The sequence below is a fragment of the Flavobacterium subsaxonicum WB 4.1-42 = DSM 21790 genome, assembly GCF_000422725.1.
In the GTDB taxonomy this organism is placed as follows: domain Bacteria; phylum Bacteroidota; class Bacteroidia; order Flavobacteriales; family Flavobacteriaceae; genus Flavobacterium; species Flavobacterium subsaxonicum.
The window spans coordinates 170884-401569 of sequence record NZ_AUGP01000017.1 but is presented as its reverse complement, the minus strand read 5'-3'; the positions used below and the strand labels follow the sequence as shown (position 1 = coordinate 401569).

Here is a 230686-nt window from a genome sequence, read left to right as displayed (position 1 = left end):
ACAGCCTATTAACGTGCTTGTAATGGATGAGCCTACCAACCACTTAGATATTAAATCTAAGAACGTTTTAAAGGCGGCGCTTCAAAAATATGAGGGTACGTTGTTGTTGGTATCTCACGACAGGGATTTCCTTCAGGGTATGTCTAACATTGTATACGAATTTAAAGACCACAAAATACGCGAGTATTTGGGCGATATTAACTTTTACCTTGAGCAGCGCAACATGCAGAACATGCGTGAGGTTGAAAAACGCGATGTTGTTAAAGACAATCCTAAAGAAAACAAACAGGTATCGTACCAGGACCAGAAGAAAGGCAAAACCCTACAGAATAAACTGAGTAAGATTGAAAGCCTGATAAAGGAACTGGAAAGAGAAATTCAGAAAGACGACCGTGTACTTGCCGAGCACCCTGAAAAGCTAACCGGCGACGCTTCTTTTTTTGCAGCTTACGAAAAAAAGAAAAAAGAACTGGACAATCAAATGGTGGAGTGGGAGAAGGTTCAGGAAGAAATAGACAACGATAAATAACAGAAAAGCCCCTAAAAGGGGCTTTCTTATTAATTGGTCTTGATGGTAAGTTCTGTTTTCTTTTTAGAAACAGTAACATCATTCTGTTTTTCGCCATTTTTGTTTTTAAAGCTCACACCATCGCCGTTTATACTTACCGATGTTCCATCAGGGTTTTCTTCTTCAACACTCCTTGTAGTGGTGGTTGTTTTAACCGGGTTAACGGGTGTTTGTGGCTCCGGAGTTACGGGTGGTGCCGGGTTTTCTACCGGTGGCGGAGGTGGTGGTAATGGTTTTTCGTTGTCTTTGCAGGAAGCCATCAGCAGTACGGCTAAGCCTGACATCATTATAAGTTTTTTCATAACTGTAAGATTATCATTGTGTTTTGTCCTAATAAAATTAACCAATTAAAACTTACTTATACTTAAGATAAACTTAAAGTTACAATATCAGCCCTATACGTTTGGAGTGCTCAATGGCATCGGCGCTGTCTTTAAAATAGCAGGCAGCTACCCCCATAGATTCAATATTTTTAATGGCAGCGTTGGCCTTTTCTTTTTTAGCCGATCCCGTTTGCCTTATATACACGGCTTTTACGGTTAGCGGAAATATCTTGCACACATCTTCATACAAAAATGGGTCGTGTTGCGAGTCATCTCCTAAAAGGGTATATTGCAGGTGGGGGTAAAACTCCAGTATGTGTTTTATTTTGTCGAATTTGTGGTTATGGTTGCCACGGCCCGTAACCAGAAAGTCCATCAGGCTGGTTTTAATATCTTTTAGCAGCAGTACGGCACGCGGCAGGTCGTGCTTTTCGGTAAACTTTACAATAAACTTGTACAGGTTCCACTCACTGCTCGATACGTAAAAAAAAGCATTCATCTCGTCTTTCTTATTCCGCCCTGCCGTGCTTAGTGCCTGATAGTGGGGTACAACGCCTTCAAATATCTTTCGGTTATTGATGTTCTTCCAAAGCAGGATGTATATTTTTTTGAAGAAATTCCGCGTATGCGAAACCAAAAACGTATCATCTATATCGCTTATAAATCCTAAGTTGCCTTCGTGCGGATGTATGTAGGTGCCTTTCTCTCTTATTTCTTCGCCATTATAAAAGGTACTCACGTAATAATCGCCCCAGCCAAAATCGAGCTTGTCTTTTAAGGGGATGCAAAATTTAAAGTAACCGTCATCAAGCGATTTTGTGTGTATCCGGGTGCCGTTGTGCTCCAGGTAAACATCGGCATTGGGTATGGTTTTTATTAAGAACATCCGTAAAACGGAGCGGGCATTTTTAAAGCGTTTTTTCTCGAACTCGTAATTGCCTGCTGTACTTTGCTTAAAAACATGACCGAAAACTATAAATTCCTGGTCGTTGGCATATCCGCGGTATAATTTTAAAATAGGCTTCATGAAAATTTATAGGTTTAATAAGAGAGTACACATTCTATTTTACCTAAATTTATTCAAAAAAAAGGAAGAATGGAGGCCAAAAAGAAATTTTTGCTAATAATTAACCCTATTGCAGGCGGAAACGATAAGGCCGAACTGGTTGCGGCCACTAAGGAGTTTGCTAAGAATGAGAATATTGAGCTTATAGAATACGAAACTACAGGCGAAGATGACGAAACCAAAATAAGGGAACTTTATAACCAACACAAACCCGAACGTATGCTTGTGGCCGGGGGAGATGGCACCATTAAGATTGCCGCCGAAGCTGTAGAGCACCACGATGTTATTATTGGGGTGCTGCCTGCCGGGTCGGCTAACGGGCTATCGGTAGATTTGCAGCTGCCGAATGATTTGCAGGAGAATTTGCAGATTGCCTTCCATAACGATTATATAGAGATGGATATGGTGTGCATTAATGGTAAGAAGAGCCTGCATTTAAGCGATATTGGCGCCAATGCCGACCTTATTAAGAACTACGAGGGCGGAACTATACGCGGCAAGCTTGGCTACGCCCTACAGGCTATAAATACGTTAACCGACATGAAGGAGCCTTTTCAGGCGACAATCGTGGCGAATGATAAAACGTTACAAACAGAGGCCAGGATGATAGTAATTGCCAACACCCAAAAATACGGTACCGGCGTAACCATAAACCCTATCGGTATTATGGACGATGGCAAGTTTGAAATTGTGATACTTAAAAACCTCGACCTGCTTTTGGTGGGCAAAATAATGGCCGGCAATATGCCGCTGGAAGATACCGATGCTATTGAGATAATTAGTACCGATGCTGCTCTGATTACAACAAGCGTTCCGGTAAGCTTTCAGATAGATGGTGAATTTTGTGGCGAAGAAGACCGTCTTGAAATTATGATATTGCCTAAGCAAATGCGTGTAGCCGTACCCAAAGGCCTTACTTAAAAGGGCTGCGGGGTTTCCAGGCTATAACAGGGTCAAAATAGGTAAAAAACCTGCCCGTAAACAAATTAATTAGCGGGTTGGTGTGTTTAATAATACCGTAAACTTCTTCGGCTACAGCACCAACCGAGCTTTTAATTTCCATAGCCGAACGGGCGAAGATGATGTGCTTAAACTTCTTTTTTATAGCGTAGCTTACCATATCATACAGCATATTTAAGTACAACATTTTTTCTTTTTGGAGGGATGCATCATACCCTAAAAAATAGGTATCCATATCATGCCCGTTTTTTATCAGGGTATTAAAGCCAATAAGGTTATCATTTAAAAAATAGCCGTAAAACAAAAAGTTGTCGCCCAGCTGCTGTTTAAATACTTCGAAATGATTTTCGGGCAAATGAAACGTATTGAACGATGCATTGCCTGCCACGGTTAAATATAATTGATGGATACGGCCTTCGTGTTGCTTTATATCTGTTTTAGATAACTTTCTCTTCTCAATACCATCGGCTTTTTTGCGGGCGCGGTTGTATTGCGTGCGGTATTTGGTAGAAAGAGCGGCCACGTAATCGTCAATGCTAACCCAATTATCCCTTATGGTAAAAATCATGTTAGGCTGCGTGCAAAACGTATAATAACCTTTAAAACCGGCAGCTTTAAAGTTGGGGAGTTCGGCGGTGTTAAAATCTTTTATTGCCAGCAGGTTAATGCCAATGCCCTTGTTTTTATACTGCTTTTTTAATTCGGAAATAGCGCGCTTCAATAGTTGGAGACCTTCGGTTTCGGTAATGGAATCATTAAACAGGTAGGCATTTTGTCCCGTAAGGGTATTGTTGCCAATAACCAGCGTGTGCGATGTAAACCTCTTAAACAGGTAGTCCTTTATACAAAACGATTGTTTCTCTTCTACAAAAGTATTTACCCGGCTTAAGTCTATGTACTGTGCAAGGGCAATACCGCAAAGGGTGTTGTTTTTAAACAACCCAATAAAATGGCACTCCATATTGGGCGGTGCAGCATTTTGCAACACTGCGAGGTACGCCCGCGATAAAAATATATTGCTTTGCGCAAGGGCATCCCAACTGTGGGGCAGATCTGCTGGGTTGCTATAAATGCTAAGGGAGGTTTGCTGTGCCATAAAAAAATCTCCCCGTAGGGAGATTGCAAAGGTATTAATTTTCCCAGGCAGAAAGCACACCGCCCTGTAGTGTAAAGCATATTATAAAATAGCCAACGTTTATCCAGATGTATTTCCAGCTTTTATTCTCAAAAAGGCTGTTGGTGCCAATAATGGGAAGTGCCAGGAACAGGCCGGTCATGGCGCCGTGCAGCATACCGTGCTTAAACGTTCTGAAGGTAGCGCCATAATCGGCCATAAAAGCCGCGTACGATGGTTTTGCGGTATCTGCAAATGGCATACCGCCAATCATGCTCAGGGCACCAAACTGATGTACCACAATACCTTGCAGCATCATGGTAGCCATAGCAGAAAACAGGATGGTAAGGCCAAATATCTTAAACATATTGGCACTTTTGGCGGCATCGGCATTTACGCCGGCTTCGCGCATCCAGATGGTGCCAAAAACTTTTGGGTTGTACCAGATAAAGCCTACCGGCAAAACAATAAGGGTGGACACTAAATACGCCCATGGATTTACGAACATAGTATTTTGTTTTATGGTTTGTTAAAACAAAATTACTAAATTAATTGCCAGTGTGTTAAGTCGCTAATCTTTTTGGTGCAGGTAGTTTAAAAACCTCCAGAACGGCCTGCGTTTTAGGTAGGTAAAGTCGGTTTCGTTAGTATAAGCTTCGCGCTCAAAGCTAATGTTTCGGTACGCCAGTCTGCCATTACGGTATTTCAGCAGCCTGATATAATATTCTACAATATACCAGATGTAGAAGGGAATTATTAGCATTTCTAACTGCTGCCGCAAATGTATACGCTCATGGTTTAGCAGTACGGCATTGTTGGCGAGCCGGGCATCCCTCACAATAATAAAAGGGTACAGCGCTATTGCGGTATAACCCTGTGGTATTAAATATTTAGAGGTAATGACTATCATTATATGTAAAGTTGCTAAATTTGTGCGTATGAGCGACCAAATTTCGGGAAATAAATTAATAGAAGGCGAAGATTATTACCTATCCCCGGAAGGGTATAAGGTCTTTACCGAAAAATTTCATTTAAAAAGGGGCTACTGCTGCAAAAGCGGCTGCCGACACTGCCCGTACGGCTATGATAAAAAAACAGGAAATTTAAAGAAATAGTTGTTGGTTGCTGGTTGTCGGTTTTTAGAAGCGCCAACAACCAACAACCAACAACCAGCAACCAATAAATATGACTTTTCACGAACAAATACAAGAGGGCATACCGGCAGTTTTGCCACAGCCAAAACCGTATGACCCTGCTATAAACCACGCGCCTAAGCGTAAAGAGATACTTAGTGCCGACGAGAAAAAACTGGCCCTGCGCAATGCACTGCGCTATTTTGAGCCGCAGCATCACGCTGAACTTATTAAAGAATTTGCCGAAGAGCTGGAAACCTACGGGCGTATTTATATGTACCGCCTTCGCCCTGACTACAAAATGTATGCCCGCCCTATAGACGAATATCCGGGCAGGTGCGAGCAGGCTAAGGCCATTATGCTCATGATACAAAATAACCTGGATTATGCCGTGGCACAACACCCGCACGAACTTATTACCTATGGTGGTAACGGCGCGGTGTTTAGCAACTGGGCACAGTACAGGCTTACCATGAAATACCTTAGCGAAATGACCGAAGAGCAAACCCTTGCTATGTACAGCGGGCACCCTATGGGGCTGTTTCCGTCGCATAAGGAGGCGCCAAGGGTAGTGGTAACTAATGGTATGGTTATTCCTAATTATTCAAAACCCGACGACTGGGAGAAATTTAATGCGCTGGGCGTATCGCAATACGGCCAAATGACCGCCGGTAGCTATATGTACATTGGCCCGCAGGGCATTGTGCACGGCACTACCATTACGGTGTTGAATGGCGGACGTAAAATTGCCAAAAATGGCGAAGGCCTGGAGGGTAAAGTGTTTGTAACATCGGGTCTTGGTGGTATGAGCGGCGCACAGCCCAAAGCCGGTAACATTGCAGGCTGTATTACAGTTTGTGCAGAGGTTAACCCTAAAGCGGTAAACACGCGCCACAGCCAGGGCTGGGTAGACGAGGTTATTACCAATGCCGATGCGCTTGTAGAGCGCGTAAAATTAGCGAAAGCCAACAAAGAAGTTGTTTCGATAGCATACCAGGGCAACGTGGTAGAGGTTTGGGAAAAATTTGACGAAGCCAATATATACATCGACCTGGGCAGCGACCAAACGTCGTTACACAACCCGTGGGCAGGTGGTTACTATCCTGCCGGATTGAGTTTGGAAGAATCAAACAGGCTTATGGCCGAAGACCCTGCCGCTTTTAAAGATAAGGTGCAGGAGTCGCTGCGCAGGCAGGCCGATGCCATTAATAAACACACGGCAAAAGGCACCTACTTTTTTGATTATGGTAATGCCTTTTTACTTGAGGCATCGCGCGCAGGCGCCGATATTATGGCAGCCGACGGTATTAACTTTAAGTACCCAAGCTACGTACAGGATATTATGGGCCCTATGTGCTTTGATTATGGTTTTGGGCCGTTTAGGTGGGTGTGTGCTTCGGGCAAGCCCGAAGACCTGGCTAAGACCGATGCTATTGCAGCAGCCGTGTTAGAAGAAATGGCTACCACTGCACCAGATGAGATTAAGCAGCAAATGCAGGACAATATAAAATGGATTAAAGGGGCACAGCAAAACAAGCTTGTGGTGGGCTCTCAGGCACGTATTTTATATGCCGATGCCGAAGGCCGCATAAATATTGCCCGTGCCTTTAATAAGGCTATTGCCAATGGCGAAATTGGCCTTGTAATTTTAGGCCGCGACCACCACGATGTAAGCGGCACCGATTCGCCATACCGTGAAACGTCTAATATTTACGATGGCTCGCGCTTTACCGCCGATATGGCCATACAAAATGTTATTGGCGATAGCTTTAGGGGTGCTACCTGGGTAAGCATACACAATGGCGGCGGCGTAGGCTGGGGCGAGGTAATTAACGGTGGCTTTGGTATGGTTCTTGATGGTTCTACAGATGCGTCAAGGCGTTTAGAATCAATGCTTTTCTGGGATGTGAACAACGGTATTGCAAGGCGAAGCTGGGCCAGGAACGAAGAGGCCGTTTTTGCTATAAAGAGGGCCATGGAAAAAGAGCCGCTCTTAAAGGTTACCCTGCCTAACAGGGTAGACGATGCATTGCTGGATTAATAGCTCAAAAAGAGTGGTTGTATGCGAAGGGATGATGGTATTGCTATGAACAACTAATTCTATTTAAAATTATGAAGACAATAAAATTGCTCTCATTGTTATTTATTACTGCCGTTGCAGCGTCGTGCTCATCGGTAAGGGTAGCGTCGGATTATGATGATTCGGTAGATTTTACCCGCTTTAAAACCTACGGTTACCTTAAAGATGGTGTAGATAAGGCAGAGATATCAGACCTTGATAAAAAAAGGATATTTCGTGCCATTGATGCCGAATTGCAAAAGAAAGGCTTTACCAAAAGCGATAAGCCCGATGTGCTTGTAAATATTTTTACCAAAGCCACCAAAGATGTTAATGTAAACAATTGGGGCGGCGGTTATGGCATGGGCTTTGGCTACGGCGGCTGGGGACCCGGCTGGGGCTGGGGAGGCCCGTGGGGCTGGGGTGGTAACTATACATCGGTTAGCACATCTACCGAGGGTACGCTGTACATAGACCTTATAGATGCCACTAAAAAAGAACTGGTTTGGCAAGGTGTAGGATCGGGCGTTTTAACGCAGGACCGCAATAAAAAACAAGACCGCATAAACGAGTTTGTTGCCAAAATAATTGCAGAGTTCCCTCCGCAAAAAGAAAGCAAATAATCTTAGATTATTATAAGAGCCTCACACTGTGGGGCTTTTTTTGTTGGGGTATATTGGCGTATGTACGGTTTACCTGTTAAAAAGTGCCATACGCCGCAATTTTAAATTTGGGTGTAATTACAGTTGTACTTTTACAGTAGTAATAACATAAGAGGTTTGTTAATGGTTAAGATTTGTGATAAAATTTGATTTGTAGAACATTAATAAATTTAGTTTTCATAGTAAGTAAGGTTACTGTTGGTTGGTTATTTTAGCTTATTTATATTATTACTATTGTCATGGAGGAGCCACGCATTTTGCGTGGCTTTTCTTATTTTAAGTATTTTGTAATAGAAACTTTACTACATCAAAAATTAAAATATAAACTTTACGTTTTATTAATAATGTATGAGAATTTCGTAATTTTACGGGGTTACTAACACGCAATATATGAGTGCATCTTTTGAAAGCAACCCGCTTATAGACCGGTTGCCCAACCATTTAAGGCAGTTTATTAAACCGCAGGATTATACCGATTATACCCCTATAAACCAGGCGGTATGGCGCTATGTTATGCGTAAAAATGTAGACTACCTAAGCAGGGTGGCGCACAACTCTTATCTGGACGGACTTAAAAAAACCGGTATAGAAGTAGAGAACATACCCAGCATGTATGGTATGAACCGCATTTTGGAAGAAATTGGCTGGGCTGCCGTTGCCGTAGATGGTTTTATACCGCCTAATGCGTTTATGGAGTTTCAGGCATACAATGTGCTTGTAATAGCGTCAGACATCCGTCAGCTTGAGCATATAGAATATACACCTGCGCCGGATATTATTCACGAAGGTGCCGGGCATGCCCCTATTATTGCCAATCCGGAATATGCCGAATACCTTAGGCGTTTTGGCGAGATTGGCTGCAAGGCTATATCGTCGGCTAAAGATTATGAGATTTATGAGGCTATACGTTTGCTATCCATCTTAAAAGAAGCCGAGGGCACACCACAGGCCGATATTGATGCGATTGAAAAGCGCGTGGAAGATTTACAGAACGATACATCCGAACCATCGGAAATGGCACTTATACGTAACCTGCACTGGTGGACCGTGGAGTATGGCCTTATCGGCGAGATCGATAACCCTAAAATATATGGCGCAGGGCTGCTATCGTCTATTGGCGAGAGCGCCTGGTGCATGACCGATAATGTTAAGAAACTGCCGTATGATATTAATGCGGCTTACCAGAGTTTTGATATTACTAAGTTACAGCCACAGCTTTTTGTAACGCCCGATTTTGCCCACCTAAGCCTGGTGCTGGAAGAGTTTGCCAATAAAATGGCACTGCGTACCGGAGGATTATCTGGTGTTGAGAAACTTATACAATCTAACGCACTGGGTACTGTAGAGTTAAGCACCGGCATACAAATTAGCGGTGTATTTACCAATGTTATAGAAGAAGGCGGCAAACCCGTATACCTGCAAACCACGGGTAAAACAGCATTATCGTACCGTGAGAAAGAACTTGTTGGCCATGACACCTCCTACCATGCCGAAGGTTTTGGAAGCCCAGTAGGCAAGCTTAAAGGCATTAATCTGGCAATTGAAGATATGAGTCCGCGCGACCTAAAAGCCTACGATATTTACGAGGGGCTACGCGTAACGCTGGAGTTTGAGGGCGATATTACCGTAAGCGGAGAAATTATTACCGGTACGCGTAACCTTCAGGGCAAGATAATCATCATCAGCTTTAAAAATTGTACTGTTACCCATAACGATACCGTGCTGTTTATGCCGGAGTGGGGTATTTATGATATGGCTGTGGGCAAAAAAGTGGTTTCTGCTTTTTCCGGCCCGGCCGATGTTACCAGCTTCGACCTGGTTAACCATGTACCATCGAGCAAAACCATTAAGGCTGTAAAATCTGCCGAGAGAGAAGCCCTTGAGAGACTGTATCAAAATATTAGAAATATCAGGGAAGGTAAAGAGAGCAACCTGAGCATTGCCGAAACCTTTGCCCTGCTTAAACAGGAGCACCCTAACGACTGGCTGCTATCGGTAGAAATTGCCGAACTGCTGCACCAGCAAAATAATAATAACCTGTTGCAGGATGTAATTGCGCATCTTGATGCATTAAAAATAACAAGGCCTAAAATTGCCCACCTTATAGAGGGCGGCCTCGAACTTATATTTGAAAAAGAAAGCGTAAACTAAGATTGGGGCGCCATTGGTGCCCTTTTTTATGGACTGAATATTTTATAGTAAAACGTCTATAGATTTTTCGTTTACCGTTTCGCCATTATACTGTAGTTTCCAGCCCATGGTGTTGGTAAGTATCAGTATTTTAGATAACTCGCTAAGCAAACGGTTTTGGGCGTTGGTTTTTAGGGTAGATTTTTCTATTTTTTTTGCCAGGTTAGCCCTAACGGTTTTGTTTATCTTGTTATAATCTTCTCCGCTAAATTCGTTAAAACCATTTTGCTGCACATCATAAAACTTAAGGTCGGGGTTTATTTTAATCTCTTCTTTAGGAATGTTTTTTATGGTAATGGTTTTAGTAGTCTCATCAATATCATACTGAATCTGCCTTAGGTCGTACGACACCGTAACATCGGCATTAACCACCACAAGGGCTTTTTTCTCGAAAGAAACCATATTCAGTAAGTACTTCTGCTGGTCTTTATAGGTAAGCACTTCGCTAAAATGGCCTTCGGTAACAACCAGTTTGCCTACGTTAAGTATTTGCTGTTGTATAAGGGCAGTCTCTTCAATAGTAGTGCGGCCGTCGTCTTCCTTAAATTCGCAATACCTAAAAGCCAGGTAAATTGCTACAACTACCACAATACCAATTGCTATCTTTTTAACCATTTTTATTTTAAATGTAAGAAGATTTTGCCGAAAGCTGTGTTATAATTGGCTTAAAAAGTAATGTGCGGATGCTGTTTTTGCAAAGCCGTAACTTTATCGGCAAGCTTAGCCATAAAATCACGGTGCTGTATAGATTCTGGGTTAAAAGAGCGGTGCTGCAGGCCTTTTTGTATGGTGTCGGCCAGTTTCATGGTTTGCTGTGCTTCGGGGCCAATCCATGCATCGGTAAAGCGTTGCCAGATGTAGTCTACAGCCGTTTGGCTGGGGTGTAGCATATCCTGCGCATAAAAACGGTAATCGCGCAGCTCGTCCATCATAATTTCGTAAGAAGGAAAGTAGGAGCAGGTTGACAGTTGGCGGTTTACAGTTGTCAGTAAGGCACTAATCAGGTTGCTTTTGCTCAACAGGTTTTGAGTAAAGCCATCTTTAATGTGTCGCACGGGCGATACGGTGAATATAATATGCACGGCCGGGTTGGCCTTTTTAACCATGTCGATTATATTCTGAAGGCTTTGCGCTATGGCTGTAACCGATAGCAGCTCTTTTGTAAACTGTTTTTGGGGTACTTTATGGCAATTGGCCACCAGGTTGCCCGACGCTGTTTCGCGGTACACCCAGGCCGTACCCAAAGTAATAATAAGGTGGGTAGCGTTTTTAATTTCGGCATGCGCCGAAGTGGTTGCATTGTTGAGGTTGGCAAGCAGTTCGTGGGCAGTGGCAGCACTCAGGTCGGAATGTGCATCAAAGCAATGCCAGCGGTCTATATTGAAAAAGATATCAGCCTCAGTAAACGTTTTTTGGTTTAAGGCAAAGCCTGTAAATTTTTCTAACGCCAGCGGGTGAAATAGTATGCCAAAAGGGTTGGTGGTATTGTGCAATTTAAAATAATCGAACTTCTGGCCTATGTTTACCGCAAAGCAAGAACCCAATGACACAATGCGCGAATTGTAATCTATGGTAATACTGCCTTCGGCAACCGTTACAGGGGTGGTAAATTGCATAGCGATTATTTTAAGCAAAAATAAGTAAACAAATCGATAAAAAATAAAAGCCCTTCCGGTTACAGAAGGGCTTTGTAGTATTTGCTATTGCAGTAGTTAGTTGTTGTAAAAATACTGAGTGGTAATTATATCGCCATCCCAGTTTTCAACTTCTGAAACAGGGTAGTTGTCTGCATTATACTGGTAAGTATAAGTAGCACTGTAACCGCTATCTCCATCGTTTATAGATAACATTGTGTTTGGTCCGCCTTCAAGGTAAGCAAGGCTTGTGAATTCGTTACCAAATACATTTTTAAATGCATCGTTCTTATCGCTGTAAGTAAGTGTTTTAACAACCGGTGTTGTAGATCCGGCCGGTAAAAAAGAATAGCCGGTAAGGTTACCATTAGTGTAGGTAACAGTGCCTGCGCCTTTAAGCGTAGTCTGTGCAGTTTCGTCTCCGGTGTAAACTAAAGTGCTTACAGTACCATTGCTATTGTAGGTATAAGTAGTTTTTGTAACATCCCATGTAGTATCATCGTACAACTGTCCGTTAACTACCTGTGCAAGCTTACCATCAGTGCTGTAGCTGTAGTGGTTGTACTCGCTAAATTCGCCATCATAGTAATCTTCTTCTTTTACTAACTGGTTGTTGGTATATGTTAAATTACTAACATAACCTTGCTGATCTTGGATTTTTATTACTTTGTTGCCATCGTAAGTAACTGTGTAAGTGTTTGGAACGCCATCCATAGTTTCGATAAACGACGTTACAAGAGGCCCATCTGTAGTGGTATCCGGCGTTGTAGATGTTGCATCATCATCAGAACATGATGTCATTGTAAAAAGGGCGATAGCCGCAAGGGTAAAAAGTTTTTTCATGGATAGAGTAAAATTGGTTATAGATTATTCGTAAAAGTATTGGGTGGTTTTTGTACTGTCATCATCAAAAGAAAGAACATTTACTGTAGGGTAGTTGTTAGAATTGTAGGTATACGTATTTGTAAAATTATTATTACCTTCATCGACAGATGTTAGAATGTTATTAACGCCGTCTTCGGGTATTGTCAGGTTTATAGCATCTTGCCCAAGAACATTTCTAAATGGGTTATTTTTGTCATCATAGGTAAAGTTGTTTACTTCCGTTCCGTATGAAGATGTAAAAGCATGTTGTATAATATTACCGTTTGATAACGTTATAAGGCCGGTGCCATCTACGTCTGTTTGAGACGTTAAATCGCCCCATGTTTCAAGAGTGCTTATGGTGCCATTTGCATTGTAAGTAAACGTGGTTTTTTCGGCATAATCTTCATACATAATTTTCCAGTAATACGTTATTAGTTGTCCGGCTGAATTATATACAAATTCTTCTTTCTTGATATAACCTTCGTCATTATACTCAATAGCTACCAAGTGATTGTTGTTGTCATAAGACCTCACTTCGGTAGTTCCATCAGATGATTCTGCAGAAACAAGCTTGTTGCCGGTATAAGTATATGTTGTTGTAATAACACTTCCATCAAAAGAATCCGTCTCAATGGTTTTTTTAACGAAAACAAGAGACTCTTCAGGGTTGGTAGTTGTTGATGTAGCATCATCATCAGAACATGATGCAAGTGTAAACAAGGCGATTGCCGCAAGGGTAAAAATTTTCTTCATTCGTGGGATTTTGGGGTATGTTAATTAATTGTATAAATAGTTTGTAGTAGTTTGGTTGCCGCTGCTTATTTCTGTAACAATAGCAGTTTCGGGAAAATTAGCAGCATTGTAAACATAAGATGCCGACCTGATGTTTTGCGTTTGGCCGAAAGAAGTAAGTGTTTCTGACACAAAATTTTCTGATGATGTTATTGCAGTAGCGTTTGTTGCAAAATAAATTTTATCGAAACTGGTAACATTTTTAAATGGGTTGTTTTTGCCGTCGTATGTAAACAAACGGGTGGCTATATGCGCAGCCGTTGTACCGTTTGCAGGAATATTTATTTCGATTTTATCGGAATATATTTTTCCATCATGTACAAAATTGTTTATTGTAGTTTCTGTTGCACCCGAATACAAAGCGTATGATATAGATCCGTCTGTATTATTGGTGTAATTATATTTTTGAAACTGCCCTGACTCATAATTTAGTACAATATATCTAACTAATTTATCAGCCGAATACTCGAAGTATTTTTTATATAATATAACTCCTTGCTTGCCAAAACTCTGCCACTCAGAAATTAAGTGTCCGGTATATACTATAGTTTCATGTGTTCCTCCCGGAGTACGAATATCAACCAGGTGGTTGCCATCGTAATTTAACTGGTAATTATGAGTGCCTTCGGCATCAGTAATTATAATTTTTTTTACCAGCACATTGCTGTTATCGTTAACTGCCATAGGTGTTACATTATCATCTGAACATGATGCAAGTGCAAAAAGGGCGATTGCCGAAAGGGTAAAAAGTTTCTTCAATTGGGGGAGTTTTAAAGCATATTAAGAAATTGTTAATAAAACGCAAAAGTGGTAAAGTTTATCGGACTAACCTAATAAACATTACCACTTTTAAGAAATATATTTTACGCTTTACCTCAGGAAATCTGCGGCTTTAGCCAGTGCTTCGGGTATGCCGGCCTCGTTTTTGCCACCTGCGGTTGCAAAAAACGGCTGGCCACCGCCACCACCTTGTATGTATTTGCCCAGTTCGCGCACTACCTGCCCGGCATTTAAGCCTTTAGCAGCTACAAGCTCTTTAGATACATAGCAGGTTAGCATGGGTTTACCGGCTTCGGCAGTTGCCAAAACAATAAACAGGTTGGTGCCAAGGTTGCCCAGCTCGTAAGCAAGGTCTTTAGCGCCGGTAGCATCCAGGTCTACCTGTTTGGCTAAAAACTGTACACCGTTAATTTCCTGCAGTTCTGCAGCCAGCTCGCCTTTAAGGTTCTTGGCCTTATCGCGAAGCAGTTGCTCCAGTTGTTTTTTAAGCCTTGCGTTCTCATCCTGTAAAGACACTACTGCTTTAAGCGTGTCCTGCGGGTTTTTTAGGGCCGACTTAATTTCGTCCAGCGCTTTTTCCTGTGCGGCAAAATGGTTTTTAACCGCATCGTTAGTAATGGCCTCTATACGACGGATACCCGCCGCTACAGCGCCTTCGCTAATAATTTTAAAGAACCATATATCGGCCGTGTTTTTAACGTGCGTACCACCGCAAAGCTCCATGCTGTTGCCAAATTTAATGGCACGAACGCTGTCGCCGTACTTTTCGCCAAAAAGGGCCATAGCACCTTCTTCCACCGCTTGCTTAAACGGAATGTTGCGCCTTTCTATAAGGGGCAAATGCTCCTGTATGCGTGCGTTTACAAAGTCTTCTACCTGTTGTAGCTCTTCATCGGTAACTTTAGCGTAGTGCGAAAAGTCAAAACGCAGGTAATTGGCATTAACCAACGACCCCTTTTGCTCTACGTGCGTGCCCAAAATGCTGCGAAGCGCCTGGTGCAGCAGGTGGGTGGCCGAGTGGTTGCTTTCGCTATCCTGCCTTACCTTAGCGTTAACGGTAGCTGTAAAACTACCTGCTACGTTTTCAGGAAGCTCGGTAGTGGTGTGTATTATAAGGTTGTTCTCTTTTTTGGTATCCAGTATTTCAATCGACTCGTTAATAGACTTAAGCACCCCACGGTCGCCTACCTGGCCACCACCTTCAGGATAAAAAGGGGTAGCATCTAAAACTATTTGGTATAGTACACCATCTTTAGCCGAATCTACCTTACGGTAGCGGGTAATCTTAACTTCGTTTTCAAGCTGGTCGTAGCCAACAAAGGTTTCGGTGTTACCTTCAGTTAAAATAACCCAGTCGCCTTTAGCTACCTCGTTGGCACCACGAGAGCGTTCTTTTTGTTTTTTAAGCTCGGCATCAAAGCCTTCCTTATCATAAGTAAAACCGTTTTCTTTAAGAATTAAAGCTGTAAGATCTTCAGGGAATCCGAAAGTATCATACAGTTTAAAAATATAGTCACCAGCTATTTCCAACTTCTGTTTTGAAAGTTGTTCAGTATGAGAGATCATCAAATCATTCAGTAATATCAATCCTTGGTCTAACGTCCTTAAGAAAGAAGCTTCTTCTTCCCTGATTACATTAGTAACAAGGCTTTGCTGCGATTTGATCTCGGGGAAGAAATCGCCCATTTGTGCCGCAAGTACCGCAACCAGTTCGTTTATAAACGGCTCTTTGGTATTTAAAAAGGTAAAGCCGTAACGTATGGCCCTCCTTAAAATGCGGCGTATTACATAACCCGCACCACCGTTAGACGGCAGCTGCCCATCGGCAATAGCAAAGGCCACTGCACGAACGTGATCGGCAATAACGCGTATGGCAATGTTAACTTTCTCCTCTTCGGCATTAGCTGCCTTAGAATTATATTTAGTACCCGTAATGCTTTCTATCTTTTGTATAAGCGGGGTAAAAACATCGGTATCATAATTAGACTGTACACCCTGCAAAACCATGCAAAGGCGCTCAAACCCCATACCGGTATCTACGTGTTGTGCAGGCAGTTTTTCTAAAGATTTATCGGCTTTACGGTTAAACTCCATAAATACGTTGTTCCAAATCTCTACAACCTGCGGGTGGTCGTTATTTATAAGGTCTTTGCCCGGCACAAGTGCTTTTTCTTCGGCAGAACGGATGTCTACGTGAATTTCAGAACACGGCCCGCACGGCCCCTGGTCGCCCATTTCCCAAAAGTTATCTTTTTTGTTACCTAAAAGTATGCGGTCTTCGGCTATAAGGCCTTTCCATATATCATACGCCTCCTGGTCAAAAGGCACGTTTTCTTCGGGGCTGCCTTCAAACACGGTAACATATAAAATATCTTTAGGTATCTTGTAAGTTTCGGTAAGCAGTTCCCACGCCCAGTTAATGGCTTCTTTTTTAAAGTAGTCGCCAAAGCTCCAGTTGCCCAGCATTTCGAACATGGTGTGGTGGTAGGTATCAAAGCCTACATCCTCCAGGTCGTTGTGCTTGCCGCTAACGCGAAGGCATTTTTGGGTATCGGCAATACGCTTGCTCTTTGGGGTACCGTTGCCAAGAAAAAATTCCTTAAACTGCGCCATACCACTGTTGTTAAACATTAGGGTTGGGTCGTCTTTGGTAACAATAGGTGCAGACGGAACTATTAAATGGCCCCTGTCCTGAAAAAATTGCAGGAATTGTTTCCTGATATCCTGAGATTTCATGCCGCTGAAAGTTTGTTTTATGATGTTATTTTTAACACTAAATTGCCGTTACGAACGAAAAAGCAGACAAAAAACAGTAACATTTATTACATTTGTCCGTTTATGGTTTATACTTGCACCGCAAGGCATTTTTATGTAAGGTGCAAAAATAGGATAATTTAGCAACATGGCGAAGGTAAAATATTATTACGATCCCGAAAACCTGGCGTTTACCAAAATAAAGACCAAAAAGGGCCGTAAAATTGGTGTTATAGTGCTGTTTTTAGTGGCAGCGGCATTGTTTGGTTTTTTGTGTTTTGTGGTGTTACTTAACACTCCGTTTTTTGAAACACCTAAAGACAGGCTGCAGGCCCGCGAAATTGAGTACATGAAACTGCAATATGAGGTTTTAAACCGCAAGAGTGCCCTTATGGAAGAAGCCCTTAGCAGTGTAGAAGACCGCGACAACAATGTATACCGCACCTATTTTAACAGCGTGCCCATTACAGATGAGCAGCGCAAGGCCGGCTTTGGCGGGGTTAACCGCTACAAGGGGCTCGATAATTATGATAACTCTGAACTGGTTAAAAATACTACACGCAGGCTCGATGTTTTGTCTAAAGAGCTGGTTATACAATCTAAATCGTTAGACGAGATTGCCAAACTGGCTAAAGATAAAGCCAAGCTGCTTACCGCAATACCGGCCATACAGCCGGTTAAGAACGAAGATTTGCGCCACATGGCATCGGGCTTTGGCTACCGGAGCGACCCTTTTACCAAGATACGTAAATTTCATGCCGGCATGGATTTCTCTGCACGTACAGGCACGCCCATTTATGCCACCGGCGATGGTGTTGTTACCGTGGCCGATGCCAACTCATCGGGCTATGGCAACCACATTGTAATAAGGCACGGTTATGGTTATGAGACGTTATACGGCCACATGAGCAAGTATAAGGCAAGGGCGGGGCAAAAGGTTAAGCGTGGCGATATTATTGGTTACGTGGGCAGCACCGGCCGCAGCGAGGCGCCCCACCTGCATTACGAGGTGCACAAGAACGGCACGGTGGTAAACCCGCTAAATTTTTATTACGGAAACATTTCTGCTAAAGAATACATTTTAATTTCTAAATTAGCTAACCAGGAAAACCAATCTTTAGATTAATGCATTTAGACCTGCCCGAAAAACGATACTACAGCATTGGCGAGCTTGCCACGGCTTTTAATGTAAATGCATCCCTTATCCGGTTTTGGGATAAGGAGTTTGATGTGCTTAAGCCTAAAAAAAACGCAAAAGGTAACCGCATGTTTACGCCCGATGATGTAAAAAACCTGCAGCTTATTTACCATTTGGTTAAAGAGCGCGGCTTTACGCTGGATGGTGCAAGGGTGCACCTTAAAGAGGGGCAGAAAAAAACTATGGATAAGTTTGAGATTATTCGTAAATTAGAAGCTATAAAAACCAGCTTAACAAATATTAAAAACGAACTTTAAAAAAACATAAAATGAAAAAGTGGTTAATACCCGTAATTATTATTGTAGCTATAGTGGCAATTGTAGGTTTTTGGGCGGTAGGCATTAAAAATGGCGCCATACCTAAAAACCAGGCGGTAGGCAAGGCATGGGGTAATGTAGAAACATCGTACCAGCGCCGTAACGACCTTATTGGCAACTTAGTTAAAACCGTAGAGGGTGCTGCTAATTTTGAAAAAGGTACACTAACCGCAGTTACAGAGGCAAGGGCCAAAGCAAGTTCTATACAGGTAGATGCTGCAAACGCAACGCCAGAGCAATTAGAGGCTTTTGGTAAAGCACAGGCAGGCGTACAGTCTACTTTTGGCAGGTTGCTTGCTACAGTAGAAAATTACCCAACGCTTAGGGCTAACGAAAACTTTTTAAAGCTGCAGGACGAACTGGCCAGTACCGAAAATACCATCCAGACCGCCCGTACGCGCTTTAACGAGAGTGTGGAGGAGTATAATAATTATATACTAAAATTCCCTAACTCGTTATTTTTAGGCAACTATAAAGAAAAACCATTCTTTAACTCTGTTGAAGGTGCCGATAAACCGGTTGATGTAAACTTTAATATTAAGTAACCCATGTCTGACCAAGCTGATTTTTTAACCCCTGCCGATGAAGAAGCGATTATTGATGCTATAAAGCAGGCCGAAAAAAACACATCGGGCGAGATACGGGTGCATATCGAAAACATAACAGAAAAACCTCCGCTTGAAAGGGCACAGGAGGTTTTTCATGTTTTAGGCATGGATGCTACAATAGCCCGTAACGGTGTTTTGTTTTATGTTGGTGTACAAAGCCGCGCCTTTGCCATTATTGGCGATGAGGGCATTGATAAAGCGGTTGAAGCCGATTTTTGGGATTGTACCAAAGATGTGGTTTTGGGCCATTTTAAAGAACAACGCTTTAAACACGGGCTGGTAGAGGGTATACTTAGGGCGGGCGAACGCCTTAAGCAGTACTTTCCGTATGCTGATGACGATAAAAACGAATTGCCCGATACAATATCAAGAGGATAATGAAAAAAATACTTAGGTTAAGCCTGTTATTGCTTGCAATAAGTTTGCTTTTTACGCAAAATGCCTTTGCGCAGTTTGAAATTCCGGAAAAACCCAGTTTCCAGACCAGTGTGTACGACTACGCCAAGATATTGTCGGCTACAGAAAAAACCGACCTGGAGCAAAAACTGGTGCGCTACAGCGATAGTACGTCTACCCAAATTGTAATTATTACCGTGCCTACCATTAATGGCGAGAACATTGGCCTGCTAACGCCTAAATGGGCGCAGGAGTGGGGCATTGGCCAGGCTAAGGAAGATAACGGCGTTTTGATATTGCTTGCCGAGAAGGAAAGAGAGATATGGATTTCTCCAGGCTACGGTGTAGAAGACCGCCTTACAGCCGGGCAGGTGGGCGAAATGACCCGTAAGGTCATTATCCCCGAATTTAAGGCCGGTAGCTACTATAATGGCCTTGATAAGGGTACCGATGCTATTTTTCAGATGCTTTTGGGCAAGTACAAAGGCGAACGTAGGGGCGGAGACGGTAAAGAGAGCGATGGCCTGGGTGGCGGCATTGCCATATTTGTTATTATATTCATTATCATAATTATAGCACTAATATCCCGCAGGGGTGGCGGTGGAGGCGGCCGTGGTGGTTTTGGCGGTAATAACCGTGGTAATGATTTTGGATCATCCCTGCTTACCGGTATACTTTTAGGAAGCATGGGCCGTGGTGGCTTTGGCGGCGGAGGTTCTTCAGGCGGTGGCGGCTTTAGTGGCGGCGGCGGTTTTGGAGGTGGCTTTGGTGGCGGCGGATTTAGCGGCGGCGGATCTGGCGGAAGCTGGTAGGCGAAAGATGATATTCAGAAGTAAGATAATAGAAGATAGATAATAGACTTTAGAATTTAGATTTGAGATTCCAGAATTGAGATTCCAGAATTGAGATAATAGATTTGAGATTTGAGAATTGAGATTTGAGAATTGAGAATTCAGATTTTAGAATTGAGAATTGAGAATTGAGAATTCAGATTTGAGAATTCAGATTTGAGAGCTAAAAATTGAAAATCCAAAAGTGAAAATTTCAGATTTGGACTTTAAACTTTATGACTTTATAAACGTTCGGCTTTAGATGTCAATCTCAGAGTCCGAAAGTGAAATATTAGGCTGCATTTTGTGCAGCCTTTGCTTTTTTATACCAGTGTAAAAATCTCGAATTCTTTATTTATTTCATTTATAAAATAAGAGGGGTAAATACCCGTTCGGGTAAAAAAGGCCTTGCTAAAATGTTGCGCCGTACTAAAGCCTGATTCTGCTGCAAGAGCCTTAATGGTGTAATTGCGGTATTTGGGCTGCGTTTTTAAAAGTGTTACTATATAGTCGATGCGCAAATCGTTTAAGTAGGTGATATAGTTCTTGTTACGGTAATAGCTAACCACCTTAGAAAGGTAGTTGGTGTTGGTGCTAAATGCCGAAGCAAGGTTAACAAGTGTAAGGTCTTTCTGTAAAAACTTGTGTTGGGCCTCAAATTTTTCAAGGTTTTTTAGCAATGCCGCAACCACTTCGGGGTTAATATCGGGTTTTTTGCTCTCCGGCCGTTGTGCCACAATGTCCGATTCGTCCTGTTTTTCTTTCTCTTCATGGCTGGCCATCAGCTCTTCAAACTTTTGTCGGTACAGGTACTGGTTCTTATAGTACCTGTATAGTAATACCATTATCAGTACAAACAATACCGCAACCACTATGTATAAAATGGTTGTAGTAGCTTCTTTACCAGCTAATTGCTGTTCTATCTTCTTTTTGTCGTACACTAAAGTGCTGGTGTCAAACTCCCTGTGCATTTTACCGGACAGGTACTTAAAATTCTGGTTCAAAATACTATCGGCCTTTATCAGCTTATTGATGTAATGCAACTGTATCTTGGTGTCGCCCAGGTTTTTATAGTGGTTAATGAGTATCTCCAGGTTCTCCCTAAGGTCGGGCCTAATGTATTGTTTATCAGTAAATATGCGGTCTACCTTTCTAAAGTAAGTCATTGCCTTATCGTTATCGCCAAGTGCGGCGTAGCTTTTACCAATATAAAAGTAGCTGGAGCTTTCGTTGGCAAAATCGTTATTGGCAACCATATCCGGTAACGTGCTGTTTAGCGCCTCTATAGCCTTGTTGTACTGCTTTTTATAGTATTGGTTAATACCTTCAGAATGTTTAAAAAAAGCAGGCATGTGGGTGTTCTTCAGTCGGTTGCATTCTGTAAGGCCCAAAGTAGTGGTGGCCGTGCACTGATTGTAGTCGCCCTTGCGGTTATAGCACAGGCTTAGCGAATGTAACGAGCTGAGGTAGCCACCGTTACTGTTATAATCGTTGGTTTTAGAGTAGTAGCTGCAGGTTTCTTTGTAAAGTGCAATAGCTTCATCATAAAAGCCAAGGTAGAGTTTAATATGGGCTATATAAAACTTCGATTCGTACTTAAGGTTGTCGTCTTTAGAGTCTTTAAGATTGTCGTAAGCAAAAATATAATTGTCTAAAGCATTGGTATAGTGCTTTCTATATTGATATAATATCCCCTTGGTTAAATACGCCGACCCGATTAGATCTGTATTATCGGTTTTTTTTGCGGCGTTAAGCATCTTATCGGCATAAAAAAGGTCTTTTTTAGTGTCTGATAATAATGCCATATTCTTATAGGCATTTACTATTTTTTGACGGTTATCTTCTTTAACTGCCTTGTTTAGATAGGCATTAAGGTACATCCACTGGCGCAGGCTGTCGTTTGCGTACACATCTATCTGTTCATCCAAATAATCATAAGACCTGTTTAACAGGGTATCGTTCTGGGCACTAACCCTATGGCAAAATACTACACAGAGTAACAGGGAAATATAGAGGTAGTTTTTAATCATACTTATGTAATAAATAAATTTTTTAAGTGGCTATAGCCCTCGTTTAGCCTCTTAAAAAGCGTTGCTACCGTAAATATAAATCATTAGCGGCAATGTTTAAAGCGTATTGTTTGAACTTTGAATTAAGTATTTGAATATTAAATAAATAAAGATAATTTTTAGAGGGTGTAATTCGCGAATTCGTAGTCTCTAATTCGCGAATTGCATATTATAATGTTTGTGGGCGCATTATGCATGCAATAGTTTTGGCAATGTAATCAGGGGTTAAAAGCTGCCCCGGTTACAAAGAAAAGTTCTCTTACCCGGGAAAGAAAAGAACTGGAAAATTTAACCAAAACCTTTAGTACCATGAAAAAATTTTCATTAGCGGTAGCGTGTTTTTCTTTTCTTTTAATGTCATGCAGTTCAGATGATAACGCCCTGACTGCCGAAACTGTGAACCAAAGCAATTTTATAAACCCCAATGCGGGTAACAGGACTGTAACCGACCCTAAAAACTTATCTAATGTGTATGATGGTGCCGGCAAGATGCATGCCGAAATATTAGACGAATACCTTGACCACTTTACGCCAACAAGCGTGCTCTCTACGGTAATATATGATGTAGAAGACACTTCAGACGGTAATAGCAGCTTTACGGCTATAAGCAGCACATATAGTGGTATTACAACTACTGCATTATCTAATGTGATAAGCAATGCAACAACACCGTCAACCATTATAACGGCCACTACAAATACAAGTACAAGAGGTAGAAACAGGCTGAAAGATTTTACCGATATGCTGCCCGGCTTTGAAACGGCCGATTTTGACGATGTTTACGATGATATTGTTGACTTTGAAGCCTCTATTATTGCCGATACCCTGCTTACCACAGCCGATAAACAGTTGATACTAACTACCACCTCTATTGCCCGCTACGGCATATCGTATGCTAAAGACAGAAACAGGGGCTGGGTTAAAACGCAGAGCAGTATTGTAGGGGCAATAAGTGGTGCAAATACTAACACGGCTACCGCGGTAATAACATCTGTTGCTGCCGGCGCTGCCGATTAAATCCTTACTATTATGAAATTTAACTATGTATTTTCTTTTATACTTATAGTTGCTAATGTTACCAGCCTCTATTTAATTATAGACCTGTCTAATTATGACGAACTTGTAAGTTACCTGCAAAACGGCAGCCAAAAGTTGCAAAACCCACGGCAAATTGCTTTTGTATTTTTTGTTACCTGCATGGCCAACCTCCTGTTTGTGTCGGCAATGGTAATGAAGAGCATCGTATTTTCCGGCGGGGTTAAAAAAGTTAGTATGCGTTTATAGCCACATGTCCCCGGCTATAGGGCATAAAAAAGGCTGCATAATTGCAGCCTTTTCTTGTTTTTTAGAACCACCAAAAGGGGCTATCGTTACCTTCTTTCTTAGCGCCAATTTTATCTAATTTAAAAGTTAGCGAGAACATTACGTAGCGTTTTAGTACCGTATTTTCCTGGTCTACAATGGTTGTGGCACTTAGTGTGCGCGATGTTGCCTGGTTCTGGTTAAGTAAATCGTATACTTTTACTTTAAATAACAGCCTGTCTTTTAAAAAGTTATAGCCAAGGCTGCTGTTCCATAAATAGAAATCTTTTTTAAAGCCATCGCCAATTTGCGAGTTGTAGGTGTAACCAAAATCGTTACCAAAAACAATATGTTTAGGCCAGTAGCTTGTGGTTTGCAGTTTTACTTTATGAACAAAATTAGAAGCATGCGATATCTGGTAGTTGTTATAATCGTACTGGCGGTAGGTGTAGCTGTAGGTTGGGTTAATGGTTAGCAGTTCGCCATACTCGTAAGTAAAGCCCATGACAGGTGATAATCTCAGCACCTTAGAATCGAACATAGTACTATTTAAAAAACCTTTATTAGCAGCAAAGGCTGTGGTAAAGCCAAGGTTAAACCTGAAGGTGTTAGCTTCTTTTTTAATGGTTTTGTGCCAAGTACCACCAAACCAGGCGGTGTATGTATCGCTAATGTTTACATACGTTGTGGTGCTTTTGGCACTCTCGTCTACGGTTGTAGAGGTTAATATAGCCTTGTCATCATAATTACCCCCTGCATAAATGCTATAGCCTGAACGCGTTGCATAATCAAAATCGCGGAAGCTTACATACATACTGTGATAACGACGCGGATCTAAGTCAGGATTACCAATGTAAGTATATAGCGGATTACTGATGTCTTCTACCGGCAATACCTGGTTGGCCTGCGGAAACTCTACAGCATAGTTATAATTCATGTAGATGCTTTTAGATTTAGCTATCTGGTAGTTAGCCTGCATATCGGCATACGGCAATACATAATTTTTATTAAAGGTATATTTATCGCCAAGATAATACGAGTAGTTGTCGAATTTGGTAATCTGCGTACCACCTTCTACACTTAACCAAAGCTTGCTTTTTTCTATAGTAAGACCGGCACTGGGCAAAAAAGTATTGGTATTAGAAACCAATCGGTTAGAAAGCAAATCGTTGTAAGCAGTGTACCCACCGGTAGCTTCGTCGAAATCAAAACCATCACGGTCGTTCACTTTTTTGTCAAGCAGGTAATTACCGCTCACTTTAATTTTAACCGAATCGGCTATGGGTTCAAAATACTGTAGCGTAAGGTTATAATTGTCTTCGGTCTGCCTGTTGTACCTAATTTGGTTACGGATGTCGGTTGCAACAGTTTGCGCCCCTGTGCCATCGTAAGAGTAGCTGTTGGTGGTAGACTGGTTAAGCTCAGATCCGTCGTCTTTTTTATTGTTGTTGGTAAAAGTGGCGCTAATCATCCTGCCACGTTTGTTTAACGATTTGTAGTAGTTAAAGTTATTGCTAAAGCCGTTATTATCGTTTTCATCATACGTAGTTCCCTGGCTGTCATTTAGCAGCCTTTCGTCGTTAAGCCTTTGCGAAAAACGTGTTGTAGTATTGCGCACCTGAGAGTTTGCTTTTGTGAATTTTGGTGCAAACCAAATGCCCGATGTTGAGTCTATTTTAACATTAAATTCGCTGCTAAAATTGTGCGCATATTTATTGTTTCGGGTAGTTGAGGCAGATTCTGTTATAAAGCTCTCGTCTAACGTGTTGCCGGACTCATCGGTGGTAGTAGGTAAAAAATTTGTTGTTTTAGTACGGTTGTCGTTATCTGTATCGGCACTGGTGTAAAAATAACTGGCACTGCCATCGGTACCTTTTTTAACTTCGTCGGCGTAGTTAAGGCCCACCATATTAGAGGTTGTAATACCGCTGCCACCGCCGCCAAACTGCTGTCCATTGATACTTACACCTCCATTATCATCGGTGTAAACCGACATATTCCTGCCGCCACCCATGCTGTCAAAAATCTCGTTCATACTAAAGCCGCTGGTATTAATATTGTTGGATGATGCCAACAGGCTTACTTTTCGTGCACCTTTAAAGTAGTTTACAAGCGCACTGCTCTCGTAACGTTTATCGCTGCCGTAGCCGCCCATAACCTTGCCAAACATGCCTTTGTTCTTTTCTTCGTCTATGGTAAGGTTAATACTGGCGTTATCGCCACTGGCTTTCTGGCCGGTAAGCTCTTCCGATTTTGTTTTGGTATCAGTAACCTGAACCTTTTCTATAATATCGGCAGGCAGGTTTTGCAGGGCAATCTTACCGTCTTTGTCAAAAAACGGCTTGCCGTTTACCAATATTTGGTTTACCTCTTTACCGTTTACGGTTATCTTGCCTTCATCATCAATATCTACACCCGGTAGTTGTTTAAGCAGGGCTTGTACGTTGGCATCGGGGCGCACTTTAAATGATGCTGCATTAAACTCCAGCGTGTCCGATTTTATCCTGATAGGGGGTATCTCGCCCTGTATTACCACCTCGTTAAGATTAGTCGACTGGTCTTCCATTTTAAGGGTGCCAAAATCTTTACTTTCGGTAAGTTTGTCAAACTGTTGTTTGTAATCGGCAAAGCCAACGTACGATATTTTAAGAAAAACAGGCTTGTCGATACTCTTGGTTTTAAGTTCCCAATTACCGTTTTTATTGGTAATGGTGTAGTCTACCATCGATGAGTCTTTTACCGATGTTATGTAAACCGTTGCAGATTCGAGCGGAAAGTTATCAGGGCCGGTAATTTTTCCTTTAAGGGTAATTGTTTGGCTAAAACTAAATGTGGTACAGGCTAAAAATAAAAATAGCGTAAAGATTTTGTGCATGTAAGTAAGGTGTTGGTTATAGTAAGGTTAAACCTATAAACAGCTAATTTTCTGTTTTAGTATAGAGCCTGCTATAGTATAGTCGGACTTTTAAGAAAAAAGTTACAGTTTTTTGGTGTTTATATTTAAAAACCGACTAAGTATTTGGTTTAATAGCTTTTGTGAAGGGATATACAAACAAAAAATCCTGAAAGTAAGCTTTCAGGATTTTGATTTATAGTTGTTGAACTATTATTTCTGACGGAAATAGATATCTATAGGCACGCCTGAGAAGTTGTATATTTCGCGCATTTTATTTTCAAGAAAACGCTTGTAAGGCTCTTTAACATACTGTGGCATGTTACAGAAAAACACAAACTGAGGGGTAGGGGTTGGCAACTGCATGCAAAATTTAATTTTTACATACTTACCTTTTAATGCCGGTGGCGGCATAGCCTCTATAATTGGTAACATGGTTTCGTTAAGCTTAGAGGTGGCAATACGCTGCTTACGGTTTTCGAAAATCTCTACCGCAGTTTCAAGCCCTTTAAGTAAACGCTGTTTGTTAATGGCCGATACAAACAGGATAGGCACATCGGTAAACGGTTGCAGCTCTTCGCGAATTTTACGTTCGTAATCGCGGGTACTCATGGTGTCTTTTTCTACAAGATCCCATTTATTAACCAGGATTACTACGCCTTTGCGGTTTTTTTCAGCAAGCCAAAAGATACTTTGGTCCTGGCCTTCGAAGCCACGGGTGGCATCTATTACAAGGATTATAATATCGCTGTGCTCAATAGCCCTAACCGATCGCATAACCGAATAAAATTCCAAATCTTCTTTAACCTTTGCCTTACGGCGGATACCGGCGGTATCTACAAGGTTAAACTCAAAACCAAAACGGTTGTACGTAGTATCAATAGCATCTCTGGTAGTACCGGCAATATCGGTTACAATATAGCGGTCTTCGCCAATAAGCGCATTAATAATAGACGATTTACCTGCATTTGGGCGGCCTACAACAGCAAAACGCGGCAATGCAACAGCATTTTCATCGGGTGCTACAGCCTCCGGTAAAAGTTTAACCAGGGCATCCATAAGGTCTCCGGTACCGGATCCGCTCATACCTGCAATAGTATAATAATCGCCAAGGCCAAGGTTATAAAACTCAAGAGCGTCTTTCTCGCGCATAGAGTTATCTACCTTATTAACAGCCAAAAGCACTGGTTTGGTTACTTTACGAAGCAGTTTTGCCACTTCGTCGTCCATTGGGGTAATACCCTCTTCAACGTCAACCAAAAATATAATTACATCGGCCTCATCGATGGCCAGTTCTACCTGGCGGCGAATTTCGGCTTCAAAAATATCATCAGATCCTTTAATATAACCACCGGTATCTATAACCGAAAATTCTTTCCCGTTCCATTCACTCTTACCGTAATTCCTATCGCGCGTAACACCACTAACAGAGTCTACAATAGCTTCTCTGCGCTGTATCAGTCGATTAAAAAAGGTAGATTTCCCCACATTTGGGCGTCCTACTATGGCTACGATATTATTCATTAGCTTATTTTAAATTTTTGCAAAAGTAGTGTTTTTGTTTAAAGTTTCAGGTTTAAAGTTTAAAGTTCTGAGTGGCAACATGAAACCTGAAACTTTAAACATGAAATTTAATGCTTTTCTACTTATTTATTGTTGTATCCAAAGCGCCTTAGCTGGTAGCTGTTGCTGCGCCAGTCTTTGTTAACCTTTACAAACATTTCTATGTGTATTTGTTTACCAAAGAATTTTTCAAGGTCTTCGCGGGCCTGGATGCCTACTCGTTTAATGGCTGCCCCTTTGTGGCCTATAATAATGCCTTTCTGGGTTTCGCGCTCTACCATAATCACGGCGCGTATGCGTATAATGTTGTCGTCTTCTATAAACTCTTCGGTTTCAATCTCTACCGCATAAGGTATTTCCTTATCGTAGTTTATAAGTATTTTTTCGCGAATAGTCTCATTTACAAAAAAGCGTTCGGGCTTATCTGTAAGTGCATCTTTAGGATAATAAGGAGGCGACTCCGGTAATAACTCTAATATGCGGTTAAAAACTTCTTTTACATTAAAGTTTTTAAGTGCCGATATTGGGTATATCTCCGCATTAGGTACTTTTTCCGACCATAGTTGCACCTGTTCTTCCAGTTGCTCCTGTGCGCTAATGTCTATTTTATTCAACAGTAGTAGCACCGGAATCTTAGCGTGGATGATCTTGTTAAAGAAAGCCTCGTCTTTAAGTTCTTTTTCGCCAATCTCTACCATGTATATAAGTACGTCGGCGTCTTCAAATGCTGATTTTACAAAATCCATCATCGAGTTTTGCAACTCGTATGCGGGTTTTATAATGCCGGGCGTATCTGATAATACCACCTGAAATTCGTCGCCGTTAACTATACCAAGTATACGGTGGCGTGTAGTTTGTGCCTTAGAGGTAATGATAGATAATCTTTCGCCCACAAAGGCATTCATAAGGGTAGACTTGCCCACATTGGGGTTGCCTATAATGTTTACAAAACCTGCTTTATGTGCCATAACAAATATGCTTAAAATGAAAAAAGCTTCCCGGTGTGGGAAGCTTCCTTAGTAGCGGGAACAGGACTCGAACCTGTGACCTTCGGGTTATGAGCCCGACGAGCTGCCTACTGCTCTATCCCGCGTTGTTTCGAGTGCAAATATACAACCATTATTGAGTACTGCAAGCATTTTTGATAATATTTTTAATGAATAAGGAATTTAGATGCCTTATGTATGCTGTAAATTAATAATAATCTTACAAAAATATAATGTTAGTGTTGCCGTAATATTGCTGTTGTTTAAAAGGTTGGATGGTATTTACGCGCCCGGATAATTTAATACTACACTGCGAAAATAAATTTAAAATAAATTGAAGTATTTTATGTGAGGCCTTATAAAAACGGGGAATTTACTGTTAGGAGATGATGAATGGGTGTGAGAAACTGCCGGGAATCTTTATAAAAACAACTACTAATAAGGTCGATCCAATAAAAAAATCCGTTTTTAGCGAACTAAAAACGGATTTATACAAAATGTTGTGTGAAAAACGTATTGTATTATTTTGAAAAAAGTTTTGTACTGATATACAAATATACTACGCTACAATTATTGACTGATTACAAAATTTAGCGTTTATATTACAATATTGGGTATGTTTTAATTATCTTTTAGGATGATATAATTTGTCTGAATACCCTTATTTTATTGGTGTTTACACGTTTTAATTACCACACGGTTTTATTTTTTTAACCATTTTAAACCTACCTTTGCGCTATAATACTAATATTTACACCTTACTATTTTACTATGGAAGCAAAAGTTATTGCACAAAGCCTTGCCAATTGGGCTGCTATATCTAAACAGAGCGATAAGCTGGTTGAATATTTAAGCCAGGGAGACAGTTTTATTTATAACCTTCCGGCGTATGCCATTAGCTCACCCCAAATACACGCGTATCCGGCAATACACAACAGCAAACTGGTGTTTTTGCTTATACCCTCTCAATATGATAATGAGCTATACGCAAAACAAATTTCTAAATATGTAGTGGTTTGCCCTGTGGGCTACCCTGTAGAAGGTGGTTATGGATCTGACAGGATACCTGCCGGTGTAGCAAAAGCGCGTATTACATGTTGGGACGAAAATTATACCACATGGGTGCCCAAACAGTCCGCCAGTACCAATGGTATATTTATGGCATTCAGTATATCAAACGAAGATTTTGAAGTAGATGATGTTATAATTAACTTAGCCCTAAAGGCTAATGGCGAAGAAGCAGTGCCCTTTACTGCCGATTTGGTAGTTACTAACAAAGAGGCCTCTAAAGTATATTACGATGATTTTGTTACGGCAGTACCTCCTTATGGAGCATCGGCCGCGTCTAATAGTTTCTATCTGTTATCATTATAATATTGAATATGACGTTTTACGAGTTTTCTGCCAAATTTTATTTGCTAAGTCCTATAGCCGCATTTATAGGGTTGGCACTTGGGTTGTTTTATTATAAACGCTTAGATAATCTTAATAAAGCACTTGTTGGCTACTTAGGCATAATGCTGTTTACAGATTTAGCAAGCAGGATAGTGGGGTATTTGTATGGCAATAACTTTATAATGCTGCATATTTACAGCTTGTTAGAACTTATCTTTTTTGTTTATTTCTACAACCGGTTTTTGCTTATAAAACATCATAAGCTGTTTATAATTCTTGGGGCTTTAGGTGTACTATATATAGTAGGAGAGATATTAGTGCTCTACATATTTAATGATATTAACGAGCTCGAATTTCAGCCTTACGCTAAAGTGGCCGATAATTTTGTAATTATAGTTATGGCACTTGCCTTCTTTTTACAAAGAATAAATGCATTTGCCGAAACCGGGTGGCAGTACTTTAAGCTAAACACAGCCGTGCTTTGCTTTTTTACCCTAACTGCCATTGTGTTTTTACCATTTAACTTTTTGGTAAACGACCCAACCGGCCTAAAATTTTATCTTTGGTTTGTTAATGCTATAGCCATAATTTGTTTTGAGGTTTATATAACACTGCTTATCTTAAAAAACGGAGTGGCATCTAAAAAATAAATGCTATAGATTTAATTTTTTGATATGGAAAAATGGCAAGACCCTGAAATAATTGCTTTATGGATAGCTATTGCTATTGCATTGGTGTTTACCATTTTATTGTTTGTAATAAAAATTATGCACGCGGGCTACAAACGCATGACGGAGGCTAACCTTAAAAAAGCCCAAACGCAGTTAGAGCATCAAAAAATGCTGTTAGAAACCAGCCTGCATGCCCAGGAACGCGAACGTGGCCGTATTGCTGCCGATTTGCACGATGGGCTTATTGGCAGGCTAACCCTTATAAGGATGAAAAACCAAATAGGGGCGGGGCAACCGGAACTGGATGCCCTGTTGGCCGATAGTATTACCGATGCCCGACGAATATCGCACGACCTTACACCACCGCTTTTAGAATTTTTGAGCATAGAAGAGCTTATAGAGCAGGTGGTAACCCCGTGGGATAAAAGGTTTGAAATAGATTTTTATACCGATGTTCGCTTTGATGCCACGCTGACCGCCGAATTTAAAATTCAGTTGTTAAGGGTTGTGCAGGAGCTGGTTACCAATATTGTTAAGCACGCCCAGGCAACAAATATTAAGGTACACCTTAGGCATACCCCAAAAAAGCTTATTTTGCAGGTTGTAGATAACGGTAAAGGTTTTGATGCCTCCCAACAAAAAAAAGGATTGGGCATGCAAAGCCTGGAACTGCGCATGCAGTATTTTAATGCTGCTTACCGCATTAAGCCCGGTGCTAAAGGCACTGCTGCACTTTTTATAATACCCGCTTAAACAGGATTAAATAATGGAGGAAAATATTACTATTGCCATAATCGATGATGATGCCCTTATTGTAGGCTTGCTGCACGATTACCTGCAATACCGCGAAGGTCTTGAAGTGCTGTTTACCGCCCAAAGTGGTGCCGAATTATTCCTGAAACTTACCACCGCCAACGTTGCACCCCAAATTATTTTGCTCGATTTGCGAATGGAAGGTATGGATGGCATTGAAATAACACAACGCCTTAAAACCGATTTTCCGGATATTAAGATTATTATTATCTCATCGCACTATCAAAAAACCTTTATGGGTTTTATCTTAAAAACGGGAGCTGCAGCATTTTTGCCTAAAGGTATATCGCCGTTTGAGTTAGTTACCATTATACACACAGTACACAAACAGGGCTATTATTTTAAAGAAGACCAGTTGGAAGTATTGCGTGAACAGATTCCTACCAAAGTGCCAAGGCCGGTTTTAGAAAATACCATGTTGTTATCCGATCGCGAAATAGAGGTGCTGCGGTATATATGCCACCAGAAAACCGCTAAAGAAATAGGCGAACTTATGTTTATAACCCAACGCACTGCCGAAGGGCATAAAAATAACCTGTTTGCCAAAACCGGTGCTAAAAATATAGCAGGTTTGGTAATTTATGCCATACAACACAACCATATTAAGGTAGAAGAACTGCCAATTATCTAATTATCAATCCCATTTTTAAGGCTCTGCGTAATATTACCTGTTTGTATATAATAGGTAGTTTCTACCTGTGCTAATAGGTTATAATCGTCGATTTTTGCCGTAAGGATAATCAGTAATACAACCATTATCTAAGCGTAAACAATTATGTATCCTGTAAAACTTACGTTATTAATTTTCGCTATTAAATGGTAGTATATATATAGATTGCAGCCCAAAAAAGCCGGAGTAGGCAATAATTCAGGATGTATTCGCCATTCAGGTAAATGTTGTGTGTTTTTTTTATTTGAATTAGTTTAAAACCTTACCCTTCCGGCTTTTTTTTAATTGTAACAAACCAAGATTACTAATTATAATATCCGTTTTTTTTCCTTGAAAGGCAGCGCACGTGGTAGTAGCGCTGTTTTTTTATGGATATAATAGTGTTCTTCGTCAGAATTCTTACAACATTTTACCTAATGTTGTTTAGGACGATTTTTTTGGATTATATTTGAAGCATGAAGAAAAACGGAGATATCATTATTGTAGAAGATGATGCAGATGACAGAGAGATTTTGCAGGAAGCATTTGAGCAGGTAATGGCAGAAAATAAGTACAACAATAAACTGATAATGTTGGAAGACAGCTCTACGGTTATTGACTACCTTAAATCTAACGGAACCGACCCTTTCCTGATGATGAGCGATATTAATATGCCGAAGGTAGACGGCTTTACACTTAGAGATCGCATATTTAGCGACCCCGATCTTAAAGAGCGTTGCATACCTTATATCTTTTTAACTACATCGGGTAGTAACGAGCAGTATATTAAAAAGGCATATCAAATGTCGGTTCAGGGGTTTTTTGCAAAACCCATCCATTTTAACGATTATAAAATACTTATAGCAGAAATATTAGGCTACTGGAAGCTAAGTAAAACGCCATAATACTTTACCTTATAATTTTAAGCTCCTATTTACAGGGGCTTTTTTTATGCAAAAAAAAAAAGCCTTCCAATTGCGCGGAAGACTTTTTACCCAAATTTAAACTAACTCAACATTAAATATTATTTATTAAGCGTTTTTAAATAACTGCGCGTTTTAATACCGCTCTCTTTAAGGTCGCTTTCTTTCCAGTTACCATCCGATGCCGCCGACTTTTTAAGCACGCTACACGTTTCATCCTTATCAGAAACCGACCATGTAATCCAGCTCAGTCCGCGTTCTTCCATCCAGTCAATCCACAATTGCCACTCTTTATAATCCAGTGGGCCATCGCCGGTGGCTTCCATACCGGCACATTCAGATACAAACACCGGCAGCCCTTTTTTTAGGGCCTCATCGGTACGGTCGCGAAGCTCCTGCTTGTGGGTTGCTGCATAAAAATGCACCGTATACATAAGGTTATTATATTCCTTAATAGGATCGTTAGCCGGCAGGTTAATATCCTGGTCCCAATGCGGGCATCCTACCAGTATAATATTATCAGGGTCGTTTTTCCTTATTACCTTTATAATCTCTTCGCTATAAGCTTTAACCTTTGGCCAGGTCTCCTCATCAGGCTCATTAAAAATCTCATAGATTACGTTAGGAGAGTTGCCGTACTTTTTAGACATCTCATCAAAAAAAGCTTTCGACTGTTTTAGGTTAATATTATGGCTATGCCAGTCTATAATAACGTAAATGCCTTCTTTAATAGCAGCGTCTACCACATTGGTAACGCACTTTTTGGCAAACTCCGGGTTGTCTTTGTAAGTCTTGCCGTCATCGCCTACTTCTACACCCATAGCGGCGCGCACTACGTTGGCATTCCAGTCTTCTTTAAGCCATTTAACGGCTCCTGCATTATAAAAACGGGGCCAGAAACTGCTCCAGCCAAAACTCATGCCGCGTAGCATAACGTGCTTGCCGTTGCTGTCTGTTAATTGTGTGCCTTTAACGCTAAGCTGCCCATGCTCTTTAACCGGCTGTGCAAAACACGTAGCCGAAAGCAATACTGCAGCAATTGCTATTTTAAAACGTTGTACCATAATTATTTCTTTTTAGTAAGGCGCAAAACAATAACATCGTGCGAAGCGACTTCGCCTACAAATGCTTTTTTAGTTGTAGCTGCGCCTTTATCTTTTTTATCCCAAACGTTTTTAATAGTGTAAGTAGTAGTGCTAAAAGACGTTTCCAGTTTGGCAATATCATCTTTAATATTTTGCTTAGCCCAGTCAAAGTTTATTTTCTGAGCCTTATCGCTGCGGTTTAAAAAGGCAATAGCCCAGTCGCCATTGGCAAGCGGTTTAACCCAGGTTTCCAAACCATCTGCACCATTAAGTTTAAAGCCCTGTACACCCAGTTTGTCCTGGTTTATGGCAATAACCTCTTTATTAGTTAGCACTTCTACGGTTTCTTTGCTCATAGAACGTAAATCGTTACCTGCAATTAGCGGAGCCGCAATCATGGCCCACATAGTAAAATGTGCCCTGTCTTCGCCGGGCGTTAGTGCCCCATTGCCAACCTCAAGCATATCAGGGTCGTTCCAATGGCCCGGACCTGCGAATTGCCTAAGGCCTTCCTGCTTGTCTAATATTTGCATAACACCCCACGCTTTCCAGGTGCCGTGGTCTTTAATACAGTCAAAGCAATTGTAAATATCACCCGTAGTTCTCCACAGGTGGCCTACATTTTGTCCCCAGTCCCACGGTTTATCAGTACCCCATTCGCAAATGCTTAATACTATAGGGTGACCTGCTTTTTTAAGGGCAGCAGTAATGGTTTTATAAGCACCTTCGGCTTTTAAGCCCTCGGTGTTGCACCAGTCATATTTAAGGTAGTCAATACCCCACTCGGCATACGTAAGCGCATCCTGAAATTCGTAACCACGGCTGCCGGGCCTGCCGCCACAGGTTTGCGAACCTGCATCGCTATAAATGCCCAGTTTAAGGCCTTTGCTGTGCACATAATCGGCAAGGGCTTTCATACCCGACGGAAAACGCTTGGCATCAGGGTGAATAAACCCTTTTGCGTCGCGGTCGCCATGCCAGCAATCATCAATATTAATGTAGGTGTAACCGGCATCTTTCATTCCGGTGCTAACCATGGCATCGGCCATTTGTCTTACCATGTTCTCATCTACATTACAGGCAAATTTGTTCCAACTGTTCCAGCCCATAGGCGGGGTAAGGGCAAGCCCCTGAAATTTAGTATAATCCTGTACGTAGTTGTCGCCCTGCGCCATAGCACCTAAACTAAGGCTAAGTGCAAACAGGCTGTATATAAGTTTTTTCATGTATTGGTTGTATGGTTTGTATTACTTCTATAGGTTTTAAATTTAGGTTGAAGCATCACGTTAGGGCTTAATTCAGTCCATGTTCCTGCTGTGCGCTCTATCTGCCTCCTGCGTCGGCAGGATGCCGCTTCCATCAGGGCTACCGAACCACTAAGCACTTCCTTTAATTTTTTGCGATCTATTTCAAAACCGCCTCTATAGCCTGAATTTCTTCATCGCTAAAGTTAATGTTGTTTAAGCTTTGCAGCGAATCTAAAACCTGCTCTGGCCTGCTGGCACCAATTAGTACTGACGTTACCCTGCTGTCTTTAAGCAGCCATGATAACGCCATGTGGGCAAGCTTTTGGCCACGTTGCTGGGCTATGTTGTTTAGTTGTTTAATTGTCTCAATTTTCTCGGGTGTCAGGTGGCTTTCGTTTAAAAAAACACCACTTGTTGCCACGCGGGAGTTTGTTGGTATACCATTAAGGTATTTATCTGTAAGTAATCCCTGCGCAAGCGGAGAAAAGGGTATGCAGCCCACACCGTTATTGCCCAGTACATCCAGCAATCCGTTTTCAGGGTCGCGTACAAACATGCTGTACTTTGGCTGGTGAATAATGCATGGCGTACCAAGGTCTTTTAATATAGCAATGGCTTTTTGAGCCTGCTCTGCATTATAGTTAGATATACCTGCGTAGAGCGCTTTGCCCTGGCGCACAATAAGGTCTAACGCCGCCATAGTTTCTTCTAAGGGCGTATCGGGGTCTGGCCTATGATGGTAAAAAATATCTACATAATCCAGGTTCATGCGTTTAAGGCTCTGATCCAGGCTGGATACCAGGTACTTTTTAGAACCCCAGTCGCCGTAAGGCCCATCCCACATGGTGTAGCCTGCCTTGGTAGAAATTATAAGTTCATCGCGGTAGCCGTTAAAATCAGAATGCAGTATTTTTCCAAAAACCTCTTCTGCCGATCCGGGTGGCGGACCGTAATTGTTGGCAAGATCAAAATGGGTAATGCCATTATCAAAAGCCGTGTGCACTATGTTGCGGCTGTTTTCAAAATCGTTTACAAATCCAAAGTTGTGCCATAAACCCAACGACAGGGCAGGTAGTTTAAGGCCGCTGTTGCCACAGCGCCTGTATTGAATATTTTGATATCTTTTGCTGGAAGGCTGGTAGCTCATAGTATAAAATTTGCCCTAAATATACTAAAAAGCATTCCCCGAAATTTCTTCGGGGAATGATAATTATACTATTATTTGTTAGTCTACTGTGTAACCAAAATTATCAAAATAATAATTGTGGGTTGCACCTGTAAATTCCTGGAAAGTAATATTTTGCAGTGCTGCAGGCATGCCGCCTAATTCGGCCCAGGTATAGCGGTATTCTTTCCATTCAGAAGTTGTTACAAACGATTTTGCAGCATCTCCCCAGCCGTTACCGTTAAATACAAGTACCAGTTTACCGGCATCATCAGATCGGGCAGAAAAGTGTATACCCGTGTATTGCGAGATCTGGTCGTCCCACGCCCAGTTACCCTGAATATTATCCCAGCCGGGAATGGCTTTTTTAATAAATGTAGTGCCCTGGTAAGCTTTTTCCTGATTAACAACATACTCCTGATTGTTCCACGGCTCCATCGTCCAAGGCGAATACCAAACGTCATCATAAATAGCAGTACCCACAGCTGTTTTCCATTCAGATTTGCCCGAAATTGTTGTTACCGATACGTATTTATGGTTAGAGCCCGGTGGCAGTATCGCTACAATTTTTGTAAGGGTGCTCGATACCACCTCTGCCGGAACACCACCAACGGTTACTACAGGATCTAAAAAGAAAGAGCCATAAATAGTAATCTGCTCGCCATCGGCTGCATTTACCGGATTAAAGCTTGTTAAAATAGGAGCAGGGGGTGCTACCACAAAATGGTATATTGCCGTGCCCATAGGGGTAACTACCTTAAGTTCGTCGCTTGCATCGCTGTAAGGTGTTTCCCTGTCTATAGTAATCAGGATAACCTCATCTGTAACCAGGGTAGAGTTAAAGTAAGTGTCGGTGTCGTTAAAGTATATTTTTTGGGTGCCCAAAAAGCCGCTACCCCTAATAATATACATGTTGTCTGCATAGCCCTGCTCTACAAGCGAATCGTTTTGAGCCAGGCTTACCGTAGCAATTGTTGGGGCAGCGCCACTGCCTTTAGCATCGTCGTCGCTACACGATACTAACAACGATATTATACCTGCTACAAGCAGGCATAATATTGATTTTAGATGTAATTTTTTCATTTTAGATAAATTTTAATTATTCAAAGGTGTATGGTACAGGACTTTCCATTAACAATGGGTTTTTAGAAACCTCATTATCCGGGTAGTCAAGATAAAAGTCGTCTTCGCTTGGGGTGTAGTATTTAGGTGTAAACCTGTCGCCCCTGTTTTGAGCCGCAATAATAGCGGTAGCCTGTGCTCTTGGTAGCCTGCCCAGATCGTACCAGTAGTCGCCTTCAAACATTAGCTCTTTTCTGCGCTCCTGAAAAATATCATCAAACGTAAGGCTTGATTTAGAAGCCAGGCCAGCCCTGTTGCGCACCGCATTATACGATGCCAGTGCACCTGCATCCGATGTGCTTGAGTTACCGCCAAGGGTAGCCTCTGCATGTATTAAAAGCAAATCAGCATAACGCATAATATACGTGTTGTTTTCCATCATGTTCCATCCGTCAAGATGGCCCACCGTAGATGTGTTAGTACCATCTGCAATACCAATTACGTATTTTTTAATGGCTGCACCTGCACCCTGGCCGCCAATTTCGTCGGCAGCAGGTACCGTAAAGCCTGTTTGCACAACAGTACCGCCAGATACACGTACTTTAATATCGTTATAAGTATCGCCCGGAAGCATAATGGTTTCTTTTCTCCTAACATCTCCGGCTTCCCAAATGTTTAATACATCCTGAGACGGGCCAAAAACGCCACCGTAACTTGCGTTAGAGGTAGTAAGGGCACCTGTGCTGATACCAAACTGGGTGTTGGAGTTGTTAGCCGAACCATAACGGCCATCTACAAACCATAGCAGGGCAAAAATAGTTTCTTCGTTATTATTATTCTGGTAAGTAAACAAATCGGCAAAACTTTTGGCAGGTAACGAGCTGCCACCTAAAAGTTTAAATTCGCCACTGTTAATAACGGTTTCTGCTATTGTTTTAGCCTCTGCATATTTTTTTTCATATAAATATACTTTAGCTAAAAACGACCTTGCCGAACCTTTAGAAACCCGCATATTGGTGCTGTAATTAGCAGTACGTATGTTTTCTTTAAGGTTGTCTATAGCCTTTTGATAATCCATTTCTATAAGCTTATATACATCTGCAATTGGGGCAGTAGGTATTTTAGGGCTTGTAATATAATCGGTATTATTTTCTATAATTGGCACAGGGCCCCAAAGCCTTACAAGGTAAAAATAGGCAGTAGCCCTTATAAAATAGGCTTCGCCAATAACGTTGTTTAAAACGTCCTGGCTAACCTCCGGGCCTACACGCTCTGGCAGGTAGTTAATAATATCGTTGGCCTGGGCTACGTTACCCCAAAGGGCTGCCCATGCGTTGTTAAGCTCGTTATCGCTACCGTTCATAGAAAAATTTAGAAGAGCACTAACGTCTGACGAGCCTGAGTACATGTTGCCCGAACCAACTTCGCCAACAGCGTAGAAAAATTTATTGGCAAACTGAAACCACGACCTTGAGTAAAGGCCATTGGTAACATTTTTTACCTGGTCGTCGTTTTTATAAAACGACTCAAGGCTTATTGAGTCTTCAGAAGCGCGGTTGGTAAACTCTTCTGAACAGGCAGATGATAGCAGTGCAAAGGCTAATGCTGTGCAGATTACTTTGTAACTTTTAAAATATCTTTTCATTTTTCAATTTTTTTAGAATTCAACGTTTACACCTACAGAAAAAGTTCTTGGGGTAGGATACCTTCCGTTGTCAATACCTGTTAATAGCTGGTTTTGGTTAAAAGAACCTATTTCAGGATCGTAACCTTTGTATTTGGTAAACGTATGCAGGTTTTGCACGCTTCCGTAAATCCTTACGCGGGTTAATTTTACTTTAGATATAATATCTGCCGGTAACGAGTAGCCCAGGGTAACGTTTTGTATCCTTAAGTACGAACCATCTTCTATATATCGTGTAGATATAAAGTTGTTTGGTGCGCTGGTACTGCCTACAGGCCTTGGTATGTTAGTGTTCGAGTTTTCAGGAGTCCAGTAGTTAGTCGCATCGCTAAGTGCATTTTGGTATAAACCGGCATTAGCAGTACCCGCCCTGTAGGTAAGGTTTAACACATCGTTACCGTAAGAACCCTGTGTGAATACAGAAAGGTCGAAATTTTTGTATTTAAAGTTGTTGGTAAAACCAAAGGTAAAGTCTGGGTGAGGGTTGCCCATAAGGGTCCTGTCAGACGCATCAATAACGTTATCGCCGTTTACATCGCGGTATTTAACATCGCCCAGGTAAGTTTGGCCTGCGCCAGTACCAACGCTTTGGCCAAATTGAAGCGGCGCGCTGTTTAGCTGATCTGTGCTTGTAAATAAGCCTTCGGCTACATAACCGTAAAACATACCAATTGGCTGGCCTACAACAGTGTTTGTAGCATCGTAAGATATGTAACCGTTAAGGTTTATAGCCTGGGTAAGTACAAGCTCGTCCTGTATGCTTAACAATTCATTTTTGTAATGAGAGAACACAAGGGTAGAGTTCCAAACAAATTCGGTTCCTTTGGTGTTGTAGTTTAAAGTTATATCGTATCCCCTGTTTTGCATTGAGCCAAGGTTAGATGTTGGCGCATCCATACCGCCATAGCCTGCAGGGCCTGTAAGGTAGGCAGGTAATGGAACCTGGAATAAAAAGTCTTTCGATTTTTTACTGTACACATCAAAACTGGCCGATAGCCTTGAATCAAGTAGTGTAAAATCGATACCAAAGTTGGTTTGCTGCATCGACTCCCACGTAACGGCAGGGTTACTAATGTTAGAGGCAAGGTAACCTGTGCCAAGCTGAGATGTGTATTGTGCCAGCTGTGCGCTGTACTGGTTGTTGGCAATTTGCTGGTTACCGGTTTCGCCGTAACCTACCCTGAATTTAATGTTATCTATGTACTTGCGGGTGTTTTCCATAAACGATTCGTTAGACAGTTTCCATGAACCTGTAACCGACGGGAAGCTGCCTGTTTGTGCACTTTTATCGCCAGGATAAAATTTAGACGAACGGTCTGACCTTATTGATGCAGATACGCCGTAACGGCTGTCGAAATCGTAAATTACACGGGCAAAAACAGAGTATATTGAGGCACTGCCTTTATAGCCTGTAGTTTTTGTCTGAGACGGGTCGGCAAGGTTAAGTGTATGTACATCGTTACTTGCAAAACCTGTTGCTGTGGCGCTTATACCTTCCCAATGGCTATCATTAGCTTCCTGGCCTGCAAGAATAGTAAAGGCATGTTTGCCGAATTTTGCATCGTAGGTAAGTAAGTTTTTAATGTTGGTAGAATACCAGTTTTGCCTTCTTTCAATAAGGTCGGCAGTTGGGTTGGTCTGTACACCCCATGCATAGCTTGGCGTAAAATCGGTGTTTTCGCTAAACTCTGTGTTTGCACCTAATTCTATCCTGTACTTAAGGCCTTTTATAATTTGAGCCTCAGCATAAACGTTACCTAAAAAGTTCTTTCTAACAAGTTTATTATCTTTAGATAAAGCCTCTGCTACCGGGTTAAAATAAGTAGCATTCATGCTGTTATCCAACGGGCCTGCATAAGATCCATCGGGGTTACGCACCGGTATATCCGGAGATTGTAACAGCGTGTTGGCAATAAGGCCACCAAAACTTTGGTTAATGGTTAGTTTTTCGTTAGTTATACCGGTATTGGTGTTTACACCAATACGTAACCAGTCTTTTACTTTAGTATCAAGGTTTAAGCGCATGGTATACCTTTTGTAACCCGAGCCTAAAAGCGTACCCTGTTGGTCTAAGAAACCTCCTGAAACATAGTATGATGTAGTTTCGCTACCGCCTGAAAATGATAGTTGGTGGCTTTTAGCAATAGCCGTTCTATACACTTCGTCCTGCCAGTCTGTACCTTCGCCAAGCAGTTCCGGGTTAGCAAATTCAGGGCGAAGCGTATCATCGCTAAGGCCGTATGCTTTTGTAAGTGCATTTTGCTGCGCAGCATATTCTCTAAGGTTTAAAACATCCAGCTTTTTGTAAATAGTAGCTGCAGATGTATACCCTTCGTAAGAAATTTTGCCTGTACCTTTTTTACCCGATTTTGTAGTGATAATAATTACACCATTAGCACCCCTTGAGCCATAAATAGCTGTAGCCGAAGCATCTTTAAGGATGTCTATGCTCTGGATGTCGTTAGGGTTTATCATAGAAAGTGGGCTAACGGCATTGTTACCGGCGCCACCGCCTGTACCAAACTCATCGGCTGCAAGCGGCCTGCCACTCATAGATTTACCTGTGGCATCGCCAGATACCGGCACACCGTCTATAATGTAAAGTGGCTCATTAGTACCACTAATGGATGTTGTACCACGCACCCTGATAGAAACGGCACTACCCGGTTGACCAGAGTTGTTTGATACCGATACACCCGATGCTTTACCCTGTATCATCTGGTCTACAGTGGTTTGCTTAAGGTTTTCGATGTCTTTAGTGCGTATGCTGGATACGGCACTGTTTACATCGTCCTTTTTCTGCGTACCGTAACCAATTACAACCACTTCGTCCAGTGTTTGTGCGGTTTCGGTAAGCTTTGTGTTGATTTGTTTTCTGCCTTTAACGGCAATTTCCTGTGTGGTAAAGCCAATAAAGCTAAATACCAGTGTAGCATCGGCGGGAGCCTCTATAGAGTACTCTCCGTCCAGGTTTGTAGAAACGGCAGTAGTTGCGCCTTTAACGGTTACATTAACTCCGGGAATAGTCATTCCCTTGTCATCAGACACCACTCCGGTTACCGTGTTTTGTGCTTGTAATGCGCTTGTGCAGCACAAAAATAGCAGGTAAAACAGGGCTTTGCCCCTGGTACACCATTGTGTTAAGCTGTGTAATTTGTTACCCATAATAATTTGTGTTTGGTTAGTTACTAATTCCTAAATAAATAAACGCTTTATTTCAGCTATCAATAATTTTAGGGTTGGTTTATTGACAAAAACAAATTTATGGGAGTTGTTAAGTAGTTGTTAATACTATATTATCATTTGATGATAATATTTTCTCTAACGTTTGCGTGATTTATGCTATATATAGTGTAGGTAATTCTGTAAGAACAAATAAGTGTCTGAAAAACAGTTATTTGTAAGTTGTTGTGTTTTAATGCTAACGATTGCGAAGGGTTGTATTTTTTAATCAGTACGACGCTACAAAAAGCGTTTCATGCCGTAAAACTCATCGCGGTACTGGCTGGGTGTTGTGTTCTTAATGCTCTTAAAAATGCGGTTAAAATTGGCAATATTATTAAAGCCAGATTTAAATGCAATTTCAGATATACTCAGGTCTTTTTCTACCAGCCATCGGGCTGCATAGCCCACCCTTATGTCGTTAAGGTAATTTACAAAAGTTTTATTTGTGCGCTTTTTTATAAAACGGTTAAACGATACGGGGCTCATGCTGGCAACATACGATACATCATCAAGCGTAATTTTTTCCGAAAAGTTTTTTTGGATGTATTCGTACACCAGTTTCATTTTATCATCGTCTTCAAAAACATCGTTATCAACTGTAAAGGTAGACAGCAGGCGCTGGTTGCGCGAATTGGCCATATCATGCAATATGGAAATTATCTCTAAAAAATAATCCATGCCATCAACCTTCGAGATGTTGCTTAGCCGTTGGGCAAGTTCGGCCCCTGTTTTTTTAGAAAACAGGATGCCGTGGTTGGCGCGGTTAAACATATCGCGAATGGGCATCATTATGCGGCGCGCCAAAAGCGACTCGGTAAACAGGTCGTTATGGAACTGAATGGTAATTTCGTGTATGTTCTTGTTTTTACATTTATGCAGTTCCCAACCGTGGTATAAGTTGGGCCCCACTAATACTAATTCTACATCGTCAATCTCTTCAATATGGTCTCCTACGATACGTTTAACCCCTTTTCCGTTTAAAATAAAATTAATTTCATACTCCGGATGGTAGTGTATCGGAAACTCAAATGTGTCCTTAAGCCTATCAAACACAAGGAAACTATCGCCTTTGGTAAGGGGCGGAATCTCCCTTAAAAACTTTTGATTGTCCATATTGATATTTTTTTTGCAATTATATGATATAATTTTGATAAAATAATATTAACTAAGATTTAAGACTAAATTTATCTTTGGCATTATCAAAAAAGTGTTCGTAAAATTACACTCTTCAAAATATAAAGCTAAATTATTTGATAATATTATAATGTTAGTCCTTTCTTTTTGAAGCAGATGCAAATATAGATGAAAAATAAAATCACAATACTACTGGCTGTATTTTTAGCTGTTTCGTGCAAAAGTACGGCGCAAAAGCAGCCTGATACACACACGCCGGTAGATAAAATGGCCACTACGGAAACGGTTGCGCTGTACAAAAATTTATTTAAGGCAAAAGAAAAAGGCTTTATGTTTGGCCATCAGGACGACCTTGCCTACGGCGTTAACTGGCGTTACGAAGAGGGGAGGAGCGATGTTAAAGATGTTACCGGAGATTATCCTGCCGTGTATGGTTGGGATCTTGGCCGCATAGAGACAAAATCCGACAAAGACCTTGATGGCGTGCCGTTTAACAAAATGCGCGAGTATATAAAACAGGTGTACGACAGGGGTGGTGTAAGCACTTTTAGCTGGCATGTAAACAACCCGTTAACCGGTAAAGATGCCTGGGATAATACACCCGGAACGGTAGCCTCTATACTTCCCGGAGGGGCACAACACGAAAAATTTAAAGGCTGGATGGATGAGGCTGCTAATTACCTGCTTTCGTTAAAAAGCAGCGATGGCAAACTGATTCCTATTTTGTACAGGCCTTACCATGAATTTACAGGAAATTGGTTCTGGTGGTGCAAAAATACTACCACTCCTGAGCAGTTTAAAGAACTATGGAAATTTACGGTAACCTACTTTGAGAAAAAAGGGGTGCATAACCTAATCTATGTTTATAATACGTCCGATTCGGGTGTGGCAACTAAAGCCGACTTTATGGAATATTATCCAGGCGATGAATGGGTAGATGTAGTTAGCTTTGATATTTACCAGGGGGGCAATACACCGGAGAAATTGACTAAATTTAGTGCCGACACTAAAAACCTGGTTACTATTATAGATGAGGTGGCTAAAGAGCACAATAAGCTGTCTGCCATTGCCGAGACCGGTTTTGAAGAAATACCGTATGCCACCTGGTGGACAGAAACGCTTGTAAATGCTATTGGCAGCCGCAAATTGTCTTATGTACTGGTGTGGCGCAACCACGGCTGGAACGAGCACATGACCCCGCCGCACATGCATTACTATGCGCCTTATAAAGGCCATAAGTATGAGAAGGATTTTGTGGAGTTTTTTAACCTGCCTCAAACCCTTTTTCAAAAAGATGTTACAAAACTTAAATTATACAAATAATCGCGCCCTGCGCGAAAAACATATATGAGATTAACAAGTATTGACCTTTCTATAATTGCCCTGTATTTTATTATGATGGTGGTGATTGGCATCATCATGAAAAACCAGGCTAAAAAGAGTAAAGACAGTTACCTTTTAGGTGGTAAAAAATTACCGTGGTATATGCTGGGCCTTAGCGACGCCAGCGATATGTTTGATATTAGCGGTACCATGCTACTGGTTAGTATGGCCTTTTTATATGGCTTTAAAAGCGTTTGGATTCCGTGGATGTGGCCGGTGTTTAACCAGGTGTTCTTAATGGTGTTCCTTAGCAAATGGCTGCGCCGAAGCAATGCTACCACCGGTGCCGAATGGCTGGGTACACGCTTTGGGTTAACAGATAAAGGTGTTAAGCAAAGCCACGCCATTGTGGTGGTTTTTGCTTTAATGCTGTGTATTGGCTATATGGCCTATGCATTTGTAGGGGTGGGCGAGTTTCTGGAAATTTTTATTCCGTATCAAACCATAAAAGATATATTTCCGTTCCTGGACCAAAATTTAGAGCAGTTTACAGTAGGTACACAACAATATACCGATGCACTTATTGCAGCCAAGCATTTTACAGCCCAGTTTTATGGGGTAAGCATTTGCCTTGTAGCTACATTTTATAGTATTGTGGGCGGTATGCACGGTATTGTGCTGGCCGACTTTATTAAGTACATGATAATGATAGTGTGTTCGTTATTTGTAGGTACTATAGCCATGAATGCCCTGGCAGACTCCGGCATTGTGCTTGCCGATAAAATGCCACTTGGGTGGGACGACCCGTTGTTTGGTATGGAGCTTGGGCTGGACTGGCAACACATTCTTGCCGATGCTCAGGTTAAATTGGAGAAAGACGGTTACAAACTGTTCTCTGCCGTAGTTGCCATGATGTTTTTTAGTGGTGTGCTTAAAAGCCTTGCAGGCCCTGCACCCAACTACGATTGCCAAAAGATATTAAGTACAAAATCGCCCGAAGAAGCCAGTAAAATGAGCGGGTTTATCTCTATCATATTACTACCTATCCGTTATTTTATGACAATGGGGCTGTGCATACTGGGTGCGCTATATTTTAAAGACCTAAACCTTGGCCATACCGCCGATGGCGTAAATTTTGAAAGCATAATGCCGGCAGTTATAAGCAAGTACCTGCCTGTTGGGTTGGTGGGTCTTGTGCTGGCAGGTTTCCTGGGTGCGTTTATGAGTAACTTTTCGGGTACGCTAAATGCCGGGCAGGCTTACATAGTAAACGATATCTATCTTAAATACTTTAAGCCGGAAGCCAGCAGAAAACAAATTATCAATATGGGCTATGTGTCGGGTATTGTAATGGTAATACTTGGGGTAGGCCTTGGGCTGCTTATAAAAGATGTTAATATGATATTCAACATCATAACCGCAGGCTTGTATGGCGGCTTTGTGTGCGCCAACGTACTTAAATGGTACTGGTGGAGGTTTAATGCCAACGGGTTCTTTTGGGGCATGTTTGCCGGTATTGTGGCAAGTGCCATTCCGCCTGCGCTGTCAGTAAGCGGTGTAACCCATTATTTTGATGGTACCCGTATGCTGTATTTCTTCCCAATATTCTTTGTAATACAGCTCATAGCATGTGTGGCGGGTTCTTATGCTGCACCGCCAACAAATACTGAGACACTGGTTAACTTTTATAAAACGGTTAGGCCGTGGGGCTTCTGGAAACCAATACGCGATATAGCACAGCAGGAAGACCCAACCATAGAACGCAACAAAAACTTTGGCGTTAACATGGCAAACGTTGCCATGGGCATTGCCGGACAAATACTGCTAACACTGCTGCCAATGTACTTTATACTATCTAAATGGATGGGCTTTGGCATTGTACTGGCACTTTTAGCTGTAATTTTTATAGTAATGAAGAAAACCTGGTGGAACAGGCTTACCGACTTTTAAATCTGATTTTTTAATACCTCAATATATATACAAATGGGTAGCGATATGATTACTGAAAACAGGGTTAACATACCTAATTATGATGCACTGGTTAAGGCACATAATGAACTGATAGAAAAAAAGAACGAACCGTTTGCCGCAACAAACGGTGTATATACACGCTACATAAACCCTGTGGTTACCGCAGCCCACGCCCCTTTAGAGTGGAGGTACGACCTTAATGTGCAAACCAACCCGTTTGGCATGGAGCGCATAGGTATTAATGCCGCTTTTAATGCCGGTGCCACAAAATGGAACGGCAAATACCTTTTAGCGGTAAGGGTAGAGGGCACCGACCGTAAATCGTTTTTTGCTATTGCAGAAAGCCCTAATGGTGTAGATAACTTTAAGTTTTGGGATAAGCCTGTGGTAATTCCTCAATTGGAAGAGCCCGATACCAATGCTTACGATATGAGGCTTACGCAGCACGAAGACGGCTGGATATACGGCATTTTTTGTACCGAGCGTAAAGACCCTAATGCCCCCGCCGGAGATACCAGTATGGCTGTTGCCAATGCCGGTATTGTTAGAACAAAAGACCTTGTAAACTGGGAGAGGCTGCCTGACTTAATTTCAAGAACAGGCCAGCAGCGCAATGTGGTGCTTCACCCGGAGTTTGTAAACGGCAAATATGCACTCTATACACGTCCGCAGGATGGGTTTATAGACGTAGGCAGCGGTGGCGGTATTGGCCTTGGCTACGTAGATAATATGGAGAACCCTGTTGTTCAGGACGAGAAAATTATCTGCGGTAAAGTATACCACACCATATACGAGCTTAAAAACGGCCTTGGCCCGGAGCCTATTAAAACAGATAAAGGCTGGCTGCACCTGGCACACGGCGTGCGCAACACGGCTGCAGGATTGCGTTATACCCTGTATATGTTTATGACCGACCTTAACGATATCGCTAAAGTAACTCATCACCCGGCGGGCTATTTTATGGCTCCCGAAGGCGAAGAAAGAGTAGGCGATGTATCAAACGTATTGTTTGCCAACGGCTGGATTTGCGATGACGATGGTACGGTGTTTATTTACTATGCATCATCAGATACACGTATGCACGTTGCAGTTTCATCAGTTGAAAAACTGGTAGACTACGTGGTAAACTCACCTGAAGATACCTTTATATCATCAGGATCGGTGCAAACCATCATCAAACAGGTAGATAACAACAGCAAATTATAATTTAATGGCTTCGTTAAAAGAAGAAATGCATAAAGAGTTGCTTTCCATCTTAAATTATTGGGAAAGCAACACGGTAGATACTACAAACGGCGGCTTTATTGGTGCTATCGATTTTACCGACACCAAAGATTATTCGGCCGAAAAAGGCTCCGTACTAAATGCCCGCATCTTGTGGGCATTTTCGGCTTCGTATGCAGTTACTAAAGATGTAAGCCATTTAAGAATTGCCGAAAGGGCGTACAAGTACATCCTTAAAAATTTTTATGATGTTGCCTTTGGTGGTATTTTTTGGAGCCTTAATACCGATGGTACTCCCAAAGATACCAAAAACCAGGTCTATGCGCTTGCGTTTACAATTTACGGACTGTCAGAATTTTATGCTGCTTCAAAAAATGAAGAAGCATTACAGCTTGCCGTAAACCTGTTCGAAAAAATAGAAGAGCATAGTTTTGATAAAGAGCACAAGGGTTATTTTGAGGCCTTTACCCGCGACTGGAAACCTATCGACGATCTTCGCTTAAGCGATAAAGATGCCAACGAGAAAAAGACGATGAACACCCACCTGCATATTGTAGAAGGGTATGCTAACCTGTACCGCGTTTGGCCGGAAGAACGACTTAAAGAGGTAATTACACAATTACTCATTACCATAAACGACCATTTTATTAATGCCGAAACAGGGCACCTGCATTTATTTTTTAATGAAGAGTGGGTAGAAAAGCCGGATGTTATTTCTTACGGGCATGATATAGAGGCGGCCTGGCTGTTGCAATGGTGTGCCGAAGTTATTAAAGATGAAAGCCTGATAGCCATTTACAAAAAGCATGCGGTTACTATGGCCGATGCCACGTTTGAAGGTATAGATGATATTGATGGGGGCCTGTGGTATGAATTCGATCCGTACACCGAAGAGCTGATTGCCGAAAAGCATTGGTGGCCACAAAGTGAGCTGCTTATTGGGATGGTTAATGCATGGCAGCTAACGGGTAACGATAAATACCTTAACGCAGCCCAACACAACTGGCAATTTGTTAAGGACTACATTATTGACAAACTAAACGGCGAATGGATATGGGGTGTTGACATTGATTATGCTAAAATAGAAAAAGACAAAGCCGGTTTTTGGAAATGCCCTTACCACAATGCAAGGGCGTGTTTAGAACTTATTAACAGATTGCCCTAATTTAGAAGTCTAAATATTTGATAATCTGAATAAATAATACCTTTTTTTGACAAAAAAGCAGTAGTTCGCAAACGATTGAAGCGGTAATTTCACTTTTACATAATAATTACTTTATACTACATTAAAGTATCTCACTACTACTACATTATGAATACAAGAAAATTACTGGGCGTTGTTTTTTGCGCTGCAATGGCAACATTAGCCGGGTGCTCAGGCAGCGATGATGGCTACAAAGGTATAACGTCTCCGGTAGAGATAATTCCCGAAGAGGAAGACATTTTTACTCAGGAAAACATACGCTCGTACATGGCCGACCCTAATGCTACTGCCGAGACGGTGGCGCTGTTTTACAATCTTAAGAAACTTCAGAAAACTAAATACCTGATAGGGCAGCAGGATGCCTTTAATAGTTTTTACAACAACCAAGGCGGAAGCTCAGACATTAAAAAGGCAACAGGCAGCGACCCTGCCTTGCTGGGCTCTGACTTTATGTTTATTACCGATAATCAGAATAACGGCGACCCGTCTAACTGGTTCTATCAGCAAGAGCTAAAAATTACGGCCGATGTTAAAGAGGCCTACAGCAAAGGCATGGTGAATATTTTCTGTTGGCATTTAAGGGAACCTTACCACGGCGAAACTTTTTATGCCGATGACATGACTGCCGAAGAAAAAGCTACTGCCTTTGCAAGCATACTACCCAACGGTGCTAACCACGCCTATTTTGTATCAAAACTGGATAAAGTTGCCGATGTGCTTAACAACCTTAAAGCCCCTGATGGTAAACTGATACCGGTTATTTTTAGGCCGTTCCATGAGTTTGATGGCAGCTGGTTTTGGTGGGGTGCTAACTATGCCACGCCAGAGCAGTACAAACAGGCCTGGCAGTTTTTGGTTGCCTACCTTCGCGATACTAAAGGCGTGCACAATGTTATCTATGCTTTTTCGCCTGATAATACCTATACTACAGAGAGCCAGTATTTGAGCCGCTATCCGGGCGATGCCTTTGTAGATGTATTAGGTATGGACAATTATGGCGATTTTAGTAACGGTAGCATTGCAGGTGTAACCACGGCAAACAACAAGCTTAAAATGGTGTCAGACATCGCGAAAGCTAAAGTTAAGGTAGCCGCCATGACCGAAACCGGCTGGCAGGTAACAACAAGTACTCCGGTAATACCGGCATTTTTTAATACTAATATTTATACGGCCATGACGGCTAACGATGTGCAGCTGGCCTTTCTAATGTTCTGGAACAACACCCAGACAGGCTATTACGTTCCACCATCTGGAGTTAGTAATACGCAGGATTTTATAGATTTAACCAAGAAAGAAGAATCGGTGCTGCAAAACAACATACCCAGTATGTATGCAATGCCGGTGGAATAGTTGGCCGTATCAGTGTTCAGTAAACAGTTAGCAATGAGAAGTAACAATTCTATAATAACCAAACTTTGCCTGCCCCTGTTTAAGGGGGCAGGTTTTTACATAAAAGCCAAACATGAAGAATATATTTAAAATTTTGCTTTGTGCAGCGGTGCTTCAAACCGGTATAGCCTGCACAGCACAAAAAGTACAGGAGCCGCAACGCATTACCGTAAAGGGTACGCAGTTTTATAAAGGCGATAAGCCCTACCATTACATTGGTGCTAACTACTGGTATGGCGCCTTATTAGCCGCTAAAACCGGCGGCGACCGCCAACGCCTGGCCACCGAATTAGACCTGCTTAAAGCTGATGGCGTAGACAACCTGCGCATACTGGTTGGGGCAGAGGCCGGTACCCAGGATTTTACGGTTACACCGGCGCTTCAGCCAAAGCAGGGCGAGTATGATAACAACCAGCTGGATGGGTTGGATTATTTACTGTCGGAAATGCGCAAGCGCAATATGTATGCCGTACTGTACCTTACCAATAACTGGGAGTGGAGCGGCGGTATGGCGCAATACCTGGAGTGGAATGGCTACGGCGCACTGCCCAATCCCAATATAAAGCCCAATACGTGGCCGCAGTTTATGGATTATGTAAAGCAATTCCACAAGTGCGAACCGTGCCAGGAGGCGTTTAAAAAACATATTAAATTCATCTTAGGGCGTACCAACGCTTACAGTAAGGTTAAATATACAGAGGACAATACCATTATGGCATGGCAAATTGCCAACGAACCGCGTGTGTTTACTGCCGATAACGAGCAGGCTTTTACCAAATGGCTTAACGATGTGGTTGATGTTATAGATGCCACCGATAAAAACCACCTTATATGCACTGGGTCTGAAGGTAAGGCGGGTTCTGCCGATGATATTGCTATTTACGAGCGTACCCACAACAACCCTAAAATAGATTATCTTACCATGCACATCTGGCCTAAAAACTGGGGGTGGTACAAGCACGATAATGCTAAAGAAACCCTGCCTGCTGCCATTACCAAAACCATCGGTTATATAAATGACCATATTGCGGTTTCCAAGCATTTGGGTAAACCTATTGTGTTGGAAGAGTTCGGTTTGCCGAGGGAAGGCGAAAGCCTGGACCGTAAATCGGGCATAGCAGATAGGGATGCGTTTTATAAAGCTATTTTCGAGAGGTTAGCGCTAAGTGTTAAGAATAAAGAGGCGTTTGCCGCGCTAAATTTTTGGGGCTATGCAGGTACGGGTGCTAACAACCCGGCCAATGGCAAGTGGGCTAAGGGCGATGCCTTTACCGCCGACCCGCCACAGGAACCACAAGGGCTTAACTCGGTTTTTGCTACCGATACCTCAACACTAAATATGATTAAAGATTTTAATAAAAAAATCAGGAAATAAACTAAAGGGCCGCAAGGCTCTTTTTTTGTGGATGGTAGTTGGCATTTTGTATATTTGGAGGTAAATAATATAATAATCCTGATAGCATGGAAGAATTAGAATATAATAAAACCCAAAATAATATACTTTCTGTAATCTGTATTGTTTGTAAAAATAAGAATAGGCATAAAGTACTTTTGTCAGTTGAAAAAACTGGGAGAGAACCAATGGGATATCAAGAATATTATTTTTGGAGTAGTATTTATCAAATAATTGAATGCCAGGGTTGTGGAGCAATTTCTTTCAGGAGTGAAGATTCGAATTCAGAGGATTATGATGAAGATGGAGTTCATTTTCAAAATGTATTAATTTATCCTAAAAGAACTTCTGACACTTGGGAAATAAAATCTTTTTTTAATGTTCCAAATAATTTGCGAAGAATTTATCGAGAAACAATCGATTGTTATAATAATGATAATTTGATATTGTGTGGAGCTGGCATAAGAGGATTGGTTGAAGGTCTTTGTAAAGAAAATAATATAATTGATGGAGAAATAGAGATCAAAAAAAATGATGGAAGTATAATCAAAAGGCGTATTGATAATTTACAGGGCAAAATAAATGGTCTTTATGAAAATGGTAAATTAACAAAAGATAATGCAGAAATATTACATGAACATAGATTTTTGGGCAATAAAGCTATTCACGAATTGCAGCCTCCCTCAAAAGAAGAATTAGATTTAGCACTTGAAATTATAGAGAATATTTTCAATACTTTATATGAAATCCCTCAAAAGGGAATGCAGCTCAAGCATCAAAGATTAAATAATAAAAAATAATAAAATGACAGAGATATTTACACTTTTGTATAGCAATTTAAGCTCGGAAGACAAGATTAAAGATTTAATAGAGATTGATTATAATCAAGATTACGATAAGGTTATAGGTTTCCAAATACATATACAATCAGCTGTGCAAAATTTATTTCCTCAACAAATTGAGAGTCAACAAACATTGGTATATAAAAAATCCGTAGGAAAATTAATAGTTAAACCAAATCTTATCAAAAATTATTTAGATTCAATAAGATAATATTAATTTATGGCTAACTGTTACTGCGGCTCATCACAACCTTATGCAACCTGTTGCGAGCCTTATATAAAAGGCGTAAAGAAAGCACCAACTGCCGAGGTGTTAATGCGTTCGCGCTATTCGGCGTATGTGGTGCTTGCTGCTGATTATTTATGGAATACCACTGCACCATCAGAGCGGAAAAAACACAGCAAGAGTGCCATTTTAGACTGGGCAAAGAGCAACCAGTGGCTAAAGCTGGAAGTGCTGAGGACTACCGATACTATTGTAGAATTTAAAGCCTATTACCTGGATAGTAATTTGCGGGCACAGGTGCACCACGAAGTATCAACCTTTGTTAACCAACAGGGCAAATGGTATTATGTTGATGGCGAATACTAATTCGGCATTTTAAGCTCCGGAGGAGCGACATATTTATAGAAATTAGGATTGCCTTTAAACAATTGAGCTCCGGAGGAGCGGCCTATTATATGCTGTTCCTCCGGAGCTCTTTATGTATTGGTCTTCCTCTGTTAGATTATCCTTTAGTGGTTTTAGCAGTAGAAGATTTCGCTTTACGGGTAGCCGTAGTAGTTGCCTGTTTTTTCTGCACAGTAGGCGTACACTTAACATGCTCGGTTGTAACCATTTTGTCTTTACGCACCTGGGTAGCATCGGTTCCATCTGTTTTTTGCTGGCGGGTTACAGCGTCCTGTTTAACCGTCATTTCCTTTTTACTCTCTTTTACTACCGCAGTCTCGGTGCTGGGTACTGTTTTGGCAGGCTGCTTAGCCGCTGCCGGGTCGGTTTGGGCTTGTGCCACGCCAAAGGCTAATAGGGCAGCAAGCGATAAAAATACTTTTTTCATAATTACTTAATTTTATTAGTTAAGGTTGTGAGGTTTAAAGTCGCCGTTAACCCCACCGTTTTTAATGTTTATACTATCGCGTTCGCGGGCAGAAGCCTCGTGTGTAATTTCCGATTTCCCATCTTCTTCCATGCTCGATACCATTTGTTTTTCCATGTTAGAAGCCACAGCACCGTCGGGCAATAAAGTGCTCATCGTGTTTTGTGCCTTATTTTTAAAGCCGGGTTGTACGGTAGCCTCGCCGTTTAAAAAGGCATCATAACCGCCTTTTGCTACTTCGGCAGGGTCGTATAAAGAGGTCTCCTTATAAGTAACGGTGTTCTCAGCTTTAGCCTTATGAAAAAAGTCGGTATCGGTAGCGCCCGGTAACAGGGCAGTAACGGTAACATTAGTTTCTTCAAGCTCTTTAACCAATGCTTCCGAAAACGAAAGTACAAATGCTTTAGATGCCGCATAAACGGCCATATAAGGAGTAGGTGCTTTTGCTAAAGATGAAGCAAGGTTAAGAATACGGCCACTATTTTGCGCTACCATATCCTGAAGGAAATATTTGGTAAGGCTCATAAGTGCAATAATATTAAGCTGCACCAGGTCTATTTCGCGGTCAAGGTCGGTTTTAAAAAAGCGTCCCCATTCGCCCTGTCCGGCATCATTAACAAGATATTCAATACCTACACCCAGTTCTTTAGCCTGCTCGTAAACCTTGTTGGCAGCACCGGGTTCAAATAAGTCGGCTGTAATGGTGTGTACGGTAATGTTGTTAATAGCCCTTAATTCGGTTGCCGTCTGGCTAAGATTGTCTTCGTTACGGGCAACAATAATAAGGTTAGTGCCATCCTGCGCAAACAATTTGGCAAGCTCGTAACCAATACCGCTGGTTGCCCCCGTAATTAATGCAAATTTTTGTGTGCTCATGATCCTTAATTTTTTAGTTCGATTAGTTGTAGTGCTTACGTAATTGAAAGTTACCTCTTATTAACAGGCACGGCTGTTAACCCCGCGTTAATCAAGCGTTAAAACTGATTGTAAGGATTTTAAGGTTATATAACTTTATATATTAATGCAATTGGGTTAATGAAAAGGTATAAAAACTTAGAAGGCCACAGCGGGGTAACGGGCTACGAAATTGAGCCTGATAGCATTGCTGTGCAGTTTAACCATAGTGCCGTTTACCGCTATACCTATAACAGCGCGGGCAAGCGTATTATAGAAAAAATGAAACAGCTGGCAACGGCCGGCAAGGGGCTTAGCACTTATATAAGCCAGACGGTTAAACAAAAGTTTGAGGATAAACTTACATAGCCTAAAGTTTTCTTAATTAGTTCTTTAGGGGTATGCCTTGTTGTATATTTATATAGTATACCTGTTTACACACAAACGCATTTATACATACAAAAACTAAACTTAATTACACACCTAATGAAAAACAACAAACCTACACCGGGCAGCAACAGCAATGCCAAGGTAGAAGAGCTGGAGCGCAATAGAGAATATAGCGAAGGCCAGTTTATTACAACAGACCATGGTACCCGCATTAATAACGACCATAACTCGCTTAAGGCGGGAGAGCGCGGGCCATCGTTACTGGAAGATTTTATAATGCGCGAAAAAATAACGCATTTTGACCATGAACGTATTCCTGAGCGTATTGTGCACGCACGCGGCTCTGGGGCACATGGATATTTTGAGCTTACCAACCCAATACCGGAATTTACCAAAGCCGGCTTTTTAAACGATACCAGCGTTAAAACCCCTGTGTTTTTACGCTTTTCTACCGTTGCTGGTTTTAGAGGATCTACCGATTTAGCACGCGATGTGCGCGGCTTTGCCATCAAGTTTTACACTCAGGAGGGTATTTTTGATATGGTGGGCAACAACATACCGGTATTCTTTATTCAGGATGCCATGAAGTTTCCGGATTTGATACATGCCGTTAAACCAGAACCACATAACGAGATTCCGCAGGCAGCATCGGCACACGATACCTTTTGGGATTTTATATCGCTAATGCCCGAAAGCATGCACATGATAATGTGGGCCATGAGCGACCGTGCCATACCCCGCAGCTACCGCATGATGGAAGGCTTTGGCATACACACCTTCAGGTTTGTAAATGCTGAGGGTAAATCTACGTTTGTAAAATTCCACTTTAAGCCAAAATTAGGCACTCATGCCGTTGTGTGGGATGAAGCCCTTAAGATATCGGGCAACGACCCGGATTTTCACCGTCGCGACCTTTGGGAAGCTATCGAGAGTGGCAGTTTCCCTGAATGGGATTTTGGCGTACAGTTAGTAGCCGAAGAAGATGAGCATAAGTTTGATTTTGACTTATTAGACCCTACCAAGATTATCCCGGAAGAGCTGGTGCCGGTAACTATATTGGGTAAACTGGTGCTTAACCGCAATCCGGATAACTTTTTTGCCGAGACAGAGCAGGTAGCCTTTCACCCGGGGCATGTAGTGCCGGGTATCGATTTTAGTAACGACCCGCTGTTGCAGGGCAGGCTGTTTTCGTACACCGATACGCAGCTGTCGCGCTTGGGCAGCCCTAACTTTCACGAAATTCCTATTAACCGCACCATTGCCCCAATGCACAACAACCAGCGCGACGGGCACATGAGGCAGGAAATTAACGTAGGCCGTGTTGCCTACAGCCCTAACTCGTTAGCTAACGGCGACCCTAAGCAGGCTACCGAAGCCGAGGGTGGTTTTGTAAGTTACCACGAGCGTATTGAGGCGCATAAGGTAAGAACAAGAAGCGAAAGCTTTAGCGACCATTTTAGCCAGGCAGCGCTTTTCTTTAAAAGCCAGACCGAAGTGGAGCAGAACCATATTATTAGCGCACTGCGTTTTGAGTTGAGCAAGGTTGAGACCGAAGCCATCCGTGTGCGTATGCTTGGATTACTGAACCAGGTTAATACTGACCTTGCCGAAAAAGTAGCGGCCGGATTGGGGCTTGATGTTCCTGCATCGCCGGAAAGGCCAATGAATCATGGCGTTGGCGCAGATGCTGACCCCGAGAAGCATGAGCCTAAACCGCTTAACGATAATTACGAACCGTCTGTAGCCTTAAGCATGGTGGTTAACCCAACCAACTCTAATACTATAGAGAGCCGCAAGGTGGCCTTTTTATGTGGCGAAGGCTTTAACGAAGCTTCGGTAAACGCATTAAAAGAAGCTTTGGAAGCTAAGGGCGCAAAGGCAAAAATCGTGGGTCCGCATGCAGGGGCTATCACCGGTGATGCCGGTACCGCTACAAAGACTGATTTTACATTCTTCAGCTCGTCATCGGTATTGTTTGATGCTATTTACATTCCCGATGCCAAAGGCATGAAAGCGCTGGAGGCTAACGATAATGTTATTCAGTACATTAACGATGCCTACCGTCATTGTAAGGTTATTGGTGCCGATATTGGTACAGATACGCTGCTAAGTAAAACTACAATTGGCAACAAACTGGCCGATAATAAAGATACCACCCTGCCGGGTGTTATACTGCAAACCGATGAAAATGCTGGCAGCTTTGTAACCGATTTTATTGCCCAACTGGGCAGGCACCGTATTTGGGAGCGCGAAGAAGCTATTGTAATGTAAAACATTCAACTATAAACAGTAAAAGAAGAAGAGGTTACCTCTTCTTCTTTGTTTAAACACCTTTCTAACTATGGATGATGTAGAGATACTGGGCCTTGTAGCGGCTGCGTTTACTACTATAGCCAACATACCCCAAACCATTAAAATAGTAAAAACCAGGTCTACCAAAAGTATATCGGCGCTTACCTATGCCATGCTGTTTGTGGGCATGGTGCTATGGGTGGTGTACGGCATCATAAAAACAGACCTGCCTATTATACTGGCAAACGGCATAGCGGCAGCACTTTGCGGCACTATTTTAGCCGTAAAATGCTGGGCAAAATATAGAGGGACATAGACAAGTTAACGCCATCTTAAAAATGTTATTTTAATGCTAATTACCTAAACGTTAAGAGTGTTGAGGTTTTAGATTAAATAACTTTAATAGAAGTAACAATCAAAAAATCAAACATCATGAAAAAGTCAACCGCATTAAAAAACGCCCTGTTTGCCGCCTTGTTGGTAGCAGGTATGAATGTAGTATCGTCTTGCGATAGCTGCAGCCGAAGAGACGAAGGATCCAACAGCACAGGCACAAGTGATGGTAACGAGGCCAATGGCGATATTGATGGCAGTGAGACTCCGGCTGATAACGAAAACTCGGGCAGTACAGAGGGTACCGGTGATAATGCCAATGCCGGTACCGATGGTTCATCAAGCATGAATGTGCCAAGATCAGGTAGTGCAACGGGAACGTCGTCTTCAACATCGGGTTCAGCTTCATCAGCATCTACTCCTAAAAAAAATGGCCTTACCGAAGAGCAGATAACCGATAAGGTAGAGAACAGCAGCAGCCAGGCTACCAACAGCAAAGGCGAGCCTATTATTAGCGGAGGTACATCGGGCACAGGCCAGGGTACGGGTACCGGCAGCACTGGTAACAACTCCAGAGTTACCACTAAAAAAGACCAGTTAACACACTAATAGTGTTTATTATGAGCCAGTTAAACGATAATCCGGGTCAGGGTAACCGTGGCGGGCAGGAGTATGGCGAGGCTACAAGGCATCAAAGCAGCCGTAACCAGGATAGCCAGAAACACGAAACCACGCCCGAAGAAGAAAAATTAAAGCAGGAGCACAACCAGGAAATTCCGGCCGACGAGAAGGAAGAAGATAAATTTAGCCCGGGCGAAGCCGAAGAATACAATCCTGACGATTTTGCAACCGATTAGCTATCGGTTTAGTATGTGTTTAAAATAGCTTTGAATGGATAACTAAACCTAACTACTATGGCTTCTCAAAATATTATTATAGCCAGCAGGCGGCTTGCCGAAAAAGGCCTTAAAATAGCTTTTGCCGAAAGTGCCACAGCCGGTTGGCTGGCATCGGAATTTGCGCTTACGCCAACATCGGGCGGTGTGCTGCTGGGTGGCATTGTATGTTATGATGCCTGTACTAAAGAAGAACTATTTGATATTCCGCAGGAGATAATAGATAGGTACACACCGGAATCGGCTGAGGTTACGCGGCTCCTGGCCGAAAGGCTTACCAAATTCTTTAAGTGTGATGTTGCTGTGGCTATTACCGGCCTTACAGCGCCCGGCGGCAGCGAAACCGATGAAAAGCCGGTAGGCACTATGTTTATACACATAAAACTGCCGGAAGACCGCTATTGTGCCCACCGTGAGGTTTTTGAGGGCGACCCTAAAGACATTATCGGGCAGACGATAGAGCGTGTTGGCGAACTAATTACAGAACATGTAGATAAAATTGAAATGGCCACCGCACAAGACACCAAACAAACATGAAAGCACCGGTAAAAATAATCGTGGCGGGCATAGTAGGTACATCGTTCATGACGCTGTACAGCTACTACAGGGCTAAAAAAGAAAAACAGCAATACAGAGAACCGGAGCTGCTTAACAAACTTATAGACCGCAACAAAACAATTGATGTAGATGTAAGTAAAAAACACGCCGCAGGCTGGGTGGCCCACTATGGGGTAGGTGTGCTTTTTGTGCTATCCTACTGGGTGCTGTACCGCAAAGCACTGCATTCTCCGGGGGCGGTAAAGGTTTTGGTGGTGGGCAGCGGCAGTGCAATTGTAGCTGTTGCCGCGTGGAAGGTTATGTTCTCTGCCAGCCCTAACCCGCCCGATAATAACCGCTTTGGCTATTATAGGCAACTGGCAATTGCACATTTAATTTTTACATTATTTGCCCTTGCAACCTATAAAGCCTTAGGCCAATCTAATAAATTACTGCCATGATGCTACACTGGATCGAGATAGCGCTTCGCCTTGCCCTTGCTGCCATTTTTGGCGGTATAATTGGTATTGAACGCGAGCGTAAAGATTGGGCAGCAGGCATGCGAACCCACATGATGGTAAGTATGGGGTCGGCATTAATAATGCTGGTCTCCTCTTTTGGTTTTATGGATATTGTGGGAGAAAACTATGCCGAGCTCGACCCATCCCGCGTAGCGGCACAAATTGTTAGCGGTATTGGTTTTATTGGCGCAGGTGCCATACTCTTCAGGAAACCTGCTACAGTACTGGGGCTTACTACGGCATCAGGTTTGTGGACCGTTGCCGGCATTGGTATGGCAACAGGTGGCGGCATGTATGTTGCCGCCGGTATTACTACGTTTTTTGCTATCTTAATTTTATGGGGAATGCAGCCCATACAGAGGAGGTTTTCCAGTAAATTTCAACGTAAAAAGCTCAGGATCATCGCGAAGAATAAAACCAATCCCAGAAAAATTATCAATACTCTTTTAGCTACCGAAGAGGTAGACTTTGCTAATTTTTCGGTTACCCGAACCTCCAAAGACTGGATTATCGAAATTATACTCGAAAAGCCCGGCAACAATCGCTTTATGGAAATTGTAGACGAGCTTGAGCATCAACCCTTCATCAAAAAAATATCCTGGGACAAATGAGGAAGTTTACAGTGTTCAGTTTACAGTATTCAGTCCACTCAAACTGTAAACTGAACACTTCATTCTCTGCCAACTGCGACTGAAAACTGTAAAATGAAAACTGAAAACTGTAAACTGAAAACTGTAAAATGAAAACTGTAAACTGTAAACTGAGCTCTATGTAAATATCGCTACAGTTTCCTGCTGTAATTTTTGTGGGGTACCGGTTTCCATATAGCGTTTAAAGCCCATAATGTCTTTGCGTACAAGTGTTTCAAACATAGGATTTAGCAACCTGGCAACTTCTTCGCCGGTATGGCCCATTGGTGCGTGGTAAGAGAATACTACGTGGACCAGTGTACCCAGCTCTCCGGCATCTTTAAACTCTACCTTGCCCGAATTGCGCACGGTCGAATTCGGCAGCGATCGCCACCCAATATAACGGTGTGGCTCTTCGGCCACTATCTCTGCCTTCCAGCTAATTATATTACCAAGTGCAGGCACTTTTACCTTCCATTCAGATAGTGTATCGCTTAAAACCGTAACGCTGTCTAAGTGTTCCATAAACAACGGCAGGTTGCCAAGGTGACGCCAAAAGTTGTAAACATCTGCCACGGGGCGCTTTACAATAAGGCGCGCGTGTATGTTTACGTTAGAGTCTTTAGGCTTGTCTGGCTTGCCGAATAGCTTGCCGCTCTCTGTAACGTTTACATCTTTTACAAAACCTTTTACGCCCCTGTAGATCATAAAGCCCGCCGAGGCGATCTGCAAAATGCTCTTCTTTTCCTTTTTTAAGGCATCATACAGCAGGTAAGCGCCCCCAATAACAGATACGGCACGTTCTATCTGCCCAATAGATTTCTGGCTCGGGGTAACGGTAAGGTTCTCTAACTTTTCCATAAAAAGCGGTGTAATTTGTTGGTGGTTATAATCTATATTAAAAATAAGAAACCCCTGCTTATGTAGTGCCTACTTTAACACTACCTTACAATAATGCATAAAAAAAAGCCCCGTTAAGGGGCTTAATAATTCAACTAATAACCTGGTTTAGTTGTTGGTGTGGTTCCGGTTCCGGTACCTGTACCCGGGCTTGTTGGAGCCGTTGGCGAGGTAGCAGGATTGGTATTTTTTTTCTTCTTGTCGGTTGTCTTATCCGGCGAAGTAGCGTCAGTAGACTTAGTAGCAGACTTATCCGTTTTTACCCTTGTATCGGTAGTACGGGTTTTGTCTGTTTTAGTTGTCTTGGTCGACGTGGTGTCTGTTTGTGCCTGGGCAATACCAAAAGCTAATATTGCAGCCAGCGTAAAAAAAGCTTTTTTCATGATCGTATGATTTTTAGTGGAATAGGTTTACAATTAAGGCCTTGGCGTTGTGGTTGAAGGCGATGTTGAGGTACCAGGCTGCGTTGTTGATGGCTGTGCCGTACCCGGATTGGTAGTAGGCGAACCAGTTGTGCCCGGAACCGAATTTGGCGATACCCCAGGATTACCTGCCCTTGTGTTGCCCGGTGTTACTGGCGATGTAGACGGTGTGTTTAATGGCGTAGTTGGCGGCACCGTAGTTTGTGGCGTCGTAGTGCTTGGCACTGTTCCGTTTACGTTAGGCACAGCATCGGTACGCGGGGTCTGGGTACGGTTAGGTATGGTAGGGTCGTTGTTAGAACGGCTGTTAGCGTTGGGGTTAGTACGTGTCCTGTCGGCCTGTGTACCCGTAGTGGTTGGCGATGTTGTTGTTGGCGTGGTAGTTGTGGGTATCGTTGTTCTGTTGGTTGTTGTGGGCTGTACCTGGGCCTGTGCAATACCAAATGTAAGTACGGCTCCAAGTGTTATAAATACCTTTTTCATGACTTTTAGATTTTAGTTTATTTTTGATAGTATAAAGTTAGCAGGCTATTATTAGTTAACTGCTTGTTTTTAATATTCTTAACCTTACTTTGTGCTTAAATTGGCAGACACTATTAAAAAGTGTTAAGCCTCCTACAGCTGTTTAAATTGCATTACATTTTGATTGTATTCTATTGGCTAAAGAAAACGTTTTTGTATAATTTGCATACCTTTATATTTAAAACGCTTTTATGCACATTCCGCAAAAAATTCTCTCTCTTTTTATTGTTGCTGCATTTGCCTGCGCAGGTAAATCAGAAAATGTTACCGATAAACAACCCTACACAGCAAAGGGCCGCACCGAAGTTTTACAGGGCAATACCATAGCCTTAATTGGGTCGGCATCCTCGGTAACCTTCGGGTTTAAAGGCACTAAGTGTACCGTTAAGTTATCTACAACAGATACCTACGAACATCATAACTATATTGTAATAGAGGTAGATGGCCAGTACTATAGCCGCTACAAAATTCAGCCTTCGGGTACCAGTGTTCCCGTAATGGTACCGGGCGGGCAGTCGCACACGCTAACCGTTTATAAGGCTACCGAAGCCTCTAATGGCACCGTGCTTTTTAAAGGTGCCGATGGCGACATCTTTCCTGTAAAGGAAAAACTGAAGAAGAAGATCGAATTTATAGGCGACTCTATTACCTGCGGTATGGGCAACGACCTGAGCGAGATACCGTGCGATGCCGGTGTTTGGTTCGACCAGCACAATGCCTACTATTCATATGCGCCTATTGCAGCGAGGGAAGTGGGTGCCGATTTTATGTTAAGCTCTGTTTCGGGCATTGGCATGTACCGCAACTGGAACGACGAGCATGATAAAGAGGCCATTATGCCCGATGTGTACGAAAATCTGTACCTTAATAAAGACACTTCTAAACCCTATAATTTTGGCTTTACAGCCGATATTACCTGTATTGCCTTGGGTACCAATGATTTTAGTAGTGGCGATGGCAAAAAGCCAAGGTTGCCGTTTAACGAAGATGCGTATGTATCTAACTACCTTAATTTTATAGCAACAGTGTACAGGCATAACCCTAAAACACAAATTGTGTTGCTAAGCAGCCCGATGGTTACAGGCGAGCGCAGTGCCACCTTTGTAAAATGCCTTAATAAAATTAAAGACCAGGTAAACAGCCAGAAAGGCCATAAAGAGGTTAAGGTGTTCAACTTTACGGCGGTAACGCCACACGGCTGTGGCTCGCATCCTGAAATTGAAGACGATAAGCTTATGGCATCTCAACTGGCACCGTTTTTAAAAACACTATTAAATGGAAAGTAATACCCTTAAAAAGCTATTAAAGTATCTGCTGCTGGCGTTAACTGGCTCAGCTTTAGGTAATGTATCGCTGCCGGCATTTTTTGCAGATAACATGGTGCTGCAGCGCAATGCCGAAGTAAAGCTGTGGGGTTGGGGCAACCCATCTGAACCCATAACCATTACCACAGGCTGGGATAATAAAGAATACAAGGTAAAGCCCAACAACCAGGCCAATTGGGAGATAACCATACAAACGACGGGTGCCGGCGGGCCGTATACCCTTAGCATTAAAGGCTATAACGAGCTGACCTTTACAAATGTAATGCTGGGCGAAGTCTGGCTGTGCTCCGGCCAAAGCAATATGGAGTGGACTCCAAGTGCCGGAATAGACAATGGCGCAGCCGAGATTGCTGCGGCTAACTACCCTAACATCAGGTTCTTTACAGTGCCCAAGCTAACGGCTAAAAACGAGCAGATAAACCTAACAGGCAACTGGCAGGTGTGCACGCCCGAGACTATGAAATACTTTAGCGCCATAGGCTACTTTTTTGCGCAGCACCTTCAGGAAGACTTAAAGAATGTCCCTATCGGAATTATAAATTCAAGCTGGGGAGGTACGCCTGCCGAGATCTGGATGCCAACTGATTATATAGCTAAAGATGAGGTTGTGGCTTCGGCGGCAGCCAAAATTAAACCCGTTTCGTACGGCCCAACCGAGGGTGGCCGGGCTTACAACGCCATGATACATCCGCTGGCAGGTTTTAAGATAGCCGGCGTGTTGTGGTACCAGGGCGAAAGCAATGTGGGCAGCCAGGTGTATAATAAAACCCTTGGTGCGCTAATAGCCTCATGGCGAGCTGCATGGCAGGATAATTTCTCGTTCTATTTTGTGCAAATAGCACCCTACAAGTACGGGGGCGATGGTTACCACGGTGTTATAATTCGCGATGCGCAGCGCAGGGTATTACACGAAACAGAAAATACGGGTATGGTGGTTATAAGCGATGTAAGCCCGACTGACGATATCCATCCACGCAATAAAAAGCCTGTGGGCGAACGCCTTGCAAACCTCGCGTTAAGTGCTCATTATAAGGTAAGTAAAGGTGTGGTTAGCGGCCCCTTATATAAAAGCCATGAGGTTAGAGGCAGTAAGCTTATAGTGCAATTTGATAATGCACAGGCACTTACCTTTAAAGATAAAACCAACCAGTTTGAAATTGCAGGGGCCGATGGTGTGTACCATCCGGCAACGGCCAAAATAGATAAAAGTACGGTGGTGCTAACTTCCAAAGACGTTAAAAAGCCGCTACATGTACGCTATGCATGGGGTAACACCTTGCAGGCCAATCTGTTTAACGGGGCGGGGCTGCCGGCAAGTTCTTTTATCAGTGAATAAAACAAACCAATGAAACGAACCAAAATTTTAGTAGCCCTGGCGCTGTTTGCAATGGGCACGGCACAGGCACAGAAAAAGAAAACAATGGACAAGAAACAGGATATCGAACAGAAGATCACGGCTTTAATGGCCAAAATGACCCTTGAAGAAAAGGTAGGGCAAATGAACCAGTACAATGGCTTTTGGGATGTAACGGGCCCATCGCCAAAAGAGGGCAACGCTGCCCTTAAATACGAGCACCTTCGCAAGGGCTGGGTGGGTAGCATGCTTACCGTGAGGGGAGTAGAGCAGGTGCGCGCCGTACAAAAAATAGCGGTAGAAGAAACCCGCCTGGGCATTCCGCTTATTATTGGTTTTGATGTTATTCATGGCTATAAAACCCTGGCACCTATACCGTTGGCAGAAGCTGCCAGTTGGGATATGGAGGCTATTAAACATTCGGCGCAGGTGGCGGCAGACGAGGCATCGGCGTCGGGCATCAACTGGACGTTCGGACCTATGGTAGACATCTCAAGGGATGCCCGCTGGGGCCGTGTTATGGAGGGTGCTGGTGAAGACCCTTACCTGGGCGCAAAAGTGGCTACAGCGCGCGTTAAAGGCTTTCAGGGCGACGATCTGTCCGCGCCCAATACCATTGCTGCCTGCGCTAAGCACTTTGCTGCCTATGGATTTGCAGAGTCGGGCCGCGATTACAACACCGTAGATATTGGCAATGCTACGTTGTATAATACTGTTTTACCGCCATTTAAGGCGGCTAATGATGCCGGTGTGCGCACATTTATGAACTCCTTTAACATCCTTAACGGGGTGCCGGCAACAGGCAGCAGCTTTTTGCAGCGCGACATCCTTAAAGGCAAATGGGGCTTTGACGGTTTTGTGATAACCGACTGGGCCTCAATTAAAGAGATGATTACCCACGGCTTTGCCAAAGATGGTGCCGAGGCTTCTGAAAAGGCGGTTAAGGCCGGTGCTGATATGGATATGGAATCGTACCTGTATGTAAATGAATTAGTTAAGCTGGTTAATGAGGGTAAGGTAGATGTGGCTTTGGTAGATGATGCCGTTCGCCGCATTTTACGTGTAAAATACGAGCTTGGCCTGTTTGACGACCCATACCGCTATTGCGATGAAAAACGCGAGAAGGCTACCATAAACAGTAAGGCCAACCACGAGGCTGTTTTAGATGTTGCTAAGAAGTCTATAGTGTTGTTAAAGAACGAATTGAACCTGCTTCCGTTAAAGAAAACAGGCCAGAAAATAGCCCTGATAGGGGCGCTTGCCGCCGATAAAAACAGCCCGTTAGGCAGCTGGAGGATAGCCTCAGACGATAACACAGCGGTATCTGTTTTAGAGGGCATGCAGCAGTACAAAGGCAACACGCTTACCTACGAAAAGGGCGGCGAACTGTTCATCGGCAAGTCTACATTTTTAGATGAGGTGGTGTTTAATACCACCGATCGTTCTGGTTTTGAGGCTGCTAAGAGAGCAGCTAAGGATGCCGATGTTGTGGTAATGGTGCTGGGTGAGCATGGCTTCCAGAGTGGGGAGGGCCGCAGCCGTACCAACCTCGATCTGCCGGGCCTTCAGCAAGAGCTGTTGGAAGAAGTGTACAAGGTCAACCCTCGTATAGTGCTGGTACTCAACAATGGGCGTCCGCTGGCATTGCAGTGGGCGGCAGAGCATATTCCGGCAATTGTAGAGGCCTGGCACCTGGGTAGCGAGACGGGAAATGCTGTGGCTCAGGTACTTTACGGCGATTACAACCCAAGTGGCAAACTGCCCATGAGCTTTCCGCGCAACGTGGGGCAGGTGCCTATTTATTACAACCAGCACAGCACCGGAAGGCCTGTAAACAGCGACAGTAACGTGTTCTGGTCGCATTACAGCGATGTGGAGAAAACTCCGCAATATGCTTTCGGTCACGGACTTAGCTATACCACTTTTAAATATGGCACTCCTAAATTAGATAAGAAAACGTATGCCAAGGGCGAACCGGTTAAAGTAAGTGTAGAAATCACTAACACAGGTAATTACGATGGTAAAGAGGTTGTGCAGCTGTACATGCGCGATGTGTCGGCAAGCCTGTCGCGTCCGGTTAAAGAGCTGAAAGGCTTTGAGTTAGTGTCGTTTAAAAAGGGCGAGACCAAAACCGTGACCTTTACGTTAACCGATGCCGAATTAGGCTTTTACAACAACAACGGCGACTACCTTGTAGAGCCCGGAACCTTTAAAATATTTGTGGGTACGAGCAGCGATAATGTGCAGGAAACCGAGTTCGAATTAAAGTAATATAAATACTACAATTTTATAAATAAAAAGCACCAACCCGTTTGGTGCTTTTTTGCGTTTGATATTTCACTTTTGGTATAATGCAGCTTAAAAAAAAGCTTCATATTTCACTTTCGGACTTTGAGTTAGCGTTTTTGCGTTTTCTTATAAGGTTGGTTTTCAGCTTAATATTTTTTTGACACATTTCTGATTTTGCATTTTAGTGCCAAAAATGGCAAAATGGGCCAAAAATGGCAATAGTGGTGTGAAATATCAAATCCATTCTCCCCTAAAAAAGTTTACTGAAAAAGCCACTTCAGTACTCCAACATAAAACCCGTTGTAACTTTGCATCGGGGAAAAGGGGTAATAATTTTTGAGATTTTTGTTGCAGACGATTCTTCAATTTACGGCATCGCGCCTTTTATCAATTTCTAATTTTACAAAATAATAGATTACGCAAAGGCCTCCATAAAACAGCAGCCTTTCGGTAAGTCCAAGTAAAGCGTAGCCAAACAAAGAGTAACCCTGTGTCATACTCCACGAACTCGGCAGGTAATCGCGGTGAAGAGAGGTTACAAGTATTACAAATTTTTCGAAATTCAAAAAAAGCAAAAAACCAATAAGCAGCCGCGTAACGCGATTTCTTGCAATCCATTTAAACCATAAGAGTTGGCTAAGGGTAATATAAAATATGTGCTGAAACCAATATGCCCACGCATACGGCCCGGCAATTCGGTTTAGCAGGCTGGCCCTTTCATCTTCCGGCAAATCGGCAGCCAATGATATTGTTAGCGCACTCATCCATAAAACGAGATAAGCCAGGCCAGCGAAAATAATAATACGGTTGGCAGCATTAGCCAGCCCCATAATAACGGGGTGGTGCCTTAAAAATAAAGAAGCAATAATTAATACCAGTGTAAACAGGCCGTATCCTCCAAAAAGAAAAAGGTCTATTAGGTGTAAAATAGTGCCAACGGTTTCCATGCAGCGCGCAGTGTTATTTTTCTAAAAGTTACCAATGGCTAAAGCTACAAAGATTTTTTCTTAGTTGTAAATGGTATTTTTAGGTAGTTTTTGATAATTGATTGTAGGCTATGAATGAGATCGCCGCGCTCCGTTGCACTGCGCTCGCGAAGATGGTAGTAATTGTGCCAAAGGCAATTCGTGAAAATTCGTGTCAAATTACGAGTGAGATCGCCGCGCTTCGTTACACTACGCTCGCGATGACGGTGCGTGAAGATGGGAAAGGATGTGCGAACCGTACCCGTGCCGTCTCTGCGAGGGAGGCACGACCGCGGCAGTCTATTCTTAATTTAGTTATGTGTGAGATCGCCACGCTCCGTTGCACTACGCTCGCGAAGACGGTAACGGGTACTGGGTGTAGTTGTGCCAAAGGCACAAAGCTTTGTGTTCTCTCAGTAAGCTAATGATTAAGAATTATTCTTTGTGCATCTCTGCGATCACTCTGTGAAACTCTGTGGAATAGTTTATTCGCGGAATCGTGTCAAACTACATGTGAGATCGCCACGCTCCGTTGCACTGCGCTCGCGATGACGGTGCGTGAAGATGGGAAAGGATGTGCGAACCGTACCCGTACCGTCACTGCGAGGGAGGCACGACCGCGGCAGTCTATTCTTAATTTAGTTATGTGTGAGATCGCCACGCTCCGTTGCACTGCGCTCGCGAAGACGGTAACGGGTACTGGGTGTGGTTGTGCCAAAGGCACAAAGCTCTGTGTTCTCTCAGTAAGCTAATGATTAAGAATTATTCTCTGTGTATCTCTGCGATCACTCTGTGAAACTCTGTGGAATAACTTACATGACTTTAATTTGTGTAACCTGCCGGCAGGCGGGCAGGTTTCGTGGCCTTAAAAATTATTGGCATTACCATTTACAATCCTTATATTTGAACTTTGGCTTTAGGGGTATTCTGAAAAAGAATTGAGAGAGTCCCTTTGAACCTGACACGGTTAATACCGTCGTAGGGAAAAGCGTAGCAATACTACACCGTTCAATCTTCCTGTTTTTTTGGGAGACTCTACAGCCATATTTTATTTAAACACCTTAAAAATATGAAAGAGTCTCTGTGGGAAGCCGTGCTTTCCGTTAAGAAAAATTCGCCCCTTGTACATAACATTACCAACTATGTGGTAATGAACAACACCGCCAATGCCCTGCTTGCCGTGGGTGCATCGCCTATTATGGCGCACGCCCACCCCGAAGTGGCCGATATGGTTGCCATTTGCAGCGCTACTGTCATTAACATTGGCACGTTAGATGAGTATTGGGTACAAAGCATGCTAACATCTGCCGCCAAGGCAAAAGAGCTGGGCAAACCCTGGATATTAGACCCTGTGGGTGCCGGTGCCACCGCTTTTAGAAACGATACCGCCGCCCAACTGCTTACCTACAAACCAACCGTAATTCGCGGCAACGCATCAGAAATTATGGCACTAGCCAAAGTTAGCCAGCAGCAAACCAAAGGTGTAGATAGCGTGCACCAAAGTACCGAGGCCGTAGACGCCGCCAAGTGGCTCAACCAAACAACCGGTGCCGTAGTTTGCGTATCGGGTGCAACCGATGTTGTTGTATCGGGCCACCGAAAAATACTGCTTAATAACGGGCACGCGCTTATGCAGCAGGTAACCGGTTTAGGCTGTACCGCCACAGCCTTAATTGGCGCTTTTGTGGGCAACAATACGACGGACCCTTTCCAGGCCACAACTGCTGCTATGGCGTTGCTTAGCATTGCGGGCGAAATTGCCCAAAAGCAATCGGCCGGGCCGGGCAGCCTTCAGGTAAACCTGTTGGATAAACTGTACAATATTACTGAGGCCGAATTTTATTCCCACTTAAAAATGGAAGAATATAATGAGTAGCATTTTTCCGTATCGTTTATATCTGGTTGTGAGTCAGCACGACTGCCTGGGCCGCGATATCGTCTGGGTTACAGAACAGGCCGTAAAAGGCGGCGTTGATGTGGTGCAGCTTCGGGAAAAGCATCTATCGATAGCCGACTTTACCGCAACCGCCCTTCGCCTTAAGGCAATGCTGGATACGTATAACGTTCCGCTTATTATAAACGATAACTTAGAGGTGGCAAAAGCATGCAGCGCGGCGGGCATACACGTTGGCACTACCGACATTGCCCCATCAAAAATAAAAGCCCTTTGGCCACAGTGCGGCATATTGGGCTACTCTATCGAGCACTTAGACCAGCTGTACACGGCAGAGGCTGAGCATGCCGATTACCTGGGCATCAGCCCCGTGTACAGCACCCCTACCAAGACCGATACTGTTACTGAGTGGGGCCTGGAGGGCATACTTACCATCCGTGGGCTTACCAGCAAACCCCTTATAGCCATTGGCAGCATGAATGTTGATAATGCCCGCAATGTTATACGCGCAGGCGCCGATTGCATTGCGGTAGTCTCGGCCATATGCGGGGCCGATGATCCGGCGAAAGCCGCCCACGAAATTCGCACACAAATAGAAAAAGCATTATGAAACATTATACCTACCCCACCGTGCTTAGCATTGCCGGAACCGACCCCAGTGGCGGTGCGGGCATACAGGCCGACCTTAAAACGTTCTCGGCTCTGGGCTGCTACGGCATGAGTGTTATTACTGCACTGGTAGCCCAAAATACCTGCGGCGTACGCGCTATACACAGCGTGCCTGTAAATTTTGTAAAGGCACAATTAGAGTCGGTTTTAGAAGATATACGCCCCAATGCCATTAAAATTGGCATGGTACACACGCTTGAACTGGTAACCGCCATTGCCGAAACCCTGCAACAGTATCCGGACATTCCCGTGGTATTCGACCCGGTTATGATCGCTACCAGCGGCGACCGGCTTATTGAAGAATCGACCGTAGCGGGCATTGTGCAGCAGTTGTTTCCGTTAGCGGCAGTTATTACCCCCAATTTAGACGAGGCTGCCCTGCTAACCGGCTCCCCAATTACCACTGTACCCCAAATGCACGAGGCCGGTACTGCCATTATGAATTTAGGTTGCAACGCCCTGCTGCTAAAAGGCGGACATTTACAATCGGCACAGCTAACCTCGCTGCTTTTTACAGGCAGCGGTGCACCGGAAGCTTACGTTTCTGATAAAATAGAAACTAAAAATATGCACGGTTCCGGCTGCACCTTATCATCTGCCATAGCAGCCTACCTGGCTCAGGGCAAACACCTGAAAGATGCCGTTGCCCTGGCGCAGGAATACGTGCACGGTGCTATTTTGCATGCAAGCAATGTGGTTATTGGCAAGGGCAACGGCCCGCTTAACCACTTTTATAACCCCTTAAAAATGATTAAAAATGAAATGGACTGATACCGCCTGGCACGAAGCCCTGCCTATATACAACCGCATTACCAACATGCCTTTTATAACCGATCTGGCTAACGGAACCCTTAAGCAGGAGCAGTTTAAATATTACCTGCAGCAGGATGCCCATTACCTGGAGTATTTTGCCCGTGCATTGGCCATTATTGCTGGCAAAGTGCCCGATGTTAACACCATGCTGGATTTTGTGCGTTTTGCCGAGGGTGCCATTATTGTGGAACGCGCCCTGCACGATTCGTATTTTGCAGAATATAACGTTACTGAGAGGGCACCCCTTTCGCCTACCTGCCACCATTATGTGCATTATCTGCAAAGCACCGCCTATGCAGCCGATGTTGCTGTGGCTATGGCAGCGGTACTGCCCTGTTTCTGGATCTATAAAAAGGTGGGCGACTATATTTTGGAACATCAGGCTAAGAACGAAAACCCCTACCAGGGTTGGATCGATACGTATGCCGGAGAAGAATTTGGCCTTATTGTACAAAAGGCTATTGCCCTTTGCGATGCCGCAGCCGCGGAAGCATCTCCGCTTCAGCTTAAAAAAATGACGGCTGCTTTTGTAACGGCAAGCCGCCTGGAGTATGCCTTTTGGGATAGCGCCTACAAGTTGGAAAAGTGGTAGGCAAATTTAGCCAAATTTTATTTTCGCTGTGCTGTAGGTTCGTCTGTAGGGTTTTGTATATTTGGTTACATTAATTAAAACTCGTTATGAAAGTCCTGCTGTACTGCACTCTTATAATGTTACTGGCATCGTGCCATAATAAAGATGCTGCCCTAATGCCGGTTAAGTCACAAATAGCTAAAGATACCACAGCAGCCTATAGTTTTAGTTTTGATACTATAATAAAAGAACTTAAAAACAGTGTGGAGTTTAACCCTGAAAGCACTTTTAAATTTGATAAAATTATTATTGAGGGTCAAAATACAACTACTTTTATTTTTACTGAAACTAACGGCAATTGCGAGTTAGCTTATCTGGCGCGAAGCCTTGATAATAAACTGCAAAAGGTAATTATAATACATAAAAACTGCGATGCGGATTTGTCTTACTATAAATACTACAGGCTGCAAGATTATGCCATAAACAACAACAAGATTTTTATAACCAAAATTACCACCGAGGTTAAAAACAAAGCCCTTATAGATAAAAAGGGTTTTCTTAAAAATGGGCTTCAGAGCGATGCATCCGGCCTTGCAATTACCGATACTACTTACATTATTTTTAGCCTTAATGACATTAATGAATTTAAACTATTTCCTAAAATAAACGAGCCCGATGCCCCTAATGGTTTTGGCTACCTAAAAAAACTGAACACTAATTATACCTTTACTTCTTTTAAAGTGTCTTTATATACCGGCACGCTGGCAAACCCTGTTTTTAAAGGTAATCCGTTTGCTAATGACCCTGAATATGTAACATTTATAACCGAAGGCTGTAAGCAGAAAGGCATTAACTTTGGTGGAAAATATACTGTTATAGAAAAGAGTTGCGGCGCCATGTGCTCGCATATTTTTTTGGTAGACCGCACTAATGGCACGATAATTACAGATAAACAACCGTATGGCGATGGGCATTATGGTTATCTTTACAAAAAAGGCAGTAATTTACTTATAGCTAATTCCGGTTTATTTACCAATAATAGCCTTGTTTACTATGATTCGCATTGGGATGGTGTTGCCCCCGAACTGTTTGTTTGGAAAGGCAAAAAATTTAAAAAAATATAATAATGCGGGATTAACCTGCTTAATAAAAATTAAATTAGCTAAATGAAATACTTTCTTACAGCTTTTATACTTTTAACGTTTGGCACCCTTTCTGCCCAGTACGCCGACCTGAACAAGATGGAAATTCAGCATACATCGTGCATGAAGGAAACCGATGCGCTTACCTGCCAAAGCCAGTTTTACTGGTCGGTTAAAGATTTGGAGGTGGCGGCGTATCGCGATGCGTCCGGCCTGCTTAAGGATGCCGATTACGAAAAATTAAGGGCCGAGGAGGAGAAGTGGCGCATTAGTGCCGACAAGCTTTGCGATAAGGCCATGCAGACTTTTAAAAACAAACACCCTAACGTTGACCCGCTTGCACCCAATACCAAAACCGAGCGTAAAGATGCTATTGCCCTTTTTAAACAATGTGCCGATTTTACTACGGCACGTATTAAAAAACTGGCTTTAATTATTGATAAGTCGTAAAGTTTTTAAAGTCTTAAAGTCGAAAGTTTTAAAGTCCGTAGGCGAGAGACTAAAAGTCTGAAGCACTTAGATGGTGTAATTAGTGACAAAAAAATTGGATAGGTAGTAAAGACTTACTGCTTAACAACCTGTACCGTTCTGGTTTCGCCGGTTTTGGCATCTTTAATAACAAGGGTGGTGCTGTCTTGCGGTACATCCATTTCGAATAATAATTTCTGGCAGGTATCAAGTCCGGTAAGGTTATGGCTGCCAAAGCTTAAAATTTCATCTCCGGGCTTTAGCTGTGCTTCAAGGGCTTTATCCCACACAATGCCCACTATCATTTTTTCGTCTTTAATGATGGGTTTAAAAGGCCATGTTTTTTCTGTAAGGTCTATGTTGTTTACATCGCCAAACGGATCAAAGTAAAAGCGTCCGTTTTTATAGTCGAGCGTAATGTTGCCGTGCTTTAGTATTTCGATACCAATGCGCGAGCGCTTGTCAGACGTTGTAGTAGCCGTTACATTGCTAAAACCGTTCCTGCCAATGGCAATTCCCGGTATGCCTACCTTATACTGCTGCTCGGCCTTGGCAACGCCGTATAATCCTATGGTAAAAAAGCCTGTTGCCTGCCCAAGGGTAGTAAACAAATTGTATTGTTTTGCATTATCGTAAACGGCGGTAGAGAGGTCGTAAAAGCCGCTCATACCGGTATCTACCAGCAGGGTTTCATCGGCAGTAATATCTTTGGTAACCAGGTCTATGCTTATTAACGGGCTGCTCTGGCCTTGCTCCACCAGCATTTTAACCGAGTTTTTACGGTTTAAGGGGAGTTTTTTGGCAATATCGGTCAGGGTAATGGTTTTGGTTTTAGATGCTATATGCACAATAGAGTTGCGCAGTAGGTTACTGCCAATAAAACCATCTATGTTAAGGCAGCCCAGGGGGCCAAAATCTTTTATAACCAATACGGGGGTATCTTTAAAGGTAACATCGCCAATTTTTAAATTATCGAGCTTAACTACCTGAAGGCTGTCTTTAAGGTCGTTAGCATCTACAATTTCTATCTTACTCATAAGCGGGCTGTTAAGCTCTGCCGCCAATTCTGCCGAAATTGAGGTAGGCGCACCGGTATCGAACAAAAAATTATGGAGCTTGCCATTAAGCTCTACCTGAATAATGAGTTTATCCCTTTTTAGCGTATAAGGTACTGTTGTATAGTATCCTTTCTGATTAACGTGCCCCTGGTTAAAGCCGGTGAAATCCTGCGCAGTAAGGGTAGTAATAAATAGTATTGAAATAAGGGTAAAAAGTAGTTTCATATAATAGTGGTTAGCAGTGCCTAAGTTATCAAATTATAAGCCAAATAAAAAAGGGCCTGAGCCCTTTTAGTATATTTTTCGCTAAGAAATTAAAACCTGTTATCGCCATCAAGCAAATTGCCAAGGCCACCCAGTAGGCTGCCTTCGCCGCGCTGCTGCCCGCCACCCTGTGGTGCCGATGCATAAATGCGCCCTGCAAGCCTGCTAAACGGCAACGATTGTATATACACCACACCGGGGCCGCGCAACGTGGCATAAAATAAGCCCTCGCCACCAAATACGGTATTTTTAATGCCGCCCACAAACTCAATATCATAATCAACGCCCTGTGTAAAGCCTACAATACAGCCGGTATCTACCTTTAAGATATCGCCGGCGGCAAGCTCCTTGCGTGCCAGTGTACCACCAGCGTGAACAAACGCCATACCATCGCCCTCCAGCTTTTGCATAATAAAGCCTTCGCCACCAAAAAGGCCACGGCTTAATTTTTTAGAAAACTCAATGCCCACAGTAACGCCTTTAGCAGCGCATAAAAAAGCATCCTTCTGGCAGATGAAACGCCCACCCACCTCGGTAAGGTCTATCGGGATAATCTTGCCCGGATACGGCGATGCAAAGCTAACCTTGCGCTTGTCTTTATATTGGTTTAAAAAAACTGTCATAAACAGGCTCTCGCCGGTTAGCAGGCGTTTACCGGCGCTAAAAAGTTTGCCCATAATACCTTCGGTCTGGTTAGAGCCATCGCCAAAAATGGTTTCCATCTGTATGCCGTTATCCATCATCATAAAGCTGCCGGCTTCGGCCACAACGGCCTCCTGCGGGTCAAGCTCTATTTCTACATACTGCATCTCTTCGCCAAATATCTGGTAATCTATTTCATGTGCTGTCATTATACTATTGATTTTTTAGATTGATTGACTAATTAGATGACGCTTGCACATTTTTGTTACAGCCTAATTACAGAAATTTTACGAAACCAACTTAGCTGCCTGTACATGCATCCAGTCGTAATTACGATCGCGGCCCAGGCTAACCCAGCCTTCTTCTTCCCAAAAGTCCCACCACTTGTTATATTCCGGCCTTGCAAAGGTAGCCTTATCGCGGCCCCAGTTCAGCTGGTTATTCTCAGGGTCAAAGTCCAGCGCAATGCCCCAGGAGTGGGTACTAAGCGATGTACCGCCCCGCACCAGGCGGTAATTAAAGCATCCGCCGAAATAGTCGAGGCGCAGGCGTTTAATTTCGTCTATACCATAGTGGTCTAATGTTTTGTTGAGTACCCGCAACAGGCTATCCTTAACTTTTTTGTGGGCGGTTATGCGGGTTACTTTTTTAGACGTATCCCACGCTATTACAAGCGGGTAGGGCACAGTTACCGATACCAGGTTGCTGTTGCCTGTTTCTTTCGGAACGCCATAAAACGCAGTAAGGGCACTCTGGCTTTGCACCGGCCAGTTGTTGGGGTTAACCGGGTCGCGGTCTTCCGGGCGCCAGGGTTCGGGTTGCTGCCCGTAGAGCAGTTTATACCTAAGCTGGTCGTAGGCGGTTTGCGTTTGCGGCCCCCACAACCCATCGATAGTGCCGGGGTTAAAGCCTTCGCTTTTGGTAAAAAGCTGTACAGTGCCCACAATTTTCTTTTCGAGAGTCCATGTTTTGGTTAGCTCCGGTAGTTTGTTTAGGGCTGCTTTGGTGTTGTTGCCAATTATACCATCGGCAGTGCCGGCACCAAGATTTTTTGAATTAAGGTAGCGTTGCGCCAGTTTAATAATTTGAGGTGTTAAATCCATAGTTATTAAGGTGTTATATGTAAAATTAACGCTTTATTAGATATAAAATCCAACTATGTTAAAATTAATTACAATAATTTTTTAACAACCAATAGTTATAAATTGAATAAATTTAACAGCTTTTAGCTTAGTCTTAGGATAACTACAACACAACACGCCTTTTTGCTATAGTATCTTTACTAAACTAAAAGAGCAAATATTATGAAGAAGATTATCCTTTCGCTATCAGCCCTATTTACAATAGGCGTAGCATCAGCCCAGAGTTACATTAAACAACCAGACCCAACTACTTACAACGTGGTAGAATATAAAGCCACTAAAAAAGCCGAACCAGCTGCAGAGGTTAAAGCAGAAGCCCCGGTTACAGCACCTGCTGCTGCAACAACGCCTGCTGCTAAAACTAAAGTAGCTACTACTGCACCAAGGCAGGAACGTGCCCGTGTAGAAGATTTTACACAAGATGCAGCAAGTACTACATCTCAGCCGGCTGTAACCGATAAAAAGGTTGCAAGTAAAAATAAATAGTATATATACACCCCAAAAAAGAAGCCGCCTTATTTACTAATAAAGCGGCTTCTTTTTTGTGTTAAGTTGTTACATAAAACCATGCCTGTTAGGTTGGTTATCTGTACGGGTAATATTACGCCCTTCCATAACCGGTGTCCTGTGGTACAGGTGGCTTTCATGATGATGGTGGCCATCTTTTCTAACCTGTTTAGGAAAGGTGGCAAGCTCGTTTGGATTAACAAGTGCCGGGTCATCATACGGCATAATTACATTGTAATATGCCCCGTTAGCTACGTCGCCCTGACCTGCCTGATCCTGACGATAATTTAGATTAGTTGCCATAAATAGATGATTTGCTTACATTAAAGGTACAAATATTTTATCAAATTATCAGTATAATGCCTTAAAAATCAATATATCGTAATAGTTGTAGTGTTTACGGGCGTTTGCGCAAAAAAAAAGAACCCGTTAAGGTTCTTTTTAAGTTGTAAAGCGGTAATAAATTACATAAAACCGTCTCTGTCAGGGTTGTTATCGGTCGAAATTATATTCCTTCCTTCCCTTACCGGCGATTTTCTGGTATTAATTAAATGCGTTTCGTTCTCGTTATCAAGTTCTTCCTTGCTCAAAATTTCGGCAGGTGTAGGGAAAGATGCCAACTCTTCCGGATTTGTAACCGCAGGGTCTTCATAAGGCAGGTCAAAAGGCGTAAGGTCCATATCGCCCTGTGGCCTTTTATTATCGTGCGTTCTGCTCAAATCCTGGTTAGGTACTATAATGTTGTCTGTATTTGGCCTGATAATGTTATCGTTAAAGCCGTTTTCTTTATTTTCCATGATTTCTAAATTTTATTGATTTGTTTATATTAGTATTGAGATATTAGATTTTAGTATTGAGAGGTTAGAATTGAGATATTAATTTAGTATTGATATTAGATTTTAGCCTCCTAAGATGTCTATTATCTCATGTCTAACATCTATCATCTAACATCTTTTTTAACCCGACAACTATCAACCATCAACCATCAACCGCTCTTATCCCCCCGTCATTTCTCCTCCGTTAACGTGCAGTACCTGTCCGGTAATGTACGATGCATCTTCGCTTGCCAGGAAAACGTAGGCCGGACCCACTTCGCTGGGTTGCCCCGGACGTTTAAGCGGCACATCCTGCCCAAATTTTGCTACATCCTCGGGCCTGAAACTCGATGGAATAAGCGGTGTCCAGATTGGGCCGGGGGCCACACCGTTTACACGGATGCCTTTTTCGGCCAGCATGGCCGATGTCGACCTGGTAAAAGATACAATAGCACCCTTGGTGCTGCTGTAATCTATAAGGTGTTCGCTGCCCCTGTATGCCGTTACCGATGTGGTGTTGATAATGCTATCGCCCTTTTGCAGGTGCTTAAGCGCCTCTCTGGTAACATAAAAAAATGGCAGTATGTTAGTCTCAAAAGTTTCGCGCACCTGGCTGCCGGTAATATCTTTAAAATCGGTTTGAGGAAATTGCACTGCGGCATTATTAACCAAAATGTTAAGTCTGCCCAATTCTTTTACGGTTTGTGCCACGGCGCTTTGGCAAAAGGCTTCGTCTTTAAGATCGCCGCTAATCAGCAGGCACTTTTGGCCTTCCTTTTCAACAAGCGCTTTTGTGGCTTCGGCATCCTTATGTTCATCATAATATACAATGGCAACATGGGCACCCTCTCGGGCAAAGTGCACTGCGGCACTGCGGCCAATACCGCTATCGCCACCTGTAATAAGGGCAATTTTGCCTTTAAGCTTATCGCTCCCTTTGTAGCCAGCACGTATAATTTCCGGCTCCGGATTCATTTTGTACTCATCGCCAGGCTGGCTCTGCTGCTTCTGCGCAGGAATTTCAGTTGGTTTAGACATACCATATTTTTTTGTTATTAAATTTCTTTATCGGCCGCCTCAATATTAATGTGCGACTCTGCAATGCCCGACATCAGCAGGTCGGTACCTTTTTCTTCTTCCAGCGTTTGCTCCAGCAATACCACAACATCTTCTTCGCGAAGGGCCAGTGCATAGGCCCTCATGGTGCCGTAGCAGGCAATTTCGTAATGTTTAAGCTTTTGCAGCACAGCAATAATGCCGGCATCTCTAACAACACCCTGCTGGGTAGACTCTATAAAGCTTTCGGCCTCTTTTACAAGGCATTTAATGGCCTCGTACGGTTCGGCCTCGGCAGCAATGCCAATAGAGGTAAATATCTTTTCCAAACGTCGTACATGGCCACAGGTCTCATCCATATGGGTTTTTAAAAGCGTTACAAGGTCTTTAGAATACGATTGTATAATAATGCCGTGCAACATATCGTGCATAACACCTTCTGCCCAATACAGCTCTTTAAGTTGTTGTTCAAATAAGCCCCGCAATTCCTGCGTTTGGCTATGGTCTTCTTTAGCTGTATTGGTTTGCATACTATTATTGTTTTACGGGTTGCTGTGCTTCTTGTGTTTTAGTAACGGCGGTATCGCTTGGGGTACCGGTTTCTAAACCTTCGCCTTTTTTATTATTATTCCTGCTGGATGGAAACTGGTTTTCATGGTTCTCGTGCTCCATGCCCTGTTCTTCCGGATTATATATTTTGCCCACTTTGGCCTCTTCGCGGGCTTCGGCTTCTTTACGTTCGTCTTTTTTCTCGCAGGATGTTAGCAATGCAAGAGCGGCTAAACCCAAAAAGGCAGCTTTAAAATTAGGTTGCTTTTTCATAGTGGTGGTATATTATATTGATAAAGTTACCAATAGCATATTGCAATACCGTTACAATTAACGCATGATTAACACCAAATAACCCTTATTAATTAGTGCAGATTGTCGTGTAAAACATTCATTTTAACGTTTATTTTGGTTTTAATGTAAATTTATTTTGCACTCAGTGTATGTTTGCTATTAGAATATATGCACGCACATATTATTGGTGCATTGCCGCTATTTGTACTTAAAAGAGTTATAAAAAGTTTAGTACACTTTTGAAATATAAAACACAATGCAGCGCCCTTGTACAACGGGGCAATGCCAACAACACTTTTTTAGTACTTTGATTTTTTTTAGTAGTGGAGACCATCGGTACATAACCGATGGTTTTTTTTATGGCCTATTCTTAAATCAACCCTAAAGTTTGGTATTTCTATTAAATTGCGCAGTAATTTTACAGGAAAATACTTTAGTTTATATGAAATCCATCTATATAGCCCTTGCGGCACTGGTGCTTATGTCGTGCACCACTTCTGACACTCCATTAAAAGTAATTGCCAACCTGCCGCTTAAAGAGGTATCGGGTATGGAATATGTAAATAATTCGTTGTGGGTATTGCAGGACAGCGGCGACGAAAATCGTATTTATAATATTACCGAAGCCGGTAAGATTACTAAAGAAGTAATGGTTGCCAATGCCAAAAATGTTGACTGGGAAGACATGACCGCCGATAAGCAGGGTAATATTTATATTGGCGATTTTGGTAACAACAACAACGTGCGCCAGGATCTTACCATCTATAAATTAGAGGCCAACAGCCTGGACAAAGTGGCGTATAAAATTACGTTTAACTATCCGGAGCAAACGGAATTCCCTCCCAAAAAATCGAACTGGGTGTTTGACTGCGAATCGTTTTTTGAGCACAACGGTAACTTTTATCTGTTTACAAAAAACCGTAGTAAAGGTTTTGATGGCACCGTTGGCGTTTATAGCGTGCCTAACAAACCGGGTAACCATGCTGCAAAATTACTGGGTAACATTGCAACCTGCAACAACCACCGTAAATGTGCTATTACCAGTGCCGATATTAGCCCCGATGGTACCAAAGCGGTACTGCTATCCGGAGGTAAAATATGGATGCTGACTAACTTTGGCGCCGGTGCTTTTGCCGATTGCGATATTAAGGAGATCGACCTTAACCACGTATCGCAAAAAGAGGCTATTTGCTTTAAGGATAACGACAACCTGCTTATTGCCGATGAGAAAAAAGGCAACGAGGGCAAAAAACTCTATACCGTTAAAATATCTGATTTACTAAAAACCAAAGGTTAAGCCAAAGGCCATACGGCCGCCATCGCTCCCCCTAAAATAAGTAACCCTCGCTGTAACGGCATCTACGGCATTTAGCCATAGCCCACCGCCGGCGCTTTGGTGCCATTTGTTGCTGGTATCGTTATTTAGCCAAACGCGGCCATAATCGTACCCGCCCAGTATACCGTATTTAAGAGGTACAAAGCTGCTTTTCCATTTGCCAATGGTAAACCTTAAATCGGTACTGTGGTAAACAGATTGCTTGCCCGTAAAACGCTCGCGCCTGTAGCCACGCAAATCAAGATCGCCGCCAAGGGTAGCGGCCTGGTAAAACTCAAAATTATTATTAAAAAGTAATTTTGTTTTAACCGACGATGCAAATACCAGCCTGTCATCGGCCGTAAGCCTGTGCACAAAAGTTATACCCGCCTCAAGGTGCGGAAAATTACGCTTAATCTCGTCTAAACTGGTTTTCCATCCTGCCGATAAAAAGAACGACATGCCCAGTGCCGGCAGCGACTTATTATCAAAATTTGAGAAACTGTACAGTGCCTGAACCCCTGCATACTGGCGGTGCTCAAAAAGGCGCTCTGCAATGTTGCCCGGCTGGTTTACAAAACGGTTGCGGCTGCCGTCTATCTCTATGGTTTCAAACGGTGCCTGAAATTCTATAAAGCTGCCGTTTCTGCTCTCGCTAAAAAACGAAGGCGCAACCTTTAGTATCTGCATTTTAACCCTGTTGTAATTCAGCCCCAGGTCGTCATCATAATTTGGCGTTGTGTTGCCCATGCCGAAATAGTTAATACTAAAATTAGGACTCGTAAAACGAGCATCTAACGCAAAATTCCAACGGCTGGCAATATTCATAAACACACCACGGTACGATACGTCAAAACCATTGGTGGCTGCAAAATAATTTAGCCTTACGGTATGCCTGCGCGAAAATGGCCTGCGGTTAAAGTTATTTACGGTATAATTAAATATAGCGCCAAATTTAGTACCATCATCCGGGTTATAGCCAATGGTAGGGTAGCCTGCTATAAAGTTATATTTAGGTTTTTCGGGGTCGTAAGTGTTGGTTTCGTAATCGTTGGTAAGTAGCATTTGTGCTTTACCCTCGTTATTATAAGTGTTGGGCTTGCTTTTAAAATCGTATATTTTAATGTTCTTGCCGTTCTCTACAGTATAGGTATCGTGGTTTTGCCCACCCAATAGCCTGAGTAAAATAGGCTTTTTAGGTTTGCCGGTAACCTCAAAAGTATCATCATCATTAAGGCCGTAAATCCAGATTTCTTTGGTTTGTTTTTTGTTGTACGTATGCGAATGTACCAATACCTCGCCATCCTTTTTAAGGCTGTACACCTTAACATCGGTATCGCCGGCAGGCATGCGGGTAATAACAAAACGCTCTTTTTTATCGGTACCGGTAATAAGTACTGTTTTTAGCAGTGTTTCGCGATAATCTAATGCAAAACGCTCCAGTTTGGCGCGCCTTGCCTTAAGTTTGGCTTTAATATCGTCTGATATTTCGTCCTGCATCTCGGCTGGCAATCCGGCAAAAGCCTTATCTATAGCCTCATCGGTAAGGCTTTGTTGCAATGCTTTGGCCTCATCCAGCCACACCTGTTCTCCGGCCTGTTTTATAAAGGCAAGGTCTAAGGCATACGGTTCGCGGTTTAGCCATTTAATATTGCGCTCATCTTCTTTAAAAGTATGCATGTGGCGAAGCCCGGGAATATTCATAAGGATGGACAGCAACGCACCATCGTATTTAGGGAACGCCTGGTCGCGGTCGCGCGGAATAGGGCGGTACACCACACTGTCTTTCTCTTTGTAACGCGCCCAGCGCCACTGGTCGCCGTGGCGGTCCCAGTCGCCTATAAGCATATCAAACAGTCGCACGCGAATGTAAGCGCGCTCGTCTATTTTGTACTTGCCGTCCTTACGCAGGTTAGCATAAACATCATCAGTGCCATCTATGCCATCGGGTTTGCCAAAGCTGGCCAGGTCTTTAAACTCGTCTATAGGGCGCTCTTCAACCATGTACAGCTCATCGCCAAACTTTTCGTTATTTTCTTTAAGCGGGTTTTGTTTGGGTATGTAGTACAACTCCGGATTGGTATGATAAATGCCTGCTGTTTCTTCCAGCTCGTCTACAATAAACGGGGTGTAGGGGTGTGCCGTGGTGTAAAAATCTAATAAGAAACTTTCGGCAAATGTGTTGTCAAAATCATCGCCCACGTAGCGGTCTTTAAAAGCGGTAGCCTGCAAAAAACGGGTAGCACTCTTTTTAATGCCGCGCATAACATATTCTTTACCGTCTTTATCTACCAGCCTAAGCGAGTTACTCTGGTGCCCGCCACCCGCACGGCCCGGGGTTAAGCCACCGTATAGCGTATCTATGGCAAGGTTTTGCACCGTTACCGGCCTGCTGTATACTTTGCTGTAATGGGTGCCGAATAAAAACCTGTAAAACCCGCTTTTCATTGTCATTTGCGGGGTGTAGACCGATGTGGTTGTGGTAGCCGGAAAACTCTCAGGGTACTGTTTTAAAACAACAGGTGCTTTTTGCAGCATTGTTTTTTCGAACAGTTTTTCGTCTTTACCGTTTTTAGTGCTGTAGTAGGTAACTTTTGCCAGGCCGTCTTTAAATACGTCTAATATGGCATAACCGTTGGCGCCGTAGCTAAAATCTTCGGGGTTAACGGCTTTGGCTGCCTCTTCTTTAGAACCCGACCCGCTTACTATCTGGTGTATATTATCTTTGTGGATGTACTGCAAATTATGGTCGTGGCCCGATACCACCACCACATTGGTTTTATCCTGAATCAATGTCTGGATCCTGCCGGCAAGCGTGCCGTAAACGCGGCTTTGCTTATCCTGTGTGCTGTAGCCCGATGCCTCGCGCGCCAGGTTTATCATAGTGCCCAACACAGGCAAGGGTATTTTATATTTTAGGGGGAATAACTGCTTTTCTGCCGAAAATTGCCCGCCATGCGTACCATTAGTCATTAACGGGTGGTGGATGGCAAGTATTACTATTTTATCCTGGTTTTTATTCAGCAGGCTTTCCAGTTCGGTAAACATGCCCTCGCGGGTTTTAATGGTGCAGTCGTCGTTTATGGTAGGGTAGTTGTCCCAGTCTTCTATAAACCACTGGCTGTCTATGGTAATAAGCGTAATATTGTCGTCTATTTTAACATCGTCTATACCGCAGCCTTTTTTGGGTAAAAAGCCGTCTTTTTTTTCAAGCTTTGCATTAACCAGTTTGGATTCTTCTTCCAGGCCTTTAAGTCCGTGGTACCAGTCGTGGTTGCCGGGTATAAAATGCACATTGCCTTTAAAGCCGGTAGCCATTTCCAGCTGGCTGTTTAAAGACGCCTCGGCCTCTTTACGGTCTTTATGGCCTTCGGGCGGCATGCCTAACGGATAAATGTTATCGCCAAGGTATAAAAGGGTGGCATTTTTGCTTTCGGTGGCAAGCTTTGGCTTTAAGATGCCTAAAAGCTGCTGCGAGTTGGGGTGGGTGGCATAGCCGGCATCGCCCACAAGGTAAAAACGGTGCATAAGTTCGCCGGGCTTCAGGCTGTCCGGTGCCGGTGCAAGAGCCTCTTTTCCGTACTGTGCATGGTGGGTAGCGCAGGAGTAAAGGCAGGATAAAATAAATAGAAATAAGAAACGTTTAATATTTCTTACAGTACTACGGTTTACCCAAAAGAATTTCATAAATTGGTAGTGTTAATTTCAGTGCACATGAATTTTGTTGAAAATGCCGAAAGCTACGTCTTTCACTTATTCAAAGATAGGTTATCTCCGGATTATATATACCATAATTTTAACCATACTTTACGGGTTGTAAACTACGCGGCTATTATTGCCAAAGAAGAAGGTGTGGCTGATGCCGATGCCGAAATGGTTATTTTGGCAGCATGGTTTCATGATGCCGGCTATGTAGACGGGCCAACAGACCATGAGGAACGGAGCGCTGTTATGGCCGAGAAATACCTGTTAGAAAAAGGCTATCCGGCAGATAAGGCGGCTACCGTGGCACAGCTTATACGCATTACAAAAATGGAGGCTGAGCCCCAAACGCACCTTGAAAAAATTATTAAGGATGCCGATTGCTCGCATTTTGCCGAAAGCAATTACACATTGCTATCTGAACTGCTTCGTGAGGAGTGGAAGCTAACCCAGCATAAGTTATATACCGATTTAGAATGGTGTGCCGGCAACCGCAAGATGCTGTTGATGAACCACCGTTTTTATACCACCTATGGCAAAGAAAAGCTGCAACCGCTTAAAGAGGCCAATATTGCATCATTACAAGGCATAATTAACGAGCTGGAAACAGGAAAGAAAAAAGTACCTAAAGACAAACTTAATAAAAAGAAGCTTGAAAAGTTAGACAGGCCAGACCGTGGTATCGATACCATGTTTAGGGTTACCCTTAATAACCATACCCGCCTGAGCGAAATTGCCGATAGCAAGGCCAACATACTGCTCTCTGTAAATGCTATTATAATATCTATTGCTTTGGGTAGCATTATACCCAAACTGGATGCGCCGGCCAATGCACACCTTATTATACCAACGTTTGTTATGATGCTTTTTAGCACCACCTCTATAGTTTTTGCCATACTCTCTACAAGGCCAAAGGTTACTACCGGTACTTTTACCCGTAAGGATATTGATGAGCGAAGGGTTAACCTTTTGTTTTTTGGTAACTTTTACAAAATGCCTTTAGAAGAATACGAATGGGCCATTAACGATATGATGAAAGACCGCGATTACCTGTACAACGCCATGATTAAAGACCTTTACTTTTTAGGTAAGGTATTAAACAGAAAATACAACCTGCTGCGCATTACCTATAATATATTTATGGTAGGTATACTGGCATCGGTAGCGGCATTTGTAACCGCCTTCTGGATGCTTTAAGCACGTACGATATTAATATCAATAACAAAAGGCAGCCAATTGGCTGCCTTTTGTGTATAAAGTAAAGTTTTATTTATGCGATAATTCTTTTAAAAGGTCTTCATAGCTGTAAGTTCCTTCGGGCCTTTGCAGGTTGTTGTAGCTAACTTCAACACGCAGGGCTTTAAGCCCGGTTACGCCTTGCAGGTCTTCTACATCAAAACTTTCTATAACGTTGCCCAGCATGTTTTGGTGCTGCAAAAACTGAATATACCTTCGGTATTCTGCCTCTTCCTTTTTCTGGGTGTACACAATAGTTATTTTGCCCTTTTGGGTAATACGCTCTTTGGTGCCTTTAATGTTAGATTTATCAATACGTTTTTTAACCACCTCATAGCGGGCGTTATACGTGCCATCTACGTCAAAACGTTTTTCGTCCATACGGAAACGTATCGAGATAGGCGAACTAAACACCAGTATTAGCGATGTTACATCCAGCTCATACCGTAACGATGGTTTAAGCTTGTAATATTCGTTCTCCATTTCGCACATGGCCTGCAACTGCCATAACCTAAGGTTATTTAGATAAAGCGGGTTGTAGGAATGCTTGGGCGATATAGATGCCCCAATGTATAGGTTGTGCTCTACACCATCGGTTTTAAAACGCTCGTAATAGTGCGGAAAGAACTGCTGCGCCTGCGCCTGTTTTTCATCCAGTACCGCAGCCATTTGCTTGTTGATTACCGACAGGGTATCATCAAAATCTTTACGGCTTTCGTACACCATTTTTACCTTGCTGTCCAGCGTGCCAAAATATTGGGCAATTTTATCGTGAATGGCACTATTAGCCGAATCAAAATGCTGTATAACCGGGTGTACTTCGTTTATAATATAATTTTGTACTGTAGCTTCGGTATCGGCTTTCAGTTCTTTTTTTAGTTCATCTTCAATACTTTCCAGCTCATAAATGTGCTGTTCTATAAGCGGCAGTTTTTCCTGCTTGAAGATAAAACGGAAGAGCGACAACAGTTTGGTTATCTGTAGGGCAAGGTCCTTCTCGGTCGACTCGTTACGCGCAGTCGACGATCCTTTAACGTCTATCTGGCCGTAAAGCGGGTATACTTCCCTAAAAACAATCTCCTTAAAATTCTCGCGGTTGTTGCGTTTATTAACGTGCGTAAGCGCTTCTTCCCTAAACTTCCAGTACACACTGTGGTGTATGGCCGTATATTCTTTTTGGATAATAGCGTCTACCTCGTTCTGCAATTCAGAGTAGTAGCGTTCTATAGTATCGGTTAGAAACGGCAGTATATACTCCAGTTTGTTGGCATTAATACTGTTAAGCTCCCTTGGGCGGGCCGAAACCAGTTCTATAAACCCGTACATTTTATTGTTCTTAATAATAGGGGCAAGAATAATGCTCCTAATATTTTGCGAAAGCAGGTGCTTTACCAAATCGCATTCCGATGGGTGTTTTACCTCATACGCTTCAACGTCTGATATAATCAGGTATTTGCGTTGTTCCAGCAACTCATCAAGCGTTTCGCTGCAAAACATATTGTTGCAGTTAATCTCTTTATTATCGGCTAAAATGTGGCTCTTAATATCGGCAAAAGGTGCCAGCTTAAATAAGTTGTCTTCGGTGCTTACCTCGGTAAAACCAATGCGCAGGTCGGGTATTTTGTAAATCGACCTGAATATCGCCTCAAAATTGCCTTCGTTTACCTCGGCAAAATCATCACTTACAAGCAGGTTGCTTTTAAGGCTCGATATGGCACTCTCGGTAGTGGCATCAAATAACGATACTATGGCAAAGCCTTTAGATATCCAGCTTTCTTCGGGAAATTTCTCTTTCCAGAGCGCAACATCATCAAAGTTATCCATTAACAATACCACATCCTCATCGGTAATATCAATAGCTTTTTCTGTACGGATAATTTCCATAAAATCGCCATTGTACATAATGCGGTAGTGTTTCATAACCCCTTCAGCATCCGGTATATCATAAAACAAAGGCTGGCTAAAATCAAAATGATAGCCGTAATAGCTGTTTAGTATCAGGCAACAGCAAAAAACGTAAAACTGGTTATCTTCAAAATTACGAATGGTTTTATTAAAATCCTGACCGGCGTCGTTCAGTATTTTTTTAAAGCGTGCTGTATGGTTAAAGGTTGTATTAAAAAAAGGTATAGATGCAGCCTTAATTTCGTTGTTAGTTAGCGCGGTAGGAAAAAGGTCGGCTAAAAGGTTTTTAATCAGTTTTTCGTGCTTATCCAGTAAGGAGAGATCGGTAATACCATCACGAAGCTCAGGGTAGGGGGCCGTATGGGCAAGCAGTGCCTTGGCGTAATCAGATCTATAATCTACGTCAGATTCTGCAATTTCCTCCAGTGTTTCCAGCACCTTATGAAAAGATATCTTTGCAATAAGGGGGCTGCTATAATGTTCATCTTCAATTTTCATCACATTGCAAATAAGAGTACAAAGATACTAAAAATTAACATGTAGTATCTTAACATAGATCAACTTATGCCAATATTGCATTTTTAGCTAAAAGGTAATTTTATAGCCCCGTTTTTTGTGTTTACTTTGCATAATGAATCACGTTATACCTCTAAAATTTAACAATAATATAACGCTTACCGTAAAGCGCGAAGATTTACTGCACCCGCATATATCAGGAAATAAATTCCGGAAGCTAAAATACAACATACTTCAGGCTAAAGCCGAAGGCAAAACTGCGCTGCTGACTTTTGGTGGGGCCTTTAGCAACCATATAGCCGCAACCGCAGCCGCAGGTAAGGAGTATAACTTTGCTACTATAGGCATTATTAGGGGAGAAGAACTGGCCCATAAAATTGCCGATAACCCTACGCTTACTTTTGCACAACAGTGCGGCATGCAGCTGCATTTTATTACCCGTGAGGCTTATAAAAATAAAACCGAACCCGATTTTATTGCTAATCTTATCCAACAATTTGGCGATTTTTACCTGTTGCCCGAAGGCGGAACTAACGACCTCGCGGTTAAGGGCTGCGAAGAGATTTTAGATGCTAACGATGCCAATTTTACACACGTTTGCTGTGCGGTAGGCACAGGCGGTACCATTGCAGGGATCATCAATTCGGCGGCAGAAGGGCAAAAAGTTCTTGGTTTTCCTGCACTTAAAGGTGCGGGTTTATTAAATGATATTTGTAAATTTGCGCCTAAGGGCAACTGGGAGCTGGTGGAAGACTATCATTTTGGAGGATACGGCAAAGTAACCGAAGAACTGATACTGTTTATTAACGATTTCTATGTTAAAACCGGCATTCTGTTAGACCCTGTGTATACGGCAAAGCTGTTTTTTGGCGTTATAGATTTGGTAAATAAAGGCTGGTTTGCGCCAAACTCTAACATTTTGCTTATTCATACCGGTGGGCTCCAGGGTATTGCAGGCATGAACAAAGAACTTATAAGAAAGAAACTACCTATAATAAAATCGTAAGATATGTTTAAAAAAATTTTAGCTTTTGTATTGTTAAGCCTTATTGTAAGCTGCGGAAGCTCTAAAAAGCACTATATACAAACAACTAAAAACGGTACGGCAAAAAATAGCCGTAAAAAGAAAACAACAACTACTAAAACGCACACTGCAACCGCTTCGAACTCTAAAAAAGACGACCGCGAAGTTGAGGTGCTGGAATCTACCTCTAAAACCGTAGTATATTCAGATCTTGTAAAGCAATACGTTTTAGATTATAAAGATGTTGCCAAACAAAATATGAAGAACCACGGCATACCTGCCAGTATTACATTAGCGCAGGGCATATTAGAGAGTGGTGCGGGTAAAGGTACACTGTGCGTTACGGCCAACAACCACTTTGGTATTAAATGCCATAACGACTGGACCGGCGATAAAATTTACCACGATGATGACTCTGAACAGGAGTGTTTCAGGAAATACAGCCAGCCATCAGAGTCGTTTAACGACCACTCGTTATTCCTTACTACAAGGGGGCGTTATGCTGCTTTATTCAAATTAGAGAAAGACGATTACGAAGCCTGGGCTAAAGGTTTAAGGTCGGCAGGCTATGCCACCGACCCAAAATATCCTGAAAAGCTAATTGGCCTTATAGAGCGTTACGAACTTGCAAAATACGATGCCGAAGTTTTAGGCAACAATTTTACGCCGGTTGTTAAGGCACCTGTAAAAGCACCGGCACCTACCCCTAAACCGTCAACCCCTGTAACGGCTCCGGCTCCTGTTGTTGCGGCAACACCGGCCCCGTCGCCAAGTGTAGTGCAGGCCGTTGCCCAGGCAGACGAAACCATTGCTGTAGGGTCGTACAAAGTAGTGCAGGGCGACACACTGTATTCTATTTCTAAAAAACACAACACCACTGTAGATGCGCTTATACAATTAAACGGGCTTAACGGCAACGCAATTTCTATAGGGCAGGTACTTAAAGTAAAATAATTATGTTATACCAACGTAGCAGCCAGCTGTTTGCCGAAGCAGAAAAGGTAATACCAGGCGGCGTAAACTCGCCCGTACGTGCCTTTAGGGCCGTAGGTGGCACACCAATTTTTATTAAAGAAGCAAACGGCCCGTATCTTTATGACGAAGACGGTAACCGTTTTATAGATTATATTAACTCGTGGGGCCCTATGATATTAGGTCATGCTTACGAGCCTGTTGTAAACGCCGTTATAGAGCGTGCTAAAAAAGGTACATCGTTTGGTGCGCCTACCGCCCTGGAGACCGAGATTGCTGCCTTAGCAGTAGCTATGGTGCCCAATATAGATAAGATACGTTTTGTAAACAGCGGTACAGAAGCCTGCATGAGCGCAGTGCGTTTAGCGCGCGGATTTACAGGCCGCGAAAAAATTATAAAATTTGCGGGTTGCTACCACGGGCACTCAGACTCGTTCCTTATACAGGCGGGTAGTGGTGCAGTTACGTTTGGTACGCCCAACAGCCCCGGTGTAACACAGGGTACGGCTAAAGATACCCTGTTGGCTACCTATAACGACCTCGATAATATTAAAGAATTATTTGCGGCCAACCTTAACGATATTGCCGCGATAATTATAGAACCTGTTGCGGGCAATATGGGCTGCGTGCCACCTGCCAAAGGCTTTTTACAAGCCCTGAGGGAAATTTGCGATGTTAACGGTGCCTTACTTATTTTTGATGAGGTAATGACGGGCTTTAGGCTTGCAAAGGGCGGCGCACAGGAGCTTTACGGCATTAAAGCCGATATTGTTGCTTACGGTAAAGTTATTGGCGGAGGGCTGCCTGTTGGCGCTTTTGCGGCCCGTAACGAGATTATGAATTACCTTGCGCCAATTGGTCCGGTATATCAGGCGGGTACCTTATCGGGTAATCCGTTGGCAATGGCAGCAGGGTTAGAAATGCTTAAGGCATTAAATAACGATGCAGCTATATTTACAAGGCTCGAAGAAAAAACAGCGTATTTAGAAGCAGGCATCCGTAAGATATTGGATGATGCAGCGATTGCTTATACCATTAATAGGGTAGGCTCTATGATATCGGTACATTTTGATGCCAGCCCGGTAACCGATTTTAAATCGGCTGCCAAAGGCGATAACGAAACGTTTAAGAAGTTCTTTCACGGCTTGTTAAACGAGGGGGTTTACATAGCACCATCAGCCTACGAAACATGGTTTATTACCGATGCCCTAACGTACGATGATCTCGACTTTACATTAAGTGCCATACAAAAAGTAGCGGCCACGTTATAAAAGCAAAAAGCTCCCGAAAGGGAGCTTTTTTATTATGGTATAACAATTTCTTAGTGAGTAAGAGTGTTAAGCAATTTAGTGTTCTGATCAAGTTTTGCCATTTGCTCAGGAGAAAGTGTAGCTCTTAATTTAGCTTCGATAGTTTGAGATACAATATCTTTGCGCTCTTTGCTAAGTGCAGCATCACTTAATAATTCGTGTTTGTAAGCAAACAGGCCTTTAAGGCTTTGTCTGTCGGCATCCTTAAGCGGAATAAAACTGTTTAAAGATTCTACATCGCTAATAGCAGCTTTTTCAATAGTAGCAGCTTTAGCAGTTTGTTGAGGTGTAGCAGTTGAAGCAACAGCAGCAGATTTTACTGCAGCCTTTTTTTGCTGGGCATTTGCAGTAAAGCCAAATCCAAGCATGATAACGAAAAGAGCAATTATTTTTTTCATGATAAACGATTTTTGTTTAGTGTTTATAACGTCAAATCTAATTAATTTAGAAATCATCACAAAACTTTAACACTAAAAATTTATCTTCTGTTGTGCTTTTTAAAGTTTTTTTCATGTTTCGCAACTTTTTCATGCCTTTTTTCTTTTTGAGCCTCAAATTTTTGATATTGCTCTGCCGTAAGAATTTTTTTAATTTCTCTTTTCATGGCAATCTGGCTGTCCAGTTTTTTTGTCATCATTGCAAAGCGTTCATCTTCAGTTGGTTTTTTGCCGGCATCTTTATTTGCTTTATGTTGCGCCATAAATTGCTGCCTTTGTTTTGCATCATTTAAAAATAAAGCCTGCAGGTCTTTTTGCTGCTTATCGGTAAGGTCTAAAGCAAGGGTAAGGTGCTTAACTTTAAGTTCGGTTCGTTGTTCGGGCGTAAAATGGTCACGCTGTTCCATGCCGTGGTGTTTACCTTCAGGACCTCTCTGCGGCCTGCCTTCTCCCGGCTGCGCATTCATTGCAACTCCCATCATCATCGCCATAGCTAAAATCCAAGTTTTCATAATTTTAATTTTAATAAGTTATGCAGGTAAGACAGCCCAATGGCAAAAAGGTTTAATTTAAGCCGCAATAAATTTTTTAAACCAGCCCGTGCCACGTACATTTGCAACGTGAAAAATGCTGTTTTTATAGTAGTATTTATGTTACTGGCGCGGCCGGTTATGCCTGTATTGGAGTACATTCTTAACTATGACTACATAGTTAAAGAGCTGTGCGTAAACAAGGCAAAGCCGCAAATGCACTGTAACGGCAAGTGCCATCTTATGAAAGAGCTTGCCAAAGCTGCCGAAAAAGAAAAGCCGGCATCAGACAAAAAAGTCGCCACCCAACAGGCCGAAGTTCTGTTTCTTACCTCTACTACTAATTATACTTTTAAAGCGTTGCCCGTTATTTTTACACAAAAAAATAGCGTTGGTTACCATAATTTATATACCTCATTAATTAGCGTTGCTGTTTTCAGGCCGCCGGTTAACGTATAAAACGCCACAGTTTTATTCATTAATCAATACCGTATTACATGCAAACCGTACAAGTACCCGTTTGCAACCTTGGCGTATTTGGTAATCATTCTAAAAAGTTCTGGATGGGCAATGTGCAGTCGTTATTGCAACAATTTCCTATCCTGGCACAGCCGCACAAGCACGATTTCTATGCCTTTCTTGTACTGGATAGGGCCAGCGGAGAAGTGCGTATAGACGGGCAGGCCGTTGCCGCAGGCAACACAATGATTATTATAATTAAACCGGGTTGTATAAATAGTTTTGAATTACCCCAAAATGCAACAGGCACGCTTATTTGCTTTGCCGAAGAGTTTTTTTCGTTGCGCTATAACAACAATATACTAAGCCAGTTCTCTTTTTTAGAGAGGGAAGCACAGCCGGATATTGTGCTTACTGCCTCACAACACAGCCACCTGCAAAAGCTGCTGGAGTTTTTGTTGGGCGAGTTTATAGAAGAACGCAAGGAGAGCGAAAAGGTAATGCGCTCGTACCTAAACATCTTTTTGTTCGAGATGGAGCGGTTGTATAATCCGTTGCAGGTGGCAAAAAGCCCTACGCTTAAGCAGGAAAAAATGCACCTGTTCCAAAAGCTGATCGACCGTAATTTTAAAGAAAAGAAACTACCCTCAGACTACGCCGATATGCTTAACGTTAGCCCTAACTACCTGAATAAGATATGTAAGGAAGAAACGGGCCAAACGGCGGGCGACATCATAAGGCGGCACATTATAGTAGAGGCGCGCAGGCTGCTGCATTACACCAATTATTCGGTAAACGAAATTGCCGATAAGCTGGGTTTTGGGCATGCTTCTTATTTTGTAACTTTCTTTAAAAAGCAGACCCAGCAAACGCCGGAGCTGTTTCGCCGCAGCCAGAATGCCTAAATTTTACCTTTACACTGCGGTTGGTTTAGATAATCAATCTATTTGTTTTGCTTTTCGTAAAAGGCACTGCAATAGCTTGTGCGTAACCAATAATTATATCCTGATACCCTATACTTTTGCACTGTGAAAAATCTTATAACCATAATAGCCTTTTTGATGTTGCTAAAGCCAGTACTGCCGGTGGTTAGCTACATGGCTAATTACGATTATATTACAAAGGTGCTGTGCGAAAACAAGGCAAAGCCGCAAATGCATTGCAACGGCAAGTGTCATTTAATGAAAGAGCTGGCCAAAGCCGCCGATCAGGAAAAACCGTTATCTGAAAAAAAATCATCGCATATTGAGACCGAAGTCCTATTTTGCCAGGCTTTTGCTGATTATACTTTTGCCCATTTTACCAATGCAGTAAAAAAGAACACACCGGTGTACCGTAATTTATATTCGCATTTAAATTGTGCGCCGGTGTTTCATCCCCCGCTTGTTATTTCTTAAAGTTTTAATTACCTGATGGTTAATGTGTCATCAGTGCTCGCATTCGCAACGCTTTATAGCTGTTGTGTGCATGCTTATACTTTAATTAATAATTTTTTCCAGACAAATGAAATTTAAACTACAACATATTGTGGCCGCTATGGCCGTGGCTACAACTTTGGTATCGTGTAATAATGATGATGATACAACCGCCGTATCGGGCACAGGAGATGCCGAGATATTTTTTGACAACTCGGTTAACGGAGACGACCTTTTGCTCAATACATCGGCCTACACCAACTCTAACGGCGAGTCGCTTAAAATTAACCGCCTTAACTATATTGTAAGCAATTTTGTGCTTATTGCCGAAGATGGTACCGAGGTGGTGTATCCTAAAGAGAACAGCTATTTTATTATAAACGAGGGTGCTAACAGCACTACAGTGCATTTAGAGGGCATGCCTGCCGGTAATTACACTAAGGTAAGGTTTGGCCTTGGGGTAGACCAGCAACGCTATCTGCAGGGCGAAACCGCCCAGCAAAGCTTCTGGGACCTGGCCGCTGCCAGCGAACTAACGTGGACATGGAGTACGGGCTATAAATTCATCAATTTTGAAGGTACGTTTACATCGCCCCAAACCGATGGCGAAAAGACATTCCAGGTACATCAGGGTAGCAATACCGCTACTGATAATTACCGCGAAATTACCCTTACGCTACCCAACACCGCCCGCGTACGGACTGACGAAACCCCAAGCATTCACCTGATTGCCGATGCTAATGTTATATTAGATGGTGCTACCAAGATCAGGCTTTTTGATGCCCTTAATACCGCCAATACCGGTGCGGCTATTATGGGTGGGCAGGGCCTTATAGATATTGCAAACAACACGCTGTCAATGTTTAAGGTAGATCATGTACACAATGGAGCAGGCGATCATCATGAAGAGTAAGTGCCTCAAAGTACTGTTTGCGCTGTCCTGCCTGTTGCTTGTTTCCTGTGGTAACAACGATGATTATCAGGCTGTAGCCGAAAGCAATAACCGCCTTGCGTTTAACGTACCGTCTAACTTTCCGCCACTGGCTCAGGATATTGAGTACAATTACCCGACAGAGAAGGGTTTTGAGCTGGGCAGGAAGCTGTTTTACGATGGCCGCCTTTCGGCAGATGGCACCATATCCTGCTCTTTTTGCCATGAACAGGGTTATGCCTTTACGCACCACGGGCACGACTTTAGCCACGGTATTAACGATCAGGTAGGTACGCGTAACGCCCCGGCAGTACAAAATATGGCATTCCAAGCGGAGTATTTTTACGACGGAGCCTCTAACAGCCTGGAAATGTTATCTATAGTGCCCATCCACAACCCTGTGGAAATGGCTGAAACCTTGGAAACCATAGCCGTTAAGTTACAGGTAGATAAAGAGTATGTAAGGCTGTTCTCGCTGGCTTTTGATGGTAGTGGCGTAACATCGGGTAATATATTAAAGGCTTTGGGTCAGTTTATGACGATGATGGTGTCGTCTAACTCTCGGTACGACAGGTATGTACGCAACGAGCCGGGCGGCAGCCTTACCGCGCAGGAGTTGCAGGGGTTAGGGCTGTTTCAGGCCAAATGTGCTACCTGCCATAAAACCGACCTGTTTACCGATAGTGCCTTCCGTAACAACGGTTTACCGCCAAATCCTAATCTTAACGATCTGGGTAGGGAAGTTGTAACCGGCTTTACTACAGATAGATACAAGTTTAAAGTGCCCAGCCTGCGCAATGTAGAAGTTACGGCACCCTACATGCACGATGGCCGCTTTGGGTCGTTACAGTCAGTGCTTAATTTTTATGCCGGTGGAGTGTTGTATTCCAGTACTTTAGACCCTGTTTTGAACCAGAACGGTACACTGGGTATACCGCTATCGCAGGAAGAAAAAGACGCGATCAGCGCCTTTTTAAAAACACTTACCGATACCGATTACATAAACAATCCGTTATTTTATTACCAAACCTAATGAAAAATTATATAGTATTTTTACTACTTTTTGTCGCTCAATTTGCCTCGGCAAGCCCTAAAGATTCACTTTCGGACTTCGACTTTGCTAAGTACATGTACGATTTTGATGATTGCGATGCATGCGGCTGTTCTGCCAGCGGAGGGGGCATGGGTTTTAGCTCTATGATCGATAAAAACTTTGTGGGCGTCCGTTACTTTTACCAAAGCTACACCAGCCGCGATGGTATCTTTAAAAACTCACCCTGGGTAGATGAAAATTTCAACACCATGCAGGTGTGGGCCAGGGTGCCGGTGTTTAAAAACTTCCAGGTGTCGGCGCAGGTGCCGTACCACTTTCATAACCGCAACCTCGCTACCGGGCACCAGGAAATTAGTGGCCTGGGCGATATTACCGTCCTGGGGCTCTACACCGTATACCAAACCCAAACCGACAGCACGGCCTTTAGCCAGAACCTGCAACTGGGTGGCGGTGTAAAAGCACCTACCGGCAAGTACGATGGCGCTAACAACGGCAGTGTTAACCCAAGCTTTCAGGTGGGTACCGGCAGTTGGGATTATATTCTTGCTGCCGAATATATTGTTAAACACGGCAGCGTGGGGCTTAACGCCATGGCTAATTACGTTTTTAAGACCGAGAACAGCCAGCATTACCAGTTTGGCGACCAGTTTAACTATGCCGGCACGCTTTTTTATATGGTTGAAGGCAGCAAATACACCATTGTACCCCAATTGGGCCTTGCCGGCGAAGTATATGCCACCAACAGGCAGTTTAACGAAGATCTGCCCGATACCAAAGGCGACATCCTTTTTGGCAAGCTGGGTGTAGAGGCCGGTATGGGTAAATTTTCTGTGGGTGTTAACGGCATGCTGCCTATTACCCAGAATTTAACCGGCGGCAGGGTAGAGGCCAACTACCGCTGGTCTGTAAATCTTAATTATAGCCTGTAGCCAACGTTAATAAATAGTTACTATTGTTAAGGGTAGTGCATACTAAAAAGCTTACAGAATAGTTATCTTTGTACAACCAATTTACTATACAGTACCACCTTATTATAATGACTATGAGGGTTATTACAAAAATTTCTGTAGGCACCGAAAAAACGGTTACCGCAACAGAGGTTATCACTAAAACCAAAGCCGGCGCCAAGCAAAAGATATTTTACTCTAACAGGGTGGTAGATACCCGAAAGCAGGCAATACAGTCTATAGAAAAGGCTGTTTTTTACGCATTGCTGTTGTTTATGGCCGTATTTTTTATAAAAGAAGACGCTGTGCAGGCTTTTTCTGGCAAGACCACTAATGCTCATTTGCTAATCGACGGACTGCAAACGGTACTACTGGTGCTGTGCAGTGTTGTTGCCTTTGCGTACAGCTTTTCTAAGCGCAGCGATAGCTACCAAAGCATTTTTGCACTGCTATTTGGGTTGGGGTCTTATGCGCTTTTAATAGAGCAGGGCACGCTTTTTATAAGCACATCGCACTATGTGTTATGGTGCATAATGGCAGCAGTTATTGTTTTGTTTACGGGGATGCAGTTGTACAGAAACAGGCATTTTTTGGTACACGATTTCGAGATGTACTTTAAAACTAAGAGTTATCCGGTTGCATGGCTGGCGGTACTGTCTATAATATTTTTGCCGTATATGTTTAACGACGAGGTGTTTATGAAATCACACCTAAGTGAGATGCCGGCCAGTTTTGGCGAAATGCTGACGGAGTATGTGCAAACTTTTGGCTATGTGTTTTTCCTTATCGCTATTACAGAGCTTGTAATCAAGGTAAAGCAACAAAACAAGATAGAAGATATTTTTAAATAGCATTCAATTGCTATAAAAAGTAAGGCTGCCAATGGCAGCCTTACTTTTTATATATGAAATTCAAACGGAAATTTTGCTTCCAACTCTTGTATGCGGGCTGTGTCGGTACGCACCTCAGTACGTTCGGTAGTTTTAGTAATGCTAAAATCATCCTCCAATACCTCCTGATATTTTACAGTCACAAAAGTATCATACGGCACTGATTTAGACCAGTTGCCCGAATCGGTTTTAGAGTTGCCATCTACCCACCCGTGCGGGGTTAGGTGCCAGTAGGTGTATTCGCTGCTTATAGCCATGTTTGTGTTTTTAATCTGAATCCTAAAGTAGTAAATCTAAAAATAACAGGCATAAAAAAAGCTGCTATAAATTTATAGCAGCTTTACAATATATCAGTTTTAAGGTGTTATCCTTTAAATTCTACGGTTTTAGTATCGCCCTCAAGGGTAACTTTTACAAGGCCATGTTTAGCAAGGCCTTTCATGGCAGCATCCCACTTTTTACCGCTTAAGCCTGCCTGTGTTTTAAGGGCATCAAGCGCAAGCTGGCTGCTTACTTTAAGTATCTCGGCAATAGCCTTTTCGTCGTCGGTAAGCTCTACAGCTTTTTTCTCTGCCCTCATTTGCGGAAAGAACAATACCTCTTGTATCGATGCATTGTTGGTTAAAAACATAATAAGCCTGTCCATACCAATACCAAGGCCACTTGTAGGCGGCATGCCGTACTCCAGGGCACGTAAAAAGTCGTTATCAATAAACTGGGCAGCCTCAACATCGCCACGTTCAGATAGTTTTAGCTGAGCCTCAAAACGCTCGCGCTGGTCTATAGGGTCGTTAAGCTCAGAGTAAGCATTGGCTACCTCTTTACCACAAATCATAAGCTCAAAACGTTCGGTAAGCTCCGGGTTATCGCGGTGTACTTTACAAAGCGGGCTCATCTCTTTAGGATAATCGGTAATAAATGTAGGTTGTATAAAGTTACCCTCGCATTTTTCGCCAAAAATCTCATCAATAAGCTTGCCTTTGCCCATAGTGTCATCAACCGCAATGCCCATGCCTTTAGCGGCTTCAAACAGCTCAGCCTCGGTCTTGCCTGTAATATCAAAACCGGTATATTGTTTAATGGCATCGGTCATGGTAACACGTGCATAAGGCGCTTTAAAGCTAACCTGGTGCTCGCCAAAAGTAACATCGGCCGTATCGTTAACCGCAATGGCGCAATGCTCCAGCAGGTTCTCGGTAAACTCCATCATCCAGTTGTAGTCTTTATAGGCTACATATATTTCCATGGCAGTAAATTCAGGATTGTGCGTCCTGTCCATACCTTCATTCCTAAAATTCTTAGAAAACTCGTAAACACCATCAAAACCACCCACAATAAGGCGTTTTAGGTATAATTCGTTAGCAATACGCATGTAGAGCGGCATATCTAAACTATTGTGGTGTGTAACAAACGGCCTTGCAGCAGCACCGCCCGGTATTGGCTGTAGTATTGGGGTTTCTACCTCAAAATAGCCTTTATCGTTAAAAAAGCTGCGCATGGCATTAAACATTTTGGTTCTTTTTACAAAAACCTCTTTAACCTGCGGGTTAACCACAAGGTCTACATAACGCTGGCGGTAACGCAGTTCGGGGTCGCTAAAGCTGTCAAACACTTTGCCATCGGCATCTGTTTTAGGCATTGGCAACGGGCGAAGCGTTTTGCTTAGCAGCGTTAACTCGTGCACACGTATCGATTTTTCGCCTACCTGCGTAGTAAAAAGCTCACCTTTAACGCCCACAAAGTCGCCAAGGTCAATCAGTTTTTTAAACACCTCGTTATAAAGGGTTTTGTCTTCGCCGGGGCAAATTTCGTCGCGGTTAATATACACCTGCACACGGCCTTCGCTGTCCTGGATTTCGGCAAAAGCAGCCTTGCCCTGAACGCGGATAGACATTAAACGGCCTGCTACAACCACCTTCTTACCTTCAGAAAAATCTTCCTTAACCTGCTTAGACGTAGTGTCTACAGGATAAAGGTTTGCCGGATAAGGATTGATGCCGAGGTTTCTCAGCGAATCCAGTTTTTCTCTGCGAATGATTTCTTGTTCTGAAAGCTGCATGGTTATTATGTTTTTAAGCCTGCAAAGATAATGATATTTAATAAATAAGCAATTTGGGCTGTGTAACAATATACAGGTGTTGTCGTCTAATAAAAATATACCTAAAACAATAAACAAATATGAGATCATTACTTGTACCGGCACTGGGCTTATTACTTGCTTTTTTTGCCACATCTTGCAACTTTACAGAAAATATAACCGTTAATAACGATGGTAGCGGTACAGCTACATTTGCTATGGATGGTTCTCAGCTTATGGCTTTTGGGGCAGGGCAAATGGGCGAAGCAGCCAATAAAAAAGTGGACTCTATAATTACTTTTAAAGAAATTTTTGCCGAAAAGAAAGACAGTATTGCCAAGCTGCCAAAGGCAGAGCAGGAAAGGCTAAAGGCTTTAGAAAACCTATCGGTACACGTGCTGGTTGATGCCGAAGAGGGCAAGCTCAATTTTGATATTATAAACAATTTTAAAAAGGTAAGCGAAGTTAGTGATGCAATGCAGAATTTTGGAGAACTGGCAAAATCTCAGGATTCTAAAAAAGCAGAGGCGCTTGGCTTTTTAAATAACCATTCCACAGTAAAATATTCATATGATGGTAAGGCATTTAAAAAAAATGTAGAGTTGCTAAAAAGTGCAGCCGCATCTAACGACTCACTAAATATGTACAAACCAATGATGGAGGGCTCTACGTATACGGTTAAGTATAAGTTTCCTAAAAAAATAAAATCAGTGTCTAATAAGGCCGCGATTATTGGCGAAGACAAAAAGAGCGTAAGCATAACCTACAGCCTGCTGGAGTATCTGGATAACCCCACACAACTGGCTTTACAGGTAGAGTTCGAAAAATAACTCCTTAAATTATATACATCTAAAACCGGGTACTACTGTCCGGTTTTTTTATGGTGTATTTGGTGGCAATAAGTTTTGTAAATTTGTGCTACAATTTAGATGCTAAAGCGATGAACAAAAAAATTTGGTTTCGCGACCTGGGATTAAGAGATTACAAAGATGTTTGGGAGTACCAGGAAAACCTTTTTCAGGAAACGGTAGATTTAAAAATACGCAACAGGCGCGAGGAGTTAACTCTGGAAACACTTAACTATCTGCTGTTTGTGCAGCACCCGCACGTATATACGCTTGGCAAAAGCGGCGATATAGACAACCTGCTGTTAAACGAAAAACAGCTTGCCGCTAAAGATGCCGTTTATTATAAAGTTAACCGTGGCGGCGATATTACGTACCACGGCCCCGGCCAGATAGTGGGCTATCCAATTTTAGATTTGGAGAATTTTTTTACCGATATACACAAGTACCTTCGCTTTTTAGAAGAGATGGTAATTTTAACCCTGGCCGATTATGGTGTTACTGCAACCCGCAGCGATGGCGAAACCGGAGTTTGGCTTGATGTGGGCACGCCTTTTGCCCGCAAAATATGTGCAATGGGCGTAAGGGCATCGCGTTGGGTAACCATGCACGGCTTTGCGCTAAATGTAAATGCCAACCTGGGTTATTTTGATAATATTATACCCTGCGGTATAAGGGGCAAGACGGTAGCCTCTTTAAATGTAGAGCTTGGTGTAGAGCGCGTAGACGAAGAAAAGGTAAAAGCAAAACTGCTGCATTATTTCGCCCGGCTTTTTGAAGCCGAGATCGTGGCTCAAAACCTTGAAGCCGAAAAACTACCCCTATAATATATAGGAGTGTAAATCGATATAAAATTTACTTTTTTACTCCTTAATATATATACTACTTACAAAACTCTAAATCCATCTCTAATTGTTCGGGCAAAAGCCTGAATGTTTTGCGGTGGTATTTTGTAATGCCGTATTTTCTTATCGCCTCGCGGTGCTCTAAAGTGGGGTAGCCTTTGTTGCTCTTCCAGTTGTACATAGGGTACTCTTCGTGCAGGCGGTTCATGTAATCATCCCTGTAGGTTTTTGCCAGTACCGATGCCGCCGCAATACTAAGGTATTTACTGTCGCCTTTAATAATACAGCTGTAGGGTATATTGGCCACCGGCTTAAAGCGGTTACCATCTACAATAATATAATGCGGGGTAGGGGTTAGCTGTACAATGCACTCCTGCATGGCGCGTATGGAGGCATTAAGTATGTTTATCTCGTCTATAATCTCCGGCTCAATATGTACCACATGGTAACAAAGCGCCTGCTGTTGTATAAGTGGCCGAAGGTGTTCCCTTGTTTTTTCAGATAATTGTTTGGAGTCGTTTAGCAGGTCCAGTTCAAAATTATCGGGCAAAATTACGGCAGCCGCAGTTACGGGCCCTGCAAGGCAGCCACGGCCGGCTTCATCAGTACCGGTTTCATAAAGAGTATCAGAGTATTTAAGCAGCAGCATTAAAAACCGTATTTAAAATTTTACCGTAAATTTACGTGTAGCAAATATAGGTTCTGAAAGTTAAATTCAAAATTGTTGATGCTTAATTTGCCAGAATTTATATTTTTGCTAATCATTTTTAATTACAAGCCTAAAAATTGTTGCAGTTTGTGTTTAAAAAATGAGATTAACTATAAATATTATATAACCAGAGTATGAAAAAAATTACTGTATCAATGTTTGTTCTTGGCCTTGTGCTTGCCGGCGGATTTTCTGCACATGCACAAACAGCTGCAGAACGAAAGGTAATTACAAAAGATTACAATCAGGAGCAGCTTAAAAAGCTTGCTGCAGAATTTGCAGAAAAAAACACAAAAGATAAAGAAGAAGCGCTTCGTCTTGCAGCAGCAAACGGCTGGCCGCTTACTTATATAACCGAAGATGGCGCTACTGCAGAGCTGGTAGGTTTGCAGGATGATGGAAGGCCATTATATTTTCAAACATTAAATGTTAATGCAGCATTTACATCGGGCATTAACTCTTTAAATACCGGCGGTAGCCTTGGTTTAAATTTAGATGGGCAAAACATGCTTGTAGCTTTATGGGACCAGGACAGGCCAAGGGCTACCCATAACACTTTTGGCGGAAGGTTAAGTATTTTAGATGCTGCAACAAATCAGGCAGACCACTCTACCCACGTAATGGGTACCATTATGGGCAGCGGCCTTAACTCTGAAAATGGAGATGGAAAAGGTATGGCTTCTCAGGCTACCGGTAATGCTTACGACTGGAATAATGATACATCAGAGATGGCTTCGGCGGCGGCCAATGGATTATTAATTTCTAACCACTCTTACGGCGCCATAGCATCGCAGTTGTCTGAAAGTTCATTTGGGGCTTATTCAAGCCAGTCTGCTGCTTACGACCAGGTGGCGTTTGATGCTAAAAATTACCTTATTATTCAGGCGGCCGGTAACGACAGGGCTACCAACCAGATACATAACCCATCTAAATTTGGTTACGACCTTGTTAACAATGCTAAAACGGCTAAAAACTGTTTAACGGTAGCTGCTGTATACGGTTTAACCGCAGAATATTCTGGACCGGAAGATGTTATTATAGCACCTTTTAGCAGCTATGGCCCAACAGATGATAACAGGATAAAGCCAGATATTGCAGCAAAAGGTATGCAGCTGCTTTCGTCTGTATCTTCAGGTAACTCTGCTTATGATATAGAAAGTGGTACCTCTATGGCATCACCGGTAGTTTCTGGTGGCGCTCTTTTATTACAGCAACGTTACAGGCAGCTTTTTCCGGATTATATGCGCTCTGCTACATTAAGAGGGTTAATTTGCCATACGGCAGATGAAGCAGGAGATGCCGATGGGCCAGACCCAAGATTTGGCTGGGGCTTATTTGATGCAAAAAAAGCGGTAGAAGCTATAAATAATAACGGTACAAGTTCTTACATAAATCAGTTATCGTTATCTAATAGCGAAACTTTTTCTATAAATGTTATTGCCCAAGAAGGGCAAAAACTTCAGGTTAGTATTTGCTGGACAGATCCTGCAGGTGCGGCATCGTCTCTTTTAGATAATCCTTCGCCAAGGCTTAAAAACGATCTTGATGTAAGGGTTACAAAAGGTGCAGCTACTTTTTACCCATGGAAATTAGCCGATACTTATGAGGCTCCAGCGGTACAGGGAGATAATATAGTAGATAACATAGAGCGTATAGATATACCAAATGCATCAGGTCAATACACTGTTACAGTATCTCATAAAGGCAGTTTAACAACTGGTTCTCAAGAATATTCGTTAATTGTAACCAGTGGTGTACAAACTCTTGATGTAGATGATGTTGTTGCAAACCTGTTTTCTGTATGGCCAAACCCTGCTAATGCCTCTGTAAACATAAATCTTCTGGATGGCTCTTCAGAGCCTGCTTCTGCCACATTTTACGATGTGCAGGGCAGAGAGGTAATGTTTACTAAACTTTTGGGTAACACTAATTTAGTAGATATTCAAAGTCTTAGCAAAGGTATTTATATGGTAAAAGTAGCTCAGGGTGCACAACAACAGGTTAAAAAAATTGTTGTTAATAAATAGTCTTAAAAGTTAAAATTTAAAACATATAGCACTGTACACGCAACCATAGTACAAAAATAGTATCTGATATATAAACGCCGGTTTTTTGCCGGCGTTTGTATTTTAACTAAATTTTTTATTATGTTAGCAATAAGCACTAATATGTTGTGGATATTTTATTTATATCGGCGTAAAGGCATCTTTTCCTGATAATGCAATGTTAAAAGTTTGTTATGTAAAAATAAATTGATAGCTTTGCGACTTAACTAACTCAAATTAATTAAATATGAAATCAAAGTTTACTTGGATTTTTACGCTTTTACTGGCGTTTTTTATTCAGTTTTCCTTTGCGCAGGAAAAGACAGTAACGGGTGTCGTTAATGATGCTACCGGTATGCCAATACCAGGTGTAACCGTAAGAGTTCAGGGTTCTAATGCACAAGGTGTTCAGACTGATTTTGATGGTAAGTTTTCCATCCTGGCTTCTCAAGGCCAAAAATTGATTTTTTCTTACATTGGTATGCAAGAGCAGGTTGTTACTGTTGGAGCAGCTAATACAATACCAACTGTAGCTTTGCAGGAAGGTGGTATTGAGCTTAAAACTGTAGCTATTGAGGGTTATAGAACTACTGCTAAGAAAAGATCTAATGTAGCTGTAACTACCATTACATCTGAAACTCTTGAAGGCAGGCCAAACGTTTCTTTCGTTCAGTCGCTTCAGGGTCAGGTTCCTGGTTTAAATATATCTACAGGTTCAGGTTCTCCGGGTTCTGCTAAAACAAGTGTTATTATCAGGGGTCTTGGATCTTTAAATGGTAATACTGAGCCATTGTATGTTATTGATGGTGTGCCTTCAAACCTTGTAAACTTTAGAAGTATCAATGGTAACGATATCGAGTCGATATCTGTACTTAAAGATGCCGGTGCAACTTCAGTTTATGGTAACAGGGGTGCAAACGGTGTTATTATTGTAAAAACAAAAAGAGGATCTTTTGATAGTGGCCTTAAAGTAAGGTATTCTGGTGTTACCGGTTTTACTACTATGCAAAAAGAAAACTACAACCTAATGACAGGTCAGCAATTGTTAACTCTTGAAAGGTTAAAAGGTGCTGGTACTGGTGCTACAGGCGGCGAAAACGGTGCGATGACAGATGCAGAAATTGCAGCTGCTCCAAACACTTACTGGAAAGATTATTTCTTCCAGACTGGTATTTCTCAGGATCATAGCCTTAGCTTTACTCAGGGTAGTAAAAATACTAACTCTTTTATATCTCTTGGTTATTTTGAGCAGGAAGGTATTGTGCCAAGTACAGATATTAAAAGAATATCTATCAGGTCTAACTTTACTGGTAAAAGTACCAATGATAAATTTAACTATACTACTAACTTGTATGCAGGTTACTCAAAACGTAACCAGTTAGAGCAGGAAACAAGAACAGATATCGATGGTAACGTTCTTCAAAACCCATTACAGGGTATGCTTACTTCGTTGCCTTACTTAGATCCGGCTGCTTACCAAAACGGTCAGCAATTATTTGATGAGTTTGGTGCTGCAAGTTTTGCTTTAACTCCATACATGCTTATGGATTATATTGATAACATTTACAACAGATACGAAGAGGTTAAGTTGTTAATGAATGGTTCTGCGAGCTACAAGTTAACTAACGATTTAACTTTTGGTGTAACTGGTGGTATTGATTATACACAAAATACACGAGTATTTGCAAGGTTGCCACAATCATATCTTGCAATAGTTGCTGCTACAGCATATCCTGAAAACCCAGGTATCGAAACTCAAAGTACTACAAGAGACTTTAGTTTTAACGGTAACTCAAGGTTAAACTATAACAAAGTATTTAACGATAAGCACAGTATTGATGCATCGGTAATGACCGAGTATTTTAAAGCTCACTACCAGGGTAACTCGTTTACTGCAACAGGTCTTAACTCTAAAACATACGCTCCGGGTGCTGGTACAGGATACATTCCTTTTAACACGGCTACACCTAACCTTTACCAGCGTACTGTAAGTGCAGCTAAATACGAAGGTGGTTTGTTTTCATACTTTGGTATGTTTGACTACGATTACGATTCTAAATACGGTATAGGTGCATCAGTACGTAGAGATGCTTCATTTAGGTTTACAGATGAAAATCAGTGGGCTACTTTCTGGTCAGTTTCTGCAAGATGGAACATCGACAAAGAAAACTTTATGCAAAACTCAATCTTTACTGAGCTTAAGCTTAGAGGATCTATAGGTACATCTGGTAACCAGAATATTGGCGGAGAAAGTATTTATGATGGCCGTAGCGTAACAAGAACATTGTATTCAAGTTTAACAGGATACAATAACTCAAACTCTATTGGTCTTCCAACGTCTACAACAACAGGCTACCTTTCTATTGGTAACAGCGATGCACAGTGGGAAACTACTTTACAGTCTAACATAGGTATCGACTTTGTTATTGGTAAAAGGTTAAGAGGTACTTTTGATGCGTACAGAAAATATACTAAAGATCTATTCTTGGGTGTTCCTATTTCTGCAAGTAATGGTGCATACCAGTACGAAGGTAACTCTGGTAACATGGAAAATAAAGGTCTTGAGGCATTACTTGCTTATGACGTTATTAAAAACGAAGACTTTACATTAACCCTTACTGCTAACGGATCTTACAACGAAAACAAGCTTAAAAACTTGCCAGGTGGAGACCAAGCGTTTGGTGATTTGCAAATAAATGCTAACGACGAGGTTGTTTACCAGTACTTTATGGTTAAATACGCAGGTGTTAACCCATCTAACGGTAACTCTCTATACTATGATGCTAATGGTGCTTTAACTGAAAACCCAACACTTGATGACAGGGTTAAAACAGGTAAATCTTTCATACCTAAATATCAGGGTGGTTTTGGCTTTAATGCTGATTACAAAGGTTTCTATGCTACAGCACAATTTACTTTTGTTACAGATGTGTACAGGGTAGATTCTGATTACGCTAACCTTATGGACCCTACTTCTATTGGTACATTCCAACTTTCTGAAGATATTAACAGAGCGTGGACTCCGGATAACACAACTACAGATGTGCCTTCAATTAACGCTACTAACAGCGCAACAGATGCGGCTTTATCTGACAGGTTTTTACGTGACTCTTCTTACCTAAGGCTTAAATATGCTTCTATTGGTTACAACGTTCCATCTACTTTCTTAGAGAAAACTTTCTTAACAAGTGTAAGAGTTTATGGCCAGGCAGAGAACTTTATTACCTGGACTAAATGGAGAGGTTTTGATGCTGAAAGTAACGGAGCAAGTACTTATGGTGGATATCCAACCCCACGTGTATTTTCTTTTGGTGTTGATTTATCATTCTAAAAAAAAAATTATATGAAAAATTTAAAAAAGATATTTATACTAACGTTAGCAGCAGGAGCTTTGTACTCTTGTAATGATGCTTACGAGATTATACAGCCGGGTGAGCTTAATTATGATAATGCTTTCGAGAATGTTAGCGATTTAAATTTAGCACTTAACGAAGTTTATGATAATGTAATTGCTGAAGATATTATTGCTTTTACAAGTGTTGTTACCGATGAAACTGCAATTGCAGATCAAAACGGTGGACAAAATTTGGACGAATACAGGTTCCAGATTTTTGCTACCAACGATTATGCTTCAGATTTTTGGTTAGACAATTACACAACCATTATGTATGCTAATAGGATTCTTGAAAAAGCCGATGGTGTAGAGCTGGATTCTACAGATGCCACTACTTTGCAGGATGATATTGATGAGAGACTAAGAATTGTATCAGAAGCGCGTGCTTTAAGGGCATACTCTCACTTTCAGTTGCTAAGTTATTTCTCTACAGATCTTAAAAATGATAGTGCTTTAGGTGTTATCCTTATGGATCACGTATCTACTAAAGAAGAGCAACTTCCAAGAAGTACTAATGGTGAAGTTTTTAATTTTATCAATGAAGATCTTGATTTTGCACAAGAAAACGCAAGTTTATTGGTAGGTAATGGCCCATCTCAAATAACTCCAAGAGCTATCAATGCTTTAAGAGCACGTATTTCGGCTTACCGTGGTCTTTACGAAGAGGCTAAAGCCTATGCAGTACTTGCCATTACAGGCAGTACAGGTTTAGCTACTACAGAGGCGGCTTACAAACAAATATGGTCAGACGTTTCTTTAACCGAAGTTATTTGGGGCTTAGAAAGGCCGTCTGGTAAAACAGGTATTGTAAGCAACTGGTTCTTTAACAGTGCTACTTATGCAGGAGGTCCTTTCCTTGACATGGGCAGAAATCTATATGCTGAACTTACAGAAGATTCAAATGATTACAGAGGAAGAACAGGTGTATTTATTGGTGCAACCAGTATTATAGCTGAGGATTACGCGACTGTATTTGATTACAAAAACTCGGATGTTCTTATTATAGCTAAATATCCTGGAGTTAGTGGTTTATTACTAAACAACAGGGTTAAAGCAATCAGGCTTCCTGAAATGTATTATATTAAAGCTGAAGCAGAAGTTGCAGCCGGAGATCTTGTTGCTGCAAGAAATACACTACAGGAAATTAAAACTGCAAGAGCTATAGTTAAAGCTAACGCTGTACAAATTCCTGCTTTCGAAAATGCAACACAGGCTTGGAAAGCAATATTAGATGAAAGAAGGATTGAACTTTGCTATGAAGGTCACCGTTATATCGACCTTAAGCGTTTAGGTACTCTTGCTGGTGTTAATGGCGTTCAGCGTTATGAAAGAGATTGTACACCTTACTCTGCTTGCGAACTGCTTGTTACAGATTACAGGTTTACATTACCTATTCCGGTTGAAGAACTTAATGGTAACAGGGTTATTAGAGAGCAACAAAATCCAGGCTATTAATTATTAATTAAAAGAATAATATGAAAAATATTTTTTATAAACTTAGTTTGGCTTGTCTTTTTGCAGCTGCTTTAACAAGCTGCAGCGATGACGACAGAGTTGTATTAAACCCAAACAACACACAAAACTTGTTTTCGTTTAACGAATCTTCGTCTACTTTAACAGTAACTAACGAAGTACGTACAGATACTATCGAAGTAGGTGTTACTTCGCTTTCTAATGTTGACAGGGAAATCCCTATCAATATAGATGCTACTTCAACTGCAACTCCAGACCTTTACTCTTTTAAAGCGGGTACTTTAGTTATACCTGCAGGTAAATTTATTGGTTATGTTATTCTTGAAGGTAACTTTGCTAATCTTCCTGATGGTGCTACTTACACTTTAGTTATAACTTTAGATGAGTCTCAGGTTGGTGTTTTAGACGAAAGAAATTTCCACGTAGTAACAATTACTAAAAACTGTGTTTCTGAAAGTTTAGGTGGTACACACTCTTACAAACAATACAACATGGTTGGAGGTACAGAAGGACCTGTAGCAACAGAAAAAACAGGTACAATGGTTTGGTCTCAAACGGCTGCCGGTACAGGTATTTTCAAGATTGCAGATCTTTCTTGGGGTCTTTTCACAACTGTTCGCGGTATTAATGCTGCAACAGTGGCAGGTGGTAATAACTTCATCCAATGGACTTGTACTGGCCTTCGCGCTAACACACAAGATCAATTTGGAGATAGCTATACTTACGATGTTGTAAGTGTTAACGGACCGGTATTTACTTTTAACTGGACTAACACTCATGGTGATAGCGGTACTGTTGAAGTTACAAGGAACAATGGCAAAGATTGGCCAACATCTCTTTTAACACAATAACAATTGTTATTATTAGAATAAATATTAAGAGGCTTTCATACGAAAGCCTCTTTTTTTTGGTTCTATTTAAATATTTAAGTTTACAAAAATCAGTACATTTGCCCAAATTGTTATTCCTGATGTTTAAAAAAAGTATAGTAGTACTAATTTTATTCCTGTTGCCCGCATTGGCTTTTTCTCAGACAAAAAAGAGAGAAAGGCGCGCAGATACCACAACAGCTTCTCAAAATGATACCATTAAGCGCAGCCCAAAAAAAAATGCGCCCGATGCAGTTAATCCTGCCGATACTATTGCAACAATAGATATGTACAAGATTATAACCCTGCAAAGAGATACTACTTTTGTAGATACATCGCTAACCGTACAAAAAGAGTATGCGGTTAACTATCTTAGAAAGGATAATTTTGGCTTACTGGCTTTTGCCAACGAAGGGCAAACCTATAATACATTAGATTATGGGCTTACCAATTTTAGTCCGTTTCCGGAGATGGGTTTTAAATCAAAACACATAGCTTATCATGAAGTAGATGATATTAAAGACTACAATGTGGCTACACCGTATACAGATATAATGTACAGGTCTGTAATTAGCCAGGGTCAGGTATTAGATGCCACCTTTACGGCAAATACATCGCCAAATTTAAACCTTTTTATAGGCTATAAGGGTATCCGGTCTATTGGTAAATACATAAACGCGATATCCAGTAATGGTAACTTTAAAATTGGCGGAAGCTACAATACGACTGATAAACGGTACTTTTTAAAGCTGCACTTTACAGGTCAGGACCTCTCTAATGAGGAAAATGGTGGTATAGTAGATACCGATTTGTTTGATAGCGGTAACGACCTTTATACCGACAGGGAAAAGCTGGCCGTCTATTTTAATGATGCTAAGTCATTTCTTAAAGGTAACCGTTATTTTATAGACCATACTTTTAAGCTCAACAAAACCAACCCTAACAGTTTGGTTTTTCATCACCAGTTTAATTACGAAAATAAGTTTTTTACCTTTACCCAACCCACAGTCAGTACCCGTTTTGGCGATGCTTATACATCAAGCATTAGCAATAAAACGCGGTACAATAAAATGTACAATTTAATAGGGGCGGCTTATTCAAGAGAGGATATTGGTACTATAGAGTTTTATGTAGAAGATTATAACTATAACTATTTTTACCGTACTATTGTTTTAAATAATGGCGGTAACGTAGCTATCCCAAATTCGTTAAACGACAGGATAAATACTTACGGTGCGCGCTATACCTACCATAAAGATAAGTGGAAGGGCACGGCATTGCTTTCTAACTCTATAACAGACCAGTCTTTGGCTAATATAGATGTGCAGGCGCGTTATAGTATAGATGATGCAAATGTGCTTTCGGCACGCTATCAAAACATGAACAAATTGCCCGACCTTAATTATAATCTATACCAAAGCGATTATATAGCTTACAACTGGTCTAACAATTTTAATAACGAAAAGATAAACAGCCTGGAGGTAGAAGCCAAAACCAAATGGGTTAGTGCATCGTTACAATATACCATATTAAAAGACCATCTGTATTTTAGCAACGATTTTGTTCCTGCCAATGCTAATTCCACTGTTTTTGATACCTTACTGGTTACGCCTAAACAATACGGTAATACCATAAATTACCTATCGCTTAAGGTTAGTAAAGATATTAAGTTTTGGAAACTGGGGTTAGATAACACCATACTCTACCAAAACGTAGACCAGGCCGATAATGTGCTTAACGTACCGAGCTTGCTTACGCGTAACACATTATACTATTCTGATTATTTATTTAAAAGAGCACTGTTTATACAAACCGGTTTTACGTTCCAGTACTTTACCAAATATTATGGCAACGATTATAATCCGCTTATTGGCGAATTTTATTCTCAGGATAAACGTAAGATGGGTGGTTTTCCTCTCATAGACTTTTTCCTTAATATGAAGATACAGGAATTTAGTCTTTTTGTAAAAGCAGAGCATTTTAACTCCAGCTTTACAGGCTATAATTTCTATTCGGCACCAAATTATCCGTACCGGGATTTTACAATACGCTTTGGCATTGTCTGGAATTTCTTCTCATAGTTGCATTTAACTATTTTATTCAGGCCATAACCAATATCTTTGCAGTACTTATTGGCAATAGCCCATAACTCCATTTAAATGAAATACGCAAAAAACATACTCGAAACTATTGGCAACACGCCAATGGTAAAACTAAATAAACTAACCGAAGGTATTGATGCCCTTGTGTTGGCCAAAGTAGAAACGTTTAACCCCGGCAACTCGGTTAAAGACCGTATGGCGGTTAAAATGATTGAAGATGCCGAGGCAGATGGACGCCTTAAACCGGGTGGAACCATAATAGAAGGTACATCGGGCAATACCGGTATGGGCCTTGCTCTTGGCGCTATTGTAAAGGGCTACAAGCTTATTTGTGTAATATCAGATAAGCAGAGTAAAGAGAAGATGGATATACTGCGTGCTGTTGGCGCAAGGGTGGTGGTTTGCCCTACCGATGTAGAGCCTACCGACCCGCGTTCGTATTATTCGGTTTCAAAACGCCTTGCCCAGGAAACGCCTAACTCATGGTATGTAAACCAGTACGATAATCTTAGTAATACCGCTGCCCATTACGAGCAAACGGGCCCTGAAATTTGGGAACAGACCGAGGGTAAAATTACCCACTTTGTAGTTGGTGTTGGTACGGGCGGAACAATATCCGGGGTGGCAAAATATTTAAAAGAACGCAACCCCGATGTTAAGATCTGGGGTATAGATACGTACGGTTCGGTATTCAAAAAATACCATGAAACAGGTATTTTTGATGAGAACGAAATTTACTCGTACGTTACCGAAGGTATCGGTGAGGATATATTGCCTAAAAATGTAGACTTTTCGCTTATTAACGGTTTTACAAAAGTAACTGATAAAGATGCGGCGGTTTACACCCGAAGATTGGCGTTAGAAGAAGGTATCTTTGTAGGTAACTCTGCCGGTGCTGCCATTAAAGGTGTGCTTCAGCTTAAAGAGCATTTTAAGCCGGAAGATGTTGTGGTGGTGTTATTTCACGATAGCGGAAGCCGTTATGTGGGTAAGATGTTTAACGACGACTGGATGCGCGAGCGCGGCTATCTTGACGACGAGATAACCAAAGCCGAAGACCTTATTAAAGACCATTCTGATAAGCCGCTGATAGTGGTGCGTACCGAAGAGTTGGTAAGCCATGCTATAGACCGCCTTCGCAAATATAAAATATCGCAAATACCGGTTATAGATGTAGACGGTTTTGTAGGTTCTATTGATGAAACCGACCTGTTTAGAAGCTATGTTGAAGATAAGGATATCGCCACAAAACCTATTAAAGATGTTATGGGCAAGCCTTATCCTATTGTTATGGCAAACACTTCGATAGAAGAGATATCTAAGCTTATCAATAAAGACAACCAGGCGGTGTTGGTTGACCTTGGCGATGGCAGGCACCATATTATTACCAAACACGATATTATTAGTTCTATTAAATAATTTAGGACTTTTATAAACAACAAACCCTGCTATACGGCAGGGTTTGTTGTTTAATGCAATGCGAAAAAAGGGCTTTGCACGGCTGCTAATTTCTTTATATATTTGAAACCTAATGCAATTGATTGATGACGTTTACTGCCATAGATTTTGAAACCGCTACCGGATACAGCCACAGTGCCTGCGCTGTTGGTATTATTACTGTTGAAGACGGTATAATTACCGAAGAATTCCACACGCTTATACAGCCACCCGAAAACGAATACTGGTACCGTAATATTATGGTACATGGCATTAAGCCTGCCGATACATTACGCATCCCTACGTTTGATACCCTATTTCCTGAAATCCAAAAACGCCTTTTCGGTAAAAAGATAGTAGCCCATAACGAAGCTTTTGATCGCGGCGTTCTTGCCAAGACCATGAAGTATTACGGCCTTTACTACGATGAGCTCGAAATTGCCGATAAATGGGAGTGCACCGTTAAAATATACCGTGCCAAAGGATACAAACCCGCCAACCTGCGCGCCTGCTGCGACCGTAATAATATTCAGCTAAACCACCACGAAGCATTATCGGATGCTCGTGCCTGCGCAAAGCTTTACTTGTTGCATGATGGGCAGGTTAAGATGAGGGTGTGATTTATTATCTGATGATATATTTTGTAAATTAGCTAAAAAGTTTAATTATGAAGATTGTACTTTCACTTGATGAAAATAATGAAAAGGCTAAAGCTTTTTTGACATTTATAAAAACTCTTGATTTTATAAGTTTTGAAAGCAAAGACGATTTGCCCCAATGGCAAAAAGATAAACTTGATATTTATTTAGAAGAACATCAAAACGGAACTGCTGAATATACTGATTGGGATAGTGCTAAAAAGTCACTCTTTGATAAGTTTGGTGCCTAATGAATTATCTCATAAAAATCAGGAAGCAGGCCCTTCTAAATATTGAAGAATCTGCTGAATGGTACAAAGAAAAGCAACAGGGGTTGGAATTAAAATTTCTTAAGGATTTAAATTCTGCCATTGATATAATCAGTAAAGATCCTGAAAAGTTTCAGGTCAGGTATAGAGATGTGCGAATCAAATTTCTTAAAAAGTTTGATTTCGGAATTCACTATATAATTGATGAAAATTCAATTCACATTTTAGCGGTATTTCATACCAGTCGCTCTCCGTTAAAGTAACATAGTTACTCCCTCCCCAATAAAACTCCCGATACATTCCACGCACTAAAGTTAGAGCCCTCGGGTACACCCATAGGTATGGTGATAGTCATCGTGTGTTCTCCCGCTCTTAAGTCGCCCAAATCTATATATTCCGGGTTGGTAACTGTGCCCGGGCACCAGTTGCTTCGGCTATAATCAGACGATGATAGCCCATTCTCAAAATTACCCGATGCCGGATTATACAATCGGTACGTGCCGCAATCCTGCCTCCACGGCACAAAAGCAAAAACAGTTTGCCCGTCTACTTTTATAGTATTCTTTTTTGGGAGGTACTCATCGCCATTTTCCCAGCCGCCATGACCAGTAGTTATATAGCGCAGGCGGGCATTTTTAAGGTCTTTCTCTAAAGTAAAATGTACCTCTAAGCCTTTCGGCGAACTAAATAAAGTACCGTATTCCTGTCCGGCCATTTCCATAACATTTACGGTATTAAACAATGGTAGCACTTTGGTGTCGGTATTGTATTTTATCTCATCGTTATGCAGGGTAATGTCCATACTAATTTTATGGCCGCCCTTATCATAATTGCCAATAAATACACCCACCCAAACTTCTTTGCCACTATACGACGGCGCAAGTTCAGAAATATCCTGCCTGTACGGCACAGCCTGCTGCCACACTTTATCTTTAAGTTCTATGTGGTTGTACTGCTTAACGCCAAAAGGTGTAAAAAAGCGCATTAGTTCCAATAGCGGCGTATAATTATCTGTTTTTGCGATTCCCTGATATTTCTTACCATTTCCATTATCGTAAAGGGGCAGGGTATTGATCCCATTTTTTAGCCCGTCTAAAAAAGATTGCTTTTGGTCTTCGGGGATTATAAAAACCGATCCTGTCCTGTCATACGCATCGCCGTTAGATTGTTCGGTTAAATCTAAAAATACCTGGCTGCCGGTTTTAACTTCGGGGAATTTTATTTTTCTAAGCGCAATTGTGCCGTTCGCAAAGCGCATTACACTGTCGTTTGATTTCGATTCATCCGAAAAATTTAGCACCTGATCTTTAAATACACTTATGGTAGTAAAACGGGCTTTCCAAAGCAGGTCGCGATAGGTGAGGCCATCCGTCATTTTTGTATTGGTCGGAACCACATTTAAATACGCCGAGGCATCTTTAAGCTTCTCCACCTTAGTAGCAGTTACCACAAAATTATTATTACGGACGGTTTCCAGCACCAGGCCTAACTCTATGCCCAGTACCGATGGTGCGCCTTTCAATCCCAAATCGTTTGTATACCAAATCTCGATAGTGTTAGAGTTGATAATGGTTTTGGCTTTGTGGCACTTGTAACCTAAAATAGTTTTAGTGTCGGGCAGTAATTCCAGCTTTTGTTTTTTTACAGAAGTACTGTCTTTAGCGGCAACAAAAGTGCTATTGCTTAGTTGTGCTAATTGAATATAAGATGCATTGTTGTGGCTAACTATGGTTTGCTCTGTAGGCAGCGGTGCTTTTTTGTCCAGTATGTTTTTACTGGTTACCAAAGCTTTACTGCCGTCTGAAAAAAGAATGGTGGGGTTGTTGGCATCGTTAACGGTACCCAGGTAGGCTTTTTGGTACGTAACTTTTATGGCTTTGGGCTGTTTTTGTGCGAAACTAAAAAACGGAAGCAACAATAAGATAGCAAAAAATGTTTTCATACTACAAATATAAGCAGTTTGGCAAATTGTAGAAATTTTATGTACATTAGTCACCGTTAGAATCAGGCTATGAAAGAAGATTTCCTTCACCACGTATGGCAATTTAAAAAGTTTAACCTACACGGATTAACAACCGTGCAGGGCGATCAGGTTGAGATTATCAATGCCGGTCAATACCTGCAGCTGGCAGGCCCCGACTTTTTTAATGCCCAAGTTGTTATTGCAGGCCAAAAGTGGGCGGGTAATGTAGAAATACATATTAAATCGTCTGACTGGTATTTACACAACCACGAGCGCGATACCAATTACGATAGCGTGATACTGCACGTGGTTTGGGAACATGATACCGAGGTAATGCGAAAAGATAACTCGGAAATACCGGTGTTGGAACTAAAGCACCACGTAGACCCGAAACTACTTGACAGCTACAATGCACTGGCCGCTACAAAAACCTGGATATATTGCGAGAAGGAGCTGGAAACCATGAACAGCTTTGTAATAGAGAACTGGAAAGAACGCCTGTTTTTTGAACGCCTGGAGCGCAAAGCTAAACCTATTGTGCAACTGGCTAAAGAAACTGATGGCGACTGGGAAGCGGTGTTATTCTGCTTTTTGGCGAAAAATTTTGGATTGAATACTAACGGCGAGGTGTTTTACAGTATAGCCACATCGATACCTTTTAGCATTGTTAGAAAAGAAAGCTTTGAAGCCGAAAATATCGAAGCACTGTTAATGGGCAGGGCGGGCATTCTTGATGGCGAGTTTGAAGATGTCTATGCCAAAGACCTTAAAGCCCGCTACCAATATATTGTACAAAAGCATCGGTTAGAGCCGGTACATATAGATAGTGTAGAGTATTTTAGGCACCGGCCCGATAATTTCCCAACAATAAGGCTGGCGCAACTGGCACAATTGTACCACAGCGGTCAGAATTTATTCTCTAAAATAATAACGGCGAATACCTTAACCGAATTATACAGTATTTTTAATGTGCAGGCGTCGCCGTACTGGAATACCCATTACCGGTTTGATAAAGAGAGTCCGCGTAAGCGAAAAAGCTTATCAGCGTCGTTTATAGATTTGTTGGTTATCAATACCATAATCCCATTCAGGTTTGCGTATGCTAAAAGCATCGGTAAAGAAAATACCGAAGAACTTGTAGCCCTGATGCAACAGGCAGCACCGGAAAAGAATGCCATAATAGATAAATTCCGTACGTTTAAAATAGCGCCACAATCGGCTTACGATACACAGTCTCTACTACAACTTAAAAATGAGTACTGCAACCACAAACGCTGCATGCAATGCGCATTAGGCCTCGAACTTTTAAAAAGGTGATTTATAGAAAGCTATTGTATAAAGTAGTAATTTTGAACACTGAACACTGAACACTGAAACCAAATCCCATGTCTTTAATAACAAACATCAGGCATTTTTTCGAAAAGCATGGCTTTGAAGTGGCTTCGCGCTTTGCCGACAAGCTGGGTATGCGTGCCACCAATGTGCGCCTGTTTTTTATTTACATAACCTTTGTTACGGCAGGGTTGTGGTTTGGGGTGTATTTAACCCTGGCCTTCTGGCTTAAGTTAAAAGATATGTTTTACACCAAGCGCAGTTCGGTTTTCGATCTGTAATACATTCAGCACCTAAGCACATTAGTATCTCAGCAACTTCTTAATAATGCCATTACCCAACTTACCTTACCGTTTTACCAAAGACCAGCGAAAGGGTATTGTGGCATTATGTCTTCTTATAATAATAGTACAGGCGGGATATTTTATTTTAAACGCATTTGATTTTTCATCTCAGGCTCAAAAATCAGAAGCAGAAAAGCAATGGCTTGCCCACCAGTCGCAGATTGATGCGCTTAAAGTCCAACAAACGGGTAACGAGTACAAACGCTATCCTTTCAATCCAAATTACATATCCGATTATAAAGGTTATACTTTAGGGATGTCGGTTAAAGAAATCGACCGCCTTAAAGCCTTCCGCGAAAGCGGGAAATTTGTCAACTCTAAAGAAGAGTTCCAAAAAATTACGGGAATGCCTGATAGTATCCTTAAAAGCATTTCGCCTTATTTTAAATTTCCAGACTGGGTAAATAAGAAGCAGCCGGCCCAGCATTATGCATCGGCTGAAAAGCAAAAAAACATTTATCCTGAAAAGAAGGAATCAGTTAAACCGGTTCTGGATATTAATACCGCTGTAGAAGAAGATTTGGTTAATGTATACGGTATTGGCCCTGCTTTTGCCAAAAAAATACTGCGCCGCCGTGCCGATCTGGGGGCTTTTGTAAGCATGGAGCAAATGGATGATTTTAAAGAATTTTCTCCTGAAGCACTTGCCGGGCTTAAGAAAAGTTTTACTGTTGGTAGCCATCCGCAGGTAGTTACAATTAACGTAAATACTGCGTCGTTACAGCAATTGGCGCGCTTTCCATACTTTAATCGCGATATTGCCAAAGCCATTATTACAGAACGTAGTATGATGGGAAAAATCGCTAATTTTGACGAATTGATAAAAATTAACGATATTTTTAATTATAAATCAAAAATAATTCGCTTATATTTGGATTTCTAATAATAAGCCTTTTATAATGAACTTTGATTATAATGAAACGCAGGGCATGATTGCCGAATCAATCAGGGACTTTGCAGAAAAAAACATCCGCCCCAATATTATGGAGTGGGATGAAACCCAACATTTTCCGGTAGATTTGTTTAAACAGCTTGGCGAAATGGGCTATATGGGTGTTTTGGTGCCCGAAGAATATGGCGGATCTGGCCTTGGCTACCACGAATACATTACGGTTATAGAAGAAATATCTAAAGTAGACCCATCTATAGGGCTATCGGTTGCGGCGCATAACTCGCTTTGCACCAACCATATCTTAACTTTTGGTAACGAAGAGCAAAAAAAGAAATGGCTGCCTAAACTGGCTACGGCCGAATTTATTGGTGCCTGGGGCTTAACGGAGCACAATACGGGGTCTGACGCAGGGGGGATGAATACCACTGCCGTTAAAGATGGCGACCATTGGGTTGTTAACGGGGCTAAGAATTTTATTACCCATGCCAAATCTGGCGATGTTGCTGTTGTAATAGTACGTACTGGTGAAAAAGGTGACTCCCGTGGTATGACTGCTTTTGTTTTTGAAAAAGGAATGCCGGGCTTTACAAGCGGCAAAAAAGAAAATAAGCTGGGCATGCGTGCCAGCGAAACTGCCGAATTGGTATTTGATAACTGCCGTATACCCGATGCCAACAGGCTGGGAGAGGTAGGCGAGGGCTTTATACAGGCCATGAAGGTGCTCGATGGTGGCCGTATTTCTATAGGGGCATTGTCTTTGGGTATTGCAAAAGGCGCTTACGAGGCGGCTCTTAAATATTCTAAAGAGCGCCACCAGTTTGGCCAGCCAATTAGTAGTTTTCAGGGTATTGCCTTTAAACTGGCTGATATGGCTACCGAAATCGAGGCATCAGAGCTATTGCTTCATAAAGCGGCCTTTTTAAAAAATAACCACAAACCTGTAACGCTTGCGGGTGCTATGGGCAAAATGTACTCGTCTGAAGTTTGCGTGCGCGTAGCTAACGAAGCCGTGCAAATTCACGGAGGGTATGGCTATACAAAAGATTATCCGGTAGAAAAATTTTACAGGGATGCCAAATTGTGCACCATAGGCGAAGGAACAACCGAAATTCAGAAGCTTGTTATATCGCGTAACCTGCTGAAAGATTAATATTTAAAATGCAACTAACTAACTGTCGGGGCTTTCTGAATTTCAGGAAGCCCTTTTTATTTTACTTATCAACACTATAACGTTATAGTGTTATTCTGGCTATCGCATTTGTAATTTTAGATGCCATTTTTTATAAATTAGGTAGAAACCAATACCTTTTATTTATGAAATGCATATTTACAACAGCAGTAGCCATATTCTTTTTATGGGGCTGCGCTAACGACATGGATGTTACCGAGCAGGAAGTCCAAAACAACAACAGCAATACAAACAGGGCAATTCCGCAAAGTGGTGGATCCGTATCTACAGCACGGTCTGCCGGTACTAAAGTTATGATGCAGGCTTTTTACTGGGATGTACCTTCGGGCGGCACCTGGTGGAATACTGTTTCGGGCAAGCTTCCTTCGTGGGCAAGTGCAGGTATCGATGCCGTTTGGCTTCCGCCGGCCACCAAAGCGCAAAATGGTGGTTACTCTATGGGCTACGACCCTTTTGACTATTTTGATTTTGGCAGCTATAACCAGATGGGCAGTATCGAGACCCGATTTGGGTCGCTTGCAGAGATCCAGTCGCTTATTTCAACCGCACACAGTAACGACCTGAGCGTGATTGCCGATATTGTAGTGAATCATAACAGTGGCGGCTCATCACAATCTAACCCATACACCGGCGGCAGTACGTGGACCGATTTTCAGCCGGCATCAGGACTGTTTGCCCGTTCGTACAACGATTTTCATCCTAACAATGTGCATACTGCCGATGCAGGTTCGTTTGGCGGTTTCCCAGATCTGTGCCATGACAAAACCTATGTGCAGGACTGGCTGTATAATAACTCCAATTCTATTGCCAAATATTATAAAAACACTATGGGGTTTGATGGTTGGAGGTTCGACTTTGTAAAAGGTTTTGAGCCCTGGGTGGTTAAAAACTTTAAAAATGCAGTAGGCGGCTTTACAGTAGGGGAGTATTGGGATGGCAATGCTGCCACCCTGGAAACCTGGGCCAATAGTGCCGAAGCCAGTGCTTTTGATTTTGCCTGCTATTACAAAATGCGCGATGCCCTGGCTAATAACGACCTTACACAGCTTAACGGAGACATGCTGCTTAAGCGCAATGCCTACCGTGCTGTAACCTTTGTGGCCAACCACGATACCGATGAGATCTATACTAATAAAATACTGGCTTATGCTTATATTTTAACCCATGAGGGCTACCCGTGTATTTTTTACAGGGATTATGAGGAGTGGCTGGATAAAAATAAACTCAACAACCTTATATGGATACATAATAATAAGGCTCTTGGCAATACTACTTATTTATATGCCGATAACGATGAGTATGTTGCCCGCCGTAACGGTAGCCCCGGCATAATTGTTTACATTAACAATAGCGATTCCTGGCAGGAACGTTGGGTAGATACCAATTGGGCAAGTACTACTATTAAAGATTTTACAGGCAACTCTGCGTGGGAGCCTGTAACGCAGGCAGATACCTGGGTAAAAGTACAGGCGCCGCCGCACGGCTATACCATTTGGTCTGTTAAATAAAAACAGGTAATAATTTTGGTGGGTATAAAAAATAGTTATAAGTTTGCACCCTTAACGAGAGGAGGTGTTATACTTATGTTGATTATACCAATTAAAGACGGAGAAAATATCGATAGGGCGCTTAAGCGTTACAAACGTAAATTTGATAAAACCGGAACTGTACGTCAGCTTAGAAGCCGTACGGCTTTCACGAAGCCATCTGTTAAAAGAAGGGTTCAAATACAAAAAGCAGCCTACATACAAGGGTTAAGGGACTCTGTAGAGAACTAATTAAATTCTTAGGTTTATAATATTACCGTTAGCGGCAAAGGTTTATCTTTGCTGCTAACGGTTTTTTTTATGGTTACAAGTAAAGATGCATACCGCGATTACCTTAGTAAAGAAAAAAATTATTCTTTGCTAACCCTGCGCGCCTATTTGGATGATGTAGCTGCTTTTGAGCAGTTTATACAACAGGATGATGCCGGTGCAACGTTAGAGGAGGTTAATTACAGCCAGGTGCGCAGCTGGATCGTGCAGCTTGTAGAGGCGGGTATTGCTAACACATCGGTTAACCGAAAAGTGTCTTCCTTAAAATCGTTCTACAAATTTTTGCTTAAATCGAGGCAAATCGAAATCAATCCGCTGCAAAAGCACAAATCGCTTAAAACAGAAAAAAAAGTACAAATACCTTTTTCTGAAAAAGAGCTTAAAGATGTGATTGATTTTAATGAGTTTCCGGATGATTTTGAAGGTTTGCGCAATCGCCTTATAATAGAATTGTTTTATGCTACCGGTATACGCCGTGCCGAACTTATTGGCTTAAAGATGGGTAGTTACGATTCGGGCAATCGAACCCTTAAGGTGTTGGGTAAGCGCAACAAAGAGCGTATGCTGCCGGTTTTGGATAGTACTACAGTGCTAATTGCTGATTATCTTGCAAAAAGGCAGGGGTTGGTGCATGCGGTGGATGCCGATATGTTAATTGTTACCGGGGCGGGTAAAAAAATAAGCGAATCTTTTGTCTACAGGTTAATAAATAGTTACTTTAGTGTTGTCTCCGGTAAGGTAAAGACAAGCCCGCACGTATTGCGGCACACCTTTGCAACACACTTACTAAACAACGGGGCCGATTTAAATTCAGTAAAGGAATTATTAGGGCACGCGAGTTTATCATCTACACAAATATATACGCACAGCAGTCTTGCTGAATTAAAAAAAGTATATAAGGATGCGCATCCGCGTAACCGTGATGATTCCTGAAATGTTTAACCTAAAATGTTTTTATTATGAAAGTAAATGTTCATGCGGTTAACTTTAATGTTGACAAAAAATTGGTTGGCTATGTTCAGGGAAGATTGGATAAGCTTGATAAGTATTATGATAAGGTTGTAAATTCTGATGTTTTTTTTAAACTCGATAATACCAGCGATAAAGAAAATAAAATAGCAGAGATAAAACTAATAGTACCGGGAGATGAGTTTATAGTCAAAAAACAATGTAAAACATTTGAAGAGGCAGTAGAACTGGCGGCAGAATCTATGGAACGTTTGCTAATGAAGAGAAAACAAAAAATCAGGGCACATTCTTAATGTGAAAAAAAAATATAGAAAATGTTTTGATTAAAAAATAAATTATATACATTTGCAGTCCGTTAGAAATAGCGGACTTTTTTATTGAAGACGCCGGTGTAGCTCAGTTGGCTAGAGCAGCTGATTTGTAATCAGCAGGTCGTGGGTTCGAGTCCCTCTATCGGCTCAAAATATTGTTTTTTGATAAGCATCTGAAAAAGTAAAGGTTAGGGGAGATACTCAAGCGGCCAACGAGGGCAGACTGTAAATCTGCTGTGAGAACTTCGCAGGTTCGAATCCTGCTCTCCCCACAAAAACGTCAGGCGTAAGCCTGTTACCAGCCGGTGTAGCTCAGGGGTAGAGTGCTTCCTTGGTAAGGAAGAGGTCACGGGTTCAATTCCCGTCATTGGCTCAAAGTTTAGAAGAATTTGAACACTAATTATAAACTAAGATTAAATTATTAAATCATGGCAAAGGAAACTTTTGATCGTTCCAAACCCCACTTGAATATTGGTACAATTGGACACGTTGACCACGGAAAAACTACCCTTACTGCAGCGATAACTAAAGTATTATCTGATGCAGGTTATTCTGAAGCTAAATCATTTGACCAAATTGATAACGCTCCTGAAGAAAAAGAAAGGGGTATTACTATTAATACTTCTCACGTAGAGTATGCTACTGCTAACCGCCACTACGCTCACGTTGACTGTCCAGGTCACGCGGATTACGTTAAAAACATGGTTACAGGTGCTGCTCAGATGGATGGTGCTATTCTTGTAGTTGCTGCTACAGATGGTCCAATGCCACAAACTCGTGAGCACATCCTTTTAGGTCGCCAGGTTGGTGTTCCAAGAATGGTTGTTTTCATGAATAAAGTAGACATGGTTGATGATGCTGAGCTTTTAGAGCTGGTTGAAATGGAAATCCGTGACCTACTATCTTTTTATCAGTATGATGGAGATAACGGACCAGTTATCCAGGGTTCTGCTCTTGGTGCACTTAACGGTGAGCCTCAGTGGGTTGATACAGTTTTAGCTCTTATGGCTGCTGTTGATACTTGGATCGAAATGCCGGTACGTGATGTTGAGAAACCTTTCCTTATGCCTGTTGAAGACGTATTCACTATCACTGGTCGTGGTACTGTTGCTACAGGTCGTATCGAAACTGGTATTGCTAACACAGGTGATGCAGTTGAAATCATTGGTATGGGTGCAGAAAAACTTACATCTACTATTACGGGTGTTGAGATGTTCCGTAAAATCCTTGACCGTGGTGAAGCTGGAGATAACGTAGGTTTACTACTTAGGGGTATCGACAAAGCTGATATCAAAAGGGGTATGGTTATCGTTAAGCCAGGATCTGTTAAGCCACACGCGCATTTTAATGCAGAGGTTTACATCCTTAAAAAAGAAGAAGGTGGACGTCACACTCCATTCCACAATAACTACCGTCCTCAGTTTTACGTTCGTACAACGGATGTAACTGGTACTATCACTCTTCCAGCAGGTGTAGAGATGGTTATGCCAGGTGATAACCTTACTATCGAAGTGCAACTTCTTAGCCCAATCGCTCTAAGCGTAGGTCTACGTTTCGCTATCCGTGAAGGTGGTCGTACAGTAGGTGCAGGTCAGGTTACTGAGATCCTATAGTATTTAAATTATATAAAGCCAGCGCGGTGCCTTGGTGTACCGGCTGGCTTTTATTAACAAACGGGTGTAGTTCAAGGGTAGAATAGCGGTCTCCAAAACCGTTGATGGGGGTTCGAATCCCTCCACCCGTGCAAAAAAAGCAAAGACAATGGCAAAGATTACCAACTATATATCAGATGCATTTACAGAGCTAAAAGACAATGTAACGTGGCCGGAGTGGGCAGAAGTGCAACGCTTAACCATTATTGTAGCTGTTTTTTCGGTAATATTTGCATTGATAACCTTTGGAGTAGACAGGGGTTTCGAGATCCTTGTTGCAAAAGTGTATAGTTTCTTAAAAAATTAATTTTATTGCGATGACTGATAACAATGTCAAAAAATGGTATGTGGTTAGGGCGGTAAGCGGTCAGGAAAATAAAGTTAAAAACTACATCGAAACAGAAATTAGCAGACTGGGTATGTCTGATTATATCTCTCAGGTGCTTGTTCCAACAGAAAAAGTTGTGCAGGTAAAAGACGGTAAAAAAATCAGCAAAGACAGAGTGTATTTTCCCGGATATGTAATGGTAGAGGCTAACCTAACCGGCGAAATTCCACACATTATTAAATCTATAACAGGTGTTATTGGGTTTCTTGGTGAAACTAAAGGTGGAGACGCTGTGCCTTTAAGGCTTTCTGAAGTAAACAGGATGCTGGGTAAAGTAGATGAACTTTCGGTTAAAACAGATAACGTTTCTATACCATTTACAATTGGCGAAACGATAAAAGTAACAGACGGGCCGTTTAACGGCTTTAATGGTACTGTAGAGAAAGTTAATGAAGAAAAGCGCAAGCTTGAAGTGATGGTGAAGATCTTTGGAAGAAAGACTCCGCTGGAATTAAGCTTTATGCAAGTAGAAAAAGTATAATTTTTGTTACACTTATTATAAAACCACATCATTCGCTTCCAATGAAGATGTGCTAAATCTTTTAAAGAAATGGCTAAAGAAATTAGTAAAGTAGTTAAACTACAAGTTAAGGGAGGTGCTGCGAATCCGTCGCCACCGGTTGGACCTGCTTTGGGGGCTGCTGGTGTTAATATCATGGAGTTCTGTAAGCAGTTTAATGCAAGAACACAAGATAAACCTGGCAAAGTATTACCAGTACAAATTACTGTGTATAAAGACAAATCTTTCGAGTTTGTTGTTAAAACGCCACCGGCTGCTATTCAATTACTGGATGCTGCCAAACTAAAGTCGGGTTCTGGAGAACCAAACCGTAAGAAAGTAGCTAGCGTTACCTGGGATCAGATCAGGGCTATTGCTGAAGACAAAATCGTTGACCTTAATGCTTTCACTATAGAGAAAGCAATGAGCATGATTGCAGGAACAGCAAGGTCTATGGGTATAACCGTATCAGGAGCAGCTCCTTTTTAATCGTAAAAAGACAAAGAAATGGCAAAATTGACAAAAAAACAGAAAGAGGCTGCTTCTAAAATTGAGAAGAACAAACTGTACTCTTTGAAAGATGCATCTGCATTGATCAAAACAGTTGCATCTGCAAAATTTGACGAATCGGTTGATATCTCAGTGCGTCTTGGTGTAGATCCAAGAAAAGCAAACCAAATGGTAAGGGGTGTAGTTACACTTCCTCACGGTACAGGTAAAGATGTAAGGGTTCTTGCCCTTGTAACTCCGGATAAAGAGGCAGAAGCTAAAGCTGCAGGTGCAGACTTTGTAGGTTTAGATGACTACCTTCAAAAAATAAAAGATGGATGGACAGATGTTGATGTTATCATCACTATGCCAAGCGTTATGGGTAAATTAGGTCCGTTAGGTAGAATATTAGGCCCTCGTGGTTTAATGCCAAACCCTAAAACAGGTACCGTTACTATGGACGTGGCTAAAGCTGTTACTGAAGTTAAAGCTGGTAAAATTGACTTTAAAGTTGATAAAACCGGTATCGTTCATGCAGGAATTGGAAGGATTTCTTTTGAAGCCGACAAGATTACTGAGAACGCTCACGAAATTATTCAGACATTAATCAAATTAAAACCAACTGCAGCTAAAGGTACATACATCAAGAGTATTCACATCTCAAGTACTATGAGCCCTGCTATTGCCCTAGATCCTAAGGCGGTATAATTGGTAGTTAAAAAGTTTTTATTATGACCAAAGAAGAAAAATCAAAAGTTATTGAAGATTTAACTGCGCAATTAACCGGTTCTAATGTTGTCTATGTGGCAGATATTAGCGGTCTTAACGCAACAGTTACTTCAGACTTAAGAAGGGCTTGCTTTAAAGCAGGTATAAAACTTGAAGTGGTTAAGAACACCCTGCTTGAAAAAGCAATGGAAGGTTCTGACAATAACTATGGTGATTTACCTACCATACTTAAAGGCAACACTTCTATAATGATTTCAGAGAACGGTAACGCTCCTGCTAAAATCATCAAAGAATTCCGTAAAAAATCTGATAAGCCTGTATTAAAAGGTGCTTACATTTTCGAAGCGGTATTTATTGGAGACAACCAGCTTGATGCTCTTGTATCTCTTAAATCTAAAGACGAAGTTATTGGCGAAATCATTGGCCTACTTCAGTCTCCTGCTAAAAATGTTGTTTCTGCCCTTAAATCAGGCGGTGGCAAAATTGCAGGAATACTTAAAACATTATCTGAGAAATAATCAGGTAATACGCGCAGAACGCACTTAATGAATTATATATTACAAACTATTTAAAACGATAGAAAAAATGGCAGATTTGAAACAATTCGCAGAACAATTAGTTAACCTTACAGTTAAAGAAGTTAACGAACTTGCTACAATACTTAAAGATGAGTACGGAATCGAGCCTGCTGCTGCTGCAGTAGTTGCTGGTCCTGCTGCTGGTGGAGACGCTCCAGTTGCTGAAGAGCAATCAGAATTTACAGTAGTACTTAAAGATGCTGGTGCTTCTAAACTTGCTGTTGTTAAAGCAGTAAAAGAACTTACAGGCTTAGGTCTTAAAGAAGCTAAAGATCTTGTAGACGGTGCTCCTGCAAATGTAAAAGAAGGTATTTCTAAAGATGAGGCTGAAGGTCTTAAAAAATCATTAGAAGAAGCCGGAGCTGTTGTTGAGCTTAAATAAGCTTACATCGGTTAAAACCCTTAGGTTAAGGCCTTGAGAAAAATTCTCAATGGCCTTAACCATTTTTCGTATAATAATATTTTATACGTTTCTATATTACTTTTTTTAATCAAAATTTTGTCCATTGATGATAACAAATCAGACTGAAAGATTAAATTTTGCCTCAACAAAAAACATCCCAAGCTATCCGGATTTTCTGGATATACAGGTAAAGTCCTTCAGGGATTTTTTCCAGCTTGAAACCAAATCGGATGAAAGAGGCAACGAAGGTCTTTATAACACCTTCATGGAAAACTTTCCGATTACTGATACCAGAAATCAGTTTGTATTGGAGTTCCTTGATTACTTTGTTGATCCGCCACGTTATACAATTGAAGAGTGTATAGACAGGGGCCTTACTTACAGCGTGCCGCTTAAAGCGCGTTTAAAGCTGTACTGTACAGACCCTGAACATGAAGATTTTGAAACAATTGTGCAGGATGTTTATTTGGGAACCATCCCATACATGACACCAAGTGGTACTTTTGTTATCAACGGTGCAGAGCGTGTAGTTGTTTCGCAGCTTCACAGGTCGCCCGGTGTATTCTTTGGCCAGTCGTTCCACGCAAATGGAACCAAACTTTACTCTGCAAGGGTAATTCCTTTCAAAGGTTCATGGATTGAGTTTGCTACAGATATTAACAGTGTTATGTATGCTTACATCGACAGGAAGAAAAAACTACCTGTTACTACTCTTTTCAGGGCTATTGGATTTGAAAGGGATAAAGATATCCTTGAGATTTTTGACCTTGCCGAAGAAATTAAGGTGTCTAAAACAGGCCTTAAAAAATATATTGGCAGGAGGCTTGCAGCTCGTGTGCTTAATACATGGCACGAGGATTTTGTGGATGAAGATACAGGCGAGGTAGTTTCTATTGAGCGTAACGAGATTATATTAGACAGGGATACTATTATCGATAAAGATAATGTTGAAGAGATCATTGATTCTAACGTAAAAACGATACTGCTTCATAAAGAGGATAACAACCAGGCCGATTATGGTATTATCCACAACACGCTGCAAAAAGACCCTACTAACTCAGAAAAAGAGGCTGTAGAGCACATTTACCGTCAGCTGCGTAATGCAGAACCACCTGATGAGGAAACAGCTCGTGGCATTATAGATAAATTGTTCTTCTCAGACCAGCGTTACAACTTAGGTGATGTGGGCCGTTACAGGATGAACAAAAAACTTGGTCTTGATATCCCGATGGAAAAGCAGGTGCTTACCAAAGAAGATATTATTACCATTGTAAAATACCTTATTGAGCTTATAAACTCTAAGGCAGAGATTGATGATATCGATCACCTTTCTAACCGTCGTGTTAGAACGGTAGGAGAGCAGCTATCTGCACAGTTTGGTGTAGGTCTTGCCCGTATGGCCAGAACTATCAGGGAGCGTATGAACGTTAGAGATAACGAGGTGTTTACACCAATCGACCTTATCAATGCTAAAACATTGTCGTCGGTTATCAACTCTTTCTTTGGTACCAATCAGCTTTCTCAGTTTATGGACCAGACTAACCCTCTTGCAGAGATTACGCACAAGCGTAGGCTATCGGCACTTGGACCAGGTGGTTTATCTCGTGAAAGAGCAGGTTTCGAGGTTCGAGATGTTCACTATACGCACTACGGTCGTTTATGTCCTATCGAAACTCCTGAGGGTCCAAACATTGGTCTGATATCGTCTCTTGGCGTTTACGCTAAGGTTAACGGTATGGGCTTTATAGAAACTCCTTACCGTAAGGTTACCGAAGGTAGGGTAGATTTGGATTCTGAACCAATTTACTTAAGTGCTGAAGAAGAAGAAGGTAAAATGATTGCCCAGGCAAACATCCAGATGGATGCCGATGGTAACATTACTGCAGATAAAGTTATTGCCCGTGAGGAAGGTGACTTCCCGGTGGTAGACCCTTCTGCGGTACATTATACAGACGTTGCACCTAACCAGATTGCATCAATATCGGCTTCATTAATCCCGTTCCTGGAACATGATGATGCTAACCGTGCGTTGATGGGATCTAACATGATGCGCCAGGCGGTTCCTCTTTTACGTCCGGAAGCCCCAATTGTGGGTACAGGATTGGAGCGCCAGGTAGCGAGTGACTCAAGGGTACTTATTAATGCCGAAGGCAGTGGTACTGTAGAGTATGTAGATGCTAACCAGATTACTATTAAATATGATAGGACCGACCGTGAGAGAAGCATTAGCTTTGATCCGGACGAGAAAACATACCAGCTTATTAAGTTTAGAAAAACTAACCAGAGCACCAGCATTAACCTTAAGCCAATTGTAAGAAGAGGCGACAGGGTTGTTAGAGGCCAGGTACTTTGCGAAGGTTATGCTACACAAAATGGCGAGCTTGCTCTTGGCCGTAACCTTAAAGTGGCATTTATGCCTTGGAAAGGTTATAACTTTGAGGATGCAATTGTTATCTCAGAAAAAGTGGTTCGTGATGATATCTTTACGTCGATACACGTAGATGATTACTCTCTTGAAGTTAGGGATACCAAACTGGGTAACGAAGAGTTAACCAACGATATACCAAACGTTAGTGAGGAAGCTACTAAAGATCTTGACGAGAATGGTATGATTAGGATTGGTGCCGAGGTTAAACCTGGCGACATCCTTATTGGTAAGATTACTCCTAAAGGAGAGTCTGACCCTACACCGGAAGAAAAACTGCTTCGCGCCATATTTGGCGATAAAGCGGGCGATGTTAAAGATGCTTCGTTAAAAGCGTCTCCATCGCTTCATGGCGTGGTTCTTGATAAGAAACTGTTTGCGCGTGCCGTTAAGGATAAACGCAAACGTACTAAAGATAAAGACGATTTAGGCAAACTTGAAGGCGATTTTGAAGTTAAGTTCGTAGAGCTTAAAGACAGGTTGATAGACAAGTTGTTTAATATTGTTAACGGAAAAACTTCTCAGGGAGTTATGAATGATCTTGGTGAAGAAGTACTACCAAAAGGTAAGAAATACACCCAGAAAATGTTATATGCCGTTGAAGATTTTGCTCACTTAACTAAAGGACAGTGGACTACGGACGATGATACCAATGCAATGGTTAACGACCTTATACACAACTATAAAATTAAGCTGAACGACCTTCAGGGTGCTCTTAGAAGAGAGAAGTTTACCATTACGGTTGGAGACGAATTACCATCAGGTATCTTAAAACTTGCTAAAGTTTACATTGCTAAAAAACGTAAGCTTAAAGTGGGAGATAAAATGGCAGGACGCCACGGTAACAAAGGTATTGTTGCCAAAATTGTTCGCCATGAAGATATGCCGTTCCTTGCGGATGGTACTCCTGTAGATATCGTACTTAACCCGCTTGGTGTACCATCTCGTATGAACATTGGGCAGATTTACGAAACGGTTCTTGGATGGGCCGGTATGAATTTAGGACGCAAATTTGCTACCCCTATTTTTGACGGAGCATCGCTTGACCAGATTAATGAACTGACTGATGAGGCAGGAATACCAAGGTTTGGCCATACGTATTTATACGATGGTGGAACCGGAGAGCGTTTCCACCAGCCGGCAACTGTAGGTGTTATCTACATGCTTAAACTGGGCCACATGGTAGACGATAAGATGCACGCACGTTCTATTGGTCCATACTCGCTTATCACGCAGCAGCCTCTTGGAGGTAAAGCTCAGTTTGGTGGCCAGCGTTTTGGAGAGATGGAGGTTTGGGCACTTGAGGCCTATGGTGCATCGAGTACACTAAGGGAGATACTGACTGTTAAATCGGATGACGTTATTGGTAGGGCTAAAACTTACGAGGCTATCGTTAAGGGTGAAACCATGCCGGAACCAGGATTGCCAGAATCGTTTAATGTATTAATGCATGAACTTAAAGGCCTTGGATTAGACATCAGATTAGAGGAATAAATTACCACGGGAACGGCTTTGCGGCCGTTCCCTTCTATACTTTTTAATAAATTGGTAGATTACATATCATGACAAGATTAAAAGATAAAAATACCGTAAAAAGGTTTAACAAGATATCAATAGGCCTGGCCTCGCCGGAGTCTATTCTTGCTGAATCAAGGGGTGAGGTTTTAAAACCGGAAACCATTAACTATCGTACCCACAAACCGGAAAGGGACGGCCTTTTCTGCGAGCGTATTTTTGGCCCTGTAAAGGACTTTGAATGTGCCTGCGGTAAATATAAAAGGATTCGATATAAAGGGATTGTTTGTGACCGATGCGGTGTTGAAGTTACTGAGAAGAAAGTTCGACGTGACAGGGTAGGCCACATCAATCTTGTAGTGCCTATTGCCCACATTTGGTATTTCCGTTCGCTGCCTAACAAAATTGGTTATATACTTGGCCTTCCGTCTAAAAAATTAGACATGATCATATACTACGAAAGGTATGTGGTTATACAAGCCGGTATTGCTAAAGGCCCGGATGGCGAAAGCCTTAAAAGGTTAGACTTTTTAACCGAAGAAGAATATCTTAATATATTAGATACACTACCTGCAGAAAACCAGTATTTAGATGATAACGACCCTAACAAGTTTATCGCTAAAATGGGTGCAGAGTGTATTATGGACCTGCTTGCAAGGATTGACTTAGACGAATTGTCTTACCAGCTACGCCACAGTGCCAATAACGAAACGTCTAAACAACGTAAAACTGAAGCCCTTAAAAGGCTACAGGTTGTTGAGTCTTTCCGTGAGTCTAACTTTAACAGAGAAAACCGCCCAGAGTGGATGATCCTTAAAGTTATTCCGGTTATCCCGCCAGAACTTAGGCCATTGGTGCCGCTTGATGGTGGACGTTTTGCAACTTCCGATCTAAACGACCTTTACAGAAGGGTAATTATCCGTAACAACCGTTTAAAAAGGTTAATGGAAATTAAAGCCCCTGAGGTTATCCTACGTAACGAAAAGCGTATGCTACAGGAATCTGTAGATTCACTTTTTGATAACACAAGGAAAGCTTCTGCTGTTAAAACAGAATCTAACAGGCCGCTTAAATCATTATCCGATTCATTAAAAGGTAAACAAGGCCGTTTCCGTCAAAACCTTCTTGGTAAACGTGTTGACTATTCTGCACGTTCGGTAATTGTTGTTGGTCCAGAGATGAAATTGTTTGAGTGCGGTTTGCCAAAAGATATGGCGGCTGAGCTTTACAAACCGTTTGTTATACGTAAGCTTATAGAGCGTGGTATTGTTAAAACGGTAAAATCGGCTAAAAAAATAATAGACAAAAAAGAACCTGTAGTTTGGGATATTCTTGAAAACGTAATTAAGGGCCACCCGGTATTACTAAACAGGGCTCCTACGCTTCACAGGCTTGGTATACAGGCATTCCAGCCAAAACTTATCGAAGGAAAAGCTATACAGCTTCACCCATTGGTATGTACGGCATTTAATGCGGATTTTGATGGTGACCAGATGGCGGTACACCTTCCGTTAGGGCCAGAGGCTATATTAGAGGCGCAGCTGTTAATGCTTGCATCGCACAATATCCTTAACCCTGCTAACGGTGCGCCTATTACGGTACCTTCTCAGGACATGGTACTTGGTCTGTATTACATGACCAAAGAACGTTTGTCTACAGATGACCACAAAATATTAGGTCAGGACCTTACTTTCTATTCTGCCGAAGAAGCTAATATAGCTTTAAACGAAGGCCGTGTAGAGCTTAATGCCCGTGTTAAGATACGTGCTAAAGACTTTAACGAGGCTGGCGAACTGGTTTACAAAGTAATCCAGACAACAGCAGGTAGGGTATTGTTTAACGAAGTAGTTCCGGAAGCTGCCGGTTACATTAACGAGGTACTTACCAAAAAATCTCTTAGAGATATTATTGGTAAAATCTTAAGTGTTACCGATGTGCCTACAACTGCGGCGTTCCTTGACAACATGAAAGACATGGGCTACAAATTTGCCTTCAGGGGTGGTTTGTCATTCAGCCTTGGAGATATTATTATCCCGGCAAGAAAGCAAGAGTTAATCTCTGATGCTAACGAGCAGGTAGATGCTATCTCTGTTAACTATAACATGGGTTTAATTACCAACAACGAGCGTTACAACCAGGTAATCGACGTTTGGACATCTACCAACGCACTGCTTACAGAGCTTGCCATGAAAAACATTAGAGAAGACCAGCAAGGTTTCAACTCGGTGTACATGATGCTTGACTCTGGGGCGAGGGGTTCGAAAGAGCAGATTCGTCAGCTTACAGGTATGCGTGGTTTGATGGCTAAGCCTAAAAAATCAACTGCCGGTGGTGGTGAGATTATCGAAAACCCAATTCTTTCTAACTTTAAAGAAGGCCTATCGATCCTTGAGTACTTTATCTCTACTCACGGTGCACGTAAAGGTCTTGCGGATACGGCTCTTAAAACGGCCGATGCCGGGTACCTAACAAGGAGGCTGCACGACGTTTCTCAAGATGTTATTGTAAACTCTGTAGATTGTGGTACACTTAGGGGTATTGAGGTTAGCGCACTTAAAAAGAACGAAGAGATTGTAGAAACTCTTGGTGAAAGAATATTAGGCCGTGTTGCTTTACAAGATGTTATTAATCCGCTTAATAACGAGGTTCTTGTACATGCAGGCGAGCAGATTAAAGAAGCAGAGGTTAAAGCTATAAACGCTGCGCCTATAGAGCGAGTAGAAGTACGTTCTCCGCTTACTTGTGAGGCAAGAAAAGGTATATGCGCCAAATGTTATGGACGTAACCTTGCTACCGGCAAAATGACCCAAAGGGGTGAGGCTGTTGGTGTAATTGCTGCACAGTCTATTGGAGAGCCGGGTACACAGCTTACACTACGTACATTCCACGTTGGTGGTGTTGCGGGTGGTATATCTGAAGAGTCAAGCATTGTTACCCGTTTTGCAGGTAGGCTTGAGCTTGAAGATCTTAAAACCGTAGTTGGTGAAGATTCTGAAGGCAACCAGACTGATATTGTTGTATCTCGTTCTACAGAGCTTAAGCTTGTAGATGTTAACACAGGTATTGTATTAAATACGCACAACATTCCTTACGGTTCAAGCATCTTTGTTAAAGACGGCGATATCGTAGAAAAAGGAGCTACAATATGTAAATGGGATCCTTATAACGGTGTTATTATCTCTGAGTTTACCGGTAAGGTAGCTTACGAAGACATCGAACAAGGACAATCGTTTATGGTTGAAATAGATGAGCAGACAGGTTTCCAGGAAAAAGTAATCTCTGAGGCAAGGAACAAGAAATTGATCCCGACCCTATTGATCTACGGAAAAGACGGAGAGCTTATACGTTCGTACAACCTACCGGTTGGAGCCCACCTTATTGTTGATAACGGTGAGAAGATTAAAGCAGGTAAGATTCTTGTAAAAATACCAAGGCGTTCTTCTAAAACCGGCGATATTACCGGAGGTTTACCAAGGATTACAGAGCTTCTTGAAGCACGTAACCCTTCTAACCCTGCTGTAGTATCTGAAATTGACGGTGTAGTATCGTTCGGTAAGATCAAAAGGGGTAACCGCGAGATTGTTATCGAATCTAAATTTGGAGAGATCAAGAAATATTTAGTTAAACTTTCTAATCAGATCCTTGTTCAGGAAAATGACTACATTAAAGCTGGTTTACCACTTTCTGACGGTGCAATTACACCAGAAGATATCCTTAGGATACAAGGCCCATCTGCAGTACAGCAGTACCTTGTAAACGAAATTCAGGAGGTTTACCGCTTACAGGGTGTTAAGATTAACGATAAACACTTTGAGGTTGTTATCCGCCAGATGATGCGTAAAGTACAGGTTCAGGATCCGGGAGATACCCTTTTCCTTGAAGACCAGTTAATACATACGTCTGACTTTATTGTAGAGAACGATAAGCTTTACGGAATGAAAGTTGTTGAAGATTCAGGAGATTCTGAAAGCTTAAAAGCTGGGCAAATTATTACGCCACGTGAATTAAGGGATGAGAACTCGTTGCTAAAACGTAATGATAAAGCCCAGGTATCGGCAAGAGATGTAGTTCCTGCAACTGCAACTCCTGTATTACAGGGTATTACAAGGGCGTCGCTTCAAACTAAATCGTTCATTTCTGCTGCATCGTTCCAGGAAACTACTAAAGTACTAAACGAAGCTGCAGTAGCAGGTAAAGTAGACGGACTTGAAGGACTTAAAGAAAATGTAATTGTTGGTCACAGGATACCTGCTGGTACAGGTATGAGAGACTACGATAACATTGTTGTAGGTTCTAAAGAAGAATATAATGAGTTATTAACTCCTAAAGAGGAATATAACTATTAATAATGAGCGACCAGAAACAACAACCCGGACAAATAAACATAGAACTGGATGAAAAAACGGCCGAGGGTACCTACAGTAACCTTGCCATCATCAACCATTCGGCTTCTGAGTTTGTTGTTGATTTTGTAGCCATTATGCCGGGTATACCCAAGGCGAAGGTTAAATCACGTATAGTGCTAACGCCACAGCACGCCAAAAGGCTGCTAAAAGCGTTAGGCGAGAACATCCACCGTTTTGAAGCTGCCCACGGCACAATAAGCGACACGGAGCAACCGCAAATTCCACTGAGTTTTGGTCCGGCAGGACAGGCTTAAAATAAATAAGAAACCCACTCGAAAGAGTGGGTTTTTTTATGGTTTAATTTGAATCTTAGGTAGAATTCCATAATGCCAAATTAAAGATTGGCCATAATTTTGAGGCACTCCCTGTAATTTTTTTTACGGTAACTTTTTTGTTGTTTATAATTTTATAATATTCTAACGTTTTTAATTTCTTATTGTTATCATGGCAAATGCTTATTCCCATTTCTAAACTTAAACTGTCGGCTACAATAGCATACTTTTCTTTCCATAGGCAGCCAATAAGTCCATGCCAATCTGACTGTACAAATTTTCCTTCATTATTGTATCTTACATTAGGCAGGTCGTAAAACCTGTTGTGCTCGTAAAGATTATTTTTTGCGTTAAAAATAAATACCATATTATCATTATTGTGAGCTCTACTGGTAGCCGAAGATAAAACTGCATCAGGGTAATCGTCCCCATTTAAATCAAAGGTTAAAGCATAGCTCCTAAAAGCACCATAGTGTAATGTATCAGTAGCCATCCAAACTTCCGCAATTCCTTTTTGAAAGAAAATTGTGAGGCTGTCACCTTCAACATAAAATGCATAGCTGTGTCCATTAGCTTTACCTATACTAAGAGTAAACAAACCGTCTTTTTGCATTATAGATATCTTATCTGAATCTTTGTATTTTTCAAGGCTATCTTTTACCGAGAAACTTTCTTGCTGCTTTATGTTAGTGACAGAAGAACTACTCAGAAAAACTATTGCAGATAATATACCTCCTAAAAATAGTATGTAGAATTTCATAAAGTTAGGTTATTATATAAATATACAAATTAGTTTGCTGTGTTGTGTCAATGTATTGCGCTTCAAAAATACCTCCCCACCACCGGAATATTTTTAAGCAGGATGCTTAAAAATAAACTAACAGCAAGGCATACAATTGTGCCCGCAAGTATACCTATTATGGGGTGGATAAAGTTCCATGTTAACCCTAATCGCATCATAATGATGATTATCAGGGCATGAGAAAGGTATATGGTGTAGCTGTGCCTCGATATAAGGTTTCTTACCGTGGCTATTGCAGGGTTGGTTACTGTGCTATTATAAAGTAGTATATAGATACCGATGCTTTGCAGCATTACGGTTATGCTTCGGTGGTTGTAAAATGCTTCGTTAACCTCGTTAAAGGCATAGGCATAATACAATGCGCCCGAAAACGTACCCATTATACCCGTTAAAAATAACGCCCAGCCTATTTTTTTAGAGGCTATCGGGTAATTAGACAGATAGTAGCCCAATATAAAGTATCCCGGAAAAATGGCAAACAACGATAATTCTAAATTGGGTACGTAAGTCCCAAAGTAAGATGCTGTTACGGCATTAAAAACCAGCCAGATAATTAGCAGGTACAGCAAATTATTTTGTGATGCATTTTTAACGTACACCCGCAAAATGGGCGTCATAAAGTAAAGGCCTATAAGCACGTATACATACCACAGGTGGTAAAAACTGCCGTTTTTAAGCTTTAGTAAGGCGTAGGTAACAAAGTTGGCGATGTCTAAATTATAAAAAGTCTTTTCCTGGTTGTAGCTTAAAGTGATATACACAAAACTGAATAACAGGAACGGGACAAGAATTTTAGTCAGCCTTTTTTTAAGAAATGGCAGTATGCTATAATCTCTGTTTAACAGCACCGTGCCCGATATCATAATAAAAATAGGGAACCTGAACGACTCAAAAAGGTTGGCAACACTCCAGTGGGCTAACGTAGTATCTTTTAAATTATAAACGCCCTGGCCGGCTATGTGCGCCATAATTACACTGATTATAGCTACAACCCTCAAATTATCAATCCACTCAATTCTGTCTTTAGGTTTTATGATAGCCGGGTTTGTCATTTAAATAATCAGGGGTTTAGGTTCAGGATAAATATACTATAAAATTTAAAGTGTGGTGCAGTTATTTCAAAACCCTGCGCCTTCATCATTCCACAATATTTCCTTAACTTTGATGCTTACCAATAATACATCATTCCCTTTCTAATGTCCAGTATAATCCAGTTACTTCCAGACCATGTTGCCAACCAGATAGCTGCCGGAGAGGTGGTGCAGCGGCCGGCTTCTGTTGTAAAAGAGCTGCTGGAAAATGCTGTAGATGCCGGCGCTACCGAGATTAAACTTATAGTTAAAGATGCCGGTAAAACCCTGGTGCAGGTTATAGATAACGGTAAAGGCATGAGCGTTACCGATAGCCGCCTGTGCTTTGAGCGCCACGCTACCTCTAAAATTAGGCATGCTGAGGATTTATTCTCTTTGCATACCAAAGGCTTTAGGGGCGAGGCTTTGGCCTCTATTGCGGCTATTGCCCACGTAGAGCTTAAAACCAAACAGGACCAGGAAGAGCTGGGCACGCACCTTATTATAGAGGGCAGTAAATTTACCAGCCAGGAAGTGGCCGTGCTGCCTAAGGGAACATCATTCTCGGTTAAGAACCTCTTTTTCAATATCCCTGCCCGCCGTAACTTTTTAAAAAGCGATACGGTAGAATTTAGGCATATAGTAGACGAATTTGAGCGTGTTAGTATGGCGCACCCCAACATTGGGTTTATACTGTACCACAACGGCAGCGAAATGTTTAACCTGCCCATTGGTAACACACGCCAGCGTATTGTAAACATTTTTGGCGGACGTACTAACGAGAAATTGGTTCCGGTTAAGGAAAGCACCGAAATTGTAGAAATTACGGGCTTTGTTGCCAAACCTGAGTTCGCGAAAAAGAATAGGGGAGAGCAGTTCTTTTTTGTAAATAATAGATTTATAAAAAGTGGCTATCTGCACCATGCTGTTATGGCAGCTTACGAAGGCCTGCTTAAAGATGGTTGCCAACCGGGCTACTACCTGTACCTGGAGGTGCCGCCGCATACAATAGATATTAATATTCATCCCACTAAGACTGAGATAAAGTTTGACGATGAGCATGCGCTTTACGCCATACTGCGCTCGTCTATAAAGCATGCACTGGGGCAGTTTAATGTGGCTCCCGTATTGGATTTTGACCGCGATAACAACCTTGATACGCCATATAGTTATGAGGGTCGAGAGGCCGTTATGCCCACTGTTCAGGTAGACCGTAGCTTTAACCCGTTTACGGCCGAAGACAAGCCTGTAAGGGCGTCATCGGTATCGGCATTTGCCACACCCGGGACTTCTTTTAGAAAGTCGGAACGCCAGGCAACGTGGGAGAGCCTTTACACCGGCATTAACACGGCTACCGAGGAAGTTGCCGAGATAAACTTTGAATCGGAAGAAGTTACCGGCTCACTTTTTAATGATAACGAAGTGGAACAGGCAGTGTATAAAACCTACCAGATCCATAAAAAATATATTGTAAGCCCCATTAAGTCGGGTATGGTTATAATCGACCAGAAACGGGCGCACCAGCGTGTGTTGTATGAGCAATTTTTACGCAATATAACGGTGCAGCATGCGGCCAGCCAGCAGTTATTGTTTCCGCTGATTTTACATTACAACCAAAACGAGCTCGACCTGATTAAAGAAATGCAGGACTCGCTGGTTAATACCGGTTTTGTATTTACAGAGTTTAACCACGACCATATTGTAGTATCGGGCCTGCCGGTTAACGTTGCCGAAAGCGAGGTATCTATCTTGTTGGAAGAACTGATAAACGACCTGCAACAGGAAGTGCCCGACAGCAGTTTTAGCCAAAGCGATAGTATTGCCAAGTCTATGGCACGAAGTTTGGCGGTAAAGACCGGAACGCTTTTATCTGACAAAGAGCAGGAAAATATGGTTAACGCCCTGTTTGCCTGCAAAGAGCCCGATGTGTCGCCTTTTAATAAACCTACTTTCATTACCGTGAGTGTGGAAGACCTTGATAAACGATTTGCCCTATGATGCGAGTTACCGAAACTGTTAAGCAGTTGATTATTATTAACATTATCTTTTTTGTGGGAAGCCTTATTGTTGGCCCTGCGGCAGATGATATATTAGCCATGCATTTTCCTTTAAACCCTGATTTTAAAGTATGGCAGCCACTTACGTATATGTTTATGCACGACAGGCATAACTTTTTACATATTATTTTTAATATGATTGGTTTATGGATGTTTGGCAGCTCGTTGGAGCAGGTGTGGGGGGCAAAAAAGCTTATCTTTTTCTACATCTCCTGTGGGTTAGGGGCAGTTGCCCTGCATATTGGTATCGATTATTATATGTTTAATAAAGCAATGGCTGTTGTAGAGGCAAGCGGGTTAACCCGCGACCAGATACTTGCTGCTTTAAGTACAGAAAATCTTGATGTATTTCAGGGTAAAATAGACCAGGCTACATTTAATATGCTGGCAAATAGTGGCTATTATGGCGCTATGTTAGGAGCATCTGGTGCATTGTATGGTATTACGGTGGCCTTTGCCTTTGTATACCCCGATGTTCCAATGATGATGATGTTTATCCCTATTCCCATTAAGGCTAAATATCTTGTGCCGGGTTTATTGGCACTCGATTTATTTTTAGGCCTTAAAGGTCAGGGTATATTTGGCAGCGGTGGCGATGGCATTGCCCACTTTGCCCACCTTGGGGGCGCGCTTATTGGTTTTATTATGATGTGGTACTGGAAGAAAAATTCCTTTAATAACAACCGTTGGAACTAATATGAGTATTATAAACGATCTTAAAATGGAATACCGTGTTGGCGGTATTGTGCAGCGCCTTATTTTTTGGAATGTAGGGATGTTTGCTATTCCGTTGATACTTTTTAGTATACTAAAGCTTGGCGGTGTAGATGTTACGGCTTTTGACTGGACGGATGCCTACCCGGGCGATTGGTTTTGCCTTTCGAGCAACCTTGCCGACCTGCTTTGGAAACCCTGGTCTATTATTGGCTACGCATTTTTACATGCCGGTATTTTGCACCTGGTGTTTAACATGCTGGTGCTTTTTTCTTCGGGCAGGTTGTTCCTTACCTTTTTTACACAAAAGCAGTTGTTTGGGTTGTATATCCTCTCGGCAATTTTTGCCGGGCTGGTATTTATCTTAGGCTATAATGTTATTCCCACATTAACGGGCACATGGGCGGGCATGGTTGGTGCTTCGGCATCTATTATGGCAATTTTAGTGGCTACAGCAACGTATTCACCACAATATCCGGTACGCCTAATGCTTATAGGTACGGTTAAGCTTTGGCAAATTGCTATTGTTTTAATTGTGCTGGACCTTATTAATGCATCGGTAGAAAATACGGGTGGCCACCTGGCGCACCTTGCCGGATCGTTGTTTGGGTTTCTTTACATAAAATTACTACAAAACGGCACCGACCTTAGTAAAGGCGTGAGTGCAATTATCGATTTTTTTGCTAACCTGTTTACTCCCAAAAAGAAAGCGCCCTTTAAAAAAGTACACCGCAACCCTGCGCCTGCGGCAAAGGTTAACGTATCTAAACCTAAAGATATAACTCAAAAACAAATAGACGAGATACTCGATAAAATAAGTAAATCGGGCTACGACAGCCTTACAAAAGATGAGAAAGATTTTTTATTTAAAGTTGGTAAATAATAAGTAGATTTGGATACCAAACTAAGCAAATGAAAAAACTTTCGTGGTTTAATAAGGTCATGTATTTCTTTAATATAGTACTTACTGTATTAACGTTCTTTGCCTATTTGTTACCTTTTATGGCGCCCAAGGTTTTTCCGTTTCTGTCGGTATTTACACTGGTAATGCCGCTAATGCTTATACTTAACTTTTTGTTTTTTATATACTGGCTGCTGCAAACCAAAAGGCAAATGCTGCTGTCGGGCATCTTTTTGCTGTTAGGTATAACCTTTATTAGCAAGTTCTATAAATTCTCGTCGAAAGACCTGCCGGAGGATAAAGCCGACTTTACCCTTATGAGCTATAACGTGCGCCTGTTTAACCTGTACGACTGGCTACCGCAAAGGGATATACCACAGGTAATACCGGCGTTTGTAAAACAACACAACCCCGATATTGTTTGCCTGCAGGAGTACAACAAGGTGGGCGATAAATCGTTCAGCCAGTACAAGCACAAGTTTATTTTTAAGATGGATGGGCAGGCCGGGCAGGCTATTTACTCGCGTTTTCCTATAATAGGCAAGGGCGATATACAGTTTCCTGGGTCGGCTAATAATGTGGTGTATGCCGATATTAAAAAAGGTAAAGATACCCTGCGCGTGTACAGCATGCACTTACAGTCTATTAAAATTAGCCCCGATATTCATGAAAATTTTGATGAAGAGAAATCGAAGGTAATATTTAACCGCATTAGCGAGGCTTTTAAAAAGCAGCAATTGCAGGGCGAACTGGTAGAAAAGCACAAGAGCGAATGCCATTATCCCATGATTATTTGCGGCGACCTTAACAACAGTGCGTTTTCTTACGTGTACCGAAGTGTAAAAGGCAAAATGAACGATGCTTTTGAAGAGGCCGGTAAAGGTTTTGGAAAATCATACAACTACAAGTACTACCCTGCGCGCATTGATTATGTTTTTACCGATAAGAGTATCGAGGTTAAGGAGTATACTACGTTTCCGGCTTTTATAAACTCCGACCATTTTCCGGTGATGACGCGCCTGGCGTTCGAGGAAAAAGAAGAATAATTACAACTGTTGGTTCTTTAAATAATCCAACGCATAGCGGCCTTCGTTAAAAAGCAGGTCGAGTATGCTAAGGTTATTTATGTAGCCGTGCTTATCGATAAAAACCTGGGTGTAAGGTTCAAAATCAGATGTGTCTTTTTTGCCGTTAACTAAGTAACGGTAGTCTTTAACATCGGGTACTTCTTTAAAATACTCGGTAGTTTTAGAGTAATTTAATTTCATGCCCAAACATCCTGTTACAATTTCCAGCGCCTCAAAATTAAGGTCCATCATATAGGTATGCTTTTTCTCGAATAGCGGGCGTATATCGTCTTCAAAATACTCAAAGAAGGGCGAAGTACGGTATGCTGCCTCAAGCGATTTAAAGTGCTGTTTACGCCAGTCAAAAGCCTGTTCTATCTTAGTATCCTTAAACTTTTCGTGCGTACCCTCAGCATGCTTAACAGGTATGTTGAGCAACTGCAATCCGTTGGGGCTGTAGATGTACATGCGGTTACGGTTGGTTTGCTTCTGGAAGTTATCTTCTACCTCAAAAGTAATCGTTTCGGCCTGCGCCATAGCCACAAAATGGCTTATCGATGGAAAATAAGTAGGATGTATTAAGATGTTCATGTGTTGATTAATTGAAGATTTGAAAATTTGGTAACTTGAAGATTTGAAAATGCAGGGATATCCTTTAATTTCCAAATCTTCAAATTTTCAAATCAACTGTTAAGCTGTTTTTTTCTTTTTCCTGAAATAATCAAACACAAAATAGCCTACCAATAAAATAATAAAGTATTTAAAATACGATACCGGTTCGCCATCGCCATCAACGGTGGTAAACATCCTGTCCCAACGTATTTTATCACCAATTTTGCCCCACGGCACATCTTCATCTAAACTCATCCAGATAAATACAGGTTTACCTACAACGTGATCGAAAGGTACAAAACCAAAATAGCGGCTGTCTAAAGAGTTGTGGCGGTTATCGCCCATCATCCAATAGTAGTTTTGTTTAAATGTGTATGATGTAGCTACCTGTCCGTTAATACGTATCTCATCTCCGGTAACTTTAAGGTCGTTATGTTCGTAATCTTCAATTATAAGTTTGTATAATGGCAGGTTTTCTTTAGTTAACTGCACGGTTACATCTTCCTGCGGAATGGTAAAAGGTCCCATTTTGTCTACACTCCAGTCAGGGTGGGTTTGTGGGAAGATATCTTTTTCGCCATTGGCAGGGTAAACCGACCTGGTAACTGATTTTACAAACGGGTCTTGTTTAAGTTTGTCAGCCTTCTCGAACGTAAGGTTGGCATGAAGGTTAGTCATAGAGGGTTGCATGTCCAGTTTTAAGCGGTAATCTTCGCTTACAAAACCGGAAACCTCTACAAAAGTACTATCTCTTTTAGTTTCCACTAAATGCGACTGACCTTTTAGGTATCGCTGCACTTCCTGGTTATCCCAAAGTTCGCTTTTAATTTTGTAAGACCTCCAGTATTCTTTAATCTTATAAGCGTTTAAGAAATCCTGGCTTATGTCTCCTTTAGTTTCAATATCAAAGTAGTACTGTACTTTAGCCCTGTCAGAAAGTGTTAATTCTTTATCATTTATAAATACAAGGCCATCTTTTATCTCCAGCTTATCACCCGGTGTACCTACGCAACGTTTAACATAGTTCATTTTTTTGTCTACCGGTTTTTTAAGAACAGAACTGCTTTTGATATCAGGGTTGGAAAGTGTATCTGCCGGCCAGTTAAAAACCACAATATCATTCTTTTCTATTTTATTAAAACCTGGAAATCTTAAATAAGGTAACTGTGGCCAGCTACTATATGATTTTGTATTTATTAGCGGAATGGCATCATGTACCATTGGAGCTGCAACGGTAGTCATGGGTACACGTGCCCCGTAATGTAATTTACTTACAAACAGAAAGTCGCCTACGAGCAATGTTTTTTCTAATGATGCTGTTGGTATCTGAAACGGCTGAATTACGTAGGTATGCACTATGGTGGCAACTACTACTGCAAATAGTAACGATCCAAGGGTACTGTCTTTTGATTCCCTCTCCGGGTTGTAAACCGGTGTACCGGCATAGTTAACGTAGTACACGTAAAAGCCAAGGGTTACAATACCCAATATCATATCGGTAGCAGAGCGTTTGCCAAAAACCTGTAAAGTTTGCACCCACAGCACAGGGAACATAATAAGGTTTACAATAGGTATAAACAACAAAATTACCCACCAGCGCGGCCTGTTTATTATTTGCATTAAAACTATAGCATTGTAAACGGGTACGGCAGCTTCCCACGGTTTGCGGCCAGCTGTTTTATATAGGTTCCATGTGCCTGCAAAGTGTACTACCTGTACAACCAGGAAAAATATAAACCATTGTAATAGTGTCATTGTATTGTATGTATTTTATATATATGTAGTATAACGGTATAATTTGTTACAGGCCCAGTACATCTTTCATGCTGTACACGCCTTTTTTGCCAATAAGCCATTCGGCAGCTACAACGGCACCAAGGGCAAAACCTTCGCGGCTGTGGGCAGTGTGTTTAATTTCGATGGCATCAACATCAGAATCGTACGTAACGGTATGCGTACCCGGTACGCCCTCTACACGTTTGGCGTCAATAAAAATATCGCCCTCTTTTGGGTTGCCAATAGCCCAGCCGGCATAATCAGAATGGTTAATAATATCTTTAGCAAGGGTTATTGCCGTACCGCTTGGGGCATCCAGCTTTTGGGTATGGTGCACCTCTTCCATAGTAACCTTATATTGCTTAAGGTTAGCCATCATTTTGGCAAGGTGGGTGTTAAGCTCAAAAAATATATTTACGCCAAGGCTAAAGTTAGAGCCGTAAATAAAGGCGCCACCTTTTTGCTCGCACAATTGTGCCATATCATGGTAGTGCTCTAACCAGCCTGTAGTACCGCTAATTACGGGTACATCGCTGTTAAGGCAGGCCGAAATATTGCCCACCGCAGCATCAGGAATACTAAAATCTATTGCCACATCGGCATCGGCAAGGCCATCAAAGGAGTCGGCTCCTCTTTTTCTCAAAACAATTTCGTGGCCTCTTTCTAAAGCAATACGTTCTATTACTTTGCCCATTTTGCCATAGCCTAACAGTGCAATCTTCATTTGGTGTTTGGTTAAAATTGATAATTTAGCGAGATGGCCACATTGCGTTTAAAATCGATCTGGTTTTGTTGCAGGTCTGGTTTTAAAGAGAGGTTCTCGTTTACGTTAAATTGCGAAAGGTGCGCGCTAACGTTGGCATCTATAATTTGGAGTGCATAGAGGCCTACGGTAATTAGCATAGAGAGGTCGCGGTTACGCTGGTGAAATTTTTGCGCCCTTATAAGCCTGTCGGCATCAAAGTCGGCCAGTTCTCCCGTTAGGGGGCGGCCCGCAAGCACATCTTTATAAGCATCTCTATACTTATGATATTCGGTATTATTAAAAGAATAGTTGTACAGGCTAAAACCCATGGCACCATATACTAACGGTACCTTCCAGTACTGTTTGTTATACACCTGGCCCAGTCCCGGCAGTATAGCCGCATAAAATGATGCCTTTGCCGGAGCCAGCGCATCTATAGTATAAGGCTTAAGCAGGGCAGAGTCTTTTACGGTTTCTATATCAACTTTTAGATCTTCCTGCGCCTGGGCGCCAGTAGATAAAAGCAATAGTGTTATGAATATATAAAATATACTTTTCACTAACTGTTTATCAGTTTAATAATCCTGTTAAAATCTTCTTCGGAGTGGAAAGGGATGGTAATTTTACCTTTACCCTTAGCATCTACCTTAACATCTACTTTTGCGCCAAAAAAGTTGGTAAACGATTTTTTCTCATCGTCGTTAACCTCAAACGAGGTGCTTTTTGCAGTGCTTTTTTCGGCTGTTGGCAACAGGCTTTCGTGGTAGCTTTTTACCAAAGCCTCTGTTTCGCGAACCGAAAGGTTGCGGCTAACAATTTTTTGGTAAATATCTGCCTGGGCGTCGTGGTCTTCTATATTGATGATGGCACGGCCGTGACCCATGGTAATAAAGCCATCGCGAATGCCGGTCTGGATAATTGGGTCCAGCTTAAGCAGGCGAAGGTAATTGGCTATGGTAGAGCGTTTTTTTCCCACACGGTCGCTCATTTGCTCTTGTGTAAGCTGTATCTCGTCTATAAGCCTTTGGTAGGATAATGCAATTTCTATAGGGTCCAGGTCATGGCGCTGTATGTTCTCTACAAGAGCCATTACAAGCGACTCGTTATCGTTTGCAATACGAATGTACGACGGTATGTGCGTTAAGCCGGCAAGCTTACTTGCCCTTAGCCTGCGCTCTCCCGATATTAATTGGTATTTGTTATAATCGAGCTTACGTACTGTAATGGGCTGTATAACCCCAAGCTCTTTTATAGATGTGCTTAGCTCTTGCAGGGCCTCCTGGTTAAAGCTGGTCCTGGGCTGGAAAGGGTTTATTTCTATAGCATCTAATTCAAGCTCTATAATGTTACCCACTACCTTATCGGCATTTTTATCCTCAACCGACTTAATGTCGTTTTCAGGATCTTTTAATAGTGCCGATAAACCTCTGCCAAGGGCTTGTTTTTTTACTGCTTTCATAAACCTACTTTACTATTTTTCTTTATAACTTCTTCTGCTAAGTGCAGGTAGTTGGATGCGCCTTTGCTGGTAGCATCATAGTTAATAATACTTTCGCCAAAGCTTGGGGCTTCGCTAAGCTTAATGTTTCGTTGTATAATGGTGCTAAACACCATTTCGTTAAAATGTTTTTGCACCTCTTCTACCACCTGGTTAGACAGCCTTAAACGGGCATCGTACATGGTTAGCAGCAGGCCTTCTATATCTAACTCCGGATTGTGTATTTTTTGTACACTCTTTATGGTATTTAACAGTTTGCCTAAACCTTCGAGCGCAAAATATTCGCATTGAATGGGAATGATAACGCTATCTGCAGCGGTAAGGGCATTAAGGGTTAGCAGGCCTAAAGATGGCGCGCAGTCTATTAAAATATAATCGTACTTATCTTTAACGCTTGCCAGCGCCTGTTTAAGCATGTACTCTCTGTTTTCTTTATCTACAAGCTCTATTTCTATAGCTACAAGGTCTATGTGCGATGGTATTACCCAAACATTAGGGGCTGTACATTCCATAGTAGCTTCGTCTGGGGTGTTGCTGTGCTCCAGTATCTGGTAAGTACCAATCTCTACCGACTCTACATCTATACCAAGGCCAGAGCTGGCATTGGCCTGAGGGTCGGCATCAATAAGCAACACTTTTTTTTCGAGAACACCTAACGCAGCTGCAAGGTTTACCGTTGTGGTTGTTTTCCCTACGCCACCTTTTTGGTTGGCAATGGCAATGATCTTACCCATTTATGATTAAAATTTTTGAACCGTAAAAATACAATTATTTATGGTTCCTGAAAACGTAAATTGTTAACAATGCCCAAATAGGGCAAGAATAAAAAAAGCCGGCAAAATTGCTTTTGCCGGCTTTACTATTTTGGTGTTACTAACACCCCAAAAAACTAATTATTTAATAACAAGTTTTTGAGTTTTAGTTACAGAACCAGCATCTAATTTAAGGATGTAAATACCAGCGCTTAAAGAAGAAAGGTTAAGGTCTTTAGTGTAAAAACCAGCGTTGCTTGTAATTTGAGTTTCAAATACTTTAGCTCCTGTTAAAGAGAAAACGCTTACTGTGTTTTTATCTGATGTATTGTTTTTAAGGTCGTACATTAAAGTTACGTTACCATCTGTAGACGGGTTAGGGTATACAGAGAAAGCAATGTTGCCTGTAACATCTTCTAAAGATAAAAGGCCTGTTACATCTTGTTTGTTAAAGCTAAGGGCACCTGTAGATGATCCTGCAAAAGATGTAAAGTATAATTTGTAAATACTGTTACCTGTAGTGCTTTTTAGGTAGAACGTTTTGTTAGCAGCAATATCATAAGTAAATCCTGCGTTTAACGTTTTCCAGTCGTAACCAATAGTGTTAATGTCTTCAGAGTAAGCAGCATCAGCAGGAAGTACGGCAGCGCCTGTACCTGTCTGGTCTGTCTCGGCAACAGTAACAGCAGCAGAGTTGTGTAGTGTACCTGTTACAACGTAAGGCATTGGTTCCTCTGTAGTACCAAGGTTTGTTGTGTATTTTGTAAATACCATATCCCAGTCTGTATCAACAGGAGCAACAGTAACAGGGCCGTTAGTATCTAAAGAGTAAAAGTTAAAAGTTGTAGTAAATGCACCGTTGTTTGCTACTGTAGCAGTAGTATCGGCACTCCATGCAGTACCATCCCAGGTAGCATATTTAAATGTAAAGCCACCAAAATAATCTTCTATGAAAAGTTTTTTGTAAACCGTAGCAGAATATTTAAGTACGTAAACAATTGCACCTTCTACATGGTGTGTTACCGGGTTATAGTTACCCCAGCCGTACTCTGCAGTACCCTGGTCTAAAGCACCGCCAACCCACTCAGTATCTGAGTTAGATAGTTGTGTCCAGCCTGTTTGTGCAGCAACATCTATAGTAGCATAATCTGCAGCTGTTGCAGATGCCTGGTAAGCAGTAATACCTCTGCCATCGTTAACACGGATAGTTCCTAAAGCCTGTTGGCCTACTACGTTTTGAAAAGCAATATCCCAGCTTGCAGCAACTACAGGAGTTTGTGTGTTGGTAGAGAATTTGTAAAATACCTGGTTGGCATAGCCTTGTCCAAGAGAAACGTTAACTTCTTGTGCAGACATTAAGCCACTTATAAAAAGTGATGCCATTAACAGTAGATTTTTCTTCATTTTGTTGTTATTTAGATTTATTAAGAATAATATTTCGAGCGCAAATATAATTATTAATTTATACTAAGTCTAAATAAAATAGAAAAAATAAATAAAAAAAGGCAGAAAAATTTTCTGCCTCATTAGTAATATATGGGGTTGGCAACATATTAGTTATACAAACATAACCTGTTGCTAACGGCCTATTTATTTTTTTTCGCTTTAATCATGGCTTCCAGCTCATCCCACAATTCTTCGGGTATGGCTTCTAACAGGTTAAACTGCCCTGCACCTTTAAGCCACTCGCCGCCATCTATGGTAATAACTTCGCCATTTACATAGGCCGAAAAATCAGACACAAGGTAGGCTGCAATGTTAGCCAGCTCCTGGTGGTCGCCCACACGCTTAAGCGGCACCTTTTGGGCAAGGTCAAATTTTTCTTTCAGGTCGCCCGGCAATAGCCTGTCCCACGCACCTTTGGTGGGGAAGGGCCCCGGTGCAATGGCGTTAGAGCGTATGCCGTACTTAGCCCACTCTACAGCAAGGCTGCGTGTCATGGCCAGTACACCTGCTTTTGCGGTGGCACTTGGCACTACATAGGCAGAGCCCGTCCAGGCATAGGTGGTTACAATATTAAGTATGGTAGTGTTGGTTTGTTTGGTATCTATCCAGTGTTTGCCAAAGGCAAGCGTACAGTTTTTAGAGCCTTTAAGCACTATATCTATAATAGTATCGAACGCGTTGGCAGACAGCCGCTCTGTAGGCGATATAAAGTTGCCGGCCGCATTGTTTAGCAACACGTTTACGGTTCCATAGGCATCTAAAACGGCTTTAAGCATGTTTTCTACCTCATCATAATTACGTACATCGCACTGTACGGCAAGGCATTTGCCACCGGTTTGTTCTTCGAGCTCTTTAGCGGTGTTTTGCAGTTTCTCTAAATCGCGCGATGTTATGGCTACCCTGGCGCCAAGCTCCATAAAATATTTGGTCATGGCTTTGCCAAGGCCGCTGCCGCCCCCGGTAATTACTATAACTTTATCTGCAAGCGCATTATCGCGAAGCATTTTATCGGTATAACTCATGGTGTGTTGTTTACTTACTGTAAATATATAAATATTATGCATGCCTTACTATTTGTATTGGCTAATTTATATGGGGTGCAAAAATTTAAGTGGGCAATGTTACCAAATCATTAAAATTTTAACATTGCCACGCAACCCTTTTGTGTTTTGGCTATCTAACAATAAATCGCTAATTATGAAACAGATAAAACTAATTGTTGCTTTTGTGGCATTGCTGCTGCTGCAAAGCTGTATTTACGGGCACGGAGACGACGACCCCGGTATTGTTAACCCGGGCTACGGGGCAACGGTAATGACACGAACCGAACTGGAAAACTCCATACACCTGCTGGACCCGCAGGCTGTAACAAAGTCGGGCAAAATATATATAAAAGACAATTATTTATTTGTGAATGATGTTAACCGTGGTTTTCATATCTATAATTATTCAGATCCGCAGCATCCGTCGCCTATGGCCTATTTAGAAGTGCCCGGCGCTACCGACCTTTCTATGCGCGGCAACACCCTTTACATAAACCAGGCGGTAGACCTTGTTACGCTTACGCTCGATAATAATGCCATTTACATGGTTAAGCGCAACCGCAACGTATTTCCGCAAAAAACAGCACCCGATAACAGCTCTATTCCGTACGACGAAAATGCAATTATTATAAACTGGTATCCTCTTTAATTATGAAAAAAATATACACACTATGCCTTCTTGTTGTACTGGCTATAGCAGGATGTTCTGACGATAGCGACAGTGGTACGTCTAACGCTGCCGATGGCAAAGGCGGATCGTTAGCTATTTTTGCCTTAAAGGGCGATTACCTGTACAGTGTAGACAATGCTACGCTTAACGTATTTTCTTTAATAGAAGCGTCAGGGCCGGTTAAGGTTAACGATATTGATATTGGCTTTAATATAGAAACGCTTTTTGCCGATGGCGATTATTTGTACGTAGGTTCGCAAAACGGCATGTATTTGTATTCTATTGCCAACCCCGAAAATCCGCAGCTGCTATCAAGGGCAGAGCATTTTACATCGTGCGACCCGGTTGTGGCCAACACTACCCATGCGTTTGTAACGCTGCACTCTAACACGTTTTGCGGCAACAACCTTAATGTGCTGCATGTGTACAATATTGCCGATAAAAGCCACCCGCAACTTATACACACCCGTAATTTGGTGCAGCCAAAAGGCCTTGGGCTTTACGGCTCGCACTATCTTATTGTGTGCGACGACGAAATTAAGATTTTTGATATTGCCAACCCTGCCGAGCCGGTACTGGCGGCAAGCATAAACAAGCAATGTAACGATGTTATTATAAATGGCAACACTCTTTTTGCCATTGGCAATACCGCCGTATATAACTATACACTAAACCCCGATGCTATTGGCAGCGCAACGCTTAATAGCCAGGTTGACTTTTAAATAAAAAACAGGAGCACAGAAAAGCCGGGCAATATTATGTCCGGCTTTTTTTGTGCCTCATTAATAGTAATTCTTAAAGAAATGTTAATTGCGGATTTTCCGTAACGCGAATGAGGAAAACCGTAAGGAAATCAGGTAATTAAGTTGTAAGATTGTAAAGTAATATGAAATATATCCTGTTTTTTTGTACTGTACTATTATTTTCCTGTTCTTCTGCAAAGCAGGATTACAATGTTATAAATGATTTTTTAGAAACCGAACTCGCTAATAAAAAAGTAGATACTTTGTTTGTTAGCAGAGAGGGCACGCCTAAAATGTATATGTTAGAACTTTATGAAACAGCTTATAATGAAAGAAATGGAGAAGAAGAACTGGTTTGGGTATTACCTAAAATTACTAATTGGCCTTTGGATAGCCTGGATATTGTGAAAGAAAAAAATATAAAAAGAGAGAAGAACAACTGGATACGTTTCGACTTTAAAAACAAAAATTATATACCTACATACTATAAGAGTATAAGGAGTATCCCATTTTCTTTAAAACATATAAGTGCCAGTAATTTTATATTATATCTTTCCAGGCCGGTTTTTAGCAAGGATAAAAAACACAGCATGTTTCTGTTTAGCATAGGTTGTATACCTTTCGGCGGTTGCTTAACTGAAAATTATGGACTTATAGTTATGGAGAAAAAGAAAGGCAAATGGGTGCAAATATCAAACATCAAGTATCAGGTGTATTATTAGTAGAGTATGAAAATACAACTTCAAATATACATATTGTTATGGTGTGCTTTTGGGTTCTCTCAACAGCCTCCAATTTTAAGCGTTACATCGTTAGCAAACACTGAACACGATGCAACTTTAACTATAAATGGTAATTATGCTATCGATACTAATAACGATCGAAATCAATATGTAGGAACATGGGAATACAATCAAAACGGTATAATATTTCAACTCAAAATCGAAAAGGCAGATCAGGTAATTACAATAATAGAATCTAACGGTACAACAGCCGAACATTACAGTTATTGTGACGAAGTTATTTTACGGTATAAACTGATAAAGAATGGTATAACTCTCAACAATAACCTGAATCAGGCAGTAACATCTATAACAACATCTACAAGTTATGGATTTAAACAAGCCAGTTCTGATTTTTTGAGAGGCCGTATTTTTGACTATACCCGTAATGTTGTTGGCTCTTATACAATTAAAAAACTCATAGGAGCACCTCAGAAAATACTATTTAATTTGAGCCGTTTCAATTATAAACAACACAATCCTGACACTTTCTATCAGGACGGGCAACCGTTATTTACTATACCTGTTGGAGAAATAGAAATGGTTAAAATTAATTAATGCTAATTCTTAAACAATACATAAGCTACACCATACCTTTTGGCGAGTATGTGTTAACCAAGCAGCCGTAAACATAAAAGCCTCATCTTAAAAAATGAGGCCTTGTTACATAAACGATATGAAAACAATATACATATTAATAATCTTAGGTATAACAACTGTTTGCAGAGCCCAGTCTCTCATTTTACCTATACTTGAAAGTGCATCAAATATAGTTCAGGGAGCCTATTATAAAGACTTAGATAACGAATTGGGTAAATTTGTTGGTACTTGGAAATACACAATTGGCACCACATCATTTACAATTACGCTACAAAAAAAAGCAATGTTTTATAATACATATGACAATTATTACGAAGATATTATAATTGGCGAATATAAATATATTAGCAATGGTGTTACTATTGTAAATACATTACCTAACCTTGGTACTAATTATGATAGTCAGTATAAATACAATATTTCCGGTTTAATAATTAAAGACCAATATAGCCAACCTGTAGGAAACAGAAGGATTCAATTAGGTTTTGTAGATCCTGAAAGAGACTATCTTAATATGGGCATTTTTATAAAATATATTGCTGCTGTTGGAAACACACCTGCCAAAATAGAAATTGAATTTACAGGCTCAATGTCGATAGTTCCTTCAGATACTGCTCCAACTTCGTTACGAGTGCCTGAACAAAATTATGTTCTGCTTAAGCAATAAGGGTTGGTACTTTAAACAAGAAAGCCCCACAAATAATTGTGGGGCTATTTTTGTATTGTTTGTGTGCTTATTTTTTTACCCTAACTTTTATAGGCTGTAAATTTTTCTGGTCTTTAATTAGCTGGGCGGCGCCTATAGCTAAGAAAGATAAAAATGCAGGATATAGTATAAAGAAAGCTGTATTTACCGAAGGCAGGTTTAGCACAAGTGCAAATAGTATGTGCAGTACTGAAATTACAATCATTCCTACTGTCCCGATTGTAAAGAAGGGGTTACGATTTTTCATTTCCTGTTTTTAGGATTAATTATTTATAAAAGTACGTTTTAATAACAAGCAAGGTTGTTAAAGGATGTATTATTTTGAAAAATATCCTTATGCGTTACTCAAACAATTATCATGCCTAAATTACGGGCCTTATTTTACGATTTTTGCAATATTTGCCTCTTGCCAAATAATTTACAATCAACATAATTTTTAGTTACCCATTAGCTGTCCGTATAAAAAAAACCGGACTGTTAAGTCCGGTTACCTTGTATGTAATATAAAATACTATAGCTCTAAGGGTATGTTGGTAAAAGTACCCTCTATACTGCCCGATATAATTTGAGAATTATCTACCGCCGGATTTAACTCCACATTATGGAACTCTATCTTGTACGTATCGTTACCCTTATCGGTAACGGTAAAGGTGCTGCCATCGGTAAAAGGCGAGGCCATATCATCAAACAGGTACATACCGTCTCCGGTAAACTCATGTTCAACAGTATTACCGGGGTATTGGGTATACGTGCCCGAAGCATCGTCTCCCGAATAAACAATGTGCAGGATTATTGACCTTGATGCCAAACTGTTTGCAACGTTTTGCCTGATAACAAAACTGCGTTCGCTAACATTGGGCGCCCCGTAAGAAACCGATGTGGTAACGTTAGATTCGGCCGTGGTGGCAGGAGATGGATTAAAGGCTTCGCCATTAATTGTAATGGATGATGTATAGCTGCCCGGGATTGTAGCTACGGTATCATCGTCCTGGCAGGAAACAAACAGGCTTAACGCCGAAAATAAAACGAATAACTTTTTCATAGCAAATGAATTTTTATTGTTGATCTAACAAATATAAAAAATCCAATTTTACTTACAAGTTTTTGAATATTAAGTTTTTATCTTAATAAGCTATTAGTGTTGCGCGGTAATATCTTCTAATTGAAGCGCATTAATAATGGCCGCACTGCTTGCAGTGTTGTTAAAGTAAATGTAGGCTTCGGTAAGGTGGGGCTGTTGTAAAATGTTGGCGTACAGTTGTTGTAGTTCATCTTTAGTATATTCTGAGTAAAATAACCTCGGGTTGCCGTGCAGGCGCACATAGCCGGTTGGGGTAGTGGCTATAACACCGGTAAATAGCTTAGGGTAGTTAACGCTGCAAAACGTAATATTGGCAGCCGCGAGGGACTGGTACACATCTTCGCGCCACCAGCTCTCGTGCCTAAATTCTACCACGTTTTTAAATTCCGCGCTAAGCGATGATGTAATTAACTCCAACCGCTCCTGGCTATACGTAAAGCTTGGCGGCAGCTGAAATAAGATACAACCCAGCTTTTCGGCTAAGCCTTCTTTAGAGGAGTTGTAGAATTTTGCTATCTCATCTTCACAATCAGCAAAGCGTTTTAGGTGGGTAATTTGCTTGGGTGCTTTTACGGCGTAGGTAAAACCCTCCGGTGCTTTTTTATACCAGCCCTGCATGCCCTTAACCGTGGGGAAACGGTAAAACGTAGCGTTAATTTCAAACGTAGTAAAATGCTGGCAATAATAGGCAAACCACTGGCTCGTGGGCAGGTCTTCAGGGTAAAAGAGGCCTTTCCACTGCTTGTTGTAAAAACCGGAACATCCTATTATAATTTTTGGCGCATCCATGTAAAAAAGCAGCGGCATTAATGCCGCTGCCTATCACAAATTTAATTAATATAACTGCAGTTCTGCCACCTCTAACAGAACCGGGTAGTTAATTTTGAGTGAAATTTTTGCCCCTGCCAACGGCCTCTTTTAAAAGGTGCGTTTGCGCTACCTTTTTAACCGCCAGTACATAAGCCGCTATGCGCAGCGTTACATTATACTCTTGGGCGGCGGCAAAAACATCGGCAAAGCTCTGGTTTAAAATATCTTCCAGGCGGGTGTTTACCTGCTGCACGGGCCATTGCTGGTTAAGGCTGTTTTGCAGCCATTCAAAATAAGACACCGTTACCCCGCCGGCATTGGCAACAATATCGGGCACTACGGTAATGTTCTTGTTTTTTAGTATCTCATCCGCGTCCGACGATACCGGGCCATTAGCCCCCTCTACAATAATACTGGCCTGTATGTTATGGGCGTTTGCCGCCGTAATAACATCTTCTTTAGCCGCCGGTATCAGTACATCTACATTAAGCAGCAGCAGGTCGGCGTGCGGAATAACGTCGGCTTTAGGGTAGCCTGTAATGCTCCTGTTGTTCAGGTTAAAGTACAGTATCAGTTCCGGAATGTTCAATCCCTCAGGGTTGTGCAGTGCCACGTTAACATCGCTTACGGCGGTTATCTTTACACCGGCTTCGTATAAAAACAATGCCGAATGCAGGCCCACATTGCCAAATCCCTGTATGGCTGCCGATGTAGTCTGGGCATTGTAACCCAGTTTTTGCAGCGTAAGCAGGGTAATAATACTAACGCCACGGCCGGTAGCCTCTACACGGCCTAACGAGCCGCCAGCGTTTAAATGCTTGCCGGTAACCACGGCATGTATAGGTTTGCCGTGCAGCAGCGAGAACTCCTCCATAAGCCAGCCCATTTCGTCGGGGCCGGTACCCATATCGGGTGCGGGTACATCTTTATTGGGGCCAAAAGTATCGGCAAGTGCCTTGGTGTAGGCACGGGTTATTTTTTCTAATTCAGATTTTGAATGCTCTTTTGGGTTGCAGATAATGCCGCCCTTGGCACCGCCAAACGGTATGCCTGTAACAGCCGATTTCCAGGTCATCCAGGCTGCAAGTGCCTTAACCTCTTCGGTATGCACATCGCTGTCGTAGCGAATGCCCCCTTTAGACGGGCCCAATGCGGTGGAGTGGATAATGCGGTAGCCCTCAAAATTCCTTTCTTCGCCGTTATCCAGCGTTATCGAAAAGTTTACGGTTACCTGTTTTTCCGGGCGTTGCAGTTTTTGGCGCAACGATTCTTTAAGCTCCAGTATATCGGCAGCGGTATTAAACCGGTCCAACATCGACTGGAACGGGTTTTGTTGTATGATGGATGAACTCATGGGGATATGCTAATTGATTTATTTTTAATTGATTGATGGTTACCAGCCTTTTACAGCGCCGCCTTTAAACTCTTTAAGTGCAGAAGCCTCTACTTCGGCATCCTGCCAGGCTTTTACAAACTGCTTTACGTTCTCGGCATTTTTGTTATCCTCGCGGGTAACGATGAGGTTTACATAAGGCGAATCTTTATCCTCTACAAACAGGGCATCGCGTGCGGGCACTAACCCGGCTTGCGATGCGAAGGTGTTATTTATTATGGCTATGGTTACATTCTGGTCTTCCAGCGCCCTTGGCAATTGCGGTGCTTCCAGTTCCAGTATCTTAAGGTTTTTAGGGTTGGCGGTAATGTCGGTCACCTTCGGTAATAACCCAACACCTTCTTTAAGTGTTAGCAACCCGTTTTTTTGGAGCAACAGCAGCGACCTGCCGCCGTTGGTTGGGTCGTTAGGGATAATGATGGTGCTGCCGTCTTTAAGCTCGGCCAGCGACTTAATTTTCTTGGAATAGGCGGCAATAGGATAAATAAAGGTTTTGCCCACCACGGCCAGTTTGTAGCCCCTTTGTTTAGACTGCTCGTCTAAATACGGCTGGTGCTGAAACGCATTAGCATCGATATCGCCCTGGCTTAGTGCCTCGTTTGGTATTACGTAATCGTTAAACGATACCAGTTCTACCTCCAGGCCATACTTTTCTTTGGCTACTTTCTTGGCCGTTTGTGCCACGGTTAATTCGGGCCCGCTTGCCACGCCCACTTTTATAAAATGGGGGTCGGTATTTTTCTTGTCAGAACAATTGGTAAGGCTCAGGGTTAAGGCAATAATGCCCGTTAGGTTGATAAGTTTTGCTAATGCATTCATATATATAGGTATTATGGGTTTTTGTATTTGAAATTTATCGATGATCGAAACGTTTAGAAAGGGCATCGCCGGCATACTGAATTATAAATACCAGCAGTACCAGTAGTATTAGTACAGAATTCATGGTTACGGCATCATAGCCTATATACCCATACTGGTAGCCCACCTGGCCCAAACCGCCGGCTCCAACAGCACCACCCATTGCAGAGTACCCTACCAAGGTTATTAATGTAATCGAGGCTGCGTTTATTAGAGAGGGCAGGGCCTCCGGCAGCAGCACCTTATACACAATTTGCAGTGGGGTAGCACCCAATGCGCGTGCGGCCTCTATAAGCCCCGGTGGCAGGCCAAGCAGGCTGTTTTCTACAAGGCGGGCAATAAATGGGGCGGCACCAATACTAAGCGGCACCAGTGCGGCGCTAACACCAATAGAGGTGCCCACAAGGGCGCGTGTAAAGGGTATCATCCATACAATTAAGATGATAAAAGGTATCGACCTGAAAATGTTTACCAGTACCGACAGGGTGCGGTTGGCAACTTTTTGCTCCAGTATTTGCCCCTTGCGGGTAAGGAACAGGAGTATGCCCGTTGGCAGGCCCAGGACGAAGCCGAAGAAGCCGGAAACAAACGTCATTACTATGGTCTCCCAGGTGCCGTGCAGCAGTAATTGTATAATAGAATCAGACATAGCCTAAAATTTGTGTTTTAATATGTTTGCCAATAAAGTAGTTAATAGCGGCGGTGTAGTTATCGCGGTTGCCCGAAAGCTCTATAAGCAGTATGCCAAAATTTACATTGCCCGCATGGTCCATCTGTGCGCTTATAATTTTAAAGTTGATGCCAAACAGTCGGCTGGCCTCAGAGAGTACCGGCTCGTTAACCGATTGGCCGGTTAGCTCCAGTTTTAGTAACGGATGCAGCCCTTCGGCATCGGTAGCCGACAGCCTTTCGGCGTAAGCAGCCGGAATTTCGATGTGCAGCGACGATGCTATAAACTCTCGCGTAAGGGCCTGTTTTGGATTGGCAAAAATTTCGCCCACCGTGCCCTGCTCAATAAGCTCGCCATTGCTTATTACCGCTACTTCATCGCAAATAGATTTTACAACCTCCATTTGGTGGGTAATAAGTAATATGGTAATGTTAAGGCGGCGGTTAATATCTTTTAGCAGGTTGAGTATCGATCGGGTAGTGGCGGGGTCTAAGGCGCTGGTGGCCTCGTCGCACAGCAATACTTTTGGATTGTTGGCCAGGGTGCGCGCTATGGCAACACGCTGTTTTTGCCCGCCCGAAAGGCTTGCGGGGTAGTCGTTGGCTTTTTCGGCCAGGCCTACCAGTTGCAGCAGCTCCTGCACGCGCTCTTTAATGGCACCTTTTGGGGTGCCGGCAAGCTCTAACGGAAAGGCCACATTTTGAAACACCGTGCGCGATGATAGCAGGTTAAAGTGCTGAAAGATCATGCCTATTTGCCTGCGCTCCTGTGCTAACTGCGCGTTAGACAGGCTGATGAGGTTTTTGCCATCTACAATTACCTGTCCCGATGTGGGCTTTTCCAGCAGGTTAACACAGCGTATAAGCGTGCTCTTGCCCGCGCCCGATGTGCCTATTACACCAAATATTTTACCCGGCGGCACCTTTAGCGATACGCCGTTTAAGGCAGTAACTTCGCGGTCTTTTTGGTAAAATTTTTTGGTTACATTTTGTAATTCAATCATCTGGTTACTATAGTTAGTATAATTTTGGTATAAAAAAAGCCCCTTTACAGTGCTGTAAAAGGGCTTAGTATAGTTTTGGTATGGCTATACACGGGCGCTCCTGCAACACGAAAAAAAATTCATGCAGCAACATTTTAGCATAAACATGTTGTTGTAGGTAGCCATATATAACGTATTTAAAAATCGGCTGGATTAATCTTACTATGGATGGTTAGCCGAATTATGATGCAAATGTAAATAAAAAATTATTACAACCTACAAAGTCTACCTTTTTTATAGGGTAATAATAAAAATTTAATACCTCTTACAGCAAACCGCCTGTATTTTAAAATATTAATGGTTTTGTTGTAAGAAAGTGGTTTACTCCTTATACAGTACCTGGCAATTGGTGCAAAAAAAGCTGCGCCGCTTTTTAACCCCCGTGTACTCTTTATACAAAGGGAGGTCGCAGCGCTTGCACACCTTTTTAGAATGTGCCAGCCAGTGCTTTTTAAGCTCGTCTTTTTCTTTCCAGTGCAAAAAGTCGAAGCTGTAGTTGCGGGCCTCGGTTACCACGGCATCTAAAACATCGGGCTGTATGCTGCCCACCAACGACTCCGGGTGTACGTGCACCCTGTACAGCACCTCGTTTTTTATAATGTTGCCCACGCCAGAAAAGATATCCTGCTCCAACAGGGCATCGCACACCTGCTTATTGGGCACATCGGCCAGTTTGGCTTTCGCCGAAGCGGGGTTCCAGGTGTCGTTCATTACATCGGCAGTAAAATCGTAATGGTCGGCCACGTTGCCCTCCAGCACGGTTACCGCAGCGGTATAGATGTTGAATTCGCCATTTTTAAAAGTTAACCCAAGCCGAAGCAGGGCATTTTTGGTCTGGTTTATAAAATAGGTGCCAAAAAGCAGGAAGTGGATGCGCACAGTAAAGCCGTCAAAGCAAAGCAGCAGGTGCTTGCCCCAGGTTTTAATATCTACAAGCTTTTTGTTTTCGAGCCGGCTAACGTCTATTTTGGCATTGCCGGCGGCGGCAATAACTTTTTTGCCTATAAAATGCTTGGCCGCATTTTTTGCAATGATGATGGAAGGACCTTCGGGCATACAACTTTATTTATGCTTAAAGTTACGCCGCAAATTTTTTGGGTGTTTTTGTTTTACCGAAGTTTTAACAGGAGGATAAAATTATGTAAGATTTAAAAATTATTACTGTAAGAATTTTTAAAAATAGCAGTGGCTGCAACAAACCTCTTAAAAGGTGTGTTTAGTAGCGAATGTCGAACTCCAAAAGTGAAATATTAAGCCTTTTTTGACCCAAAAATTACAATTTAAAGGCAAACCCGTCGGACACTTTTACCTTGTATTTTTCTTCATCAAACGTATAAAAGTACGACCCCTTTCGAGACGACCCCATGTCTTTTTCTTCGGTTTTTATCAGGATGTCGAGACCGTTTATCTTGTTAATAAAGTTACGTTTGTCTAATGTTTCGCCCAAAATAGCCTCGTAAAGTGTTTGTAACTGCTTCATAGTGAACTTTTCAGGCAGCAGCTCAAACCCAATGGGCTTGGTAGAGGCACGGTAGCGCAGGCGGCTCATTGCGTTTTTAACCATAAGGTTATGGTCGAAGATAAGGTCGGGTTTATCTTCTATATTAAACCACTTTGCCGAGAAGCTCTCGTTAAGGGTGCTGTGCTCTTCTATGTTAATTAGCGCATAGTAAGATACTGATACCGTGCGCTCTACAGGGTCCCTGTCCAGGGCACTGTACGAGCGGAGCTGTTCCATATACACATTATCTAAGCCTGTTAGATGGTTTAGTACCCTTGTTGCGGCTTCATCGAGGTTTTCATCGGTTTTTAAGAACCCCCCCATCAAAGACCAGTGGCCTTTTTCGGGTTCAAAATCTCTTTTAATAAGTAAAATCTTTAGGTTTTTTTTATCGAACCCAAAAATTATACAGTCTACCGCAAGGAGGACTTTCTTCTGATTATTGTAGTTTTTCATTATTTAAAAAATGGCAAGATACTAACAATGGCGGTAATTTGCAACCTATTTCGTGTTGCTAAAATAATACATTTATTGTTATAGAGAACGTTTGAGTATTGCGATGTTTATCTTTTTTTTAAGTATATTTTCACATATGTGGATTTTTATTTGCTTTTTTTCAAAATAATTATATAAATTTGGAAGTGTAAAAAATACATTTATAAAACAAACCAAATTTTATTGATTATGATGAAAATTACCAACTTTTTACGATGCGCTTCCGGCCGGCTCATGAAAATGAAGTTAGCAGGATTTGCATTAATTCTATTTTCTGTTTGCACCGTTAACGCTCAAAGCGTGACAGTTAAAGGGGAAATAACCTCTAAAGACGACGGCCTGGGTTTGCCAGGAGCGAGCGTAGTGGTAAAGGGCACGTCTAATTCTGCGGCTACAGATATAGATGGCTCTTATTCTATCACTGCTAACGCAAACGATGTATTAGTTTTTTCCTACATTGGGTTTACTCCCCAGGAAATTAAAGTGGGCACTAACACAACTTTAAATGTAGTATTGGTATCTGAAGCTACAACCTTAGATGATGTTGTTGTAATTGGCTATGGTACCCAAAAAAAGGCAGATATTACAGGGTCTGTTGCCGTGGTAGACGTTGGCGAGGTGCTAAAAGTATCTAACAGCGATGTGTCTCAGTTACTACAGGGGCGCTCTGCAGGTGTAAACGTAACCAGCGATGGTCAGCCGGGTGCAGCACCAAACATCAGGATTAGGGGTATAGGTACATTTGGCGATAACCAGCCTTTGTATGTTGTAGATGGTGTACCGGTAGGAACATCGGTAAGGGATTTTAACCCTAATGATATCAAGAGTATACAGGTGTTAAAAGATGCTTCGGCAGGTGCTATTTACGGTTCAAGGGCTGCCAATGGTGTAGTTATTATTACTACTAAAAGAGGTGTTAAGAACTCGCCGCTAAAAATAGATTACAGCGGTTACTATGGTGTAGACCAGGTAGCGCAAAAAATTCCGGTTTTAGGAAGGCAGGATTACCAAATGATTGTAAATGAGAAGCGTACAAATGCCGGCTTACCGCTAATTGCAGGTAACGACCCGTCGTCTGACCTGTTTGTGGATAATATAGATAACGACTGGCAAAAAATAGGCTTAAAAGATGGTACCCGTAAAAATCATAGCTTTAATTTTTCGGGTGGTGGCGAAAACGTTACCTATAACGCCTCTATGGATTATTTTGAAAACAAAGGTATGTTTGTGGGCAACGGGCCATCTTACGAAAGATATTCGGGGCGTATAAATGTTACTATAGAGAAAGGTATCTTTAAAATGTCGCCTTCATTATACTATACACACTCTTTCGAAAACTCTTTAACCTTTAGGGGAGACGTGTTAACCGGAGGCAGGCCACCGCTAATCAACGACTTAGTTATTGCAATACCTACTATGGCATTGTACGATGAAAACAATATAGGCGGCTATGGCGGTACAGATTCTACAATACACCAAACTATAGCACTTAACGTTCCGGGTATTAACTCATTGTTTACTAACTCTGTAGAGGTAGACAGAACGTTTGCTATTATTAACCCTGAGTTTAAACTAATAAACAGCGGCGGGCATGAACTAACGTATAAGCTAAATTTAAGCTACGATAAAACCCAGGCAAGAGATTTTTCTTTTGTACCAAAATTTGAAATGGGGTATTTCTTCGGTTCGGGTAAATCGCTATTAGACGATAACTCAAGGATATACACCACAACACTTGTAGAAAATACTATAAACTATAAAAAAGTATTTGGTAAACACGATGTAGATGTTTTGGTAGGGCAAACGTACCAGACTAATGATGCCGTTACAAGAACAGGCCACTCAGAAAACTTACCTGAGCCTTACCACCCTGTGCTTTCTAATGGTAGTAACCAAACATCTGGTGGGTCTTTGTTTAACAGTACATTAGCTTCATTATTAGGTCGTGTAACATATAGTTTTGACGACAGGTATTTATTAACAGCTACAGTAAGGCGCGACGGATCGTCAAGGTTTGCGGCTTCTAACAGATATGGTACTTTCCCGTCTGTTGCACTGGGCTGGAAATTATCGAACGAAAAGTTCTTTAAGGTTTCAAAAGATATTGTTTCGCAAATTAAACTGCGTGGTAGCTATGGCGAATTAGGTAACCAGAATATTGGCGACTATTTGTTCCAACCCGTTATTAACGGCAATATCCTTTATAATTTTAATGGCGCAACTGCTGTTGGTGGCCTGCAAACCAGCGTAGTAGATGAGAATATTAAATGGGAAACAACAACATCTGCAAACATTGGTTTAGATGCCAGCTTTTTAAACGATGCTTTAAGTTTTACTGTTGAGTATTATAACAAAAAAACAACCGATGTTTTAGTTGGTGTGCCAATACCTCTATCTACAGGGTCTATAAATACTACGCCTGTAGTAAATGCAGGTAGTTTGCGTAATACGGGTATAGATATAGAGGTAGGTTACCATTATGATAAAGGCAAAGATTTTAGCTTTGATATTTCGGCTAATGCAAGTACACTAAAAAATGAAGTTTTGGCACTTGGCGGAAACAATGAGCCAATTTATGGTACCGGGTCTAAAACCCAGGTAGGCGGTAAAGTGGGCGAACATTTTGGATATGTATACGAAGGCTTGTTTCAGTCTAACGAAGAAGTGGCCGACCATGCTTTTCAAAGCGCTGCCACAGCTCCCGGAGATGTTAAATTTAAAGACCTTAATGATGATGGCGTAATTGATGCCGATGACCGTACCTTTTTAGGCAGCGCAATACCTACTGTTACCTACGGTTTTAATTTTGCAGCCAAATACAAAAACCTTGATTTTACAGTATTTGCATCGGGTGCGGCAGGATACTACATTAACAGTAGTTTGTACAGGAGCCTTATGTGGTCTACAGACTACATAAACTCTCATGAAGATATATTAGACCGCTGGACACCGGAAAATACCGATACCAACATACCAAGAGTGGTGGCTAACGACCCTAACGGTAATGCAAGAGATTCTAACAGGCCGGGATGGCTGCAAAAAGGAGACTACCTGCGTATCAATACGGTTTCTTTAGGCTATACACTGCCTAACCTTTTTGGTAAAGTTATCCAGTCGATAAGAATTTACAGTACTGTTCAAAACCTGTATACTTTTACAAAATACAAAGGTTTTAACCCTGATTTTAATGCAGGAGTATTTAATCCTGGTTTTGACGGAGGTACTTATCCAAGGCCAAGAACCTATCTTTTTGGTGTACAAATGACATTTTAATGAAAAATAATATTCAGATCATGAAAAAATTAAATATAGCATTTATCCTTTTGTTATTTATAACAATGAGTTGCGATGACGAATTAGATGTAGTAAACCCAAACAGCCAGACTACCGATACGTACTGGCTAACCGAAGAGCATGCTGTTAAAGGTGTTAACGCCATATACAACAGCCTTTTAATTGATGGTTACTACATGCGTATGACGCCTGCCCTTACTGATGGAAGGGGAGACGATTTTAAAGGAGACAGCCCCTGGCTGGATTTAATACAGGTGGCCAACTTTTCTATCTTGCCAACATCCGGCCCTGTAGAATGGACCTGGGCTGCTTATTACCAGGCTATTTATCGTGCCAATCAGGTAATAGAATATGTACCTGCCATAGAAATGGATGAAAATGTAAAGGCACGTTGCCTTGGGCAGGCACACTTTTTAAGGGGGTTGGCTTATTTTAACCTTGTTACAAATTTTGAAAAAGTACCGTTAATAACAACAGTGCCAACCGGCGAATCTGATTATTATGCTGCAACAGCACCGTCTGATGAAATATGGGCACAAATAATAGCCGACTTTGCTGCTGCACAAAGCACATTGCCTGTAAGTTATGCCGACCTTAGCGGATCGGACAGTGGGCAGGTAGGCCGCGCAACTAAAGGGGCTGCTACAGGCTTTTTGGGTAAATCGTATTTATATACAAAACAGTGGAGCCAGGCAGCAGCCGAATTTCAGAAGCTTGTTGTAGGCCCGGAAGTTAATATTTACAGCCTTACCGCTAATTATAAAGACAACTTTAGTCCGTATGCAGAAAACAACTCTGAGTCGCTTTTTGAAGTACAGTTTGCTATTGGCTCGGGCACCGTTAAAAATTATGGTGGAGAGCCGCTTTCATCATGGATGCAGGTAAGCTCTGTTGGGCATACCTATGCTATGGACGGTTATGGGTATTCGGATTTCCTGCCAACACGCTGGATCTATGATGAGTATAAATTAGAGCAGACTGTTGACGGGCATTTAGACCCTCGTTTATTAGTTTCTATTGCTTCTTACGAGCCATCAGAAAATTCTACTACAGTATATAATGGTGCGCCCTGGCAAAATCCGTTAGATGCAATATATCCAAGAAAATATACACACGATGGTTTTGGTGTAAGTACCGAAAGCCAGGGTGGTGTGGAGTATTCTGAAATTAATTACCGCTTAATGCGCTATGCAGATGTATTGTTAATGTATGCCGAAGCGCTTAACGAATTAGGCCAGACCGCACAGGCTTACGATTACATTCAGCAGGTTAGAGACCGTGCTAATTTACCCGATTTGCATGTTACACAACCGGGAATGACACAAACTCAAATGAGAGACCAGTTAGCACACGAGCGTGCACTGGAACTTTCGATAGAAAGCATCCGTATACACGATATTATCCGTTGGGGCTGGTTGTACGACCCGGCCAAATTAGCAATGCTAAGAGAGCACGATTCTGATTTTAACACCTGGATTCCGGGTAGGGAATATCTTCCGATACCGCAACGCGAACTGGATGTTAATCCTAACGCACTGCCCAACTCGGCCAACTAATATACAATTTAAGAATACAAACCGTGCAGGCCCAATGTAGCCTGTACGGTTTTAAAATAAACTATTTATGAAATTTATCTGCACAGCTGCTATAGCTCTTTTTACACTTACTAACTTATCGGCACAGCAAAAATCGACCATTACATTAACCAGCCAGGAAAATGCCCCTACCATAAATAAACATATCTATGGGCATTTTGCTGAGCATTTGGGCAGGTGTATTTACGATGGTTTTTATGTGGGCGAAAACAGTAAGATACCCAACACCAATGGTGTGCGTAACGATATTATTGCAGCGCTTAAAGATTTGGGTATACCCAATTTAAGATGGCCGGGTGGCTGCTTTGCCGATACCTACCACTGGAAAGACGGTATTGGCCCTAAAGACGAGCGGCCAACAATGGTTAACCAGTGGTGGGGCGGCGTTACAGAAGATAACAGCTTTGGTACGCACGACTTTTTAGACCTGTGCGAAACCCTGGGCACAGAGCCTTACCTGGCTGCTAATGTGGGTAGCGGTACGGTTCAGGAGTTTACAGATTGGGTACAGTATGTAAACCATTCGGGTAAAAGCCCAATGAGCGACCTTAGGAAAAAGAATAAAAGAGATAAAGCCTGGGGTGTTTCTATCTGGGGTGTGGGTAACGAAATGTGGGGCTGCGGCGGCAACATGACACCGGAGTATTATGCCAACCTTTTCAAGCAGTATTCAACCTTTATGTCAGACTGGAGCAATACCGGCAAACTGTTCAGGATAGCATCGGGTGCTAACGTGGCCGATTACCACTGGACCGAAGTTTTAATGCGCGATATCCCTAAAAACCTTATAGAGGGGGTGGCGCTGCACTCGTATTCTTTTGTAGAGTGGGAGAAAAAAGGGTCGTCTACCAATTTTAACGAGGAGCAGTATTTTACCACCATGCAAACTGCCCTTAAAATGGAAGAGCTGGTTACCAAGCACAGCGAAATAATGGATAAATATGATACCAATAAAAAAATAGCACTTATTGTAGACGAGTGGGGTGGATGGTATGACGTAGAAGAGGGTACCAACCCCGGCTTTTTATACCAGCAAAACACCATGAGAGATGCAATGATTGCAGGCACAACATTAAACATTTTTAATAACCACAGCGACAGGGTGCGCATGGCGAACCTGGCACAAACGGTTAACGTATTACAGGCGGTTATACTAACCAAAGGCGATAAAATGATCTTAACGCCAACCTACCATGTAATGCATTTGTACAAAGTACACCAGGATGCTAAGCTAATTCCGCTTAAAGTGGCATCGCCGGAATATAAATTCGGCAATAAAACGTTACCGGCCATATCGGCTTCGGCTTCAGCAAAAGACGGTAAAACGCATGTATCGTTGGTTAACATCCATTCAACCGAAAAAATTACGGTAGAAATTAATGTAGATGCACTTAAGCTTAAAAACATCACCGCTCAAATTGTAGCATCACCTAAACTTCAGGATCATAATACGTTCGAAAAACCCAACGTAATTGCACCTAAAGATTTCAAGGATTTTAAACTTAAAAACGGAGTGCTATCCGTAACACTGCCGCCATTCTCGGTAGTAGTATTAGAGGGTAAATAAAAACTGATTGGTATGAAACTTACTCAAATAACATATAAGGCGGTAGTTGCAACGTTCGTGCTGGCTTCAGTATTAACGGTGTCATGTTCTAAAGACACGCCCGACGAAGAAGTTGCTGCTACAGACGATACTCCAACCGATGATACCCCGGTTAATTTTGATATCAACTCTATTACAGATACGTATTATAACGAGGCCGCCATTGGCAATATTTACAATTGGGGCTACCGCAATGTGCACGACCCGTCGATCATAAAAAACGGCGATACCTATTATTGTTACAGTACCGACGTTGCTTTTGGTGCAGAAGTACAGCCCGGCCTGCAAATACGCACCTCTACCGATTTAATTAAATGGGAGTTTAAAGGTTGGGTGTTTCCGCAATTGCCGGTAATGGGGTCGACTTTTATTCAATCGCATGGGGGTACGCCTTTTAATGCACTTTGGGCACCTTATGTTATAAAAGTTAACAGCGAGTACCGTTTATACTATTCGTTATCATCGCCAACTCCAAGGTTAAGCGTTATAGGGTTGGCAACGGCAACATCGCCGCTTGGCCCGTGGACTGAGAAAGGCCTTACGGTAACATCCTTAGCCGATAATTCGATACAAACCAATGCTATAGATCCAACCGTTTTAATAGACCAGAGTGGCAAGCACTGGATGTATTACGGCTCTGCCTGGGATGGCATCTATATGTTACAACTAAATCCTGCTACCGGCCTTGCCATGAATAACGGCGATAAAGGCATAAGGGTGGCACAGCGAGGGTCTACTGGCAGCAGCATTAATGGCAATATAGAAGGGCCCGAAGTTATTTACAACGCCCAGTTTAACAAATATTACCTGTTTATTGCTTATGATTGGCTTCAGACAAAATATAACGTGCGCGTAGGCCGCAGCGATACTGCCGAAGGCCCGTTTCTGGATTTTGCCGGTAATGATATTAACAACAACCTCGATGATGGCCCTATGATACTTGCCCCGTACAAGTTTAACGGGCATTCGGGTTGGCAGGGCGTAGCGCATTGCGCTGTATTTAAAGATGAAGGCAGCCAGTACTATATGGCACATCAGGGCAGGCCTGGAGAGAACAGCTTTTTTATGGACTTGCATGTGCGCCCTGTATTTTGGACAGAAGACGGCTGGCCTATAGTATCGCCGGAGCGTTATGCTGCGGTACCGCAAACGGCTGTTACTGCTACAGATCTTGTGGGCACGTATGAGCAGATAATCTTAGGCTACCAAATTGTTCCGGGCTATGCTAACGAACAAACTAATCCTAATTTTCAAACCTCGGTAGCCCTTAAGTTAGATGCTGGCGGTACCATAAACGGCGAGGCCGCTAACACGTGGACGTACACAGCACCGTGGCTAACACTTACCTGGGGCGGCACGTATGTAGATAAACTGCATGTAGAGCGTGGCCGCGACTGGGAGAATAAAATAGAATCTACCATACTGCTGTCGGGTTTAAATAACAACGGTACCGCAATTTGGGGTAAAAAAATACAATAACGCAAACACAATTATGAAGAAAGTTGTAATGGTTATATTAAATGCATTGGTGTTGTTTTCGTGTAAAAACGATACAACACCTGATGCATCTAAACAAGAAAATACAGATGTTACGGTTGCGGGGGCAAAACCGTTGGCGGTAAACAATCCGGTAATAAAAGGCAAATACACTGGCGACCCCGCCGCATTGGTTTACAAAGATTCGGTATACCTGTATGCAGGGCACGATGAAGCGCCAAACGATTTCAATTTTTATAAGATGAACGAGTGGCTGGTTTATTCAACCGCCGATATGGTTCATTTTAAAGAACATCCCGTTCCGTTAAAAACAACCGATTTTAAATGGGCAAAAGGCGATGCCTGGGCAGCTCAGGTTATAGAGCGCAACGGCAAATTTTACTGGTATGTTACGGTAGAGCACGCTACTATTCCCGGTAAGGCAATAGGTGTAGCAGTGTCAGATTCGCCTACAGGGCCGTTTAAAGATGCGCTGGGCAAAGCCCTTATTACAAACGATATGACAAAGCAGGTAAGCATAAGCTGGGACGATATAGACCCAACCGTATTTATAGACGATAACGGCCAGGCTTACCTATATTGGGGTAACCAGGTGTGTAAATACATAAAGCTTAAAGAAAACATGCTGGAGGCCGATGGACCTGTTAACGTGGTAAAACGGCTGGAAAATTTTACCGAAGCACCTTGGCTGCACAAGCACGGCGACTGGTATTACCTTTCTTACGCTTACCAGTTTCCCGAGAAGATTGCCTATGCTATGAGCAAATCGCCGGAAGGCCCTTGGGAGTATAAAGGTATACTTAACGAACTGGCAGGCAACTGCAACACCAACCACCAAAGCATTATCGATTTTAAAGGGCAGCCGTATTTTATTTACCACAACGGCGCTACACAGCCCGATGGCGGCAGCTTTAGACGATCTGTTTGCATAGACAAACTTTACTATAACACAGATGGTACCATGAAACGCGTGGTAATGACATCGGAAGGAATACAATAAGATATGAAGACAGTGTTAAACTTTTGGGTTAGTTTAATTATTTCCTTCGTTTATGGCAGTGCTTTTGCTCAAAAAGCACTGCCCATAAGCGAAACTATTGTGCACGACCCTGTAATGATTCAGCAGGACGGCACGTACTACCTGTTTTGCACGGGGCATGGCATTTCTATGTTCTCGTCTAAAGACATGAAGGAGTGGACGCTTCTTAAACCGGTTTTTGAAACCCCTCCAACCTGGGCAACCGGTGTGGCGGCCGATTTTAAAGACCACATCTGGGCACCCGATGTTTCTTACCACAATGGGCAGTATTATTTATATTACTCGGTATCATCTTTTGCAAAAAACACGTCGGCTATTGGCGTTGCAACTAATAAAACGCTTAATCAGTCCGATAAAAATTATAAGTGGGAAGACCACGGTATAGTTGTACAGTCGGTACCCAATCGCGACCTGTGGAATGCTATAGACCCCAACCTTATTTTTGATGAAAATAACACACCGTGGCTAAGCTTTGGTTCGTTTTGGAATGGACTTAAAATGGTTAAGCTTAGTGCCGATTTGCTTTCGGTTGCAAAACCTGAGGAATGGTACACCGTGGCACGCCGCGAGCGCAGTTTTAACCTGCCGGATACAGACCCCGGAGATGCTGCTCTTGAGGCGCCTTTTGTATTTAAAAAAGACGGATATTACTACCTGTTTTTATCGTGGGATTATTGCTGCCGTGGCGAAAAAAGTACCTATAAGGTGGTTGTTGGCAGGAGCAAAACCGTTCAGGGGCCTTATGTAGATGCAGCCGGTAAATCACTTAACGATGGTGGCGGCACACTGGTAATAGAGGGCAATAAAAACTGGGCAGGGGCAGGGCATAACAGTACCTACACCTTTAATGGTAAAGACTATTTTGTTTTTCATGCCTATGATAATGCCAAAAAAGGGGCACCCAAACTTAAAATTAAAGAAATTAAATGGGAAAATGGCTGGCCTAAGGTAACACCTCTGGATTAGCCTTTTCCTGCATAAATAGTAAATACATACCACAATGAAATTTAAAAGTATAAGCCTTTTACTGTTAGCCGTTGCAACCACCGGCTATGCACAAACTAAAAAAACTGCGCCCACTAATGTGTCGCAAACCCCGGCACAGCAAACCGTGCTTATTTCGGGTTACCCAATACAGCCTGTAGAAATTAGCAACGTAAAAGTTACCGATGATTTCTGGCTGCCCATAATAAAAAGGGTTCAGGAAAAAACCATAGAATATGCGATTGTAAAATGCAGTGAAGAGGGGCGTTTCGAAAACTTCCTGATTGCCGGCGGCGTTAAGCAAGGCACGGTAAAGGGTGTAATGCCTTTTGATGATTCTGATGTTTACAAGATCATCGAGGGTGCATCGAACTCATTAATAAGCTCTCCCGATAAAAAGCTGGAGGTGCTGTTAGATTCGCTTATAAGCATCGTAAAAATAGGCCAGGAAAAAGACGGATATCTAACCACATGGCGTACCATTAATCCGGCAAAGCCACCTGCAGACTGGGTTAAGGTAGATAAAGGCGTGCGTTGGGAGTATATGAATATGAGTCACGAAGAGTACAATGCCGGCCACATGTACGAGGCTGCTGCGGTACACTTTAAAGCTACAGGAAAACGCAACTTTTTAGACATTGCCCTAAAAAATGCCGACCTGTTTGTGAAAACCTTTGGCGATGGCAAAGACCAGATTCATGCAGTACCGGGGCACCAAATTATAGAAACCGGACTTATTAAGCTTTACGAAATTACCGGTAAAGAAGACTACCTTAAGCTTGCCAAATACTTTTTAGACCACAGGGGCGATCCATCTAAAAAAGAAAATTATGGTGCGTATGCACAAGACCATAAGCCGGTTATACAACAGGATGAGGTGGTAGGCCATGCCGTTCGTGCCGTATACATGTATGCCGGTATGACCGACATTGCTGCTATTTACAAGGATGCTGCCTACCGTGCTGCGGTAGACAAGCTTTGGAACAACATGGTAGAAAAGAAAACCTATATTACCGGTGGTATTGGTGCTAAACACGATGGAGAGGCTTTCGGCGCTAATTATGAGCTGCCTAACCTTACCGCCTATAACGAAACCTGTGCTGCCATTGGCAGTGTGTACTGGAACAACCGCCTTTTTAACCTTACGGGAGATGTTAAGTACAACGACCTTTTGGAGCGCACCATGTATAACGGTTTAATTTCGGGTATATCATTAGCCGGTACAGAGTTCTTTTACCCTAATGCGCTGGAGGCCGATGGTAAATTCCTTTTCAACCGTGGGGCATGCACCCGCCAGGGCTGGTTTGACTGTTCTTGCTGCCCAACCAACTTAATACGTTTTATTCCGGCCATACCGGGGCTTATTTATGCGCATCAAAAAAATACACTGTACGTAAACTTATACATGTCTAACACAGCCGATGTTGTTTTAGACAGTGGTAAACTTAAAGTATCTCAGGAAACGGCCTACCCGTGGAATGGTAAGGTAAAGCTATCGGTTAACCCGGAAAAAGAAGGCAGCTTTATTGTAAAAATGCGCGTACCGGGCTGGGCACGTAACGAGGTTATGCCGGGCGGATTGTATTCGTACAAAAACGCCGCACCTGCTGCACCAACATTATCTATTAACGGTAAAAAAGTAGCCGCTACCATTAAGGAGGGTTATTTTGTAATAGACCGTACCTGGAAGAAAAATGATGTTGTTGAGGTTAACTTCCCAATGGAAGTTAGGGAGGTGGCAGCCAGCGATAAAATTGCCGATGACAAAGGCAAAGTATCGTTAGAATACGGTCCGCTTGTATATGCTGTTGAAGAAATAGACAATGCCAAAACCTTTGGCGATATCAGTATTACTAAAAATACATCATTTAAAGTAACGCACAGGCCAGAGCTTTTAAAAGGCATTTATACTATAGAGGGTACATCTGGCAAGAGCAAATTTACTGCCGTGCCTTACTACTCATGGTCTAACCGTGGTATAGGTAAAATGGAGGTATGGATACCTGTTGCATCAAAATAAAAAGAAGAAAGAATTATAATACAACCCAATTAAATGAAGACAAATTTTTTAAAAAGCACAGCCCTTACGCTTGCCCTTGCAGGTACGGCGCTTTGCAACGCACAACAACACAAATTAACATTAGACCTTGCCGATACCGGCGTTAAGATTCAGCCCACCATGTACGGTATCTTTTTTGAAGATATTAATTTTGGTGCCGATGGTGGCTTGTATGCCGAGTTGGTTAAAAACCGCTCGTTTGAGTTTGAAGCTCCCCTTATGGGATGGGAACAACCCAACAGCGACAAGCACAAGCTTAACGATAAATCAGGCTTTGCTACCATTATAACCAACAACAAAGAGGGCAACAAAAACTTTTGCCGTGTTGAGGTAAAAGATGCCGGCGGGTACACACTAATAAATGAAGGTTTTAGAGGCATCGGTGTAAAGGCTAACGATACCTACAATCTATCCATTATGGCGGCCAACCAGGAGGGTAACATCTCTAAAATAAAATTCCAGTTTATAGATGCCAACGGTGCTGTGGTGGGCGAGACTTCGGTAAGCCCATCATCTAAAGAATGGAAAAAATATACCGCTCAGCTAAAAGCTACAAAAACAGAAGCTAAAGCCAAACTTAAAATTACGTTTGAAGGCAAAGGTACCATCAATATAGATATGGTTTCTATCTTCCCGCAGGATACCTGGAAAAACAGGCCAAGCGGTTTAAGAAAAGACCTTGTTCAGAAATTATACGACCTTAACCCGGGCTTCCTTCGTTTTCCGGGGGGCTGTATTGTAGAGGGCCGCGTGCTGGAGCAACGCTACCAGTGGAAAAAAACAGTTGGTGCTGTAGAAGACCGGGAAACACTTATTAACCGTTGGAATACCGAGTTTGCCCACAAGCCAACCCCTGATTATTTCCAGTCGTTTGGTTTAGGCTTCTTTGAGTATTTTCAGTTGGCCGAAGATATTGGTGCCGAGCCATTACCTATTTTAAGCTGTGGTATTGCCTGCCAGTTTAATACCGGCGAGCTTGTGCCTCTGGCAGAGCTTGACCCTTACGTTCAGGATGCGTTAGACCTTATTGAGTTTGCTAATGGCAGCGCTTCTACCAAATGGGGTAAGCTGCGTACCGATATGGGCCATCCGCAACCCTTTAACCTTAAATTTATAGGTGTGGGTAACGAGCAGTGGGGCCCTGATTACATTGCACGCTATAAAGTGTTCGAAAAAGCCATCCATGCTAAATACCCAACAATTAAAATTGTTTCGGGTAGCGGGCCTTTCCCTGATGGTGATTATTTTGACTATGGCTGGAAACAACTTAAAGAGCTGAATGCCCAAATTGTAGACGAGCATTACTACAACAGCCCAACCTGGTTTAAAGACAACGCTACGCGTTATGACAAATACGATCGCAAAGGCCCTAAAGTTTTTGCCGGAGAATACGCTGCACAAAGTAAAGACATTGCCAGTGCCGAGAACAAAAATACATGGGATTGCGCCCTTGCCGAAGCTGCATTTATGACCGGCCTTGAGCGTAATGCTGAGGTAGTACACATGACGAGCTATGCGCCACTTTTTGCCCACGCCGATGGCTGGCAGTGGACTCCCGACCTTATATGGTTCAACAATCTTCAAAGTTATGCTACGCCAAATTATTACGTTCAGAAGTTATATGGTAACAATGCAGGTACCGATTTAGTTGCCATTACCGAAGGTGGTAAAGCCATTACCGGTCAAAACGGACTTTTTGCAACTGCTGTAACCGATAAAAACACCAAAGAGGTTATTATTAAAGTAGTTAACACTACCGATAAAGCCCAACAGACAGACATTAGCGTTAAAGGTAAAAAACTGGCTGCAAGCGGTACGCTGATAACTTTAAAGAACGATAACCTAAAATCAGAGAATAATTTTCAGACCGAAACAGTGGCTCCAAAAGAGAGCACTTTTAAATTAAGTGGCGGTAAAATTAATGTAGATGTTCCTGCTTACTCTTTTGTGGTTATAAAAGTTAAGATGTAATAAAAATAACAAGTGTAAAAAATACATTTATTAAAATTTGTAATTATATTTGTCGCACATAACGCAATCGGTTGCAAGGGGGTAATAACAATTATCGTTCAGGCAATTGATCTAAATAGATAAACACCATGAAAAAATATGTAATAGGTCTGGACTATGGTACAGATTCGGTACGTGCAGTACTTATAGATACAGAGAACGGTGCAGAGCTGGCCTCTGAAGTGCACATGTATGCACGCTGGAAAAAAGGTATGTACTGCGATGCGCAGGCCAACCGTTTCAGGCAGCATCCGTTAGACCATATAGAAGGCTTAGAAAATACTATAAAAGCTATAGTTAGCACCAGCGAGGTTAATCCGGCATCGGTAGTGGGTATTTGTATTGATACCACGGGTTCGTCGCCCATTCCAGTTGCTCAGGATGGTACGCCACTTGCCCTGGTTAAAGGTTTTGAAGAAAACCCTAACGCTATGATGGTATTGTGGAAAGACCATACCTCTATAAAAGAAGCCAACGAAATTAACCAGCTTGCGGCCTCGTGGGGTGGCGAAGATTTTACCAAATTTGAAGGCGGTATCTATTCGTCTGAATGGTTCTGGGCAAAGATACTTCACATTGTAAGGGAAGATGAAGCGGTTAAAAATGCAGCACATACCTGGATGGAGCACTGCGACCTAATGACGTATTTGCTTATAGACAACGCCGATTTAAAATCGTTTAAACGCAGCCGTTGTGCAGCAGGGCATAAAGCCATGTGGCACGAAAGCTGGAATGGCCTTCCGGCAGAAGAATTCCTTTCGCAACTGCACCCATACCTTGCTACACTTCGTAACAATTTGTATGATGAAACCTATACATCAGATGTTGTTGCGGGTAACCTTAATGCCGAATGGGCTGCTAAATTAGGTCTTACAACCGATACTGTTATTGCTGTGGGCACATTTGATGCACACTCCGGTGCAGTAGGGGCTAAGGTAGATGAGAACGTGTTGGTACGTATTATGGGTACATCAACATGCGATATCATGATATCTCCGTCAGAGATCATCGGTACCAATACCGTTAAAGGTATTTGCGGGCAGGTAGACGGTTCGGTTATTCCGGGGCTTATTGGCCTTGAGGCCGGGCAATCGGCCTTTGGCGATGTACTGGCCTGGTTTAAAGACATACTTTCGTGGCCAATAGACAACCTTGTAATGAAATCGGCCATCTTAACCGACGACCAGAAACAAAAATTACAGGTAGAGATAGATAATAATTTTATACGTACGCTTACTGCCCAGGCAGAAAATATTCCGTTGTCAGAGGCTATTCCTGTGGCGTTAGACTGGGTTAATGGCCGCCGTACCCCCGATGCCAACCAGGAACTAAAAAGTGCTATGACGGGACTTTCGTTAGGTACAAAAGCACCGCATATTTTCAAAGCTTTGGTTAATGCCATTTGTTTTGGCTCTAAAATGATCGTTGATCGTTTTGAAGCCGAGGGCGTTAAAATAAACAGTGTTATTGGTATTGGCGGTGTGGCACGTAAGTCGCCATTTATTATGCAAACGCTTGCCAACGTACTGGATATGCCAATTAAAGTGGCCGAGTCAGACCAGGCTCCGGCATTGGGTGCAGCTATTTATGCGGCTGTTGCTGCCGGTGTTTACAGCAATGTAATAGAAGCCAGCAAAGTAATGGGCAGCGATTTTGAGGCAGAGTACTTCCCTCAGGCAGACCAGGTAGTTAAATACGAAACGCTATTGCAATCGTACAAAGATTTAGGCAACTTTGTAGAAACCGCAATAAAATCTAAAAATTATGAGTTCCAGCTATAAAGATCTAAAACAGGAGTGTTATGAGGCCAACATGCAGTTAGACGCATTAAAGCTGGTAATTTACACTTTTGGAAACGTAAGCGCTGTAGACAGGGCAAGGGGCGTTTTCGCCATTAAGCCCAGTGGCGTTCCGTACGACATTTTAAAACCCGAAGATATTGTTATACTTGATTTTGATAATAACATTATAGAAGGCACTATGCGTCCGTCGTCCGACACTAAAACGCATGCCTATCTTTACAAACACTGGGAAGACATTGGCGGTATTGCCCACACGCATGCAACGTATTCGGTGGCATGGGCGCAGTCGCAACGCGATATCCCGATATTTGGTACTACGCATGCCGACCATCTTACGGCAGATATACCATGCGCACCACCAATGGCCGATGATTTAATACAGGGCAATTATGAGCACAATACCGGCATCCAGATACTGGATTGCTTTAAAGACAAAGGCTTATCGTATAAAGAAGTAGAAATGGTACTGCTGGGTAACCACGGGCCGTTTACATGGGGTAAAAATGCTGCCAAGGCGGTTTACAACAGTAAAGTGCTTGAGGCTGTTGCCGAAATGGCTTACCTAACGCTGCAAATAAACCCTGCCGCGCCAAGGCTTAAAGACTCATTAATTAAAAAGCATTACGACCGCAAACACGGTAAAGATTCGTACTACGGGCAAAGCTAATTGTACATATTTTTGCTGATATTGCAGTAAAGAATGCAAACCAACCAAACTAAAATTATGAAAAAAATAAAAATAGGTATTTGTCTTTTGATGTGCAGTGCATTGCTTTTCAGTTGCAAAACCGATAAAAAAGAAGAGACAATGCCCGAAACTACAGAGCAGCAAGCCAAAAAATCAGGAATTATAAAAGCAGATTACGGTACAACGCCCGATGGTGCCAAGATTGAAAAATATACCCTTACTAACGAGAAGGGTATGAAGATGGAAGTAATTACCCTTGGCGGTATTATAACCTCTTTAACCGCTCCTGATAAAGACGGTAAGTATGAAGATATTGTTTTGGGTTATGCAAAAAAAGAAGATTATTTTAATGGTAACCCTTACTTTTTTGGTGCTGCCATTGGCCGCTACGGTAACCGTATTGCCAAAGGCAAATTTTCTTTAGATGGTAAACAGTACCAATTAACTGTTAACGATGGGCCTAACTCGCTTCACGGGGGTAAAGGTTTTGATAAAAGGATATTTACAGCCGAAGAGGTTGCAGGTGCCAACCCAACAATTAGGCTAACGTATACCGCTAAAGATGGCGAAGAGGGCTACCCCGGTAACCTTAAAACTATTGTTACGTACACGCTTACTAACGATAATGCTTTAGAAATTGATTATGAAGCTGTAACAGATAAGAAAACAGTTGTGAATTTAACACAGCACTCGTACTTTAACCTTTCGGGGGCCGGTAAAACAATCTTAGACCATGAGTTACAGCTTAATGCCGACAGGATGCTGCCGGTAGATGCTACACTTATACCTACAGGCGAACTTAAACCTGTTGCAGGCACGCCGTTTGATTTTACGACTGCTAAACAAGTTGGTAAAGATATTAATGCTACCGATGACCAGCTTAAAAAAGGCGGTGGTTACGATCATTGTTGGGTATTTACCGATAACAATACTAAAGACCTTCGCCACGTAGGCAGCCTGTATCATAAAACATCGGGCCGTTACATGGAAGTGTACACTACAGAGCCCGCCATACAGTTTTACAGCGGTAACTTTATAGATGGCACCAAAGACAGCAAAACAGGTGGCAAGTACGAAAAACGCAGCGGATTGTGCCTGGAAACACAGCACTATCCGGATGCACCAAACCAGCCAAAATTCCCTACCACGGTGTTAAGCCCGGGAGAAAAATATACATCTAAAACAACCTATAAATTCTCTGTAAAATAAGGGTTAAGGGTAATAAAAGCATTTAACGTTAAATACTAAATTTGGGTAATATTATTTTGGGTTAATACTATTACATTGGGTTAGTTTAGTTATTTATTTCTAATGAAAAAGGCCGTTTCTTTCGAAACGGCCTTTTGTATTTTGATCAGATATCAGATTGGGAGACGCATGCAATGCGTCTCTACAGAGCTGCGGAGGAGCGCCATATCTATAGCGAGGATATTGGTATGCATAAAAAAAGAGCTCCGGATGAGCAGCATATAATTATATGCCGCTCCCCCGGAGCTCTAAAAACTTCTCGCCTATATTTTTCTATAAATATAACGCTCCTCAGGATCTGTATATCCTATGCAGATTTAATTGTTATCAAACTAAAACTTCATTACAAATCCGCCGTAAGGCTTTAGTTTAATGGTAGTCTTGCCGGGCTTAACCGTAGTTTTGTCAAACAGGGCGGTGGCGCCATCGGTAATCATATAACCGTCTTTTTTAATAAAGCTAAGGTCTATGGCAATGTCTTTAGCTTTGTTCTCGCCATTAATACCGGTAATAAACCAAACGTTGCCTTTGCGGCGTGCCATAACTACATCTTTACCAGGAAAGCCCGCCAATAGCTTAGATTCGTCCCAATTGGTATGAATGTCCTGTAGGTAGGTTTTTACATAATCGGGCATTTTAGCCATTCCCTGGGGTATCTCGGCCAAGTGCTGAATACCTGACAGGAATAATGTAGGCAAAGCCAGCTCAAAAGCACTGGTAGACCTCCTGTTAATGTTTGGTATGGTATCTAATGCCATAGGTGTAAAATCCATAGGCTCGTACAGGTTGCGGGTAAACGGCAGCATTGCGCAATGCGCAGGAGCCTGGTCGGCTACATTTTGCTCGAAAGATATAAACTCAAAACCTTTAATGGCCTCGGCCGTCATAAGGTTAGGGTAGGTGCGTTGCCAGCCACGCGGCAATGTAGCACCGTGAAAGTTAATCAGTATCTGGTTCTTTAAAGCCGAATCTAATATATCATGGTAGTAAGCAATCATCGATTGGCCATCGCCACCAAAAAAGTCGACTTTTACACCTGCAATGCCCCAATCGTGCAATTTTTTAAACTCGGCATCGCGGCTTTCTTTGGTTAGGAATTTATCTTTAGGGGTATACTTAACCGTATTCCAGCTACCGGCAGAATTGTACCACAAAATAAGCTTAACATTCTTGCCTTTGGCATAAGCAATCAGCTCTTTAACTTTAGGTTCGCCAATGCGTGTATCCCAACCGGCATCAATTAGGCAGTACGGCCATTTCATGTCGGCTGCATAATCAATAAACTCTTTGGTAGTGTTGTAGTTAACCGAATCATCTTTTAAAATAGCCCAGCTCCACGATGCAATACCGGGGTTAATGTAAGCGGTATCGTTACTAACGGCCTTATCGGCAAGGTCAGTCCCTAAAGTACTGTTGGTAACGGTTGCCAGGTCGCCAATAGCCACAATGCGCCACGGAGTTTCCCAAGGCAACTTAGCTTCAGGGTTAAGGGCAGCGCCCTCTGCAAATACCTCTTTAGGCTGTGCAAAAACCACCTTCATACCTTTGGCAGCATCATCATAAGCAAGGTGGGTGCCGCAATACGTTCGGCCCAAACCGGTTTCGGAAACTGCTATCCAAGTATCGCCTTCCTTAAACAAAGCAGGATACACCCAGCCTTCGCCAATAGGCGATTTTGCGCTTACCGGCACATCCATCTGGTAATATTCTTCATAGCCGGGGTTACACTGCTCCCAACCCGATTTTGCTTTGCTCATGGGTTGCAACCAGGCCTTCGCCGAAGGCTTAAAATTATAGGCTGTTTTTTCTTCGGTAATGTATTTTACATCATCCGATTTTTCGGGGAATTTATATTTAAAGGCAAAACCATCATTAGACACATTAAAAATAACGTCGAGCTTTTTGCCGTTCTTGTTTTCAAGGTGCAGCGTTTTCTGGTTGGCTTTATAGGTAACCTCTTTCTTTTTACCGTGCAACAGGCTATACGAATCAGATATCTTTTCTTCATCAGATACAGAGGCTACACTCAGGTTCTCAAAAAAGTTCTCGTCTTTCCTCACAAGGCCAATCATAGACGTATCTATAACTACCTCTTTATTGCGTTTTACAACATAATAAGCCTGTTGTTTTTTGGTAACACCAAAGTCTACCGTAAGTTTTCCATCGGGGCTGGACACATTATCTGCCGTCTTGCTGTTGGAAGACGAGCAGGCAGCAAGGGCAATAAGCAATGCCCCGCAAAAATAATTCTTCATCATTTATAAGTGTTTAAATTACATTTATAAAAATACAAAAAAACGTTTGCGAAACAACAAATTGCTGAATTTTATGAAATAAATTAGGATAAAGTACTTTTTGTGTATGAATTTGATAGCTAAATTTTAGCCCTTGTAGAAAGTATTACTACAAACAATGCCATTACAGCCAGGAATAAAAAAGATATTTTAAGAGAGCTGGCTTCGGCAAGAAAACCAATAACAGGCGGGCCCACTAAAAATCCTACGAAGCTTATTGTAGATACTGCCGCAATAGCCGGGCCGGGCAGCATAGTAGTGCTTCTGCCTGCCGCGCTGTACACCATTGGCACTACCGATGATATACCTGCACCCACCAGCATAAAGCCTATAAGCGCCGGTACAAAGGTGGGGAAAATTACTACTACAAGCAATCCGGCGGTGCTTAGTGCACCACTAACCTGTAGCGTAGTCTTTAGGCCGAAACGGTGCGAGAACCAGTCGGCTACAAAGCGGCCAGCCGCCATAAAGCACATGCCGGCGGTATAGCCTGCGCCAATAAGGGCTTCTTCGGTCTGCACCACTTTCTTAAGATAAATAACGCTCCAGTCGAACATTGCACCCTCTACCACCATAGAGCAAAAGGCAATCAGCCCCAGCGAAATAAGCGATTTATCGGGCATAACAAACCCAGATCCCTCGCTTTTAACAGGGCTGCGGTCGTTATGTAAAAAGTTCCAGCAAATAACTATGGTGGCAATAATTATAACGGCAATAATAATAAAGTGGGTTTGGGGTACAACACCCTGTGCTATCATTAAAGTACCAACGCCGGCACCAAGAAAACCAGCCAGGCTCCACAGCCCATGAAAAGACGCCATAATGGGTTTTGTGTACATAACCTCGGTAGCAACCGCCTGCGTATTGACCGATATGTTTACCGCGTTACTCGCTAATCCGTAAACTGTCAGGCAGGCAACCAGTACAAAGGTAGTATCTGCATAGCCCAGGCTAACCAAAGCCAAAGCATACAGCGTTAACGCGATAGCCAGTACTTTACGGCTGCCCATTTTTGTAACCGCCCAACCCGATATGGGTAACGACAGCATTAGCCCCACGGGTAATGCAAAAAGCACCCCGCCCAACTGCGCATCAGATAAGGATAGTTTTTGCTGTATGGTAGCTATGCGCGATGCCCAGCTTGCAAAACACAAACCGGCCATAAAAAACATGGCGGCAACAGCAATACGAAATGTTTTAGGGGAGTGGCTCATTGGTAAACGTAATTGGTAGGGCAAATATATATTAATAAGTGTATTTGTAACAATTATTTAATGGTTCATTGCCTTGTTTTGAAGCAAAAAAAATATAAACTGTTATTATTATCTGCTAAGTTTAGTGGGATAATTTAATTTATATAATAATTTTTAGAACGTAAATCAAACAATCTTATATTTTTTTTGCCGATTGCTTGTATATGTCAAAAAATTAGTGTTATTTCGACACTTATTAAATTTTGATTTCTTTAACGTTCTGATTAAGCAAATTAGCATCGGCTAAGGGAGTCGCAAACACAAACAATCCTTTTTTAATTACATATTATGATAAATTTAAAAACATTTGAAGTTTGGTTTATAACAGGAAGCCAGCATTTATATGGCGAAGAAACTTTAAATCTGGTTGCAGAACATTCTAAAGCAATTGCTGCCGGCATAGATGCCGCAGGGCAAATACCCGTACGCGTGGTTTACAAGCCTACAGTAAAAACTACACAAGAAATATACGATACCTTAGTAGCAGCAAATACTGCCGAAAACGTAATTGGGGTAATTACCTGGATGCATACATTTTCGCCTGCTAAGATGTGGATTCGCGGGCTTAGCGTTTTAAACAAACCGTTATTGCACCTGCACACACAATATAACCGCGACATACCGTGGAGCTCTATAGATATGGACTTTATGAACCTTAACCAAAGCGCACACGGCGACAGGGAGTTTGGTTTTATGGTATCGCGCATGCGTAAAAACCGCAAGGTAGTTGTTGGCCACTGGCAGGATCCTGAGGCTTTGGCCGAGATAGGCGCATGGACAAGGGCTGCGGCAGGATGGTACGACTGGCAGGGTGCTAAATTTGCACGTTTTGGCGATAATATGCGTTTTGTTGCCGTTACTGATGGCGATAAAGTAGAGGCCGAACTTAAATTCGGGTTTTCTGTAAACAGTTATGGTATAGGCGATCTTGTGGCTTTAATTGAGCAGGTTTCCGCAAACGATATCGATAAATTGGTGGCAGAATACCAGGAATTATATACAATGACAGATGACCTTAAGCCGGGTGGCGAAAGGCATTCATCGGTATACGAAGCTGCAAGGATAGAAATCGCGCTTCGTAAATTTTTAGTAGACGGTGGCTTTAAAGGCTTCTCTGATACTTTTGAAGACCTGCATGGTATGGTACAATTACCGGGCCTTGCCGTACAGCGCCTATTGGCCGATGGCTACGGCTTTGCCGGTGAGGGCGACTGGAAAACAGCTGCTTTGGTGCGTGCATTTAAAGTAATGGGCAGTGGCCTTGAAGGCGGTAACGGCTTTATGGAAGACTATACCTATCATTTTGCTCCGGATAATTCGTTAGTATTAGGTTCGCACATGCTGGAAATAGATGCATCGCTTGCAAGCACTAAGCCATCGTTAGAGGTTCACCCATTGGGTATTGGCGGCAAGGCAGATCCTGCAAGGCTGGTATTTAATGTTGCCGGTGGTGCTGCGCTAAACGCTTCTATTGTAGATATGGGCAACCGTTTCAGGATGATCGTTAACGAGGTTGAGGCCGTAGAGCCGTTGGAAGAACTTCCTAACCTGCCGGTTGCACGTGTACTTTGGAAACCGTTACCGGATATGAAAACAGGTTGTGCCGCATGGATCTATGCCGGTGGTGCACACCACACAGCTTACAGCCAGAACCTTTCGGCAGAGCTGATACAGGACTTTACAGATATGGCAGGAATCGAATTTTTGCGTATAGGTAAAGATACTAAACTGGACCAGTTTAGAAACGAGATTAGATGGAACGACGCTGCTTATAAATTATAGAGTGCTGCTTTAAGCACTGCTAACCAAACCAAACTAAATTATGGGCAAGTTTTCTACCATCGATTATGTAATTTTTATTGTGTACTTTTTCCTGGTATCCGGCTACGGGTACTGGATCTATAAAAGCAAAAAGAAGAAAGAAGGAGAGGTATCCGATTCTAAAGACTTCTTTTTAGCCGAGGGCTCTCTTACATGGTGGGCCATCGGGGCATCGCTAATAGCGAGTAACATTTCTGCAGAACAGTTCATCGGCATGAGCGGTAACGGTTTTGTTGTGGGTGTGGCTGTTGCCGCTTACGAGTGGATAGCTGCCATAGCACTTATTATTGTGGCCGTATGGTTTATACCGGTGTATCTTAAAAACAGGATATTTACCATGCCACAGTTTTTAGAAACACGTTACAACCAGACTACCAGCCTTATTATGTCTATATTCTGGCTGTTTTTATATGTGTTTGTTAACCTTACATCTATACTTTATTTGGGTGCTAAGGCAATATCTGCAATGGCAGGGCCTGAGCATTTTCATGCTATTGTAATAGCAATGGCTGTTTTCTCGTTGGTAATTACCCTTGGCGGGATGAAAGTAATAGGCTTTACCGATGTTATACAGGTAGTAGTACTTGTAATAGGAGGCCTTGCAACCACTTACATAGCACTAACACTGGTAAGCGAGCATTTTGGACTTGGCAGCAATGCTCTTGCAGGTTTTAGTAAAATGATGGAAGACGCGCCGGACCACTTTAAGCTTATGGCTGAAAAACCGGGTCCGGGGGCTACACAGGCCGACGTAAATAAATACCTTATGTTACCCGGCATTGCCATGTATTTTGCAGGTATCTGGATTGTTAACCTTAATTACTGGGGCTGTAACCAGTACATTACACAGCGTGCGTTGGGTGCCGACCTAAAAACGGCGCGTACTGGTATTTTATTTGCAGGATTAATGAAACTTGCCATGCCGGTTATTGTAATGCTTCCGGGTATTGCAGCGTACGTATTGTATAAAAACGGAGCCCTTCAAACCGAAATGGGTGTGGGCGATGCTTTTAACTCAGATAATGCTTACTCGGCAATCCTGGGTTTTTTGCCAACGGGCCTAAAAGGGCTATCGGTAGCAGCATTAACAGCGGCTATTGTGGCGTCGCTTGCGGGTAAAGCAAATAGTATATCAACTATTTTTACCCTTGATATTTACAAAAGGTACATAAACAAAGATGCCGAAGAAAAGAAAATGGTTGTTGTAGGGCGCTTTGCTATACTTGCCGCCATTATCTTCTCGGTAGTACTAACCTGGAACGATGCTCTTGATATAGGGGGCGAAGGTGGTTTTACCTTCATACAAAAATATACCGGCTTCTTTAGCCCGGGTGTATTTGCAGTGTTCCTGTTAGGTATGTTCTGGAAACGTACTACAGGTGCGGCAGCGGTAACAGGTGTTGTAATGGGTGTTGTACTTTCGGTTTTCTTTAATGATTATGCCGTTAAGGTATTTGGCCCTGAAACATGGTTATGGACAGGTTATTTAAACAAAGCAGGTGTTTACGAAATTCCGTTCCTTATAAATATGGGCTGGGCGTTTGTGTTTACCTTACTGCTTATGATAGTTATAAGCCTTGCCGGACCTAAAATAAATCCAAAAGCTTTTAAACTGGACACTACCATGTTTAAAGTAGCACCATCAACACTGGCACTTATAGTGGTAACACTGCTTTGTGTAGCAGGCCTTTACATTACATTCTGGTAAAAAACAAAAAGAAGAAAGAATATGAAATTTTTTATTGACACTGCAAACCTTGCACAAATTAGGGATGCCCACGATATGGGCGTTCTTGATGGTGTTACCACAAACCCCTCGCTAATGGCAAAAGAGGGCATTACGGGTAAAAACAATATATTAAAACACTATGTAGATATTTGTAATATTACCGATGGCGATGTGAGTGCCGAGGTTATTGCTACTACATTTGATGAAATGGTGGCCGAAGGCGAAGAGCTTGCCGCACTGCACGAGCGCATTGTGGTAAAGCTCCCCATGATTAAAGATGGCGTTAAGGCGGCTAAATATTTTTCTGAAAAAGGTATTAAAACCAACGTTACTTTAGTGTTCTCTGCCGGGCAGGCATTGCTTGCCGCCAAAGCAGGGGCTACCTATGTATCGCCATTTATTGGCCGTTTAGATGATGTATCTACCGATGGCTTACAGCTTATCGAAGACATTCGCCTTATTTACGATAACTACGGTTATGAGACCGAGATATTAGCAGCATCGGTACGCCATACCATGCACATTGTAAACTGTGCCAAGCTGGGGGCCGATGTTATTACAGGCCCGCTTAGCGCAATAGAATCTTTATTAAAACACCCGCTTACAGATAATGGACTGGCCCAGTTTTTAGCCGACCATAATAAGGCAGCGGCTGCAGCAACAGTATAATTATGAAACACGATATAGCACAATTAGAGCGTGTAGCCTCTCAGGTTCGCCGCGATGTTGTTAGAATGGTACACGGCTGCCAGAGTGGCCACCCCGGAGGTTCTTTAGGGTGCGCCGATTTTTTAGTGGCTCTGTATTTTGAAGCCATGAACCGCAAAGAGGGTTTTGATATGAACGGGGTGGGCGAAGATTTGTTCTTCCTTTCCAACGGGCATATTTCTCCGGTATTTTACAGCGTACTGGCACACTCAGGTTATTTTGATCCTAAAGAGCTGGCAACCTTCCGTAAACTGGAGTCGAGGTTACAGGGCCACCCTACAACGCACGAGCATCTTCCGGGTGTGCGCATTGCATCAGGGTCTCTTGGGCAGGGCATGAGCGTTGCCATTGGTGCGGCACTTACTAAAAAGCTAAACGGCGATAAATCTATAGTATATACGCTTCATGGCGATGGCGAATTGCAGGAAGGCCAGATTTGGGAAGCCGCAATGTTTGCCCCGCACAATAAGGTAGATAACCTTATTTGCACGGTAGATTATAACGGCCAGCAGATAGATGGCCCTACAAGCCAGGTACTTTCTTTGGGCGACCTTAAAGCTAAATTTGTGGCTTTTGGATGGACGGTTTTAGAAGGTGAAGGCAACGATATGGCAAAAGTAGTAGAGGTACTGGCCGAGGCAAAAGCCCTTACAGGCAAAGGCACCCCGATTATGATATTGCTTAAAACCGGAATGGGCCACGGCGTAGACTATATGATGGGCAGCCACAAATGGCACGGCGCAGCACCAAACGACGCGCAATTGGCTTTGGCATTGGCACAACTTGAAGAAACGCTGGGAGATTATTAATTTTTAGATTGAAGATTTGAAATTGAAAGATTTAAAGATTCAGCAACTGTAGCAACAGTGGGATTTTTCAATTTTCAATTTCAAATTTTAAATAGAACAAAATGAAAAAATATACATATACAGAAAAAAAAGATACCCGATCGGGTTTTGGCGACGGGCTTTTAGAAGCCGGTAAACGCAACCCCGATGTGGTGGCGCTTTGTGCCGACCTTGTGGCGTCGCTTAAAATGCAGGATTTTATAAATGCGTTTCCAGAGCGTTTTGTACAGGTAGGCATAGCCGAGGCCAACATGATTGGCATTGCTGCGGGTATGACTATTGGTGGCAAGATACCGTTTACGGGTACGTTTGCCAACTTTTCTACAGGCAGGGTGTACGATCAGATTCGCCAGAGTGTGGCGTATTCTGACAAGAATGTAAAAATATGTGCCTCGCACGCCGGGCTTACCCTTGGCGAAGATGGTGCTACCCACCAGATACTTGAAGATATTGGCCTTATGAAAATGCTTCCGGGCATGACGGTTATCAATACCTGCGATTACAACCAGACCAAAGCGGCTACCATTGCTATTGCCGAGTATGAAGGTCCGGTTTACCTGCGCTTTGGCCGCCCGGTGCTACCCGTGTTTACCGATGCCGACCAGAAATTTGAAATAGGCAAAGCATGGATGGTTAACGAAGGTGCCGATGTAAGCATTTTTGCTACAGGGCATTTGGTTTGGGAAGCCATACAGGCCGGCGAAAAACTTGCCGAAGAAGGTATTGATGTAGAGATTATCAACATACATACCATAAAGCCATTAGATGCCGAGGCGGTATTAAAATCTGTAGCCAAAACAGGCTGCGTGGTTACTGCCGAAGAGCACAACAGGCTTGGTGGGTTGGGCGACAGTATTGCGCAACTGCTTTCTACCACTAACCCTACACCACAGGAATATGTGGCTGTAGATGATAGTTTTGGAGAAAGCGGCACACCGGCACAGCTTATGACAAAATATGGCCTTGATGCCGAGCATATTATTGCAGCGGTTAAAAAAGTTATAGCCCGCAAAAAGGCATAAAAATACAGTTTGGTTATTGTGATAAGATTCCCCTTCATGTGAGCTATTGAAGGGGAATTTTTATTTACTGTCGCTACTGTTTCGGCGGGTTAAAAAATAGCATATCAGCATGCCAATGCCCGGTAGTATAATGGCCTGTAGCCCGAAATTATTGGCGGCAAGTGCACCTGTAAAGCATCCGCCTAAAAAGCCGATAATGGCGTACAGTTGCTTTTTTAAACCGGCCATTACATCGGCATCCTTTAACCCTGATTTAAGCAGGCTGCCAAAATCTAATGATGCCTGGGTAACATTGCCCGTCATCATGGTGGTAGGCCCGTAAGTTTCTTTACCAAAAAGTTTCCCGAATGCGTTTTGCAATCCCATAGCAAAAACAATCATCATTACAATAGTGTAGGTAATAGTAACGCTGCCCGAAATATCGCAATAAAATGCTATGCATCCACACATCAATAACAACAGGCCCTCTAAAAGTAAGAGTATATGCTTGTTGGCTGTCTTGCCGGCTATCCACCCTCCGGTTATAATCGAAATTATAAACACCGGAAATGTTAGCAGCTTTATCCAGGAGTTTGCATCAAACCCTTTTGTAGCCTGGTAGGCAAACACTATAAAGTTGCCGGTAACGTGTGCCGAGAACACCGCATCGGCAGACACAAACGTAACCGTATCGCAATAGCCTGCCACGGCGGCTAAAAACAGTGTTACAAAGCCTATGTTGTTTTGTTGTTCCATTTTTTTAAAATTAGTAGTACTAACTATGTGTTAAGTAGTTTAATTAAGCAATTGGGTTTTGTTATCTTTAATAGTTATAATAACCTACCTTACTTTATGGATATATCTACCCAACTTTTCTGGCTTTTTACCATGGCATTGCCCATCGGTTGCATTGCCTGGACCGTTACCCACGAAGAAGTATTTAGAGAACCCCGCGAATATTGTGTTAATTGCAGCAAGAATGGTAAGACGTTGCTTAGGCGAAAATTCTTCTACCTTTTTACCTGCGAATACTGTTTTAGCCATTACGTTACGGTGGTATTTTTACTGTTTACAAAATTCCAATTGCTGTTGCCGGACTGGCGCGGTTACGCAATTGCAGGCTTTGCGCTTGTATTTGTCGCTAATTTTTATATGAGCATTTTTGCACTGTTGCGACAGGCTATTAAAAAAGAAAAAACCGAAATAGAAGTGTTACAAAAAGAGGTAGGCCAAGATTAGGCTACCTCTTTTTTGTTTTTTATACGCTAAAGCGAATTAGTTTTTCTGATAGCCGCCAAAGTAATTAACAGGGCTCCAGTCTGGTATAGCCTTAACCTGTGGTGCTGCAAACGCCCTGAAATCGGCATCGGCATATACCACTTTACCATTAACCACCGTAAGTTTCGATTCTATATTTAAGATGTTATCTTCTGCCGTAGCAAAATAATCATCAGATAATATGGCGAAATCGGCCAGGTAATTTTCTTTTAAGGCGCCCCTGTCTTTATCAAGGTTAATAAGCTGTGCGCTGCCCTGGGTAAAAAGTTTAAGGGCGGTGGTGCGGTCTACAATATTTTCGGGAGCCATGTATTGTAAGCCGCCCAGCGTTTTACCGGTAGTAAGCCAGTACAGGCCAACCCAAGGATTGTAGCTGGCTACACGTGTACCATCGGTACCCATGCCTACTTTAATGCCCATATCCATCATTTTTTTAAGCGGAACAGTATTGGCCGCAGCCGTTTTGCCGTAGCGTTTTATAAACGCCTCGCCCTGATAGGCCATCCTGTGTTGTATGGCAATACCGCCGTTTAAGGCTTTAATGCGTTGCAAATTCTCTGTAGAAACCGTTTCGGCGTGATCAAAAAACCACAGCAGGCCATTTAGCGGGTTTTCTTTATTAATGTCTTCTATCACATTTAAAAATCGTGTGATGCTCTCATTATAGGTAGCATGTATCCTAAAGGGCCACTTGTTTTTTATAAGTAGTGAAAGCACTGCCTTAAGTTGGCCTTCCATAGCGGGGCTAAGGTCGGGCCTTGGCTCATCAAAATTCTCAAAGTCGCCGGCGCTCATTACAAGGTTCTCGCCGCCGCCCTGCACATGGTATTCTAATTTAGGCAGTTTCCCAAATTTTTTAGTGTTATCCTGAGGCACATCGCAGCCATCGCCAATTTCTACGCTGCTAATCCATTTAGTGTAATCGGCCAGTTCGTTACCCGCTTTTTGAGCGAACAGGTAATAAGGCATCCTTACGGTAAGCTCGTTATTTTCGCAAAGCTTGCCGGTAACACCATAGTCATCCGGATAATTCTGAAAGCCACCACCTGCATCCATAATAGCAGTAACACCAAGGCGGTTCATTTCTGTCATAAACAATTTGGTAGAGTTTACCTTTTCTTCGGGGCTAAGCTCCGGCAGTTTAGACAGGGTAGAGTACAGTATAAAAGCATTAGGCTCTGCTATCAGCATGCCCGTTGGGTTGCCGTATATATCTTTCTCTATAAGCCCCCCGTTGGGATTGGGTGTATTGGCATCTAATTTTAGGGTAGCAATACCCGCTTTGTTTAAATAGGCATGGCCGTACAGGTGCAGTACAAAGGTGGGTACATCTCCGGTTGCCTGGTTTATCTCGTCCAGAGTAGGTAGCCTTTTTTCTTCGAACTGATAAGCATTCCAACCACCCACAACGCGTACCCACTGACCTTTTGGCGTTCTGGCAGCCTGTTCTTTAAGCATGGCTAATGCTCGTTTTAACGATTTTACACCATCCCAGCGCAGCTCTGTATTAAAAAAGCGGCCGCCACGGATAATATGCATGTGCGAATCGAACAACCCGGGAATGATAGTCTTGCCTTTGGCATCTATAACAGTTGTGTTCTTATTTTTAAGCTTTAGTATCTCGCTGTTTTTTCCGGTTTTAATAATCCTGCCATCGGCAACGGCAAGGGCTTCGGTAACGGTATTTTTATCGTCCAGCGTATGTATTTTTGCGTTGTGCACAATAAGTGTGGCAACGGTTTTGTTCTGCGCAAAGCTTACGGATGTAAACAACAGCAGCAGGCAGGTTATTTTGGTAAAAATTTTCATGATGGGTATTTTTAGGTTGAATTGCGATGTAAAAAATAAAGGCTGTGCCGTAAGCACAGCCTTGTAGTTACTCTTCTATAAACTTTAAAAGTTCGGTATTAAACTTTACCCTTTCTTCTACAAATAATTCGTGGCCGCTGTTTTCAAAACGCACCAGTCGCGAATTTTTAATGCTTTTCTGGGCGTTTTCTGCAATAGCAAAAGGCACAACATTATCTTTAGTACCGTGCAAAAACAACACGGGGATGGTTACTTTGCTTAATCCACTTCTTAAGTCGGTATCGCGTAAGGCAATAAGGCACTGGGTAACGGCATAAGGCGATGCCTCCATGCTCATATCATAAAACCATTTTCGGATACCGGGAGAAATAGAGGTGGCACTGGCGCCAAAAATTTTATCGAGGCCTTCGTATAATACGGTCCTGTCGGCTTTTAGCTGGCTTATCATACCGTCTATATTTTCTTTTTTAGGCCCGAACGAATAATCCGGCCTTTGGGTAAACAACGGTGTGGCACCACCAAAAAAGGCAAGTTTAGAAACGTGTGCAGCGTTATGGCGAATAACATAGTTAAGCACAATACCTCCACCCATAGAGTGGCCGCCTAAAGTGGCATCTTTAATATCGAGCTTATCGAGTACTACTTTAATATCATCGGCAAAAACATCGTAGTTGTATTTGCCATACGGCTTGCCCGACTGGCCAAAGCCCCTCATGGTTATGCCTATAACCCTGTAGCCTTTGTCTACCAGTTCCTGGTATTGATAATCGTACATGGCATCGCTAAAAGGCCATCCGGGAATAAGTACAACTACTTTTCCGTCGCCAACATCGGTAACGTGCAGCTTTACATTTTTTTCGACTTCGATAAATTCTTCCCTTCCGGCAGAAGCCGCCGAACGGTCGGCCGGCTTTTCTGCATTAGGAGGAGTGGTTGGCGCTTCTTGTTTATTACAGGCGTTTAGTAGCAGTAAGGTGCAAACTAATGCGGCTGTTTTTATATAATTAAGGTGTGTGGTTTTCATGCTGTTTGTCCTAATAAAAGGCAGGTTGGTTTTGTTATTTATTAGTGTTTTAGCATTTCGTGGCCGTATTGTACTCCAACACCGTAAGCACCACCGTATTTTTTAACAAGGTCGGTAACCGCTTTGTAGGTTTCCTGGCGAGCCCAGTCGCGTTGTAACTCTAAAAGGTATTGTAATGATGTAATAGGGTGGGCGCCTGCCTGTATCATCCTGGCAATTGCCATTTCGTGGGCTTCGGTAGATACATCGGCACTGGCATCGGCAATAAAATAAACCTCATAACCATCGTTAATGGCAGATAGGGCAGGGCCAACTATACAAACGCTTGTCCATAAACCGCCCAATACAATTTTCTTTTTGCCTTTGCCAACAATAGCTTTGTAGGCATTTGCATCTTCCCAAGTATTCATGCTGGTACGGTCGATGTAATTAGAGGTTTTTTGAGGGTAAAATTCTTCAACTTCCCTAAATACCGGACCACTGAACGATTTTTCTGCAACGGTAGTTACAATGGTTGGTACATTAAAAATTTTAGAAGCCCCGGCAACCAAAGCGGTGTTGGTTCTAAGCCTGTCTATTGGCATACTGCCTACTGCAAATGCCATCTGGCTTTCGTAGTCTACAAGTATTAATGTGTGGTTTGTAGGGTTCAATAATCCCGGACCTGGTTTTTGTGCAAAGGCACTAAAAGACGATACAACTAAGGCTGCTGTTAAAAGTAATTTTTTCATGATAAATAAAAATTTGTGGTTAATAATGAATTTGTGATTTTTGTTTTTAAATGAATATTGGCAATTATTGTTATTTGTATTTGAGCAAAATGGTTACGATTTATTTTCGAGCCAGCAGGCAATAAAGTTGGCTTCGTTTTTCCAGGTGGGCTGGCCAAGCACAAAATGGTTGCTGCCTTCAAACTCCATATAGTCGATTACCGACTCTTTGTTTTTGTACTTTTTATAGTTAGAAAAGTTTAATGATGCCGGCATTATATGATCTGTACTACCGGCAATAAACAGCAGTGGTGCGTGTTGTTTTTTAAAATCTATTTTGGCAGCATCGGATAAACCATCGCGTATTAAAAGTTTAGATTCCGGCACGGCATAGCTCTCGTAAGCATTTTTTTGATCCTGTAAAGGCATGTTGTTGGTAAAAGCATACTGCCATTGTTTAAAAGGCATCAGGTACGTTTGTTTAACCGATGTAAACAACCCAAGCGGGCCCATAGCCGATTTGTAGAACGACCATTTAAAGGTAAACACCCCCTGCGGCGGAACCGAGTGTATAGCCACACCGGCCACACCAAATTTGCGTTGCAGCAAAAGCTGCACTATAAGCCCGCCCATAGAGTGGCCTATTAAAATGGGCTCTTCGGGCATTTTTAAAATGATATTTACATAATATTCTACCAGTTCGGCGAGCCTTAAAGTAGCCAGATCTGAATCGGGGTGGCGGTTGCGCAACACCTCTGCCGGGGCATCTTTAAACGGCCATGCCGGTGCAAGTGTTGTAAAGCCTTTCTCTTCAAAAAAAAGTTTCCAGTTGTTCCATGTGGTGTGGCTTACAAAAGCGCCGGTTATAAATAAAATAGTATTAGATCTGGTGGTTTTCATGTAACGTATACTTAATTGCCTGTTGCGCTTGGTATATGCCAAATAGAATGCCTTAATTTTATTTATTTGATAATCAGTATTTTATATAGTTTTTATGAAGTTGAAATCAACGGGATTTCGTTGATTATGCTTTTTTCAACGAAATCAGGTAAAATAATTAACAAAAAGCGAGGGGGGAAGGTACAGTGTGAGCTAAAAACAAAAAATCCCTCCTGCAAAACAGGAAGGATTTTGATATTTTTTTGAATAAGATGTTATTCCATAACCAATTCGGCTAAAGCCTCTTTACTAAAGCCTTTAAGCTCTTCGGTTTGGCCGGCTTTAATTTTTTTGGTCCAGTTAGGGTCGGCTAAAATTGGCCTTCCTACCGCAACCAGGTCGAAATCGCCACGGTCTAAACGACGTGTTAATTCGTCGAGAGAGCTTGGCTGAGAGCTTTCGCCTGCAAAGGCACCAAAGAAATCGCCGCTAAGGCCAACAGAACCAACAGTAATAGTAGCCTTGCCTGTAATTTTTTTAGCCCAACCCGCAAAGTTAAGGTCAGACCCCTCAAATTCAGGCTCCCAGAAACGGCGTTGCGAGCAATGTAAAATATCTACGCCGGCATCTACCAACGGGTTTAGCCACGCTTCCATTTCGTTAGCATTAGCAGCCAGTTTATAATCATAAGCCGATGGCTTAAATTGCGATAGCCTTATAATGATGGCGAAGTCTTCGCCAACACGCCTTCTAACTTCTTTAATAACCTCTACGCCAAAACGGGTACGTTCAGCAAGGGTTTTACCGCCATAGCCATCGGTACGCTGGTTGGTGCCATCCCAAAAAAACTGGTCGATAAGATAACCGTGTGCCCCATGAAGCTCTACCGTATCAAAACCAAGTCTTTTGGCATCGGCAGCAGCCTGGCCGTAAGCTAAAATAGTATCTTCTATATCTTTAGTTGTCATGGCAGAACCATTGTTGTTACCCGGCCTGTTTAAGCCAGACGGCCCCTCGAAAGGTACCGGCGGCACCCAACCCGAATGGTGGTTGTCCATAACGCCCATGTGCCATATTTGCGGCCCCATCTGGCTACCTGCGCTATGTACGCCATCTATTACATGCTGCCAGCCTACAAGGGCTTTATCACCGTAAAAATGAGGTACGTTACCATCGTTAGAAGCCGATGGGCGGTTAATAACCGTACCTTCAGATAATATAAGGCCAACTTCGCCTTCGGCTCTTTTTTGGTAGTAGGCAGCAACAGCATCGGTTGGTATTCCGTCTGGTGAGAATGAACGCGTCATAGGCGCCATTACAATACGGTTTTTTAAGTTTAGGGATTTTAGCGCAAAGGGCGCAAACAAGCTATCTGTACTCATTTTTTGTATGTCTGTAATTTATAAATCAGTTTTTATGGCCTCGGTAAAATTTTTAATTGCCTGCTCGTTGCGTTTGTAGTAGGTCCATTGTCCCATTCGGGTGGCCTCTACAAAGCCGGCGCGCAGCAAAACAGAAAGATATTCTGAAATTGTAGACTGTGTAAGTCCTGCCTTAACCTGTATTTGGCCAACGCAAACGCCATGCTCGTAACCATTGGGCTTTTGCTCCGGAAAGCTTGCTTCGGGGTCTTTTAGCCACTCTAATATTTGCAGGCGCGATTTGTTAGATAATGCCTTAAAAATTTCTACCTGATCCATGATACAAAGTTATATCGGTTTTTTCCGATATGTAGATTTGGTAAGTTAAATTAATGCTATACAAAAGTATAGGGCAGAGGATTGCCCATAAAAAAGCCGGACATTACTGCCCGGCTCTATATAAAATGTTTTGCCTTTTGGCACAAAAATTAGTGGCTGCCAAGTTCGCCCAGGTAACGCTCTGCATCAAGAGCAGCCATACAGCCACTGCCTGCTGCTGTAATAGCCTGGCGGTAATCTTTATCCTGTACATCGCCTGCCGCAAATACACCCGGCAGGTTTGTTTTGGTTGTTTTAGGCTGCGTAATTAAATAGCCTGTCTCGTCCATTTCAAGCTGGCCTTTAAAAATATCTGTATTAGGTTTGTGCCCAATAGCAACAAATAAACCGGTAACGGCAATTTCTTGTTTTTCGCCGCTTTGGTTGTTTACAACCCTTAAGCCCTCAACCACCTGATCGCCCAGTACCTCGTCTACTTCGGTATTGTAAAGAACAGTTAAGTTAGGCGTGTTTTGCACACGGTGTTGCATTGCCTTACTGGCGCGCATAACATCTTTACGTACCAGCATGGTTACATTTTTGCAAATGTTAGCAAGGTACGTAGCCTCTTCGGCAGCAGTATCCCCGGCGCCCACAATGGCAACATCCTGTCCGCGGTAAAAGAAACCGTCGCACACGGCACACGCCGAAACGCCACCGCCCCTTAGGCGCTGTTCGCTTGGCAGGCCAAGGTATTTTGCCGTAGCCCCGGTAGAAATTATTATGGTATGTGCAAGCACTTGTTTATTTGTATCTATGGTAACTTTATGCCAGCCACCTTGTTCTGTGCTAAATTCTACAGCGGTAGCCATACCTATGCGCACCTGCGTGCCAAAGCGTTCTGCCTGCTGTTGCAACTGCAGCATCATAGTAGGGCCATCTATACCCTCCGGATAACCAGGAAAGTTATCTACCTCTGTAGTAGTGGTTAATTGCCCACCCGGCTCCATACCTGTATACATAATCGGGTTCATATCAGCCCTGGCGGCATAAATGGCTGCCGTGTATCCTGCAGGGCCTGAACCTATAATTAAACACTTGATTTTTTCTATAGTATCAGACATAATATTAATTGCTAATTTGAAAATTTAACGATGCAAATGTAAGTTTTTAAACAAACAATAACTAACCAAAAACAGCTGTTTTAGCTATCATGAAATAAAAATACCTTATAGTGTTTTGGTATATTAAATTAAATACTATATTTGCACCCACAATTACAGCACACAGTAACACTGCCAGCCGTAATTTAAAAGACCACTCGGGGTGTAGCGTAGCCCGGTCATCGCGCCTGGTTTGGGACCAGGAGGTCGCAGGTTCGAATCCTGCCACCCCGACAAAAAAGAGGTCAAAACACCTCAAAACCCGTAAATTGTAAGAATTTACGGGTTTTTTTGTGCCTTTTAGTGTCAAAATATCCAAAAAAAATCAAAGTTAATGTGAGCAATTCGGTGAGTAAAAAGGGTATCCATTTTTTTACTCACAAAAAGTACTGTAAGTTACTGTATGTAAATGTTTTACACCTGTTTCTTTAACACTTTTTTATTGCCAAATGCAGCCTTTAAATGCCACTTTTTTAAAGCAGTTTAATTGAATCGGTACTTAATGTTCAGTTTAACTTAAATGCATTTGGTATGAAAAACACAAACACCTTTGGAATCCAGTTCGTTATTAGGATTTTTAAGCAGGGCAAAAGTAAGCAGGCTACTGTTTACGCCCGTATTACTGTAAATGGCCGTAGGGCAGAAATTTCCCTAAAACAAAAAGTTGACCCGGATGCGTGGGATGAGGTGAAAGGCCGCGCGAAAGGAAAGAGTGAAGAAATTATAAAGCTTAACAACTATATCGAACGTATACGCACGCTCATTGCTGATGATTACCATGATCTGGTGCAACAGCGTAAGCCCGTAACCGTTGATAGCGTTAAGTCCCTGTTCCTGGGCTGCGATGAGGAAATAATGACCTTGGTTAAACTCATGGACTACCACAGTGAGCATGCAGCACATAGACTGGCTCCCGGCACTATGAAGAATTACAAGACCACACAGCGATACATTATCAAATTCATCCGGCAGAAATACTATAGAAATGATATAGTTCTTTCTGAACTCAATTATAAGTTTCTAATGGACTTTGAGAGTTACCTGGTTAACTATACTGGATAAATTAATTATGTTGACCCCTTTCCGCCAATTTTATTTAGATCACTAATCACTTGAAATTCAAGAGAAATGGGGGTCAATCTAAATCGGCGAAAGGGGTCAATTACATTCGGTTTATGCAGTATGGGTTGCAAGTATTTTCAGCATGGTGACGAAGAAATAAATCAGCAAACACTAAGGAGCTATTTCCCGGCAGATAAAAATAATCCTGGGATTAAATATCGTGAAAATTAAACGTAAACTCATAAAGTTAACGATAAAATATAACTTTAATTAAGTAAATGTAACTATTTTTACATCAGAAACGTTCTTTGATTAACGATTACTATCCTTTCGGGATGCTTGTACCTGGAAGGCATGGCAATACACCAGAGTACCGTTATGGGTTTAATGGTATGGAGATGGATGATGAGTTAAAAGGCGAAGGGAATAGTTATACTACAGAATTTAGACAATATGATCCACGAATTGGTAGATTCACAAGTTTAGATCCAGCAATGAATCAATATGCTCAATTCTCGCCATACTCTATGTGCTTCAATAGCCCAATGTATTTTAAAGATACTAAAGGTGATGATCCTATTGGCGCAATAGGTGAAGCTGCGCTATCATTTGGCCTTAGTGTAGGGCTTGATTATTTGTCGGCTAGAATCTTAGAACAGTATAATCATGAACAAGCTATGAAGAAAATTAATTGGAAAGGAGCAGCTTATAATGCAGGAGAGACGTACGCAGTTTCTCTATTTTTTAGTGGAGCCGGAACTATCAGGGTTCTTAATAACATACGTAAGAATAAAATTGGTAAAATTGCTTTGGAAGTTGCTAATGAAGTTAAAGATATACTTATTGATAATTACACGAATGGAAATTATAATGATGAAGAAGGCAATTTCGTTTCGGAAAAGCTTTTTAATAAAGAAGAAATAACCACTATAATTTTTCAAGTTTTATCTCGTAAACTAATTAAATATGGTTTTGAAAAAGCTGTCAAATCCATTGAGAAAAGTTTAGATAAAGCAACCATTAAAAGAGATAGATTACAAATAAAATATGATAAAGCTATATCAGAATTCACTAATGCTTCTGGAAATAAAATAGCTAAAAAAGCTAAAAAAATGGATAAGGCAGGGAGAAAACTTGCTAAAGCAAACAATAATGTATCTAATTTAACACAATCAAGAAAAGAATTAGATGACATGGTAAATTCCGATTTAGTTAATGGCATAACAAACAAAGTGGCAGACAAAACCGAAAGTGAAACTGCCAAATTAACAATATCTTTTGGAGATGCAATTATTGAAGCAATCCCAGACGAAGGAATTCCGGATAAAAAAAATGGACAAAACTAAATATTTAATGGTATTTTTAATTGGTTATATTATTATATTATTTAGTATAAACCTAAATGTTTTTATAAATGATCAATTGCATTTTTTAATATATATTATATACTTTATTCTTATATTAATTTTATTTTCGAGTTTACTTCCTTCCAAAAAAAAAGGGGGTAGTATTTTATACTCATTGCTACTAACATGTGTTTTATGGACAGTCATAAACAGTCTTAACATTTTTTATTACACGAAGAAAAACCGTCTTACCGTTTATGAATTATCTTTAAAAGATATTAATATTAAAAAGAAAGATAATTCAGTGCAATTATATTATACATTTAATGGGACAGTAAATATTTATGCCGGTAAGGAGCTGCTAAAATATGATATTACAAGTAAGAATAAACAGTACTATAAAGATCACATAAAAATAAAAATATATTTAAAAAAAGGTATTTGGAAATCCTTTATAATTGTTAAACCAATTAAACTTTTTAAAAGATGAAACAGTTATATGCTTTCTTATTATTAGTATTATCATTTAATATGTACTCCCAAAATTATTTTGAGGGAATTGTTGAATACAATGTTGAAATTAAATTCCCAGATCATTTTAAGAATAGCAATGGAGAAAATATAGAAGACATTGACAAATTATATGATACGTTATCAAACCTTAAAAAGTTATATTATATCTGCAAAAATGGAAATTATGTAATAACTCCAAAACTTAATTCTAAAGTTAAACAACTTTATTTGTCTAAAATAAATACTATTTATTTTTTCAAAGACAACCTTGTAGTGGCAGCCAATGCTTCGGTTGATTTAGAGTCTACGATAGGTAAAAAGCCAACTGTGGAACTATTAACTAATGAGTCAATAGTGAATGGAATAAATTGTCGTGTTGTCAAAGTAGCTTGGAAATTAGGTACATATTATTATTATTACAATTCAGATTTTTTAAAAATTAACAATGAACCATTTAAGTTTCACACGTATGATATGTGGAATAAATATTTGGAAATTGCGAAATGTTTGCCCTTAAAAATCATTAAAGAAATTAATGGCTTTTCTACCACTACCTTAACATTTAAGAAAATGAAAATAAAAAGCATTAAGAATTCGGTCTTTAATTTACCCGCTATGAATGAAAATTTAGAATTATCGAGGTACAAACAACCTCATGAGAAGGTATATATCATAGAGTAAATACTTAATAAAGCTCGTATATAGAAGCACTGTAACCCGGATAGTCCGGCTTGTAATCCACGCTATAAAATTTAGACAATATAAAGTAATTGTCTTAAAATTGAGACGGCTTCTTATTTTATATATTTGGGCAAACAACTGTAATGAAAAAGCTAAGCCCATTCCTGCCTTTATTTAAACAATTTATAAAAGATACTGAGACTGGCAAGCGGCTCAAAAAAAATGGCGAGCGTATACAGCCGCAATCCATACAAAATTATTATTATGTAATGCAAAACCTGGTTCAGTTTAGTACAGAAGCCGGGTTTGAATTACGTATTTGCGATGCCTCTAAACTCAATTCGCGTGAGTTGCTGAGTGAAAAAAACTACTGGAAAAAGTTTTATCAAAAGTTTACCGGTTTTTTATACAAAAAAGGCTGTTATGATAATTATGTAGGTAACAATATAAAAACCATTCGCGTATTTTTTAACTATCTTAAAAACGATAAAGATTTTGCTACCGGCGATTTTCAACGTATGTTTTATGTGCGTAAAGAAGAAATAGATATTTTTGTGCTATCGCCAGATCAGTTAAAATTCCTGATACACAATAAAGAGTTTGAACAAAGCCTTATACCTTCGCTACGCCGTATTAAAGATGTTTTTGTTTTTGGGTGTACCACCGGGCTACGGTTCTCTGATATATTTTTACTTACCAATAAAAATATTGAGCATAATAATGGCGACTGGTACCTTAAACTAAAATCGCAAAAAACCAAGGTATTTAGCTATATAAAACTTCCGGGCTATGCTGTAGAAATTTACAAAAAACACAAACCGGATAATAGCAAAACTCCCATTTTTGGCACCATAAGCCTGTTTAACTTTAATAAAAGCTTAAAGCAAATAGGCGAACACGCTGGATTTACAACTATTGTAGAAGTATCGCGAGAAAAACAGGGCAAAACCAAAAAAATAACCAAAACGGCCAAATCACAAAATAGATTTTGCGATAAAATGAGTTCGCACATGATGCGCCGCACCGCTATAACTACCCTGCTTATTTTAGGAATGCCAGAACATTTAGTACGTAAAATAAGCGGGCATAGTACAGCAAGCAGCTCTTTTAACCGCTATGTGCACTATGCCCAGGCCTATATGGATACTGAAATTGAAAAGGTTTATGTTAAAATGGAGCAGTATTAATAATTTTATGCCATTATATATGTTACATGTTAGCATCTTTGAAATTACGTTGTCTTTTATCTGTTTTTCGGGTAGTAGAAAATAAAAAAATCCCTTATTTTCAAGCATAAAAATTTATCGCTTTCAGAATATTCGACGTAGTTAAAATTATAAGTTTCAGAATTAATAATTTTACAATCTTCTGCAATCATATTTACAGAGATTTCATTAGAATTTAAATTATTAATAATTACACCTGTGTTGCTAAAAAATTTTTTTAAAATTGTATTTTTATAAATACTATCGCCACATTTAAAAAAAGAATCGGCATTTGCTACTTTTCTGAAAATAACCTCTTGGTAATTAGATATATCAGCTTCTTTTAAAATATAATTACCAACTCGCTTGTACTCACCATTAACTGTATCTTTCCGATAAATGCGCCTTAGAAAATATCTATTTTTTTGAGGCGTAAATTTTACGCTACTGAAAAAGATTGAATCATTTTGAATTTCACCCAATTTAAGTTTGGAATTTGAATAAATATCTGTAAAAAATACCAAATCTTGATTTTTATTTAAAAAAACTTTATTGGTGTTGAAATGAAATTCATCACTGAAAATATTTGTAACATAATCTTCTTCCTGACAATAGGCGTAATTGCAAATTAGAAAAAAAAAGGTTAGAAATTTTATTTTCATAATATATTTAAATTGAGGTAATTTATTTATAATCATATCAATTGTTTTTAGTAGTGGTAGTAGTAGTTAATGTACCTGTGACATTCGGTTGTTTATCATAACTATTTGAGGTATCTATCTTAATCTGATTTGGATTTACACCTCTACTGGTAAACCATTTGATTAATGTCTGTCCTCTCAATTTTACAAGTTCATTTGAAGTATCGCCATCAGCCATTAACCCTCCCATATCAAGTATATCTTTATTTTTTTTATAATAAGTATTAGGACTTAATGTAATTGTATTATTTGGATTTGCTTTTAATTTGTTTAAAATTGGTCCTAATATTTTTGCTGCTTCTTGAGGATCAGCAAAGTTTTTCCTATCATTTTCAAAATCTACCGATAATTTAACTTTGTCAATCCGCGTGGTTGTACTAGATGTAATGACATTGTTTGGTTGTTTTATTGCCACATTTGGTTTGGGAACTGTCTTCTTTACCGATGGTTGATTCACTTTCTTTATAACATCTAATTGTTTTGTTGTTTGAATAGCCGGCTTTTCGACATTTACAATGATTGGGGATGTAATTAATTTGTTATTATCATTTGGATCAGTGGCGGGTACTTCGACACTAGGAGTAGGCAATGGTTTCCCTGGTGTAACTTTAAATGATTTATGAAGTCTATATTGCGAATCTCCTGCATAATGATAATCATATGTAGTAATTTCAGTTTCTGCTCCAGGATCACCCTCTTGAATGACTTCCTTATATGCTTTATGATATTCACCTGTCTTTGGATCTTCAAATTCATCATAATATGTTCCATATACATTAATCTTAAAAACATTTACTTTAGTTCGTGTTAATTCTTCTAATCCGTCTAAATCTACTGCCCATATTGGCCTGTTTCCCGCAAATTGATATGGAGTGTAATAAGGATAGCCTGAAAATAAGGGATCCATACTTAAGAATCTCCCTAACCTGGGGTCATAGATCCTAAAACCGTAATCATATTGTAAGCCTTCGCCCTTCACTTCATCATCCATTTCTTTGCCATTAAACCCATAACGGTACTCTGGCGTGTTGCCATGCCTTCCAGGTACAAGCATCCCGAAAGGATAGTAATCACTGCACGATTGTACAGCGGGTTCTAACTTTAAATCTTAGTTCAAGATAAAAATAGCGTTTTTTTTAACTGGATAAAAATTTTATCGATTTAATTATGTGCAAAAAAATAATGAAAATATTTTTAGAGATTCGTTAAACCTAACCAACTGTTCACAATTGTCATCTTTTTACACTAAATCTCTCTCTTACTGGTAATCGAAACCGCTATAAACATATTGATAAAAGAGATTGCAGATGTCTGTGGCATCACTTTGGGTCAGATCCCTGACCGAAAAGGCACTCAGGCATGCTTTTGCCAACTTATTGCCGGGAAAAGACTTCGAGAACCTGTACCTCGCCGCCAGGGCACGCAGCAGTGCGGACTGGCTGGTCGGAATCAATGCTTCGCAGGCGCTCAGTATAGCAGCAGGTACAGGGGTTTACTCCCTTGGCCGTGTGTAAACGCCCACCTTAGGCTTAATCTGCAAAAGGTTTTTGAAAGACCGTGACCATAAACCCACAAAATACTGGCAGATTCAGCTGTCACATACCAAATCATTTATAGAATTCGGGAGCGATGGTACTTTGCATTTTGATACACAGCAGGAAGCCGAAGAATCTTTAAAATCGATACAGCGCCATGGCCACGCCACAGTATCCAGGATACTATCAGAAACCGTTCATGAACCCGTTCCATTGCTGTTTGATCTGACGGCATTGCAAAAGGAAGCTAACCGGAAGTAGGGGTTAACTGCATCTGAGACACTTGATATAGCCCAGGGCTTATATGAAAAGCAGTTTATCACCTATCCGCGTACGGGCAGCAACTATCTAACTCAGGATGTATGGGCCGAAATACCGGGACTCATAAGAGGCCTTCAGCACGATCCGGAACTTGGCAAAAATATTTCAAAAATAAAGTTCGGCAGGCTAAACTGATTACTTAAACAATTGAAAATCTTGTATCGACAAATTCTTACTTTGTTAGTCATAATCAGTGATAATGGTTGGTAAATCCGTAATTTGTATACCACATTACCGCTCCTAAATCCCGAAATTTGTTACTGACATAATTTTCAGCGATACAGAAATATATCGTGTTTTAAACATTAAAAATAATGGAAAAAGTAAAATTAAACAATGGTATAGAGATGCCCATACTTGGCTTTGGTGTATTTCAGGTAGCCGATTTGGCAGAATGCGAACAGGCAGTGGTTGATGCTATTGACACAGGCTACAGGCTTATTGATACTGCAGCCTCTTACATGAATGAAAAAGCTGTTGGCAAAGCAATTAAAAGAAGCAACATTGCAAGGGAAGAGCTTTTTATTACGACAAAACTTTGGGTAACCGATGCCGGGTACGAAAACACCATTAAAGCATTTAATAAATCTTTAGAATTACTACAACTGGAGTATTTGGACCTCTACCTTATCCATCAGCCGTATGGCGATATTTACGGATCATGGCGCGCCATGCAGGAGCTGTACCATCAGGGAAAAGTAAGGGCTGTTGGTGTATCCAACTTTCAGCCAGACAGGGTTATGGATCTTATCGCTAACACCGGTTTTACACCTGCCATCAACCAAATTGAAACACATCCGTTTCACCAGCAAGCCGATACACAGAAATTCCTTCAGGATAATAATGTACAAATCGAATCGTGGGGGCCTTTCGCTGAAGGTAAAAATGACATCTTTACCAATGATGTTTTAGCAGCCATTGCAGCAAAATATGATAAAACGGTAGCTCAGGTTATCCTAAAATGGCTAACGCAGCGAGGTGTAATTGCCATCCCAAAATCGGTACGTAAAGAACGAATGGCCGAGAACTTAGACATTTTTGATTTTAAGTTATCTACAAAAGACATGGAAGCTATAAAAGCCTTAGATACTAATGCCAGCCTGTTTTTTGACCACAGGGATCCAAACATGGTAAAATGGCTGAGCGAACGCAAATTAACCCGCTAACATATTTTAATATGAACAGAAGATCAGTTATAAAAACGGCAGGGCTTGTATTGGCAGGAACCGCTTTGTTGCCTTTGGATACACTTGCATTATCCGTCGGAGCAGATGATAATTCCGGGAAAGATAGCAAAACTCCTTCAACGGCTTCGGGTAAGCGAAAGCTCGGTTCCTTGGAAGTCTCAAGTATTGGCCTTGGTGTACAAAACATGAGCCGCACCTACCAGACAACGGTTCCTTCCCGGCCTGAAATGCACAACATCATTCGCAAAGCGTATGACAATGGTGTTACTCTTTTTGACGCAGCAGAAGCATATGGTCCCTTCGAGGTAGAAAAGATACTGGGCGAAGCGACCGCTTCTTTCCGTAATAAGATTGTTATAGAAACGAAGTTTGGCTGGAATATCGACCAGAATACAGGCCAGCGGCTACCGGGCTTAAACAGCAAGCCGGACCATATTAAAGTTGTGGTTGAAGGTATGCTGAAACGCCTTCGTACGGATAGGATTGACTTGCTGTACCAACACCGTGTAGACCCTAATGTGCCTATTGAAGATGTTGTAGGTGCAATTAAGGATCTTATAAAAGAAGGAAAAGTAGTGCATTACGGTCTTTCTGAGCCGGGGGTGCAAACCGTAAGGCGTGCACACGCTATCCATCCTGTTACGGCTATCCAAAACGAATATTCTTTGCTATGGCGTGGCCCGGAAGAAAAGATCATACCGCTTTGCGAAGAGCTGGGTATCGGCTTTGTGCCCTGGAGCCCGCTTGGCGTAGGATTTCTTACGGGTGCTATTGATGCCGACACACGCTTTGCACCGGGTGATATCCGTGGCATGGAAAGCCGTTTTTCGCCTGAAAATATACAGGCGAACATAGCCCTGGTTGACCTGATTAAAAAATGGGGTGAGCAGAAAAAGGCAACACCTGCCCAGATTTCGCTGGCTTGGCTGCTTGCACAAAAACCGTGGATTGTACCCATTCCCGGTACCACGCAAATGGCGCACATGCTGGAGAATGTTGGGGCTGCTGCCGTAAAATTTAGTGTTGCCGAATTACAACAGTTCAATAGCCAGCTAAATGCAATTAAGGTTGTGGGCGAACGCTTACCAGCTATGGTACAGGCTTTTTCTGATGTAGAAGCCCCACTAAAAAAATAATTATACTATTAAAATTTACAACAATGCGAAAAAGAATATTAGGAAATAACGGATTAGAAGTTTCAGCCTTAGGATTAGGCTGTATGGGATTGAGCTTTGGTTATGGCAAACCTACCGACAAACAGGAAGCCATTGCCCTGATAAGGGCAGCGTATGAAAATGGAGTTACTTTTTTTGATACCGCCGAATGTTATGGCCCTTTTACAAACGAAGAAGTTGTGGGAGAAGCATTGCAGCCCTTTCGCAACGATGTGGTAATTGCAACTAAATTTGGGTTTCAGGATGGCGATTCTACTAAAGGATTAGATAGTAGCCCTGCGCGTATAAAATCGGTTGTAGAAGCTTCTTTAAACAGGTTAAAGACAGATTATATCGACTTGTTCTACCAGCACAGGGTCGACCCAAATGTGCCTATCGAAGAAGTTGCAGGAACGATAAAAGATCTGATAGCAGAAGGTAAAGTAAAACATTTTGGATTATCAGAAGCCAGCCCCGATACTATTCGCAGGGCACATGCCGTGCAGCCTGTTACTGCGTTGCAAAGCGAATACTCCTTGTTTTATCGTGAGCCTGAAAAAGAAATAATCCCTACTTTAGAAGAATTAGGTATTGGCTTTGTACCCTTCAGCCCGCTGGGTAAAGGATTCCTGACTGGTGCTATCAATGAAAACACAAAATTTGAAGACTCGGATTTCAGGAACATTGTGCCGCGATTTTCTGAAGAGAACAGGAAAGCCAACCAGGCACTGGTAGAGCTGGTTAAAAGCATTGCTGCGCAAAAAAATGCCACACCTGCGCAAATAGCCTTAGCATGGCTATTGGCCCAAAAGCCATGGATAGTTCCGATACCCGGAACAACAAAGTTAAACCGCCTGAAGGAGAATATAGGGGGCGCTGCAATTAATTTGGATCAGGAAGACCTCAATATAATGCACATCGCATTAAAAAACATAGAAATTGTGGGAGCACGTTATCCGCAAAATTTGCAGGAACGGGTAGGTAAATAATACCACTCTATTTTTAACCTCAAAACAGCATAATGAAACAACTACTAAGCTTTATAACGTTAATGTTATTGGTATCAACCAGCCTTTTTGCGCAGAACGGCCGTGTGTGGGCAAAGGGTATGGCCATGACCTCTAAAGAACCCCATTTTACACCTTTAGAATTTACAAGGCACGCTGTAGGTGATAATGATATTTTGATAGACATCATGTATTCCGGCATTTGCCATAGTGACATCCACATGGGTAAAAACGAATGGAGGCCCACTACATACCCGTATGTGGGTGGGCACGAAATTGCAGGCCGTGTTGCAAAAGTGGGCAAAAACGTGACTAAATTCAAAGTGGGAGACTACGCGGGCATCGGCTGCATTATCAATTCATGCGGGGAGTGCGACCACTGCAAAAAAGGTGAAGAACAATTTTGCGAAAAGGGTATGATTGGAACATATCAATCTAAGGATTACAAGCATAACGATGAAATTACACAGGGAGGATATGCAAATAACTATGTGGTTTCAGAAAAATATGCAATTAAAATACCTAAGAATGCCGATATGAAAAGGGTGGCCCCGTTGCTTTGTGCAGGCGTTACAACCTACTCTCCCATCCATTTTTCAAATGTAAAAAAAGGAGATACTGTGGCCGTTGCAGGCTTAGGCGGATTAGGGCACATGGCCGTACAATACCTTGTAAAGTTAGGTGCTAAAGTAACCATCTTTGACCTTACCGAAGAAAAAAGGGCTGATGCCAAACGTTTAGGTGCTGTTGCATATGTAAACGTAAATAACCCTGTCGAATTAAAAGGGCAGAATGAGAAATTTAGTTTTATCATTAGCACGATTCCTGCAAAATACGATCCGGTGATGTATGTAAATATGCTAAAAATGGGTGGCGAAATGGCCATTGTTGGGCTGCCTGCAAATGAAAATACGCCAACCATGACATCGAGCGCCCTGGTATATGCTGCGCACCGCAAAGTGTACGGTTCACTGATTGGTGGCATCCCTGAAACGCAGGAAATGTTAGACTATTCTGTAGCCAACAACATTTATCCTGAGGTAGAAATTATACCGGCAAATAAAATAGATGAAGCCTATCAAAACGTTATCGACGGCAAAGTAAAATTCCGTTATGTAATTGATATGGCTACACTAAACAGTGCCGTAAAAAGCAATAAAAAGTAACAAAGGCTAGTTAAGAACACAGGTTACCGACAAACATCAATACAATGAAAAAGCTACAAATTATTGGCATAATACTCCTTTCTGTCCTCTACGTGCAGGCGCAGGAAGGCATTGCATCAGGCAACGGTCCCGAGATTGGTACGGCTTCAGGAATCGTTAGGGGAGCAATAGAGAACGGTAATGCCGTTTTTAAAGGGATACCTTACGCGGCGCCACCGGTGGGTGCAAACCGCTGGCGGCCCCCACAGCCCGTTGCTGCATGGAAAGGCGTAAGAGATGCCAGTAAATTTTGTGCTGATTGCCCGCAGGCAGGCTGGCCCCGTGGAAATGGCATGTCAAAGAATGCATCTGAAGATTGTTTGTTTCTTAATATTTGGAAACCCACAGCAGCTACAAATACATCAAAATTGCCGGTAATGGTCTGGATTCATGGCGGCGGGTTTGTGGCGGGTAGTGGTGCCGGTACCGATGGTACTGCCTTTGCAAAGCAGGGTGTAATCCTTGTGTCTATTAATTACCGTTTGGGCCGCCTTGGCTTCTTTGCCTTTCCGGCGCTAAGCAAAGAGCAGCCAAACGACTATAAAGGCAATTATGGCTATATGGACCAGATTGCTGCCCTACAATGGGTTCAGAAAAACATTACCGCTTTTGGTGGCGACCCAAAAAATGTAACCATTTTTGGTGAATCGGCCGGTGGGGTGTCGGTACATTCGTTATTAACCATACCTGCCGCAAGAGGACTTTTTCAAAAAGCCATTATCGAGTCCGGCGGCGGGCGCGATGGCGTACTTACAGGCAGGCCAATTGCTAAAGAAAATGCCGATATACACTATCCTATATCTGCCGAAACCATTGGTGTAAATTTTGCCAAACGTTATATTATTGAAGGTACAGATGCAACTGCCCTTAAAAAACTTAGGGCACTAAGCGCTGCCGAAATTGTTGATGACGGGCAGGAATCTGCCGGGCCAAACGGGGCGCCTACCTATCCCGGGCCTATATTAGACGGACGTTTGGTTACCGAGACTGCCGAGAGTGCCTATAAAGCCGGAAGGCAGCCACTTGTTCCTTTAATTATAGGGTCTAACAGTGCGGAGGTACCGGCAGGATTTGTAAATGCAGGCTCTAAAGAAGAACTGCTTACCTTATTTGATAATCTTAAAAGTGAAGTTTCTAAAGCATACGACCCTGATGGTACGGCCGACTTTGCTAAAATGCTTACGCTTGTAAATACCGATAAAGTATGGGCAGAACCTGCGCGTTTTACGGCGAGGGCTTTCACTGCCAAGGGAGCACCTGTTTACCTGTATCTTTTTTCTTATGTACCAGCATCGTTACAGCAAAGGATGCCGTTTGGGGCATCGCATGCCTCAGAAATTTCTTTTGTTTTTGATGATCTTAAGGATAGCGATTGGGCTACGTTTACACCAAAAGACAAAGAAGTTGCTAAAGTTATAAATGCCTATTGGGTAAATTTTGCTAAAACAGGCAATCCCAATGGTATAGGCCTGCCGCAATGGCCCGCCTACCAAAGTTCTAATAACGAGGTTTTTGAGTTTAAACAAGATGGTTCGGCAGGTAACACTTTAGACCAGAGAAAAGAACGGCTGGATGTAATTGAAAAGTCAGTCGATAAAAAGTAACATCCGGTATTCATATAAAATATATCAAAAATGAAGAAGAAAAATATATCGTATTGGGGTACACTATGCGTATTACTGCTTGCAGCCGGCCCCATGCTTCATGCACAAAAAGCAAGTAAGCAAAAACCATTGGTTATAGAGCAACAGGGCAGCTTTGCCATTGGTGGTACCGTTATAGAAAATCCCGGTACGTTCGATCCGTACAAGCCAACCCCGGCAGGACAGACTTTTAGGGGCGACCATGCCTATGTTTTTTACCAGGTGCCGGCAGAGGCGCGTAAATATCCTTTAGTAATGTGGCATGGTATAGGCCAGTTTTCTAAAACCTGGGAAACCACGCCCGATGGGCGCGAAGGGTACCAGAACATTTTTTTGCGCAGGCGTTTTCCTGTGTATATAATAGACCAGCCCCGAAGGGGAAATGCCGGACGTAGCACCGTAGCAGCTACTATAAATCCGGTACCCGATGAGCAGCAGTGGTTCGATGTTTTTCGTGTAGGTGTATGGCCCAATTATTTTGAAGGTGTGCAGTTTGCAAAAGATACTGCCACGCTTAACCAGTACTTCCGTTCGATGGTACCCAATATAGGGGAGATCGATATTAAGGTAAATGTCAATGCGGCATCTGCCCTGTTTGATAAAATTGGCCCGGCAGTGTTAGTAACGCATTCGCATTCAGGGGGTATGGGCTGGCTCACTGCCATCAAAAATAAAAATGTAAAAGCCATTGTATCTTACGAGCCGGGAAGCGGGTTCTTATTCCCAGAAGGGCAGGTGCCCGCGCCCATTGCAAGTTCGGCTGGGGCACTTGAAGCTACCGCTATTTCAATGAAAGACTTTATGCTGCTTACAAAAATCCCTATCGTTATCTATTACGGAGATAATATACCGGATAAACCATCTAACAATCCCGGCGCAGATGGCTGGAGGGCACGCCTGGAAATGGCAAGGCTGTGGCGCGGTGCTGTAAACAAACACGGTGGCGACGTTACCGTAGTACACCTTCCTGAAGCGGGGCTTAAGGGCAATACCCATTTTCCTTTTTCTGACCTGAATAATATTGAAGTAGCCGATTTAATGAGTAAATGGCTCAAAGAAAAAGGGCTTGATAAATAGTTTATTACATGAAAAGTAACTTAAAATATTATACAATATCTATTGCTGTTTTCTTATGCTTAACATCATGTTCCAAGGCGCAGGAAACCATAGCGCAAAACAATAAAAGTGTGGGTGCTAAAAAAATTCTCATAGTCTATTTATCCCGCACCAGGAATACTAAAGCGGTAGCAGAGATGATACACCAACAGATAGGCGGCGACCTTGTAGCATTGGAACTGCAAAATCCATACCCTGAAAACTACCAGCAAATTGTTGCACAGGTAGCCAAAGAAAATGAAACGGGTTTTTTACCGCCACTAAAAACAAAGATTGACAGTATTGCAACGTATGATGTAATTTATCTTGGTTTTCCAACCTGGGGAATGCAGTTACCGCCGCCCATTAAAAGCTTTTTAAAAGACTACAATTTAGGCGGCAAAACAATTGTGCCGTTTAATACCAATGCCGGCTACGGTATAGGCAGTAGTTTTGATACCGTAAAAAAATTATGCCCCGGCAGCACGATATTAGAAGGTTTCTCGATTAAAGGCGGTATAGAAAGAGACGGGGTTTTGTTTGTTATGGAAGGCGAAAAGAAAGTTGAAGCCCAAAAGAAAGTACAGCAATGGCTAACTAAAATTGGTGCGATAGCTAATTAACCTTTAACCAATTAATAATAAAAATCTTTATGAAACAGTATCAATTAATCGCTTTACTACTTATGGTTTTGGGCATGGCAATGTTTAGTAACCGTGTAAACGCACAACAGATGACAACACAGGATGCAACGCTAAGCCCTACGGAAAAAAGCATTATTACTATTGCCTCGCTTACCGCAAAAGGTGATCTTGAAAATTTAAAGCCGGCATTAAATAATGGCCTTGAGGCTGGTTTAACCGTAAACCAGGTTAAAGAGGTTATAGTCCACCTTTATGCGTATTGTGGTTTTCCGCGAAGTATTCGTGGACAGCAGACATTTATGGAAGTTTTGGATGAACGAAAAGCAAAGGGTATAAATGATATAGTAGGAGCAGATGCCTCGGCCATATCAGGCAACGGCACAAAGTATGAGCGAGGAAAGGCCATTTTAGCAGAACTTACAAAAACACCGCAAGCAGGGCCGCTTAAAGGATACTCGGCATTTGCACCTGCAATCGACACATTTTTAAAAGAACATTTATTTGCCGATATTTTTGAACGTGACATTTTAACATACGCCCAGAGGGAGCTGGTAACTATTGCCGTTATTAGTACTATTGGCGATGCCGACCCAATGCTACAGGGGCATTTATCGATTTCTTTAAATGTGGGTGTATCGCCAGATAAGCTTAAAGAATTTATTACCATTATTAAGGAAACAGCAGGCAGGAAAAAAGCAAAATCCGCAAAGAAAGTATTGGATGAAGTGCTTAAAAACCGTACCGAATAACATCTCAACATATATGAAAAAATCAATCTTATTAGCAATTCCATTAGCCTGCATTGTATTTGCAGCCTGCAATAAAAATAAGGAAGTGCAACAGGTTAGCTCTAACAAAACACAGGATTCTGTTTTTCGCAGGGGTAAAAAAATTACAAACAATAATTTTAAAGGAAACGCATATTTGCAAATGCTTGTAAACGCCGACAGCACTAACCAAACCACGGTAGGTAATGTGACTTTTGAACCTGGTGCCCGAACCAAATGGCATTTGCATCCGGCAGGGCAAATACTGCTGGTTACCGATGGAGTGGGCTATTATCAGGAAAAAGGGCAATCTAAGAAGATATTACATAAGGGCGACGTAATTAAATGCCCCCCGAATATTGTGCATTGGCATGGAGCAAGTACAGACACCGCGTTTGTACAGTTGGCCATTACCGGTAGGGAAAAAGGAGAAACCGTTTGGTTGGAAGATGTTACAGATGAAGAGTACGTAAAATAGTAAAATCAGAAGGTGCTATTACAATTATATACAGTAGTAGTAGCAAGTAAATTTTATAGTATTATTAAAATTAATACAAAGCAAAAAGCCCTTAAAATTTTCTAAGGGCTTTGTTGTGTAATAAGAATATCAGTATACCTCTTTTAGAGTTAGTTTTTCTTGCTCAACTTTTTTACAGTTGTTTTTCCGTCTACTGTATTTATTTTTATTACATACATGCCTGCCATATAGCCAGACATATCAATTTTTGTAGATGTAGTTGAAATTATTAGCTGACCAACTACATTATATACCTCAATATTAGAGATATCTGTATTGGATTGAATGGTAACAAAATCTTTAGTTGGATTTGGATAAATTTTAAGATCCTGTATTTTGTTACTGGCTGTACCTAAAAGTAATTCTACGGTTATAGTAGTGGCATCACTCTCACATGTAGCTGTGGTTTGTGTTACGTAATAAGTTTCTCCGTTAAAAAGAAGTGTTGTGGCAGGTAACACAATTGTTAACTCGGCATCCTGGTACCACGTTACTGTTCCTGTTGCTGTTACATCAAGATCTGATAAAGTATCGCCTTCTTCAAAGTTTTGTAAAGATTGCGCAGCCGGGCTTGATGGCAAGGCATTTACCGTTACAATAACCTCAACCCTGTCAGAAATACAAATATTGCCTGCGGCATTTACCTGTACCCAGTACGATGTGGTTTCGGTTAATCCTGTTACGGTATACTCTGCTCCGGTAAAAATAGGAGTTACAGCATTTGCAGATTCATACCAGGTAATAATTCCGCCCGGTTGAGATGATGATGCGGTTAAACTAACAGAACTGCCTGTGCAAATACTAACTGCAGTTTCCGTACTAATTTCTAAAGCACATACAGTAACCGTTATTGCGGTGGCTGCACTTTGGCACGTGGCGGTAGTTTGCGTTACATAGTAAGTTGCTCCGTTTACAAGCAGTGTAGTTGCCGGTAGCACAATTGTTAACTGTGCATTCTGATACCATGTTGTTGTACCTGTAACACTTATATCAAGGTCGGCTAAAGTAGTACCTTCTTCAAAGCTTTGTATGGCAGCTGCTTGAGGAATAGCCGGCACTGGGTTTACGGTTACTACAATTTCAACCCTGTTAGAAACGCAGGCAGTACTTGTAGAATTTACCTGCACCCAATACGATGTAGTTTCGGTCAGTGATGTTGTAGAATATACTTCGCCAGCAAAAAATGGAGTTACGGCATTTGCAGATTCGTACCATGTAACAATTCCGCTTTCTTCAGATGACGTTGCTGTTAAACTTACAGAACTGCCACTACAGATACTAACAGCTGTTTGTGTAACTACAGTTATTGTGCATGGAACAACCGTTATAGTTATTTCGGCATAAATTAAAGGGTTAGCTACAGATGTAGCTCTTATAGTAGCAGTACCTGAAGTTATACCGGTTACAACACCGGTGGCGTTAATCGATGCAAATTCTTCGCCTTCCTGTACTGTCCAGGTTACCTGTTGTGAAAATGTTGAAGGTGTTACTGTTGCTGTTAACGGAAGTGTACTTCCAACAAAAACCTGTGCATTTACATTACTAACAGTGGCAACACTTACAACAGGCTCTTCAACCTCTTCTTCTTCAAACATAAATTTCTTTATCCTGTAATTGGCATCGGCAACATAAAGGTTTTGGTCGTCATCCAAAGCAATACTAAGAGGCTGACTTAATTCGCCGGACGCGGTAGATACTACATCATACAAAAACACACCATTTTGCCATAAAGTAACCCTGTTTTGATTTTGATGCGAATATGATAATACTAATTTTCCGTCGTCCATAACGGCTATGCCCGAAACCCTTACATTAGTAGTACCAGTAGCTGCAATATCGGCCATTAGTGTACCTTCGGCAGCGCCGGATTCCCATTTAGATACTCTATCGGCAGAATATTCGGTTATATAAATGCTATCTTCATCATCAACAAAAATAAATCCGGTTAATTCCGGCACTGCTAATTGGTTGGCTGCAAAACCAAATCCATTTCCTCCGGCAACCACAATACCCTCATTTGCATCCAAAGGCCACTTTAAAACTCTGGCATTCCCGTCGAGAATATAAAGTATATCATCTTTTTTAAATATTGCATTTGGTAGCGAAAGCTGGTTTAGCGCATTGCCCCATCCGTTGCCTCCTGCTACTGTAATGCCCTCTGTAGCGCCATCCGGCCATTGCTGAACCCTTGCATTTAAAGCATCTACAACATAGAGCACACTTTGTTCTTCATCATACCATATACCACAAGGTGCAGATAGCTGATTAGCTGCCGAACCCTGGCCGTTTCCTCCGGCAACGGTAACACCGGTAGTAGCCCCTGCGGCCCATTTTTGCACCCTGTTGTTTGTAATATCAGAAATATAGATGTCTCCGTTGCCGGCCACATACAGGTCAGATATATTTCCAAGCTGGTCGTTGCCAGATCCGAAGCCGTTTCCGCCAGCCACAACAGTACCGGGAACGGTCCAGGATTGTGCATATCCGGATTTCGAATATGATAACAAAATTAAAAGTATTAGTACAATTCTTTTCATAAAATGTGTTTTTTGTTGGTAATTATTTAAACTATTGCAAATCTTGCTAATGATTTTTATAAAACCTAATGGGTTTTACGCTTAACCTTTTTGTTTAGCTAAACGATTTATAAAACAGGTGAACGATTAAAATATTCGATAAACGTTTTAATTCGAACCCTGTTCTCAAAGGCAAAAAAAAACCCAAATTGAGACTAAGAATTACGTGACAGATATATATAAAACCTATAGTATTTGTTTATATTTACGTACAGGAGTAATAATAAAAAGTGAAGAAATTTAATGGATGCGTACACTTGCATAATAGTTGATGATAGCGAAATAGATCAATTAAGGCTACAGGCATTTCTTAGAAAATTTGAGAACATTAAAGTTATCGGCACTTTTTTATCTCCGCAAAAAGCCCTTGCGGTAATTGATGATATTAAAGTAGATATTTTATTTTTGGATATACAAATGCCCGGTATTAATGGTCTTGAGTTTAGAAAGCGGGCACATAAAATACCTGTATGTGTGTTTATAAGCTATTCGCCGGACTATGCTGCTGCAAGTTTTGAGCTGGAAACCCTTGATTATTTGGTTAAGCCCCTTGATTTTAAAAGATTTGAAAAAACCATGGAAAGGATTACTGCTTTTATGAATCAAGCTAAGCAATCAGGCGGTTATGATGTGCAACCGGATAATTTTATGATTAAAAGTGGTACCAGCCAATTGCGTTTAGACCTAAACGATATATTATATTTTGAAGCTTACAGTGATTATACTCAGGTTTTTACGCAAGGTGGTAAACACATTATTTCTCATTCATTAGGTATTGTTTTAAAAGACCCTGTTTTTAAATCTTTTATTAGGATACATCGCAGTTTTGCGGTGCCAAAAAAATTAATATTTAAAGTAGCCAGTAAAGAGGTTGTATTAAAAAACGGAACGGTATTGCCTATTGGTAAAACATATAAAGATTACCTGTTACAAAATTTATAGACATTTGATTATCAAGAAAATATTTCTTTTTTTTATTTTATTGGCAGTGGTTTTTAAGCTAAATGCCCAGAATAAGCCTGTCTTAGATTCGTTATTAGACCAGGTTTTAGTTCAAAAAGATATTTATAGTAAAACTAAAACAAATATATCTAATGGGCTCAGGACTTATTTAATAGATAACAAAAAGTCTAAAAATACAATAAAGCATAACATTCAAAATTATGTTAAACACCGCGATAGTACCCAAATTGCTTATGTATACCTTATTTTAAATTATTCTGTTAGTAATTTCGATCCTGTTTACGGACAGGAATTTCTTCTCGAGGGCTTAAGATATATATCTCCTAAAAATAAAAAAGGCTTTGTAGATTTTTACGGTAATATTGGCGCAGACTATGCCATGATGGGTATGGATGTGCTTGCATTAAAAAATTCGTTAAAAGCCCTGGACTACATTAAGCAATACAAATTAGATAAGCAGGATTATAAGGTTCAATATATAAGGAGGCTATTAACTACCAATATTGCCCAACTCTATCTGGAACAAAAAAACGTTCCTTTAGCCATTAAATATAATAACGAATCTATACTTCTTAATCGTAAGCAACCTAACGAGTACGGCCTTAAATTTTTACGGATTATTGAGATAAATCTTGCAGCCGAAATTGCACATATACAGGGCAATAACGCTTTAGCAAAAAACTATTTGCTACAGAGCCTTTCTATTTGTAGAAAGTTGGGTGAGCCTGAAAGAGAGATAGAGGTATTAATTAAACTTGGAAACTATGATACTGATTATAATAAGAAGATAGATTATCATGAAGAGGCTTATAAGATTGCTAAATCAATTAAGTATCCTAATACATACAGCATAAGCAGTTATTTAAAGTTAACTGATACCTATTTAACCTTGGTAAAAAATTGGGCAGAATTTTCCGGGTTTGGCACTAAGTATAATAAGAACTATTATTTGCTGCAGGCAGAGCAACTTTTAGAAGCAACAAGCAATGACATAAAAATTATTAATTCTAAAAAAGACCTTGCAGAAACATATTTGCTTTATTCGCAACTAAAAGAATTACAACAAAATTATGCAGAAGCTTTTAGCTACAGTAAAAAATACCATCAACTGTATGATTCTATATATTCTCAGGAAAATAAGAATAAGTTGGCAGCATTGCAAAACATAAGCGAAATCGAGTCAAGAGATCGTCAAATAGAGCTTAACCAGTATAATGTTAAGGCAAAAGAGAGGCAATTTTTGTATTTAACAATTGTGCTTGTTTTAGTTTGTGTTATAGTTATAGCGCTGTTTTATCAAAATAGGTTAAGAAAGAAAAAAAATAATGAGCTGGATAAGGCAAACCGTTTAAAAGTGCAATTTTTTAATATTTTGAATCACGATTTAAGGAGCCCGTTAGGAGAATTAATCCAGTTTTTACTTTTACAGCAGGAAGCTCCGGATTTACTTGATCAGGAAACAAAAAAAAGGTTTGAAGCATTATCCATACAATCTGCCAGGAGGCTACTTTCTTCTATGGAAGACTTATTATTGTGGGGAAAGGCACAGATTGAAAATTTTAAACCCAATTATGAAAATATCTACATTAAAGAACTTTTTGAAGATATGAATGATATTTTTGAAAATAAAAATAAAGTGGATATTGTATGGTTAACGGATGGTGGACTTAGTTTGTTTACAGATATAAACTACTTAAAAACAATTATGCGTAACCTAACTGCTAATGCGTTTAAAGTATTAGAAAATACTGAAAATGCCCAAATTACCTGGCGCGCACAACAAATTGAAGGAAAAATAATTTTATCTATTACAGATAATGGCCCCGGCGGAACCGATGAACAATTTAAGGCATTGTATGATGAGAAAGAAGCTGTAGGAATTAAGAATGGCTTGGGCTTACACTTAGTAAGAGATATGGCTAAGGCTATTGAATTTGAGATAATTGTAAAAACAATTCAGGGAGCGGGTACAACCATTATACTAAAAAGCAATAAGATTTAATTAGGATATTTTTATAAATATACTCTCCATTGCTGTATTGTTACGTTTTTCTGAGGGTTACAGTTTCTAAAATCAGAACAATACAGCAATAAAGATTTAAAGGTAAATTAAAGTGCAGTATACTTAAAATTCTTAAAGGTTACATTACCCTTACCAATTGAGCATAAGGCAATGCGCAATCCTAAAAAGCCGCTTAGTGCATTATGGTTGTAGGATGAAACCTCGGCAGAATTTTCTGTTTTTTTCCAGTCTTTACCATCCAGGCTGTAAAACATATCCACATTATTATTTACGTTTTTAAGGCGCAGGTATACGTGCCTTTTGTGCACATTTTTTTCTGTTGGAAATTGCCATCCCCTTAGGTTGGTTATTATATCTTGTTTATCAGCCAAAATACCCGAAAAGTAAGTGTTGTTGTAAAAAAGTACCAACCCGCCTGTGGCATCGCCTTCAATTTCCATTTCTACTTCAGCAGTGTACGAATGCCCAGAAGGAACGCAAACTAATGGAGAACTATCGCCTACACCGTTTCCTTTACCATTAACCTCAAGGCCATTAGTGCCCGCTTTAAATCGCGAAGTATCTACCCCACCAAAAAATTTCCATTGCGGCTTAAGTGTACTTCCTAAAAAGTCATCGTTTAAAGAAAATAGGGGTAGAGCAGTGCCTTTTGGTTTTGCAATGGGCTCATCTGTTTTTATACCATCCGGAATTTTATACCATCCGTCTTTTGTCCACTCTACCGGCTGCAAAAGGGTTTGTCTTCCTAAGTTGTAAAAGCCTTTTTCATAAGCATGGAGCATCATCCACCACTTGCCATTGGCATCCTCAAAAACAGTACTGTGCCCTTTAGACCACCATCTTTCAGCGTCGCTCTCAGTACGTACTACAGGGTTGTAGGGCGAATTTTCCCATGGGCCAAATGGTGTTTTAGAACGAGCCGAAACAACCATATGGCTGGTTGCAGGGCCTGCAGTTCCTCCTTCAGCAACAGTCAGATAGTAATAATCTCCCTTTTTAAAGAGTTTTGGTCCTTCCATACAAAAACATTCTATAGACCATTCGCGAGGAATCTTCCAGCCATCATAGGCATGTTTTACATCGCCTACTGTTTTTAGCCCGTCTTTTGATAGGCCAATATAGTCGCCGTTACTAAAATACAAGTAACGGTTACCTTTATCATCGGTAACGTGCCCAGGGTCTATATTTCCTATCTTCAGGTCAACCGGTTCGCTCCAGGGGCCGTTAATATTATCTGCACTTATTACAAAGTTGGTTTTGTTGGCAGGAAAGTAAATGTAAAACCTGTTATTGTACTTTACCAGGTCGGGCGCCCAAACATCGCCTACATATTTTTGAAGCGCATTGGTTACCGGTACCCAGTTAATCAAATCCTGAGAATGCCATATCATAAGGCCGGGATAATAGTCAAACGAAGAATGTACCATGTAATAATCCTTTCCATCCCTTAACAAACTCGGGTCCGGATAATCGCCACCAAAAATTGGATTTTGATAAGTTGAAAGATTAGTGTTGCTGCCTTGATTTTGAGCAAATGCTATATTTGAAAATGCGAATACTAATAGTGCTATAAAAATTTTTTTCATTTTGATAGATTATACTAATTGGTAGTTGTAAGTTATTGGAGAGCAAATATACATTTTTTACATTACCTTATGGTCTTTTTAACCATAAGATATTTTCACACTACATACTTTAAAGATTGCAGAACTTTTTTATTTGCTGAACATAAAAAAACAGTGGGTAATTGATTTTGTATTATGAAATTAAAGTTACTGTTACTACCGTATGAAATTTAATTTAAGCCAATATTCCCATCATTAGCAGCCCTAAATTCCATAGGCGTTGCACCAACGTGTTTTTTAAAAAGCCGTGCAAAATGCTGTGGATACTTAAAACCCAAAGCATAAGCTATCTGGCTTACTGTTTTACTGCCGTCAGATAAACTTTCTTTTGCTGCATTGATTAATTTTGATTGTATATAATCCTGCGCTGTTCTACCGGTCTCTTTTTTAATTAAATCGCCAAAATAATTGGGTGATAGAAATAATTTTTCTGCACAGTACCCCACCGTTGGCATTCCGGATATTTGTAACTCTTCTGATGCGAAATAATCATTTAACAGGTTTTCAAACCGCGCTAAAATACCCTGATGTACGTTTTCGCGCGTTATAAATTGACGGTCGTAGAAACGGTCACAATAATTTAAAAACAATTCGAGTGTCGAGAGGATCAGTTTTTTACTGTGCTTATCAATACCATGTTCCAGCTCGTAGTCAATTTTAGCAAAGCAATCAAGAACAATTGTCCTTTCACGTTCCGAAAGGTGCAGTGCTTCATTAGACTGGTAGTTAAAAAAAGTATAGTCGGTTGCCATGTGACGCCCAAGGTCTGAACCATGAAGTAAGTCAGGATGAAATATTAAGGCATATCCTTTAGGCTGGTAGGTTTCTCCATTGCTGTTTACCCCGGCAACCTGGCCAGGGCCAATAAATACCAACGTACCGTCCTGGTAATCGTAAGTCGCACGCCCATAAACCAGGTCGCCACATATTACATCTTTAAGAAACACAGTATAAAACCCAAAATACATACGTGACCCCGACCTTGGATCTGCCTTAGACAGGTCTACAACGCTGATAAGCGGATGTTTGGTTTCATTATTATTAAACAAGTTGTAATCATTTACAGTATTAAATTCTCTAAGCGTATCCATAGCTGCTGTATTAAGTTAATCAAAGGTATAGTATAATTTCAAGCACTCTCATTTAGCGGCCCCATATCAGTAATAATGGTATAAATATCAGTAATATGTATCCTGCTTATGCCCCGAAAAGGTTCCACCTTTGTAAAAAGTGATTAAAAGGAGGCGTTATTTACCGCGGTTTTATGGAATTTAATTAAAGGAAGACAGCGAACTACTTAAAAAATAGTATTAGAATTATGGAAATTAAACGTATTGGAACACAGCCTTCAGGGAAAGGACCGGCTAACTATTTTACCGGTATTGTCCGTATCGACCCGCTTAACGAACCTGCTGCACCGGCACGAGTATCAATGGCGCTCGTAACATTTGAGCCGGGCGCACGTACCGCATGGCACACCCACCCATACGGGCAACTATTATTATAACATCCGGCGTTGGCTGGGTACAGCGCGATGGGGGTATCAGGGAAAACATTTATGCGGGTGATGTAGTATATTTTGAACCAAATGAAAAACACTGGCATGGTGCAACCGCTGCTAATGCAATGAGCCACATTGCGGTGCAGGAAAAAGAAAATGGTTCTCCGGTTGACTGGATGGAACACGTAGCAGATGAGCTGTACGATAATAATACTAATAAAAACTTATAACAATGAGCCACATCGAAGACAGAATTGCATTAAGGGAGTTAATTGATTTATTTGCAATTTACGGCGATAAAAGACAGATGACAGAACAGGCGTTGCTATTCTCTGACACTGCGATTGTAGAACTGTATTTTGAGGGGGTACTCACTTCCACCTTAAAAGGACATTTAGAAATCGAAGAAACCTTCACATCATTTATAAAAGCCTTTGAGAGTGCATATCATTTTAATGGACAGCAGATACTTACCATTAATAACGAAACTGCAACCGGAATTGCTTATTGCACCGTTACGCTAATAGGCATTGAAGAGGGCAAAAGAATAAAAACTACTATAGGTATGCACTACGAGGATGTTTACACAAAATTGAACGGTCGTTGGTTTATTGATAAAAGGAAATCAATGTTCGACTGGCAGGAAAAAAATGAATTGGCTATTGATTCTACAAGTAACAATTAATTGAAGCGAGGGGCAAGTAGCAGAATTTAGCATCGATCATCTTTTGCAGTATTGGCTATAGGATAACGGCACAATCCACTCAGGTAAAATAAAGATGCACCTCAAAAAACAATTCAATGAAAGAAGTAAATATAGAAAAGCTTCCATCAATTTCTTATAGTGCGGAAGAACAGGAGATAGTTAACCTTTCGCAAAAAAAATGGCAGTGGATGGCCAATCGGGGTATTGAAGCTATTGGCGCACTTTTTAAGGTGGTTAACACTGACTAATATCCGTGTAAAAAAATGTTGTAATATAGGAAGCCCGGCATAGCTACTAATATCAATAAAAACTAAACATAGTAGATGATAAAAAATAAGAATGAACGTGCAAAAGTAAGGTTGGAGAGGCGTCCTGTTACTATTTTGACTGCAATAGCGCTATTTGCTATAACGGTGGTGTTTGCCACTAAACCCAACTGTAATGGAGCACAGGGTAAAAACCAGTATGTAAAAAAATTTGATAACGAAAAAAAAATGAAAGTATTAATATTAGGCGCTGCCGGCCAGATTGGCAAATTGGTTACCAATGATCTTTTGGAACAAACCGACTACAATCTTGTGCTTTACGGAAGAAATGTAACAAGTAGGCTTACCGTTACGGATAGTGCCAGGGTACGGCTTGTGAATGGTGATTTTAAGAACAGAGAAGCATTAACGGCTGCCATGCAGGATGTTAATGCTATCTACCTTAACGATATGAACGATGCTGAAGGTGTTGCCACCATAGTAGCAGTAATGAAAGAGAAAAAAGTTAAACGTATTATTGTTGCTTCCATATTGGGCATTTATAATGAAGTACCCGGTGAATTTGGAAAGTGGAATGAAAAGATGGTCGGCGCCGGCCATATCAAGGAAGCTGCAGAGCATGTAAAGCTTGTTGAAATCCCTGATTTTGATTATACGATCTTACGCCTTACCTGGCTATACAACAAATCAGCAAACAGGAAATACGAGCTTACCCAGAAAGGAGAACCGTTTAAGGGAGCGCAGGTAACCCGAGAAGCCGTATCGCAGCTTATCGTTGATATCCTTGAGGATGCGTCAGGAAAGTATGTAAAGAAAAGTTTAGGTGTTGGCGAACCCAATACCAATTTCGACAAACCTTCTTTTTATTAATTGGCAGTTTGTAATTTATAATGAGAACTGGCTTTAAAGCCGGTTTTTTTTTTGATCTCTGCTTCACAGCCAGTATTTGAGAAGCTTAAATTATATTTTAACTCATGAGAGAAAAAAAATCCTATTTAAATATCCTTCAGCACATTGTAGATGTCAAAAAGAATGAGCTGGCGGCCGTGTGCTGGGCCTTCCTCTACATTTTTGTACTATTTATAGCCTATTATGTGATGCGCCCCATAAGAGACGAGCTTGGTGTTGCGGGTGGTGTAGATAACCTTTCCTGGCTATTTACAGGTACTTTAATTGCCATGGTTGCCCTCAATCCCCTGTATGCCTATGCTACTAAACGATGGCCAAGGGAAAAGTTTATCGCAATCACTTATCGTTTTTTTATAGCAAACCTGATTGTTTTCTTCATTCTGCTGGGTAATGCCACGCCGGAACAGCAAGTATGGATTGGCAGGGCTTTTTTTATCTGGGTTTCTGTGTTCAACCTTTTTGTAGTGTCGGTGTATTGGTCTGTGGTAGTGGATGTTTTCGATGCAGAACAGGGAAAACGGCTTTTTAGCTTTTTAGCAGCCGGAGCAACCCTGGGCGGTATTGCAGGCTCTGCCCTTACCACCGGGCTCGTTGAACATCTGGGTCAGAAAAACCTGTTGCTACTGGCAGCAGTGTTGCTGGAGATTGCCATTTTGGCTGCCCGTAAATTATCGCGCTTAAATGTACAGGAGCATAAGGAAATGGAGACAGCAATAGCTTCAAAAAGTATTGGAGGTAGCCTCTTTTCTGGTTTCACGCATACCTTACGTTCGCCATACCTGATGGGTATATCGGCTTTTATTTTGCTAAATTCGGTAACGTCAACCTTCCTGTATTTCCAGCAGGCAGAAATTGCAGAGGCTAACTTTACAGACAGGGCTGCACGGACTGCCTTTTTTGCTAACATAGACCTTTGGGTCAATGCACTAACACTTGTTTTTCAATTGTACCTTGCAGGAAAACTTTTAAAATCAACCAGTGTTACTCTGGTGCTTTGCAGCCTGCCATTTATCAGTATTATAGGCTTCACAACTTTAGCACTTATACCCTCTATTACGCTGCTCGTTATCGTACAGGTGGCACGCAGGGTTAGTAATTTTGGGCTTTCGCGGCCTACCCGCGAAATATTATTTACGTCTATATCCAGGGAAGACCGCTACAAAGCAAAAAACTTTATCGATACCGTGGTATACCGTGGCGGAGATCAGGTAGGCAGCTGGAGTTACACGGGACTTGGAGCTTTAGGCTTGGGGATTGCTGGCATTTCGATCGCTGCAGTTCCAATTTCTATAATCTGGCTATCCGTCAGCTATTGGCTTGGAAGCAAGCATTCAAAAATAATTGCTATGAGTACTGCTGGAGAATAGAATACGTTATTAGAATGTTCTCTCTTTACCGTCTTCGGGCCTCAGCCTGGTCCGGTAATTTTTCTTAAAATAATTAAAAGCCGATGTATCTATCAAAAACAAATTTTGCCCCTTATCAGGTTGGGGATTTGAGGTAAAAATTGTATCCTGCTTTAAATTCATATCTATATATTTTGTGATCTAAAATTTATTTAAAATACCCGCGTATGGTTGAACAAAAATATAGAGATAGAAGATCCTGAAAAATTTGCAGGCAATATTTGTGCTGTTAAACTTAAGGGGGAGGCTTTTTCTTCGGTAGTTAAAGACCCATCTAAACCTTTATGATCGCATCAGGTGAGATAAGCACTACTGTAGAAGATACTTTTGCTATATCTTCAAAAAGCTATTTATCATTTTTCCTTGTAGGGGTCTGCAAAGAGTGTAAGCAACTTCTTCAGTTCTGATGCCCCAATTTGAGGAGTATTCCAGGCTGCAAAAATAAATTATTTTTTGGAAGGGGCCTATTTCGCTCCGCAGCATTTCACATGAAAAATGGCCTGCAGGCAATCTAAATTAAAGATTACTATAGTTTAAGGTTAGAATAGCTGACAAAATAAAAAACGTATAATCTTGAGGTTTCCTCCCCAAGATTATACGTAAGTAAATAATTAAATTGGTGTTTTTTTATTCAGAAAATCTACCCTAATACAAGATCATAAACGTATAATTTTAATGGAACATTTTCTTAGCTGGTTTTAATTTTTAATGTGCTTCATATTTCATACTATTTTTTAGCTTCGCTTCAGTCACGACATCAAATTTGGCAAGTAGATGTAATTCCTTGTCTAATCTGCGTCTTTTTTTAAAAAATTAAATTTGTAAATATTATGATCTGCTACCAAGACAAGCGTATCAGAAAATGATGCCTTGTAAACCTTCGAACCCCTTTTTGCTAAAATATCAAATGTTTTTCCACCAGTATATTCGCTTGCATAGGGGAAAAATACATATTCTTCGTCACTATTCAGTAATTTGAAAGCTATTTGCTTATTTTTAAAATAGACTGAGTCAATAATCCCCTCAACTGTTGATGAATTAAATTTGTGATATTGCGCAGTTGCAGATTTACTTGAGTAATATTGTGTAATTATTATATAAACAATTGGAATAATAATAATTGCAACGTATAATTTTTTTTTGTTCATTTAAAAGATTTTAATACGTGAAATACCCCCTGCAGCATTAACTGGCACTGCACCAGCAGGAAGCCCTGCTCCGAAATTTACAAAAGTACATACGAGTACATAGCCAGCATCCCCAACGGTAGAATTGTAGTAACCTCTACGGTTGCCTCTTTTGCAGTAACTTTAGGTGCGGTAATGGCAGTATCCCAGCGGGCAATATGCACATTGTTGGTTGCAGTAATCCATACGTGGCGGTAAATGCCAGACCCGCTGTACCAACGGCAGTTTTTTTGCTGCGAGTTATCTACACGTACCGCAATAGTATTTTCTTTGCCATAGTTTAAATAGGGGGTAAGCTCGTAACTAAATGAAGAACATCCGTAAGGATAAACACCAAGCGATTTTCCGTTAATAAAAACTTCAGAGCTCATGTACACCCCGCCAAAATAAATAGATATACTTTTATTAGTCCAGTCTGCAGGGATAACAAATGTTTTTCTGTACCAACCTATACCAGCCGGTAAATAGCCGCCATCGTTGCCGGTAGGGTTAGACGGAGAAAAATTTCCTTCTATGCTCCAGTCATAGGCCAGGTTAACATCGCGCCACGAACTGTCTGTAAAATTGCTTGTAGCGGCTTTAGCATCATCGGCCAAAAAAAACTTCCAGTTGTTATCAAAAGGCTGATCGCGAAGGTTAGTTTTTAAATTTTGTGCGTAACTACAAATTGATGTAATGATAAATACAACAGAAGTTATTAGGAGTTTGATGTGCCTCATGTTTAATTGGCAGAAGCGTAATAAATATAATTCAATACAGGCAGCCTATAATCTTAAATAAAAGCCGGATAGATCAATTAAAAAAATTCTCCAAAATGCAGCAATACGCCCGATGGGTCGTGTAAAAAGCATTCTCTG

Annotated in this window: 214 protein-coding genes, 6 tRNA genes, 2 pseudogenes and 1 riboswitch (2 of these 223 running past the window's edge); of the genes and pseudogenes, 139 read left to right on the top strand and 83 right to left on the bottom strand. The window is 41.7% G+C overall.

Going from position 1 to position 230686, the window contains the following annotated elements; all coding sequences use genetic code 11:
* A protein-coding gene (locus tag G509_RS0104690) for an ABC-F family ATP-binding cassette domain-containing protein (RefSeq protein WP_026990465.1) crosses the window boundary here: on the top strand, positions 1–529 show its end. The gene continues 1379 nt to the left of window position 1, outside the view; only the last 529 of its 1908 coding nucleotides appear in the window; its start codon lies off the left edge, out of view; its stop codon occupies positions 527–529.
* 29 nt (positions 530–558) lie between these two features.
* Here G509_RS0104690 and G509_RS0104685 read toward each other — a convergent pair whose 3' ends face one another.
* A complete protein-coding gene (locus tag G509_RS0104685) occupies positions 559–870 on the bottom strand; it encodes a hypothetical protein (RefSeq protein ID WP_026990464.1) in 312 nt (103 codons plus the stop codon).
* Positions 871–949: 79 nt separating this feature from the next.
* Positions 950–1918, bottom strand: a complete 969-nt coding sequence (locus G509_RS0104680) for an App1 family protein phosphatidate phosphatase (RefSeq protein WP_026990463.1) — start codon at positions 1916–1918, stop codon at positions 950–952.
* Positions 1919–1987: 69 nt separating this feature from the next.
* Between G509_RS0104680 and G509_RS0104675 the strand changes: the two genes are divergently transcribed.
* Positions 1988–2878, top strand: coding sequence for a diacylglycerol/lipid kinase family protein (locus G509_RS0104675; RefSeq protein WP_026990462.1), 891 nt, complete (start codon positions 1988–1990; stop codon positions 2876–2878).
* Here the strand turns inward: G509_RS0104675 and G509_RS0104670 are convergent.
* From G509_RS0104670 to G509_RS0104660, 3 genes are all read right to left on the bottom strand, one after another.
* Positions 2871–4013 carry a peptidogalycan biosysnthesis protein gene (locus G509_RS0104670; RefSeq protein ID WP_026990461.1) on the bottom strand — a complete coding sequence of 381 codons (1143 nt, stop codon included), beginning with the start codon at positions 4011–4013 and terminating at the stop codon, positions 2871–2873. The genes G509_RS0104675 and G509_RS0104670 overlap by 8 nt on opposite strands.
* Before the next feature lie 34 nt (positions 4014–4047).
* Positions 4048–4539 (bottom strand): DUF1761 domain-containing protein, encoded by a 492-nt coding sequence (locus G509_RS0104665; protein ID WP_026990460.1) that lies wholly within the window; start codon positions 4537–4539, stop codon positions 4048–4050.
* A gap of 63 nt (positions 4540–4602) precedes the next feature.
* Positions 4603–4941, bottom strand: coding sequence for a hypothetical protein (locus G509_RS0104660; RefSeq protein ID WP_026990459.1), 339 nt, complete (start codon positions 4939–4941; stop codon positions 4603–4605).
* A 28-nt stretch (positions 4942–4969) separates the two neighbouring features.
* Between G509_RS0104660 and G509_RS23520 the strand changes: the two genes are divergently transcribed.
* The 4 genes from G509_RS23520 to G509_RS0104640 all read left to right on the top strand — a co-directional run bounded on the left by G509_RS23520 (position 4970) and on the right by G509_RS0104640 (position 10036).
* Positions 4970–5146, top strand: a complete 177-nt coding sequence (locus G509_RS23520) for a C1orf53 family protein (protein ID WP_161627165.1) — start codon at positions 4970–4972, stop codon at positions 5144–5146.
* Between the two features lie 70 nt (positions 5147–5216).
* Positions 5217–7205, top strand: a complete 1989-nt coding sequence (locus G509_RS0104650; RefSeq protein WP_026990458.1) for a urocanate hydratase — start codon at positions 5217–5219, stop codon at positions 7203–7205.
* A gap of 71 nt (positions 7206–7276) precedes the next feature.
* Positions 7277–7846 (top strand): DUF4136 domain-containing protein, encoded by a 570-nt coding sequence (locus G509_RS0104645; RefSeq protein ID WP_026990457.1) that lies wholly within the window; start codon positions 7277–7279, stop codon positions 7844–7846.
* A gap of 429 nt (positions 7847–8275) precedes the next feature.
* The gene (locus tag G509_RS0104640; RefSeq protein WP_026990456.1) at positions 8276–10036 is read left to right on the top strand and encodes an aromatic amino acid hydroxylase; all 1761 of its coding nucleotides are present in this window, start codon (positions 8276–8278) and stop codon (positions 10034–10036) included.
* Between the two features lie 42 nt (positions 10037–10078).
* Here the strand turns inward: G509_RS0104640 and G509_RS0104635 are convergent, their stop codons facing one another.
* From G509_RS0104635 to alaS, 6 genes are all read right to left on the bottom strand, one after another.
* Positions 10079–10690: a DUF4230 domain-containing protein gene (locus G509_RS0104635; protein ID WP_026990455.1), complete on the bottom strand. Its 612-nt coding sequence runs from the start codon at positions 10688–10690 to the stop codon at positions 10079–10081.
* Positions 10691–10740: 50 nt separating this feature from the next.
* Positions 10741–11691 carry a GSCFA domain-containing protein gene (locus G509_RS0104630; RefSeq protein WP_026990454.1) on the bottom strand — a complete coding sequence of 317 codons (951 nt, stop codon included), beginning with the start codon at positions 11689–11691 and terminating at the stop codon, positions 10741–10743.
* Positions 11692–11787: 96 nt separating this feature from the next.
* Positions 11788–12552, bottom strand: a complete 765-nt coding sequence (locus G509_RS0104625; RefSeq protein ID WP_026990453.1) for a hypothetical protein — start codon at positions 12550–12552, stop codon at positions 11788–11790.
* Positions 12553–12576: 24 nt separating this feature from the next.
* Positions 12577–13329: a hypothetical protein gene (locus tag G509_RS0104620; RefSeq protein WP_026990452.1), complete on the bottom strand. Its 753-nt coding sequence runs from the start codon at positions 13327–13329 to the stop codon at positions 12577–12579.
* 24 nt (positions 13330–13353) lie between these two features.
* Complete coding sequence (locus G509_RS0104615) at positions 13354–14127, bottom strand: hypothetical protein (protein WP_026990451.1); 774 nt, start codon at positions 14125–14127, stop codon at positions 13354–13356.
* A 111-nt stretch (positions 14128–14238) separates the two neighbouring features.
* Complete coding sequence (alaS, locus tag G509_RS0104610) at positions 14239–16884, bottom strand: alanine--tRNA ligase (protein WP_026990450.1); 2646 nt, start codon at positions 16882–16884, stop codon at positions 14239–14241.
* Between the two features lie 166 nt (positions 16885–17050).
* Between alaS and G509_RS0104600 the strand changes: the two genes are divergently transcribed.
* From G509_RS0104600 to G509_RS0104580, 5 genes are read left to right on the top strand one after another with little or no spacing between them, the layout of a single operon-like run.
* Positions 17051–18028, top strand: a complete 978-nt coding sequence (locus tag G509_RS0104600; protein ID WP_026990449.1) for a M23 family metallopeptidase — start codon at positions 17051–17053, stop codon at positions 18026–18028.
* Positions 18028–18357: a MerR family transcriptional regulator gene (locus G509_RS0104595; RefSeq protein WP_026990448.1), complete on the top strand. Its 330-nt coding sequence runs from the start codon at positions 18028–18030 to the stop codon at positions 18355–18357. Before G509_RS0104600 ends, G509_RS0104595 begins: the two co-directional genes overlap by 1 nt.
* 11 nt (positions 18358–18368) lie before the next feature.
* Entirely contained in the window at positions 18369–18962 is a 594-nt protein-coding gene (locus G509_RS0104590) for a LemA family protein (protein WP_026990447.1), read from the top strand.
* A gap of 3 nt (positions 18963–18965) precedes the next feature.
* Positions 18966–19403, top strand: coding sequence for a TPM domain-containing protein (locus G509_RS0104585; RefSeq protein WP_026990446.1), 438 nt, complete (start codon positions 18966–18968; stop codon positions 19401–19403).
* On the top strand, positions 19403–20233 hold the full coding sequence (locus tag G509_RS0104580; protein WP_117590868.1) for a TPM domain-containing protein: 831 nt from the start codon (positions 19403–19405) through the stop codon (positions 20231–20233). Before G509_RS0104585 ends, G509_RS0104580 begins: the two co-directional genes overlap by 1 nt.
* 341 nt (positions 20234–20574) lie before the next feature.
* On the opposite strand, the gene G509_RS0104575 is transcribed toward G509_RS0104580, so the two are convergent.
* Positions 20575–22281, bottom strand: a complete 1707-nt coding sequence (locus G509_RS0104575) for a helix-turn-helix domain-containing protein (protein WP_035738484.1) — start codon at positions 22279–22281, stop codon at positions 20575–20577.
* A gap of 348 nt (positions 22282–22629) precedes the next feature.
* Between G509_RS0104575 and G509_RS0104570 the strand changes: the two genes are divergently transcribed.
* The gene (locus G509_RS0104570; protein ID WP_131450705.1) at positions 22630–23337 is read left to right on the top strand and encodes a hypothetical protein; all 708 of its coding nucleotides are present in this window, start codon (positions 22630–22632) and stop codon (positions 23335–23337) included.
* A gap of 12 nt (positions 23338–23349) precedes the next feature.
* Positions 23350–23604: a hypothetical protein gene (locus G509_RS0104565; protein WP_026990442.1), complete on the top strand. Its 255-nt coding sequence runs from the start codon at positions 23350–23352 to the stop codon at positions 23602–23604.
* 61 nt (positions 23605–23665) lie between these two features.
* Here the strand turns inward: G509_RS0104565 and G509_RS0104560 are convergent, their stop codons facing one another.
* The 4 genes from G509_RS0104560 to G509_RS0104545 all read right to left on the bottom strand — a co-directional run bounded on the left by G509_RS0104560 (position 23666) and on the right by G509_RS0104545 (position 29171).
* Positions 23666–26497: an outer membrane beta-barrel protein gene (locus G509_RS0104560; RefSeq protein ID WP_026990441.1), complete on the bottom strand. Its 2832-nt coding sequence runs from the start codon at positions 26495–26497 to the stop codon at positions 23666–23668.
* Positions 26498–26728: 231 nt separating this feature from the next.
* Positions 26729–28039 (bottom strand): ribosome biogenesis GTPase Der, encoded by a 1311-nt coding sequence (gene der / locus G509_RS0104555; RefSeq protein ID WP_026990440.1) that lies wholly within the window; start codon positions 28037–28039, stop codon positions 26729–26731.
* 122 nt (positions 28040–28161) lie between these two features.
* Complete coding sequence (gene era, locus G509_RS0104550) at positions 28162–29046, bottom strand: GTPase Era (protein WP_026990439.1); 885 nt, start codon at positions 29044–29046, stop codon at positions 28162–28164.
* A 52-nt stretch (positions 29047–29098) separates the two neighbouring features.
* Positions 29099–29171, bottom strand: a tRNA-Met gene (locus G509_RS0104545).
* 664 nt (positions 29172–29835) lie between these two features.
* Here G509_RS0104545 and G509_RS0104535 point away from each other — a divergent pair.
* Genes G509_RS0104535 through G509_RS0104520 form a run of 4 tightly spaced genes read left to right on the top strand, consistent with a single transcriptional unit; the run spans position 29836 to position 32574 of the window.
* Entirely contained in the window at positions 29836–30438 is a 603-nt protein-coding gene (locus G509_RS0104535) for a hypothetical protein (protein WP_026990438.1), read from the top strand.
* An 8-nt stretch (positions 30439–30446) separates the two neighbouring features.
* Complete coding sequence (locus tag G509_RS0104530) at positions 30447–31109, top strand: hypothetical protein (protein ID WP_026990437.1); 663 nt, start codon at positions 30447–30449, stop codon at positions 31107–31109.
* 24 nt (positions 31110–31133) lie between these two features.
* The gene (locus G509_RS0104525) at positions 31134–31883 is read left to right on the top strand and encodes a sensor histidine kinase (protein ID WP_026990436.1); all 750 of its coding nucleotides are present in this window, start codon (positions 31134–31136) and stop codon (positions 31881–31883) included.
* Positions 31884–31896: 13 nt separating this feature from the next.
* Entirely contained in the window at positions 31897–32574 is a 678-nt protein-coding gene (locus tag G509_RS0104520; protein WP_026990435.1) for a response regulator transcription factor, read from the top strand.
* On the opposite strand, the gene G509_RS23810 is transcribed toward G509_RS0104520, so the two are convergent.
* Positions 32571–32699 carry a hypothetical protein gene (locus tag G509_RS23810; protein ID WP_262486779.1) on the bottom strand — a complete coding sequence of 43 codons (129 nt, stop codon included), beginning with the start codon at positions 32697–32699 and terminating at the stop codon, positions 32571–32573. The two genes, G509_RS0104520 and G509_RS23810, sit on opposite strands and share 4 nt — an antisense overlap.
* A gap of 369 nt (positions 32700–33068) precedes the next feature.
* Between G509_RS23810 and G509_RS0104510 the strand changes: the two genes are divergently transcribed.
* Complete coding sequence (locus tag G509_RS0104510; RefSeq protein WP_026990434.1) at positions 33069–33497, top strand: response regulator; 429 nt, start codon at positions 33069–33071, stop codon at positions 33495–33497.
* 119 nt (positions 33498–33616) lie between these two features.
* Here the strand turns inward: G509_RS0104510 and G509_RS0104505 are convergent, their stop codons facing one another.
* The 7 genes from G509_RS0104505 to G509_RS0104475 form a co-directional block, all read right to left on the bottom strand.
* Positions 33617–34579, bottom strand: coding sequence for a glycoside hydrolase family 5 protein (locus G509_RS0104505; RefSeq protein ID WP_035738481.1), 963 nt, complete (start codon positions 34577–34579; stop codon positions 33617–33619).
* A gap of 2 nt (positions 34580–34581) precedes the next feature.
* Positions 34582–35826, bottom strand: a complete 1245-nt coding sequence (locus G509_RS0104500; RefSeq protein WP_026990432.1) for a glycoside hydrolase family 27 protein — start codon at positions 35824–35826, stop codon at positions 34582–34584.
* A gap of 178 nt (positions 35827–36004) precedes the next feature.
* Entirely contained in the window at positions 36005–36994 is a 990-nt protein-coding gene (gene mgrA / locus G509_RS0104495; RefSeq protein ID WP_026990431.1) for an L-glyceraldehyde 3-phosphate reductase, read from the bottom strand.
* A gap of 78 nt (positions 36995–37072) precedes the next feature.
* Positions 37073–38095, bottom strand: coding sequence for an IPT/TIG domain-containing protein (locus tag G509_RS22735; RefSeq protein ID WP_051199940.1), 1023 nt, complete (start codon positions 38093–38095; stop codon positions 37073–37075).
* 16 nt (positions 38096–38111) lie between these two features.
* On the bottom strand, positions 38112–39719 hold the full coding sequence (locus tag G509_RS0104485) for a RagB/SusD family nutrient uptake outer membrane protein (RefSeq protein WP_026990430.1): 1608 nt from the start codon (positions 39717–39719) through the stop codon (positions 38112–38114).
* Between the two features lie 12 nt (positions 39720–39731).
* Positions 39732–42923 carry a SusC/RagA family TonB-linked outer membrane protein gene (locus tag G509_RS0104480; protein WP_026990429.1) on the bottom strand — a complete coding sequence of 1064 codons (3192 nt, stop codon included), beginning with the start codon at positions 42921–42923 and terminating at the stop codon, positions 39732–39734.
* Positions 42924–43220: 297 nt separating this feature from the next.
* Complete coding sequence (locus G509_RS0104475) at positions 43221–44096, bottom strand: AraC family transcriptional regulator (protein ID WP_026990428.1); 876 nt, start codon at positions 44094–44096, stop codon at positions 43221–43223.
* Positions 44097–44285: 189 nt separating this feature from the next.
* Here G509_RS0104475 and G509_RS21445 point away from each other — a divergent pair, with 189 nt between their 5' ends.
* The 9 genes from G509_RS21445 to G509_RS0104425 all read left to right on the top strand — a co-directional run bounded on the left by G509_RS21445 (position 44286) and on the right by G509_RS0104425 (position 54055).
* The gene (locus G509_RS21445) at positions 44286–45440 is read left to right on the top strand and encodes a glycoside hydrolase family 26 protein (RefSeq protein WP_035738479.1); all 1155 of its coding nucleotides are present in this window, start codon (positions 44286–44288) and stop codon (positions 45438–45440) included.
* A 24-nt stretch (positions 45441–45464) separates the two neighbouring features.
* A complete protein-coding gene (locus tag G509_RS0104465) occupies positions 45465–47390 on the top strand; it encodes a sodium:solute symporter family protein (protein ID WP_026990427.1) in 1926 nt (641 codons plus the stop codon).
* 45 nt (positions 47391–47435) lie between these two features.
* A complete protein-coding gene (locus G509_RS0104460; protein ID WP_051199976.1) occupies positions 47436–48617 on the top strand; it encodes a glycoside hydrolase family 130 protein in 1182 nt (393 codons plus the stop codon).
* 4 nt (positions 48618–48621) lie between these two features.
* Complete coding sequence (locus G509_RS0104455; protein WP_026990425.1) at positions 48622–49800, top strand: AGE family epimerase/isomerase; 1179 nt, start codon at positions 48622–48624, stop codon at positions 49798–49800.
* A gap of 147 nt (positions 49801–49947) precedes the next feature.
* Complete coding sequence (locus G509_RS21440; protein ID WP_051199938.1) at positions 49948–51189, top strand: glycoside hydrolase family 26 protein; 1242 nt, start codon at positions 49948–49950, stop codon at positions 51187–51189.
* A gap of 112 nt (positions 51190–51301) precedes the next feature.
* Complete coding sequence (locus G509_RS0104440; RefSeq protein ID WP_026990424.1) at positions 51302–52603, top strand: glycoside hydrolase 5 family protein; 1302 nt, start codon at positions 51302–51304, stop codon at positions 52601–52603.
* A gap of 86 nt (positions 52604–52689) precedes the next feature.
* Positions 52690–53421 carry a DUF4145 domain-containing protein gene (locus G509_RS0104435; RefSeq protein WP_026990423.1) on the top strand — a complete coding sequence of 244 codons (732 nt, stop codon included), beginning with the start codon at positions 52690–52692 and terminating at the stop codon, positions 53419–53421.
* A gap of 4 nt (positions 53422–53425) precedes the next feature.
* On the top strand, positions 53426–53674 hold the full coding sequence (locus tag G509_RS0104430; protein WP_026990422.1) for a hypothetical protein: 249 nt from the start codon (positions 53426–53428) through the stop codon (positions 53672–53674).
* A 9-nt stretch (positions 53675–53683) separates the two neighbouring features.
* On the top strand, positions 53684–54055 hold the full coding sequence (locus G509_RS0104425; RefSeq protein ID WP_026990421.1) for a YchJ family protein: 372 nt from the start codon (positions 53684–53686) through the stop codon (positions 54053–54055).
* Positions 54056–54191: 136 nt separating this feature from the next.
* On the opposite strand, the gene G509_RS0104420 is transcribed toward G509_RS0104425, so the two are convergent.
* Both G509_RS0104420 and G509_RS21435 read right to left on the bottom strand, forming a co-directional pair.
* The gene (locus G509_RS0104420; RefSeq protein WP_026990420.1) at positions 54192–54521 is read right to left on the bottom strand and encodes a hypothetical protein; all 330 of its coding nucleotides are present in this window, start codon (positions 54519–54521) and stop codon (positions 54192–54194) included.
* Positions 54522–54536: 15 nt separating this feature from the next.
* Positions 54537–55436: an SDR family NAD(P)-dependent oxidoreductase gene (locus G509_RS21435; RefSeq protein WP_035738476.1), complete on the bottom strand. Its 900-nt coding sequence runs from the start codon at positions 55434–55436 to the stop codon at positions 54537–54539.
* A gap of 159 nt (positions 55437–55595) precedes the next feature.
* Here G509_RS21435 and G509_RS0104410 point away from each other — a divergent pair, with 159 nt between their 5' ends.
* The 8 genes from G509_RS0104410 to G509_RS0104375 all read left to right on the top strand — a co-directional run bounded on the left by G509_RS0104410 (position 55596) and on the right by G509_RS0104375 (position 61034).
* Entirely contained in the window at positions 55596–55823 is a 228-nt protein-coding gene (locus G509_RS0104410) for a hypothetical protein (protein ID WP_026990419.1), read from the top strand.
* 117 nt (positions 55824–55940) lie between these two features.
* The gene (locus G509_RS0104405) at positions 55941–58115 is read left to right on the top strand and encodes a catalase (protein WP_026990418.1); all 2175 of its coding nucleotides are present in this window, start codon (positions 55941–55943) and stop codon (positions 58113–58115) included.
* A gap of 70 nt (positions 58116–58185) precedes the next feature.
* Positions 58186–58452 (top strand): SemiSWEET family sugar transporter, encoded by a 267-nt coding sequence (locus G509_RS0104400; RefSeq protein ID WP_026990417.1) that lies wholly within the window; start codon positions 58186–58188, stop codon positions 58450–58452.
* 116 nt (positions 58453–58568) lie between these two features.
* The gene (locus tag G509_RS0104395) at positions 58569–59078 is read left to right on the top strand and encodes a hypothetical protein (protein ID WP_026990416.1); all 510 of its coding nucleotides are present in this window, start codon (positions 58569–58571) and stop codon (positions 59076–59078) included.
* Positions 59079–59089: 11 nt separating this feature from the next.
* The gene (locus tag G509_RS0104390) at positions 59090–59326 is read left to right on the top strand and encodes a hypothetical protein (protein ID WP_026990415.1); all 237 of its coding nucleotides are present in this window, start codon (positions 59090–59092) and stop codon (positions 59324–59326) included.
* Positions 59327–59383: 57 nt separating this feature from the next.
* Positions 59384–59902: a CinA family protein gene (locus G509_RS0104385; protein ID WP_026990414.1), complete on the top strand. Its 519-nt coding sequence runs from the start codon at positions 59384–59386 to the stop codon at positions 59900–59902.
* Positions 59899–60363, top strand: a complete 465-nt coding sequence (locus G509_RS0104380; protein ID WP_026990413.1) for a hypothetical protein — start codon at positions 59899–59901, stop codon at positions 60361–60363. The genes G509_RS0104385 and G509_RS0104380 overlap by 4 nt, the downstream gene beginning before the upstream one ends.
* Positions 60360–61034 (top strand): MgtC/SapB family protein, encoded by a 675-nt coding sequence (locus G509_RS0104375; RefSeq protein ID WP_026990412.1) that lies wholly within the window; start codon positions 60360–60362, stop codon positions 61032–61034. The genes G509_RS0104380 and G509_RS0104375 overlap by 4 nt, the downstream gene beginning before the upstream one ends.
* Before the next feature lie 156 nt (positions 61035–61190).
* Here G509_RS0104375 and G509_RS0104370 read toward each other — a convergent pair whose 3' ends face one another.
* The 3 genes from G509_RS0104370 to G509_RS0104360 form a co-directional block, all read right to left on the bottom strand.
* Positions 61191–61913 carry an SRPBCC family protein gene (locus tag G509_RS0104370; RefSeq protein WP_035738472.1) on the bottom strand — a complete coding sequence of 241 codons (723 nt, stop codon included), beginning with the start codon at positions 61911–61913 and terminating at the stop codon, positions 61191–61193.
* A gap of 134 nt (positions 61914–62047) precedes the next feature.
* On the bottom strand, positions 62048–62335 hold the full coding sequence (locus G509_RS0104365) for a hypothetical protein (protein WP_026990410.1): 288 nt from the start codon (positions 62333–62335) through the stop codon (positions 62048–62050).
* 33 nt (positions 62336–62368) lie between these two features.
* Complete coding sequence (locus tag G509_RS0104360) at positions 62369–62857, bottom strand: hypothetical protein (RefSeq protein WP_026990409.1); 489 nt, start codon at positions 62855–62857, stop codon at positions 62369–62371.
* Between the two features lie 230 nt (positions 62858–63087).
* Here G509_RS0104360 and G509_RS0104355 point away from each other — a divergent pair, with 230 nt between their 5' ends.
* Genes G509_RS0104355 through bglX form a run of 3 tightly spaced genes read left to right on the top strand, consistent with a single transcriptional unit; the run spans position 63088 to position 67846 of the window.
* Positions 63088–64182, top strand: a complete 1095-nt coding sequence (locus G509_RS0104355; RefSeq protein WP_026990408.1) for an SGNH/GDSL hydrolase family protein — start codon at positions 63088–63090, stop codon at positions 64180–64182.
* Positions 64172–65557 (top strand): sialate O-acetylesterase, encoded by a 1386-nt coding sequence (locus G509_RS0104350; protein ID WP_026990407.1) that lies wholly within the window; start codon positions 64172–64174, stop codon positions 65555–65557. Before G509_RS0104355 ends, G509_RS0104350 begins: the two co-directional genes overlap by 11 nt.
* 9 nt (positions 65558–65566) lie before the next feature.
* The gene (bglX, locus tag G509_RS0104345) at positions 65567–67846 is read left to right on the top strand and encodes a beta-glucosidase BglX (RefSeq protein WP_026990406.1); all 2280 of its coding nucleotides are present in this window, start codon (positions 65567–65569) and stop codon (positions 67844–67846) included.
* Positions 67847–68226: 380 nt separating this feature from the next.
* Here the strand turns inward: bglX and G509_RS0104330 are convergent, their stop codons facing one another.
* Positions 68227–68811 (bottom strand): hypothetical protein, encoded by a 585-nt coding sequence (locus tag G509_RS0104330; RefSeq protein ID WP_026990405.1) that lies wholly within the window; start codon positions 68809–68811, stop codon positions 68227–68229.
* A gap of 926 nt (positions 68812–69737) precedes the next feature.
* A riboswitch (TPP riboswitch) is annotated at positions 69738–69831 on the top strand.
* A gap of 67 nt (positions 69832–69898) precedes the next feature.
* Here G509_RS0104330 and thiM point away from each other — a divergent pair.
* The 6 genes from thiM to G509_RS0104295 all read left to right on the top strand — a co-directional run bounded on the left by thiM (position 69899) and on the right by G509_RS0104295 (position 74368).
* Entirely contained in the window at positions 69899–70705 is an 807-nt protein-coding gene (gene thiM, locus G509_RS0104320; protein WP_026990403.1) for a hydroxyethylthiazole kinase, read from the top strand.
* Entirely contained in the window at positions 70698–71333 is a 636-nt protein-coding gene (thiE, locus tag G509_RS0104315) for a thiamine phosphate synthase (RefSeq protein WP_026990402.1), read from the top strand. The genes thiM and thiE overlap by 8 nt, the downstream gene beginning before the upstream one ends.
* Positions 71330–72163, top strand: a complete 834-nt coding sequence (gene thiD / locus G509_RS0104310) for a bifunctional hydroxymethylpyrimidine kinase/phosphomethylpyrimidine kinase (protein ID WP_026990401.1) — start codon at positions 71330–71332, stop codon at positions 72161–72163. Before thiE ends, thiD begins: the two co-directional genes overlap by 4 nt.
* Positions 72150–72797: a thiaminase II gene (tenA, locus tag G509_RS0104305; RefSeq protein WP_026990400.1), complete on the top strand. Its 648-nt coding sequence runs from the start codon at positions 72150–72152 to the stop codon at positions 72795–72797. Before thiD ends, tenA begins: the two co-directional genes overlap by 14 nt.
* Positions 72798–72883: 86 nt before the next feature.
* The gene (locus G509_RS0104300; protein ID WP_026990399.1) at positions 72884–73900 is read left to right on the top strand and encodes a hypothetical protein; all 1017 of its coding nucleotides are present in this window, start codon (positions 72884–72886) and stop codon (positions 73898–73900) included.
* Positions 73901–73942: 42 nt separating this feature from the next.
* A complete protein-coding gene (locus G509_RS0104295; protein ID WP_026990398.1) occupies positions 73943–74368 on the top strand; it encodes a hypothetical protein in 426 nt (141 codons plus the stop codon).
* Between the two features lie 113 nt (positions 74369–74481).
* On the opposite strand, the gene G509_RS0104290 is transcribed toward G509_RS0104295, so the two are convergent.
* The 3 genes from G509_RS0104290 to G509_RS0104280 all read right to left on the bottom strand — a co-directional run bounded on the left by G509_RS0104290 (position 74482) and on the right by G509_RS0104280 (position 77453).
* Positions 74482–75669, bottom strand: a complete 1188-nt coding sequence (locus tag G509_RS0104290) for a retropepsin-like aspartic protease (protein WP_026990397.1) — start codon at positions 75667–75669, stop codon at positions 74482–74484.
* Between the two features lie 89 nt (positions 75670–75758).
* Positions 75759–76559, bottom strand: a complete 801-nt coding sequence (locus G509_RS0104285) for a TIGR00266 family protein (protein WP_026990396.1) — start codon at positions 76557–76559, stop codon at positions 75759–75761.
* Positions 76560–76637: 78 nt separating this feature from the next.
* Positions 76638–77453, bottom strand: a complete 816-nt coding sequence (locus tag G509_RS0104280; protein ID WP_026990395.1) for a M15 family metallopeptidase domain-containing protein — start codon at positions 77451–77453, stop codon at positions 76638–76640.
* A 201-nt stretch (positions 77454–77654) separates the two neighbouring features.
* Here G509_RS0104280 and G509_RS0104275 point away from each other — a divergent pair, with 201 nt between their 5' ends.
* The gene (locus G509_RS0104275; RefSeq protein WP_026990394.1) at positions 77655–77978 is read left to right on the top strand and encodes a hypothetical protein; all 324 of its coding nucleotides are present in this window, start codon (positions 77655–77657) and stop codon (positions 77976–77978) included.
* A 69-nt stretch (positions 77979–78047) separates the two neighbouring features.
* On the opposite strand, the gene G509_RS0104270 is transcribed toward G509_RS0104275, so the two are convergent.
* From G509_RS0104270 to G509_RS0104250, 5 genes are all read right to left on the bottom strand, one after another.
* A complete protein-coding gene (locus G509_RS0104270; protein ID WP_026990393.1) occupies positions 78048–78302 on the bottom strand; it encodes a hypothetical protein in 255 nt (84 codons plus the stop codon).
* 161 nt (positions 78303–78463) lie between these two features.
* On the bottom strand, positions 78464–78796 hold the full coding sequence (locus G509_RS0104265) for a hypothetical protein (RefSeq protein WP_026990392.1): 333 nt from the start codon (positions 78794–78796) through the stop codon (positions 78464–78466).
* 198 nt (positions 78797–78994) lie between these two features.
* Positions 78995–79852 (bottom strand): SDR family oxidoreductase, encoded by an 858-nt coding sequence (locus G509_RS0104260; protein WP_026990391.1) that lies wholly within the window; start codon positions 79850–79852, stop codon positions 78995–78997.
* A gap of 17 nt (positions 79853–79869) precedes the next feature.
* On the bottom strand, positions 79870–80400 hold the full coding sequence (locus G509_RS0104255; RefSeq protein WP_026990390.1) for a YciE/YciF ferroxidase family protein: 531 nt from the start codon (positions 80398–80400) through the stop codon (positions 79870–79872).
* A 4-nt stretch (positions 80401–80404) separates the two neighbouring features.
* Positions 80405–80692 carry a hypothetical protein gene (locus G509_RS0104250; RefSeq protein ID WP_026990389.1) on the bottom strand — a complete coding sequence of 96 codons (288 nt, stop codon included), beginning with the start codon at positions 80690–80692 and terminating at the stop codon, positions 80405–80407.
* Positions 80693–81155: 463 nt separating this feature from the next.
* Between G509_RS0104250 and G509_RS0104245 the strand changes: the two genes are divergently transcribed.
* A complete protein-coding gene (locus G509_RS0104245) occupies positions 81156–82010 on the top strand; it encodes a hypothetical protein (protein ID WP_026990388.1) in 855 nt (284 codons plus the stop codon).
* Here G509_RS0104245 and G509_RS0104240 read toward each other — a convergent pair.
* On the bottom strand, positions 81993–85715 hold the full coding sequence (locus tag G509_RS0104240; RefSeq protein ID WP_026990387.1) for a metallophosphoesterase: 3723 nt from the start codon (positions 85713–85715) through the stop codon (positions 81993–81995). The two genes, G509_RS0104245 and G509_RS0104240, sit on opposite strands and share 18 nt — an antisense overlap.
* A gap of 27 nt (positions 85716–85742) precedes the next feature.
* On the opposite strand from G509_RS0104240, the gene G509_RS0104235 reads away from it, so the two are divergent.
* Positions 85743–86927 carry a Pycsar system effector family protein gene (locus tag G509_RS0104235; RefSeq protein ID WP_026990386.1) on the top strand — a complete coding sequence of 395 codons (1185 nt, stop codon included), beginning with the start codon at positions 85743–85745 and terminating at the stop codon, positions 86925–86927.
* A gap of 69 nt (positions 86928–86996) precedes the next feature.
* Here the strand turns inward: G509_RS0104235 and G509_RS0104230 are convergent, their stop codons facing one another.
* A complete protein-coding gene (locus tag G509_RS0104230; protein ID WP_035738467.1) occupies positions 86997–89369 on the bottom strand; it encodes a GAF domain-containing protein in 2373 nt (790 codons plus the stop codon).
* A 133-nt stretch (positions 89370–89502) separates the two neighbouring features.
* On the opposite strand from G509_RS0104230, the gene G509_RS0104225 reads away from it, so the two are divergent.
* From G509_RS0104225 to hemL, 3 genes are read left to right on the top strand one after another with little or no spacing between them, the layout of a single operon-like run.
* Positions 89503–90393, top strand: coding sequence for a 1-aminocyclopropane-1-carboxylate deaminase/D-cysteine desulfhydrase (locus G509_RS0104225; protein ID WP_026990384.1), 891 nt, complete (start codon positions 89503–89505; stop codon positions 90391–90393).
* Positions 90394–90396: 3 nt separating this feature from the next.
* Positions 90397–91365 (top strand): glucosaminidase domain-containing protein, encoded by a 969-nt coding sequence (locus G509_RS0104220; RefSeq protein WP_026990383.1) that lies wholly within the window; start codon positions 90397–90399, stop codon positions 91363–91365.
* A 2-nt stretch (positions 91366–91367) separates the two neighbouring features.
* On the top strand, positions 91368–92654 hold the full coding sequence (hemL, locus tag G509_RS0104215; protein ID WP_026990382.1) for a glutamate-1-semialdehyde 2,1-aminomutase: 1287 nt from the start codon (positions 91368–91370) through the stop codon (positions 92652–92654).
* Positions 92655–92704: 50 nt separating this feature from the next.
* Here the strand turns inward: hemL and G509_RS0104210 are convergent, their stop codons facing one another.
* Positions 92705–93091 (bottom strand): hypothetical protein, encoded by a 387-nt coding sequence (locus G509_RS0104210; RefSeq protein ID WP_131450706.1) that lies wholly within the window; start codon positions 93089–93091, stop codon positions 92705–92707.
* 80 nt (positions 93092–93171) lie between these two features.
* Positions 93172–93642 carry a Spy/CpxP family protein refolding chaperone gene (locus G509_RS21430; protein ID WP_131450707.1) on the bottom strand — a complete coding sequence of 157 codons (471 nt, stop codon included), beginning with the start codon at positions 93640–93642 and terminating at the stop codon, positions 93172–93174.
* A gap of 39 nt (positions 93643–93681) precedes the next feature.
* Between G509_RS21430 and G509_RS0104200 the strand changes: the two genes are divergently transcribed.
* From G509_RS0104200 to G509_RS0104170, 7 genes are all read left to right on the top strand, one after another.
* Positions 93682–94119, top strand: coding sequence for a hypothetical protein (locus G509_RS0104200; protein WP_244877496.1), 438 nt, complete (start codon positions 93682–93684; stop codon positions 94117–94119).
* 38 nt (positions 94120–94157) lie between these two features.
* Positions 94158–95024, top strand: a complete 867-nt coding sequence (locus G509_RS0104195; protein WP_026990379.1) for an AraC family transcriptional regulator — start codon at positions 94158–94160, stop codon at positions 95022–95024.
* Between the two features lie 123 nt (positions 95025–95147).
* Positions 95148–95516 (top strand): hypothetical protein, encoded by a 369-nt coding sequence (locus tag G509_RS0104190; RefSeq protein ID WP_242604855.1) that lies wholly within the window; start codon positions 95148–95150, stop codon positions 95514–95516.
* 106 nt (positions 95517–95622) lie between these two features.
* On the top strand, positions 95623–96447 hold the full coding sequence (locus tag G509_RS0104185) for an MbnP family protein (RefSeq protein WP_026990377.1): 825 nt from the start codon (positions 95623–95625) through the stop codon (positions 96445–96447).
* On the top strand, positions 96437–97498 hold the full coding sequence (locus G509_RS0104180; protein ID WP_035738465.1) for a cytochrome-c peroxidase: 1062 nt from the start codon (positions 96437–96439) through the stop codon (positions 97496–97498). Before G509_RS0104185 ends, G509_RS0104180 begins: the two co-directional genes overlap by 11 nt.
* Positions 97498–98448: a transporter family protein gene (locus G509_RS0104175; RefSeq protein WP_026990375.1), complete on the top strand. Its 951-nt coding sequence runs from the start codon at positions 97498–97500 to the stop codon at positions 98446–98448. The genes G509_RS0104180 and G509_RS0104175 overlap by 1 nt, the downstream gene beginning before the upstream one ends.
* Positions 98449–98561: 113 nt before the next feature.
* Complete coding sequence (locus tag G509_RS0104170) at positions 98562–99317, top strand: hypothetical protein (RefSeq protein WP_035738463.1); 756 nt, start codon at positions 98562–98564, stop codon at positions 99315–99317.
* A 47-nt stretch (positions 99318–99364) separates the two neighbouring features.
* Here G509_RS0104170 and G509_RS0104165 read toward each other — a convergent pair whose 3' ends face one another.
* Together G509_RS0104165 and lysS are read right to left on the bottom strand one after the other, a co-directional pair.
* Positions 99365–99613, bottom strand: coding sequence for a hypothetical protein (locus G509_RS0104165; protein WP_026990373.1), 249 nt, complete (start codon positions 99611–99613; stop codon positions 99365–99367).
* 107 nt (positions 99614–99720) lie between these two features.
* Entirely contained in the window at positions 99721–101415 is a 1695-nt protein-coding gene (gene lysS / locus G509_RS0104160; protein WP_026990372.1) for a lysine--tRNA ligase, read from the bottom strand.
* 119 nt (positions 101416–101534) lie between these two features.
* Here lysS and G509_RS0104155 point away from each other — a divergent pair, with 119 nt between their 5' ends.
* Positions 101535–102263, top strand: coding sequence for a hypothetical protein (locus tag G509_RS0104155; RefSeq protein WP_026990371.1), 729 nt, complete (start codon positions 101535–101537; stop codon positions 102261–102263).
* A 110-nt stretch (positions 102264–102373) separates the two neighbouring features.
* Positions 102374–103105 carry a lipoyl(octanoyl) transferase LipB gene (lipB, locus tag G509_RS0104150; protein ID WP_026990370.1) on the top strand — a complete coding sequence of 244 codons (732 nt, stop codon included), beginning with the start codon at positions 102374–102376 and terminating at the stop codon, positions 103103–103105.
* A gap of 55 nt (positions 103106–103160) precedes the next feature.
* Here the strand turns inward: lipB and G509_RS0104145 are convergent, their stop codons facing one another.
* A complete protein-coding gene (locus G509_RS0104145; protein WP_026990369.1) occupies positions 103161–103772 on the bottom strand; it encodes a ribonuclease HII in 612 nt (203 codons plus the stop codon).
* A 194-nt stretch (positions 103773–103966) separates the two neighbouring features.
* Here G509_RS0104145 and G509_RS21425 point away from each other — a divergent pair, with 194 nt between their 5' ends.
* The 9 genes from G509_RS21425 to G509_RS0104100 all read left to right on the top strand — a co-directional run bounded on the left by G509_RS21425 (position 103967) and on the right by G509_RS0104100 (position 116322).
* Positions 103967–105859: a S8 family serine peptidase gene (locus tag G509_RS21425; RefSeq protein ID WP_051199933.1), complete on the top strand. Its 1893-nt coding sequence runs from the start codon at positions 103967–103969 to the stop codon at positions 105857–105859.
* A 265-nt stretch (positions 105860–106124) separates the two neighbouring features.
* Complete coding sequence (locus tag G509_RS0104135; RefSeq protein ID WP_026990368.1) at positions 106125–109208, top strand: SusC/RagA family TonB-linked outer membrane protein; 3084 nt, start codon at positions 106125–106127, stop codon at positions 109206–109208.
* A 12-nt stretch (positions 109209–109220) separates the two neighbouring features.
* A complete protein-coding gene (locus tag G509_RS0104130) occupies positions 109221–110726 on the top strand; it encodes a RagB/SusD family nutrient uptake outer membrane protein (protein WP_026990367.1) in 1506 nt (501 codons plus the stop codon).
* 20 nt (positions 110727–110746) lie between these two features.
* Positions 110747–111595, top strand: a complete 849-nt coding sequence (locus G509_RS0104125) for a hypothetical protein (RefSeq protein WP_026990366.1) — start codon at positions 110747–110749, stop codon at positions 111593–111595.
* A 119-nt stretch (positions 111596–111714) separates the two neighbouring features.
* Positions 111715–113694: a putative porin gene (locus G509_RS0104120; RefSeq protein ID WP_026990365.1), complete on the top strand. Its 1980-nt coding sequence runs from the start codon at positions 111715–111717 to the stop codon at positions 113692–113694.
* Between the two features lie 78 nt (positions 113695–113772).
* Positions 113773–115134, top strand: a complete 1362-nt coding sequence (locus G509_RS0104115; RefSeq protein ID WP_026990364.1) for a pyridoxal-phosphate dependent enzyme — start codon at positions 113773–113775, stop codon at positions 115132–115134.
* 125 nt (positions 115135–115259) lie between these two features.
* Complete coding sequence (locus G509_RS0104110) at positions 115260–115772, top strand: 3'-5' exonuclease (protein WP_026990363.1); 513 nt, start codon at positions 115260–115262, stop codon at positions 115770–115772.
* A gap of 47 nt (positions 115773–115819) precedes the next feature.
* On the top strand, positions 115820–116041 hold the full coding sequence (locus G509_RS0104105) for an addiction module protein (protein ID WP_026990362.1): 222 nt from the start codon (positions 115820–115822) through the stop codon (positions 116039–116041).
* Positions 116041–116322: a type II toxin-antitoxin system RelE/ParE family toxin gene (locus G509_RS0104100; protein ID WP_026990361.1), complete on the top strand. Its 282-nt coding sequence runs from the start codon at positions 116041–116043 to the stop codon at positions 116320–116322. The genes G509_RS0104105 and G509_RS0104100 overlap by 1 nt, the downstream gene beginning before the upstream one ends.
* 5 nt (positions 116323–116327) lie before the next feature.
* On the opposite strand, the gene G509_RS0104095 is transcribed toward G509_RS0104100, so the two are convergent.
* Entirely contained in the window at positions 116328–118001 is a 1674-nt protein-coding gene (locus G509_RS0104095; protein WP_026990360.1) for a GLPGLI family protein, read from the bottom strand.
* Positions 118002–118070: 69 nt separating this feature from the next.
* Between G509_RS0104095 and G509_RS0104090 the strand changes: the two genes are divergently transcribed.
* The 22 genes from G509_RS0104090 to G509_RS0103985 all read left to right on the top strand — a co-directional run bounded on the left by G509_RS0104090 (position 118071) and on the right by G509_RS0103985 (position 138214).
* A complete protein-coding gene (locus G509_RS0104090; RefSeq protein WP_026990359.1) occupies positions 118071–119339 on the top strand; it encodes a DUF2851 family protein in 1269 nt (422 codons plus the stop codon).
* 68 nt (positions 119340–119407) lie between these two features.
* Positions 119408–119635, top strand: a complete 228-nt coding sequence (locus tag G509_RS0104085; protein WP_026990358.1) for a hypothetical protein — start codon at positions 119408–119410, stop codon at positions 119633–119635.
* Positions 119636–119681: 46 nt separating this feature from the next.
* The gene (locus tag G509_RS0104080; protein WP_026990357.1) at positions 119682–120581 is read left to right on the top strand and encodes a helix-hairpin-helix domain-containing protein; all 900 of its coding nucleotides are present in this window, start codon (positions 119682–119684) and stop codon (positions 120579–120581) included.
* Positions 120582–120597: 16 nt separating this feature from the next.
* Positions 120598–121740 (top strand): acyl-CoA dehydrogenase family protein, encoded by a 1143-nt coding sequence (locus tag G509_RS0104075; RefSeq protein ID WP_026990356.1) that lies wholly within the window; start codon positions 120598–120600, stop codon positions 121738–121740.
* A gap of 164 nt (positions 121741–121904) precedes the next feature.
* Positions 121905–123287, top strand: coding sequence for an alpha-amylase (locus G509_RS0104070; protein WP_026990355.1), 1383 nt, complete (start codon positions 121905–121907; stop codon positions 123285–123287).
* 75 nt (positions 123288–123362) lie between these two features.
* Positions 123363–123557: a 30S ribosomal protein S21 gene (gene rpsU / locus G509_RS0104065; RefSeq protein ID WP_026990354.1), complete on the top strand. Its 195-nt coding sequence runs from the start codon at positions 123363–123365 to the stop codon at positions 123555–123557.
* Positions 123558–123626: 69 nt separating this feature from the next.
* Positions 123627–124529, top strand: coding sequence for a tyrosine-type recombinase/integrase (locus G509_RS0104060; protein WP_026990353.1), 903 nt, complete (start codon positions 123627–123629; stop codon positions 124527–124529).
* Positions 124530–124555: 26 nt separating this feature from the next.
* The gene (gene hpf, locus G509_RS0104055) at positions 124556–124858 is read left to right on the top strand and encodes a ribosome hibernation-promoting factor, HPF/YfiA family (protein ID WP_026990352.1); all 303 of its coding nucleotides are present in this window, start codon (positions 124556–124558) and stop codon (positions 124856–124858) included.
* Positions 124859–124950: 92 nt separating this feature from the next.
* Positions 124951–125024 (top strand) — tRNA-Thr (locus G509_RS0104050).
* 43 nt (positions 125025–125067) lie between these two features.
* Positions 125068–125148 (top strand) — tRNA-Tyr (locus G509_RS0104045).
* Between the two features lie 29 nt (positions 125149–125177).
* Positions 125178–125249: transfer RNA gene (locus G509_RS0104040), tRNA-Thr, on the top strand.
* A 55-nt stretch (positions 125250–125304) separates the two neighbouring features.
* Entirely contained in the window at positions 125305–126489 is a 1185-nt protein-coding gene (gene tuf, locus G509_RS0104035; RefSeq protein WP_026990351.1) for an elongation factor Tu, read from the top strand.
* Positions 126490–126549: 60 nt separating this feature from the next.
* A tRNA-Trp gene (locus G509_RS0104030) sits at positions 126550–126620 on the top strand.
* Positions 126621–126637: 17 nt separating this feature from the next.
* Positions 126638–126835, top strand: a complete 198-nt coding sequence (gene secE / locus G509_RS0104025; RefSeq protein WP_026990350.1) for a preprotein translocase subunit SecE — start codon at positions 126638–126640, stop codon at positions 126833–126835.
* A gap of 10 nt (positions 126836–126845) precedes the next feature.
* On the top strand, positions 126846–127397 hold the full coding sequence (gene nusG, locus G509_RS0104020; protein WP_026990349.1) for a transcription termination/antitermination protein NusG: 552 nt from the start codon (positions 126846–126848) through the stop codon (positions 127395–127397).
* 69 nt (positions 127398–127466) lie between these two features.
* On the top strand, positions 127467–127904 hold the full coding sequence (gene rplK / locus G509_RS0104015; protein ID WP_026990348.1) for a 50S ribosomal protein L11: 438 nt from the start codon (positions 127467–127469) through the stop codon (positions 127902–127904).
* An 18-nt stretch (positions 127905–127922) separates the two neighbouring features.
* Positions 127923–128612, top strand: a complete 690-nt coding sequence (gene rplA, locus G509_RS0104010) for a 50S ribosomal protein L1 (RefSeq protein WP_026990347.1) — start codon at positions 127923–127925, stop codon at positions 128610–128612.
* 23 nt (positions 128613–128635) lie between these two features.
* The gene (gene rplJ, locus G509_RS0104005; RefSeq protein WP_026990346.1) at positions 128636–129151 is read left to right on the top strand and encodes a 50S ribosomal protein L10; all 516 of its coding nucleotides are present in this window, start codon (positions 128636–128638) and stop codon (positions 129149–129151) included.
* 67 nt (positions 129152–129218) lie between these two features.
* Positions 129219–129593 (top strand): 50S ribosomal protein L7/L12, encoded by a 375-nt coding sequence (gene rplL, locus G509_RS0104000; RefSeq protein WP_026990345.1) that lies wholly within the window; start codon positions 129219–129221, stop codon positions 129591–129593.
* A gap of 127 nt (positions 129594–129720) precedes the next feature.
* The gene (gene rpoB, locus G509_RS0103995; protein ID WP_026990344.1) at positions 129721–133533 is read left to right on the top strand and encodes a DNA-directed RNA polymerase subunit beta; all 3813 of its coding nucleotides are present in this window, start codon (positions 129721–129723) and stop codon (positions 133531–133533) included.
* A gap of 68 nt (positions 133534–133601) precedes the next feature.
* Positions 133602–137900: a DNA-directed RNA polymerase subunit beta' gene (rpoC, locus tag G509_RS0103990; RefSeq protein WP_026990343.1), complete on the top strand. Its 4299-nt coding sequence runs from the start codon at positions 133602–133604 to the stop codon at positions 137898–137900.
* Positions 137901–137902: 2 nt separating this feature from the next.
* Entirely contained in the window at positions 137903–138214 is a 312-nt protein-coding gene (locus G509_RS0103985) for a DUF3467 domain-containing protein (protein WP_026990342.1), read from the top strand.
* A gap of 55 nt (positions 138215–138269) precedes the next feature.
* On the opposite strand, the gene G509_RS0103980 is transcribed toward G509_RS0103985, so the two are convergent.
* Both G509_RS0103980 and G509_RS0103975 read right to left on the bottom strand, forming a co-directional pair.
* A complete protein-coding gene (locus G509_RS0103980; RefSeq protein ID WP_026990341.1) occupies positions 138270–138992 on the bottom strand; it encodes a hypothetical protein in 723 nt (240 codons plus the stop codon).
* A gap of 62 nt (positions 138993–139054) precedes the next feature.
* Positions 139055–140086 carry an acyltransferase gene (locus tag G509_RS0103975; RefSeq protein WP_026990340.1) on the bottom strand — a complete coding sequence of 344 codons (1032 nt, stop codon included), beginning with the start codon at positions 140084–140086 and terminating at the stop codon, positions 139055–139057.
* Positions 140087–140230: 144 nt separating this feature from the next.
* Between G509_RS0103975 and mutL the strand changes: the two genes are divergently transcribed.
* From mutL to G509_RS0103955, 4 genes are read left to right on the top strand one after another with little or no spacing between them, the layout of a single operon-like run.
* Complete coding sequence (gene mutL, locus G509_RS0103970) at positions 140231–142102, top strand: DNA mismatch repair endonuclease MutL (protein ID WP_026990339.1); 1872 nt, start codon at positions 140231–140233, stop codon at positions 142100–142102.
* Positions 142099–142857: a rhomboid family intramembrane serine protease gene (locus G509_RS0103965; protein ID WP_026990338.1), complete on the top strand. Its 759-nt coding sequence runs from the start codon at positions 142099–142101 to the stop codon at positions 142855–142857. Before mutL ends, G509_RS0103965 begins: the two co-directional genes overlap by 4 nt.
* Position 142858: 1 nt before the next feature.
* Positions 142859–143758 carry a rhomboid family intramembrane serine protease gene (locus G509_RS0103960; protein WP_026990337.1) on the top strand — a complete coding sequence of 300 codons (900 nt, stop codon included), beginning with the start codon at positions 142859–142861 and terminating at the stop codon, positions 143756–143758.
* Positions 143759–143787: 29 nt separating this feature from the next.
* Positions 143788–144822: an endonuclease/exonuclease/phosphatase family protein gene (locus G509_RS0103955; RefSeq protein ID WP_026990336.1), complete on the top strand. Its 1035-nt coding sequence runs from the start codon at positions 143788–143790 to the stop codon at positions 144820–144822.
* Here the strand turns inward: G509_RS0103955 and G509_RS0103950 are convergent, their stop codons facing one another.
* From G509_RS0103950 to G509_RS0103915, 8 genes are all read right to left on the bottom strand, one after another.
* Positions 144823–145434 (bottom strand): WbqC family protein, encoded by a 612-nt coding sequence (locus G509_RS0103950; protein WP_026990335.1) that lies wholly within the window; start codon positions 145432–145434, stop codon positions 144823–144825.
* A 99-nt stretch (positions 145435–145533) separates the two neighbouring features.
* A complete protein-coding gene (gene lepB / locus G509_RS0103945; protein ID WP_026990334.1) occupies positions 145534–147210 on the bottom strand; it encodes a signal peptidase I in 1677 nt (558 codons plus the stop codon).
* Positions 147211–147256: 46 nt separating this feature from the next.
* Complete coding sequence (gene dapB, locus G509_RS0103940; RefSeq protein WP_026990333.1) at positions 147257–147955, bottom strand: 4-hydroxy-tetrahydrodipicolinate reductase; 699 nt, start codon at positions 147953–147955, stop codon at positions 147257–147259.
* Between the two features lie 11 nt (positions 147956–147966).
* Positions 147967–148536: a DUF5683 domain-containing protein gene (locus G509_RS0103935; RefSeq protein ID WP_026990332.1), complete on the bottom strand. Its 570-nt coding sequence runs from the start codon at positions 148534–148536 to the stop codon at positions 147967–147969.
* Entirely contained in the window at positions 148536–149435 is a 900-nt protein-coding gene (locus tag G509_RS0103930) for a ParB/RepB/Spo0J family partition protein (RefSeq protein WP_026990331.1), read from the bottom strand. The genes G509_RS0103935 and G509_RS0103930 overlap by 1 nt, the downstream gene beginning before the upstream one ends.
* Positions 149432–150208 (bottom strand): ParA family protein, encoded by a 777-nt coding sequence (locus G509_RS0103925; RefSeq protein ID WP_026990330.1) that lies wholly within the window; start codon positions 150206–150208, stop codon positions 149432–149434. Before G509_RS0103925 ends, G509_RS0103930 begins: the two co-directional genes overlap by 4 nt.
* A gap of 159 nt (positions 150209–150367) precedes the next feature.
* Complete coding sequence (locus G509_RS0103920; protein WP_081663238.1) at positions 150368–151630, bottom strand: T9SS type A sorting domain-containing protein; 1263 nt, start codon at positions 151628–151630, stop codon at positions 150368–150370.
* 182 nt (positions 151631–151812) lie between these two features.
* Positions 151813–152694, bottom strand: coding sequence for an SDR family oxidoreductase (locus tag G509_RS0103915; RefSeq protein ID WP_026990328.1), 882 nt, complete (start codon positions 152692–152694; stop codon positions 151813–151815).
* 175 nt (positions 152695–152869) lie between these two features.
* Here G509_RS0103915 and G509_RS21420 point away from each other — a divergent pair, with 175 nt between their 5' ends.
* The 5 genes from G509_RS21420 (at position 152870) to G509_RS0103890 (ending at position 156177) form a co-directional block, all read left to right on the top strand.
* Positions 152870–153364 (top strand): hypothetical protein, encoded by a 495-nt coding sequence (locus tag G509_RS21420; protein ID WP_131450708.1) that lies wholly within the window; start codon positions 152870–152872, stop codon positions 153362–153364.
* A gap of 2 nt (positions 153365–153366) precedes the next feature.
* Complete coding sequence (locus tag G509_RS0103905; protein WP_026990327.1) at positions 153367–154107, top strand: LVIVD repeat-containing protein; 741 nt, start codon at positions 153367–153369, stop codon at positions 154105–154107.
* Positions 154108–154271: 164 nt separating this feature from the next.
* Positions 154272–154850: a hypothetical protein gene (locus tag G509_RS0103900; protein ID WP_026990326.1), complete on the top strand. Its 579-nt coding sequence runs from the start codon at positions 154272–154274 to the stop codon at positions 154848–154850.
* Between the two features lie 6 nt (positions 154851–154856).
* Positions 154857–155468 (top strand): DUF6705 family protein, encoded by a 612-nt coding sequence (locus tag G509_RS0103895; protein WP_026990325.1) that lies wholly within the window; start codon positions 154857–154859, stop codon positions 155466–155468.
* 118 nt (positions 155469–155586) lie between these two features.
* Entirely contained in the window at positions 155587–156177 is a 591-nt protein-coding gene (locus G509_RS0103890; protein WP_026990324.1) for a DUF6705 family protein, read from the top strand.
* A gap of 67 nt (positions 156178–156244) precedes the next feature.
* Here G509_RS0103890 and G509_RS23280 read toward each other — a convergent pair whose 3' ends face one another.
* The 9 genes from G509_RS23280 to G509_RS0103845 form a co-directional block, all read right to left on the bottom strand.
* On the bottom strand, positions 156245–156463 hold the full coding sequence (locus G509_RS23280) for a hypothetical protein (RefSeq protein WP_131450709.1): 219 nt from the start codon (positions 156461–156463) through the stop codon (positions 156245–156247).
* A gap of 264 nt (positions 156464–156727) precedes the next feature.
* Complete coding sequence (locus G509_RS0103880; RefSeq protein WP_026990323.1) at positions 156728–157258, bottom strand: hypothetical protein; 531 nt, start codon at positions 157256–157258, stop codon at positions 156728–156730.
* 93 nt (positions 157259–157351) lie between these two features.
* Positions 157352–158104, bottom strand: coding sequence for a DUF72 domain-containing protein (locus G509_RS0103875; RefSeq protein WP_242604856.1), 753 nt, complete (start codon positions 158102–158104; stop codon positions 157352–157354).
* A gap of 70 nt (positions 158105–158174) precedes the next feature.
* Positions 158175–159461, bottom strand: coding sequence for a Glu/Leu/Phe/Val family dehydrogenase (locus G509_RS0103870; RefSeq protein WP_026990321.1), 1287 nt, complete (start codon positions 159459–159461; stop codon positions 158175–158177).
* 39 nt (positions 159462–159500) lie between these two features.
* Entirely contained in the window at positions 159501–160319 is an 819-nt protein-coding gene (gene metQ / locus G509_RS0103865) for a methionine ABC transporter substrate-binding lipoprotein MetQ (protein ID WP_026990320.1), read from the bottom strand.
* 34 nt (positions 160320–160353) lie between these two features.
* Positions 160354–161007 carry a methionine ABC transporter permease MetI gene (gene metI / locus G509_RS0103860; RefSeq protein WP_026990319.1) on the bottom strand — a complete coding sequence of 218 codons (654 nt, stop codon included), beginning with the start codon at positions 161005–161007 and terminating at the stop codon, positions 160354–160356.
* On the bottom strand, positions 161000–162031 hold the full coding sequence (metN, locus tag G509_RS0103855) for a methionine ABC transporter ATP-binding protein MetN (RefSeq protein ID WP_026990318.1): 1032 nt from the start codon (positions 162029–162031) through the stop codon (positions 161000–161002). The genes metI and metN overlap by 8 nt, the downstream gene beginning before the upstream one ends.
* A gap of 360 nt (positions 162032–162391) precedes the next feature.
* The gene (locus G509_RS0103850) at positions 162392–163126 is read right to left on the bottom strand and encodes an endonuclease (RefSeq protein WP_026990317.1); all 735 of its coding nucleotides are present in this window, start codon (positions 163124–163126) and stop codon (positions 162392–162394) included.
* A gap of 217 nt (positions 163127–163343) precedes the next feature.
* Entirely contained in the window at positions 163344–164027 is a 684-nt protein-coding gene (locus G509_RS0103845; protein ID WP_117590869.1) for an NUDIX hydrolase, read from the bottom strand.
* Positions 164028–164366: 339 nt separating this feature from the next.
* On the opposite strand from G509_RS0103845, the gene G509_RS0103840 reads away from it, so the two are divergent.
* The 11 genes from G509_RS0103840 (at position 164367) to G509_RS0103790 (ending at position 181849) form a co-directional block, all read left to right on the top strand.
* A complete protein-coding gene (locus G509_RS0103840; RefSeq protein ID WP_242604857.1) occupies positions 164367–167339 on the top strand; it encodes a SusC/RagA family TonB-linked outer membrane protein in 2973 nt (990 codons plus the stop codon).
* A gap of 20 nt (positions 167340–167359) precedes the next feature.
* Positions 167360–168916, top strand: coding sequence for a RagB/SusD family nutrient uptake outer membrane protein (locus G509_RS0103835; RefSeq protein ID WP_026990314.1), 1557 nt, complete (start codon positions 167360–167362; stop codon positions 168914–168916).
* A 67-nt stretch (positions 168917–168983) separates the two neighbouring features.
* Positions 168984–170522, top strand: coding sequence for an alpha-N-arabinofuranosidase (locus tag G509_RS0103830; protein ID WP_026990313.1), 1539 nt, complete (start codon positions 168984–168986; stop codon positions 170520–170522).
* A gap of 12 nt (positions 170523–170534) precedes the next feature.
* Positions 170535–172040: an arabinan endo-1,5-alpha-L-arabinosidase gene (locus tag G509_RS0103825; RefSeq protein ID WP_026990312.1), complete on the top strand. Its 1506-nt coding sequence runs from the start codon at positions 170535–170537 to the stop codon at positions 172038–172040.
* A gap of 13 nt (positions 172041–172053) precedes the next feature.
* Complete coding sequence (locus tag G509_RS0103820) at positions 172054–173058, top strand: glycoside hydrolase family 43 protein (protein WP_026990311.1); 1005 nt, start codon at positions 172054–172056, stop codon at positions 173056–173058.
* A gap of 3 nt (positions 173059–173061) precedes the next feature.
* Entirely contained in the window at positions 173062–174063 is a 1002-nt protein-coding gene (locus G509_RS0103815; protein WP_035738458.1) for an arabinan endo-1,5-alpha-L-arabinosidase, read from the top strand.
* 34 nt (positions 174064–174097) lie between these two features.
* A complete protein-coding gene (locus tag G509_RS21415) occupies positions 174098–176101 on the top strand; it encodes a glycoside hydrolase family 127 protein (RefSeq protein ID WP_081663236.1) in 2004 nt (667 codons plus the stop codon).
* Positions 176102–176134: 33 nt separating this feature from the next.
* A complete protein-coding gene (locus G509_RS0103805; protein ID WP_026990309.1) occupies positions 176135–178111 on the top strand; it encodes an alpha-L-arabinofuranosidase C-terminal domain-containing protein in 1977 nt (658 codons plus the stop codon).
* Between the two features lie 128 nt (positions 178112–178239).
* A complete protein-coding gene (locus G509_RS0103800; RefSeq protein ID WP_026990308.1) occupies positions 178240–179931 on the top strand; it encodes a ribulokinase in 1692 nt (563 codons plus the stop codon).
* On the top strand, positions 179915–180619 hold the full coding sequence (locus G509_RS0103795) for an L-ribulose-5-phosphate 4-epimerase (RefSeq protein WP_026990307.1): 705 nt from the start codon (positions 179915–179917) through the stop codon (positions 180617–180619). Before G509_RS0103800 ends, G509_RS0103795 begins: the two co-directional genes overlap by 17 nt.
* A 57-nt stretch (positions 180620–180676) precedes the next feature.
* Entirely contained in the window at positions 180677–181849 is a 1173-nt protein-coding gene (locus G509_RS0103790) for an aldose epimerase family protein (RefSeq protein WP_026990306.1), read from the top strand.
* A gap of 371 nt (positions 181850–182220) precedes the next feature.
* Here the strand turns inward: G509_RS0103790 and G509_RS0103785 are convergent, their stop codons facing one another.
* Positions 182221–184146, bottom strand: coding sequence for a glycoside hydrolase family 97 protein (locus G509_RS0103785; RefSeq protein WP_026990305.1), 1926 nt, complete (start codon positions 184144–184146; stop codon positions 182221–182223).
* Between the two features lie 116 nt (positions 184147–184262).
* Positions 184263–185396, bottom strand: a complete 1134-nt coding sequence (locus G509_RS0103780) for an MFS transporter (RefSeq protein ID WP_026990304.1) — start codon at positions 185394–185396, stop codon at positions 184263–184265.
* Between the two features lie 327 nt (positions 185397–185723).
* Here G509_RS0103780 and araA point away from each other — a divergent pair, with 327 nt between their 5' ends.
* The 5 genes from araA (at position 185724) to G509_RS0103755 (ending at position 191563) form a co-directional block, all read left to right on the top strand.
* A complete protein-coding gene (gene araA / locus G509_RS0103775; RefSeq protein ID WP_026990303.1) occupies positions 185724–187217 on the top strand; it encodes an L-arabinose isomerase in 1494 nt (497 codons plus the stop codon).
* A gap of 40 nt (positions 187218–187257) precedes the next feature.
* Complete coding sequence (locus tag G509_RS0103770; protein ID WP_026990302.1) at positions 187258–188964, top strand: sodium:solute symporter family transporter; 1707 nt, start codon at positions 187258–187260, stop codon at positions 188962–188964.
* A gap of 21 nt (positions 188965–188985) precedes the next feature.
* Positions 188986–189654 carry a fructose-6-phosphate aldolase gene (fsa, locus tag G509_RS0103765; protein WP_026990301.1) on the top strand — a complete coding sequence of 223 codons (669 nt, stop codon included), beginning with the start codon at positions 188986–188988 and terminating at the stop codon, positions 189652–189654.
* Positions 189655–189656: 2 nt separating this feature from the next.
* Positions 189657–190502: a transketolase gene (locus G509_RS0103760; RefSeq protein WP_026990300.1), complete on the top strand. Its 846-nt coding sequence runs from the start codon at positions 189657–189659 to the stop codon at positions 190500–190502.
* Between the two features lie 101 nt (positions 190503–190603).
* Positions 190604–191563: a transketolase family protein gene (locus G509_RS0103755; RefSeq protein WP_026990299.1), complete on the top strand. Its 960-nt coding sequence runs from the start codon at positions 190604–190606 to the stop codon at positions 191561–191563.
* A gap of 60 nt (positions 191564–191623) precedes the next feature.
* Here G509_RS0103755 and G509_RS0103750 read toward each other — a convergent pair whose 3' ends face one another.
* On the bottom strand, positions 191624–192298 hold the full coding sequence (locus G509_RS0103750) for a YoaK family protein (protein ID WP_026990298.1): 675 nt from the start codon (positions 192296–192298) through the stop codon (positions 191624–191626).
* Between the two features lie 96 nt (positions 192299–192394).
* Between G509_RS0103750 and G509_RS0103745 the strand changes: the two genes are divergently transcribed.
* Complete coding sequence (locus G509_RS0103745) at positions 192395–192781, top strand: hypothetical protein (protein ID WP_026990297.1); 387 nt, start codon at positions 192395–192397, stop codon at positions 192779–192781.
* A 36-nt stretch (positions 192782–192817) separates the two neighbouring features.
* Here G509_RS0103745 and G509_RS0103740 read toward each other — a convergent pair whose 3' ends face one another.
* The 7 genes from G509_RS0103740 to trxB form a co-directional block, all read right to left on the bottom strand.
* Positions 192818–194629, bottom strand: coding sequence for an amidohydrolase (locus tag G509_RS0103740; protein ID WP_026990296.1), 1812 nt, complete (start codon positions 194627–194629; stop codon positions 192818–192820).
* Between the two features lie 67 nt (positions 194630–194696).
* Positions 194697–195653 carry an alpha/beta fold hydrolase gene (locus G509_RS0103735; RefSeq protein WP_026990295.1) on the bottom strand — a complete coding sequence of 319 codons (957 nt, stop codon included), beginning with the start codon at positions 195651–195653 and terminating at the stop codon, positions 194697–194699.
* A 41-nt stretch (positions 195654–195694) separates the two neighbouring features.
* On the bottom strand, positions 195695–196384 hold the full coding sequence (locus G509_RS0103730) for a hydrolase (RefSeq protein ID WP_026990294.1): 690 nt from the start codon (positions 196382–196384) through the stop codon (positions 195695–195697).
* 93 nt (positions 196385–196477) lie between these two features.
* Positions 196478–197263 carry an alpha/beta hydrolase gene (locus tag G509_RS0103725; RefSeq protein WP_026990293.1) on the bottom strand — a complete coding sequence of 262 codons (786 nt, stop codon included), beginning with the start codon at positions 197261–197263 and terminating at the stop codon, positions 196478–196480.
* A gap of 254 nt (positions 197264–197517) precedes the next feature.
* On the bottom strand, positions 197518–198624 hold the full coding sequence (locus G509_RS0103720) for an NADH:flavin oxidoreductase (protein ID WP_026990292.1): 1107 nt from the start codon (positions 198622–198624) through the stop codon (positions 197518–197520).
* Between the two features lie 18 nt (positions 198625–198642).
* Positions 198643–198942 (bottom strand): ArsR/SmtB family transcription factor, encoded by a 300-nt coding sequence (locus G509_RS0103715; protein ID WP_026990291.1) that lies wholly within the window; start codon positions 198940–198942, stop codon positions 198643–198645.
* 149 nt (positions 198943–199091) lie between these two features.
* The gene (trxB, locus tag G509_RS0103710; protein WP_026990290.1) at positions 199092–200045 is read right to left on the bottom strand and encodes a thioredoxin-disulfide reductase; all 954 of its coding nucleotides are present in this window, start codon (positions 200043–200045) and stop codon (positions 199092–199094) included.
* Between the two features lie 198 nt (positions 200046–200243).
* Between trxB and G509_RS0103705 the strand changes: the two genes are divergently transcribed.
* The 5 genes from G509_RS0103705 (at position 200244) to G509_RS0103680 (ending at position 204873) form a co-directional block, all read left to right on the top strand.
* A tRNA-Pro gene (locus tag G509_RS0103705) sits at positions 200244–200318 on the top strand.
* Positions 200319–200615: 297 nt separating this feature from the next.
* Positions 200616–201146, top strand: coding sequence for a phage integrase SAM-like domain-containing protein (locus G509_RS21410; RefSeq protein WP_051199927.1), 531 nt, complete (start codon positions 200616–200618; stop codon positions 201144–201146).
* Positions 201147–201454: 308 nt separating this feature from the next.
* Positions 201455–202492 carry an RHS repeat domain-containing protein gene (locus tag G509_RS0103695; protein ID WP_280512618.1) on the top strand — a complete coding sequence of 346 codons (1038 nt, stop codon included), beginning with the start codon at positions 201455–201457 and terminating at the stop codon, positions 202490–202492.
* Positions 202493–202978: 486 nt separating this feature from the next.
* The gene (locus tag G509_RS0103685) at positions 202979–203686 is read left to right on the top strand and encodes a hypothetical protein (protein ID WP_026990287.1); all 708 of its coding nucleotides are present in this window, start codon (positions 202979–202981) and stop codon (positions 203684–203686) included.
* 143 nt (positions 203687–203829) lie between these two features.
* Positions 203830–204873: a tyrosine-type recombinase/integrase gene (locus G509_RS0103680; protein WP_026990286.1), complete on the top strand. Its 1044-nt coding sequence runs from the start codon at positions 203830–203832 to the stop codon at positions 204871–204873.
* A gap of 56 nt (positions 204874–204929) precedes the next feature.
* On the opposite strand, the gene G509_RS0103675 is transcribed toward G509_RS0103680, so the two are convergent.
* Complete coding sequence (locus G509_RS0103675; protein ID WP_026990285.1) at positions 204930–205589, bottom strand: hypothetical protein; 660 nt, start codon at positions 205587–205589, stop codon at positions 204930–204932.
* 1 nt (position 205590) lies between these two features.
* A pseudogene (locus tag G509_RS0103670) lies at positions 205591–206649 on the bottom strand (RHS repeat-associated core domain-containing protein); the annotation flags it as partial.
* Between the two features lie 469 nt (positions 206650–207118).
* Here G509_RS0103670 and G509_RS23705 point away from each other — a divergent pair.
* The 10 genes and pseudogenes from G509_RS23705 to G509_RS0103615 form a co-directional block, all read left to right on the top strand.
* Positions 207119–207583 (top strand): annotated as a pseudogene (locus G509_RS23705) (DNA topoisomerase); the annotation flags it as partial.
* A 179-nt stretch (positions 207584–207762) separates the two neighbouring features.
* Entirely contained in the window at positions 207763–208614 is an 852-nt protein-coding gene (locus G509_RS0103655) for an aldo/keto reductase (protein ID WP_026990281.1), read from the top strand.
* A gap of 11 nt (positions 208615–208625) precedes the next feature.
* On the top strand, positions 208626–209771 hold the full coding sequence (locus G509_RS0103650; protein ID WP_026990280.1) for an aldo/keto reductase: 1146 nt from the start codon (positions 208626–208628) through the stop codon (positions 209769–209771).
* Between the two features lie 23 nt (positions 209772–209794).
* Complete coding sequence (locus G509_RS0103645) at positions 209795–210778, top strand: aldo/keto reductase (protein WP_026990279.1); 984 nt, start codon at positions 209795–209797, stop codon at positions 210776–210778.
* A gap of 32 nt (positions 210779–210810) precedes the next feature.
* On the top strand, positions 210811–211962 hold the full coding sequence (locus G509_RS0103640) for an NAD(P)-dependent alcohol dehydrogenase (protein ID WP_026990278.1): 1152 nt from the start codon (positions 210811–210813) through the stop codon (positions 211960–211962).
* A 44-nt stretch (positions 211963–212006) separates the two neighbouring features.
* The gene (locus G509_RS0103635) at positions 212007–213605 is read left to right on the top strand and encodes a carboxylesterase/lipase family protein (RefSeq protein ID WP_026990277.1); all 1599 of its coding nucleotides are present in this window, start codon (positions 212007–212009) and stop codon (positions 213603–213605) included.
* A 30-nt stretch (positions 213606–213635) separates the two neighbouring features.
* Positions 213636–214721: an alpha/beta hydrolase gene (locus G509_RS0103630; RefSeq protein ID WP_117590916.1), complete on the top strand. Its 1086-nt coding sequence runs from the start codon at positions 213636–213638 to the stop codon at positions 214719–214721.
* Positions 214722–214729: 8 nt separating this feature from the next.
* The gene (locus G509_RS0103625) at positions 214730–215362 is read left to right on the top strand and encodes a flavodoxin family protein (RefSeq protein WP_026990275.1); all 633 of its coding nucleotides are present in this window, start codon (positions 214730–214732) and stop codon (positions 215360–215362) included.
* A gap of 29 nt (positions 215363–215391) precedes the next feature.
* Positions 215392–216132, top strand: coding sequence for a carboxymuconolactone decarboxylase family protein (locus tag G509_RS0103620; protein ID WP_026990274.1), 741 nt, complete (start codon positions 215392–215394; stop codon positions 216130–216132).
* A 13-nt stretch (positions 216133–216145) separates the two neighbouring features.
* Complete coding sequence (locus G509_RS0103615; RefSeq protein ID WP_026990273.1) at positions 216146–216628, top strand: cupin domain-containing protein; 483 nt, start codon at positions 216146–216148, stop codon at positions 216626–216628.
* Between the two features lie 149 nt (positions 216629–216777).
* Here the strand turns inward: G509_RS0103615 and G509_RS21405 are convergent, their stop codons facing one another.
* Positions 216778–219204, bottom strand: a complete 2427-nt coding sequence (locus G509_RS21405) for an Ig-like domain-containing protein (RefSeq protein ID WP_035738452.1) — start codon at positions 219202–219204, stop codon at positions 216778–216780.
* A gap of 282 nt (positions 219205–219486) precedes the next feature.
* On the opposite strand from G509_RS21405, the gene G509_RS0103605 reads away from it, so the two are divergent.
* Complete coding sequence (locus tag G509_RS0103605; RefSeq protein WP_035738451.1) at positions 219487–220185, top strand: LytR/AlgR family response regulator transcription factor; 699 nt, start codon at positions 219487–219489, stop codon at positions 220183–220185.
* Between the two features lie 4 nt (positions 220186–220189).
* Positions 220190–222208 (top strand): ATP-binding protein, encoded by a 2019-nt coding sequence (locus G509_RS0103600; protein WP_026990271.1) that lies wholly within the window; start codon positions 220190–220192, stop codon positions 222206–222208.
* Between the two features lie 107 nt (positions 222209–222315).
* On the opposite strand, the gene G509_RS0103595 is transcribed toward G509_RS0103600, so the two are convergent.
* The gene (locus G509_RS0103595; RefSeq protein WP_026990270.1) at positions 222316–223815 is read right to left on the bottom strand and encodes a family 43 glycosylhydrolase; all 1500 of its coding nucleotides are present in this window, start codon (positions 223813–223815) and stop codon (positions 222316–222318) included.
* A 209-nt stretch (positions 223816–224024) separates the two neighbouring features.
* On the bottom strand, positions 224025–224945 hold the full coding sequence (locus tag G509_RS0103590; RefSeq protein ID WP_026990269.1) for a helix-turn-helix domain-containing protein: 921 nt from the start codon (positions 224943–224945) through the stop codon (positions 224025–224027).
* A gap of 227 nt (positions 224946–225172) precedes the next feature.
* Between G509_RS0103590 and G509_RS23630 the strand changes: the two genes are divergently transcribed.
* The 6 genes from G509_RS23630 to G509_RS0103565 all read left to right on the top strand — a co-directional run bounded on the left by G509_RS23630 (position 225173) and on the right by G509_RS0103565 (position 228603).
* The gene (locus G509_RS23630; RefSeq protein WP_207382728.1) at positions 225173–225361 is read left to right on the top strand and encodes a cupin domain-containing protein; all 189 of its coding nucleotides are present in this window, start codon (positions 225173–225175) and stop codon (positions 225359–225361) included.
* Positions 225325–225585 (top strand): cupin domain-containing protein, encoded by a 261-nt coding sequence (locus G509_RS23625; protein ID WP_207382727.1) that lies wholly within the window; start codon positions 225325–225327, stop codon positions 225583–225585. Before G509_RS23630 ends, G509_RS23625 begins: the two co-directional genes overlap by 37 nt.
* Before the next feature lie 2 nt (positions 225586–225587).
* On the top strand, positions 225588–226040 hold the full coding sequence (locus G509_RS0103580) for a nuclear transport factor 2 family protein (RefSeq protein WP_035738449.1): 453 nt from the start codon (positions 225588–225590) through the stop codon (positions 226038–226040).
* A gap of 116 nt (positions 226041–226156) precedes the next feature.
* Complete coding sequence (locus G509_RS23275) at positions 226157–226309, top strand: hypothetical protein (protein ID WP_154657761.1); 153 nt, start codon at positions 226157–226159, stop codon at positions 226307–226309.
* Positions 226310–226384: 75 nt separating this feature from the next.
* Positions 226385–227197, top strand: coding sequence for an NAD(P)H-binding protein (locus tag G509_RS0103570; RefSeq protein ID WP_207382726.1), 813 nt, complete (start codon positions 226385–226387; stop codon positions 227195–227197).
* A gap of 104 nt (positions 227198–227301) precedes the next feature.
* Positions 227302–228603, top strand: coding sequence for an NTP/NDP exchange transporter (locus G509_RS0103565; RefSeq protein WP_035738447.1), 1302 nt, complete (start codon positions 227302–227304; stop codon positions 228601–228603).
* Between the two features lie 827 nt (positions 228604–229430).
* Here the strand turns inward: G509_RS0103565 and G509_RS0103550 are convergent.
* The 3 genes from G509_RS0103550 to G509_RS0103540 form a co-directional block, all read right to left on the bottom strand.
* Positions 229431–229790, bottom strand: a complete 360-nt coding sequence (locus G509_RS0103550) for a hypothetical protein (protein WP_026990265.1) — start codon at positions 229788–229790, stop codon at positions 229431–229433.
* 77 nt (positions 229791–229867) lie between these two features.
* Complete coding sequence (locus G509_RS0103545; protein ID WP_026990264.1) at positions 229868–230548, bottom strand: sugar-binding domain-containing protein; 681 nt, start codon at positions 230546–230548, stop codon at positions 229868–229870.
* A gap of 77 nt (positions 230549–230625) precedes the next feature.
* Positions 230626–230686, bottom strand: the 3' end of a protein-coding gene (locus G509_RS0103540; RefSeq protein ID WP_026990263.1) for a VOC family protein. 302 nt of this gene lie beyond the right edge of the window; 61 of the gene's 363 nt are visible here — the last part of the coding sequence; its start codon lies off the right edge, out of view; it ends in the stop codon at positions 230626–230628.

What these genes read in the sequence shown, in the direction of transcription:
- G509_RS0104260 (WP_026990391.1), bottom strand. Translation starts at nt 79,852, where the DNA reads ATGTCTAAACCAACTGAAATTCCTGCGCAGAAGCAGCAGAGCCAGCCT.
- tuf (WP_026990351.1), top strand. Translation starts at nt 125,305, where the DNA reads ATGGCAAAGGAAACTTTTGATCGTTCCAAACCCCACTTGAATATTGGT.
- G509_RS0104165 (WP_026990373.1), bottom strand. Translation starts at nt 99,613, where the DNA reads ATGGCTATAAGCAGCGAATACACCTACTGGCACCTAACCCCGCACGGG.
- G509_RS0103605 (WP_035738451.1), top strand. Translation starts at nt 219,487, where the DNA reads ATGGATGCGTACACTTGCATAATAGTTGATGATAGCGAAATAGATCAA.
- G509_RS0104375 (WP_026990412.1), top strand. Translation starts at nt 60,360, where the DNA reads ATGATGCTACACTGGATCGAGATAGCGCTTCGCCTTGCCCTTGCTGCC.
- G509_RS0104330 (WP_026990405.1), bottom strand. Translation starts at nt 68,811, where the DNA reads ATGGAAACCGTTGGCACTATTTTACACCTAATAGACCTTTTTCTTTTT.
- secE (WP_026990350.1), top strand. Translation starts at nt 126,638, where the DNA reads ATGGCAAAGATTACCAACTATATATCAGATGCATTTACAGAGCTAAAA.
- G509_RS21430 (WP_131450707.1), bottom strand. Translation starts at nt 93,642, where the DNA reads ATGAAAACTTGGATTTTAGCTATGGCGATGATGATGGGAGTTGCAATG.
- G509_RS0103745 (WP_026990297.1), top strand. Translation starts at nt 192,395, where the DNA reads ATGGATATATCTACCCAACTTTTCTGGCTTTTTACCATGGCATTGCCC.
- G509_RS0104385 (WP_026990414.1), top strand. Translation starts at nt 59,384, where the DNA reads ATGGCTTCTCAAAATATTATTATAGCCAGCAGGCGGCTTGCCGAAAAA.
- mgrA (WP_026990431.1), bottom strand. Translation starts at nt 36,994, where the DNA reads ATGAGCTACCAGCCTTCCAGCAAAAGATATCAAAATATTCAATACAGG.
- G509_RS0104220 (WP_026990383.1), top strand. Translation starts at nt 90,397, where the DNA reads ATGTTTAAAAAAATTTTAGCTTTTGTATTGTTAAGCCTTATTGTAAGC.
- tenA (WP_026990400.1), top strand. Translation starts at nt 72,150, where the DNA reads ATGAAATGGACTGATACCGCCTGGCACGAAGCCCTGCCTATATACAAC.
- G509_RS0104285 (WP_026990396.1), bottom strand. Translation starts at nt 76,559, where the DNA reads ATGACAGCACATGAAATAGATTACCAGATATTTGGCGAAGAGATGCAG.
- G509_RS0104230 (WP_035738467.1), bottom strand. Translation starts at nt 89,369, where the DNA reads ATGAAAATTGAAGATGAACATTATAGCAGCCCCCTTATTGCAAAGATA.
- G509_RS0103620 (WP_026990274.1), top strand. Translation starts at nt 215,392, where the DNA reads ATGAAACAGTATCAATTAATCGCTTTACTACTTATGGTTTTGGGCATG.
- G509_RS0104640 (WP_026990456.1), top strand. Translation starts at nt 8,276, where the DNA reads ATGAGTGCATCTTTTGAAAGCAACCCGCTTATAGACCGGTTGCCCAAC.
- G509_RS0103890 (WP_026990324.1), top strand. Translation starts at nt 155,587, where the DNA reads ATGAAAACAATATACATATTAATAATCTTAGGTATAACAACTGTTTGC.
- G509_RS0104115 (WP_026990364.1), top strand. Translation starts at nt 113,773, where the DNA reads ATGAAATACGCAAAAAACATACTCGAAACTATTGGCAACACGCCAATG.
- G509_RS0104635 (WP_026990455.1), bottom strand. Translation starts at nt 10,690, where the DNA reads ATGGTTAAAAAGATAGCAATTGGTATTGTGGTAGTTGTAGCAATTTAC.
- G509_RS23810 (WP_262486779.1), bottom strand. Translation starts at nt 32,699, where the DNA reads ATGGTTGTATTACTGATTATCCTTACGGCAAAAATCGACGATTATAAC.
- G509_RS0104180 (WP_035738465.1), top strand. Translation starts at nt 96,437, where the DNA reads ATGAAGAGTAAGTGCCTCAAAGTACTGTTTGCGCTGTCCTGCCTGTTG.
- G509_RS0104620 (WP_026990452.1), bottom strand. Translation starts at nt 13,329, where the DNA reads ATGAAGAAAATTTTTACCCTTGCGGCAATCGCCTTGTTTACACTTGCA.
- G509_RS0104600 (WP_026990449.1), top strand. Translation starts at nt 17,051, where the DNA reads ATGGCGAAGGTAAAATATTATTACGATCCCGAAAACCTGGCGTTTACC.
- G509_RS0103950 (WP_026990335.1), bottom strand. Translation starts at nt 145,434, where the DNA reads ATGAACATCTTAATACATCCTACTTATTTTCCATCGATAAGCCATTTT.
- G509_RS0104625 (WP_026990453.1), bottom strand. Translation starts at nt 12,552, where the DNA reads ATGAAAAAACTTTTTACCCTTGCGGCTATCGCCCTTTTTACAATGACA.
- G509_RS0104405 (WP_026990418.1), top strand. Translation starts at nt 55,941, where the DNA reads ATGAAAAACAACAAACCTACACCGGGCAGCAACAGCAATGCCAAGGTA.
- era (WP_026990439.1), bottom strand. Translation starts at nt 29,046, where the DNA reads ATGGCACATAAAGCAGGTTTTGTAAACATTATAGGCAACCCCAATGTG.
- G509_RS0104300 (WP_026990399.1), top strand. Translation starts at nt 72,884, where the DNA reads ATGAAAGTCCTGCTGTACTGCACTCTTATAATGTTACTGGCATCGTGC.
- G509_RS0103650 (WP_026990280.1), top strand. Translation starts at nt 208,626, where the DNA reads ATGAACAGAAGATCAGTTATAAAAACGGCAGGGCTTGTATTGGCAGGA.
- G509_RS23520 (WP_161627165.1), top strand. Translation starts at nt 4,970, where the DNA reads ATGAGCGACCAAATTTCGGGAAATAAATTAATAGAAGGCGAAGATTAT.
- G509_RS0104365 (WP_026990410.1), bottom strand. Translation starts at nt 62,335, where the DNA reads ATGAAAAAAGCTTTTTTTACGCTGGCTGCAATATTAGCTTTTGGTATT.
- G509_RS0104485 (WP_026990430.1), bottom strand. Translation starts at nt 39,719, where the DNA reads ATGAAAAGATATTTTAAAAGTTACAAAGTAATCTGCACAGCATTAGCC.
- hpf (WP_026990352.1), top strand. Translation starts at nt 124,556, where the DNA reads ATGAAAGTAAATGTTCATGCGGTTAACTTTAATGTTGACAAAAAATTG.
- G509_RS0103985 (WP_026990342.1), top strand. Translation starts at nt 137,903, where the DNA reads ATGAGCGACCAGAAACAACAACCCGGACAAATAAACATAGAACTGGAT.
- G509_RS0103740 (WP_026990296.1), bottom strand. Translation starts at nt 194,629, where the DNA reads ATGAAAATTTTTACCAAAATAACCTGCCTGCTGCTGTTGTTTACATCC.
- G509_RS0104580 (WP_117590868.1), top strand. Translation starts at nt 19,403, where the DNA reads ATGAAAAAAATACTTAGGTTAAGCCTGTTATTGCTTGCAATAAGTTTG.
- alaS (WP_026990450.1), bottom strand. Translation starts at nt 16,884, where the DNA reads ATGAAATCTCAGGATATCAGGAAACAATTCCTGCAATTTTTTCAGGAC.
- G509_RS0103565 (WP_035738447.1), top strand. Translation starts at nt 227,302, where the DNA reads ATGAGAGAAAAAAAATCCTATTTAAATATCCTTCAGCACATTGTAGAT.
- G509_RS0104455 (WP_026990425.1), top strand. Translation starts at nt 48,622, where the DNA reads ATGGCTTCGTTAAAAGAAGAAATGCATAAAGAGTTGCTTTCCATCTTA.
- G509_RS0104660 (WP_026990459.1), bottom strand. Translation starts at nt 4,941, where the DNA reads ATGATAGTCATTACCTCTAAATATTTAATACCACAGGGTTATACCGCA.
- G509_RS0104290 (WP_026990397.1), bottom strand. Translation starts at nt 75,669, where the DNA reads ATGAAACTACTTTTTACCCTTATTTCAATACTATTTATTACTACCCTT.
- G509_RS0104145 (WP_026990369.1), bottom strand. Translation starts at nt 103,772, where the DNA reads ATGCTGCTGCTTAAATACTCTGATACTCTTTATGAAACCGGTACTGAT.
- G509_RS0104530 (WP_026990437.1), top strand. Translation starts at nt 30,447, where the DNA reads ATGACGTTTTACGAGTTTTCTGCCAAATTTTATTTGCTAAGTCCTATA.
- G509_RS21440 (WP_051199938.1), top strand. Translation starts at nt 49,948, where the DNA reads ATGAATACAAGAAAATTACTGGGCGTTGTTTTTTGCGCTGCAATGGCA.
- der (WP_026990440.1), bottom strand. Translation starts at nt 28,039, where the DNA reads ATGAATAATATCGTAGCCATAGTAGGACGCCCAAATGTGGGGAAATCT.
- G509_RS0104430 (WP_026990422.1), top strand. Translation starts at nt 53,426, where the DNA reads ATGACAGAGATATTTACACTTTTGTATAGCAATTTAAGCTCGGAAGAC.
- G509_RS21445 (WP_035738479.1), top strand. Translation starts at nt 44,286, where the DNA reads ATGAAAAATAAAATCACAATACTACTGGCTGTATTTTTAGCTGTTTCG.
- G509_RS0103730 (WP_026990294.1), bottom strand. Translation starts at nt 196,384, where the DNA reads ATGAAAAAATTACTTTTAACAGCAGCCTTAGTTGTATCGTCTTTTAGT.
- G509_RS0104075 (WP_026990356.1), top strand. Translation starts at nt 120,598, where the DNA reads ATGAACTTTGATTATAATGAAACGCAGGGCATGATTGCCGAATCAATC.
- G509_RS0104060 (WP_026990353.1), top strand. Translation starts at nt 123,627, where the DNA reads ATGGTTACAAGTAAAGATGCATACCGCGATTACCTTAGTAAAGAAAAA.
- G509_RS0104675 (WP_026990462.1), top strand. Translation starts at nt 1,988, where the DNA reads ATGGAGGCCAAAAAGAAATTTTTGCTAATAATTAACCCTATTGCAGGC.
- G509_RS0103850 (WP_026990317.1), bottom strand. Translation starts at nt 163,126, where the DNA reads ATGCCCGAAGGTCCTTCCATCATCATTGCAAAAAATGCGGCCAAGCAT.
- lepB (WP_026990334.1), bottom strand. Translation starts at nt 147,210, where the DNA reads ATGACACTATTACAATGGTTTATATTTTTCCTGGTTGTACAGGTAGTA.
- G509_RS23275 (WP_154657761.1), top strand. Translation starts at nt 226,157, where the DNA reads ATGAAAGAAGTAAATATAGAAAAGCTTCCATCAATTTCTTATAGTGCG.
- araA (WP_026990303.1), top strand. Translation starts at nt 185,724, where the DNA reads ATGATAAATTTAAAAACATTTGAAGTTTGGTTTATAACAGGAAGCCAG.
- G509_RS0104425 (WP_026990421.1), top strand. Translation starts at nt 53,684, where the DNA reads ATGGCTAACTGTTACTGCGGCTCATCACAACCTTATGCAACCTGTTGC.
- G509_RS0104275 (WP_026990394.1), top strand. Translation starts at nt 77,655, where the DNA reads ATGAAGAAGATTATCCTTTCGCTATCAGCCCTATTTACAATAGGCGTA.
- G509_RS21425 (WP_051199933.1), top strand. Translation starts at nt 103,967, where the DNA reads ATGAAAAAAATTACTGTATCAATGTTTGTTCTTGGCCTTGTGCTTGCC.
- G509_RS0104085 (WP_026990358.1), top strand. Translation starts at nt 119,408, where the DNA reads ATGTCTTTAATAACAAACATCAGGCATTTTTTCGAAAAGCATGGCTTT.
- thiD (WP_026990401.1), top strand. Translation starts at nt 71,330, where the DNA reads ATGAAACATTATACCTACCCCACCGTGCTTAGCATTGCCGGAACCGAC.
- G509_RS0103750 (WP_026990298.1), bottom strand. Translation starts at nt 192,298, where the DNA reads ATGGAACAACAAAACAACATAGGCTTTGTAACACTGTTTTTAGCCGCC.
- G509_RS22735 (WP_051199940.1), bottom strand. Translation starts at nt 38,095, where the DNA reads ATGAAAAAATTACATCTAAAATCAATATTATGCCTGCTTGTAGCAGGT.
- G509_RS0103820 (WP_026990311.1), top strand. Translation starts at nt 172,054, where the DNA reads ATGAAGAAAGTTGTAATGGTTATATTAAATGCATTGGTGTTGTTTTCG.
- metI (WP_026990319.1), bottom strand. Translation starts at nt 161,007, where the DNA reads ATGTCTGATTCTATTATACAATTACTGCTGCACGGCACCTGGGAGACC.
- G509_RS0103800 (WP_026990308.1), top strand. Translation starts at nt 178,240, where the DNA reads ATGAAAAAATATGTAATAGGTCTGGACTATGGTACAGATTCGGTACGT.
- G509_RS0103805 (WP_026990309.1), top strand. Translation starts at nt 176,135, where the DNA reads ATGAAGACAAATTTTTTAAAAAGCACAGCCCTTACGCTTGCCCTTGCA.
- G509_RS0103825 (WP_026990312.1), top strand. Translation starts at nt 170,535, where the DNA reads ATGAAACTTACTCAAATAACATATAAGGCGGTAGTTGCAACGTTCGTG.
- lipB (WP_026990370.1), top strand. Translation starts at nt 102,374, where the DNA reads ATGAACAAAAAAATTTGGTTTCGCGACCTGGGATTAAGAGATTACAAA.
- G509_RS0104070 (WP_026990355.1), top strand. Translation starts at nt 121,905, where the DNA reads ATGAAATGCATATTTACAACAGCAGTAGCCATATTCTTTTTATGGGGC.
- rpsU (WP_026990354.1), top strand. Translation starts at nt 123,363, where the DNA reads ATGTTGATTATACCAATTAAAGACGGAGAAAATATCGATAGGGCGCTT.
- G509_RS0104500 (WP_026990432.1), bottom strand. Translation starts at nt 35,826, where the DNA reads ATGAAAAAACTTATATACAGCCTGTTTGCACTTAGCCTTAGTTTAGGT.
- G509_RS0104685 (WP_026990464.1), bottom strand. Translation starts at nt 870, where the DNA reads ATGAAAAAACTTATAATGATGTCAGGCTTAGCCGTACTGCTGATGGCT.
- G509_RS0104380 (WP_026990413.1), top strand. Translation starts at nt 59,899, where the DNA reads ATGAAAGCACCGGTAAAAATAATCGTGGCGGGCATAGTAGGTACATCG.
- G509_RS0104535 (WP_026990438.1), top strand. Translation starts at nt 29,836, where the DNA reads ATGGAAGCAAAAGTTATTGCACAAAGCCTTGCCAATTGGGCTGCTATA.
- G509_RS0104475 (WP_026990428.1), bottom strand. Translation starts at nt 44,096, where the DNA reads ATGGACAATCAAAAGTTTTTAAGGGAGATTCCGCCCCTTACCAAAGGC.
- G509_RS0104480 (WP_026990429.1), bottom strand. Translation starts at nt 42,923, where the DNA reads ATGGGTAACAAATTACACAGCTTAACACAATGGTGTACCAGGGGCAAA.
- G509_RS0104355 (WP_026990408.1), top strand. Translation starts at nt 63,088, where the DNA reads ATGCACATTCCGCAAAAAATTCTCTCTCTTTTTATTGTTGCTGCATTT.
- G509_RS0103725 (WP_026990293.1), bottom strand. Translation starts at nt 197,263, where the DNA reads ATGAAAACCACCAGATCTAATACTATTTTATTTATAACCGGCGCTTTT.
- rpoB (WP_026990344.1), top strand. Translation starts at nt 129,721, where the DNA reads ATGATAACAAATCAGACTGAAAGATTAAATTTTGCCTCAACAAAAAAC.
- G509_RS0104460 (WP_051199976.1), top strand. Translation starts at nt 47,436, where the DNA reads ATGATTACTGAAAACAGGGTTAACATACCTAATTATGATGCACTGGTT.
- G509_RS0104240 (WP_026990387.1), bottom strand. Translation starts at nt 85,715, where the DNA reads ATGAAATTCTTTTGGGTAAACCGTAGTACTGTAAGAAATATTAAACGT.
- G509_RS0103755 (WP_026990299.1), top strand. Translation starts at nt 190,604, where the DNA reads ATGAAAAAATATACATATACAGAAAAAAAAGATACCCGATCGGGTTTT.
- G509_RS0104565 (WP_026990442.1), top strand. Translation starts at nt 23,350, where the DNA reads ATGAAATTTAACTATGTATTTTCTTTTATACTTATAGTTGCTAATGTT.
- G509_RS0104295 (WP_026990398.1), top strand. Translation starts at nt 73,943, where the DNA reads ATGAAATACTTTCTTACAGCTTTTATACTTTTAACGTTTGGCACCCTT.
- G509_RS0103640 (WP_026990278.1), top strand. Translation starts at nt 210,811, where the DNA reads ATGAAACAACTACTAAGCTTTATAACGTTAATGTTATTGGTATCAACC.
- G509_RS0104510 (WP_026990434.1), top strand. Translation starts at nt 33,069, where the DNA reads ATGAAGAAAAACGGAGATATCATTATTGTAGAAGATGATGCAGATGAC.
- G509_RS0103680 (WP_026990286.1), top strand. Translation starts at nt 203,830, where the DNA reads ATGAAAAAGCTAAGCCCATTCCTGCCTTTATTTAAACAATTTATAAAA.
- nusG (WP_026990349.1), top strand. Translation starts at nt 126,846, where the DNA reads ATGACTGATAACAATGTCAAAAAATGGTATGTGGTTAGGGCGGTAAGC.
- G509_RS0103655 (WP_026990281.1), top strand. Translation starts at nt 207,763, where the DNA reads ATGGAAAAAGTAAAATTAAACAATGGTATAGAGATGCCCATACTTGGC.
- G509_RS23280 (WP_131450709.1), bottom strand. Translation starts at nt 156,463, where the DNA reads ATGAAAAATCGTAACCCCTTCTTTACAATCGGGACAGTAGGAATGATT.
- G509_RS23625 (WP_207382727.1), top strand. Translation starts at nt 225,325, where the DNA reads ATGGCACACCCACCCATACGGGCAACTATTATTATAACATCCGGCGTT.
- G509_RS0104585 (WP_026990446.1), top strand. Translation starts at nt 18,966, where the DNA reads ATGTCTGACCAAGCTGATTTTTTAACCCCTGCCGATGAAGAAGCGATT.
- G509_RS0103615 (WP_026990273.1), top strand. Translation starts at nt 216,146, where the DNA reads ATGAAAAAATCAATCTTATTAGCAATTCCATTAGCCTGCATTGTATTT.
- G509_RS0103905 (WP_026990327.1), top strand. Translation starts at nt 153,367, where the DNA reads ATGAAAAAAATATACACACTATGCCTTCTTGTTGTACTGGCTATAGCA.
- G509_RS21405 (WP_035738452.1), bottom strand. Translation starts at nt 219,204, where the DNA reads ATGAAAAGAATTGTACTAATACTTTTAATTTTGTTATCATATTCGAAA.
- G509_RS0104520 (WP_026990435.1), top strand. Translation starts at nt 31,897, where the DNA reads ATGGAGGAAAATATTACTATTGCCATAATCGATGATGATGCCCTTATT.
- G509_RS0103760 (WP_026990300.1), top strand. Translation starts at nt 189,657, where the DNA reads ATGAAACACGATATAGCACAATTAGAGCGTGTAGCCTCTCAGGTTCGC.
- G509_RS0104105 (WP_026990362.1), top strand. Translation starts at nt 115,820, where the DNA reads ATGAAGATTGTACTTTCACTTGATGAAAATAATGAAAAGGCTAAAGCT.
- bglX (WP_026990406.1), top strand. Translation starts at nt 65,567, where the DNA reads ATGAAACGAACCAAAATTTTAGTAGCCCTGGCGCTGTTTGCAATGGGC.
- G509_RS0104270 (WP_026990393.1), bottom strand. Translation starts at nt 78,302, where the DNA reads ATGGCAACTAATCTAAATTATCGTCAGGATCAGGCAGGTCAGGGCGAC.
- G509_RS0103625 (WP_026990275.1), top strand. Translation starts at nt 214,730, where the DNA reads ATGAAAAGTAACTTAAAATATTATACAATATCTATTGCTGTTTTCTTA.
- thiM (WP_026990403.1), top strand. Translation starts at nt 69,899, where the DNA reads ATGAAAGAGTCTCTGTGGGAAGCCGTGCTTTCCGTTAAGAAAAATTCG.
- G509_RS0104410 (WP_026990419.1), top strand. Translation starts at nt 55,596, where the DNA reads ATGAAAAGGTATAAAAACTTAGAAGGCCACAGCGGGGTAACGGGCTAC.
- G509_RS0103630 (WP_117590916.1), top strand. Translation starts at nt 213,636, where the DNA reads ATGAAGAAGAAAAATATATCGTATTGGGGTACACTATGCGTATTACTG.
- G509_RS0104680 (WP_026990463.1), bottom strand. Translation starts at nt 1,918, where the DNA reads ATGAAGCCTATTTTAAAATTATACCGCGGATATGCCAACGACCAGGAA.
- G509_RS0104590 (WP_026990447.1), top strand. Translation starts at nt 18,369, where the DNA reads ATGAAAAAGTGGTTAATACCCGTAATTATTATTGTAGCTATAGTGGCA.
- G509_RS0103975 (WP_026990340.1), bottom strand. Translation starts at nt 140,086, where the DNA reads ATGACAAACCCGGCTATCATAAAACCTAAAGACAGAATTGAGTGGATT.
- G509_RS0104560 (WP_026990441.1), bottom strand. Translation starts at nt 26,497, where the DNA reads ATGCACAAAATCTTTACGCTATTTTTATTTTTAGCCTGTACCACATTT.
- G509_RS0104110 (WP_026990363.1), top strand. Translation starts at nt 115,260, where the DNA reads ATGACGTTTACTGCCATAGATTTTGAAACCGCTACCGGATACAGCCAC.
- G509_RS0104080 (WP_026990357.1), top strand. Translation starts at nt 119,682, where the DNA reads ATGCCATTACCCAACTTACCTTACCGTTTTACCAAAGACCAGCGAAAG.
- G509_RS0104125 (WP_026990366.1), top strand. Translation starts at nt 110,747, where the DNA reads ATGAAAAATATTTTTTATAAACTTAGTTTGGCTTGTCTTTTTGCAGCT.
- G509_RS0103635 (WP_026990277.1), top strand. Translation starts at nt 212,007, where the DNA reads ATGAAAAAGCTACAAATTATTGGCATAATACTCCTTTCTGTCCTCTAC.
- fsa (WP_026990301.1), top strand. Translation starts at nt 188,986, where the DNA reads ATGAAATTTTTTATTGACACTGCAAACCTTGCACAAATTAGGGATGCC.
- G509_RS0104170 (WP_035738463.1), top strand. Translation starts at nt 98,562, where the DNA reads ATGAGGGTTATTACAAAAATTTCTGTAGGCACCGAAAAAACGGTTACC.
- G509_RS0104350 (WP_026990407.1), top strand. Translation starts at nt 64,172, where the DNA reads ATGGAAAGTAATACCCTTAAAAAGCTATTAAAGTATCTGCTGCTGGCG.
- G509_RS0103715 (WP_026990291.1), bottom strand. Translation starts at nt 198,942, where the DNA reads ATGGATCAGGTAGAAATTTTTAAGGCATTATCTAACAAATCGCGCCTG.
- G509_RS0104255 (WP_026990390.1), bottom strand. Translation starts at nt 80,400, where the DNA reads ATGCAAACCAATACAGCTAAAGAAGACCATAGCCAAACGCAGGAATTG.
- G509_RS0104435 (WP_026990423.1), top strand. Translation starts at nt 52,690, where the DNA reads ATGGAAGAATTAGAATATAATAAAACCCAAAATAATATACTTTCTGTA.
- G509_RS0104265 (WP_026990392.1), bottom strand. Translation starts at nt 78,796, where the DNA reads ATGGAAAATAAAGAAAACGGCTTTAACGATAACATTATCAGGCCAAAT.
- G509_RS0104175 (WP_026990375.1), top strand. Translation starts at nt 97,498, where the DNA reads ATGAAAAATTATATAGTATTTTTACTACTTTTTGTCGCTCAATTTGCC.
- G509_RS0104505 (WP_035738481.1), bottom strand. Translation starts at nt 34,579, where the DNA reads ATGGTACAACGTTTTAAAATAGCAATTGCTGCAGTATTGCTTTCGGCT.
- G509_RS0104250 (WP_026990389.1), bottom strand. Translation starts at nt 80,692, where the DNA reads ATGAAAAAGCAACCTAATTTTAAAGCTGCCTTTTTGGGTTTAGCCGCT.
- G509_RS0104595 (WP_026990448.1), top strand. Translation starts at nt 18,028, where the DNA reads ATGCATTTAGACCTGCCCGAAAAACGATACTACAGCATTGGCGAGCTT.
- G509_RS0103790 (WP_026990306.1), top strand. Translation starts at nt 180,677, where the DNA reads ATGAAAAAAATAAAAATAGGTATTTGTCTTTTGATGTGCAGTGCATTG.
- G509_RS0104360 (WP_026990409.1), bottom strand. Translation starts at nt 62,857, where the DNA reads ATGAAAAAGGTATTTATAACACTTGGAGCCGTACTTACATTTGGTATT.
- G509_RS0103980 (WP_026990341.1), bottom strand. Translation starts at nt 138,992, where the DNA reads ATGAAATTCTACATACTATTTTTAGGAGGTATATTATCTGCAATAGTT.
- G509_RS0103645 (WP_026990279.1), top strand. Translation starts at nt 209,795, where the DNA reads ATGCGAAAAAGAATATTAGGAAATAACGGATTAGAAGTTTCAGCCTTA.
- G509_RS0104630 (WP_026990454.1), bottom strand. Translation starts at nt 11,691, where the DNA reads ATGCAATTTACCACCCCTGTAACGGTTGCCGAAGGCAGTATTACCATA.
- G509_RS0104095 (WP_026990360.1), bottom strand. Translation starts at nt 118,001, where the DNA reads ATGAAAACATTTTTTGCTATCTTATTGTTGCTTCCGTTTTTTAGTTTC.
- G509_RS0104645 (WP_026990457.1), top strand. Translation starts at nt 7,277, where the DNA reads ATGAAGACAATAAAATTGCTCTCATTGTTATTTATTACTGCCGTTGCA.
- G509_RS0103895 (WP_026990325.1), top strand. Translation starts at nt 154,857, where the DNA reads ATGAAAATACAACTTCAAATATACATATTGTTATGGTGTGCTTTTGGG.
- G509_RS21420 (WP_131450708.1), top strand. Translation starts at nt 152,870, where the DNA reads ATGAAACAGATAAAACTAATTGTTGCTTTTGTGGCATTGCTGCTGCTG.
- G509_RS0104440 (WP_026990424.1), top strand. Translation starts at nt 51,302, where the DNA reads ATGAAGAATATATTTAAAATTTTGCTTTGTGCAGCGGTGCTTCAAACC.
- G509_RS0103915 (WP_026990328.1), bottom strand. Translation starts at nt 152,694, where the DNA reads ATGAGTTATACCGATAAAATGCTTCGCGATAATGCGCTTGCAGATAAA.
- G509_RS0104370 (WP_035738472.1), bottom strand. Translation starts at nt 61,913, where the DNA reads ATGGAAAAGTTAGAGAACCTTACCGTTACCCCGAGCCAGAAATCTATT.
- G509_RS0104210 (WP_131450706.1), bottom strand. Translation starts at nt 93,091, where the DNA reads ATGAAAAAAATAATTGCTCTTTTCGTTATCATGCTTGGATTTGGCTTT.
- dapB (WP_026990333.1), bottom strand. Translation starts at nt 147,955, where the DNA reads ATGAAGATTGCACTGTTAGGCTATGGCAAAATGGGCAAAGTAATAGAA.
- thiE (WP_026990402.1), top strand. Translation starts at nt 70,698, where the DNA reads ATGAGTAGCATTTTTCCGTATCGTTTATATCTGGTTGTGAGTCAGCAC.
- G509_RS0104120 (WP_026990365.1), top strand. Translation starts at nt 111,715, where the DNA reads ATGTTTAAAAAAAGTATAGTAGTACTAATTTTATTCCTGTTGCCCGCA.
- trxB (WP_026990290.1), bottom strand. Translation starts at nt 200,045, where the DNA reads ATGTCTGATACTATAGAAAAAATCAAGTGTTTAATTATAGGTTCAGGC.
- G509_RS0104575 (WP_035738484.1), bottom strand. Translation starts at nt 22,281, where the DNA reads ATGATTAAAAACTACCTCTATATTTCCCTGTTACTCTGTGTAGTATTT.
- G509_RS0103960 (WP_026990337.1), top strand. Translation starts at nt 142,859, where the DNA reads ATGAGTATTATAAACGATCTTAAAATGGAATACCGTGTTGGCGGTATT.
- G509_RS23630 (WP_207382728.1), top strand. Translation starts at nt 225,173, where the DNA reads ATGGAAATTAAACGTATTGGAACACAGCCTTCAGGGAAAGGACCGGCT.
- G509_RS0104570 (WP_131450705.1), top strand. Translation starts at nt 22,630, where the DNA reads ATGAAAAAATTTTCATTAGCGGTAGCGTGTTTTTCTTTTCTTTTAATG.
- G509_RS0103785 (WP_026990305.1), bottom strand. Translation starts at nt 184,146, where the DNA reads ATGATGAAGAATTATTTTTGCGGGGCATTGCTTATTGCCCTTGCTGCC.
- G509_RS0103570 (WP_207382726.1), top strand. Translation starts at nt 226,385, where the DNA reads ATGATAAAAAATAAGAATGAACGTGCAAAAGTAAGGTTGGAGAGGCGT.
- rplK (WP_026990348.1), top strand. Translation starts at nt 127,467, where the DNA reads ATGGCTAAAGAAATTAGTAAAGTAGTTAAACTACAAGTTAAGGGAGGT.
- G509_RS21410 (WP_051199927.1), top strand. Translation starts at nt 200,616, where the DNA reads ATGAAAAACACAAACACCTTTGGAATCCAGTTCGTTATTAGGATTTTT.
- G509_RS0104465 (WP_026990427.1), top strand. Translation starts at nt 45,465, where the DNA reads ATGAGATTAACAAGTATTGACCTTTCTATAATTGCCCTGTATTTTATT.
- G509_RS0103835 (WP_026990314.1), top strand. Translation starts at nt 167,360, where the DNA reads ATGAAAAAATTAAATATAGCATTTATCCTTTTGTTATTTATAACAATG.
- metN (WP_026990318.1), bottom strand. Translation starts at nt 162,031, where the DNA reads ATGATTGAATTACAAAATGTAACCAAAAAATTTTACCAAAAAGACCGC.
- G509_RS0104155 (WP_026990371.1), top strand. Translation starts at nt 101,535, where the DNA reads ATGAGATCATTACTTGTACCGGCACTGGGCTTATTACTTGCTTTTTTT.
- G509_RS0103845 (WP_117590869.1), bottom strand. Translation starts at nt 164,027, where the DNA reads ATGAAAAACTACAATAATCAGAAGAAAGTCCTCCTTGCGGTAGACTGT.
- lysS (WP_026990372.1), bottom strand. Translation starts at nt 101,415, where the DNA reads ATGCAGCTTTCAGAACAAGAAATCATTCGCAGAGAAAAACTGGATTCG.
- G509_RS0104400 (WP_026990417.1), top strand. Translation starts at nt 58,186, where the DNA reads ATGGATGATGTAGAGATACTGGGCCTTGTAGCGGCTGCGTTTACTACT.
- G509_RS0104525 (WP_026990436.1), top strand. Translation starts at nt 31,134, where the DNA reads ATGGAAAAATGGCAAGACCCTGAAATAATTGCTTTATGGATAGCTATT.
- G509_RS0104280 (WP_026990395.1), bottom strand. Translation starts at nt 77,453, where the DNA reads ATGGATTTAACACCTCAAATTATTAAACTGGCGCAACGCTACCTTAAT.
- G509_RS0104235 (WP_026990386.1), top strand. Translation starts at nt 85,743, where the DNA reads ATGAATTTTGTTGAAAATGCCGAAAGCTACGTCTTTCACTTATTCAAA.
- G509_RS0104420 (WP_026990420.1), bottom strand. Translation starts at nt 54,521, where the DNA reads ATGAAAAAAGTATTTTTATCGCTTGCTGCCCTATTAGCCTTTGGCGTG.
- G509_RS0104225 (WP_026990384.1), top strand. Translation starts at nt 89,503, where the DNA reads ATGAATCACGTTATACCTCTAAAATTTAACAATAATATAACGCTTACC.
- G509_RS0103920 (WP_081663238.1), bottom strand. Translation starts at nt 151,630, where the DNA reads ATGAAGAAAAATCTACTGTTAATGGCATCACTTTTTATAAGTGGCTTA.
- rplA (WP_026990347.1), top strand. Translation starts at nt 127,923, where the DNA reads ATGGCAAAATTGACAAAAAAACAGAAAGAGGCTGCTTCTAAAATTGAG.
- G509_RS0104390 (WP_026990415.1), top strand. Translation starts at nt 59,090, where the DNA reads ATGAGCCAGTTAAACGATAATCCGGGTCAGGGTAACCGTGGCGGGCAG.
- G509_RS0103795 (WP_026990307.1), top strand. Translation starts at nt 179,915, where the DNA reads ATGAGTTCCAGCTATAAAGATCTAAAACAGGAGTGTTATGAGGCCAAC.
- G509_RS0104185 (WP_026990377.1), top strand. Translation starts at nt 95,623, where the DNA reads ATGAAATTTAAACTACAACATATTGTGGCCGCTATGGCCGTGGCTACA.
- G509_RS0103875 (WP_242604856.1), bottom strand. Translation starts at nt 158,104, where the DNA reads ATGCCGCTGCTTTTTTACATGGATGCGCCAAAAATTATAATAGGATGT.
- G509_RS0103735 (WP_026990295.1), bottom strand. Translation starts at nt 195,653, where the DNA reads ATGAAAACCACACACCTTAATTATATAAAAACAGCCGCATTAGTTTGC.
- rpoC (WP_026990343.1), top strand. Translation starts at nt 133,602, where the DNA reads ATGACAAGATTAAAAGATAAAAATACCGTAAAAAGGTTTAACAAGATA.
- G509_RS0103590 (WP_026990269.1), bottom strand. Translation starts at nt 224,945, where the DNA reads ATGGATACGCTTAGAGAATTTAATACTGTAAATGATTACAACTTGTTT.
- G509_RS0104665 (WP_026990460.1), bottom strand. Translation starts at nt 4,539, where the DNA reads ATGTTCGTAAATCCATGGGCGTATTTAGTGTCCACCCTTATTGTTTTG.
- G509_RS0104650 (WP_026990458.1), top strand. Translation starts at nt 5,217, where the DNA reads ATGACTTTTCACGAACAAATACAAGAGGGCATACCGGCAGTTTTGCCA.
- G509_RS0103675 (WP_026990285.1), bottom strand. Translation starts at nt 205,589, where the DNA reads ATGATTATAAATAAATTACCTCAATTTAAATATATTATGAAAATAAAA.
- G509_RS0103900 (WP_026990326.1), top strand. Translation starts at nt 154,272, where the DNA reads ATGAAATATATCCTGTTTTTTTGTACTGTACTATTATTTTCCTGTTCT.
- G509_RS0103720 (WP_026990292.1), bottom strand. Translation starts at nt 198,624, where the DNA reads ATGAGTACAGATAGCTTGTTTGCGCCCTTTGCGCTAAAATCCCTAAAC.
- G509_RS0103930 (WP_026990331.1), bottom strand. Translation starts at nt 149,435, where the DNA reads ATGAAAGCAGTAAAAAAACAAGCCCTTGGCAGAGGTTTATCGGCACTA.
- G509_RS0103780 (WP_026990304.1), bottom strand. Translation starts at nt 185,396, where the DNA reads ATGAGCCACTCCCCTAAAACATTTCGTATTGCTGTTGCCGCCATGTTT.
- G509_RS21415 (WP_081663236.1), top strand. Translation starts at nt 174,098, where the DNA reads ATGAAATTTAAAAGTATAAGCCTTTTACTGTTAGCCGTTGCAACCACC.
- G509_RS0103955 (WP_026990336.1), top strand. Translation starts at nt 143,788, where the DNA reads ATGAAAAAACTTTCGTGGTTTAATAAGGTCATGTATTTCTTTAATATA.
- G509_RS0104135 (WP_026990368.1), top strand. Translation starts at nt 106,125, where the DNA reads ATGAAATCAAAGTTTACTTGGATTTTTACGCTTTTACTGGCGTTTTTT.
- rplL (WP_026990345.1), top strand. Translation starts at nt 129,219, where the DNA reads ATGGCAGATTTGAAACAATTCGCAGAACAATTAGTTAACCTTACAGTT.
- G509_RS0103925 (WP_026990330.1), bottom strand. Translation starts at nt 150,208, where the DNA reads ATGGGTAAGATCATTGCCATTGCCAACCAAAAAGGTGGCGTAGGGAAA.
- G509_RS0104090 (WP_026990359.1), top strand. Translation starts at nt 118,071, where the DNA reads ATGAAAGAAGATTTCCTTCACCACGTATGGCAATTTAAAAAGTTTAAC.
- G509_RS0104195 (WP_026990379.1), top strand. Translation starts at nt 94,158, where the DNA reads ATGCAAACCGTACAAGTACCCGTTTGCAACCTTGGCGTATTTGGTAAT.
- G509_RS0104100 (WP_026990361.1), top strand. Translation starts at nt 116,041, where the DNA reads ATGAATTATCTCATAAAAATCAGGAAGCAGGCCCTTCTAAATATTGAA.
- G509_RS0104200 (WP_244877496.1), top strand. Translation starts at nt 93,682, where the DNA reads ATGGCAAAAAGGTTTAATTTAAGCCGCAATAAATTTTTTAAACCAGCC.
- G509_RS0103550 (WP_026990265.1), bottom strand. Translation starts at nt 229,790, where the DNA reads ATGAACAAAAAAAAATTATACGTTGCAATTATTATTATTCCAATTGTT.
- G509_RS0103580 (WP_035738449.1), top strand. Translation starts at nt 225,588, where the DNA reads ATGAGCCACATCGAAGACAGAATTGCATTAAGGGAGTTAATTGATTTA.
- G509_RS0103595 (WP_026990270.1), bottom strand. Translation starts at nt 223,815, where the DNA reads ATGAAAAAAATTTTTATAGCACTATTAGTATTCGCATTTTCAAATATA.
- G509_RS0103870 (WP_026990321.1), bottom strand. Translation starts at nt 159,461, where the DNA reads ATGAGTTCATCCATCATACAACAAAACCCGTTCCAGTCGATGTTGGAC.
- rplJ (WP_026990346.1), top strand. Translation starts at nt 128,636, where the DNA reads ATGACCAAAGAAGAAAAATCAAAAGTTATTGAAGATTTAACTGCGCAA.
- metQ (WP_026990320.1), bottom strand. Translation starts at nt 160,319, where the DNA reads ATGAATGCATTAGCAAAACTTATCAACCTAACGGGCATTATTGCCTTA.
- G509_RS0103880 (WP_026990323.1), bottom strand. Translation starts at nt 157,258, where the DNA reads ATGAAAAAGTTATTCGTTTTATTTTCGGCGTTAAGCCTGTTTGTTTCC.
- G509_RS21435 (WP_035738476.1), bottom strand. Translation starts at nt 55,436, where the DNA reads ATGAGCACACAAAAATTTGCATTAATTACGGGGGCAACCAGCGGTATT.
- G509_RS0103965 (WP_026990338.1), top strand. Translation starts at nt 142,099, where the DNA reads ATGATGCGAGTTACCGAAACTGTTAAGCAGTTGATTATTATTAACATT.
- G509_RS0104395 (WP_026990416.1), top strand. Translation starts at nt 58,569, where the DNA reads ATGAAAAAGTCAACCGCATTAAAAAACGCCCTGTTTGCCGCCTTGTTG.
- G509_RS0103545 (WP_026990264.1), bottom strand. Translation starts at nt 230,548, where the DNA reads ATGAGGCACATCAAACTCCTAATAACTTCTGTTGTATTTATCATTACA.
- G509_RS0103685 (WP_026990287.1), top strand. Translation starts at nt 202,979, where the DNA reads ATGAAACAGTTATATGCTTTCTTATTATTAGTATTATCATTTAATATG.
- G509_RS0103815 (WP_035738458.1), top strand. Translation starts at nt 173,062, where the DNA reads ATGAAGACAGTGTTAAACTTTTGGGTTAGTTTAATTATTTCCTTCGTT.
- G509_RS0103770 (WP_026990302.1), top strand. Translation starts at nt 187,258, where the DNA reads ATGGGCAAGTTTTCTACCATCGATTATGTAATTTTTATTGTGTACTTT.
- G509_RS0104245 (WP_026990388.1), top strand. Translation starts at nt 81,156, where the DNA reads ATGAAATCCATCTATATAGCCCTTGCGGCACTGGTGCTTATGTCGTGC.
- G509_RS0104670 (WP_026990461.1), bottom strand. Translation starts at nt 4,013, where the DNA reads ATGGCACAGCAAACCTCCCTTAGCATTTATAGCAACCCAGCAGATCTG.
- G509_RS0104130 (WP_026990367.1), top strand. Translation starts at nt 109,221, where the DNA reads ATGAAAAATTTAAAAAAGATATTTATACTAACGTTAGCAGCAGGAGCT.
- G509_RS0103830 (WP_026990313.1), top strand. Translation starts at nt 168,984, where the DNA reads ATGAAATTTATCTGCACAGCTGCTATAGCTCTTTTTACACTTACTAAC.
- mutL (WP_026990339.1), top strand. Translation starts at nt 140,231, where the DNA reads ATGTCCAGTATAATCCAGTTACTTCCAGACCATGTTGCCAACCAGATA.
- hemL (WP_026990382.1), top strand. Translation starts at nt 91,368, where the DNA reads ATGTTATACCAACGTAGCAGCCAGCTGTTTGCCGAAGCAGAAAAGGTA.